The organism is Flavobacterium sp. ACN6, assembly GCF_002304005.1.
Lineage (GTDB): Bacteria > Bacteroidota > Bacteroidia > Flavobacteriales > Flavobacteriaceae > Flavobacterium.
The window spans coordinates 115,344-346,029 of the sequence record NZ_MRCQ01000004.1 but is presented as its reverse complement, the minus strand read 5'-3'; the positions used below and the strand labels follow the sequence as shown (position 1 = coordinate 346,029).

Annotated in this window: 188 protein-coding genes, 2 tRNA genes, 1 pseudogene and 3 riboswitches (1 of these 194 running past the window's edge); of the genes and pseudogenes, 85 read left to right on the top strand and 106 right to left on the bottom strand. The window is 33.5% G+C overall.

Annotated elements, in window-relative coordinates; translation table 11 throughout:
* Positions 1–140: 140 nt before the first annotated feature.
* The 4 genes from BSF42_RS08840 to rimP form a co-directional block, all read right to left on the bottom strand.
* Entirely contained in the window at positions 141–650 is a 510-nt protein-coding gene (locus BSF42_RS08840; protein ID WP_095952712.1) for a DUF4920 domain-containing protein, read from the bottom strand.
* Positions 651–791: 141 nt separating this feature from the next.
* On the bottom strand, positions 792–3,674 hold the full coding sequence (gene infB, locus BSF42_RS08835) for a translation initiation factor IF-2 (protein ID WP_095952711.1): 2,883 nt from the start codon (positions 3,672–3,674) through the stop codon (positions 792–794).
* A gap of 59 nt (positions 3,675–3,733) precedes the next feature.
* Positions 3,734–4,987, bottom strand: a complete 1,254-nt coding sequence (gene nusA / locus BSF42_RS08830) for a transcription termination factor NusA (protein ID WP_095952710.1) — start codon at positions 4,985–4,987, stop codon at positions 3,734–3,736.
* A gap of 13 nt (positions 4,988–5,000) precedes the next feature.
* The gene (gene rimP, locus BSF42_RS08825) at positions 5,001–5,465 is read right to left on the bottom strand and encodes a ribosome assembly cofactor RimP (RefSeq protein ID WP_172426659.1); all 465 of its coding nucleotides are present in this window, start codon (positions 5,463–5,465) and stop codon (positions 5,001–5,003) included.
* 174 nt (positions 5,466–5,639) lie between these two features.
* Between rimP and BSF42_RS08820 the strand changes: the two genes are divergently transcribed.
* Complete coding sequence (locus BSF42_RS08820; RefSeq protein WP_095952708.1) at positions 5,640–6,464, top strand: universal stress protein; 825 nt, start codon at positions 5,640–5,642, stop codon at positions 6,462–6,464.
* Positions 6,465–6,602: 138 nt separating this feature from the next.
* Here BSF42_RS08820 and BSF42_RS08815 read toward each other — a convergent pair.
* Both BSF42_RS08815 and BSF42_RS08810 read right to left on the bottom strand, forming a co-directional pair.
* Positions 6,603–6,673: transfer RNA gene (locus BSF42_RS08815), tRNA-Gln, on the bottom strand.
* A gap of 108 nt (positions 6,674–6,781) precedes the next feature.
* A tRNA-Gln gene (locus BSF42_RS08810) sits at positions 6,782–6,852 on the bottom strand.
* Between the two features lie 245 nt (positions 6,853–7,097).
* On the opposite strand from BSF42_RS08810, the gene BSF42_RS08805 reads away from it, so the two are divergent.
* Positions 7,098–10,379 carry a DUF2723 domain-containing protein gene (locus BSF42_RS08805; protein WP_095952707.1) on the top strand — a complete coding sequence of 1,094 codons (3,282 nt, stop codon included), beginning with the start codon at positions 7,098–7,100 and terminating at the stop codon, positions 10,377–10,379.
* A gap of 98 nt (positions 10,380–10,477) precedes the next feature.
* Complete coding sequence (locus BSF42_RS08800) at positions 10,478–11,119, top strand: polysaccharide deacetylase family protein (RefSeq protein WP_095952706.1); 642 nt, start codon at positions 10,478–10,480, stop codon at positions 11,117–11,119.
* A 26-nt stretch (positions 11,120–11,145) separates the two neighbouring features.
* Here the strand turns inward: BSF42_RS08800 and BSF42_RS08795 are convergent, their stop codons facing one another.
* The gene (locus tag BSF42_RS08795) at positions 11,146–11,448 is read right to left on the bottom strand and encodes a co-chaperone YbbN (protein WP_059117840.1); all 303 of its coding nucleotides are present in this window, start codon (positions 11,446–11,448) and stop codon (positions 11,146–11,148) included.
* A gap of 73 nt (positions 11,449–11,521) precedes the next feature.
* A complete protein-coding gene (locus BSF42_RS08790; RefSeq protein WP_095952705.1) occupies positions 11,522–12,757 on the bottom strand; it encodes a metallophosphoesterase in 1,236 nt (411 codons plus the stop codon).
* Between the two features lie 228 nt (positions 12,758–12,985).
* Here BSF42_RS08790 and polA point away from each other — a divergent pair, with 228 nt between their 5' ends.
* Positions 12,986–15,838 carry a DNA polymerase I gene (polA, locus tag BSF42_RS08785; protein WP_095952704.1) on the top strand — a complete coding sequence of 951 codons (2,853 nt, stop codon included), beginning with the start codon at positions 12,986–12,988 and terminating at the stop codon, positions 15,836–15,838.
* On the opposite strand, the gene BSF42_RS08780 is transcribed toward polA, so the two are convergent.
* Positions 15,839–17,317, bottom strand: coding sequence for a P-loop NTPase fold protein (locus BSF42_RS08780; protein ID WP_095952703.1), 1,479 nt, complete (start codon positions 17,315–17,317; stop codon positions 15,839–15,841).
* A 76-nt stretch (positions 17,318–17,393) separates the two neighbouring features.
* Positions 17,394–18,419, bottom strand: coding sequence for a LacI family DNA-binding transcriptional regulator (locus BSF42_RS08775; RefSeq protein WP_095952702.1), 1,026 nt, complete (start codon positions 18,417–18,419; stop codon positions 17,394–17,396).
* 195 nt (positions 18,420–18,614) lie between these two features.
* Here BSF42_RS08775 and BSF42_RS08770 point away from each other — a divergent pair, with 195 nt between their 5' ends.
* The 6 genes from BSF42_RS08770 to tsf all read left to right on the top strand — a co-directional run bounded on the left by BSF42_RS08770 (position 18,615) and on the right by tsf (position 23,368).
* Positions 18,615–19,361 carry a ferritin-like domain-containing protein gene (locus tag BSF42_RS08770; RefSeq protein WP_095952701.1) on the top strand — a complete coding sequence of 249 codons (747 nt, stop codon included), beginning with the start codon at positions 18,615–18,617 and terminating at the stop codon, positions 19,359–19,361.
* 25 nt (positions 19,362–19,386) lie between these two features.
* Positions 19,387–20,199 carry a ferritin-like domain-containing protein gene (locus BSF42_RS08765; protein WP_095952700.1) on the top strand — a complete coding sequence of 271 codons (813 nt, stop codon included), beginning with the start codon at positions 19,387–19,389 and terminating at the stop codon, positions 20,197–20,199.
* Between the two features lie 194 nt (positions 20,200–20,393).
* Entirely contained in the window at positions 20,394–20,849 is a 456-nt protein-coding gene (rplM, locus tag BSF42_RS08760) for a 50S ribosomal protein L13 (RefSeq protein WP_095952699.1), read from the top strand.
* Positions 20,849–21,235 (top strand): 30S ribosomal protein S9, encoded by a 387-nt coding sequence (gene rpsI, locus BSF42_RS08755; RefSeq protein WP_095952698.1) that lies wholly within the window; start codon positions 20,849–20,851, stop codon positions 21,233–21,235. Before rplM ends, rpsI begins: the two co-directional genes overlap by 1 nt.
* A gap of 229 nt (positions 21,236–21,464) precedes the next feature.
* Positions 21,465–22,268: a 30S ribosomal protein S2 gene (gene rpsB, locus BSF42_RS08750; RefSeq protein ID WP_095952697.1), complete on the top strand. Its 804-nt coding sequence runs from the start codon at positions 21,465–21,467 to the stop codon at positions 22,266–22,268.
* 137 nt (positions 22,269–22,405) lie between these two features.
* On the top strand, positions 22,406–23,368 hold the full coding sequence (tsf, locus tag BSF42_RS08745; RefSeq protein ID WP_095952696.1) for a translation elongation factor Ts: 963 nt from the start codon (positions 22,406–22,408) through the stop codon (positions 23,366–23,368).
* Positions 23,369–23,430: 62 nt separating this feature from the next.
* Here the strand turns inward: tsf and BSF42_RS08740 are convergent, their stop codons facing one another.
* Entirely contained in the window at positions 23,431–25,491 is a 2,061-nt protein-coding gene (locus tag BSF42_RS08740) for a M3 family metallopeptidase (protein WP_253251019.1), read from the bottom strand.
* Between the two features lie 172 nt (positions 25,492–25,663).
* Here BSF42_RS08740 and BSF42_RS08735 point away from each other — a divergent pair, with 172 nt between their 5' ends.
* The 13 genes and pseudogenes from BSF42_RS08735 to BSF42_RS08675 all read left to right on the top strand — a co-directional run bounded on the left by BSF42_RS08735 (position 25,664) and on the right by BSF42_RS08675 (position 36,034).
* Entirely contained in the window at positions 25,664–26,314 is a 651-nt protein-coding gene (locus tag BSF42_RS08735) for a queuosine precursor transporter (RefSeq protein ID WP_095952694.1), read from the top strand.
* Between the two features lie 218 nt (positions 26,315–26,532).
* A complete protein-coding gene (locus BSF42_RS08730) occupies positions 26,533–26,967 on the top strand; it encodes a lipocalin family protein (protein ID WP_095952693.1) in 435 nt (144 codons plus the stop codon).
* 127 nt (positions 26,968–27,094) lie between these two features.
* Positions 27,095–27,754, top strand: coding sequence for a hypothetical protein (locus BSF42_RS08725; protein ID WP_095952692.1), 660 nt, complete (start codon positions 27,095–27,097; stop codon positions 27,752–27,754).
* Positions 27,754–28,323 (top strand): DNA-3-methyladenine glycosylase I, encoded by a 570-nt coding sequence (locus tag BSF42_RS08720; RefSeq protein WP_095952691.1) that lies wholly within the window; start codon positions 27,754–27,756, stop codon positions 28,321–28,323. The genes BSF42_RS08725 and BSF42_RS08720 overlap by 1 nt, the downstream gene beginning before the upstream one ends.
* Positions 28,324–28,413: 90 nt before the next feature.
* Positions 28,414–28,511, top strand: a riboswitch (TPP riboswitch).
* Between the two features lie 86 nt (positions 28,512–28,597).
* Positions 28,598–28,804, top strand: coding sequence for a sulfur carrier protein ThiS (gene thiS / locus BSF42_RS08715; RefSeq protein ID WP_095952690.1), 207 nt, complete (start codon positions 28,598–28,600; stop codon positions 28,802–28,804).
* A gap of 154 nt (positions 28,805–28,958) precedes the next feature.
* Positions 28,959–30,782: a phosphomethylpyrimidine synthase ThiC gene (gene thiC, locus BSF42_RS08710; protein ID WP_095952743.1), complete on the top strand. Its 1,824-nt coding sequence runs from the start codon at positions 28,959–28,961 to the stop codon at positions 30,780–30,782.
* A 26-nt stretch (positions 30,783–30,808) separates the two neighbouring features.
* Entirely contained in the window at positions 30,809–31,432 is a 624-nt protein-coding gene (locus BSF42_RS08705) for a thiamine phosphate synthase (RefSeq protein WP_095952689.1), read from the top strand.
* Complete coding sequence (locus tag BSF42_RS08700; protein ID WP_095952688.1) at positions 31,390–32,142, top strand: bifunctional hydroxymethylpyrimidine kinase/phosphomethylpyrimidine kinase; 753 nt, start codon at positions 31,390–31,392, stop codon at positions 32,140–32,142. Before BSF42_RS08705 ends, BSF42_RS08700 begins: the two co-directional genes overlap by 43 nt.
* The gene (locus tag BSF42_RS08695; RefSeq protein ID WP_095952687.1) at positions 32,135–32,773 is read left to right on the top strand and encodes a thiamine phosphate synthase; all 639 of its coding nucleotides are present in this window, start codon (positions 32,135–32,137) and stop codon (positions 32,771–32,773) included. Before BSF42_RS08700 ends, BSF42_RS08695 begins: the two co-directional genes overlap by 8 nt.
* Entirely contained in the window at positions 32,760–33,530 is a 771-nt protein-coding gene (locus BSF42_RS08690; RefSeq protein WP_371615444.1) for a thiazole synthase, read from the top strand. Before BSF42_RS08695 ends, BSF42_RS08690 begins: the two co-directional genes overlap by 14 nt.
* Positions 33,531–33,679: 149 nt before the next feature.
* Positions 33,680–34,058, top strand: a pseudogene (locus BSF42_RS08685) (GxxExxY protein).
* A 41-nt stretch (positions 34,059–34,099) separates the two neighbouring features.
* Complete coding sequence (gene thiH / locus BSF42_RS08680) at positions 34,100–35,221, top strand: 2-iminoacetate synthase ThiH (RefSeq protein WP_095952685.1); 1,122 nt, start codon at positions 34,100–34,102, stop codon at positions 35,219–35,221.
* Positions 35,222–35,323: 102 nt separating this feature from the next.
* On the top strand, positions 35,324–36,034 hold the full coding sequence (locus tag BSF42_RS08675) for a HesA/MoeB/ThiF family protein (RefSeq protein WP_095952684.1): 711 nt from the start codon (positions 35,324–35,326) through the stop codon (positions 36,032–36,034).
* Here BSF42_RS08675 and BSF42_RS08670 read toward each other — a convergent pair.
* From BSF42_RS08670 to BSF42_RS08655, 4 genes are all read right to left on the bottom strand, one after another.
* Positions 36,031–36,825: an MOSC domain-containing protein gene (locus tag BSF42_RS08670; RefSeq protein WP_095952683.1), complete on the bottom strand. Its 795-nt coding sequence runs from the start codon at positions 36,823–36,825 to the stop codon at positions 36,031–36,033. The genes BSF42_RS08675 and BSF42_RS08670 overlap by 4 nt on opposite strands.
* 2 nt (positions 36,826–36,827) lie before the next feature.
* Entirely contained in the window at positions 36,828–37,466 is a 639-nt protein-coding gene (gene aat, locus BSF42_RS08665) for a leucyl/phenylalanyl-tRNA--protein transferase (RefSeq protein ID WP_095952742.1), read from the bottom strand.
* A 194-nt stretch (positions 37,467–37,660) separates the two neighbouring features.
* A complete protein-coding gene (locus BSF42_RS08660; RefSeq protein WP_095952682.1) occupies positions 37,661–38,032 on the bottom strand; it encodes a DUF3127 domain-containing protein in 372 nt (123 codons plus the stop codon).
* A gap of 32 nt (positions 38,033–38,064) precedes the next feature.
* The gene (locus BSF42_RS08655; protein ID WP_095952741.1) at positions 38,065–38,940 is read right to left on the bottom strand and encodes a flavin reductase family protein; all 876 of its coding nucleotides are present in this window, start codon (positions 38,938–38,940) and stop codon (positions 38,065–38,067) included.
* A 160-nt stretch (positions 38,941–39,100) separates the two neighbouring features.
* On the opposite strand from BSF42_RS08655, the gene BSF42_RS08650 reads away from it, so the two are divergent.
* The gene (locus tag BSF42_RS08650; RefSeq protein WP_095952681.1) at positions 39,101–40,252 is read left to right on the top strand and encodes a PAS domain-containing sensor histidine kinase; all 1,152 of its coding nucleotides are present in this window, start codon (positions 39,101–39,103) and stop codon (positions 40,250–40,252) included.
* Between the two features lie 79 nt (positions 40,253–40,331).
* Here BSF42_RS08650 and BSF42_RS08645 read toward each other — a convergent pair whose 3' ends face one another.
* The 6 genes from BSF42_RS08645 to greA form a co-directional block, all read right to left on the bottom strand.
* Entirely contained in the window at positions 40,332–41,270 is a 939-nt protein-coding gene (locus tag BSF42_RS08645) for a hypothetical protein (RefSeq protein WP_095952680.1), read from the bottom strand.
* Between the two features lie 116 nt (positions 41,271–41,386).
* On the bottom strand, positions 41,387–41,722 hold the full coding sequence (locus BSF42_RS08640; RefSeq protein WP_141248440.1) for a hypothetical protein: 336 nt from the start codon (positions 41,720–41,722) through the stop codon (positions 41,387–41,389).
* Positions 41,723–42,067: 345 nt separating this feature from the next.
* Positions 42,068–42,670 carry a hypothetical protein gene (locus BSF42_RS08635; RefSeq protein ID WP_095952678.1) on the bottom strand — a complete coding sequence of 201 codons (603 nt, stop codon included), beginning with the start codon at positions 42,668–42,670 and terminating at the stop codon, positions 42,068–42,070.
* A 5-nt stretch (positions 42,671–42,675) separates the two neighbouring features.
* Positions 42,676–43,632 carry a hypothetical protein gene (locus tag BSF42_RS08630; protein ID WP_095952677.1) on the bottom strand — a complete coding sequence of 319 codons (957 nt, stop codon included), beginning with the start codon at positions 43,630–43,632 and terminating at the stop codon, positions 42,676–42,678.
* Between the two features lie 305 nt (positions 43,633–43,937).
* Positions 43,938–44,327 carry an HIT family protein gene (locus BSF42_RS08625; protein WP_095952676.1) on the bottom strand — a complete coding sequence of 130 codons (390 nt, stop codon included), beginning with the start codon at positions 44,325–44,327 and terminating at the stop codon, positions 43,938–43,940.
* Between the two features lie 69 nt (positions 44,328–44,396).
* Entirely contained in the window at positions 44,397–44,873 is a 477-nt protein-coding gene (greA, locus tag BSF42_RS08620) for a transcription elongation factor GreA (protein WP_095952675.1), read from the bottom strand.
* Positions 44,874–45,029: 156 nt separating this feature from the next.
* On the opposite strand from greA, the gene BSF42_RS08615 reads away from it, so the two are divergent.
* Positions 45,030–45,446, top strand: a complete 417-nt coding sequence (locus tag BSF42_RS08615; RefSeq protein WP_095952674.1) for a hypothetical protein — start codon at positions 45,030–45,032, stop codon at positions 45,444–45,446.
* A 48-nt stretch (positions 45,447–45,494) separates the two neighbouring features.
* Here the strand turns inward: BSF42_RS08615 and BSF42_RS08610 are convergent, their stop codons facing one another.
* From BSF42_RS08610 to BSF42_RS08590, 5 genes are all read right to left on the bottom strand, one after another.
* Positions 45,495–47,645, bottom strand: coding sequence for a TonB-dependent receptor (locus BSF42_RS08610; protein ID WP_095952673.1), 2,151 nt, complete (start codon positions 47,643–47,645; stop codon positions 45,495–45,497).
* A 327-nt stretch (positions 47,646–47,972) separates the two neighbouring features.
* Positions 47,973–48,377 carry an alternative ribosome rescue aminoacyl-tRNA hydrolase ArfB gene (arfB, locus tag BSF42_RS08605; RefSeq protein WP_095952672.1) on the bottom strand — a complete coding sequence of 135 codons (405 nt, stop codon included), beginning with the start codon at positions 48,375–48,377 and terminating at the stop codon, positions 47,973–47,975.
* Positions 48,377–50,491, bottom strand: coding sequence for a DUF4301 family protein (locus BSF42_RS08600; RefSeq protein ID WP_095952671.1), 2,115 nt, complete (start codon positions 50,489–50,491; stop codon positions 48,377–48,379). Before BSF42_RS08600 ends, arfB begins: the two co-directional genes overlap by 1 nt.
* A complete protein-coding gene (gene pnuC / locus BSF42_RS08595) occupies positions 50,455–51,075 on the bottom strand; it encodes a nicotinamide riboside transporter PnuC (protein ID WP_095952670.1) in 621 nt (206 codons plus the stop codon). The genes BSF42_RS08600 and pnuC overlap by 37 nt, the downstream gene beginning before the upstream one ends.
* A 30-nt stretch (positions 51,076–51,105) precedes the next feature.
* The gene (locus BSF42_RS08590) at positions 51,106–51,837 is read right to left on the bottom strand and encodes a geranylgeranylglyceryl/heptaprenylglyceryl phosphate synthase (protein WP_095952669.1); all 732 of its coding nucleotides are present in this window, start codon (positions 51,835–51,837) and stop codon (positions 51,106–51,108) included.
* 94 nt (positions 51,838–51,931) lie between these two features.
* On the opposite strand from BSF42_RS08590, the gene BSF42_RS08585 reads away from it, so the two are divergent.
* The 3 genes from BSF42_RS08585 to BSF42_RS08575 all read left to right on the top strand — a co-directional run bounded on the left by BSF42_RS08585 (position 51,932) and on the right by BSF42_RS08575 (position 53,292).
* Complete coding sequence (locus BSF42_RS08585) at positions 51,932–52,528, top strand: Crp/Fnr family transcriptional regulator (protein ID WP_095952668.1); 597 nt, start codon at positions 51,932–51,934, stop codon at positions 52,526–52,528.
* 81 nt (positions 52,529–52,609) lie between these two features.
* Positions 52,610–52,897, top strand: a complete 288-nt coding sequence (locus BSF42_RS08580; RefSeq protein WP_095952667.1) for a hypothetical protein — start codon at positions 52,610–52,612, stop codon at positions 52,895–52,897.
* Positions 52,894–53,292 (top strand): group III truncated hemoglobin, encoded by a 399-nt coding sequence (locus tag BSF42_RS08575; protein ID WP_095952666.1) that lies wholly within the window; start codon positions 52,894–52,896, stop codon positions 53,290–53,292. Before BSF42_RS08580 ends, BSF42_RS08575 begins: the two co-directional genes overlap by 4 nt.
* A 110-nt stretch (positions 53,293–53,402) precedes the next feature.
* Here the strand turns inward: BSF42_RS08575 and BSF42_RS08570 are convergent, their stop codons facing one another.
* On the bottom strand, positions 53,403–54,053 hold the full coding sequence (locus BSF42_RS08570) for a 4'-phosphopantetheinyl transferase superfamily protein (RefSeq protein ID WP_095952665.1): 651 nt from the start codon (positions 54,051–54,053) through the stop codon (positions 53,403–53,405).
* A gap of 320 nt (positions 54,054–54,373) precedes the next feature.
* Between BSF42_RS08570 and ahcY the strand changes: the two genes are divergently transcribed.
* The 9 genes from ahcY to BSF42_RS08525 all read left to right on the top strand — a co-directional run bounded on the left by ahcY (position 54,374) and on the right by BSF42_RS08525 (position 61,254).
* A complete protein-coding gene (ahcY, locus tag BSF42_RS08565; protein ID WP_095952664.1) occupies positions 54,374–55,690 on the top strand; it encodes an adenosylhomocysteinase in 1,317 nt (438 codons plus the stop codon).
* Between the two features lie 383 nt (positions 55,691–56,073).
* Positions 56,074–56,601 (top strand): hypothetical protein, encoded by a 528-nt coding sequence (locus tag BSF42_RS22410; protein ID WP_095952663.1) that lies wholly within the window; start codon positions 56,074–56,076, stop codon positions 56,599–56,601.
* Positions 56,602–56,664: 63 nt separating this feature from the next.
* A complete protein-coding gene (locus BSF42_RS08555; protein ID WP_095952662.1) occupies positions 56,665–56,949 on the top strand; it encodes a hypothetical protein in 285 nt (94 codons plus the stop codon).
* Between the two features lie 10 nt (positions 56,950–56,959).
* The gene (locus tag BSF42_RS08550) at positions 56,960–58,054 is read left to right on the top strand and encodes a hypothetical protein (protein WP_095952661.1); all 1,095 of its coding nucleotides are present in this window, start codon (positions 56,960–56,962) and stop codon (positions 58,052–58,054) included.
* A gap of 47 nt (positions 58,055–58,101) precedes the next feature.
* The gene (locus BSF42_RS08545) at positions 58,102–58,434 is read left to right on the top strand and encodes a multidrug efflux SMR transporter (RefSeq protein WP_095952660.1); all 333 of its coding nucleotides are present in this window, start codon (positions 58,102–58,104) and stop codon (positions 58,432–58,434) included.
* Positions 58,435–58,609: 175 nt separating this feature from the next.
* Positions 58,610–59,458, top strand: coding sequence for a methylated-DNA--[protein]-cysteine S-methyltransferase (locus BSF42_RS08540; protein WP_095952659.1), 849 nt, complete (start codon positions 58,610–58,612; stop codon positions 59,456–59,458).
* Positions 59,459–59,632: 174 nt separating this feature from the next.
* Positions 59,633–60,346, top strand: coding sequence for a 2OG-Fe(II) oxygenase (locus BSF42_RS08535; RefSeq protein ID WP_095952658.1), 714 nt, complete (start codon positions 59,633–59,635; stop codon positions 60,344–60,346).
* 67 nt (positions 60,347–60,413) lie between these two features.
* Positions 60,414–60,665 carry an Ada metal-binding domain-containing protein gene (locus BSF42_RS08530; protein ID WP_095952657.1) on the top strand — a complete coding sequence of 84 codons (252 nt, stop codon included), beginning with the start codon at positions 60,414–60,416 and terminating at the stop codon, positions 60,663–60,665.
* Positions 60,646–61,254, top strand: coding sequence for an alpha-ketoglutarate-dependent dioxygenase AlkB (locus tag BSF42_RS08525; RefSeq protein ID WP_095952656.1), 609 nt, complete (start codon positions 60,646–60,648; stop codon positions 61,252–61,254). Before BSF42_RS08530 ends, BSF42_RS08525 begins: the two co-directional genes overlap by 20 nt.
* Before the next feature lie 64 nt (positions 61,255–61,318).
* On the opposite strand, the gene BSF42_RS08520 is transcribed toward BSF42_RS08525, so the two are convergent.
* A complete protein-coding gene (locus tag BSF42_RS08520; RefSeq protein ID WP_095952655.1) occupies positions 61,319–61,636 on the bottom strand; it encodes an MmcQ/YjbR family DNA-binding protein in 318 nt (105 codons plus the stop codon).
* A 26-nt stretch (positions 61,637–61,662) separates the two neighbouring features.
* Positions 61,663–62,418 (bottom strand): NUDIX domain-containing protein, encoded by a 756-nt coding sequence (locus BSF42_RS08515; RefSeq protein ID WP_095952654.1) that lies wholly within the window; start codon positions 62,416–62,418, stop codon positions 61,663–61,665.
* 295 nt (positions 62,419–62,713) lie between these two features.
* Here BSF42_RS08515 and BSF42_RS08510 point away from each other — a divergent pair, with 295 nt between their 5' ends.
* Positions 62,714–62,971 (top strand): hypothetical protein, encoded by a 258-nt coding sequence (locus BSF42_RS08510; RefSeq protein WP_095952740.1) that lies wholly within the window; start codon positions 62,714–62,716, stop codon positions 62,969–62,971.
* 155 nt (positions 62,972–63,126) lie between these two features.
* Positions 63,127–65,148 carry a hypothetical protein gene (locus tag BSF42_RS08505; RefSeq protein WP_095952653.1) on the top strand — a complete coding sequence of 674 codons (2,022 nt, stop codon included), beginning with the start codon at positions 63,127–63,129 and terminating at the stop codon, positions 65,146–65,148.
* 221 nt (positions 65,149–65,369) lie between these two features.
* On the opposite strand, the gene bglX is transcribed toward BSF42_RS08505, so the two are convergent.
* From bglX to BSF42_RS08440, 13 genes are all read right to left on the bottom strand, one after another.
* Positions 65,370–67,601, bottom strand: a complete 2,232-nt coding sequence (gene bglX / locus BSF42_RS08500) for a beta-glucosidase BglX (protein WP_095952739.1) — start codon at positions 67,599–67,601, stop codon at positions 65,370–65,372.
* Positions 67,602–67,614: 13 nt separating this feature from the next.
* Positions 67,615–69,039 carry a glycoside hydrolase family 30 beta sandwich domain-containing protein gene (locus BSF42_RS08495; RefSeq protein WP_095952652.1) on the bottom strand — a complete coding sequence of 475 codons (1,425 nt, stop codon included), beginning with the start codon at positions 69,037–69,039 and terminating at the stop codon, positions 67,615–67,617.
* Positions 69,040–69,879: an endonuclease/exonuclease/phosphatase family protein gene (locus BSF42_RS08490; protein ID WP_095952651.1), complete on the bottom strand. Its 840-nt coding sequence runs from the start codon at positions 69,877–69,879 to the stop codon at positions 69,040–69,042.
* A 71-nt stretch (positions 69,880–69,950) separates the two neighbouring features.
* Positions 69,951–71,027, bottom strand: a complete 1,077-nt coding sequence (locus tag BSF42_RS08485) for a glycoside hydrolase family 16 protein (protein ID WP_095952650.1) — start codon at positions 71,025–71,027, stop codon at positions 69,951–69,953.
* Between the two features lie 128 nt (positions 71,028–71,155).
* Positions 71,156–72,628 carry a glycoside hydrolase family 30 beta sandwich domain-containing protein gene (locus tag BSF42_RS08480; protein ID WP_095952649.1) on the bottom strand — a complete coding sequence of 491 codons (1,473 nt, stop codon included), beginning with the start codon at positions 72,626–72,628 and terminating at the stop codon, positions 71,156–71,158.
* 27 nt (positions 72,629–72,655) lie between these two features.
* A complete protein-coding gene (locus BSF42_RS08475) occupies positions 72,656–74,122 on the bottom strand; it encodes a glycoside hydrolase family 30 beta sandwich domain-containing protein (protein ID WP_095952648.1) in 1,467 nt (488 codons plus the stop codon).
* Between the two features lie 90 nt (positions 74,123–74,212).
* Positions 74,213–75,667 carry a glycoside hydrolase family 30 beta sandwich domain-containing protein gene (locus tag BSF42_RS08470; protein WP_095952647.1) on the bottom strand — a complete coding sequence of 485 codons (1,455 nt, stop codon included), beginning with the start codon at positions 75,665–75,667 and terminating at the stop codon, positions 74,213–74,215.
* A gap of 146 nt (positions 75,668–75,813) precedes the next feature.
* Positions 75,814–76,698, bottom strand: a complete 885-nt coding sequence (locus BSF42_RS08465; protein ID WP_141248439.1) for a hypothetical protein — start codon at positions 76,696–76,698, stop codon at positions 75,814–75,816.
* Positions 76,699–76,718: 20 nt separating this feature from the next.
* Positions 76,719–78,227, bottom strand: coding sequence for a RagB/SusD family nutrient uptake outer membrane protein (locus BSF42_RS08460; RefSeq protein ID WP_095952645.1), 1,509 nt, complete (start codon positions 78,225–78,227; stop codon positions 76,719–76,721).
* Positions 78,228–78,238: 11 nt separating this feature from the next.
* Positions 78,239–81,364, bottom strand: coding sequence for a TonB-dependent receptor (locus tag BSF42_RS08455; protein WP_095952644.1), 3,126 nt, complete (start codon positions 81,362–81,364; stop codon positions 78,239–78,241).
* Positions 81,365–82,519: 1,155 nt separating this feature from the next.
* Positions 82,520–83,311 carry a hypothetical protein gene (locus BSF42_RS08450; protein ID WP_095952643.1) on the bottom strand — a complete coding sequence of 264 codons (792 nt, stop codon included), beginning with the start codon at positions 83,309–83,311 and terminating at the stop codon, positions 82,520–82,522.
* A 28-nt stretch (positions 83,312–83,339) separates the two neighbouring features.
* Positions 83,340–85,046: a RagB/SusD family nutrient uptake outer membrane protein gene (locus BSF42_RS08445; RefSeq protein WP_095952738.1), complete on the bottom strand. Its 1,707-nt coding sequence runs from the start codon at positions 85,044–85,046 to the stop codon at positions 83,340–83,342.
* A 16-nt stretch (positions 85,047–85,062) separates the two neighbouring features.
* Positions 85,063–88,281 carry a TonB-dependent receptor gene (locus tag BSF42_RS08440; RefSeq protein WP_095952642.1) on the bottom strand — a complete coding sequence of 1,073 codons (3,219 nt, stop codon included), beginning with the start codon at positions 88,279–88,281 and terminating at the stop codon, positions 85,063–85,065.
* 344 nt (positions 88,282–88,625) lie between these two features.
* Here BSF42_RS08440 and BSF42_RS08435 point away from each other — a divergent pair, with 344 nt between their 5' ends.
* Positions 88,626–91,508 carry a triple tyrosine motif-containing protein gene (locus tag BSF42_RS08435; RefSeq protein WP_095952641.1) on the top strand — a complete coding sequence of 961 codons (2,883 nt, stop codon included), beginning with the start codon at positions 88,626–88,628 and terminating at the stop codon, positions 91,506–91,508.
* A 39-nt stretch (positions 91,509–91,547) separates the two neighbouring features.
* Here the strand turns inward: BSF42_RS08435 and murF are convergent, their stop codons facing one another.
* Both murF and gldJ read right to left on the bottom strand, forming a co-directional pair.
* Positions 91,548–92,834 (bottom strand): UDP-N-acetylmuramoyl-tripeptide--D-alanyl-D-alanine ligase, encoded by a 1,287-nt coding sequence (murF, locus tag BSF42_RS08430; RefSeq protein WP_095952640.1) that lies wholly within the window; start codon positions 92,832–92,834, stop codon positions 91,548–91,550.
* Between the two features lie 118 nt (positions 92,835–92,952).
* A complete protein-coding gene (gene gldJ / locus BSF42_RS08425; protein ID WP_095952639.1) occupies positions 92,953–94,638 on the bottom strand; it encodes a gliding motility lipoprotein GldJ in 1,686 nt (561 codons plus the stop codon).
* Positions 94,639–94,851: 213 nt separating this feature from the next.
* Between gldJ and porU the strand changes: the two genes are divergently transcribed.
* The 8 genes from porU (at position 94,852) to BSF42_RS08380 (ending at position 107,198) form a co-directional block, all read left to right on the top strand.
* A complete protein-coding gene (gene porU / locus BSF42_RS08420) occupies positions 94,852–98,688 on the top strand; it encodes a type IX secretion system sortase PorU (protein WP_095952638.1) in 3,837 nt (1,278 codons plus the stop codon).
* A 40-nt stretch (positions 98,689–98,728) separates the two neighbouring features.
* On the top strand, positions 98,729–99,934 hold the full coding sequence (porV, locus tag BSF42_RS08415; RefSeq protein WP_095952637.1) for a type IX secretion system outer membrane channel protein PorV: 1,206 nt from the start codon (positions 98,729–98,731) through the stop codon (positions 99,932–99,934).
* An 80-nt stretch (positions 99,935–100,014) separates the two neighbouring features.
* Positions 100,015–100,497 carry a cytidine deaminase gene (gene cdd / locus BSF42_RS08410; RefSeq protein ID WP_095952636.1) on the top strand — a complete coding sequence of 161 codons (483 nt, stop codon included), beginning with the start codon at positions 100,015–100,017 and terminating at the stop codon, positions 100,495–100,497.
* A 159-nt stretch (positions 100,498–100,656) separates the two neighbouring features.
* A complete protein-coding gene (gene pdhA, locus BSF42_RS08405; protein ID WP_095952635.1) occupies positions 100,657–101,655 on the top strand; it encodes a pyruvate dehydrogenase (acetyl-transferring) E1 component subunit alpha in 999 nt (332 codons plus the stop codon).
* Between the two features lie 6 nt (positions 101,656–101,661).
* Positions 101,662–103,335 carry a pyruvate dehydrogenase complex dihydrolipoamide acetyltransferase gene (locus BSF42_RS08400; RefSeq protein ID WP_095952634.1) on the top strand — a complete coding sequence of 558 codons (1,674 nt, stop codon included), beginning with the start codon at positions 101,662–101,664 and terminating at the stop codon, positions 103,333–103,335.
* Between the two features lie 136 nt (positions 103,336–103,471).
* On the top strand, positions 103,472–105,316 hold the full coding sequence (locus tag BSF42_RS08395) for a hydrolase/aminopeptidase (RefSeq protein ID WP_095952633.1): 1,845 nt from the start codon (positions 103,472–103,474) through the stop codon (positions 105,314–105,316).
* Between the two features lie 374 nt (positions 105,317–105,690).
* Positions 105,691–106,221: a carboxymuconolactone decarboxylase family protein gene (locus BSF42_RS08385; RefSeq protein ID WP_095952631.1), complete on the top strand. Its 531-nt coding sequence runs from the start codon at positions 105,691–105,693 to the stop codon at positions 106,219–106,221.
* 98 nt (positions 106,222–106,319) lie between these two features.
* Positions 106,320–107,198: an AraC family transcriptional regulator gene (locus BSF42_RS08380; protein WP_095952630.1), complete on the top strand. Its 879-nt coding sequence runs from the start codon at positions 106,320–106,322 to the stop codon at positions 107,196–107,198.
* On the opposite strand, the gene BSF42_RS08375 is transcribed toward BSF42_RS08380, so the two are convergent.
* Positions 107,195–108,439, bottom strand: a complete 1,245-nt coding sequence (locus BSF42_RS08375) for a glycosyltransferase (RefSeq protein WP_095952629.1) — start codon at positions 108,437–108,439, stop codon at positions 107,195–107,197. The two genes, BSF42_RS08380 and BSF42_RS08375, sit on opposite strands and share 4 nt — an antisense overlap.
* A gap of 113 nt (positions 108,440–108,552) precedes the next feature.
* Here BSF42_RS08375 and BSF42_RS08370 point away from each other — a divergent pair, with 113 nt between their 5' ends.
* Together BSF42_RS08370 and BSF42_RS08365 are read left to right on the top strand one after the other, a co-directional pair.
* Complete coding sequence (locus tag BSF42_RS08370; protein ID WP_095952628.1) at positions 108,553–109,134, top strand: tRNA-(ms[2]io[6]A)-hydroxylase; 582 nt, start codon at positions 108,553–108,555, stop codon at positions 109,132–109,134.
* Between the two features lie 52 nt (positions 109,135–109,186).
* Positions 109,187–111,946, top strand: coding sequence for an AsmA-like C-terminal region-containing protein (locus BSF42_RS08365; protein WP_095952627.1), 2,760 nt, complete (start codon positions 109,187–109,189; stop codon positions 111,944–111,946).
* Between the two features lie 80 nt (positions 111,947–112,026).
* Here the strand turns inward: BSF42_RS08365 and BSF42_RS08360 are convergent, their stop codons facing one another.
* The 3 genes from BSF42_RS08360 to rplU form a co-directional block, all read right to left on the bottom strand.
* Complete coding sequence (locus BSF42_RS08360) at positions 112,027–113,094, bottom strand: hypothetical protein (protein ID WP_253251017.1); 1,068 nt, start codon at positions 113,092–113,094, stop codon at positions 112,027–112,029.
* Between the two features lie 343 nt (positions 113,095–113,437).
* A complete protein-coding gene (rpmA, locus tag BSF42_RS08355; RefSeq protein ID WP_095952625.1) occupies positions 113,438–113,698 on the bottom strand; it encodes a 50S ribosomal protein L27 in 261 nt (86 codons plus the stop codon).
* A gap of 24 nt (positions 113,699–113,722) precedes the next feature.
* Positions 113,723–114,166 (bottom strand): 50S ribosomal protein L21, encoded by a 444-nt coding sequence (gene rplU, locus BSF42_RS08350; protein WP_095952624.1) that lies wholly within the window; start codon positions 114,164–114,166, stop codon positions 113,723–113,725.
* Between the two features lie 273 nt (positions 114,167–114,439).
* Between rplU and BSF42_RS08345 the strand changes: the two genes are divergently transcribed.
* The gene (locus tag BSF42_RS08345) at positions 114,440–115,762 is read left to right on the top strand and encodes a pitrilysin family protein (RefSeq protein ID WP_095952623.1); all 1,323 of its coding nucleotides are present in this window, start codon (positions 114,440–114,442) and stop codon (positions 115,760–115,762) included.
* 12 nt (positions 115,763–115,774) lie between these two features.
* A complete protein-coding gene (locus BSF42_RS08340) occupies positions 115,775–117,823 on the top strand; it encodes a pitrilysin family protein (protein ID WP_253251015.1) in 2,049 nt (682 codons plus the stop codon).
* Positions 117,824–118,031: 208 nt separating this feature from the next.
* Here BSF42_RS08340 and BSF42_RS08335 read toward each other — a convergent pair whose 3' ends face one another.
* Entirely contained in the window at positions 118,032–118,898 is an 867-nt protein-coding gene (locus tag BSF42_RS08335; RefSeq protein WP_095952621.1) for a DMT family transporter, read from the bottom strand.
* A 99-nt stretch (positions 118,899–118,997) separates the two neighbouring features.
* Here BSF42_RS08335 and BSF42_RS08330 point away from each other — a divergent pair, with 99 nt between their 5' ends.
* Positions 118,998–119,375 (top strand): heavy-metal-associated domain-containing protein, encoded by a 378-nt coding sequence (locus tag BSF42_RS08330; RefSeq protein WP_095952620.1) that lies wholly within the window; start codon positions 118,998–119,000, stop codon positions 119,373–119,375.
* A gap of 252 nt (positions 119,376–119,627) precedes the next feature.
* Here the strand turns inward: BSF42_RS08330 and gldD are convergent, their stop codons facing one another.
* The 4 genes from gldD to mutY are packed head-to-tail and all read right to left on the bottom strand — an operon-like array spanning position 119,628 to position 123,038.
* Positions 119,628–120,188, bottom strand: a complete 561-nt coding sequence (gldD, locus tag BSF42_RS08325) for a gliding motility lipoprotein GldD (RefSeq protein WP_095952619.1) — start codon at positions 120,186–120,188, stop codon at positions 119,628–119,630.
* A gap of 1 nt (position 120,189) precedes the next feature.
* Positions 120,190–121,485 (bottom strand): gliding motility-associated protein GldE, encoded by a 1,296-nt coding sequence (locus BSF42_RS08320; RefSeq protein ID WP_095952618.1) that lies wholly within the window; start codon positions 121,483–121,485, stop codon positions 120,190–120,192.
* A gap of 26 nt (positions 121,486–121,511) precedes the next feature.
* Complete coding sequence (locus BSF42_RS08315; RefSeq protein WP_095952737.1) at positions 121,512–121,955, bottom strand: single-stranded DNA-binding protein; 444 nt, start codon at positions 121,953–121,955, stop codon at positions 121,512–121,514.
* 36 nt (positions 121,956–121,991) lie between these two features.
* On the bottom strand, positions 121,992–123,038 hold the full coding sequence (gene mutY / locus BSF42_RS08310; protein ID WP_095952617.1) for an A/G-specific adenine glycosylase: 1,047 nt from the start codon (positions 123,036–123,038) through the stop codon (positions 121,992–121,994).
* 140 nt (positions 123,039–123,178) lie between these two features.
* Here mutY and BSF42_RS08305 point away from each other — a divergent pair, with 140 nt between their 5' ends.
* From BSF42_RS08305 to BSF42_RS08295, 3 genes are all read left to right on the top strand, one after another.
* Positions 123,179–123,469 carry an HU family DNA-binding protein gene (locus BSF42_RS08305; RefSeq protein ID WP_007805026.1) on the top strand — a complete coding sequence of 97 codons (291 nt, stop codon included), beginning with the start codon at positions 123,179–123,181 and terminating at the stop codon, positions 123,467–123,469.
* Between the two features lie 392 nt (positions 123,470–123,861).
* The gene (locus tag BSF42_RS08300) at positions 123,862–125,406 is read left to right on the top strand and encodes a ribonuclease E/G (RefSeq protein ID WP_095952616.1); all 1,545 of its coding nucleotides are present in this window, start codon (positions 123,862–123,864) and stop codon (positions 125,404–125,406) included.
* Between the two features lie 258 nt (positions 125,407–125,664).
* Positions 125,665–126,438: a hypothetical protein gene (locus BSF42_RS08295; RefSeq protein ID WP_141248438.1), complete on the top strand. Its 774-nt coding sequence runs from the start codon at positions 125,665–125,667 to the stop codon at positions 126,436–126,438.
* 6 nt (positions 126,439–126,444) lie between these two features.
* Here BSF42_RS08295 and pbpC read toward each other — a convergent pair whose 3' ends face one another.
* The 4 genes from pbpC to BSF42_RS08275 all read right to left on the bottom strand — a co-directional run bounded on the left by pbpC (position 126,445) and on the right by BSF42_RS08275 (position 136,103).
* Positions 126,445–128,820: a penicillin-binding protein 1C gene (pbpC, locus tag BSF42_RS08290; protein WP_095952736.1), complete on the bottom strand. Its 2,376-nt coding sequence runs from the start codon at positions 128,818–128,820 to the stop codon at positions 126,445–126,447.
* Positions 128,821–129,028: 208 nt separating this feature from the next.
* Positions 129,029–134,713: an alpha-2-macroglobulin gene (locus BSF42_RS08285; protein ID WP_095952614.1), complete on the bottom strand. Its 5,685-nt coding sequence runs from the start codon at positions 134,711–134,713 to the stop codon at positions 129,029–129,031.
* Between the two features lie 289 nt (positions 134,714–135,002).
* A complete protein-coding gene (locus BSF42_RS08280; RefSeq protein ID WP_095952613.1) occupies positions 135,003–135,635 on the bottom strand; it encodes a hypothetical protein in 633 nt (210 codons plus the stop codon).
* A gap of 24 nt (positions 135,636–135,659) precedes the next feature.
* Positions 135,660–136,103, bottom strand: a complete 444-nt coding sequence (locus BSF42_RS08275; protein ID WP_095952612.1) for a nucleoside deaminase — start codon at positions 136,101–136,103, stop codon at positions 135,660–135,662.
* A gap of 61 nt (positions 136,104–136,164) precedes the next feature.
* Here BSF42_RS08275 and BSF42_RS08270 point away from each other — a divergent pair, with 61 nt between their 5' ends.
* Genes BSF42_RS08270 through BSF42_RS08260 form a run of 3 tightly spaced genes read left to right on the top strand, consistent with a single transcriptional unit; the run spans position 136,165 to position 139,891 of the window.
* Positions 136,165–137,019, top strand: coding sequence for a hypothetical protein (locus BSF42_RS08270; RefSeq protein WP_095952611.1), 855 nt, complete (start codon positions 136,165–136,167; stop codon positions 137,017–137,019).
* Between the two features lie 51 nt (positions 137,020–137,070).
* The gene (locus BSF42_RS08265) at positions 137,071–138,858 is read left to right on the top strand and encodes a 1-deoxy-D-xylulose-5-phosphate synthase (RefSeq protein ID WP_095952610.1); all 1,788 of its coding nucleotides are present in this window, start codon (positions 137,071–137,073) and stop codon (positions 138,856–138,858) included.
* Positions 138,859–138,889: 31 nt separating this feature from the next.
* Positions 138,890–139,891: a DUF3078 domain-containing protein gene (locus BSF42_RS08260; protein WP_095952609.1), complete on the top strand. Its 1,002-nt coding sequence runs from the start codon at positions 138,890–138,892 to the stop codon at positions 139,889–139,891.
* A 71-nt stretch (positions 139,892–139,962) separates the two neighbouring features.
* On the opposite strand, the gene BSF42_RS08255 is transcribed toward BSF42_RS08260, so the two are convergent.
* Entirely contained in the window at positions 139,963–141,312 is a 1,350-nt protein-coding gene (locus BSF42_RS08255; protein WP_095952608.1) for a deoxyguanosinetriphosphate triphosphohydrolase, read from the bottom strand.
* Positions 141,313–141,777: 465 nt separating this feature from the next.
* Between BSF42_RS08255 and BSF42_RS08250 the strand changes: the two genes are divergently transcribed.
* Together BSF42_RS08250 and BSF42_RS08245 are read left to right on the top strand one after the other, a co-directional pair.
* Positions 141,778–142,074 (top strand): type II toxin-antitoxin system RelE/ParE family toxin, encoded by a 297-nt coding sequence (locus tag BSF42_RS08250; RefSeq protein ID WP_216360277.1) that lies wholly within the window; start codon positions 141,778–141,780, stop codon positions 142,072–142,074.
* Between the two features lie 8 nt (positions 142,075–142,082).
* Entirely contained in the window at positions 142,083–142,382 is a 300-nt protein-coding gene (locus BSF42_RS08245) for a helix-turn-helix domain-containing protein (RefSeq protein ID WP_095952606.1), read from the top strand.
* Between the two features lie 58 nt (positions 142,383–142,440).
* On the opposite strand, the gene BSF42_RS08240 is transcribed toward BSF42_RS08245, so the two are convergent.
* Positions 142,441–143,022 (bottom strand): outer membrane beta-barrel protein, encoded by a 582-nt coding sequence (locus BSF42_RS08240; protein ID WP_095952605.1) that lies wholly within the window; start codon positions 143,020–143,022, stop codon positions 142,441–142,443.
* A 146-nt stretch (positions 143,023–143,168) separates the two neighbouring features.
* On the opposite strand from BSF42_RS08240, the gene gldA reads away from it, so the two are divergent.
* Positions 143,169–144,065 (top strand): gliding motility-associated ABC transporter ATP-binding subunit GldA, encoded by an 897-nt coding sequence (gene gldA / locus BSF42_RS08235; protein ID WP_095952604.1) that lies wholly within the window; start codon positions 143,169–143,171, stop codon positions 144,063–144,065.
* 370 nt (positions 144,066–144,435) lie between these two features.
* Entirely contained in the window at positions 144,436–146,556 is a 2,121-nt protein-coding gene (locus BSF42_RS08230; protein ID WP_095952603.1) for an outer membrane beta-barrel family protein, read from the top strand.
* 349 nt (positions 146,557–146,905) lie between these two features.
* On the opposite strand, the gene BSF42_RS08225 is transcribed toward BSF42_RS08230, so the two are convergent.
* The 18 genes from BSF42_RS08225 to BSF42_RS08140 form a co-directional block, all read right to left on the bottom strand.
* On the bottom strand, positions 146,906–148,069 hold the full coding sequence (locus BSF42_RS08225) for a PepSY domain-containing protein (RefSeq protein ID WP_095952602.1): 1,164 nt from the start codon (positions 148,067–148,069) through the stop codon (positions 146,906–146,908).
* 104 nt (positions 148,070–148,173) lie between these two features.
* Positions 148,174–149,403 (bottom strand): DUF4374 domain-containing protein, encoded by a 1,230-nt coding sequence (locus tag BSF42_RS08220; RefSeq protein ID WP_095952601.1) that lies wholly within the window; start codon positions 149,401–149,403, stop codon positions 148,174–148,176.
* A gap of 25 nt (positions 149,404–149,428) precedes the next feature.
* Complete coding sequence (locus BSF42_RS08215; protein ID WP_172426658.1) at positions 149,429–151,792, bottom strand: TonB-dependent receptor; 2,364 nt, start codon at positions 151,790–151,792, stop codon at positions 149,429–149,431.
* A 360-nt stretch (positions 151,793–152,152) separates the two neighbouring features.
* Positions 152,153–153,376, bottom strand: coding sequence for a dicarboxylate/amino acid:cation symporter (locus BSF42_RS08210; protein WP_095952600.1), 1,224 nt, complete (start codon positions 153,374–153,376; stop codon positions 152,153–152,155).
* Between the two features lie 138 nt (positions 153,377–153,514).
* A complete protein-coding gene (locus BSF42_RS08205; protein ID WP_095952599.1) occupies positions 153,515–154,168 on the bottom strand; it encodes a class I SAM-dependent methyltransferase in 654 nt (217 codons plus the stop codon).
* 61 nt (positions 154,169–154,229) lie between these two features.
* On the bottom strand, positions 154,230–155,186 hold the full coding sequence (metF, locus tag BSF42_RS08200) for a methylenetetrahydrofolate reductase [NAD(P)H] (RefSeq protein WP_095952598.1): 957 nt from the start codon (positions 155,184–155,186) through the stop codon (positions 154,230–154,232).
* Between the two features lie 80 nt (positions 155,187–155,266).
* Complete coding sequence (gene metH / locus BSF42_RS08195; RefSeq protein ID WP_095952597.1) at positions 155,267–157,942, bottom strand: methionine synthase; 2,676 nt, start codon at positions 157,940–157,942, stop codon at positions 155,267–155,269.
* A gap of 595 nt (positions 157,943–158,537) precedes the next feature.
* Positions 158,538–159,542 (bottom strand): homocysteine S-methyltransferase family protein, encoded by a 1,005-nt coding sequence (locus BSF42_RS08190; RefSeq protein WP_095952596.1) that lies wholly within the window; start codon positions 159,540–159,542, stop codon positions 158,538–158,540.
* Between the two features lie 327 nt (positions 159,543–159,869).
* A riboswitch (SAM riboswitch) is annotated at positions 159,870–159,985 on the bottom strand.
* A gap of 109 nt (positions 159,986–160,094) precedes the next feature.
* The gene (locus BSF42_RS08185; RefSeq protein WP_095952595.1) at positions 160,095–160,388 is read right to left on the bottom strand and encodes a type II toxin-antitoxin system RelE/ParE family toxin; all 294 of its coding nucleotides are present in this window, start codon (positions 160,386–160,388) and stop codon (positions 160,095–160,097) included.
* Positions 160,379–160,606 (bottom strand): hypothetical protein, encoded by a 228-nt coding sequence (locus BSF42_RS08180; protein ID WP_095952594.1) that lies wholly within the window; start codon positions 160,604–160,606, stop codon positions 160,379–160,381. Before BSF42_RS08180 ends, BSF42_RS08185 begins: the two co-directional genes overlap by 10 nt.
* Positions 160,607–160,959: 353 nt before the next feature.
* Complete coding sequence (locus BSF42_RS08175; RefSeq protein WP_095952593.1) at positions 160,960–162,012, bottom strand: NAD(P)/FAD-dependent oxidoreductase; 1,053 nt, start codon at positions 162,010–162,012, stop codon at positions 160,960–160,962.
* Between the two features lie 96 nt (positions 162,013–162,108).
* Positions 162,109–162,690 carry a bifunctional precorrin-2 dehydrogenase/sirohydrochlorin ferrochelatase gene (locus tag BSF42_RS08170; RefSeq protein WP_095952592.1) on the bottom strand — a complete coding sequence of 194 codons (582 nt, stop codon included), beginning with the start codon at positions 162,688–162,690 and terminating at the stop codon, positions 162,109–162,111.
* Positions 162,691–162,767: 77 nt separating this feature from the next.
* Positions 162,768–163,541 carry a uroporphyrinogen-III C-methyltransferase gene (cobA, locus tag BSF42_RS08165; RefSeq protein WP_095952591.1) on the bottom strand — a complete coding sequence of 258 codons (774 nt, stop codon included), beginning with the start codon at positions 163,539–163,541 and terminating at the stop codon, positions 162,768–162,770.
* Entirely contained in the window at positions 163,534–165,624 is a 2,091-nt protein-coding gene (locus BSF42_RS08160) for a HEPN domain-containing protein (protein WP_095952590.1), read from the bottom strand. Before BSF42_RS08160 ends, cobA begins: the two co-directional genes overlap by 8 nt.
* 162 nt (positions 165,625–165,786) lie before the next feature.
* Positions 165,787–167,031, bottom strand: coding sequence for a sulfate adenylyltransferase subunit 1 (locus BSF42_RS08155; protein WP_095952589.1), 1,245 nt, complete (start codon positions 167,029–167,031; stop codon positions 165,787–165,789).
* A gap of 158 nt (positions 167,032–167,189) precedes the next feature.
* On the bottom strand, positions 167,190–168,089 hold the full coding sequence (gene cysD, locus BSF42_RS08150) for a sulfate adenylyltransferase subunit CysD (RefSeq protein ID WP_057117574.1): 900 nt from the start codon (positions 168,087–168,089) through the stop codon (positions 167,190–167,192).
* A gap of 155 nt (positions 168,090–168,244) precedes the next feature.
* Positions 168,245–168,955 carry a phosphoadenylyl-sulfate reductase gene (locus BSF42_RS08145; protein WP_095952588.1) on the bottom strand — a complete coding sequence of 237 codons (711 nt, stop codon included), beginning with the start codon at positions 168,953–168,955 and terminating at the stop codon, positions 168,245–168,247.
* A 25-nt stretch (positions 168,956–168,980) separates the two neighbouring features.
* Positions 168,981–169,868: a sulfite exporter TauE/SafE family protein gene (locus BSF42_RS08140; RefSeq protein WP_095952587.1), complete on the bottom strand. Its 888-nt coding sequence runs from the start codon at positions 169,866–169,868 to the stop codon at positions 168,981–168,983.
* Between the two features lie 299 nt (positions 169,869–170,167).
* Between BSF42_RS08140 and BSF42_RS08135 the strand changes: the two genes are divergently transcribed.
* Entirely contained in the window at positions 170,168–170,950 is a 783-nt protein-coding gene (locus BSF42_RS08135) for a sulfite exporter TauE/SafE family protein (RefSeq protein ID WP_095952586.1), read from the top strand.
* A gap of 207 nt (positions 170,951–171,157) precedes the next feature.
* On the opposite strand, the gene BSF42_RS08130 is transcribed toward BSF42_RS08135, so the two are convergent.
* The 10 genes from BSF42_RS08130 to BSF42_RS08085 form a co-directional block, all read right to left on the bottom strand.
* Entirely contained in the window at positions 171,158–171,568 is a 411-nt protein-coding gene (locus BSF42_RS08130; protein WP_095952585.1) for an Rrf2 family transcriptional regulator, read from the bottom strand.
* Positions 171,569–171,698: 130 nt separating this feature from the next.
* Positions 171,699–172,220 carry an RDD family protein gene (locus tag BSF42_RS08125; protein ID WP_172426657.1) on the bottom strand — a complete coding sequence of 174 codons (522 nt, stop codon included), beginning with the start codon at positions 172,218–172,220 and terminating at the stop codon, positions 171,699–171,701.
* Between the two features lie 171 nt (positions 172,221–172,391).
* The gene (locus tag BSF42_RS08120) at positions 172,392–173,567 is read right to left on the bottom strand and encodes a PLP-dependent aspartate aminotransferase family protein (protein ID WP_095952583.1); all 1,176 of its coding nucleotides are present in this window, start codon (positions 173,565–173,567) and stop codon (positions 172,392–172,394) included.
* A gap of 133 nt (positions 173,568–173,700) precedes the next feature.
* A complete protein-coding gene (locus tag BSF42_RS08115; protein ID WP_095952582.1) occupies positions 173,701–174,126 on the bottom strand; it encodes an OsmC family protein in 426 nt (141 codons plus the stop codon).
* A 182-nt stretch (positions 174,127–174,308) separates the two neighbouring features.
* Positions 174,309–176,723, bottom strand: a complete 2,415-nt coding sequence (gene thrA, locus BSF42_RS08110; RefSeq protein WP_095952581.1) for a bifunctional aspartate kinase/homoserine dehydrogenase I — start codon at positions 176,721–176,723, stop codon at positions 174,309–174,311.
* 1 nt (position 176,724) lies between these two features.
* On the bottom strand, positions 176,725–177,708 hold the full coding sequence (locus BSF42_RS08105; RefSeq protein WP_095952580.1) for an alpha/beta fold hydrolase: 984 nt from the start codon (positions 177,706–177,708) through the stop codon (positions 176,725–176,727).
* An 80-nt stretch (positions 177,709–177,788) separates the two neighbouring features.
* Positions 177,789–177,897: riboswitch (SAM riboswitch) on the bottom strand.
* A gap of 189 nt (positions 177,898–178,086) precedes the next feature.
* Positions 178,087–178,290: a hypothetical protein gene (locus BSF42_RS08100; RefSeq protein ID WP_095952579.1), complete on the bottom strand. Its 204-nt coding sequence runs from the start codon at positions 178,288–178,290 to the stop codon at positions 178,087–178,089.
* Positions 178,291–178,942: 652 nt separating this feature from the next.
* Positions 178,943–180,031 (bottom strand): aspartate kinase, encoded by a 1,089-nt coding sequence (locus BSF42_RS08095; protein WP_095952734.1) that lies wholly within the window; start codon positions 180,029–180,031, stop codon positions 178,943–178,945.
* Positions 180,032–180,182: 151 nt separating this feature from the next.
* A complete protein-coding gene (locus tag BSF42_RS08090; RefSeq protein ID WP_095952578.1) occupies positions 180,183–181,487 on the bottom strand; it encodes an O-acetylhomoserine aminocarboxypropyltransferase/cysteine synthase family protein in 1,305 nt (434 codons plus the stop codon).
* A gap of 81 nt (positions 181,488–181,568) precedes the next feature.
* Positions 181,569–181,760, bottom strand: coding sequence for a hypothetical protein (locus BSF42_RS08085; RefSeq protein ID WP_095952577.1), 192 nt, complete (start codon positions 181,758–181,760; stop codon positions 181,569–181,571).
* Between the two features lie 751 nt (positions 181,761–182,511).
* Here BSF42_RS08085 and metK point away from each other — a divergent pair.
* A complete protein-coding gene (gene metK / locus BSF42_RS08080; RefSeq protein WP_095952576.1) occupies positions 182,512–183,762 on the top strand; it encodes a methionine adenosyltransferase in 1,251 nt (416 codons plus the stop codon).
* A 110-nt stretch (positions 183,763–183,872) separates the two neighbouring features.
* On the opposite strand, the gene BSF42_RS08075 is transcribed toward metK, so the two are convergent.
* The 4 genes from BSF42_RS08075 to BSF42_RS08060 form a co-directional block, all read right to left on the bottom strand.
* Positions 183,873–186,092: a hypothetical protein gene (locus BSF42_RS08075; protein WP_141248437.1), complete on the bottom strand. Its 2,220-nt coding sequence runs from the start codon at positions 186,090–186,092 to the stop codon at positions 183,873–183,875.
* Positions 186,093–186,235: 143 nt separating this feature from the next.
* Positions 186,236–188,491, bottom strand: coding sequence for a hypothetical protein (locus BSF42_RS08070; protein WP_095952574.1), 2,256 nt, complete (start codon positions 188,489–188,491; stop codon positions 186,236–186,238).
* 89 nt (positions 188,492–188,580) lie between these two features.
* Complete coding sequence (locus BSF42_RS08065) at positions 188,581–191,274, bottom strand: carboxypeptidase-like regulatory domain-containing protein (RefSeq protein WP_095952573.1); 2,694 nt, start codon at positions 191,272–191,274, stop codon at positions 188,581–188,583.
* Between the two features lie 51 nt (positions 191,275–191,325).
* Entirely contained in the window at positions 191,326–192,210 is an 885-nt protein-coding gene (locus tag BSF42_RS08060) for a GLPGLI family protein (RefSeq protein WP_095952572.1), read from the bottom strand.
* Between the two features lie 224 nt (positions 192,211–192,434).
* Between BSF42_RS08060 and BSF42_RS08055 the strand changes: the two genes are divergently transcribed.
* Both BSF42_RS08055 and BSF42_RS08050 read left to right on the top strand, forming a co-directional pair.
* Complete coding sequence (locus BSF42_RS08055) at positions 192,435–193,238, top strand: hypothetical protein (protein WP_371615381.1); 804 nt, start codon at positions 192,435–192,437, stop codon at positions 193,236–193,238.
* Positions 193,238–193,852 carry a deoxynucleoside kinase gene (locus tag BSF42_RS08050; RefSeq protein ID WP_095952570.1) on the top strand — a complete coding sequence of 205 codons (615 nt, stop codon included), beginning with the start codon at positions 193,238–193,240 and terminating at the stop codon, positions 193,850–193,852. Before BSF42_RS08055 ends, BSF42_RS08050 begins: the two co-directional genes overlap by 1 nt.
* A 184-nt stretch (positions 193,853–194,036) precedes the next feature.
* Here BSF42_RS08050 and BSF42_RS08045 read toward each other — a convergent pair whose 3' ends face one another.
* From BSF42_RS08045 to BSF42_RS08025, 5 genes are all read right to left on the bottom strand, one after another.
* Positions 194,037–196,583 carry a sodium-translocating pyrophosphatase gene (locus BSF42_RS08045; RefSeq protein WP_095952569.1) on the bottom strand — a complete coding sequence of 849 codons (2,547 nt, stop codon included), beginning with the start codon at positions 196,581–196,583 and terminating at the stop codon, positions 194,037–194,039.
* A 112-nt stretch (positions 196,584–196,695) separates the two neighbouring features.
* On the bottom strand, positions 196,696–197,226 hold the full coding sequence (locus BSF42_RS08040; RefSeq protein WP_095952568.1) for an inorganic diphosphatase: 531 nt from the start codon (positions 197,224–197,226) through the stop codon (positions 196,696–196,698).
* Positions 197,227–197,359: 133 nt separating this feature from the next.
* Complete coding sequence (locus BSF42_RS08035; RefSeq protein ID WP_095952567.1) at positions 197,360–197,959, bottom strand: DNA-3-methyladenine glycosylase; 600 nt, start codon at positions 197,957–197,959, stop codon at positions 197,360–197,362.
* A gap of 223 nt (positions 197,960–198,182) precedes the next feature.
* Positions 198,183–200,684 (bottom strand): DUF5686 family protein, encoded by a 2,502-nt coding sequence (locus BSF42_RS08030; RefSeq protein WP_095952733.1) that lies wholly within the window; start codon positions 200,682–200,684, stop codon positions 198,183–198,185.
* Positions 200,685–200,754: 70 nt separating this feature from the next.
* On the bottom strand, positions 200,755–201,732 hold the full coding sequence (locus BSF42_RS08025; protein WP_071636151.1) for a pyruvate dehydrogenase complex E1 component subunit beta: 978 nt from the start codon (positions 201,730–201,732) through the stop codon (positions 200,755–200,757).
* Positions 201,733–202,231: 499 nt separating this feature from the next.
* On the opposite strand from BSF42_RS08025, the gene BSF42_RS08020 reads away from it, so the two are divergent.
* The 4 genes from BSF42_RS08020 to BSF42_RS08005 all read left to right on the top strand — a co-directional run bounded on the left by BSF42_RS08020 (position 202,232) and on the right by BSF42_RS08005 (position 205,865).
* Entirely contained in the window at positions 202,232–202,978 is a 747-nt protein-coding gene (locus BSF42_RS08020) for an electron transfer flavoprotein subunit beta/FixA family protein (RefSeq protein WP_095952566.1), read from the top strand.
* A gap of 157 nt (positions 202,979–203,135) precedes the next feature.
* Complete coding sequence (locus BSF42_RS08015; protein WP_095952565.1) at positions 203,136–204,104, top strand: electron transfer flavoprotein subunit alpha/FixB family protein; 969 nt, start codon at positions 203,136–203,138, stop codon at positions 204,102–204,104.
* A gap of 165 nt (positions 204,105–204,269) precedes the next feature.
* Positions 204,270–204,893, top strand: coding sequence for a bifunctional nuclease family protein (locus tag BSF42_RS08010; RefSeq protein WP_095952564.1), 624 nt, complete (start codon positions 204,270–204,272; stop codon positions 204,891–204,893).
* Between the two features lie 120 nt (positions 204,894–205,013).
* On the top strand, positions 205,014–205,865 hold the full coding sequence (locus tag BSF42_RS08005) for a thymidylate synthase (protein ID WP_095952563.1): 852 nt from the start codon (positions 205,014–205,016) through the stop codon (positions 205,863–205,865).
* A 41-nt stretch (positions 205,866–205,906) separates the two neighbouring features.
* Here the strand turns inward: BSF42_RS08005 and BSF42_RS08000 are convergent, their stop codons facing one another.
* Complete coding sequence (locus tag BSF42_RS08000) at positions 205,907–206,203, bottom strand: isoamylase early set domain-containing protein (RefSeq protein WP_095952562.1); 297 nt, start codon at positions 206,201–206,203, stop codon at positions 205,907–205,909.
* 239 nt (positions 206,204–206,442) lie between these two features.
* Here BSF42_RS08000 and BSF42_RS07995 point away from each other — a divergent pair, with 239 nt between their 5' ends.
* From BSF42_RS07995 to BSF42_RS07980, 4 genes are all read left to right on the top strand, one after another.
* Positions 206,443–206,787, top strand: a complete 345-nt coding sequence (locus tag BSF42_RS07995) for a 2TM domain-containing protein (RefSeq protein ID WP_095952561.1) — start codon at positions 206,443–206,445, stop codon at positions 206,785–206,787.
* An 11-nt stretch (positions 206,788–206,798) separates the two neighbouring features.
* Entirely contained in the window at positions 206,799–207,281 is a 483-nt protein-coding gene (locus BSF42_RS07990) for a dihydrofolate reductase (protein WP_095952560.1), read from the top strand.
* A 572-nt stretch (positions 207,282–207,853) separates the two neighbouring features.
* Complete coding sequence (gene ubiE, locus BSF42_RS07985; protein ID WP_095952559.1) at positions 207,854–208,585, top strand: bifunctional demethylmenaquinone methyltransferase/2-methoxy-6-polyprenyl-1,4-benzoquinol methylase UbiE; 732 nt, start codon at positions 207,854–207,856, stop codon at positions 208,583–208,585.
* A 1-nt stretch (position 208,586) separates the two neighbouring features.
* Positions 208,587–209,291 carry a porin family protein gene (locus BSF42_RS07980; protein WP_095952558.1) on the top strand — a complete coding sequence of 235 codons (705 nt, stop codon included), beginning with the start codon at positions 208,587–208,589 and terminating at the stop codon, positions 209,289–209,291.
* A gap of 9 nt (positions 209,292–209,300) precedes the next feature.
* Here BSF42_RS07980 and BSF42_RS07975 read toward each other — a convergent pair whose 3' ends face one another.
* Positions 209,301–210,029: an RNA methyltransferase gene (locus BSF42_RS07975; protein WP_095952557.1), complete on the bottom strand. Its 729-nt coding sequence runs from the start codon at positions 210,027–210,029 to the stop codon at positions 209,301–209,303.
* 36 nt (positions 210,030–210,065) lie between these two features.
* On the opposite strand from BSF42_RS07975, the gene BSF42_RS07970 reads away from it, so the two are divergent.
* The 4 genes from BSF42_RS07970 to BSF42_RS07955 all read left to right on the top strand — a co-directional run bounded on the left by BSF42_RS07970 (position 210,066) and on the right by BSF42_RS07955 (position 215,430).
* Positions 210,066–212,639 carry a BamA/TamA family outer membrane protein gene (locus tag BSF42_RS07970; RefSeq protein WP_095952556.1) on the top strand — a complete coding sequence of 858 codons (2,574 nt, stop codon included), beginning with the start codon at positions 210,066–210,068 and terminating at the stop codon, positions 212,637–212,639.
* A gap of 60 nt (positions 212,640–212,699) precedes the next feature.
* Positions 212,700–213,767, top strand: a complete 1,068-nt coding sequence (gene fbaA, locus BSF42_RS07965; protein WP_026983882.1) for a class II fructose-bisphosphate aldolase — start codon at positions 212,700–212,702, stop codon at positions 213,765–213,767.
* 103 nt (positions 213,768–213,870) lie between these two features.
* Positions 213,871–214,725 carry an acetyl-CoA carboxylase, carboxyltransferase subunit beta gene (accD, locus tag BSF42_RS07960; RefSeq protein ID WP_026728501.1) on the top strand — a complete coding sequence of 285 codons (855 nt, stop codon included), beginning with the start codon at positions 213,871–213,873 and terminating at the stop codon, positions 214,723–214,725.
* 84 nt (positions 214,726–214,809) lie between these two features.
* The gene (locus tag BSF42_RS07955; protein ID WP_095952555.1) at positions 214,810–215,430 is read left to right on the top strand and encodes a hypothetical protein; all 621 of its coding nucleotides are present in this window, start codon (positions 214,810–214,812) and stop codon (positions 215,428–215,430) included.
* Position 215,431: 1 nt separating this feature from the next.
* Here the strand turns inward: BSF42_RS07955 and BSF42_RS07950 are convergent, their stop codons facing one another.
* Positions 215,432–216,319, bottom strand: coding sequence for a cupin-like domain-containing protein (locus tag BSF42_RS07950; RefSeq protein ID WP_095952554.1), 888 nt, complete (start codon positions 216,317–216,319; stop codon positions 215,432–215,434).
* Positions 216,320–216,404: 85 nt separating this feature from the next.
* Positions 216,405–217,652 (bottom strand): ABC transporter permease, encoded by a 1,248-nt coding sequence (locus tag BSF42_RS07945; RefSeq protein ID WP_095952553.1) that lies wholly within the window; start codon positions 217,650–217,652, stop codon positions 216,405–216,407.
* A 164-nt stretch (positions 217,653–217,816) separates the two neighbouring features.
* On the opposite strand from BSF42_RS07945, the gene purH reads away from it, so the two are divergent.
* The 6 genes from purH to rodA all read left to right on the top strand — a co-directional run bounded on the left by purH (position 217,817) and on the right by rodA (position 225,087).
* The gene (purH, locus tag BSF42_RS07940) at positions 217,817–219,343 is read left to right on the top strand and encodes a bifunctional phosphoribosylaminoimidazolecarboxamide formyltransferase/IMP cyclohydrolase (protein WP_095952552.1); all 1,527 of its coding nucleotides are present in this window, start codon (positions 217,817–217,819) and stop codon (positions 219,341–219,343) included.
* A gap of 54 nt (positions 219,344–219,397) precedes the next feature.
* Positions 219,398–220,426 carry a rod shape-determining protein gene (locus BSF42_RS07935; protein WP_008466528.1) on the top strand — a complete coding sequence of 343 codons (1,029 nt, stop codon included), beginning with the start codon at positions 219,398–219,400 and terminating at the stop codon, positions 220,424–220,426.
* Positions 220,427–220,537: 111 nt separating this feature from the next.
* Positions 220,538–221,368 (top strand): rod shape-determining protein MreC, encoded by an 831-nt coding sequence (mreC, locus tag BSF42_RS07930; RefSeq protein ID WP_095952551.1) that lies wholly within the window; start codon positions 220,538–220,540, stop codon positions 221,366–221,368.
* Positions 221,361–221,867 (top strand): rod shape-determining protein MreD, encoded by a 507-nt coding sequence (locus BSF42_RS07925; RefSeq protein WP_095952550.1) that lies wholly within the window; start codon positions 221,361–221,363, stop codon positions 221,865–221,867. The genes mreC and BSF42_RS07925 overlap by 8 nt, the downstream gene beginning before the upstream one ends.
* The gene (gene mrdA / locus BSF42_RS07920; protein WP_095952549.1) at positions 221,864–223,837 is read left to right on the top strand and encodes a penicillin-binding protein 2; all 1,974 of its coding nucleotides are present in this window, start codon (positions 221,864–221,866) and stop codon (positions 223,835–223,837) included. Before BSF42_RS07925 ends, mrdA begins: the two co-directional genes overlap by 4 nt.
* A 14-nt stretch (positions 223,838–223,851) precedes the next feature.
* A complete protein-coding gene (rodA, locus tag BSF42_RS07915; protein WP_095952548.1) occupies positions 223,852–225,087 on the top strand; it encodes a rod shape-determining protein RodA in 1,236 nt (411 codons plus the stop codon).
* 1,007 nt (positions 225,088–226,094) lie between these two features.
* Here the strand turns inward: rodA and BSF42_RS07910 are convergent.
* The 6 genes from BSF42_RS07910 to xrtF form a co-directional block, all read right to left on the bottom strand.
* Complete coding sequence (locus tag BSF42_RS07910) at positions 226,095–226,775, bottom strand: DedA family protein (protein WP_095952547.1); 681 nt, start codon at positions 226,773–226,775, stop codon at positions 226,095–226,097.
* 133 nt (positions 226,776–226,908) lie between these two features.
* Complete coding sequence (locus BSF42_RS07905; protein ID WP_095952546.1) at positions 226,909–227,250, bottom strand: heavy-metal-associated domain-containing protein; 342 nt, start codon at positions 227,248–227,250, stop codon at positions 226,909–226,911.
* A gap of 53 nt (positions 227,251–227,303) precedes the next feature.
* Entirely contained in the window at positions 227,304–229,310 is a 2,007-nt protein-coding gene (locus BSF42_RS07900) for a TonB-dependent siderophore receptor (protein ID WP_095952732.1), read from the bottom strand.
* Positions 229,311–229,428: 118 nt separating this feature from the next.
* Positions 229,429–229,827: a hypothetical protein gene (locus tag BSF42_RS07895; protein ID WP_095952545.1), complete on the bottom strand. Its 399-nt coding sequence runs from the start codon at positions 229,825–229,827 to the stop codon at positions 229,429–229,431.
* 47 nt (positions 229,828–229,874) lie between these two features.
* Positions 229,875–230,321, bottom strand: coding sequence for an exosortase F system-associated protein (locus tag BSF42_RS07890; RefSeq protein WP_095952731.1), 447 nt, complete (start codon positions 230,319–230,321; stop codon positions 229,875–229,877).
* Positions 230,311–230,686 carry the 3' portion of an exosortase family protein XrtF gene (xrtF, locus tag BSF42_RS07885; protein ID WP_095952544.1) on the bottom strand. It continues 161 nt past the right edge of the window, so 376 of the gene's 537 nt are visible here — the last part of the coding sequence; its start codon lies off the right edge, out of view; it ends in the stop codon at positions 230,311–230,313. Before xrtF ends, BSF42_RS07890 begins: the two co-directional genes overlap by 11 nt.

Sequence of the window (230,686 nt, the reverse complement as noted above, 5' to 3'; positions counted from 1 at the left end):
AAATCAGCCAAAATCTCTTATTAGCGATGTGTAAAGTCCAAAAAAAAAGCCCTAATTTAAATTTAGGACTTCATTTATAAAAACTTTACCGAATCAACATTCGCAAAGCGAGAAAAAGATTTAAATAAAGCAATTCAGCTTTAGTTTACCACTTTAATTCCGCTTGCCATAAATCTTATTTCTTCCTTTGGAGCAGTTATAGCATCTATTTCCGCCTTTGATTTCTTAGCATCTTTTGCATAGTGTTTTAATTCCTCAACAGATGTAACTTTTCTTTCAACACTACCTTCTAAAACAACATTCTTTCCTTTTGCTGCAGTTGGAACAAAAAAGGCATAATCTTTCATTTTTACAAAAAAAGAAGAGCCATCATCTGTTTTAAGACTAATCCAACACCCTCTTTTTGGACATACCCCTGTCACCTCTCCTTTTACAGCAACATTTTCCATTTTACTATCCGCTTTTAATTTATCTTCTAATTTATCTACCGAAATAGCTTTATTCACTGAAGCATTTGAAACATCAGCGCCATAGTAATCTCCTACCACCGCATTGCCAGCCGGAGGAGCAGGCTTTTCAACATCTTCTTGCGAAAAGCACAAGGAAGAAAAACTTAAAAACAAAACAGCTGTGTATATTCCTAATTTCATATCTATATTATTTAGTTTGATCAAAATTAGTATTAAAATTTGAAACTAATTATTTTAAACCCTATAAAATTAACCTGTACACTTTTTCCAAAAAAAAAGTCCCAATTTACATTGGGACTTTCTATTTATATAAACTGAATATTATTTCAATTTCTTTTTAATTGCTACTTCGTGGTAAGCTTCAATAACATCACTAATTTCGATGTCATTAAATCCTTTTATTTGAATACCGCAGTCATAACCTTTAGATACTTCTTTAACATCATCTTTGAAACGTTTTAAAGCAACTAAATCACCTGTATGAACTACAACTCCATCTCTAATAACTCTAATTTTAGAAGTTCTTAAGATTTTACCATCTGTTACCATACAACCCGCAATTGAACCCACTTTAGAAATTTTGAAAATCTCACGGATTTCTGCTGTTCCTAAAATTTCTTCTTTCATTTCAGGAGCTAACATTCCTTCCATTGCATCTTTCAAGTCATCGATAGCTGCATAAATAATAGAATAGTAACGGATATCGATTTCTTCTTTATCAGCAAGCTGTCTAGCATTTCCAGCAGGACGAACGTTAAATCCAATAATAATCGCATCAGATGCAGAAGCTAAGTTAACATCAGTTTCTGTAATCGCACCAACACCTTTATGTATAATATTAATTTGAACTTCTTCTGTAGAAAGTTTAGAGAACGAATCTGATAATGCTTCAACAGATCCATCAACGTCTCCTTTAAGGATAACATTTAATTCTTTAAACTGACCAAGAGCAATACGACGACCAATTTCATCAAGCGTAATATGTCTTTGCGTACGAACTGATTGTTCACGCATTAATTGAGAACGTTTAGATGCAATTTGTTTTGCTTCTTTTTCATCTTCAAAAACATTGAACTTATCACCCGCAGTAGCCGCTCCATCTAAACCTAAAACTGATACTGGAGTTGAAGGTCCTGCTTCTAATACAGTATGCCCTCTTTCATCATGCATCGCTTTAACTTTACCATGATGTTTTCCAGCCAACATGTAATCTCCAATTTTTAAAGTTCCGTGTTGAACCAAAACTGTAGAAACATATCCTTTTCCTTTATCTAAGAAAGCTTCAACAACAGATCCTTGAGCCGCTTTATTTGGATTTGATTTTAAATCTAAAATTTCAGCTTCTAATAAAACTTTTTCAAGTAATTCTTTTACTCCTAATCCTGTTTTAGCAGAAATATCGTGAGACTGGATTTTTCCTCCCCAATCTTCAACAAGTAAATTCATACCTGCTAATCTTTCTTTAATTTTATCAGGGTTAGCATTTGGCTTATCTACTTTATTGATTGCAAATATAATTGGCACATTAGCCGCTTGAGCGTGACTGATTGCTTCTTTAGTTTGCGGCATGATATCATCATCCGCTGCAATTACAATAATAGCAATATCTGTAACTTGAGCTCCACGTGCACGCATCGCTGTAAACGCCTCGTGACCAGGAGTATCTAAGAAAGCTATTTTTTGTCCATTATCTAAAGTAACTCCATATGCTCCAATGTGCTGTGTAATACCTCCAGACTCACCAGCGATAACATTTTCTTTACGAATATAATCCAGTAAAGATGTTTTACCGTGGTCAACGTGACCCATTACCGTAACAATTGGCGCTCTAGTTACTAAATCTTCTTCTCTATCTTCTACAACTTCAATCGCTTCTTCGATATCTACTGTAATAAATTCTACATCGTAACCAAACTCATCTGCAACGATAGTTAGTGTTTCAGCATCTAAACGCTGATTCATGGTTACCATGATTCCAAGAGACATACAAGTTCCAATTACTTTAGTAATCGGCACATCCATCATGATTGCAATTTCACCAACTGTAACGAATTCTGTAACCTTAATAGTTTTACTTCCTTCGTCAAGAGCTCTTTGCTCATCATCAGATTTCTGACGGTGCGTTTCTCTTTTATCTCTTCTATATTTAGCCGCTTTAGATTTCCCTCCTTTACCTTGAAGTTTTTCAAGAGTTTCTCTAATTTGGTTTTTTACTTCCTCTTCTGTTGGCTCAACCTTAGCTACAATTGCTGGACGGTTTCCTTTTACAAAACCAGGTCTAGAACTTCTGTTAGCATTAAAACCTCCACCACCAGTATTTGGTGTAATTTTATTTGGATTTGGTGTTCCAGGAGCATTATTACCCGCAGGTTTTGGCGCTCCAGGCGTACCTGGTTTAGGAGCAATTCTTTTACGTTTATTTTTGTTAGCGTTATTGCCGCCAACCCCAGGAGTTCCAGGTTTATTTTGAGCCGCTTTAGGATCTTCTTTCTTTTTCTTAGGCTTATTAAATTGAGATAAATCAATTGTTTGACCCGTAAGAGTTGTTCCTGAAAGCTTTTGATATTGAGTAGTAATCGTTTCCTCTGAAGTTGCTGGATCAGTAGACACAATTGGCTCCTGCGCAGCTTTAGACTCTGCTTTAACTTCTTTTTTCTCAGTAATAATTGGTTGCTCTGCTTTTTTTGTTTCTGAAACCGGTTTTACTTCAACTGGTTCAGCTTTTACAGTTTCATTCTGAACAGGCTTTTCAGTCTGTACAGGTGCAACAGCAGCTTTTGGCTCTTCGACCTTATCAGCCTTCACAGTTTCTTCAGAAGGAGTAATTGCAGGTTTTTTTGGATTCAAGTCGATTTTACCAACTTGTACAGGTCCTGTAACAACAGCTCTTGCTTTTATTATTTCCTGTTGTTTTTGACGCTCCTCTTCTTGTCTGCGTTTGTCTTCAATTTCTTTTTCGCGCTCTACACGTAAAGCTTCTTTTTCTTTTCTTTTCTCTTCTCCAACCTCTTTAGAAGCCTCCTTATTCCCCTTATCGCCCGCAAATTGGCTTTGAAGGATATTAAATTCGCTATCAGAAATTTTTGCATTAGGATTTGCATCAATAGCAATTCCTTTATCTTTTAGATAATCTACAGCTCTTTCTAACGAAATATTTAATTCCCTTAAAACCTTATTTATTCTTATTACTCTCTCTTCAGACATATAACCTTTTTATTATTACCTTTTTCGTTGTGTTGTTAGAGCAGATACTCAGCTATCTCTTAGCTGTCAAACTCTTCTTTTAGTATTTTCATAACATCTAGAATAGTTTCCTCTTCTAAATCTGTTCTTCTTACTAAATCTTCTACTTCATGTTTCAAGATACTTTTTGCAGTATCTAAACCTATTTTAGCAAACTCTTCAATTACCCATTCTTCAATTTCATCTGAAAACTCTGTTAATTCAACATCATCTTCATCTGCAACAGTACCAGCAACATCACCTTCACGAATAACATCTAATTCATAACCTGTCAATTGACCTGCTAATTTGATATTGTGACCACCTCTACCAATTGCTTTAGAAACCTCTTCTAATTTCAAGAAAACTTCAGCTCTTTTCGTTTCTTCATCGATTTTGATCGAAGACACTTTAGCAGGGCTTAATGCTCTTGTAATAAATAATTGAATATTGCTTGTATAATTGATTACATCAATATTTTCATTTCCTAATTCACGAACAATTCCATGAATACGAGAACCTTTCATTCCCACACAAGCTCCAACTGGATCAATTCTATCATCATAAGAATCAACAGCTACTTTTGCTTTTTCACCCGGAATACGAACTACATTTTTTACTGTAATTAATCCGTCGAAAACCTCTGGAATCTCTTGTTCAAATAATTTTTCTAAGAACTTTTCTGAAGTTCTAGACATAATAATCTGAGGTTTATTTCCTTTCAATTCAACGCTTTCAATGATTCCACGAACGTTATCTCCTTTACGGAAAAAGTCAGATGGAATTTGTTTTTCTTTTGGAAGAACAATTTCATTTCCTTCATCATCAACCAAGATAACCACTCTTGGACGTACATGATGTACTTCTGCTGTATAAATATCACCGATAATATCTTTAAATTGTTTGTAAAGATTTGTATTATCGTGTTCGTGAATTTTAGATATTAAGTTTTGACGCAAAGCCAAAATAGCTCTTCTTCCTAAATCAATCAATTTTACTTCTTCTGAAACTTCTTCACCAATTTCAAAATCCGCTTCAATCATTCTTGCTTCAGTCAAAGTAATTTCTTCATTTTCAAAATCAAGATCTTCGTCAGCAACAATTACTCTTCTTCTCCATATCTCCATATCTCCTTTATCAGGATTTATAATAATATCGAAGTTATCATCAGAACCGTATTTTTTCTTCAATGCATTTCTAAACACGTCCTCTAAAATTGCCATAAGCGTTACACGATCAATAAGTTTATTATCTTTAAACTCTGAGAATGAATCGATTAATGCTAAATTTTCCATGCGAATTCTTTAATTAAAATGTTACTGTAACAATTGCCTCTTTAATTTCTGTATAAGGTATTTGTTGCTCTTTTTGAACTGTTTCTTTTCCTTTTCCTACTTTTTTCGGTTCTCTTGCTTTCCACGACAAAATTATAAAAACATCATTAGCTTCTATCAATTCTGCCTCAATTTTTTCAGTATTTGTAGTAACAATCAGCGTTCTACCAATATTTTTCTTATATTGTCTTACTAATTTTAAAGGTGATCCTACTCCTACTGATGCTACTTCAAGCGAAAAATCTTGTTCTTCACGATCTAGATTATTCTCGACTGCACGACTAATATCAATACAATCCTGCAGCGCCACTCCATTATCCCCGTCTAAACCAACACTAATTTTAAAAGAATCCGAAACCGCCAAATCGATCAAAAAGATTGATGGTTTTTCCAGAAGAGCTTCCGTAATTAATCCGTTTACTTTTTCTTTAAATGTCATAATTTTATAAAAAGAGGGGACATTTAGTCCCCTCATTATTTAGATTTTAATAAATAACAGTGCAAATATAGTGATTTTTTTATAAATCAAATAAATAGATTGCTCTAAAAATATTTCTTATCTTTATAAGAGCATTAAAATAGAGAATTATTCATATCATTAACCCTCAAAACTATGAAACGAATTTTAGTACCTACCGATTTCTCAGAACACGCAGAAGATGCTCTAAAAGTTGCCGCACAAATTGCAAAAAAGAACAACGCTGAAATCATCCTTCTCCACATGCTCGAATTACCACACCAAACAAATGATGCGATAATGGGCGGGGTCAGCATTCCAGAAAGCATGCTTTTCATGAAAAGAGCAAACGAAATGCTAGACGAAGCAGCATCCAAACAATATCTGGACGACTTATCAGTAACCGAAGTTGTAAAGATGGACAAACCGATACACGGCATCACACAAATAAGCAAAGATTACAATGTTGATTTAATTGTAATGGGCTCACACGGCTCTTCTGGTGTCGAAGAATTACTAATTGGTTCTAACACTGAAAAAGTAGTTCGGAATTCAGAAATCCCAGTTTTAGTCATCAAAAAAAATATTTTAAATTTTTATGCACCCAACATTGTTTTCGCTTCTGATTTCTCGGACGAAGCAAAAAAACCATTTGAAAAACTTTTAAACTTCTCTAAGTTATTTGATTCAAAATTACATTTAGTCACAATCTGCACGCCAAACAGTTTTAAACCCACTCATATTAGCGAAGAAGCAATGAATGAATTTGTCTCTCAATTCAACATCAGCAATTACACTACTCAAATCTATAATGATACAAATATCGAAAAAGGAATTATTAATTTTTCCAACAAAATAGACGCCGATATAATAGGAATGTGCACACACGGCAGAACAGGTTTTGCCCACTTTTTTAACGGAAGCATCAGCGAAGGATTAGTTAACCACGCAGTGAGACCCGTTATCACTTTAAAAATCTAAACATCATAACTCACAATAAAACTAAAAAGCTTCTCAACAGAGAGGCTTTTTAGCCTCATTACCAAGAAAGAAATGCATTAAAATCATAAGCCTTAGTTTATCCCATAAAAAAAGCCTCTCAAATTGAGAGGCTTTATGTTGGTCTACTAGGACTCGAACCTAGAAAGACTGCACCAAAAACAGTTGTGTTACCATTACACCATAGACCAGCAATGCTGTTAAGCGGGTGCAAAATTATACTTTTATTTAGTTTATGCAAACTTTTAAAGAAAAATTTTTACATAAAAAAAAGCCTCTCATTTCTGAGAGGCTTTATGTTGGTCTACTAGGACTCGAACCTAGAAAGACTGCACCAAAAACAGTTGTGTTACCATTACACCATAGACCAGCAGTGCGATTAAGCGAGTGCAAATTTAAAGCTTTATTTAGTTTGTGCAAACTTTTTGAGCAAAAAAATTCATTTTTTTTGCTTTTTTTCACTGTGCAATTCTCTAGAACATCAGAAACAACTCATAGACAATAGATTGCCATTTAGCGACAGTTTTATAGATTTTTTTGTTAATGCTCGTTTCTTTACATAAAAAAACATTTTCTTTGTAGGATAGAAAACTTTCAAATTTTTAACACCTAAATATGGCACAATTCAATTTCAATAAATGGAATACAATTATTGGTTGGTTTGCATTTGCAATCGCTTTAATTACCTACACTTTAACTGTTGAACCTACAATGAGCTTTTGGGATTGCGGAGAATATATTGCTACCGCAGCCAAACTTGAAGTAGGCCACCCTCCTGGAGCTCCGCTTTACCAAATGATGGGTGCATTTTTTGCAATGTTCGCAATAGACGCACAGCATGTCGCAGTAATGGTTAACATGATGTCAGTTTTCTCTAGCGCTTTTACTATATTATTTATGTTCTGGTCATCATCTATGATCTTAAAAAAGATTATAGCTCGTTTTGCCGAAATTGACCAAAACAATTCTATCGTTATTTTAGGAAGCTCTTTCGTTGGAGCTTTAGCATATACATTCTCTGATAGTTTCTGGTTTAATGCTGTTGAAGCTGAAGTTTATGCTATGGCATCTTTATTAATTGCATTACTTTTTTGGCTTGGTTTACGCTGGGAACAGGATATGGACAAACCAAAAGGAAACAAATGGTTATTAATTATTTCTTTGGTTGTCGGACTTTCTTTTGGAGTTCACTTTATGGCTCTTTTAACTATTCCTTCAATCGGATTTTTATACTATTTCAAACACTACGAAAAAGTTACAATTAAAAACTTCCTTATTGCCAATGTAGTTGTAATTGGAATTTTGTTATTTATTTTCAAATTACTTCTTCCTTTAACCATGGCTTTCTTCGGAAAAACCGAAGTTTTTATGGTAAACAGCATGGGACTTCCTTTTAATTCAGGAACTATATTTGTAGCCTTATTGTTTATTGCTTTCTTTTATTTTGGTTTAAAATTCACCAAGCAAAAAGGCCTAGTATTCTACAATACTATAATATTATGTATTTTATTCATCCTGATTGGTTTCTCTACTTGGATGATGCTTCCCGTTCGTGCGAATGCTAATACAGTTATTAACGAAAACAAACCATCGGATGCTACTGAGGTTCTAGCTTATTACAATCGTGAACAATATGGTGTAAATCCTTTGTTTTACGGACCTCAATATACAGAGGTTTTTTCTGGACTTGATGCTAAAACACCTTATTTAGATAAAAAACCAAACTACGAAAGAGATTATAAAACTGGTAAATATATTATTACCAACAATTATAAAAATGCAGAACAAAATTCTGATGACAATCAGAAAACAGTTCTACCTAGAATGTGGAGTACAGATACGCCTCATATTCAAAACTATATCAACTTTACAAATCCTCCTAAATTCAGAATTAACCCAAATTATGATTACGAAGAAGATTTAGCTAAATACGGAATTGATCCAAGCCAATTGAGTGAAGATGAATACAATAAAGCTACTGCTCAATTACGCAATGAAGTTGAAAAAACTATTTCTGAATTTAGACAAGCTTATGCTCAAAAACAGATTGACAACGAAGGTTATGTTAAGTTCTTAAGAAGCTATAAGGATTATTTAATTATCGAAAAACCAACTACTGCTGATAATTTTAGTTTTATGTTCGAATATCAGTTTGGATATATGTACTGGAGATATTTGATGTGGAACTTTGTTGGGCGTCAAAGTGATGTTCAAGGTAAATATGATAATTTAGACGGAAACTGGATCAGCGGTATTAAAGCTTTAGATTCTGTTCATTTAGGGTCTCAGGACAATTTACCTTCTGATGTATTAAATAATAAAGGGCGTAATGCTTATTATTTTCTTCCATTTATTTTAGGTTTGATTGGTTTAATGTATCATGCCAACAAAGACTTAAAAAGCTTTTATGTTCTTTTGGCTTTATTCTTATTTACAGGAATTGCATTAAAAATATATTTGAACGAAAGACCATTTGAACCTCGTGAAAGAGATTATGCACTTGTAGGATCCTTTTACGTCTTTGCCATCTGGATTGGATTTGGTGTTTATTCGCTCTACGAAAGTATTCAGAAATATTTAGCACCAAAAATCGCAGGTCCGGTTATTATTGCCGGAAGTTTATTGGCCGCTCCTATTTTAATGGCTTCTCAAAACTGGGACGACCACGATAGATCAGGAAGATATACTGCTGTATCAATGGCTAAGGCTTATTTAAGTTCTTGTGATAAAGATGCCATCTTGTTTACCATTGGAGATAATGACACATTCCCGCTTTGGTATGCACAGGAAATTGAGCATTTCAGAACGGATGTTAAGATCGTAAATACAAGTTTATTTATGACAGATTGGTACATTGACCAAATGAAAGCCAAATCTTATGAATCTAATGCGCTTCCTATTTCTTTTACTCATGATCAATATGTAGGAGATAAATTGGACTACACAGCATACATTCAAAAAATAGATACCCGTTGGAATATTACTGATTTTATTGATTTTATCAAAAATCCAAAATCGACTGTTGGTTTACAAAACGGACAAACTATTCATTTCTATCCAACGAATAAAATTAGAGTAAATGTTGATAAAAACACTATTATTCAGAATAAAGTAGTTAATCCTAAATATTACGATTCTATTGTTCCTTATTTAGATATTGATATTAAAGGAAGTGCTTTATACAAAAACCGATTAATGATGCTTGACATCTTAGCTAATAATAATTGGAAAAGACCAATTTACTTTAGCGGTGGTGCATTTGACGACGAAGATTATTTATGGCTGAAAGACTATCTGCAATTGGACGGAATGGTTTACAAATTAGTTCCTGTAAAAAATACTCCTTCTAAAGAGGGCGGACCATTAGATATGGGACAAATCGATGCTGATAAAACATATGATATTGTAATGAAATGGGATTGGGGTAACAGCGAAAGCGAAAAAATTTACCATGACCCTGAAACTAGAAGAAACAGTATTACATACCGTACTAATCTGTCTAGATTGATGAATCAGCTTATTGAAGAAGGTAAAATTGATAAGGCTAAAAATGTGATCAATTTAGCGATAACTAAAATGCCTTTGGACAAATTTGGATACTATTCTTTAGTTGAACCTTTTGCTGATGGTTATTACAGAGTTGGAGAAAAAGCAAAAGCTCAGGATCTTTTAAATAAATTAGTTGGAAAATATAAGGAGAATCTAAACTATTACAGTACTCTTACTCCTTCTGATCAAACTGATTTAGCAGTTGATATTATTACAGATATTGAGCGATACAGAAGCCTACTTCATGTAATGCAAGACAATAAAGACACTGCTTTTTACAACAAACACAAAACTACATTTAACACTTATGTAAATGTTTTTGAACGTTTTGGACGTGAGAAAGAATAGTTAATATACGAAAATCTTAACAATTAAAAAAATGCAGCGCTGTTTGATAAATAGCGCTGCATTTTTTAATTTTACAAACAATGTAAATTCAATTCAAGATGGGCTTTTATTGGGTAAAAACAAATTCATTTATAAAAAGGGTATTTTCTAAATATTGCTGGGACATTCCTAACAATGAAAAGAAAATATACCTCACATTTGATGACGGCCCTACTCCAGAGATTACGGACTGGGTATTATCTGAATTAAAAAAATTTGATGCAAAAGCCACTTTCTTTTGTATCGGGAAAAACATCAAAGCCAATTTAGCCTTATTTGAAAAGTTAATTACTGACGGACATTCTATTGGAAACCATACCATGAATCATGTGAATGGATGGAAAATTCATACCAATGAATATATCGAAAATGTAAAAAACTGCGCAGAAGTACTAGATGAACAAGAAAAAACTCCTCATCGTTTGTTATTTCGTCCTCCTTATGGAAAAATCAAAAAAGCGCAATCTAAAGTCCTTAGAAAATTAGGTTATAAAATCGTGATGTGGGATGTTTTAAGCGCCGATTTTGATCAAAGTATTACTCCTGAAAAATGCCTCGAAAACGTGACGAAAAATGTAAAATCGGGCAGCGTAATTGTTTTTCATGACAGTATTAAAGCTTCTCCAAATTTGAGATTTGCTTTGCCTAGGACACTGCATTTTTTAAAAGAAAATGGATATAAGTTTGATATTATTCACTAAATAACATCTCCCTAAAAAGAAGTTTTTTAAACACTAAACTGTTCCTGGACAATTCCTATTATAGTATTCGCATCAAGTTCCCCTGATTGTCTCCAGATCATTTGTCCTTCTTTATAAATCATTAAAGTTGGAAGTCCTTTTATACGAAGTGCTTCTGCTAGTTCCTGATTTTTATCGACATCTATTTTGATTACTTTGGCTTTATCACCAAGCGCAGCGGCAACATCCTTAATTACAGGATGCATAGAAACTGACGATTCATTCCAATCTGTGTAAAAATCAATTAACACTGGAACTTGAGCATTTATTAGTTCTCCAAATTTTGACATAAAACCAAAAATTTAAGTTTTTTAAATCTATTAAAAGAAATAAATATAATACAAATTTAGCATTTTTAACGAATTAAGCGACATTACGGCCTTTTTTTAGTTCAATTACTGTTATTTCAGGCATAATTCCAACTCGTCCTGGATAGGCGTGAAAACCAAATCCACGGTTAACATAAACGTATCTTCCGACGTTTTCGTACAAGCCGGCCCATTGTTTATAAATATATTGTGCGAGACTCCATTTGAAATATCCTGGAATCTCAATTCCGAACTGCATACCATGCGTATGACCCGCAAAAGTCAGGTGGAAATTCTTTGGATGATCTTTAATTTCTGCTTCCCAATGACTTGGATCGTGGCTCATTAAAACTTTAAAATCGTCTTGATGAACATTTTCAGAAGCTTTATTCAAATCTCCAGCTTTTTTAAAGTTCACACCCCAATTTTCGACTCCAATTAAGGCAATTTTATCATCTCCTTTTTGAATATAGGTATGTTCATTCAGCATAAGCTTAAAACCAATTTGATCGTACAGCCTTTTAATTTCTTGAAAATTTTCGTCTTTTTCTTTCTCAGAATGCCACGTTACATATTCGCCGTAATCGTGATTCCCTAAAACCGAAAACTTACCATATTTATACTCTTTAATGCGATTGAAAGTCTCCAGCCAAGGATGCATTTCTTTTGCATGAGTATTTACAATATCTCCCGTAAACAAAATCATATCCGATTCTTGCGCATTGATCAAGTCAATAGCGTAATTTATTTTTTCCGGATTATCAAAACTTCCGCTGTGAACATCAGAAATCTGTGTGATTTTAAATCCATCAAAAGCATCTGGAAGATCTGGAAAAAATACCGTTTGTTTAACAACCTTAAAATTATATTTTCCTTCAAATATTCCATAAATGATAGACAAAAAAGGAATGGCCGCCAAACCTAATGCAATCTGGCTGACAAACTTTCGGCGATCAGGCATCATTTCCTTTCGCGGAGCGTTGTAAACAAAGTAATTTAGAATGCTGGCTCCAATTCTAAAAATATCTTCACTGAACATTACTAAAGTTAGTACAATTTTTGGAACATACACCAACAGCATCAAACCAGTTGTAAACATAAACTGCTTCGTCTGACCAACAGATCGATCTACCTGAGAAAAAGAATAAATAATAAAAAGTAAAAGAAGCAAGCTTATAACTTGATAGCTTATTAAAACCCATCTCACTTTAATTAAAGTTCGAAAAGCCTGATATGAATAGAACTCAATAAATAAAAAAAGAGCGCATAGAATTACAAAACGAAGGATCATTTGTTATAGTTTTAAGCAAAGTAACAAAGAAAGGAAATTTTATTACTTTTTATTATAAAAAATTTAACGCATTAAAAAACAAAAAAGGTCTGCTGTAACTTTATCAGCGTACACCATATCTACCTTAAAACACACTTGCATAACTCATAGTGCTAAAAAATTAATTTTTCATCAACAAATCTGTTTTTAAAACCCAATTGTTTATTTTTACACACTAATATTTTTTATATGTCAACTCAAAAACGTCTTTTTCTTCTCGATGCTTATGCATTAATTTTTCGTGGTTATTACGCCTTTATAAAAAACCCGAGAATCAACTCAAAAGGAATGGATACATCTGCAATTATGGGTTTTATGAACTCACTTTTGGATGTTATTAAAAGAGAAAAACCAGATCATTTAGCGGTTGCTTTTGACAAAGAAGGAAGTCAGGTAAGAACTGAAATGTTTGCAGAATATAAAGCCAATCGTGATGCAACTCCAGAGGCAATTAAAATTGCTATTCCATATATTCAGGAATTATTAAAAGCGATGCATATTCCGATTATTGAAATCGCAGGATGTGAAGCCGATGATTTAATTGGAACAATTGCTAAACAAGCCGAAAAACAGAATTATAAAGTTTTTATGGTAACTCCTGATAAGGATTTTGCGCAATTGGTGTCTGAAAATATATTTATGTACAAACCTGCCCGAATGGGTAACGGAATCGAAATTTGGGGAATTCCTGAGGTTTTGGCAAAATTTGAAGTAGAAAGACCAGAACAAGTAATAGATTTTCTGGGAATGATGGGCGATGCTGTAGATAATATTCCAGGATTACCAGGAGTTGGCGAAGTGACAGCTAAAAAGTTTCTGAAAGAATTTGGCACAATGGAAAACCTTTTGGAAAACACCCATTTACTAAAAGGTAAAATGAAGGAGAATATCGAAGCTAATAAAGACAAAGGTATTTTATCTAAAAAACTGGCAACAATTATATGCGATTGTGATGTTGTTTTTAATGAAGATGACTACGAACTTTCTCGTCCGGATATTGAAAAAACGGATGCTATTTTTCAGGAATTGGAATTTAGAAGAATGGCAGAACAATTTGACAACTTGTTTAAAGTTGGCGGCGGAAATGAATTAGCGAATAGTAGTCCAGCTTCTGATGCTAAATTATACAAAAAACCACAGCCAAAAAATGAAGATCAATTTGATCTTTTTGGCGGAGGAGGCACTACTCTTGATGAAAGTGCTGAAGCGGCAAGAAATTCATTTTATAATACTTTAGAAAACACAGAGCATTCTTATCAGACCGTTCAGGGTGATCTAGGAATTAAATTGCTTTTACAGAATTTACAAAAACAGACTTCTGTTTGTTTTGATACCGAAACAACAGGAATCGACGCTTTGCACGCAGAACTTGTCGGGATGTCTTTCTCTTACGAAAAAGGAAAAGCATTTTATGTTCCGTTTCCAGAAAGTCGAGAAGAAGCACAAGTTTTGGTGGACAAATTTGTTCCGTTTTTTGAAAATGAAAACATTGAAAAAATTGGACAAAATTTAAAATACGATTTAAAAATCCTTGCTAATTATGGCGTTATCGTAAAAGGCAAACTTTTTGACACGATGATTGCGCATTATTTGATTAATCCAGATATGCGTCATAATATGGATATTTTGGCAGAAACGTATTTAAAATATTCTCCAAAATCAATTGAAACTTTAATTGGAAAAAAAGGAAAAAATCAGCTTTCGATGCGTGATGTTCCTTTAGAAGATATTAAAGAATATGCCGCTGAAGATGCCGATATTACACTGCAGCTAAAAGAAATCTTTACATCAGAATTAGACAAAACTGAAACTAAAAAGTTATTTGATGAAATTGAGATTCCGTTAGTAAGCGTTTTAGCCGCAATGGAAACTGAAGGAATTCGTCTAGATGTTGATTTCTTAAAACAAATGTCTACAGAAATGGATGTTGAAATCAAATCTTTAGAAGAAAAAATATACGAAACTGCCGGCGAGAAATTCAATCTAGCTTCTCCAAAACAATTAGGAGATATTTTATTTGATAAACTTAAAATTGGCGGGGCAAAGCAAAAGAAAACCAAAACGGGTCAATACGCAACTGGAGAAGAAGTTTTAACTTATCTGGCTAATGACAATCCGATTGTAAAACAAATTTTGGATTGGCGTCAAATGGTAAAATTACAAAGTACATATATTTTGGCTTTACCAGAACAAGTTGACAAAAAGACTTTGCGTGTTCATACTGATTATATGCAGACTGTTGCTGCCACGGGGCGTTTGAGTTCAAATAATCCCAATTTACAGAACATTCCGATTCGTACGGAAAGAGGCCGTCAGATTCGTAAGGCTTTTGTAGTGCGTGATGAAAACCATACTTTAATCTCTGCCGATTACTCGCAGATTGAATTAAGAATTATCGCTGCTTTAAGTGGTGAAGAAAATATGATTGCGGCTTTCCAAAACGGTGAAGATATCCACAGAGCAACCGCAGCAAAAGTTTTTGATGTAGCTTTAGAAGAAGTTTCGCGCGAGCAAAGAAGCAATGCTAAAACGGTAAACTTCGGAATTATATATGGTGTCTCTGCTTTCGGGTTAAGTAATCAGACTTCATTATCCCGCGGTGAAAGTGCTGCTTTAATCGATGCGTATTACAAAACATATCCGAGATTAAAATCATACATGCAGGATCAAGTTGATTTTGCTCGCGAAAATGGTTACGTGCAGACTATTTTAGGACGTCGTCGTTATTTAAAAGACATCAACTCGGCAAATGCCGTTGTTAGAAGTGCTGCGGAAAGAAATGCTGTAAACGCACCAATTCAGGGAAGCGCTGCCGATGTCATTAAAATCGCGATGATCAACATTCATAAAAAACTGACTGAAGAAAACTGGAAATCTAAAATGCTGCTTCAGGTTCATGATGAGCTTGTATTTGATGTGCACAACGACGAATTAGAAAAAATCCAGCCGATGATTAAACACGAAATGGAAAATGCTTTTAAAATGGCAGTTCCATTGGATGTTGAACTTGGTTTGGGTAAAGACTGGTTAGAAGCGCATTAATTACAATGCGCTGCTAACTAGTTTTTTTATCGAACTTAACGACGAGCTTGATGAGTTTTTTGCGACGTTATTTATTGCATTACTATCAATCATTAACTTGTAAAACAAGTATTCAATTCTGTTTTCGTTAACTACCATTTGTCCAACAAGATAATTTCCTGAAACACTAGCTAAAGATAAATGATCAACAATTGATGGTGCTATGCAAATAGTAAATCCCCATTTTGAATCATTACCACTTAAAACGAATTCATTTAAACTTGTATTTGATTTATTTCCCTCTAAAACAGCACTAATCTTTTCTATTGAAGCACTAACATCTCTAACAGAATCTGATTTTTTTAATCCAGCAAAATAACTTTTCCTTTTAATATCAAAATTGAGAAAATTATCAAACAATTCAGGATAAAATTCATGAAGAATAATTAGATACAAAACAAAAATCGTTTCGAAATAACTCTTTTGTATTCCATTTTTCTCATCAATATTAGGAAAAGGAATGAATTTTTCGGAAAGAGAAAGAAATTTCATATTTCTCAAAATTTGATACTTATTCAAAACCTTTTTAACCCTTCTCGGATTGGTAAATTCAAGATATTGAAAAAATTCATTTATTCTATAACTTATTGCAATATTATCTTCTTCTAATTTGTAATAAGTATCATCAAAATAATATTTTATCATCTTTAATAAATTGTCATGTTGAGGCATCGAAAAAGAAATATCAAATATTTTTTCTAAATATTCATTGGAAATAACAATTTCTCCATATTTCGTTTTAACAGCTTGTTCAACTGCTTTTTTATCTACTCCGCAGAAGAAAATTGTTTTTTGTCCATAAGTAAAAAAAAGTTTAATTGCTGAAAGCAGATTCAATACTTGTTCTGGTTCACATCTATCTAAATCATCAATAAAAACAATATTATATTTTGAATTATCTTCTTTTGTAATATTGTCTTCTAAACGAATAAATTCCGTCTTAAAATTCCTTAAGGCTTTATAAAATGTTAGTTCTTCGCTTTTAGAAACTTCTTCAACGAAGGCTGATGGGTCTAATTCTATAGCTGGTCCATTTGTAAATAATGGTATATTTAATTTTATAGATTTTCCTAAGCCCCTTAAAATTCTCCCTCCATATTTTAAAATATCTTTACATAGTTCTTCAGTTATATCTATATTTTTAGAAGTGATAAATTCAAGTAAAGACATTGATAAATTTTCATCTTTCTCAAATTCCCAAGCTTCAAAGAAAAAAGTATTGAAATCAGCTTTCAATTCTTTTTCAAGATATTTCATCAAACTACTTTTCCCACTTCCCCATTCTCCATAAAGTGAAAACATTTTAATTTCATCAAATTGATCTTTATTTCCTTTTAAAAAAGTTTTGATCAAATCTCCTTTATCAATTATTCCTAAATAATCAGTTTCAGAACTTAAATCATTAATTGGTAAATTTGAAAGTAATTTTGGATGAGTCATAAAAAAGCTTTTTTTCAAATGTAGCTTTTTTTAGCATAAAAAAAATCCATTCTTTCGAATGGATTTTTTGTTTTTATTATTTTTTTCGAGTAGATTCTCTTTCTTTCAATTTTGTTTTAATAACAATCGTTTCATATTCAGAAATTGTTCCTTCTGGTTCTTCTAATCTTTCAATTAATCTTTTTGCAGCAGTTTCTCCAATTTCAACACCGTGCTGACTTATTGTAGTCAAACTTGGTGATAAACGTCTTGAAGCTAAAATTCCGTCTGCGAAACCTATTATTGATATATCTTCTGGAACTCTGTATCCTTTTTTCAAACTTACTCTTAAAGCAGCAACTGAATCATTTTCATCCAAAGCAAAAATTCCGTCTATTTTATGATCAAACAAACCTTCTATTTTAGCTTTCATATCTTCTTCAGAATCTGTGCGAAGAATGATTTTTTCGTTAACTGGAATATTATTGTCTTTTAAAGCCTTTAAATATCCTTCAGTTCTCAATCTTCCAACACTAATATTATCTACCGAAGAAATTAGTGCAATATTTTTACATCCTAAATCAATTAAATGCTGCGTTGAATTTAAAGCAGAATCAAAATCATCTACTATTACTTTATCACAATCTACTTCATCAGCAATACGATCAAACATTACTATAGGAGTTCCGTCATTAATAATTTCAGAAAAGTGATTGTAATCCTGCAATTTTTGAGCTTCTTGAGAAACAGACAAAATAAATCCGTCGATCGTTCCGTTGCTCAGCATTTCAAGAGTATGAACTTCTTTTTCCAGAGATTCATTAGAAATACAAGTAATTACATTATATCCTTTTTTATCGGCCACTTTCTCAATACCGCTAAAAACCTTCGCAAAGAAAGAATTCAAAATATTAGGAATAATTACTCCAATAGTTTTGGTTTTACGATTCTTTAAATTTAGACCAATAACATTCGGCTTATAATTTTTGAGTTTGGCATACTCCTTAATCTTCACCTTCGTCTGCTCACTTATTTCCGGACTGTCATTAAGTGCTTTAGACACCGTTGACACAGAAACGCCTAGTTCCTTCGCAATTTGTTTTAGAGTTGCTTTAGCTTTCATCTAATAAAAGTTTATGTAATTAATACAAATATAGTAGAATTACCGAAAATAAAACAAAAAACAACTACCAGTATTTGAAATTACGTGCTCAATTCGAAAAAAAACAAAAAAAGAGGATTTTTCTGAAACCGCACTTACAAAAATTTCGTTAATAAACTTAATACGATGTTATTAACCTTAATAAAAACCTAGATTATGAAAAACGAAGTTAAAATTCATGAAGTTGATCCTTCACTGAATAGCAGAAGGAGCTTTCTTAAGCTCAGTGGATTAACATTAGTGACCACAGGTTTAGTTTTAGCTGGCTGCAGCGACAATGATAACGATAACGATATGGAAGACACTTCTTTACCTGGAGTAAGAAATGGTGTTTTTGATTTAGGCTCAGGGGACTTTGGAGTTCTGACCTACGCCTACGCTTTAGAACAATTAGAAGCAGATTTTTACACTAAAGTAGTAAACGCATCAAGCTTTAATAGTGTATTTAATGAAACGGAACGTCAGGTACTGACAGACTTATACCACCATGAAGTTGTTCACAGAGATTTCTTCAAAGCCGCTTTGACCGGAGCTCTTCCAGATCCAAGTTCTCAATTACTTCCAACATTGGCGTTTAGTTACGGTTCTTTAAATTTCAACAGCCGTACTGAAGTTTTAGCAACTGCTAAAGCTCTCGAAGACACAGGAGTAGCTGCCTATAATGGAGCTGGAAAATTAATCAAAACACCGGACTACCTATTATTAGCAGGAAAAATTGTTTCTGTAGAAGCCAGACATGCTGCTGCAATAAGAAGTTTAATTAATCCGAATTCTAAAGATTTTGCGGGAGACGATATCGTAAATATGTCCACAGGACTAGATGACGCGAAAGACCCATCTAAAATTCTGCCGATTGCTGCGAATTTTATTACTACCAAATTTACAGCTAAATACTTACCTTAATCTTAACCAGTAAAACTTAGAAATTATGAACATTTTAAAATTTATAGAAACGTTTACTGATGACAACTTAATGAAAAGCACTGGATCAAGAAGAGACAGTTTTTCGCAATTTGGAAATATCGGTAAAACACTGGCCTTCGCCTCTATCCCTTTCGGATTATCAGCTCTTGCTAATAAAGCAATGGCACAAGATATAAAAGCAACTCCAGCAACTCCTATTGGCGCTTTGCAATTTGCTTTAACATTAGAATATTTAGAAAACGAGTTTTATGCTATGGCATTAGATTCTGGCGTAATTCCAGCATCTGAAAATGGCGGACGTGATTTAAAAGTCTTCCAACAAATCGCAGATCACGAAGCAGATCATGTTAAATTCTTAATAGCCGGTCTTGGCGGTACAGCAAGTGCTAACTTTGTACCAAAACCGACATTTGACTTTACTGTTGGAGGCGCTTTTGATCCTTTTAATGATTATCCAACTTTTCTAGCTCTTGCTCAAGCATTTGAAGACACAGGGGTTAGAGCCTATAAAGGACAAGCAGCTAATTTAATTACAACACCAGATTTATTAACAGCGGCACTTCAAATACATTCTGTTGAAGCTCGCCATGCTTCTGAAGTAAGAAGACTGAGAGGTTTGAAAGGATGGATTTCTAATGCAGAAAGAGGCGCAGGTATGCCGGCAGCAACGCAGGCAGTATATGACGGTGAAGGCGTAACAATGCAGGCTGGCTTTAATACAGCTTCAGCTTTTGGCGCTGCAGCAGGTTCTGAAGCTTATGACGAACCATTAACGACACAGCAAGTAGTCGATATTGCAAATATTTTTATTGTATAATAATTTTTTCTCCTAATTATTAAACCGTCTCACCTTAAAGTAAGACGGTTTTTTTTATGCCTTGACTTAATAAAAAACTGAACCCCTGATTTTCAGCAGATAAAATATTCTTTTCAGGTATTTGGATTTAAAATAATTAATTGTACTTTTGCATCCCCTTTATTGGGGATGGAATGTTTAATTAAAATAATATTATGGACGCATTAAGCTACAAAACGGTTTCAGCTAGCAAAGCCACTGTAACTAAAGAGTGGATTGTTGTTGACGCTGAAGGTCATAACTTAGGACGTCTTGCTTCTAAAGTTGCAATGATCTTAAGAGGTAAGTACAAGCCAAGTTACACACCGCACGTTGACTGTGGAGATAACGTAATTGTTATCAACTCAGAAAAAATTAACCTTACAGGTACAAAATTGAATGACAAAATTTACATGCGTCATACAGGTTACCCAGGAGGACAAAGAACTTTAACTGCTAAAGTATTGCAAGCAAAAAACCCTGCATTATTAGTAGAAAAAGCTGTAAAAGGTATGTTACCTAAAAATAAATTAGGAGCAGAACTTTTTAGAAATCTAAATGTTGTTGTAGGTGCTGAGCATACTCACGGAGCTCAAAAACCTAGAACTGTTAACCTAAATGATCTTAAGTAATGGGAGTTATTCACAAAATCGGTAGAAGAAAAACCGCTGTTGCACGTGTATATGTTTCTGAAGGAACAGGAAAAATCACTGTAAACAAAAAAGAATTCGCAACTTACTTTCCAACTGCAACTTTACAATACAAAGTTTTACAACCATTGTCTATGACAGAAAATGTAGACAACTTTGATGTAAAAGTAAACGTTTACGGAGGTGGTTCAACTGGTCAGGCAGAAGCTGTAAGAATGGCATTAGCACGCGTAATGTGTGAAGTTAACGCTGAAAACAGAGGAATCCTTAAACCAGAAGGTTTATTAACAAGAGATCCAAGAATGGTTGAACGTAAGAAATTCGGTCAGAAGAAAGCTCGTAAGAGATTCCAATTCTCTAAACGTTAATATTACCTGTCTTGTTCAAATGGGACAAGACATTATCAATTATTTATTGAAATTAAAAAACACAGTTATTGTTGCTCTCCTATCGAGGTAGGAAATAGTTTAGCATCTAAATGGGTTGAGTCTGAAAGTCGAAAGTCTGAAAGTCATAAAGCTTAAAGCCTAAAGCATATTGCCTAAAGCTAAAGTTCAAAACACATTGCTAATCAACAGAACGTAAACTAGTACAAAAATGGCAAACAAAATAGAAGTAAAAGACTTACTAGAAGCAGGTGTTCACTTTGGACACATGACTAGAAAATGGGATCCAAACATGGCCCCTTACATTTATATGGAGCGTAATGGTATTCACATTATCAATCTATATAAAACTGCAGCTAAAATTGAAGAAGCTAACGAAGCTTTGAAAAAAATCGCTGCATCAGGTAGAAAAATTTTATTCGTAGCTACCAAAAAACAAGCAAAAGACATCGTTGCTGAAAAAGCAAAAGCTGCAAACATGCCTTACATCACTGAAAGATGGCCTGGTGGAATGCTAACTAACTTTGTAACTATCAGAAAGGCAGTTAAAAAAATGTCTTCTATTGATAAAATGAAGAAAGATGGTACTTTCATGACGTTATCTAAAAAAGAGCGTTTGCAAGTTGATCGTCTACGTGCTAAATTAGAGAAAAACTTAGGTTCAATCGCTGATATGTCTAGACTACCTGCAGCATTGTTCGTAGTAGATATCAAAGCTGAACATATCGCAATAAAAGAAGCTCAAAAATTAAACATTCCAGTTTTCGCAATGGTTGATACGAATTCTGACCCAAGAGAGGTTGATTACGTGATTCCTGCAAATGATGATGCTTCTAAATCAATTGACAAAATTTTATCTTTAGTTACTGCTGCTGTAATCGACGGTCTTTCTGACAGAGGTTCTGAAAAAGAAACTGAAGTTTTCACAGAAGAAACTCCTGCTGCTGAAGCTGCTGCTCCTGCTGTAGAAGCTGCACCGGCTGTTGAAGCTGCTGCTCCTGCAACTGAAGAATAAATCAAATTTTAAATTCCAAATTTTAGATTCTAAAATCCAAACAAAAATTAAAAACGTTATGTTGATAATTTAATAAAATTGGAATTTAGAATTTAAAAGATGGAATTTTTACTTTTAACATTAAAATTCAAAATATTATGGCAACAATTACTGCTGCAGACGTAAATAAATTAAGACAATCTACAGGTGCCGGAATGATGGACTGTAAAAAAGCTTTAGTTGAAGCTGATGGAGATTTCGATAAAGCTATACAAGTCCTTAGAGAAAAAGGACAAAAAGTTGCTGCTAACCGTTCTGACCGTGACTCATCTGAAGGAGCTGCTGTTTCTTTTATCAATGCTGACAATACTAAAGGAGCTATCATCACTTTAAACTGCGAAACAGATTTCGTAGGTAAAAATGAGGCTTTCGTAACTTTGGCTAAAGAATTAGTAGAAAGAGCTATTAATTTCTCTTCTAAAGAAGAATTCTTAGCTTCAGATTTCAACGGAATTACTGTTGCTGAAAAATTAATCGAGCAAACTGGTGTTATCGGTGAAAAAATCGAAATCGGTGGTTTTGAAATTTTAGAAGGTGCTTTCGTTGGATCTTATGTTCACGTAAACAAAATTGCTGCATTAACTGCAATTTCTGCTGCAATTCCTAACGCTGACGTTTTAACTAAAGATGTTTCTATGCAAGTTGCTTCTATGGGAGCTGATACATTATCTTACAAAGATTTTGATCCTGCTTTCGTTGAATCTGAACTTGCTGCTCGTATTGCTGTAATCGAAAAAGATAATGAAGAAGCAAAACGTTTAGGAAAAACTTTAAAAAATGTTCCTAAATATATTTCTTACTCTCAATTAACTGAAGAAGTTATCAAACAAGCTGAAGAAGATGCTAAAGCTGAATTAAAAGCTGAAGGTAAACCAGAACAAATTTGGGACAAAATTATCCCAGGAAAAGTTCAACGTTTCATCTCTGATAATACAACTTTAGATCAAGAGAAAGCTTTATTAGATCAAAACTTCATCAAAGATGATAGTAAAAAAGTTAGTGATTACGTTAAAGGATTCAACGTTGAAATTACAGGTTTCAAAAGAGTTACTTTAGGTTAATATATTATTTTTTCAATAAAGAAAAGCCCGAATATTTATTTATTCGGGCTTTTCTATTTTTATTAGTTTTCAACAGGAAAGTTTCTTGCACGCATTAACGCATCAGATTTTGGAGCATGTCCCCTAAAATTCTCATACATTTTTTCATTATCTATCGTGTTCCCAACACTCAAAACAGTTTCTAAAAGACGTTTTGATACAACTTTGTCAAAAGGTCCACTTCCTTCTAAAAATGCTTCGTAGGCATCTGCATTTATAACATCGGCCCATAAGTAACTATAATATCCTGCCGCATATCCATCACTTGAAAAAATATGGGCAAATTGTGGAATTCTGTGGCGCATTACAATTTCTGACGGCATATTGATTTCCTCTAAAACTTGTTTTTCAAATTGATGCGGATCAACCACTTCTGTAGTTAAATGTAACTTCATATCAACGAAAGAACTTGAAATCGTTTCTACAGTTGCAAATCCTTCATTAAAATTAGCCGCATTTCCAATTCTTTCCACCAAAGATTGTGACAAAGGTTCGTTTGTTTTATAATGAAGCGCAAACTTATTCAATACTTCCGGAGTTGCCAGCCAATGTTCTAATAGCTGTGAAGGAAATTCCACATAATCTCTTGCCACAGAAGTTCCAGACAAACTCGGGTAAGTTACATTAGAACATAAACCATGAAGAGCGTGACCAAATTCATGAAATAAGGTACTCGCATCATCCCATGAAATTAAAACGGGTTCATCAGCATTTCCTTTTATAAAATTGCAATTGTTCGACACAATAGGAAGCACTTTACCGTTTATTTTCTGCTGATCCCTATGCGAATTCATCCAAGCACCTGAACGCTTTCCTACACGCGCGTAAGGATCAAAATACCAAAGTCCAATTGGCTCGCCAGTATTTTTATTATTCACTTCCCAAACACGAACATCTGAATGATAAACCGGAACATCAAATAATTGTTTAAAACCTAAATCAAACAATTCACCTGCTGTCCAAAACATTCCCTCACGCAGATTTTCTAATTGCAGATATTGCTTTATTTCATTCTGATCTAAATCATATTTTGCTTTTCTGACTTTTTCAGCGTAATAACGATAATCCCAAGGTTGAATTTTAAAATTTCCTCCCTCTTGTTCTGCCATTTCCTGCATGTTCGAAACATCATTTTTTACTTTTTCGACCGCTGGTTTCCAAACTGATTCCATCAAATCTAAAGTCTTTTGCGGATCTTTTGCCATTTTATTAGACAAACTCCATTCTGCAAAATTATTAAACCCTAATATTTTTGCTTTTTCTGCTCTTAGTTTTAAAATGGAAACCAATGTCTCATTTGTGTCATTTTTATTTCCGTTATCACCTCGGTTAACGAAAATATCAAATGCCTTTTCTCTTAAACTTCTTTGGCTTGAAAAAGTCAAAAAAGGTTCAATAGAGGATCTTGTATTTCCAATACATCCTAAAACATGCAGCTTTCTTTCTTCCGCTTCGGCAATTGCTGCATTTTTAAATGCTTCAGGTAAACCTTCAAAATCAGCTTCCGTTTTTAACTCTATATATTGATCATTTTCTTCTGCTAACAACTTCTGACTAAACAAAGTAAAAAGCGCTGCAAGTTCTTGGTTAATCTGCGCTACTTTAATTTTGTCTTCTTTTTTTAGCTCTGCGCCTTCTCTCACAAAATCAGAATAATAAAGCCAAAGCAAACGCTGTTGTTCGTCTGTTAACTTCTTACTTTCGTCAGATTTATATAAAGACTCAATTCGTAAAAACAGCTTTTCATTTTGATACAGTTTATCATTTATTTCTGCCAACTTTGGAGACATTTCTGTGTCAACTACATTAAATTCTGGAGTGCTTAAATTTGATCTGTAAATTCCGTAAACCGCATGAATTCGATCTAATTTTTCACCAGAAAGTTCTAAAGCTTTAATTGTATTTTCAAATGTTGGCTTTTCAGCATTATCTGCAATGGCATCTAATTCCTCTAATTTTTCCTGAATAGCAAATTCTATTGCGGGCTTAAAATCTGAAATTTTATATTCTGTAAAATCTGGAACTCCTCCATAAGGCCCTGACCACTCTTTTAGTAATGGATTATCTATTTGTGCTTTCATCATAAATTACATTAATTAATTCTAAGTAGAATCTCCTCATTCAGAGAAAATAATAAGTGAAACTCAAAATTAACCAATCGAAAGCATAATTCATATTCGGCTGGATTATAAATTAATCAGCTTATAGGATTTAAAAGAAATAGTTTATTTTTGAAACATCAATATCCAAAACAACATGTTTAAAACCAGAAAAGAAATTGTCTTTGTAATCCTAGCAGGAATATTTATAACAAATGCCGTTGTTGCCGAACTTATTGGAGGAAAACTAATTCAGATTGGTCCTTTTGTAATGAGTATAGGAATTTTACCTTGGCCCATTGTATTTTTAACTACAGATTTAATTAATGAATATTTTGGTGAAAAAGGCGTAAAAAAACTTTCTTTTATCACTGCATGCCTTATTGCGTATGCATTTATAATATTATTTATGGCAATTGTGATTCCGGCAGCCAAAGGAATAAGCCCTGTAAATGATGAACAATTTCAAGCTGTATTTGGACAGAGTATGTGGATTATTGTTGGAAGCCTCATCGCTTTTATGGCGTCGCAGCTTATTGATGTTTGGATATTTTGGTTTTTCAAAAATAGAACAGGTGAAAAGAAAATATGGTTGAGAGCTACTGGTTCAACTGTAATTTCACAATTATTTGATTCCTTTATTGTTTTAGGAATTGCTTTTTGGCTGCCTGGAAAAATTGACTTTGATACCTTTATCTCATCTGGCCTAATTGGATATACTTTTAAGTTAGCAATTGCTATAATACTAACTCCCACAATTTATTTAGGTCACCACTTAATTAAAAAGTATTTGGCCGAAGAAAAATGACTTCGTTTTAGTGCTTTTTTTACTACATAAAATCAATGTTGTAAAGTAAAAATCTTACTTATTTTTTGGAAGAAAAATAGCGCACAAAGAACAAGATTGATTTTCAGTATTTTATAAAAAAAAGTTAAAAACAAACGAAAAAACTTATAAAAAAGGCTTTATTTGTTAAAAAAGATTCTATTTTTGCCAAAACATTTAACAAATAAAATCTACCAAAAATGAAAAAATTAAGTATTCTTTTCGTGTCAGTTTTGACATTAGGATTAGCAGTAACATCTTGCAGCAGTGACAAAGATGACAGTTCAGCATCAATTGAAGGAAAATGGGAAATCACTCACATGGGAGCAGTTATTGGAACTGAAGAAGTTTTACAGCCGTACACAAACGAAGGTGGCTGTGCTAACGATATCGTAGAATTTAAAGCAGATAACAAATTCGTAGATACTTATGCAGAATATTCAGATAGTAAGTGTAATACCTTTACTGAAGAAGGAACATTTACTAAAGACGGAAACACTTTGACTAAAAAATACATCGGTGAATCTGAAAAATATGAAATTGCTGAATTATCTGGAAGTAAGTTAAAATTAAAAATGACTTACTCTGAAGGAGGAATATCAGTTTCAGCAGTTGTAGTTTACAAAAAAATCTAGTCTTAGAACTAAATAAATTCTGAAGAGCCTCAAATCTTAATTGATTTGAGGTTTTTTTATACATTTGAAACAAAAAAAATATTTATATGAGAACACTTCTCTCAAAAATTAAGAGTAATTTAATGTCATGAAAAAAACGGGTATTATAATATTACTTTCATTAACTTATTTCTTTATAAGCTGTGGCTACGATGCAAAAAAACAGCCTCAAAAGGAAATGATTACATCTGTAAATAAATTAAAACCCGTTGCAGAAAAAAAATTTAAAAAGAGCGCTTTAGAAAAATCAGCAATAAAAGATTTAACAAAGAGACAGAACCGTAATGTAAATGATAATTTTGCGTTTAAAAAAGATTCGCTTAGCAAACCAGAAATACAGAATCTGAAAAGTATCGCAGAAAATGAAAAGAGCGATAATTTAATGACTTTCGTTAATTTGAAAAAAATACTCTCTAATAGTGAAATAGGTGAAACCTTTACTCAAAAAGAACTAACACAAAATTTTCAAATCCCTAAGGAAGCTGTCAAAATAGTCAAAAGCATTACAAAAATTGCAGAAGACGAAATAGCCGTAAAATGGAAATCTACCTGGCTTTTAGAAAAAATTTCTGATGCAAAATTCAAAGATGGCAGCATGAAAATTGCTTTCCGATCCAACAAATTGTATACCTCAGGTACGGCGATTGGAATAAAATACGAGAAAAAAATCTATAACAACTTAGTCATAATAGGAAGATCAGCCTATATTCCTACTGTAAAAGGATACAGCTGGCAAATTGGGAAGTAATGGAAAATGAAAACTTAATGCGATGCGGCTGGTGTACGGCAAGCGATTTATATAAAAAATATCATGATGAAGAATGGGGAGTTCCTGTTTATGACGATCCCACTTTATTTGAATTTTTAATTTTAGAAACTTTTCAGGCTGGTTTAAGCTGGATTACAATTTTAAACAAAAGAGAAAATTTTAAAACAGCATTTGACAATTTCGACTATAAAAAAATTGCGAATTATTCTGAGGATAAAATAGATGAATTACTTCAAAACACTGGAATCATCCGCAATAAATTAAAGATTAAATCTGCAGTTTCAAACGCTCAGGCTTTTATGAAAGTTCAGGAAGAATTTGGCAGTTTTTCAGATTATATTTGGAAATTCACAAATGGAAAACCTATAATCAACCATCCCAAAACGTCAAAAGATGTTCCAGCCACTACTCCACTTTCAGACGAAATCAGTAAAGATTTAAAAAAAAGAGGGTTTAAATTTGTCGGCTCAACGGTAATATACGCGCACATGCAGGCAACCGGAATGGTCAATGATCACGCGGAAAACTGCTGGAAAAGAACTCAATAATCAGTCTCGGTTTTCAGTTGTAGATTTCAGTTTTTAATAAACTTGAAACCTGAAACTTGAAACTTTTAAACAAAAAAACATTATATTTGCTTCACACTTTAGGGGTGTCTACAACTTTGTAGGCTGAGATTTTACCCTCTGAACCTGATCTAGTTCATACTAGCGTAGGGAAAAGTAAGATGACTTCTGCGCGCATTTTTATGCGTAATTGTAGCCATTCCTAAGGTTTAGAATACACTGCTGTGTATCTCTACAAAAACTAAACTCAAAAGGAATGGAACTAAAAATCAACCAACAAACTAAAAATTTCAATGCTGAATCGCTAAGCGTTCAATCATTGCTCGATCTCGAAATTCCGCACAAACAAAACGGAATCGCCGTTGCTGTTAACAATACTGTTGTTCCAAAAACCAAATGGAACGAATTCCTCATACAAGAAACTGATGAAATTTTGATTATTTCTGCTACGCAGGGAGGTTAATTGAAAAATCCAATTTTTTAAATTCCAATTTTCAACTATACACATGATGTAGACGCACTGCAGTGTGTCTCTACGGATAATCAAAATCGACCATCAAGAACAACTTGAAAGGTGAAACGTGAAACAAAAAACAACAAACTATAAACTTATTTCTATGACTACAGAAGAACAAATTTCCAGAACCCCATTTCCTAATTCTCATAAAGTATATATTGATGGGGAAATTCATCCTATAAAAGTGGCGATGCGAGAGATTCATCTTAGCGAAACTAAACTTTCAAATGGCGGCATTGAGAAAAATCCTCCTGTAACCGTTTATGATACTTCTGGGCCTTACACTGATCCAAATATTGCAATTGATATTAGAAAAGGATTACCACGCTTGCGCGAAAGCTGGATTCTAGACCGAAATGATGTTGAAATTTTAAACGAAATAACTTCAGATTATGGTCAAAGCCGACTAAAAGATGAAAGTTTAAATCATCTTCGTTTTGAATATTTGCATCAGCCGAAAAGAGCCAAAAAAGGCGCAAACGTAACACAGTTGTATTACGCTAAACAAGGAATTATAACGCCTGAAATGGAATATATCGCGATTCGCGAAAACCAGCGAATTGAACTTTTAAATGAACAGACTAAAGCGATGCAATGCCAGCACGGAGGGCACAGTTTTGGAGCCAATACACCTAAAAGCAAAATCACTCCAGAATTTGTTCGTTCTGAAGTAGCCTGTGGAAGAGCTATTATTCCAAACAATATCAATCACCCAGAAAGCGAACCGATGATTGTGGGTCGTAATTTTTTGGTAAAAATAAATGCCAATATTGGAAACAGCGCCGTGACTTCAACTATTGAAGAGGAGGTTGAAAAAGCCGTTTGGGCTTGCCGCTGGGGAGCTGACACGATTATGGATTTATCAACAGGAAAAAACATTCACGAAACCAGAGAATGGATTATTCGTAATTCGCCAGTTCCAATTGGGACTGTGCCTATTTATCAGGCATTAGAAAAAGTAAAAGGAATTGCTGAAGATTTAACTTGGGAAATTTTCCGCGATACTTTGATTGAACAAGCAGAACAAGGTGTTTCTTATTTTACCATTCATGCCGGAGTTTTACTTCGTTACATTCATTTAACTGCAAATCGTGTTACTGGAATTGTTTCCCGAGGCGGATCGATCATGGCAAAATGGTGTTTGTTTCATCATAAAGAAAATTTCTTATATACTCATTTTGAAGAAATCTGCGAAATCATGAAACAATATGATGTTGCTTTTTCTTTAGGAGATGGGTTACGCCCAGGTTCTATTGCCGATGCCAATGATGCTGCACAATTTGCCGAATTAGAAACTTTAGGTGAACTAACCAAAATCGCTTGGAAACACGATGTGCAAGTTTTTATTGAAGGTCCAGGACACGTTCCAATGCACATGATTAAGGAAAACATGGACAAACAATTAGAACATTGCCATGAAGCTCCATTTTATACATTAGGGCCTTTAACTACAGATATTGCACCAGGTTACGACCATATTACTTCTGCTATTGGTGCTGCAATGATTGGTTGGTACGGATGCGCGATGTTGTGTTATGTAACTCCAAAAGAACATTTGGGTTTACCGAATAAAAAAGACGTAAAAGATGGCGTGATCACTTATAAGATTTCAGCGCATGCTGCCGATTTGGCAAAAGGGCATCCGGGAGCACAATATCGAGATAATGCTTTGAGCAAAGCCCGTTTTGAATTTCGTTGGGAAGATCAATTCAATTTGGCTTTAGATCCAGATACTGCAAGAGAATTTCACGATGAAACACTTCCTGCCGATGGTGCAAAAGTGGCTCATTTCTGCTCTATGTGCGGGCCAAAATTCTGCTCTATGAAAATATCACAGGAAATTAGAGATGTCGCTGCCGCGGAAAAAGGAATGCAGGAGAAGTCGGAAGAGTTTATCGAACAAGGGAAAGAGATTTATATTTAGTGTTTTAAGAAAATAAGAAGAAAGATATGATTGTGATCTCTCATCCTTTTGCTGTTGAAAATGAAATCAAGATAATTCATTCTCTATTTGAGGAAGGATTGCCGTTGCTTCATCTTCGGAAACCTGATTTTTCTGAATTGGAAATGTCGCAGTTTATTCATCAAATTAAAATGGAATTTAGATCCAAAATTGTCTTGCATAATCATCATGTTTTGGCAGAAGATTTTGGAATTAGCCGCATTCATTTTTCTGAAAAAGAAAGAAAACACAATCGTGACTTTCCTGTAAGGTTTCCAAAATCTTGTACGCCTAAATACGAATCTATATCGTCATCAACACATTCTTTTGAAGATTTTAATTCAATAGAAAATGATTTTGATTATGCCTTTCTAAGCCCAGTTTTCAAAAGCATTTCGAAAGAAAATTATCATCCCAAAACAGATCTTTTTGAAGAATTAAAGAAAAGAACAAATCATAAAACCAAAATGATTGCGTTAGGCGGAATCGATGCTGAAAATATTCAAAAAGTACTTGAAAAAGGCTTTGATGATGTCGCACTTTTAGGAGCAATTTGGAATAATGAAAATCCTTTAAAACAATTTAAATTATGTCAAAAAATCGCCCTTACGCACTTACAATCGCAGGTTTAGATCCTTCGGGAGGAGCTGGAATTTTGGCTGATATCAAAACATTGGAACAGCATAAAATCACTGGTTTTGCTATTGCAACTGCGAATACAATTCAGACTGAAAATGAATTTTATGAAATTGAATGGATTGATTTAGGTTTTGTAATTCGTTCTATTGAAATCCTCTTTTCAAATTATAAAATTGATGTAGTGAAAATTGGAATTTTATCTTCTCTAAATCATTTAAACCAAATTGTTTCGCTTATAAAGATTTTATCGCCGTCAACTCAAATTGTCTGGGATCCCGTCTTAAAATCGACAACAAAATTTGAATTTATGAATATTGGAGATGCTTTAAACTTAAACGAAATTCTGTCCAAAATTGATTTGATTACTCCAAATTTTAATGAAATGGAGATTTTGTTTCCTGGTTTTATTTCTAACAACTATTGGGAGAAAAATGAAATTCCAACCAACATTCTGCTAAAAGGCGGACACAACGAAACTGCAATTGGAACCGATCGTTTATTCTTGAAAAATGAATTTTTAGATCTTCTTCCTTCAGATAAAAAATGTTTTGAAAAACACGGTTCTGGTTGTGTCCTTTCTGCTGCAATTGCTGCCAATTTAGCATTAAACCAAACCATTACAGAAGCTTGCAGCAATGCCAAAATATATATCGAAAATTATTTGAGTTCAACTTCAACTTTAATCGGATACCATTATGTATAATAAACTGCAATATATTTCACAAGGCGAAACCATCGAAGAACAGTTACGCAACATTCACCAAGCTCTTGATGCAGGATGCGAATGGGTGCAAATGCGATTTAAAAACCAAACAGATAAAAACAGGTTTGCTTTGGCGGAAGCCGTAAAACTTTTATGCGACGAATATCAGGCTGTTTTTATTGTCAATGATGATTTGCATCTCGCAAAGCAAATTGATGCAGATGGAGTTCATTTAGGTTTAACCGACACAAAAATAGAGGAAGCACGGGCGTTTTTAGGGTCTTCAAAAATCATCGGCGGAACAGCTAATACTTTCGAAGACATTCAAGATCATGTTAAAAATGGTTGCGATTATATTGGTTTAGGCCCTTTCCGATTTACAGTAACAAAAGAAAAACTAAGTCCAATTTTAGGATTGTCGGGTTATTTTGAAATTCTTCAAAAACTAAAGAAAATTAAAATAGAAATTCCAGTTTATGCTATTGGAGGCATCACATTGCGAGATATAAATCCGTTAATGGATACTGGAATTTACGGAATTGCCGTATCTGGAATCATCACAGAAAGCGATGAAAAAGAAAAATTAATTCAACAACTTAAAGAAAAGTTATATGCAAATGTCATTGTTTAATATTGGCGATAAAAGCTTTAAATCCCGCTTATTTTTAGGAACAGGAAAATTCGGTTCAAATGAAGAAATGGAGCAGGCAATTTTAGCTTCAGAAAGTGAGTTGGTTACAGTAGCCTTAAAACGTATTGATTTAGAAACCGATACAGATGCCATTTTATCTCATTTAAAACATCCGAATATTAATTTACTGCCTAATACATCTGGAGCGCGCAATGCTAAAGAAGCAGTTTTTGCTGCACAGCTGGCTCGCGAGGCTTTAGAAACGAATTGGGTAAAACTCGAAATTCATCCCGATCCAAAATATTTAATGCCAGATCCTATTGAAACTCTTAAAGCAACGGAAGAATTAGCCAAACTCGGTTTTTTTGTACTGCCTTACATTCATGCTGATCCTGTTTTATGTAAGCATTTAGAAAGTGCGGGAACTACTGCTGTTATGCCTTTGGGCTCACCAATTGGCAGTAATAAAGGTTTAAAAACTATTGATTTTCTAGAAATTATAATCGAACAAAGTACCGTTCCTGTTATCGTAGATGCAGGAATTGGCGCTGCGTCTGATGCTGCAAAAGCAATGGAAATTGGTGCTGATGCTGTTTTGGTAAATACTGCAATTGCCGTTGCAGGAAATCCCAAATTAATGGCCGAAGCTTTTAGAGAAGCTGTTATAGCAGGAAGAAAAGCTTTTGAAGCCAAAATTGCTAATTCGCAAAATTATGCTGTGGCTTCTAGTCCTTTGACTTCCTTTTTATATGACTAAATTGATTTTTCGCTCGCAGATTCTGCAGATTTAGCAGATTATTTTTTACAATTATTAAGTTAAATTAATCTGCAGAATCTATTGTAAAACATCTCATATTAAAAGTAAGAAATTTCATTAATTTTGATTTAAAAAATCAAAGAAGAATTATGTCAGAAAATGAAATTTCATATAAGGTTAGAGGAGCAATTTTTAAAAGTATATAATACTCTCGGACCTGGACTATTAGAATCAATATATGAAAGTGCTCTTTATTATCAATTGAAGAAGGATGGATTACAAGTAACTAGGCAAATTGATTTACCTGTAAAATACGATGAGGTTTATCTCGATATAACTTTTAGATTAGATCTTTTAGTAGAAGATAAAGTAATTATAGAATTAAAATCAGTAGACGAAATAAAACCTATTCATTTTAAACAATTGAACACGTACTTAAAATTGACTAATAAAAAACTTGGATTATTAGTCAATTTCAACTGTTCCAATATTCTGGAAAATATTCATCGTGTTGCTAATAAAATTTAATCTGCGGAATCTGCAAAATCTGCGGGAAACAAATAAAAACTATGAACACATTCAAATCGGTTTTTGAAAACTACGATTGGGATTCCATTCAATTCAAAATATATCAAACCACATCAAAAGATGTCGAATTAACTTTGGCAAAAATCAAACTTACTCTCGATGATTTTTTGGTTTTGATCTCTCCTATCGCCCAAAATTATTTGGAAGATATGGCACAGAAATGCCATGAAATAACAAAAAAACGTTTCGGGAAAACAATTCAAATGTATGCACCGTTGTATTTAAGCAACGAATGCCAAAATATCTGTACTTATTGCGGCTTTAGTTTAGATAATAAAATCAAACGCAAAACACTTTCTGATGCGGAAATAAAGCTCGAAGTTGAAGCCTTAAAGAATAAGGGGTTTGATCATGTTTTGTTAGTTACTGGCGAAGCCAATTATACAGTTAACATCAACTATTTTCTAAATGCAATTGCTTTAATTCGAGAAGAGTTTTCTATAATTTCTGTTGAAGTGCAGCCGCTTTCTACAGAAGATTACGAACGACTGCATGATGCTGGAGTCTATTCCGTTTTGGTTTATCAGGAAACGTATCATCAGGAAGTTTACAAAAAATATCACACAAAAGGCAAGAAATCAAACTTTGATTATAGATTAGAAACTCCTGACCGAATTGGAACTGCAGGAATTCATAAAATAGGTTTGGGCGTTTTGTTAGGTTTGGAAGATTGGCGAACTGACAGTTTTTTTAACGCTTTGCATTTAGATTATCTTCAAAAAAAATATTGGCAGACCAAATATTCTGTTTCTTTTCCCCGCCTCCGCCCTGCCGAGGGAATAATTGAACCCAACTTTATCATGGATGATAAAGATTTGACGCAATTAATCTGCGCTTATCGATTATGGAATGAAGATTTAGAAATTTCAATTTCAACCCGTGAAAACGAAAAATTCAGAAACAATATAATTCCGATTGGCGTTACGAGTATGAGTGCGGGTTCTAAAACAAATCCAGGCGGTTATGTAGTTGATCCGCAGTCTTTAGAACAATTTGAAATCAGCGATGAACGCTCCGCAGATGAAATTTCAAAAATCATAAAAAACAAAGGTTATGAACCTGTTTGGAAAGATTGGGACAGGACATTTAGTCCAAAGTTGTAAAGTCGAAAGTCATAAAGTCCAAAACTTTACTTTATAGTTTGGCTTTACTATTGCGCTTTTGACTTTCAAACTTTTGACTTTCAAACTTTAGACTTATATAAAATGAGCATTATACAAGAATTTCTCCGTTACAACAGACAAACTATTCTTCCTGAAATTGGTGATGAAGGGCAGGAAAAACTAAAAAAAGCACGCGTTTTAGTAATTGGAGCGGGCGGTTTAGGCTGTCCGATTTTACAATATATTGCAACGGCAGGAGTTGGTTTTATCGGAATTATGGATTTTGATATAATTGAAATTCATAACCTGCACCGACAAATTTTATATACCGAAAATGAAATTGGAAAATATAAGGCAATTGTCGCTCAAGAAGTCGTTTCAAAACTAAATCCGTTAATTGAAGCTGTGGCAATTCAAGAAAAATTAACTGTAGAAAATGCATCAGAAATTATAGCGCAATATGATATAATTGTTGATGGTTCAGATAATTTTACGACACGTTATCTGGTAAATGATACTTGCGTTCGATTAAACAAAACTTTAGTTTATGGAAGCATTCTAAAATTTGAAGGGCAGATTGCTGTTTTTAATCATAAGGGAAGTAAAAACCTGCGTGATTTATTTCCAGAAATGCCAGATCCTAAAGATGTTCCCAATTGTAATTTGAATGGCGTTTTAGGAACTCTGCCGGGAATTATTGGGAACATGATGGCGCATGAAACCTTAAAATTGATTTTAGAATTACCAGCTCTAAAAAACGAACTTATAATTTTTAATACTTTAAACTGGAACTTTACAAAGTTGAATTTCTAGAAAACAAGAGGATCTCCAACCGCAATAATTCCGGAATTTAAACTGACAATGTTAGTTCCAAAAAAAACTGAATTACCAACTTTTCTGTATTTGCTTAGCGTTTTTAGTGGTTCTTTTTTTACAATTCCTTTCTCTGGATCATTGTTCACCATAATACATCTTTCGCAGATTTTTATGTTTTGAAACACTACTTCTCCAATTTTAAAAGTACTAAAATTATCTTCTTCGTGAGCATTTTCCGTATTGATAACAATATTAGGGCGAAATCTTTTTACGGTAATTTTTTGTTCTAATTTATTGTTTAAAACATCCATGCTTTCTGTTCCGATTAATAAATATGGGTATCCATCGGCCAGACTAACATTAAAAGTTTCTTTGGTACTTGAACTTTCATGTTTGCGATCTCCAAGTTTATTTACTTTGACCAATTTACATTCAAAACCCAAACAATCGCTAAACCACTTTGAAGTGTTTTTACTTACTTCAAAAACTTCCGTTTTGTCATCCCAAACAGAGGTTTCAATTTTAGCATCTAAATATTCATCAATAGAAAATTCATGCTGTTTTTCTTCAAAAACTAAACTAATTTTTCCAGCAGCAATTTGAGGATAAAATTGGCTCATAATTGGATATTCTCTCTGTGTGATCATTTGATTATCTGCATCGATTAACATCCATCTTCGGTCATTTTTAAATCCCATTTCTTCGGCAAAAGCAGATTTACAGCTTATTCCCGCCAGACTTTTTATTGGATATATATAAATTTCCTTTACACTGAAAACTGCACTCATTTTTATTTAGTTTTTAAAATGGACATAAACTCTTCACGGTCAATTTCTCGGCATCCTAAACTTTCTAAATGCGGATTATAAACCTGACAATCTAATAACTTATAATTTTCTTTTTGCAAATATAAAGCTAAAGCAATAAAAGCTGTTTTCGAAGCATTTGAAACTTTAGAAAACATACTTTCTCCGCAAAAAATATTTCCTAAATCAATTCCATACAAACCACCAACCAAGACATCATCCTGCCAAACCTCAACAGATTTAGCGATTCCTTCTTCATTCAATTTGCAATAAGCATCGATCATTTCGTTAGAAATCCACGTTCCGTTTTGTCCATCACGCTTTATCTGCTGGCAGTTTGAAATTACTTCTCTAAAATTTTTATTAAAAGTAACTTTAAATATTTTCCGATTGAGGATGTTTCGCATGCTTTTGGATATAATCATCTCATCAAAAAACAATACCATTCTAGGATCTGGAGCCCACCACAGAATTGGTTCGCCTTCATTAAACCAAGGAAAAATACCGCTTTTATAAGCCAATTGTAAACGTTCGGGACTTAGATCACCTCCAATCGCCAAAACGCCTTCTTCGTCTGCTTCTGTGACTGGCGGAAAAAATAAATCTTCAAATAGGTAATACATCTTTTTAAATAATGAATGTTGAGAAAATTCCAATATAAAAATTCCAAATTCCAAAATACCAATTGCTGAGGGAACCTTTGTCAAAGTTTAAAACTTTGACAAAGGTCTTCATGCTATATAAAAAATTCCAAATCCCAAATTCAGTCGAATGAATTGGAATTTGGAATTTATTTTTTGGAATTTAAAGTTTACGTTTAGAACGGTAAATCGTCTGGTTCGTCTTCGTTTACGTTTGTCGCTGGAGCAAAAGTTTCTGCTGTTGGCATTGGTGGTGCTTGTGTAGGCGCAGCATCTGCTAATCTTTCGATTCTCCAACCTTGAATACTATTGAAATATCTAGTTTCTCCTTGTGGATTAACCCATTCTCTTCCTCTTAAATTGATAGAAACTTTTACTGCCTCTCCTTGTTTATAGCTACTTAATAAATCGCATTTATCTTGTGTAAATTCGATTAAAATATGTTGTGGATACTGCTCCTCAGTAGTAACAACTAACTCTCTTTTTTTGAATGAGGCACTAACTTGCTGCTCTGGGTTAACCACTTTTACTTTTCCTGTAACTTCCATCTTCGTCTATATTAATTATTGTTTCTATTTCTTTATTTTTTAGCTAAAAGCACTTTCCAAGCCGACTCTACATCGCCATTATCCAAGTATTTTTTTGCCTCTAAGTGTACTTTTTTCTGGTCGTCTGAACTTAAAACTCCTTTCACAGAAAAATTTTCTTTCACAAATATACTAACTTCTTCTTTTGTAGGCAAGGCTTCAATATTACCTAATTTACCTAAATCGTTTCCATCAAAAACAGCACTTTCTTTTACAAAATCCGGCACTGCATCTACGCCTACTCCCAGTGTTGTCAATGGTTTTGCTACTTCAAAAAGGCCTTGATTTGATCTTGAGTACCAGTTATTTCCTAATCTCGAAACCAAATCAATTTTATGCTGGTCGATTGCTCCATTTTCATCTAAAATTGATTCGTGAATATGAATTTTTACTACTTCGCATAAAATTAAATTACCTGCTCCGCCTTCTTCTCCTAACGGAATAATCTGCGTAACCTTGCATTCAAATTGAACTGGAGATTCTTTTACGCGATACGGCTTTACTAAATCTGATGGAATTTGTGTTAATCCCGCTTTAATAAATTCATTTACGCCGTCTCCATATTCTGTACTAGCCAGAGAAGTCTGCTGTACTAAATCGTAATTTACGACATTTATAACAACTTCTCGAGTTGCTTCGGCATTAATTAAAGTATGTTTTATTGTATTATCACGAACTCGGCGCGCTGGCGAGAAAACCAAGATGGGCGGATTTGCACTAAAAACGTTAAAGAAACTAAACGGTGACAGGTTCGGAATTCCTTTTTCGCTGATGGTACTTGCAAAAGCAATTGGTCTTGGACCGATAGCACTCTGCAGATAGCCTTGCAGTTTGGCCGTTGGAATCTCTTTTGGATTAATACTGATCATACTTTTTGATTTAAAACCAAATCTCATGTTGGTACCTGCAAAAGTATTGAAATGGTTTAATTATGAGAAATTGTTTTGCAGATAAAACAAAAAAACTTTCGGCATTCGCAAAATATAAAATGTGTATATTTCGTTATATTTATACCACAAAATAATTGATATGTCTTTTTCTGAAAGAACAAATACAACTCGCTGGATCATCATTTCCGTTTGCTTTATTATCATTTCTCTAATTCTTTGGAACACTTATACTTTTTTCCAAATCTTTAAAAATGAGGAACGTTTGAAGATGAAACTTTTTGTAAATGCGCAAATTACAATTGTAAATGCAAACGAAAATACTGATATAGAACTTCCGCTTCAAATTATCAACAACAATACTTCTATTCCTGCTTTAGTAATATTATATGATAAAGTCGTGAGCGCGACGAATGTTCCAACGGAAATTCTTAGCAACAAGAAAAAAAGAACGGCTTATTTAAAAAAATTAAGAAATGAAAATGAACCGATAACTTTTGAATATGCTCCTGGAAAATACCAGACACTTTATTACGGAAATTCAGGATTACTGAATAAACTAAAATATTATCCGATCGCACTACTTCTTATTATCGTTTTATGTGTTGCTTTAATTTATAATTTTTACAAAAGCACCAAAATGGCAACTCAAAACAAACTTTGGGCTGGAATGGCAAAAGAAACGGCACATCAAATTGGAACACCGCTGTCTTCTCTTATAGGATGGGTCGAAATATTAAAAACAGAAGAAATTGATCCTTCAATAAGTACTGAAATCGAAAAAGACATAGAGCGCCTGCAGACTATTACCGATCGTTTTTCTAAAATTGGTTCGGTTCCAGTTTTAGAAGTTCGTAATATTATAGAAGAAACAAAAAATGATTACGAATACCTGCAGTCTCGTTTTTCAAAACAGGTTTCGTTTTCATTTGAGGCACCACAAGAGCCTATTTTTGTAATGATAAATCCAACATTACACAGCTGGACAATCGAGAATTTGGTTAAAAATGCGATTGATGCCATGAAAGGAAAAGGGTCTTTGGATCTTAGAATTGAACAGGATGCTTTTAATGTAAAAATTAATGTCAAAGATTCTGGAACAGGAATTTCTAAAAAACAATTTAAAACGATTTTTGAACCAGGTTTTACAACCAAAAAACGCGGCTGGGGACTTGGTCTTTCTTTAACGAAAAGAATTGTTGAAGAATACCACAACGGAAATATTAAAGTATTAAACTCTGAAATTGGAAAAGGAACGACTTTTCAAATTTTATTAAATAAAAAAGTGCAGTAAAATTGAACTGCACTTTTACTTTTCATTAAAAATATCGCACGTTGTTTACCAATGTATTTCTCCGTAAATGAATTATAAATTAATGTATCTTCAAAAATTCTATAATTTCTTGGATATTTTTTGGCTTGTTATATTTAATTTTAGTTTGTAATTGTGATTGATATTTTATATAGTAGTAGACCGTTGCAGTCGAATTTTGAACTCTATTTCCGACAATAGAGTCAAAAAGCGTTTTTTTATTTTGATATAAATATTCATTTTCTGAAGCTCTTTCATTTATTGATCTATTTATAGCATATACAATATACTTATTGTTTTCATCAATAATTTTTTTGTTAAAACTATTTTCTCCTAAAACATTCTCTAGCAAACCATTCATATTGTATTTATAAGTCAAATCATAAGTAAAGTATTGATTATCCGTTTGATAATTTTTATTTTTTATTTTTGCCTTAATAATTTTAAATCTATTATCTTCTTTTTGATTTCTCCAATTTTTATTTAACAGTTTTAAAAACTCTTCATAATCTCCATAACCATCTTTTAAGAAAAAAACTAAATCTAAAACTGATTTTTCAATAAGTATTTTTTGTTTTAAAAAATTATAATATTCTTTATTTACCTGATAAACATCGTTATTAACAAAAATATTGTTCAGATCACTAAAAGTTATTTTTATATCATCTCCCATAGAAGTATAAAACGTTATTGAGTGGTTATTTTTCTTTTTTGACCAAAAGGAAAATTTTTCAGGTTTTTCACTTAAATTTTGATTTAATTTATAAACTGAAATGGTATCTTGCTTTTCTGGAAAAACACCTATAAAACTTTCAATTCGTTCGCCATCCCCTTTAATATAAGTACTATCATCTATATCATTATGCATATAATTCCCTTCATCGACATATACCTCTTTTACAAAAGCAACTACATAACTATCCTCATTTTTTTTAGTTCCATTACTACATACGAATAATAACAAAGAAATAACTGAAAGGATATTAATTATTTTTCTCATTTTTTAGAGGGTTTCGCTTGTTTATCTATCTTTTGTCAGTTTCCAAAAAAAACTTTTCCCAGCATTAATTGTACCAGTGATCCAATAATCTGTGTTCTCAAAATCTGCGTAAAGTATTATTTAGACTTCTTTACTTTAAATAGAACTGTAGATGGACAATCCTCAAATGCTATAAAATAATATTTATTTGTAACTCTTTTTATATAAGAAGTCTTTCCAAAATAGTCGTTACGTGTACATTTTTGCTTATCAGCAAATGATTTTGGAATATCAACCAATGTTTTTGTCCTTGTATTTACATCATATACAAATTCATTATAATTATCATCTTCATCTACATATAAAATTAATTCGTTTTTTAGGTCATAATCTCTTCTAATACCTCTAAAAACTTTTATTTCCTGTTTCCTTGTCATATAGCCAAAAACAGGACTTGCTTGTTTCTCCACCATTACTATGTAAGATAAAATAATTTTGAAAATCAACTCCTTCATAGTGTGGAGATGATTTGCTTGGAAAGTTTCAACTAATAAATATGTATTGTCTTTTTTGCCATTAATCAATCTAAATTTAATTACTTCTTCATTTTTATTTAAAGTTGGAAAAATAATTAATTTATAGTTATTTTTAAGATAAGAGGTTTTGTGATTTTATTGTATCACCTTTTTCATTTAAAAAAACTGTGCCGATTGATTTATTTATTTTTTTTTCTTCATTAGGAAACTTAGGATTATGCATTTTACAACTGATAAAGCAAATCAATAAAAGGATTAAAATTTAATTTTTCATTTTTTTTACTATCTATATCCTTCTGTCCATAAAGGAACATCATAAAAATAATCATCAAAACTTTCCTTTTCAGTTTTAAAGGTAAATTTTCCTTTAATTTTAGACACCAACGAAAGAATTTTTTTGTATGTTAATTGATCAATATTAATATTTTGACTTTCTTTATCAATTGCTTTTTTTGTTATTAAATTTCCATTTACATATTCATATTTAAATACATGATAATTCTTTTCTCCAGATTTTGAAATTGAATATATTGGCATTAATCTATCATCTAATAAATAAAGCGAATTGGGCGTTTCTTTCCTAATTTTGAAATCAGGGATAATACAAACTATAGCAAAATTTAACTTCAGTTTTTTATCAACAAAAATTCTAGTTTTATACTGGTCAGAGCTGACTTTATAATTTTTATCACAAAACAAAACCTTACATTTCTCTAATCGATCTTTTCCAAATGTTTCAAAAGAAGCATCACAGATATATTTACTTTTTATGAGTTTATCAATGTCTGACAAATACTCAATTTTAATATTTTTATCAATGCATTGTTTTTTCTGCGCATGACAAAATGTATATATTAACAAAAAAAAGAATAGTGTTTTTTTCATGTTTTCTAATATTTATGAAGGGGTTTTTTATATCGACTAAAATCCATAAACCATTTCATCTGTTGTGTACTGATTCCTCCTGAACTGTTAATTGTAACATTATAAAAATATGGTTTTATCTCATCTTTAGTTAGCCACAAAAAACCGGCCCAGTTCTGTTTATGTAATCTAACATTAAAATTAAAACTGTTATATGTCTGATCTGTAGCACTCGAAAGAGTGTAGTTTAAAAATAAGTTCCTTTCAGAGCCTTTAACAAAAAAATCAGAAAACTTTTCTAACGCATTCCTACCTTGTTTATGATATCTTTTTCTTGGTTGCAATGATTCGCCTACTATAGAACACGCTGTAAAAACTATATTTGCATTATCTGTTAATAATTCTCTTATATAATATAAAGCTTTTACTTTACTAGGATCAGAAAAGGTTTCTTTAGGAGAAACATCAAGAAGCGCTGCCCCAGTTTCACCATGTGATCTCCAAACTAAGTTTTCTATAAATCTTCTTTTATCTCCATAATAAGTTTTTAAAATATTTTGAGCATCATCAGGATTTTTAACTGCTATCCAATCATATATGCCCGAATTTTTGTTCATTTTATTTTTATCAATACCATTTTCCGCAGTAAAAATAACTAGATTTTTACTCCCTGATAATTTTCCTCTATTAGTATCAAAATTTCCCTCAAAAGACTCAAAGATATATTTTTTAGGATTATTCCTATAATTAAAGTCGTGAAGTTCGCTATTTAATATGACTTCTCCAAGCCAAGTAGTAGTATATTTTTCATTAGGATCTGTAGCTTTTTCATGATGCTGTTTAATAAAAAACCTTTCCATCTCAATAGCATTCCTATCGTCCTCAATCTGCTGTCTCCAGATGTTAAGCATAATTTGCCTAAACCTTGCAATTTCTGAAGGGCTAGTATCTTCAAGAACGATTGTATGGTTTTTTCTAATCATAATTATATCATTTAATCTTTTATTATTTTTGAGGATATTAATAATTATCTAATAGATCACCTCATTTAGAAATTGGTCAGAGCCAATAATAATTTATCTTTTCTTTTTAAAAAGGCGTAAAACTATTATAAAGCTGGATGTTAAAAAAGATTTTTTAGCCTCGAAATCAGTAGTTTCATTAGATAAATGTTTTGAAACTTTATTTTTTGAGGAAGTTTAGGAGAATTCAAAAAAAAACCTGCTTTTCTAGTTTAGAAAAGCAGGTTTTTTTTGAAAAGATTTCGACTTAACGCAATCTGATAATTTTACAAATTCGACTGAATATCTTTTGCTAAAGCTTCAAATTCTTCTTTTGAAAGCGATACTTTGTTTTGAAAACGCATTTCATCCATTTCGTTTAACGGAATTAAATGTACGTGTGCGTGAGGCACTTCTAGACCTACAACTGCAATTCCTATTCTTTTGCACGGAACTGTTTTTTCTAAAGCTGCTGCCACTTTTTTAGAAAACTTCATTAAGCCCAAATAATCTTCTTCTTCCATATCAAAAATCTTATCGATTTCTTGTTTTGGAATACAAAGTGTATGTCCTTTAGCATTTGGATTTACATCTAAAAAAGCTAAATATTTATCGTCCTCAGCAATTTTATAAGCAGGAATTTCTCCGTTTACTATTTTAGTGAATATTGATGCCATTGTTTTATTCGTTTAATCGTTTATTCGTTTAACCGATTAAACAATTAACCGATTAAACCAATCAAAAATTTAGTCTCTTGAAATTTCAAGAATTTCAAATTTCAAAACTCCATTAGGAACAGTGATTTCTGCTACTTCTCCAACAGATTTCCCTAGTAAACCTTTTCCAATTGGAGAGGTTACAGAGATTTTACCTGTTTTTAAATCGGCTTCACTTTCGGCAACAAGAGTATATTTCATCTCCATGCCGTTACTTTGATTTTTGATTTTTACATTAGACAAAACCAAAGCTTTAGAAACATCTAATTGGGACTCATCTATTAATCTTGCATTTGAATATACTTCTTCCAGTTTAGCAATTCTCATTTCTAATAAACCTTGTGCTTCTTTCGCAGCATCATATTCCGCGTTTTCAGACAAATCACCTTTATCTCTCGCTTCTGCAATATCTTGAGATGCCTTTGGACGCATTACACTTTTTAAGTGCTCCAATTCATCTTTTAATTTCTTTAGACCTTCTGCTGTATAATAAGATACATTACTCATAACTTCATCGTTTATATAAATACAAAAAATCCCATCGCGACGGGATTTTCTTACCACAAATATACTATAATTTTTAATAGTACATAATTATATGTTAATCATATAGATTTCAAATCTAAATAAATTATTTTTGTTTCACTAATTCTTATTGAAATAATGAAAAAAATCTGGTTCTTTATCGCACTTTCTGCTGTATTATTTTCTTGCAGTGACAATAATAGAAGTAATAACAATCCGTATATTCCAAATTATTCGATAAACGCGTATCTTGACACTAATCTGCCAACTTATAACAAATTGCTGTATCCGAGCAATCCTGTTTATGTTGCCAATTATGGAGCGAAAGGAATTATAGTAATGAAAACCGGCGAAGGAACATACACTGCTTTTGATGCTGCATGTCCAAATCAAGCGCTTACTTCCTGTACACCAATGACTATTGACGGAATTTATGCTGTTTGTTCTTGCGATAAAACACAATATAATTTATTTACAGGCCTTGGTGGAAAAGAATACCCGATGAAACAATATCGTGTAGAATCTTCTGGAACTGTTGTCCATGTATACAATTAAAAAAAAGCCTGAAATTGAATTTCAGGCTTTTTTTTGCATTTAATTTTTTTAGAATTTCAAATTTAAACCTACTAAGAAATTGGTTCCTGCCTGCGGATAATAGTATGGATAAATATCCCACATCGCGCCATTTGAAACATATTTTTTATTGAATATATTATTAACCAACGCTGTAATCGTAATTGATTTAAAAATAGAGTTAGGTTTTATTTCGTAAGAAGCATTAAAATCGTTTACAAAATAATCTGCTAATTTGGCAGCTGGAAGCTCAATATTATTCATGTACTGCTCTCCAACGTATTTCTGTAAAAGTGAAACATATAAGTTTTCGATAGGTTTGTATACAATAATATTTCCTGCAATAACTTCTGGAGAATAAGCAATATCTGTTGTTCCGTAATAATCCCCATCAACAGCTAGGTCTACATTTTTATTACTGCTTATAGTAAAGTTTGGTCGTAAAGTAAATTTATCGGAAAGAACAATTGTTGCATCAAATTCAAAACCTAAACGGTAACTTTTTTCCGTATTGGCACGAATGGGTGCTCCAACATCATCTAATCTTCCTGTTAAAATCAATTGATCTTTGTAGCCCATATAATAGAAATTAGAATTCAACTGGAATTTCTCTGAATTGAATCTCCAGCCTAATTCAAAATCATTTAATTTTTCCGGTTTTACATTTCCTCCTTCATAATCTGTTCTATTTGGCTCACGATTCGCTCTGGCATAAGAAAAATAAAGTGTACTATTTTGAGTAAAAGCATAATTCAAACCTGCTTTCGGGTTAAAGAAATTAAAATTATCATCAACCAAACCAGTTTCGGCGCTATTTGCTTTGTACTTTACATTTCTGTATTGTAAGTCTCCGTAGAAACTTAATTGTTCTGTAAATTGATAATTTGCTTTCGCGAAAATATTACCGTCGGTTTTTGTTGAAAAATCATCATAATAGTGATCTCCTAATTCAGACTGCGAAGCATATCTTGCCCAAATCACTTTACCATAATGGTCACCTTCATATTTATTCCATCCCCCGCCTAAAATAACATTCAGATTTTCCGTTACATATTTAGCTGAAAAAGTAGTGCCATAAAAACCATTATCTAACCATTTCTGGCGTATTAAATCGGTTGTCGTTATCGCATCAACTGGATTTAAATTATATTCAGACATCTCGGCATCTTCTTTATAATTTTCAAAATAACCTTTCCCTTTTGTATAATGAAATGCCAAATTTGTACTCCAATTATCTGAAAGAGATTCACTCCAATGCAGCTGATAATGATCTTGATTGTAATTATCTGTTTCATTATCATAGAAGCGAATATTTCCCGCTTCGTCTGTATATTTTCCTGCCGAATTATAAGTACGATCTGCATTCAGCGTTTCGGCATCAATTCCGTTCCAAGATTGATAAGTTTTTTGAGTTCCACCGAAAGCCAGAGCTTTAATCAAAGTCGTTTTACCTACATAAGTTCCCTGAAGAAAATATGATTTTAGATCTGCACTTCCACGGTCAATATAACCATCTGTTTGTATTACCGATAAACGACCGGCAAGTTCAAAATGATCATTTAATAAACCGGTACTAAATTTTACGGTATTTTTAAATGTATTGAATGATCCCGCAGAACTTGAAATTTCGCCTGTTGCTTTTGTCGCATAACTATCAGTCAGCATATTTAAACTCGCACCAAAAGCACCCGCACCATTTGTAGATGTTCCTACGCCACGTTGTAATTGAAGACTTTCTACAGAAGAGGCAAAATCGGGCATGTTTACCCAAAAAGTTCCCTGACTTTCTGCATCGTTGTAAGGAATTCCGTTTATAGTTACGTTTACACGTGTAGCATCGCTTCCACGTACTCGAATTCCTGTGTAACCTACACCATTTCCAGCATCAGAAGTTGTCACAACAGATGGAAGATAATTCATCAAAACAGGAATATCCTGCCCTAGATTTCTGTATTTAATTTCTTTTTTATCCATATTACTAAAACTCACTGGAGTTTTTGAAGTAACACGAACTGCCGAAACTAAAACCTCATCAAGAGAATTTACTTTGGTAGAATCTTGTTGCTGCGAGAATGAGAAAAGAGAATAGAATAAAGAGAATAGAATAAAAGAAATAGACTTTAGACTCAGCTTTGCACCTTTGTACCTTAGTACCTCAGCACCTTGAAAAATAGTTTTCATTCGTAAAGAATTACAAATAAAAGGGGGAATTATTCTTTTGTTAAATTAATAAATGTGTTTCACGACAATACAACGTGTGTGCGCTTGAAATTGTCGTTTTTTCCCTTAGCAACATTACTCGCTCAGGTTCTTTGGGTATGATCTCAGCTCGTTATTTAGAGCACCCCTTTGAGACAGTGCAAATGTAAACTTTAAAAATCAAATTCCAACAATTGAAATTCCAAATTAAAACTCCCTGTAGAATTAAATTTTGAACTTTAAATTCCAAACCCATTTGAAAACTACAAGAGATGAGCTTTTTGGAATTGGGAATTTAAAGTTTGGAATTTAATCCAAATTTGGCTTCTTCCGAGATTGCTTAATCTCAGAGACATTCTTTTTATCCTTAATTCTCTTTTTTATTACAGATTTTGGAATTTTGGTTGCTTTTCTGACCTTCGGAACATAAAGTCCTTTTTTGATTAATTCCAGAAATCTTTTTATAACAATTTCTTTGTTTTTAATCTGGCTTCTATCTTCATCACAATTTAAGATTAAGATATTTTCAGAAGTCAAACGAGATGACAAATTCTCTTTTAGAAGCAATTTTTCATCATCAGATAAAGCCTGAGAAGCTTCTAAATCAAAATTTAAAACTACTTTCGAGGAAACTTTATTTACATTCTGCCCGCCCGCACCACTGCTGCGGACGGCTTTAAAACTTAACTCTGATATGATTCTCTCGTTATCCATTATTGAGGCTGATGCGCTGGCTTTAATAAATCGTTTACCGTTTTTACCGGATTAAAAGTAATTAACGGAACTGCGACAAAAATGGTTAACCAATTTGCCATTGAACCGTTCCATAACCCTGGAAGTTCATAGCTTTTTACAGGTTTTCCTTCAACACTTTTTTCAACAATAAAACCAGATTTTTGATCTACAAATTGTTTTAAATCAAATTTCTCTCCTTTATAATTTTTAATACCGCAAACTAAATCCACCGGATTAAAATGTGTTGCCGCTTCTAAAATTTCAACTTGCTTTTTGTTCGCTAAATCTACTTGAGATGTTTCTACAATCTGCAGTGAAATCTCTCCCTTTTCATTCATAACCCAAAATGGCCCTCCGCCAGGTTCTCCTTCATTTCGAACCATTCCGCAAACTCTAATCGGACGATCTAATAGTTCTTTAATCTTGACAAGTTTATTCTCAAAAGTAAATTTATTGAAGTCGTTGGTTATTTGAATATGTAGCTCTTCCTTCAAAATATCAACTATTTCAACAAGATCATTTTCAGTTACTTCACCGCTTTCAATTGATTTTAGATATCCAAAAACTTTCTTTTGTACTGCGATTAAAATCCCTCCTAATGCTTTTTTATATAAGGTAATTTTATCAATATGATTTTGAATAACATTGTCTATATTTTTAATAAAAATAATATCAGAGTCCAGATTATTCAAATTTTCAATTAAAGCGCCGTGTCCTCCAGGTCTAAAAACCAAGCTTCCATTACCATTTCTTACTATTTTGTTTTTTATATCTACATTAATAGAATCGGTACTTTTATTTTGATAAGAATACCCAATATTAATAGTGGTTTCAGATTGCTTTTCAATTTTTTCTTTCACCTCTCTAATAGCTGTTTCAAACAAATCCTGATGTATTTCTGAAACCGTAAAATGTAAATTTGAAACATTTTTGGCTGTGGCATAATGTACACATTCGTTTAAATGTTCTTCTATTGGACTCGCAATATGCGTTTTATATAAGTGAAAAGGCAAAACGGCCTTAGGCTTATTTGCTGAATTAAGATAATCTGAAGATAATAATATTTGTATAAAGTAATAATTTTTATAATCCCTTTCTAGAGTTTCAAAATCGGGATAAATCAATCTTAATTTTTTATCAATTTCTTCAAAAAAAGGAAACTTCTCCATTCCAACAATAAAAATGGCAAGTTCTTTATCATTTTTTCTGTTGATATAAGCATTTATCGTTTCTTTATTGATATCAAAATCATTTATAAAAGCTGTTAAAAATTTGAACATTCGAGTCGCGGCACCGGATGCAGGAACAAACTTTTTTATTTTTAGATTTTCTTTCTGCTTATCAAAAAAAACTGCTTTTTCTTCAAACTCGGCTTCGGATAAACTTAAAATCCCTTTACCAATAGTTGCCGGGCTAGTTAAGCTGCTTTTTGCAATTCCGTTCTTAAAAACATCTAATTGCATTACAATATTTTCAAAGGGAATACCGTGATTGTAAATTTCAACAAAATCTTGAGATGATAATCCTTTTTCTTTTAAGACTCCCAAAGCATCTACAATTTGTACAGCTTTTGCTAAACGGCATTCTTTATCTCCCGATAATGTAATAAAAGGCTTTTTGGTATCAATCAACGTTTGTTTAAAAACAGAAAAAACAGTCTCTCTTCCTTTTGGAGTATCTCGTATATCATCTTTCTCCCAAGGAACATCAATATCTGTCAAAAAGAATAAATCGTATTCATGTTTTAATGCTGCCTCATTTAAAAGCGGATCGCAGAAACCATAATACATTTCCGAAAAAACTTTGGTTACCATTAAGTTGGTATCACAAAACAGGTATTTATTTGCTGCAGCAAGTTTTTCATTTTCTAATGCAGTTTGTCCATAAGCAATAGGCATCATATCCTCTGCAACACAAATATGCTGATCTTCTTCCCATTTTTCTTGCAAATAATCGCGTGCAAATTCTGGAACCCATTTGGTTTCGTAATATTCTGCAAGTTGTTTTGCCAATGTGGTTTTCCCTGTACTTTCAGGCCCAAATAAAGCAATTTTTATTATAGTTGTTTTTTGCTGTCTAAGATCTTTCTCCATTCTAAATAAGCTGCAATAGCCAAAATTGTAAAAATTATATATTGAAGTGAAAGCATCCCTAAGCCCCGATAGGCATAGAGAGGTACAACAATAATATCACCAATAATCCAAAGTGTCCAGTTTTCTATTTTTTTTCTGGCCATGTACCACATTCCCGCAAAAAATATTCCAGACGAAACCATATCTACATAATTGTCGGGATGAATTTCGTAACCAAAGTATTTATAAATTCCGAAAACTACAAAAACAGTAACAATAAATAGTAAGATTCCGATTATTTTTTCATTTTGAGTTGTACGAGTAATTGGCAGATTGTCTTCAACTGTTCCTCCTTTTGCCCAGACATACCACCCGTAAATACTCATTATTGAAAAATATGCATTGATAATCATGTCTCCAATATAACCTGCCACATACAAAAGGTAAACTGAAATTACCGTTGCAATTAATCCTGTTGGGTAAACCCAAATATTTTCTTTTTTTGCAAACCAAACACTTAAAATACCAAAAACAAATACCAAAAACTCAAGAGCAATATGCCACAAAGGCGCATTTTTGTAACTATCAAGAAAAAAGTCAATCATTTGGTGGTATTTAAAGGCGGTTAATTTTTTTTATGAATCGAAAAAATGGCTGTCATTTTCAAAAGCAGTTCCAATAACTACTAAATCTGCTCCTGCATTATGCGCTTTTTTAATTCCATGCAAATCTACAATTCCTCCTCCAACAATTACAGGAATTTCTATGTTTTGAGCAATTAAGGAAATCATTTCTAGCGGAACTGGTTTCTTTGCACCACTTCCCGCTTCTAAATAAATCAATTTATTGCCGAGCATTTCCCCCGCTTGCGCTGTTGCTAGCGCTAGTTCGAAGTTCTCTCGGTTCAGCGGTTCAGTTTTACTAACGCGTGCAACGGCAGTTTCATTGCCGCTTTCTATCAAAATATAACCTGTTGATATTACTTCAAGCTTGGTCTTTTTCAAAATTGGAGCTGCCTGAACTTGATATTCTATTAAATAATCTGGATTTCGACCAGATAATAATGACAAAAACAAAATAGCATCGGCCTGTGGTGAAATCTGCGAAGGATCTCCAGGAAATATAACAACCGGTAAATTTGTTTTTTGTTTTAACTGCGCAATTAAATCTTCTAAAATAGTGCTTTGAACAATGCTTCCTCCAACAAAAATATGGGTTGCAGGAGATTGATTTATTTTAAGTAATAAATGATCTAAATTTTCCCAGACAATTTTATCAGGATCCAGAAGTATGGCCAATAATTTCTGCCCGCTTTTCTTAGCTTCTAAAATTTGCTGATGGATTGTAGTACGTATTTTTTGCTCCATAATGGCTGTAAAAGTAAAAAGTTTTTAACGTAGAAGAACTATTATGAATGAATTATATTTGTAAAGTCTCTGTCAACAATCAATAGAACAATTTATGATCGCAGCTGCTTTATTAGAAAAATACGGTGCCGTAAAAAAATCTTTCGAAAAAGGTGAACTAATTTTTGAAGAAGGAACACTGCCTGCATCTTATTATCAGATCATTTCGGGCGAAATTAAAATGTGTAATTACAATGACGACGGACGAGAATTCATTCAGGGAATATTTTATAAGGAGCAGTCTTTTGGGGAACCACCTTTATTTTTAAACCAAAAATATCCTGCTAATTCCATTGCTGTAGAGGATAGTCAGCTTCTTCTTCTTCCTAAATTAAACTTTATGAAACTTCTGGAAGAAAACGCAGCGATAAGTATTAAGATAATCGAAAACCTTGCACAGCGATTGTATTATAAATCGGTTATGGCGGCAGAAATTTCAACGCACGAACCAGAACACCGCGTTTTAAAATTAATCGATCACGGAATTGTTTATTTTAATTTTAAAAAAGAACCAAACGGCTATTTAATCAATTTTACCAGACAGCAGATTGGAGATTTAACGGGTTTGCGGGTAGAAACTGTCATTCGGGCCATAAAAGCTTTGGAGAAAAAAGGCGAATTGAAGATTATTAACAGAAAAGTATACAGATAAAAAAGTTCCTGTAATATGATTTAAATCATAAAACGCAGCGGTATTGTGACCGTACCTTTGTGGTATAAAAATCTCAATATCATGACACTATATCAAACAACATTCGAAAATTTCAATAAAAGTTATATGGGTTCTGCTGCAATGGCTGTAATTGGTCAAAGCTGTTTAGGAGGCGCTGCTGCGATGTACATTTTGTCTAATGGAACTTCTATCTTTCAAATGATCCAACTTGCTATTATTGTTTTAGCTTGTATCTTTGTAAACACTTCAATTTTGGCACAAATGAAACATAAAGTAGTTTTCAATCTTTTAATTCTTAGTTCCGTTTTAAGTGTATTTTTTATTCTGTTAAACACTATTATTCTGTGAAAAAGCAAATAGAAAATAGAGCTGACATCTCATTTTTGGTACATCAGTTCTATGCTAAAATAAGAGCCGATCGAGAAATCGGCTCTTATTTTAATGATATTATAACCGATTGGGATGCACACCTCGAAAAACTAACTGATTTTTGGGAAACCAATTTATTTGCCGTAAAAAAATACAAAGGAAATCCGCATGCGGTACACAATGAAGTTGATGCTCATTTTGACGAAAAAATCACAGCAAACGAATTTGGAATCTGGCTGAATCATTGGGCACAGACATTAGACGAACATTTTGAAGGCGAAAACGTAGAAACTTTAAAAAGACGTGCCAGAAAAATGAGCACTTTTCTCTATATGAGTATGTTTCAGCATAGAAATAAAGAAAGTGAAGTTTAGTTTTTGTCATTTCAACCGAAGGGAGAAATCACACTAGAAACTCTGCAATAAAAATCGTCAATCTTTATCGAGCCCGAGTGTTTGGAATTTGGAATTTTCCTATTGTAATTTCATTTTTCAAAAGCATAAACCAAAGTAAAAGTTCCCTCAAAATTATCCGATTTGATTTCTTCATAATGAACATCAAAATCTTTTACTAAATCATCGAAATGAAGACTGGATTGAGTTTGTTTTTTATCTAAAGAAAAATCTTCAACTCTAATGTGATCTTTAAAGCTGATTCCTTTTTCATTTCTAATTTTAAAGATTGCTTCTTTAGCTCCCCAGATAACAGTAAGTTTTTTTATGTATTCTTCTGTAAATTCTGGCTTTAAATAACTGCATTCAAAATCTGTAAATTTATCTGCAATTCGCTGAATTTTTTCGCGCTGCAATTCCATATCGATTCCTACCGTTTCATCGCTTATAATTATCGCCGCAAAATGATACGAATGCGTAATCGAAATATAGTTATGACAATCAAAATACGGTTTCCCAAATTCATCGTAATGCAGGTCTTTATCCGTAAAACCCATTTCCTGAATCAGCATTCGAACACTTAAAAAAGCGCGTTGGTGCATTTGCGATTTCATTCCGTCCAGTCTTTTTTGTGTTTTTTCTTTCAACACAACTTTGCTTACTAGCTCTTCAAGAGATTCAGTTATTTCCCAAACTAAAATTTTTGTTGTTTCGTTAAACTGTATGGTTTGAAATAAAGGCATTTCTTTTTAATTGTAAATTATAAATGGTTAATTATAGATCGTAGGTGGTTAATTAGAAACCATATAAGTAATATCAGAAAATATAACTGATGGCTCAAAAAAATGTATTAGTAAATATAAGCAATTTGCAGCAAAGGTAATAGTTTAAGAATCTTTTTTAAAATGAACTTATATCATTTATATGGTTTAAAACGATTCCTAAACTAACATTCTAGAGATTAAGAAATTAAAGATTTCACAAATCTGACAGAAAGTAGTAAAATTCAAAAGGTATTATGTAAATTTGCAAAAATTTTACAATATACAAATATACACTATAAATGAGTACTACAACTACGCCTTATGTGGCTTTCAAAGTAAAAGACATTTCTCTAGCGGCTTGGGGAAGAAAAGAAATTGAATTAGCTGAAGCTGAAATGCCAGGTTTAATGGCGCTTCGTGCTGAATATAAAGACGAACAACCTCTTAAAGGTGCTCGTATTGCTGGATGTTTACACATGACGATTCAAACTGCAGTTTTAATCGAAACTTTAATTGCTCTTGGTGCAGAGGTTACTTGGTCTTCTTGTAACATTTTCTCTACTCAGGATCAGGCTGCTGCTGCTATTGCTGCTGCTGGAATTCAAGTTTATGCTTGGAAAGGTCTTGACGAAGAGTCTTTTGACTGGTGTATTGAGCAGACTTTATTCTTTGGTGAAGACAGAAAACCATTAAACATGATTCTTGATGATGGTGGAGATTTAACTAACATGGTTATTGACCGTTTCCCAGAATTGGTTCCTGGAATTAAAGGTCTTTCTGAAGAAACTACAACTGGTGTTCACAGACTTTACGAAAGAGTAAAAGCTGGGACGTTGCCAATGCCTGCAATCAACATTAACGATTCTGTTACTAAATCTAAATTTGATAACAAATACGGGTGTAAAGAATCTGCTGTAGATGCTGTTCGTCGTGCAACTGACTTAATGTTGGCTGGAAAAAGAGTAATCGTTTGTGGATACGGTGACGTTGGAAAAGGAACTGCTGCTTCTTTTAGAGGTGCTGGATCTATTGTAACAGTTACTGAAATTGACCCAATTTGTGCCTTACAAGCTGCAATGGACGGTTATGAAGTTAAAAAATTAAACACTGTAATTGCTAATGCTGATATCATCATTACAACTACAGGAAACAAAGATATCGTTCTTGGAGAGCACTTCGAACAAATGAAAGACAAAACTGTTGTTTGTAACATTGGTCACTTCGACAACGAAATTGATATGGCTTGGTTGAACAAAACTCACGGAGCATCAAAAATCGAAATCAAACCTCAGGTAGACAAATATACTATCGCTGGAAAAGATATCATCATTCTTGCTGAAGGTCGTTTAGTAAACCTTGGTTGTGCTACAGGTCACCCAAGTTTTGTAATGAGTAACTCATTTACAAACCAAACTTTGGCACAAATCGAATTATGGAAAAACAGTGCTGCTTACAACAATGACGTTTACATGTTACCAAAACATTTAGATGAAAAAGTTGCTGCTTTGCACTTAGCTAAATTAGGCGTTGAGTTAGAAACTTTACGTGACGATCAAGCTGCTTATATTGGTGTTCCGGTTGAAGGTCCTTTCAAACCAGAATATTACAGATACTAAATTGATTTTAGATTTCTGAATTAAGATTTCAGATTTCTTTAATTATCTATATCATACCCGGCAGGTTTTAAAAACCTGTCGGGTTTTGTTTTTTTAGTTGCTCTTTGTTTCAGGTTTCAAGTTCCGTGAAACTTGAAACCTGAAACAAAAGAATAAAAACAAAAATCTGGGCGTGCCACCATCCAGATAAAAGGGCAAAATTACTATGCGCTTATACGCCCTTTTATCTGGATGCTGTCGGGCTATCCGTGCTGCTTCGGCAGCTTACTTCTATCCCTTACGCGAACGGATACAAAGAACCTTACTTTTATCAGAGAATATATACAATTCTTAATTTTAAGTTTTACATTTGAAATTCAAACCCCAATTTCTAAAACCAAATTATGAGAACACGACTGATTTTAATGTTATTAATTCTCTTGCCTTTTTTTACCAAAGCTCAATCCAGCATGCAGAGACAAATGCAGTCCAGCAACGCGATGTTTAGACAGCAAAATCAAATGTTTATGCAACAGCAGCAACAGCAGCGCGATATGATGCGTAATCTTAACAGCATTCAAACGGCAGAAGATAAACTGGCAAATGAAGAAAGAAAACTAAAAAAACTACAAACCAAATCAGCAGAAAAAGAAGCCAATTTAAAAGCTAATCAAGAAGAACTCGCCAGTCTTGAAAAAAACACAAACGATACTACCGATCTTAAAAAAGACATTGAAAAATCGAAAAAGAAAGTTCAAAAATCTGAAGAAAAACTAAATAAGTCAAAATCTGATTTAGAAAAAAGTTCAAATAAAATTCAGGATTTGCAAAACAAAATTCAGGCTGCAAAAATTCAAAAAGAAGAACTTACCAAAAAACACGAAGAAGAAAAAAGACTTAAAGAAGAGGAAAAGCAAAAAAACAAAAAATAAAAGCTCAAGTAATAATCACCTTCTGAATAACGTTTTATTTTCTCCTAAATTCTAAACAACAAAATGATCGAAAAAGTTTTATGCGAAACACATGGCACCAAAGACATGTCTTTTACCTGTATACATATTGCGCTGGCAATAGACTCGAAAGAAGAAACAGGTTTTTTCTACTCTGAAGCCGAAGAAGATCTTCCCCAAATTGCGTGGTGCGGACAATGCGAACAATGGCTTCTGGACAATGGCGAGGAATGGACCGACGTTTTTCAAGCCAAAGCCGATTTTAAAATGTTATGCTCCGATTGCTTTGAGGAAGCAAAAAACAACGAAACAGAAACTCATCTGCGATAAATAAATTTTCATGAAAAAGATTATCATTCTATATATTTTTCTCTTTAGCTGTACTGTATTTGCGCAAAGCAACGACATCTGGAATGCATTTTGGAACAAAGACACCACAAAAATTGGATTTAAAGACAAAAACGGTGTTATTAAAATTGAGCCTAAATTTACAGGATTTACTATTGCCCGCAAATTTGAAAATATAATTGCGGTTACAAATGAAAAAAATAACGATTGGGAAAGCTATTATTTAACTAAAACTGGAAAAATAATTGGACGCGATAGTTTATACGTTTTTGATAATGGTCCAGATTGCGAAAATGAAGGTTTTATCCGATTCAGAGATCCTAAAACAGATAAAATGGGAATGTTTAATGGTGATGGAAAAATTGCAATCCCAGCTGAATACAGCAATTTAACAAAAGTCAAAAACGGAATGTTTATAGGTTTAAAAGATGCCAAAAAAGAAATGGATGGAGAACATTTTTTCTGGAAGGGAGGGAAAGAATTCTTAATTGATATTAATAATAAAATTTTAGTCGAAAACTTTAAATATAATAATGATTACCATCTGAATTATTTCTCAGTAGAGAAAGCAGCCAAACCGAGTAAAGATGAAACAAGAGAAAGTTTTCGTGGAATTGACGAGCAATATTATTCCTTTATAAATTTCGAAAAGGAATTTAGATCGTGGCTAAAAAACAATTTACTCTCTGACTTAGCAAAAGACAATTTATTAAAACATTTCTATCAAAAAATATCTTACAGTACACCTTATAGAAATGGAAGAAGCCTAAGTTTTACCGAAACAAAAACAAAATTCATTAATAAAAATTACAAATTAATAAAAAAGAAATTACTTGAACTTACGACCGCAAATTGTGATTACAGCATTTTTATAGAGGGTTTAAATCCTTATAATTATGCAGAAAACGAATTCAGTATTTACTTTAACAATTGCAATGAAGCAAAAGACTGGAAGTATCCTGTCATGGATATTGTAATTTCTCCAAAAAACAAAACAGAACGCGGACAAGATCATTTGGAGTTTTTAAGAACCGAAAATGGTTATAAACTGATTAGTGTTTCTTTAAGAAAAGATAATCTTAAATAATTCATTCCCTTTTCGAACAAAGCTTAACTTTGTAAAAACCGCAAATCATGAAGAATTTTTTATTTTTATTTATCGCCATTGTTTTTGAAATCATCGCTACTTCTGCATTAAAAAAGTCTGAAGAATTCACAAAACTGCTTCCAAGCATTATTACGGTTATTGGATATTGCGGTGCGTTTTACTTTTTAAGTTTTGCAATTAGGACCATTCCTGTTGGTATTGCTTATGCAATTTGGTCTGGTGTTGGAATTGTCATGATTACAGCAATTGGCGCGATTTTCTTCAAAGAAATACCCGATCTACCTCCTATAATTGGATTGAGTTTAATAATAGTAGGCGTAGTTATAATTAATGTTTTTTCTAAAACTGCGGCTCATTAAAACATAATGCCACGAAGTAGCTAAGACACAAAGTTTTTAATCTCGTAGTTCTTTTAGAGTAACAATACTTCAAAAAAACTTCGCGTCTTTATGCCTTTGCGGCAAAAACAAAGCAAGTTTCAGATTTTATACCCGCAAAAACCAATCGATCTTTGCCTTATAAAATGGAAAGAAAATGAACACACAGGAAAACATTAATTATAATCGGATTGCAGATGCAATTGATTATATCAAAGCCAATTTTAAAGACCAGCCTAATCTTGATGAGGTTGCAGAGAAAGTGCATTTGAGTCCGTTTCATTTTCAAAGGCTTTTCAGTGATTGGGCAGGCACAAGTCCGAAGAAGTTTTTGCAGTACACTAGTTTAGAACATGCAAAAAAATTGCTCAAAGAAAATCAAGCAACAATTTCTGAGACAGCTTACGAAACAGGACTTTCAGGCACAAGCCGACTGCATGATCTATTCATCAATATCGAAGGAATGACGCCGGCCGAATATAAAAATGGAGGAAAAAATCTGGCTATAAACTATAGTTTTGCCGAAAGTCCGTTTGGGAATATAATCGTAGCGTCTACCCAAAAAGGAGTTTGTTTTATGGCTTTCGCCGAAGATGAAACAATCGGATTTCAGGATTTAAAAAACAAATTCCCAAATGCAGCATTTTCTATAAAATTAGACATAGCACAACAAAATGCCTTGTTTATTTTCCAAAATGACTGGAGCAAATTATCTCAAATCAAACTGCATTTAAAAGGCACCGATTTTCAACTAAAAGTTTGGGAAACATTGCTTAAAATCCCAATGGGACAGCTTTCTACATATGGTTCCATTGCGAATCAAATTGAAAAACCAAATGCTTCAAGGGCAGTTGGAACTGCAATTGGCAGCAATCCTGTAGCTTTTTTAATTCCGTGTCACCGCGTCATTCAATCTTCTGGAATTTTCGGAGGTTATATGTGGGGCAATACCCGAAAAACAGCTATTATTGGGTGGGAAGGCGCGAAATTAATCTCGGAAATTTAAACAATTTACGACACAGATTTTCTGTAGAGAGGCACTGCAGTGCCTCTACGCAAAGATTGTCGACAAAGAATTTCTTTACGGAAATACATTACGTTAGACGCACTGCTGTGGGTCTCTACAGATATGCTATGTGTTGAATTCTCTGTCATTATAAAATTCAATCTAAAATTATTTATGCAAAATATACAATCTAAAATTGCTTCTCTTAACTGGGAAAGCATCACAGAATCTATGCACCTAAATGGATTCGCCATTATTCCAAGCGTTCTGAATAACGAACAATGTGAAGATTTAAAATTCGATTATGACAATCCAAATTTATATCGAAAAACGGTTGTAATGGAACGTTATCGGTTTGGTTTGGGGGAATATAAATATTTTAATTATCCGCTTCCAGATTTAATTCAAAACATTCGTTCTTCCATTTATCCGAAATTGGCTCCAATTGCAAATTCTTGGATGAAAGCTTTGAATATCAGCACTATTTTTCCTGAAACGCACGAAGAATTATTAAAGCAGTGTCATGATAATAATCAATTGAAAGCGACTGTTTTAATTTTAAAATATGGCAAAAGTGGTTTTAATACTTTGCATCAGGATTTGTATGGAGCTATTTATTTTCCAATTCAAATAGTACTTTTTCTAAATGAACCCGATGAAGATTATATAGGCGGCGAATTTGTCTTAACCCAGCAAACGCCCAGAGCACAGTCTAAAGCAATTGTTTTGAAACCTAAAAAGGGAGATGTCTTGGTTTTTACCACCAATTTCAGACCTGTAAAAGGAACAAAAGGATATTATCGTGTGAATATGAAACATGGCGTGAGCGAAGTTCATTCGGGTGAAAGATATACGTTAGGAATTATTTTTCATGATGCGTTAAATTAAGGTGCAAAGGTGCAAAGATATGCATCCACTAAACCTCTGTCCCTCTGAACCTTTCTACCTAAAAAATATGATTGAACACAATAAAATTTCAGATTCAGATCTTCGAAATAAAATTAAAAATGCGGAAATTTGTTTCGGTGGCAACCGAAAATTAAAAATCTACGGAACGCTGAAATGCCGTTCGGGAAAAAGAATGAAACGGGAAAATCGGGTTTTCTTTTTTTCTGAAGATGAAGCAGAACAAAATGGTTTCAGACCTTGCGGACATTGTATGAAAACCGACTATCAAAAATGGAAAAATGGACTTATTTACTCCTGAAATAAACGAAAACACAAATCTGCTTCCAAAAGATGGAACTGTAAATTATTACGGAAAATTATTTTCCAGAAATGAAGCAGATTTTTATCGCGACACTTTATTACATTCCATTGAATGGAAAAATGATGAAGCCATTATATTTGGAAAACTAATTTTAACCAAACGTAAAGTGGCTTGGTACGGCGATCAGGAATTTGAATATACGTATTCCAATACTACAAAAAAAGCGCTTCCATGGACACCAGAATTATTAAAACTAAAAGCTTTTATAGAAGAAAAAACAGGAGAAACATTCAATTCCTGCCTGCTTAATTTATATCATTCTGGCGAAGAAGGAATGGCGTGGCACAGTGATGCAGAAAAAGATCTCAAAAAGAATGGCGCAATTGGATCTCTAAGTTTTGGGGCTGAGCGTAAATTTGCTTTCAAGCATAAAAAGTCGAAAGAAACGGTCTCTTTAATTCTGGAACATGGAAGTTTACTGGTTATGAAAGATGAAACGCAGACAAATTGGCTGCATCGATTGCCACCAACCAAAACAACTCAGAAACCAAGAGTAAATTTGACTTTTAGAACTATTATTAAATAATTATTTTGCCATAAAGAAACCTAACAGGTTTTAAAAACCTGTTAGGTTTGTATGCTGAATAATTTTACTTTTTGCCTATAACATTTTGATAAGATCTTATTAAAGCATCTTCAAACATTTCTGGTCGTACTTTTGAAATTTCGACAATTGTCCAGCCTTGTTTTCCCCATTTATTTGGAACGGGATAAAAAATCATTTCGCGCGAAGCACAAAAAACCGATTGATCTATTTCGTTTAATTTTAAAACTGCTCGATTATTCTTTTCATCAAAAGTGGCGAAAATTTTCTTTTTGACGCGAAAGGATATTTTCTCAAAATGAGGTTCTTCTGTTGCATCTGGAAACGACAATGCTAATTTTCTAAAGGTTTCAATTGAGATCATAATCTTTTTTTTGAATTATAATTTCTTTACCAGCCGTGATTCAAACCATTTTTTAAAACCTCATCATATTTTTCTTTATCAAAAGAATATAGATTTGGAGCTTTGTGTGCTACGTTGCTTTTCTTTTCGTCAAGCTTCGTTAGAATTCCTGTTGTAGTGATTTTGCGTAAAAAGTTCCTGCGATCCAGTTTTTTATCCAAAATCGTTTCATACAATTTCTGCAATTCTGGAATGGTAAATTTCTCAGGCAGTAAATTATATCCAATTGGCATTAAATTCAATTCAATTCGTAAAGTATCGAGTGCTTTATCCAGAATTTCGCGGTGATCTAAAATAAGTTCCGGAACTTCTTTATGATCAATCCATTCTACAACTTCATGTCTGCTCATCGGGTTTGGAAGAATTTTCGAAAAATCAACCAAAGCATAATATCCAATCGTAACAAAACGACGCGTAAGCCATTTTCCTTTTTCTTCTTCTATTTGCAGATACTTTAGAATCCTTTCATCAAAATGCTGATCATTACGTTTTACTTTTCCAAAAGTCGCAAATTGTCTCAAAAAAATACCTTCAACTCCAGTTCGGCTGTTTAGTACGGTAATTGCTGCAGTATCAATATCCTGATCCACGTGGATAAAGCCTCCTGGCAGAGACCATTTCGCCGCATGTTCTACTTTTATTAATAGAACTTTAAGCTGATTGTCATGAAAACCAAAAATTACACAATCTATAGAAAGTCCAGGCTGGTAATTTTCATTATTATCTATAATGTCTTTTAACATTCGAGTATTTAAGTGTATATCTTTCTTTAAACAACACTGCAATTTACTTCATTTTTACAAATTCGAATCACTTTTTAAAAAATAGAATACTATTTCCCAATAAAATAGAGAAGTGTGTAAATCACAATTTTAACTAAAATTTAAAGTTCAAATTTAAAAAAAATAATTACATTGCGTCATAATAACACATTAATGATTTGAATTGTTAAATTCAAGGTTGTTTCCAAGAAAAGCATTACAAATCAGTTTGTTCCATTATCAAGAGACAGACATTGAAAAGTTAAAATCAGAAGTTATGATTGCTAATCCGTTAAAAAATATTAATCAAAAAATTAGAACCAAAATCTGGTCTTCTTTCGGATTTGTTTCTAAGACTTATCTTCTGGAAGCTTCTTTAAAATACAGCGCGGAACAAGAAAGAATTTTCAATGAAATGATTATTGAAAAAGATGCAAAAAATAAAAAAGCCAAACAAGAAGCTTATGATAAAGCTTTGTATGCTTCGTACAAAGGAATTGGCGCAATGGATTTCATAAATACAGTTTTAAAATAACCTTTACACATTTTTATAATTTATAATGCAGCCTCACTTCCTTTCAGTGAGGCTTTTTTTTGACATAGATTTTACATTTTTATCGAGTAAAATCAGGCATTATTACTTACTTTAGCTATATTGAAAGTAAGAATATACCCTGTAAAATTATTAATATGGAAAACATCATAGAATCAGAAAATTACAAAATTCAAAAACCCGAACAGTGGGCTTCAAAAACTGATGATAAGCAGCTGATCGAATATATAAAGGAATCTGATTTTTCAAAAAAACAAGTTGATGAAGGACGAGATTTCTGCTACTTTTTAGATAAAATTTATTATACAAGTGATACAGAGAACAGCGAATACGCCTGCGTAGCATACACGCTCAACGAACCATCAAATCTGGAAAGTGCTTCTGCAAAAGATGTGATTGTAGAAGAAAATGAAACCTACATTATACATCGCATTAGTGTTCTTAGAGATGGTGTTTTAATTGACAAAATCCCAGATACAAAAATCAAGGTACTTGACAATGAAAACCAAAGTGAAGGCGGCGTTTTAAGCAGCAGTAAAAAAGTAAATATTACGATTAAAGATTTACGACTTTACGATATTTTAATTACGGAAGATTCTAGAATCAAAGTTTTTACTGATCGTGATTTCCTTCGAAAAGAGTTTCTAAAATATGTTTATGTAACTCCAAATACTTACTGGGCTTACGGAAACTATAAATTTACTTTTATTAGTGACCGAAAAGAAACAATTGCTTACAAGAAAACATTTTACAGGGATGAGGATGGGAATGTATTGCAGCCCGAAATTAATTATCTGAAAAAAGGCGAAAGATTTGTAATTGAAAAAGAAAATTACATCAATTCTTTTGATGAAAATAGAGAAATTGCTCCGTACATTGATTTTGCTACAGATCGTAACTGGACGGATCTGGCTAACTATATTTCTCCTCTTTACGAAGAAATTTACAACAAATCTTCTTTAAAAGATTTTGCTCCAACTCTTGTAGAAAAATTAGATGCGATTGCAGATCAGGATGAAAAACTGCAATTTGCAATTGATTATGTACAGAATCATGTTTACTATGTTTTTAATGCCGATGAAATGAACGGGCATAAACCACAGGAACCTGCTGTAACCTATGAGGATAAACAAGGAGATTGTAAAGCTAAATCGGTTTTACTGAAAGTAGTTTTAGACTATATTAATGTTGATTCTTCTGTGGTTTTGGTCAACTTTAATTCTGATCATTATATTAAATATTATCTGCCTTCGCTGCTAACCTTTAATCATGTAATTGTAAAGGTTAATTATAAAGACGAAACCTATTTTATAGATGCAACGACAAGAGATGAATTTGGTTTAATTGAAAATCGTGGTTTTATATATTTTCTGCATTATCTTGAAGTTAAACCAAATAAGGAACTGGAAATTAAAAAATCGCATAGGTTCTCTTATTATGGAATTAATGAAAAAGCAGATTTCAACGCTCAAAATAGTTCCGGCGCATTAAAATTAACCAGTACTTATAAAGGAAATCGCGCTAATTATATGCGTAAATACTTTAAAAACACTAACAAAAGAGAAATTATCGACAGCTGGAATAACTTTTTGTTTTATGCTTTAAATTATTCGAATGACCGAAATGGAACGGATATTAGAACCATTTTTCAAAATGCCGTAATCGATATTGTAAGTGATGATAAAAGATTGAACGAATTTACCATTCAATACAGCGCTTCTATTGAAAATCCTTATTTTGTTGATGCTCAAAAGAATCGTTTTTTAATGTACTTTGACCGAAATGTAGTAAAAAATACGGCCAGAGATTTTATGCATACGGACATTCCGTTTTGGCATAATTTTGATAATGAAAGATATGAGATCAATCTTCAGACTGATCAAAGAATAGATACCGAAGAGAAATATACCGTTCAGGAAAGCACAATTACTAATCCGTATTTTGATTTTACAAGCCGTAAAAAAGTAACTAAAAACGGAGCATCTGTAATTATCGATTTCAAGCCTTTGTCAAATTTGGAAATTCCTTCAAGTGATTTTGAAAAATTCAGAAATGACCATCATTCTATCGCCGATAGTAATTATGGAATTGGCATTGACATTATTGAACAAGGTTTTTTAAATCTTGTAAAATTCAACTTTAAGAAACGACTTAAATAATTTTAATAAAAAAATGGGGCTTTTTACAGCCCCATTTTTTATAGTTATTGAATTTTTATTAAACACATAGAAACATAGATTTTCTTTTCTAGAAAAGGGAATTGAAAGAAACTGGTTTCTAACACATAGACTATGTGTAAATGATTATCACTTATTTAATCTTAATCAATTAAAATTTAAATCTATGTTTTTGTGTTAATACTTTTTTACGGGCTGCAATATTAATTAGCAAGCAATTCAAAATCTGATTTTAATTTAATATCTGCTGACGAAGCGCCAATCATTACTTCAAAATCTCCCGGCTCAGCCTTCCATTCTAATTTGTCATTATAGAAAGAAAGTTTTTCTTTATCAATTGTAAACTCGATTGTTTTAGATTCTCCTGCATTTAATTTCACTTTCTTAAAATCTTTCAGTTCTAAAACGGGTCTCACAACAGATCCGAATTTATCTTTTAAATACAACTGAACAACTTCTTCTCCAGCAACTTTTCCGCTGTTTTTTAATTGGAAAGAAACTTTAATGGTTTCGTTGCTTTTTACTTTCGCTGCTGATAATTTCAAACCAGAATAATCAAATTTGGTATAACTTAATCCGTATCCAAAAGCATATTTAGGAGAGTTTTTTAAGTCGATATACGCTGAAACATAATTAGTTTCATTTTCACTTTTAGCTGGTCTCCCAGTGCTGAAATGATTGTAATAAATTGGCACCTGCCCCACTTCTCTTGGAAAAGTCATTGGCAGCTTTCCAGACGGATTGTAATCTCCAAATAAAACATTTGCAATTGCATTTCCTGCTTCTGTACCCAGCCACCAAGTATATACGATTGCCGGCACATTATCTGCTGTCCAATTAAAAACAAGAGGTCTTCCTGCATTAATTAAAACTACAACTGGTTTTCCTGTAGCCTGAATCGCTTTTACTAAATCTTCCTGAACTCCTGGCAAGTGAAGATCACTTCTGCTTTTTGCCTCACCGCTCATATCGCGTCTTTCACCAATACTCAAAATAACAACATCAGCTTGTTTGGCCGTTGCTACAGCTTCCGCAAAACCGTCTTTATTATCTCCATCAACTTCACAGCCTTTAGCGTAAAGCAGTTTTGTGTTTTTACCTACTTTATTTTGAAGTCCGTCCCATTGCGAAACCACCCATTTATCGTAATCAACTTCTGGAAGTTCTACAGACCAAAATCCCATATTGGCTTTGTATTCTTTAACCATTGGTCCGATAAAAGCAATTGTTTTTACACTTTTAGAAATTGGCAAAGTTTGGTTTTCATTTTTTAATAATACAATACTTTTTTGCGCTACTTCAAGTGCTGCTTTTGTATTTCCTGGATCTGATAATGCTTTTTCTGCACGTTTTTCATCCGAATATCGGTAAGGATCATCAAATAAACCTAGTTCGAATTTTTTGCGAAGTATACGTTTTACAGCATCGTCAATTAAATCAATAGAAACTCTTCCTTCTTTCACCAAAGCCGCAAGATTGTTACGATACGCATTACTTTCCATATCCATATCACTTCCTGCGGTAATGGCAGCGTAAGCCGCTTCTTTTAGATCTTTAGAATAACCGTGAGCCACCATTTCTCCAATTGATCCCCAATCTGAGACTACGAAACCTTGAAAGTTCCATTTTCCTTTTAAAATATCTCTTTGCAAATGAGCATTTCCAGTTGCCGGGATTCCGTTAATATCATTAAATGAATTCATGAATGTTGCTGCGCCTGCATCTAAAGCCGCTTTAAAAGGTGGTAAATACGTTTCAAGCAGCATTCTTTCGCTCATATCTACAGAGTTATAATCTCTTCCGCCAACACCTGCGCCATAAGCTGCAAAGTGTTTTACACAAGCCATAACGGAGTTTAAATCTCCCAATTTATTTCCTTGAAAACCTTTTACTCTCGCGTAAGCAATTTTAGAACCTAGATAAGTATCTTCTCCCGCACCTTCCATTACACGTCCCCAGCGAGGATCACGACCAATATCTACCATTGGAGCAAATGTCCAATGGATTCCGCTTGCTGAAGCCTCTGTAGCGGCAACTCTTGCTGCTAACTCGATCGCATCTAAATCCCAGCTCGCCGCTTCTGCTAATGGAATTGGGAAAGTAGTTTTGTATCCGTGAATAACATCTTGACCAAACAACAATGGAATTTTAAGTCTTGACTGCATGGCCAATTCCTGATATTGTCTGGTATATTTTGTTCCAACAACATTTAGCATTGAGCCAATTAAACCTGATTTTATTTCGGTTTGTTTGTTCGGATTAATAGTAATTGGACCCGTAGCAGAATTGTCTCCTGTGTACTGGTTCAACTGTCCAATTTTTTCTTCAATTGTCATTTTCTTCAATAGATCATTCACTTTCTGATCTATTGTCTGCTGTTGTGCCGACGCAAAAAGCGAAAACAGCAGCAAAGTGATTGTGGTTACTTTCTTCATAAGTTTAAGTTGTTTACCAAACATAAGTAGCAACAGCACCTGCGTTTAGTGTGGTTGAGGTTTGTTTTTGGTTGTATTTAATATTAAAGGTTTCTGCTGAAGCCCCGTCATTTTCTACAATCAGAACGATTTGTCCTAACGGAGTTTTAAAAGAAACATTGTGTAAATTTCCTACTATATCACTTCCAATTCTTACTGAACCTTCTGGAACAAATTTAGAAGCGTGCCCAATAATATAATATCCTACCTCTCTTTTTATATTTTGATTTTGATCGATCATCAAAGCACCTTTGCAGGTAGAACATCCTCCTGGTGTAAAAGGTTTGTAAAACTCATCATTGGCCAATCCCCATGAAAGTGCATTTTTACTCCAATTACGCATGGAACCGATTACTACATTTTTTACACTCCATTTTAAGTCGGTTTCAAAATTAGTTCCTGTTCCTGTATATTGTTCGGTAAAATACAAATCTTTATCTGGAAAAGCATTATGAACCGTTGTCAAAGCACTAATGTCGCCTTCATATAAATGAAAAGCCGAACCCGTAACAAAAGGATTTGCTTTTGGATCTTTTAAAATAGTCAAAGGATATTCTGGTTTATTGCAGTTATGATCGTAAACAATAATTTTGGTTTTAATTTTAGCTTTCGCGAAAGCGGGACCTAAATGATTTCCAATAAAATCTGCCTGTTGTTCTGCAAGCATTAATAAACTTGGATTATTTCCTGGATGCAATGGCTCATTTTGGGGCGTAATGGCGTCAATAACAATTCCGTGTGATTTCATTGCCTGAATATATTTCACAAAATATTCGGCATAAACCTGATAGTATTTGGGTTGTAAACTACCGCCTTTCGAGCTTCCGTTATCTTTCATCCAAACTGGAGGCGACCACGGAGAACCCATTATTTTTATCTTCGGATTTATAGCTAGAATTTCTTTTAAAACCGGAATTACATCTTCTAAATCTGGTCCTAAATTGAATTTTTCCAGTTTTAAATCGGTTTGCCCTTCCGGCAGATCATCATACGAAAAAACTTTTTCATTCAAATCTGATGCTCCAATACTAATTCTCAAATAACTTAAACCGATGGCATCTTCTTTTCTAGAAAATAACTCTTGAAGCAAAGCTTCTCTTTTTGGTTTATCTAGTTTTAAAATCGCCTGAGCACTTCCTCCCGTTAATGAAAAGCCGAAACCTTCTATAGTTTGAAATTTCTGAGAAGGGTTTACCTCAATTGTCTGACTTGAATTTGTTTCTACATTGAAAACCAAATCAGGCTGTTTTTTTAGTTTTGAACTTTCATCTGAAGTTGTAATCCAAGATTCTACTTTTCCAGAATTAGCTGAAGCATTTTTTGAAGATCCACAATTGAACTGCATCATAATTAGAGGCAGTAAAACCAGAATCTGAAGTTTTTTGTTGCTGTTTTTCATTTAATCTATTTCTATTAAAACAGGTAAATGATCCGAAGGATATTTTAAATCTTTAGAATCACTCAGCACTGCATGTTTTTGAATGTTAAGTCCGCTATTTTTTGAGACAAAAATGTAGTCTAACAATAATGTTACGGGTTCATTGTGTTTAAAATCGTTGAAGGTTCCTGAAGGTCCAAAAGGTTTTTCTTTTGAAACATCTTTGGTATCATTCATCACTTTTTTAATCTCTACGATTTGTTTTGTATCAGGTTCTGAATTAAAATCTCCCATTAAAAAGGCTGGGTAATTTTTAGTATTTAATTCTTTTATTTTAGAAAGAACAAGCTGAACGCCTTTTACTCGCGCTTCTTCGCCCATATGATCTAAATGCAGATTGAAAATCCAAAATGTTTTTTTAGTTTTCAAATCTTTAAAAAGTCCGTACGTACAAACTCTGTTGCAGACAGCGTCCCATCCTCTCGAAACTACATTGGGTGTTTCTGATAACCAAAATGTATTGGATTGTTCTACTTTAAATCGGTCTTTTTTATAATAAATCGTACAAGCTTCGCCCAAACCGCCTTCTTCTCTTCCTATTCCAAATCTGTTATAATTTGGCAGAGCCGATGCAATATCTGTAACTTGATTTGGCGTTGCCTCCTGCACTCCAAAAATATCTGGGCTGTAAAAACCAATTTGAGAAGCAAAATAATCTTTTCGTTTTGGCCAGGCATTTTCTCCGTCTGAAGCAACATCTAAACGAATATTGTAGGTCATAATTTTTAAATTCTGACCATAGAATGAGTTGACAGCTAAAAGCAGCATTACTGCGCAAACAAGTTTGTTTATCTTTTTCATGTTAAAAAATTTTAATCTGTAAATCTAGTGTTTCCGAGACTTTGCAGAAAAAAATCTATTTAAAACTTATGTTAATTATATACTCTCACATAGTCGATTTCGTAAACAGCACTTTTGAAGTTTGGATCAACCGCTCCGCCAAAATTGCCGCCCATTGCGAAATTTAAAATCACAAAAAACTTTGCATTAAATGGTGTCGTACTTGAGTTTTTGTATGTGTAAAATAAATTATCGTCTACATAAAACTTGATACTTTCTGCACTCCATTCCGCTGCATAAATATGATAGGCTGTCGTTGAAGTTGGATTTGTTGTTGTCGCTGTATCAGGAGTATTTCCTGAACGGCCAGGAGAATGTAATGAAGAGTGAATGACGTTTGGTTTATTTCCTACTGATTCTAAAATGTCGATTTCTCCGCATGCCGGCCATCCAACTGTATCAAGATTGTCTCCTAATAACCAGAATGCAGGCCAAGTGCCGCCGCCGACTGGTAATTTTGCACGTATTTCTGCTCTTCCGTATTTAAATGAAAATTTTCCTCTGGTAAGCATTCTTGCCGATGTATATTGGCTTCCCATATACTCTTCTTTAATCGCTTTAATTTTTAAGATTCCGTTTTCGATGGTTACATTTTCTGGACGCTTGGTGTAATACTGTAATTCATTATTTCCCCAGCCGTCTCCAGTTCCTGTATTATAATCCCATTTGTCATTATTTGGTGCGCCAGCAACATCAAACTCATCTGAAAATATTAGCTTTCTTGCCACGAAAATATTTACTGTTGTAGAAGTATTGGTATATTTTATTCCATTAAATGCGGTAACTTCAATAGTATAGGTTTTAGTACCGGGTTCGGTAAATTCATATGAAAAACTACTCGTTGTAGATTCTTTCGTTTCATTATTTACCTTTATTTTATATGATTTTGCATCTGCAGCCGTAATGGATAAATTTATTTTTCCACTTCCGTCTCCATTTGGCATTTCAGCAGTTTTACCTACTACATCAACCTGAACCGAAATTTTATCAGGAACTACTACAACAGGATTTTCATCGGTCGCATCGTTACTACTGCTGCAAGATTGAAATATAAATAATAAGATTAGTGTAAACACACCCGCCCTATTTGCAAGATTTATTGTTTTCATGATTAAGTTGGTTATTAGTTAATAAATTGAATATCAATATAGATATAATTTGTCTATTTTTTGCTTTTAATACTAACAAAGTCAAATTAGTTCAGCTTAAAACTTCCTTTTTCAAATGTTTCAGGAATCTATTTCCAAGTATATGTTCCAACTGATCCAGCTTCCAGAGAAGCGGTAACCCATTTCCCGTTAAATTTAATATTAAATGTTTCTGTTGCCGATCCGTCATTTTCAACAATTAAAACTTTAGATCCTGAAGGTGTGATAAAAGCAACGTTTTGTAAATTTCCTCCCGAATTACTTTCAATTCGAACAGAACCCATCGGAACAAATTTTGATGCATGTGCAATTATGTAATAGGCTACATTACGCTGATAACTGTCTGTTGACGTAATCGTGATCGCGCCTTTGCACATGGTACAGCCGCCATCTGTATGAGGACCAAAATTGGCATTATTGGCTACATTCCATTCTAAGGCATTCTTGCTGTAGTTTCTCATTGAACCGATAATTACATTTCTAGTATGCCATTTTAAATCGCCTGCAAATTGTCCTTCTGAAGACGTCCATTGTTCTGTAAAATATACATTTTTAGTTGGAAAAGAATTGTAAACATTGGTAAGAGCGCTGATATCTCCTGCATATAAATGAAATGCTGATCCATCCACAAAAGGAAATGCATCGGCATCTGCCAAAACAGCTTTTGGATAATTAGGATTATCACAATTGTGGTCGTAAGCAATAATTTTTACCTTTAGATTTGCAGCTTTGAATGCAGGTCCTAAATTATTTTTAATAAAATTGGTTTGATCCAGTGCAGACATATACATACTCGGATTATTTCCGTCATGAAGAGGTTCATTTTGAGGCGTTACAGCATCAATCGTAATACCTTCTGCTTTCATCTGTTGTATGTATTTTACAAAATATTTGGCATAAACGTCATAGTATTCTGCTTTCAATTTTCCTCCTTTAAAACTGTTTACGTCTTTCATCCAAAGAGGTGCAGACCAAGGTGTTCCTAAGATTAAAATTTTAGGATTAATTGCCAAAATTTCTTTCAGCATAGCAATTAGATTTTTGTCTTTTTCTAAGCTAAATTTAGCCAGACTTAAATCTGTTTCTCCTGCTGCAAGATCATTATACGTAAAAGGTTCTGCATTTAAATCTGAAGCTCCAATACTTATTCTGATATAACTTATTCCAATTGAATTTTCTCCAGATCCAAATAACTCCTGCAAAAGAGCGGTTCGTCTTGTGGCATTTAATTGATTTATTACCTCTACGCTTCCTCCAGTTAATGTATATCCGAAACCGTCAACTGTTTGATATTTCTGAGCTTCTTTAACTTCAATAGTACTGTAAGTATTTGTAGTAGTACCAAATCCTAATGTTCCAGATTGCTTTGCGAGTAAAACGCTTTGATCTCCTTTTGTAAGCCAAAAATCGACATCGTTTGTAACGACTACGGGAGGATTTACCACTGGTGGATTTACAGGAGGATTTTCGACTGTATCATTTGAAGACGAACATTTTATCTGAGCCATTACGGCAGTCATAAAGAAAAATGCTTTTATGGTATTATTGATATTCAATTTCATTTTCTTGGTTATTTAGTTAGCGCACCATTAATATACAATCGTCTGTATAGCATGTGCTGGAATAGTAATAGTATTTTTTGTCGTTTGATTTTCTAAAGAATAAACAATCTCTTTTTCAGATTGATTCATTACGATAGTAATCAATTGTCCGTCAGAATTTTTAAAAGAAGTACTCAGTAAAGATTTATCACTTATTTTTTCTATTATTCTCTTGGCATTTGGCCTGATGAATTTGGAGAAATGTCCAATATAATAATACATTGGGGTATATATTAATTCGTCTTTTGTAGTGTCGGCATGAATTGGTGCAAAACAGAAATTACCAACATGATTTGGGCCTCCGTTTTGATCTAAAAGAATATTCCAATCTGTCCATGCAACTGTTCCGTTATTAAAATCGTTAATCATATTGATTCCGTAACGCTCAGCATTTCCCCAAAACTGATATTTTTTAGCATCAAATCTTTCGATGCAGCCTTCAGTAAAAATTAAATTTTTATTTGGAAAAGCATCGTGAACCTTTGCCACAGATTCGAATTGAGGCGGACCTCCATTCCAAGTTTCATACCAGTGAAATCCAATTCCCCATGCGTATTTAGAAACTTCAGGATCCGAAAAAACAAGATTAGCGCGTTTTTCCAGCATATCTCCTCTATTATGATCCCAAATTATAACGTTTTTAGAACCAAGTCCTTCTTTCTCTAAAGTTGGTCCTAAATGATTTTTAAGAAAATCTCTTTCAGCTTCGGGCGTATAGATACAAGATTCCCAGCTTTGTTTGGCCATTGGTTCATTTTGAACTGTTAATCCCCAAATCGGAATTCCTTCTTTTTCATATGCTTTTATAAACTTAGCATAATACAATGCCCAATATGGAGCAAATTCAGGCAATAAAACGCCGCCGTGCAAAATATCATTATTGTCTTTCATGAAAGCTGGGGGACTCCATGGACTTACAAATAATGTTAGTTTTCCGCCGGCTGTTTTAATTGCTTTTTTGATTAATGGAATTCTATATTTTCGATCGTGATCTATGTTGAAGGTTTTCAGTTCTTTATCTCCTTCTGCAATATAAGTGTAGCTGTCACTGCTAAAATCACAGCTGTGAATATTTGTTCTGGCTAAAGAATAGCCAATGCCCTTATTTTTATCGTAATAGGCATTTAAAAATTCCTGTTGTTTTTTAGGAGATAATTTAGCGAAAACTTCTGCACTTGCATCTGTAATTGCACCTCCAATTCCGAGAAAAGTCTGATCTGTTTTTTCAATATTTACAATAATAGATACTGTTGTATTTTTTTGTTGTGTAGTGTTGTTTGAAATTAGATCATTTGATAATGATAATTTCCAATTGGTATTTTCGGCAGTAGTAAAAACCTTTATTTTATTATTTTTCTGCGACGACGCATTGTTTTTTTGAGCCGTAAGTTTTGTAAAACAGCTTAATTGGATTAGTATAAAGGCTGACAGCACTATTTGAGTTGTGGCTTTCATATTGTTTTATAAACAGTTTTTAAATTAAAAGTAAGAGAAGACCAACAGGATGATTCAAATTGATCTTTTTTCTTACTTTACTACAAAATATTAATAAACAAGCGTTTGTATAGCTCGAGGCGGAATTTTAACCGCCGCTTTTTCAGCTCCAATAATCAAATTATAAGTAAGCTCATTTTCTGACTGGTTCATTACAACTGTCGCCATAGTTCCATCAGTATTTAAAAATGAAGTGCTTAATAGTGCGCTTCTGCTAACTGCAGTGCTCACTCGTACAGCGTTTGGACGAATGAATTTAGAAAAGTGTCCTATGTAATAAAAAGACGGCGTATAAATTAATTCCCCTGTTGTTGTATCTGCATGAATTGGTGCAAAACAAAAATTTCCAACGTGATTTGGGCCTCCATTTTGATCCAATAGAATATTCCAATCTGTCCAAGCTACAGTTCCGTTGTTAAAATCGTTGATCATATTGATTCCGTAACGTTCTGCATTTCCCCAGAATTGATACTTTGCCGCATCAAATTTTTCAACGCATCCTTCTGTAAACATTAGTTTTTTATCTGGATAAGCTTCATTTACTTTGGCAACATTATCAAACATAGGCGCACCGCCAGACCAGGTTTCATACCAATGAAATCCCATTCCCCAAACATATTTTGCTGCTTCGGGATCAGAATAAATTACATTGGCACGGTAATTCATTAAATCGCGGTTATGATCCCAAACAATAATTTTTTTGTCCGCTAAGTTTTCTTTTTTCAAAGTAGGTCCAAGATAATTTTTGATAAAATCTCTTTCCGCTTCTGCTGTATAAATACAAGATTCCCAAGTCTGAACCGCCATCGGTTCATTTTGCGTCGAAGTACCCCAGATCGGAATTCCTTCTTTTTCGTAGGCTTTTATAAACTTTGCATAAAAATTTGCCCAAGTCTGATAGTACTCTGGAAGCAGTGTGCCGCCTTTTAATACATTTTTATTGCTTTTCATAAAAGCATTTGGCGACCAAGGCGCAACATAAGTTGTCAATTTTCCACCAGCTTTTTGAATAGCTTGTTTTATTAAAGGAATTCTAAACTGCCTGTCATGATCAATAGAAAAAGTCTTCAAATCTTTATCTCCTTCTTCGATATAAGAATAGCTTCCACTGCTAAAATCAGAACTTTGAATTGTTGTTCTTAGCAAAGAATAGCCAATACCTTTTTGTTTATCGTAGTAAGCATTTAAAAATTCTGCTTGTTTTTCTTTTGAAAGTTTAGCAAATATTTCGGCGCTTGCGTCTGTAATAGCGCCGCCGATTCCCATAAAAGTCTGAAATTTTTTTGCTGGTTCAATAAAAACCGAAAATTCAGTTTCTAGAGGTTGTTTTGCTGCAGAAAAAGTTAAATTATCTGTTGATGTTAATCGTAACTTTGAGTTTTCTGCTGTGGTGTAAACGGTTATTTTTTTGCCATTGGCTGTAAATTCTTTTTTTGTTTTTGGCTGTTGTGCAAAAGCTGCAACGACAAACAAAAGGCATAAAATATTTAGACTATTTTTTTTCATTCGCTCCCAATTATTAGTGTTTTTTAATTGAAGTTTTGGAGAAATCTAAAACTGATTTTTAATCTCTTTTAAAGAATTTAAAAAATAGCCCATACTCATAATGATTATGGGCTATTTACAACCAAACTTAAACTTAACTTAACTCTTTATTTTCCTCTTAATTCGATTTTTGAAACGGTGATTCCATCTTTAGTAAAAGTGTTACCGCCAGAACGAATTAATAAATAGATTTTTCCTGTTTCAGAGAATTTTACCACGTTTGTAACTGTTCCTGTTGCATCATTTTTAACACAGCCTACAGTAGAAAGCATTCCAGAGAAACCTGCTTTTGCACAGCCGTCCCAAGTACTTAATCCCATTACTTTGTTGTCTTTGTACTCAACCCCAGATTGTGGAGCAGATTTCCCTGCATAAACCTCTAACCAAGTTTCATCGGAACCGCTTGGACTTGAAACACGCATGTTGATGGTGTATTCTTTGTCTTTTACAACATCGATTGCTTGATAAATTCCTTCTTGCGCCCATCCTCCTGGAGAGTGAATTGTTGCGCTATTATTTGCAAATGACCAAAAAGCTGCACCAGTAGCGCTAAGATTTAAAATGGTCCATTTTGCCTGATCTTCTACTGTAGCAAAAGAGCCGCCTTGTACTAAATTTCCTTTTAGCGGATCTGAAGTTGCCACTACTACTTCTTTTGAAGCTGAAGCTGTACCGCCTCCACTGCCAATAGCTGTATGTGTAATAGTGTAAGTTCCTGCATCTGGCAACGATATTTCTTCTTCCATTTTACCAGCATATTGTCCTGCACCAGTATCCCAAAAAGATTTTAAAACACCTTTTGGCTGTGCGCTTAATTTATAGGTATTGACTTTACCTTCTACAGGAGTAACGGTAAAAGATGCATCAACATTTTCGTTTGTTAATCCATTATCAACAATGGAATCATCTGGCTGACAACTTGTAAAACTTAATACGGCTGTCATAAAAAACAATGCTAAAAACCCTTGTTTTTTCATTAAATTTATTTTCATATGATATTGTATTAGCTAAATTAGTACTGAGGATTTTGTACAAGTTTTGTGTTTTCTAAATCTTTTTGCGGAATTGGCCAAACTTCATTTTTTCCAGCAACAAATCCTTCACCAGCAAGAACCGAAGCTGCTTTTCCTGTTCTTACTAAATCGAACCAGCGATGTCCTTCTCCAGCCAATTCTAATCTTCTTTCGTTAGCAATAGCATCTAATGAAACTGGTACAGAACCTAATCCAACTCTGGCTCTTACAGCATCTAATAAAGCTTGTGCTCTGGCTCCAGTTCCTCCAAGTGCCTCTGCTTCCATTAAATACGTATCTGCTAAACGAATTGCATACATATCTTGTTTGTAATTTAAAGCCTGCGCTCCTCCACCTTGAGAAGTATCAGAGTTTAATGGCATAAATTTCTTTAAGAAATATCCTGTATCTTGATCACCAGGTGCATAATCTGCTGCGCCAGATGCTTTTAGTGCCAGCATATCAACAATTGTAGCATCAAAGCGCGGATCTCCTTTTAGGGCATTGTATAAACTTGCAGTTACAGGATTAAAACTCCATCCTGAAATATAATCTGGTATTGTAGTCGTTTTTCTGCCATAACCTCTTGGTCCAACCATTATATTAACAGAGTTACCTTCGTCATTTCCGCCTCCCCAAAATCCCCAGTCTGCATTACTTTTATCAGTATGCATGATTTCGATAATAGATTCTGAATTAAGTTTGTTACTAATTACCCATAAATCAGAAAATTTAGTCAGCAATTTGTAACCATACATACTCGTTCCTCCCGGCGTACCATTTACATCCGCAAACTCTGCTGCTGCTAAAGAATTTTTACCTTCGTATAAATAGACTTTTCCTAATAAAGCCTGCACAGATCCTTTAGAAAAACGACCTCCTTCAGTTGCATAATTAACTGTATTTGGTAAAGCAGCTTTAGCTTCAATTAAATCTTTCTCAATTTGAGCGTATACTTCTTCTGGAGTAGATTGTGTAATAGTATAGGTTTCTGCTGGAGAAAGTGGTGCTGTAATTAATGGTAAGTTTTTAAAAGTTCTTACTAATTCAAAATAGTAATATCCTCTCATTGCTTTTGCTTCTGCAGCAAAACGTACTTTTTTAGCCTCGTCCATTTTTACATTTGGCAATTTTTCCAACAAGATATTTGCTCTTGCTATACCTTGAAAAAAGTCTCCCCAGAAACTTCTCGGCATATTGATTTTATCCAATGTATAGTTATCAAAAGCATGAATTCCTGCTCCGTCTCCAGGTCCCCCGCCTCCAGCGTAAAAATCATCTGAACCTGCATTTAGCATACAGACCATATTTTCAAAACCTTTGGATTGTTTTCCCATTATATCATAAGTAGCAACTAATGCTGAAAACGCTTCTGTTTCATCTTTATAATAGTTGTCCACTAATGGCAGCCCTTTTGGATCTACTGTTAAAAAATCTTCCCCACACGAAGAGCTAAGAAGCAATAATCCAACTGCAGCGAATGAATATCTTATATTTTTAATTTTCATGATTCTAAATTTTAAAATTGTAAATTAACCCCTAACATTACAGTTCTAGCTTGTGGATAATATCCTTTATCAATACCTAAAACTCCGCCACCAATTTCTGGATCATAACCAGAGTATTTTGTAAATGTCAATAAGTTTTCACCAGTCAAATAAAGTCTAGTTTTTGAAAGACCTGCTTTTGATACCACATCACTTGGCAGGCTATATCCAATTTGAATGGTTTTGATTCTCCAGTAATCGCCATTTTCTAAATAAAAATCAGACGGACGTGAGAAGTTTTTATTGTTATCAACTGATGATAAAATTGGATAAGAATTAGTAGATCCTTCACCAGTCCAGCGTCCTAATGCAGATGTTTGATAGTTTGCATCTGTAATATCCAGACGGCGAAGTCCTTGAAAAATTTTGTTTCCAACTGCTCCTTGGGTAAAGATTAATAAATCAAAGTTTTTATAATCTAAATTAATTGTGAAACCATACGTATATTTAGGCAGAGGGCTTCCGATAAATGTTTTATCATCATCTGTAATTGTTCCATCTCCATTAAGATCCTGCCATCTAAAATCACCTGGTCTTGCATCTGGCTGAATTAAACCTCCTGCTGCATTAGTATACGCGCTGATTTCTGCTTGATTTTGAAAAATCCCTTGTGTTTTAAATCCGTAAAAAGAATTATATGATTCTCCCACCTGTGTTCTTGTAACAGGCCCCATGTTTTGGAAAGAAGCATCTCCAGAAATAAACTGAATACCTCGTCCTAAATTTGTAACTTCATTTTCTAAGTAAGAAATATTTCCACTTAAGCCAATGTTAACCTGACCAATTCTTTTACGGTAAGACAATTCTAAATCAATACCTTTATTTTGCATGTCTGCAATATTTGCAGATGGTCTTCCTGGGCTTCCAACGTGACCTGGCAAATCAATATCTTGTAATATACCTGTAGATTTTTTGATATAAAAATCAGTTGTTAAAGACAAATCATTAAAGAAAGTAACATCAAACGCAACGTTGGCCTGACTAGTTTCTTCCCATTTCAAATCTGGATTTGAAGGTGCATTTGGACTGTTTCCAATTACAACAGAACCTTGATTACCTATTGTATAATTTCTACCTGATCCAATTGTAGGCAAGAATTTGAAATCTCCAATAGCATCGCTACCTGTAATTCCGTATCCTCCTCTAAATTTTAATTGAGTAACTACTTTATTTTCGGGCCAGAAATTTTCTTTTGTCGGCACCCAACCTAAAGAGAATGATGGAAAAGTTCCGTATTTATTATTTTGACCAAAACGAGAAGAACCATCACGACGTACAATACCCGTAACAAGATATTTTTCCTTATAATCATAATTTAACCTTGCAAATAACGAAGTCACTTTATGTTCGTAGCCATCAGAAGCAGATGCAGTAATATCATCTGTTATAGCACCTGAGTTGAAAGTCGCTTCATCAAAATTAGTGGCTGGCAGGTTTTTGTAAGTAACTGTAGAACCCGAAGTAATATTATCGATGTATGCTCCCTGTCCAACTAATACTGTGAAGTTATGATCATCAATTTGTTTTGTATATGAAACAGTGTTTTCAATATTCCATCCAAAACCTTTGTTTGTATTACGTGTTAAACTATTATTTGGATTAATAGTCGAAGAGTTAAAGTAAAATACGGGTGTAAAACTTTCTGAACCCCAATATGCTAATTTCCCACCTAAAGTACTTCTAATTTTTAAGCCTTTGATCGCTTCTAATTCTAAGTAAGCATTTCCAACAAAATTATCAGACCAGCCGTAATTTCCTAATCTTGTTTGAATATACGCTAATGGATTACTCATTTCTTGAGTTACATCTTGTGAAACTCCGTAAGGATTTCCGTTCGCATCTCTCAAAATAAAAGGCTGATTGTATGGATAGCCAGCTGCAACGGTTGGATCTGTAACAATAGCGGGCGTTGTTGGATCTAAATTAATAGCCGAACTTAATGGTCCTCCGTATTCATTATTTGTATTTCCAATTCCAACATTCTTTTCGTGAGAATATCCTAAAGTCTGACCAAAAGTTAATCCTTTTACAATTTTATGCGTAGAGTTTAAACGAATGTTTTTTCTGTTGTAATTAGAAATTGGTGTTGCTACAATACCTTCTTGATCTAATAAACCAAAAGAAACATAAAAAGTCGAAACATCATTTCCTCCAGATAAACTTAATTCGTGCCCTGTTTTTTGAGCATTATCATTAAAGATTGTTTTTTGCCAATCTGTTCCCGCTCCATATGAAGATGGATTTGCATAAGGAAGCGTGTATGGTTTTGCAGGATCTGGTGTATAACCATTTGCATATCTCTCATTCATTAAAGTAGCATACTCTGTCGCATCAAGTAAATTTAGTTTTCTTGCTGCTGCAGAAAAACCTGTATACCCATTATAGTTTACACTCATTTTTCCTGATCTACCCTTTTTAGTAGTGATAAGGATTACCCCAGCTGCCGCTCTAGCTCCATAGATAGCTTGAGATGCGGCATCTTTTAAAACCTCCATAGAAGCAATATCTGATTGGTTCAAATATCCAATACCTCCCGAATCAACAATTACACCGTCAACAACCCATAGCGGTTCATTATTTCCAAACGAAGTAATACCTCTCACACGTATTGTAGAAGAAGATCCAGGCTGTCCAGCATTTGCTGCAATAGTAACTCCAGAAACCCTTCCTTGCAGAGACTGCTCCACTCTAGTTATTGGTAAATCTTCAAGATCAGAAGCTTTTACACTAGAAATTGCACCAGTTACAACAGATTTCTTTTGAGTACCATATCCAACAACAACAACTTCATTTAAAGATTGTGATTCTGGTTTTAATTGAATTGAGATTTTAGTTCTTCCATTTACAGCTTCAGTTACTGTAGAGTAACCAATAAACGTAATGATTAAAGTTCCATTTGAAGGAACTTGTATCTGAAATTTTCCGTCGAAATCAGACGCAGTAGATTTAGTAGTTCCTTTTAATAAAACTGTTGCGCCTGGAACAGGCATTCCACTTTCATCATTTATCATTCCACTTACTGTGACATCCTGAGCCACAGCTATAACCGAGAATAATAAAGATGAAATACAAAAAACAAGTAATTTTGTTAATTTCATTTTTCTAAAAATTTTGGTTAATTAATTAGTAATTTGATGCAATACTAAAACTTAATTTTTACTTTTCGCATTTAAATATCATTACAAAAACACATCAAATTAAAAATTTTAATATTATAAAAACACATCAAAAAAAACACAAATAATTGATTTTTAAATATTTAAAAAAATAAAAAATAGTACTAAATAAAAGTTAAATAGAAAAATAAACACTACATACTGATGTAAAATAAATATAGCATGAAAAAGTGCCAATACTACAACGTGATAGTACTCTTAAAACTCACATAACGTCTTATTTTATAAACATTTACAGTAACTTAACATGTGAAATTTCAAGAAATAAAAAAACAGAGAATATGATATTTTTACACTACTTTTTTTACATATTAATAATTTACATTTACAATGAAAATTCTTGTATTTTTGGCAACACGAAAGAATTAACTTTCAAATAAAAATTAATTAGGGAGAGAATTTTAAAATTAAAGCTTCAAAAAATTGATTTTAATTGATAATGGCGACTATGTCAGTTAGATATTTCTGCTAGTTTTTAAAAGACTTAAATTAAAAAAGGATTTAGTGTTGTTTATTCTACTATATCTATCGTAAATAGTAGAATAATTGCCCAGACGTAAATAGAAGGACTCTAACGCATCTTTATTTGTTTCTTACAACTAGGTGAAGCTTATTGCGCATTAGAGCAACGTGATACGACGAATTAAGGTAGTAAGTAAAAAATTAAATAGATTTATTTAGAGTGATATGCGGAATATTAAACTGTTATTCCACGAAAAAACTTATTGAAGTTAATTGAAGCAAAAAAAAAATTTCAAGGAGTTTTGTGAGAACTTTTAAGGAAAGAATTAGTTAGAACACTTTAAGGGAAATAATTATCAAAAAATGCAAACTTCACTATATTTAGATGCTTAAAAATTAGAACATTAAACAATAAGCAAAACTTTAATAGCAGGTATAAAAAAATAGCCCATAATCGAAATTATGGGCTAACCAGGCAATAAACTTAACTTAAACTAACCATAGTTTAAATCTTCTAAATAATCATTCTAAAGTCGAATGAAATAAAAATTGTTTGAAAAATCGAAGAAGGAAATTTTTAGCCTTCCTTTTTCGAAAATAACTAACATAAAATTATTATTGTGGCTTGAAAACAAATGTCCAGCCAGTTGTAGGATCTTTTAGACTTCTCGGCACATATAATACTAATTTGTCTTCAGTAAGGGTGATTATGTTATACTCATTAGCAGTATTTCCAGCCTCATACCCTAATATTTTTGAATTTTGAATAATCAGTTTTTTATTAGTTGGATCTAAAACAAAACTTCCTTTTTCGGCTGCTGCTGCAGTAGTCTGATAATGATTGTAATTTGCTGCACCATTTAAATCGAAATGCATTTTTCCGCTTACATCTAGAGGAGGACAGCAATCTCCAGCATTCCACCAAGCACTCATAGCTGAATCTGGATTATCTGGAGGCGACATAAACCAGAACATCGCACCTGTACCTGCAGCACCATCAAAAACCCATGTTTTACCCGCAGATGTATTTTCACTTACCAGATCATACCAGTCTTGATCTAAACGTGTATCTAATTGATCGATTTGTACATCTATCGTTTTAGTAAAAAATTCGCCTCCTAAAGTTCCAATGAAAGTAAATGTAGATTTCCCAGGAATTGGGTATACAATTGTTGTCTCATTGGTAAGGGACTTTCCTAAATTATAGTCCCAGTAGCCCGTAACACCCGGTGTATCCATTTTTAGAGTAACTTTATTCCCTCCAGGAGTGCTATGAGAAGCTGTTAAATTAACTCCCGCAACATCTGTAGAATTTGTCAGCTGCTGCTCGTCTACAATTGGGTCACATGCCGAAAAGACCAGCATAAATGCAGCAATTAATAAATATTTTATATTATGAATTTTCATCTTTATAATTATTAGTGGTTATTAAATATTACCAGCCTGGGTTTTGTGTGTAAACTCCGTTTAAAACCCTCATTTCTGTTTCTGGAATTGGAACTAAACCTTTAGTTTCTGGTCTATATTTTACGCTGTAATTAGCATCAACACCCGAATTTCTAACTGGAATTACATCATTAAATGAAGCTTCCACATCTCCCCAGCGAAGAATATCGAACCAGTGTATACCTTCGAAAGCAAATTCATGCAAACGTTCATCCTTTATCGCATTTATAGAATATCCAACTGGTCCTAATTTTGCTCTTAATCTCACAGCATTCAATCCTTCTGCTGTTTGAGTAATTTCTGAATGCATTAATAATACATCTGCAAAACGCATAAAAATAAAATCCTGAGCATGCATTAATTGCATATCAGCATTAGACCAAGCATACATTTGAACAAACATACCTACATTTGATCCTTCCCCGTTATCATGTTGTAATGAAGCATATTTTTTATTAAAATATCCTGTTTCATGATCTCCTTTATCTCTAGCGTAACCAGCTGTTCCTTGATCTGCTCTTCCAACTTCTAGGATAGAACCTCTTTTTCTTGGATCAAGATCAGACCAGCCACTGTATAATTTTGGATTAATTGTACACCATCCCCAGCCTTCGCCAAACGGCACTTGTGAGTTACCACGCATTGAATTAAATAAAGCAAGTCTATTGGTATAGATATTACCATTTGTCCATCCCCAGTCACCAAAAGAGAATCTTTGTACAAACATTGTTTCAAAGTTTCCTGTTCCAAAAGTTGGAGCAATACCGTCTTGACCAACCCATGACAAACCTTCTGTAGTAGCCCAAGGCAATACGTTTGTTCCAGCACTTTTATTTACATAAGAATAAGCCCAAAGATTTCTAAAATCAGAAGCCAATTTATGCCCGCTGTTATTGATACAATCCGTTAAATAAGAAGCTGCTTGCGTTCCTGTTATAGAACCACCATCAACCAGAGGAAGATCTGCAGTAGCTTTTTTCTCAACATTAGTCATATATCCGGTATAAAACAAATATACTCGAGCTAAATAAGCTTCAGCAACCCACTTGTTTGCATGTCCGTAACGAGCCGTTGGAATACTAGTAATAGGCGTAGCTGGCATTGTTTCTATAGCTGCTTTTAAATCTGAAGCGATCACAGCAAAGGTTTCTTCGTAAGTTGATCTGCCAACATATCTATCAGCATCATACGTCAAAATAAGCGGCACGCCTCCAAAAAATTTAGCTAATCTGAAATAAAAGAAAGCTCTCATAAATAAAGCTTCTCCCAATGCTTGTTTTTTAAAATCCTCTGCTTCAGCTGCAGTTTTAAAATTCTTAGAAAAATCTGCTAATGGAATTGCTTCTATAATAGCGTTAGCTCTCGAAATACCATTGTAAGATTGTTTCCACATATCATGATAGGTATCTTCAGCAGGATCTTCAAAATTATCTACCCATTTTGCTGTTTTATCATCTGGACCTCCGCCGCCAAACATCATATTGTCCATCAAATTGGCTGCTATCTGTTCTTCACTATGAATATTTACTGTATAAATAGCATTATAAACACCCGACATTGCCTCTTCGATATCCGTTGGTGTCTTATAGTATGTACTCAAGCCTTTTTCTCCAAGATTATCCTGATCCAGATAATCATCACAACTTGCTGCCATAAAAATTGCAGAAACTGCTATAATATATTTTAGTTTTTTCATTTTGATTGTATTAATATTAAAAATCTGCACTTAATCCAAACATCACTGTTCTTGCTTGTGGATATAAACCTAAGTCAATTCCTGAAGCCCAACCTGCATCATGTCCGAAACGAACATCCGGATCCATACCATCATATTTAGTAAAAGTGTATAAGTTATTTACTGCAACATAAAACTTCAGATTACTAATGAATTTAACATCCTTTAGTACTTCATTAAAGTTATAACCTACAGTTAAATTGTTGATTCTTAAATAATCTGCATTATGCATATAGATATCAGAGATCTCATTTGTATTTCTATTTGATACAGAACTTAAACGAGGCATTTTGTTTGAAGTTCCTTCTCCGTGCCAGCGATCAAAAACATCTGAAGTGTAATTTTGTTTTGGACTATCAGAAAATGATCTGTAAGACTGCATGATCTGCATTCCGTATTTTCCAGCCATTGTAGTGTTCAAATAAACATTTTTATATTCGAAGTTTAACTGAATACCCAATTGAAAATCTGGATTTGGATCTCCTAACATTGTTTTATCTTTTTCATCAATAACACCATCCTCATTTAAATCTACAAAACGAACATCTCCAGGACGCTGATCCGCAAAATAAGGCTGTCCATTTGGACCTACATATTCATTAACCTCTTGTTGGTTTTGCAAAATTCCAGCAGTTTTAAAGCCATAAAAGTATCCAATTGGGTAACCAATTTGTGCTCTAGACACTTCTGAAGTTCCTTGTGATAATACGTGACTTGGTCCATGAATGATACCATCGGCATTTGCAACCTTTGTAACCTTGTTTTTGTTTGCCGCCCCACTTAGCGTAAGTCCGTATTTAAAGTCTCCAATCTTATCTTTCCAGCTTACAGAGATTTCAAAACCTTTATTTTCAATATCTCCACCATTGATGTAAGGTGGCGCTGCTCCAGATGTCCCTGGAGGTTTAGCTTCAACTAACCAATCCTTTGTTGTTTTGTTGTACCAATCGAATGTAATACCTAATCTAGAATCAAATAAACTTGCATCCAATCCGAAATCTAATTGTTCTGATGTCTCCCAAGTAACCGCTGGGTTTGGTACTCTAGCAGGATATGATGTTGGCCCAGAAACGGGTTTTGTATCTCCAAAAAAGTATCCAGGAAAAGCATAAGCAATAGTAGAAGAGTAGATAAAAGCAGGAATAGCCTGATTACCATTTTGCCCCCAGCTTCCTCTTAATTTTAAGAAGTTTATAGTTTTTGAAGTACTAGACATAAAATCTTCTTTTGAAATAACCCATCCTGCAGATACTGAAGGGAAATTACCATATTTGTAACCTTCTCCAAAATTAGAAGACCCATCTCGACGAATAACAGCTGAAAGAAGGTATTTTTCTTTATAATCATATTGTGCTCTTGCAAAATAAGACATAAGACCACCACCGCCAGCAGCAGAATCAAATCCAGAATTAGTAATATCTGCTATTGAAGTAGCGCCTTTAGTATTATTTATATATGCATATCTTGGGTCTCCAGGATATAAAAGTCCATTTCGAGAACCATTTAAATTTGTATTTTCTATATTTTTAAACTGTTCGATTCCGACAACAGCATTAATATTATGATTTCCAAATTGTTTTTGATACGAAACTGTATTTGTCCAAGTAGAATTTGCACCAAAATAAGAATATTGAGAAGCACCATCAACTGAATCATTGTACAATACTCCTAAGTGATAAGTTGGGTTCATAGATCTTCCATTTCCAAACCAAGAATCTATACCAAAAACCGATTTAAATCTAAGATTAGCAACAGGTTCGATCTCTACAAAAGCATTTCCAGCAACTTTATAATCTTTAGGATAATTGTAGTTACTTCTGTAAAATAATACTGCCAACGGATTTGTTTGGGTTGTAGATAAACCATCTAAAGAGGGAGAAAAACCAAATTCATTTATATTTCTCTCAATAGCTGGCTGCCAATAAGCTGGCTGTAACGGATTCTGAGTGATTGCATTGTGCAAATCATTACCATAAATATTTCCATTAGATACACCTCTATTTTGAGAATTAGTAAAAGTTATATTCTCACCTACAGTTATAATACTATGGCTCTCATTTTTTTTCAAAACCATTTGAGTATTCATTCTTGCAGTAAGCCTTTTAAATCCAGCATCTACGATATTACCGCCAATAATACCATCTTGATCATAATAGGAAAGCCCAAATGAATAAGTAATATCTTCACTACCTCCTGTTATATTAAGTGCATGACTTACAACAGGCGCATCTTTTTTAGACATTTCATTAATCCAATTTGTACCTTTCCAACCATTTTGAAGGTTTTGCCAAATTTCGTTGCCGTATTGAGTACCAGCACCAGGATAATTGTTTTCTAAGAAAGTATTATTTGTCAATATTGCCTGCCAGTCGTTTGGAGCAAGTCCATCATTAACACGGCCTTCGTCCATAATGTACATGTATTCTTGTGCATTTAAAGGATCTACATTTTTATAAATGTTTTGAATACCATAAAAAGAGTCATAACTAATTCTAGCTGGTCTTCCTTTACGCCCTTTCACGGTAGTAACCAAAACAACACCATTTGCAGCTCTAGAACCGTAGATCGCAGCAGATGCAGCATCTTTTAATACATCTAGAGACTCAATGTCTGAAGGGCTCAAATAATCAATATTCCCAACAGTTACACCATCTACGATATACAAAGGATCTGAATTTCCAACTGTACCCAATCCACGAATAGTAACTTTTGTTCCTGCACCTGGAGCACCACTATTTCTAGTAACACTAATACCAGGAGCAATACCTTGAAGAGCTTCCATCGCAGAACCTGTATTTAATTCCTTAAGTGTTTCTCCCTTAAAGTTTGAAGAAGCACCAGTAATTAAAGCTTTCTTTTGTGTACCATATCCAATTACAACAACCTCATTTAAACTTTGAGAAGCTCCTGTTAGTACAACATTCAGCTTAGTTCGGCCATTTACGACTTCAGTAACCGTATTAAACCCTACGAAACTAATTATCAAAGTTCCGTTTGAAGGAACGCTGATCTGAAATTTCCCATCAAAATCAGAAGCAGTAGCTTTATTGGTTCCTTTTATCAAAACTGATGCCCCTGGGACGGGTAGTCCACTTTCGTCATTTACGATTCCAGTTACCGTCACATCTTGAGCAAATGCGATAACTGAAAACAGTAAAGACGAAACACAAAAAATAAGTAATTTTGTCAATTTCATTTTTCTAAAAATTTTGGTTAATTAATTAGTAATTTAATGCAATTATAATGTTAAATTTTAAGAAAGTAGAATTAAAATTCTTTACAAAAACACTTCAACATAAATATTCTTACACTACAAAAACACAACATTTTTTATTTAATTAATTAATTTACTGTATTTTAGCTTTGATAAAATTTTGTTATAAAAATGTTAATTAAAAAAAACGTATATTACATTGCTTTAATATCAACTACATCGTTGTAAATTAAAAATAATTTAAAAAAATAGATTCATTCAGATTGAAAAATCAACAATAGAACAACATTATTACGCATTTCTAATAAAAATACATTTAAAATTTTATGAAATTCATAGTTAGACCTTTTACACTTGTATTACTATTTTTCATACAAAACATCAGTTTTTCACAAGTAAAGAACATTGGAATTCCCGATATTAAAAACTATAAAAGATCTGAATATAAAGGCGGCACTCAAAACTGGAGTATAGACCAAGACAAAAACGGAAATATCTACTTTGCCAACAACAGCGGTTTAATTCAGTTTGACGGTTCGAACTGGCACAAATATTCATTACCCAATAAATCTGAAATTAGAAGTTTAAAAATTGATGCTGCCGGCAGAATATTCGTTGGAGGAAATAACGAATTCGGATATTTTAAAATTGATGCAAAAGGTATCTTACAGTATCATTCGTTATACAATTTATTAAGTCCAATCGACAAAGAAAACATTAATCTTATCTGGAGAATTCACCTATTTAATGGAGAAATCATCTTTCAATCTTTCTCAAAAGTATTTTTTCTAAAAAACGAAAAGATAACCACTTTAAATGCACCACATAAATTCCAGTTTTCATTTTTAGTAGACAATCACCTCTATTTTCAGGATAAAACTCTTGGTGTACTGGAATACAAAAACAGAAGATTAACCGCAGTCAAAGGCACAACTTTTTTTAACGATAAAGAAATCTGGTCTCTTTTCCCTCTTCCCAATAATAGATTATTATATGCAACTTTAGAAAAAGGTCTTTTCATATCTGAAAATGGCACAATAAAACCTTGGACAACGGAAGCAAATGATTTTGTCAAAAAAAATACATCTCTAGGCGGATCTATCATCAAGAACAAATTTATAGTCCTTAATTCTGTCTTAGATGGTGCCATTATTTGTGATTTAAACGGAAAGATAATTCAGCATTTAAACAGGCAGAAAGGGCTTCAGAATAACACAATCCTAGCTTCATTTATTGACAATAAAAACAATATATGGCTTGGACTTGACAATGGTATTACGTTTATAAACGAGAACTCTCCATTTTCTTATTTTGATTACAGCTATAATATAGGAACCGTATATGCTTCAACAACATTTGAAGGTAATTTGTATGTGGCCACCAATCAAGGTCTATTCTATCATCCTTGGGAAAAATCTTTTAAAGACAGTCCGTTTACAAGGGTTGAAGGGACAATTTCTCAAGTTTGGAATATTCAAGTTTTAAACAATGTGCTGGTTTGTGCTAGTAATAGCGGGGCTTTGATAATTGAAAAAAATAGAGTTTCGAAAATATTAGATAATAAAGGATATTTCGGATTCAAAAAAATTCCGAATCATGAAAATTATATTATCGGAGAAAGCTATAACGGATTTTCTGTTTTCAAAAAATCTTCAACTGGTTACGACTATCTGCATCAAGTAAAAGGGTTTGATGAAACTACAAATAACTTTTCTGTAGAAATCGACGAAAATTATTTATGGCTCAAGAAAAATCCGTTTTTATATCAAGTTAAGTTATCAGACGACTTGAAGAGATTCGATTTTATGAAAAAATATACCAATATCTCCGAAAAATACAAAGGAGGAATAAACAGCTTACAAAACATTAATAACAAGGTTTATTTTCAAGTCAAAAATCATTTTTTCAGATATTCTGTTGAACAAGAGGCTTTCTTTGAAGATAAAAAGATTACTGGTTTATTTAAAGGAATTCCAACTATCAATACATTAATTGAAGATCCTTACGGAAATTTATGGTACGCATTTAATGAATCTCTTGGAGTATTAGTCAAAAATCAAAACGGAACCTATTCTAAGAAACAAGCTATATTTTCAAATTTAACCGGTAATTTAGTAAACAACTATATATCAGTAAACACTATTGATCCTCAAAACATTTTTATAGGATTAACAGATCGTTTAACACATTACAACTCTACCGTACCCAATACATTCATGACGAAACCGAAAGCTTTCATTGAAAGTTTTTCTTTCCCAGGAGATACCATTTTGACAGGTAATTTAATCACTAAAACAGAATCGTACAGTATACCATATAAGTCTAACCGCGTAAAATTTACCTTTGCTTCGCCAACATACGAAAATCAGGAAAATGTAATGTATTCATATAAATTGGAGCCTTTCGAAGAAAACTGGAGAGGCTGGTCTTCAACTTCAATAAAAGAATACACCAATTTGAGAGAAGGAAATTATGTGATGAAATTAAAGGCCCGAAACAGCTATGGGATCGAATCTAATATTTCCGAAGTTGAATTTACAGTTTCTCCACCATGGTACAGGCATTTCCTTGCTTACTTATTTTACCTTATCATGATTTTATTAGGAGCATACTTAATCTCTATTAGAATCAAACTGAAAATTAGAAAAAACAGGTATTACGAAACAATTGAACAACGACGATTGTATCTAGAAAAAGAATCGAAGATCAGGCACGAACAGCATGATCTGGAAAAAGAAATCGAAAAACTAAAAAATGACAAACTTCAAATTAAGATCTTAGCAAAAGATAAAGAGCTAGTAAACAATTCGCTACAAGTTGTAAAAAAGAACAAAGTCCTTAATGGAATCATTCATAAACTTAAAGACATTGACACTAATATATTAGACGACAGCACTAAATCTGAGTTTAGCAAACTCCATAAAAGCATCGTAAAAGAAGTTAATACAGATAAAAGCTGGAAAGACTTAGAAAAGCACATTAAGAATGTTCATTTTGAGTTTTTAAAACGACTTAAAGGGCAGTATCCAACTATCTCTCCAAGAGAATTAGACTTATCTACTTATTTATTAATGAATATGTCTACTAAAGAAATAGCCGAAATCATGAACATTTCAACGGGAGGAGTCGAACTCGCGCGTTACCGTTTGAGAAAGAAACTAGGTTTAAATAAGAAAGAAAACCTAATTGGATTCTTAATGACTATTTAAAAACAAAGCCATTTGACGTATCAAATGGCTTTGTTTTTTTTATGAAATATATTCTAAAGTTCGCTCTAAAGCCATACCTCTAGAACCTTTTATTAAAATAATATTTGAATCGAATTTATAATTTTTCAGATATTCTGCTAATGAATCAAAGGTTTCAAAAAACAGTAAGTTATCCTTCTCAATCTGATTAGCACAAAACGCTTTTCCAATCAAAAAACATAATGCTTGAGTTTGTTCTGCCAAAGAATCAACAATAACTTTGTGTTCGTATAAGCTCTCATTTCCTAATTCAAACATATCGCCAAGAATCATAATTTTATTATTCTTATCCAATTGAAGAAAATTAGTAATTGCCACGGCCATACTACTCGGATTCGCATTATAAGCATCTAAGATGATCTCATTTGAGCCTTTTTGCATCATCTGAGATCTATTGTTAGCAGGAATATAATTTTCGACAGCACTCTTAATATCGCTTTCTGAAACTTCAAAATATTTACCAACAGCAACAGCTGCATTGATATTGTTTGCATTGTAAAGTCCTATTAAGTGCGATTCAATTACAAAATTATCGTAGTTAATAGCAACAAATGGGTTTGCTGTTATTTCTTGAATATTTAAATCTGAATTTTCTTTATTCACACCAAAAGTAAAAGATTTAATATCTTTTGATTTCTCGACCTGAATAGGATCTTCAAGATTTACGAAAACAGTTTTTTGATTAGCATTCAAGTATTGGTACATTTCACTTTTACCCGCAATCACACCTTCAACACCGCCAAAACCTTCTAAATGAGCCTTACCAAAATTAGTTATATAACCAAAATCTGGCTGTGCTATTTGGCACAAAAATTCAATTTCTTTCTGGTGGTTAGCGCCCATTTCTACAATTCCAATCTCGGTTTCTTTTGTAAAGGAAAGCAGCGTTAATGGCACTCCAATATGATTGTTTAAGTTACCGATTGTAGCTTTTGTTTTAAACTTTTTTGACAACACTACATTTATTAATTCTTTTGTTGTTGTCTTTCCATTACTTCCTGTCAATGCAACAATTGGGAGTCCTAAATAAGTACGGTGAAACTTGGCTAACTCTTGAAGTGTTTCTAAACTATTTTGAACCAAAATAGTTCTCTCATCAATAAAGTAAGATTCATTATCAATAACAACAAATAAAGCACCTAAATCCAGTGCATCTTTAGCAAAAGTATTGGCATCAAAATTCTCTCCTTTGATAGCAAAAAACATTGAATTCTTTTCAATCTTCCTTGTATCTATAGAAAGAGAACTGCATTGTAAAAACAAGTTATGAATGTCTTGAATATTCATTTATAATTTTTTTAATAGATGATAAAAATAGAAAAAAAACAATAAAAAAATTCCAAATTCCAGACTGAATATGCAGCTTTTGGAATTTGGAATTTTTTTATACTTGAATTTCTAAATCTTAGTTTCTAGGAGATTTTCTCTTTTCAGCTTTTGAACCAACTCTAGACATTGCACATCTGAAACCAATATAATCAGTTGCCATATCTTGAGGGAAATATCTTCTTTGAGCTGGATCTAACCAATATGCTCTATCTCTCCAAGAACCTCCTTTGTAAACTCTTACTTTATCATCGATTAAAGTAGTACGTTTACTAGAGTTATCATATTTTCTAATCATCTTACCTAAACTGTCTGTTGTAACATTATGTTTAGGAGAGTTGTACATTGCTTGATCAGTTTTAGATCCTGACTCAGAATCTCCAAAGTCAAAATATCTTGAAGATTGTTTATCACCATCTCTATAGTTGATATTATCACTTGTACTGAAGTTTTGTCTTAAATACGTTTCTTGATCGTCAACCGGAACCTGAGCAATTTCTCCAGGAAGGTTTCTAGCAACTACTTTACCATTACTTAAAGTATCATATTTAATAGATGCTGTTGAAACGATTTCAAGTTTACCGTCTTTACCAATTTTGTTTTTAGCGTATTGATTACCTCTATAGTAGTTGAAATCATTTGCTTCATTATCAATAATAGGTCTGTAAACATCGGCAACCCATTCTGCAACGTTTCCTGCCATATCATAAAGACCGAAATCGTTTGGTGCATAACTCTTCACAGCATTTGTAATATCTGCTCCGTCATCTGACCATCCTGCAATTCCACCGTAATCACCGTTTCCTTGTTTAAAGTTAGCCAATTGATCACCTTTATTTTTACGTTTGTTAGAACGTGTGTAATCTCCAGACCAAGGATATTTCTTTTGTCCTTTGTAGATATTATATTCTCTTTGGCCAACATCAGCAGCAGCTGCATACTCCCATTCTGCTTCAGTAGGAAGTCTGTATTCTGGTAAAATAATTCCAGAAGAACGTTGCGCGTAAACATTTTTCTCTTCTGGCACTACACCATCTTTACCTGCTTTAGTTCTCTTTCCGTTTGGATTTTTCTTTAATACTAATTCTTCATTTCCACCGTAAGTTGTAGATGGAGAAGCTAAGTAAGCTTCAGTATTAAACAAACTTTCAGCACTAACGTCTTGCGTTTTAGCACCTTTTTTAAGATATCCGCTTTTTTCAAGAACCGCTTCGTTTACACGGTCAGTTCTCCACTTACTAAATTCAACAGCTTGAATCCAGTTAACACCAACTACTGGGTAGTTAGCATAAGACGGATGTCTTAAATAATTATTAGTCATCGTTTCGTTATAACCTAAACGATTTCTCCATACAAGGGTATCCGGAGATGCTCCTTCGTAAATATTTTTGTAATTTTCTTCCGTTGGCGGAAAAACTTTCTTTAACCATTCCAGGTATTCTAAGTACATACCGTTCGTAACTTCGGTTTCATCCATATAGAATGATTGAACGTGCTGTTGAGTTGGTGTGTTATTCCAATCATGCATAACATCATCCTGTACTTTACCCATAGTAAACGTACCTCCTTCAACAAAAACCAAACCAGGACCAGCCTGTTGTTTTTTCCCTGCATTTCTAGCAGCAGTTCCATTCTGACTATCTACATCCCAGCCAGTTGCTCTAGAAGCTTGAGTGGAACTAGATTTTTTGCTACAACTAGCCGTGCCCAACATCAATACAATTGACATCATTAACGGCAAGGCTACAATTTTGTTTACTTTCATACTCATTCTTAGGTGATAAATTTAGGTGCTGCAATATAATAATTAACATTTAATTAGCAACATCTGTTCTAATAATTTTATTTTGCTGTTTTTTAGCAGAAAATAACCTTTAGTTACGAACGCAAAAATATACTTTTTATTATTTACTGTAACATGAAATACTATATTTTTACTTACTAATTATTTTTTAATTAAATTTCGCTTTTTAAACTAATGAAACAGGCAATCCTCATCTATATTTTTCTGATCCCTATTCTTTCATTTTCTCAGCAAAATGGGAGTGTAACGATCAATTGGCAAAATAAGAAAGAGGTGAATTTCGGCGAAAATAAAATCACAATTCCGTATTTTGAAGGAAGCAGTTTTCGCTTTGATATGACAAAAAAAAGCATAACATTTCTCCAAAATATCACCCAGACAAACATTTCAAACAGCGGTTCGGTGCAAATTAGCAGCATAATTTACGAACAGGTTTCCAGAACTGACTTAGGAGATTTAGCAGTTGAAAACATTCCTGAGAAGACTAATGAATCTTTATTTATCACAAATTCTAGAGATTTAAAACAGGTTTTTCTTTTTTTATCTCCAATAATAAAAGAAGGAAACAGCTTTAAACGCATTAAATCATTTTCTTATTTTATAAATGGTTCCGCCGCAAAAACCGGCAGCACTTCATCTTTTCAAAAAGCGGCTGCGATTTCAAATTCTGTTTTGGCATCTGGAGACTGGTACCGATTTTACATTCAAAAATCAGGTGTTTATAAAATAAGCAGGTCGTTTTTACAAAGCCTTGGTTTTGATGCTTCTAAAACTGATCCGAGAAGAATAAAAATCTACGGAAATGGCGGCAGAATGCTTCCCCTTTCCAATAATTCATACTATCCAGATGATTTAACCGAAAATGCAATTCAAGTAATTGGCGAAAATGATGGAGTTTTCAACAACGAAGATTATATTCTTTTTTATGCTGAGGGAACAGAAAACTGGAACACTGAAAGCCAGACTAATGTCAATTTATATGACACTAATTCCTATTATTATATAACCAGCATAGGAACTGAGGGAAAGAGGATTCAAAACTTAAATCAGCCAACAGCCAACAGTACATTAGAACTAAACACGTTTGATGACTATCAATTTCATGAAATCGATCAAAACAATATCGTTCACTTGGGCCGTCAATGGCTGGGGGAATCATTTGACATTAATCAGGAACAGGAATTTTCATTTAGTTTCCCAAATCTTGACACTTCTATACCCGTAAAAATAGAAGTAAGAACAGCATCTGCCTCCTTTACCTCTACTTCTTTTACAATTGCTGCAAATGGGCAAAATGTTGGAAACATAAGTTTTCCCTCCTTAATAACAAACTCCGACACTAAATACTATAATGGAAGCCTGCCATCCAACATAACATTTACAGGTACTGATAATATTAAAATAAAGCTTACTTATAATAATAATGGTGTTCCAGGATCAAAAGGCTATCTGGATTACATTAATTTAATTGCAAAACGAAGACTTCTAGGAACAGGCAAACAATTTGCATTTCAATATAATGACGCGGGATCTGTGGCTGGGGTTGTCAATTACACATTTGGAAACGCATCTGGAGTAACTCAAATCTGGGATGTAACAGACCTATATAATATATCAAAAATAGAAAATGCCAATCAGCCGACTTTTAGCTTTAAAGCTAATTTAGGAGAAGTTAGAAAATACATCGCAATTGATCCTGCTGATTTTTATACTCCTTTAAAGGAAAATCAGTCTAAAATCGCAAATCAAAACTTAAAAGGCACCATTTTTAGAAACAGCCAAAATGCTTTTCAGGATATTGATTATGTAATCGTATCACCAAAATCCCTTATTTCTCAAGCAGAAAGATTAGCCAGTTTTCATCGAACCAACTCGAACATAAATGTAAAAGTGGTTTCACTAGAGAATATCTATCAGGAATTCTCTTCGGGAAAACAAGATATTGCAGCGATCAGGAATTTTGTCAAGTATGTTTATGATAATGCTTTTTCTTCGGATAAAAGAATCAAATATTTAAATTTATTCGGCGATGCGTCCTATGATTACAAAGACCGAATTTCCAACAATACCAATATCGTACCTATATATCAATCGCTAACAAGTAATACAGTTGGAGAAGCTGGATTCGCTTCTGATGATTTTTTTGGGCTTATGGATACAAACGAAGGAATTGTGTCTTATCCTTTCAGCGGGATTGATATTGCCGTTGGACGTATGTTAGTTTCAGATAACGCGCAGGCTCAGGAAATGGTTAATAAAGTTTTAGAATATCATGATGCAAAATCATACGGAAACTGGCGAAATAATTTTGTTTTAATCAGCGATGATTCCGATACATCTGGAGACGAAACACTACAGTCCCGTCAAAATTCCCTTGCAGATGTAATTGCCACCGAAAAGCCTTTTTTTAATATCGAAAAAATACTGCTGGACGCTTACACCCAAGAAGCTTCTGCCGGCGGAGCCAGATACCCAAAAGCAAGAACCGATTTTTTTAATGCTTTTGAAAAAGGCGCATTAGTTTTTAATTATTTGGGACATGGCGGCGAAGACGGATTGGCGAGTGAGCGAATTTGGGAAAAATCAGACAGTCAAAACCTAAACAATCAATACAAATATCCTTTATTTATTACCATTACTTGTGAATTTTCGAGATTTGACGATCCAACAAGACCTACAGCTGGAGAATACGTTTTTTGGAATCCAAAAGGAGGCGCGATTTCGATGCTGACAACAATTCGAGAAATCGGACAGCCAAACGCAGAGGACTTTAATGACATTCTCAGCAAAAATCTTCTTGCGTACGGTTCCAACCAATACAACAGCATTGCAGAGTCTTTAAGAATTTCTAAAAACGAAAGACCAAGTTCTGCCAGTAATGTTGTTGTATATATAGGTGACCCCGCCTTAATGCTTGCCATACCAAAACCTCGAATTAATTTAACAAAAGTAAATGATATTGCCATTTCGCAGCCGATACCAGATTTAAAATCATTATCAAAAATTAAAATATCAGGAGAAATTACAGACGAAAACAATACTCTTTTAAGCAATTATAACGGAGAATTAGCAACTGCTATTTTCGATAAAATGATCACAAATTCAACGTTAAACAATGACGGCTTCAGCCCTCCTATACAATTCAAAACTTTAGGAGAAACGATTTTTAGAGGAAATGCATCTGTAACCAACGGGCAATTTGAATTTAGCTTTGTTGTTCCAAGAGATATTCGTATCCCGGTTGACAATGGAAGAATCAGTTTTTACTCGAAAAAAAATGAAGTTTTAGAAAATCAAACAGGACATAATAACATCATTAAAATTGGAGGAATTAACGAAAATGCACCTCAGGACAATATAAGTCCGAAAGTTAAGTTATATATGAACGATGAAACTTTTGTATCTGGCGGAATCACAAACGAATCCCCATTTCTTTTAGCCTTTTTAGAAGACGAAAACGGAATTAATACAGCAAGCGGAATCGGACATGATATTGTTGCAATTTTAGATGGAGACGTCAGTAATCCTTATATTTTGAATGATTATTATCAAACAAAATTAGATGATTATACAAATGGAAATCTGCGTTTCCCTTTTAGGAATTTAGCGCCAGGTTTACACACTATAAGTTTTACTGCTTGGGACGTATATAATAATCCAGTTACCAGCGAGATTCAATTTACAGTTGTTGGAGACGAATCTTTGACATTATCACACGTTCTTAATTATCCAAACCCTTTTTCAACTTACACCCAATTTTGGTTCTCACACAACAGGCCCTATGAGCCTTTGGAAGTACAAGTACAGGTAATGACTATTACTGGAAAAGTAGTTTGGACAAAAAATCAAACTATAACAACAGAAGGATTTTTATCACGAGATATAACGTGGGATGGTAAAGATGATTTTGGAGACAGAATCGGAAAAGGAGTGTACATTTATAAGCTTACGGTAAAATCAAATTTGACAAATAAAAAAGCAGAAAAATACGAAAAGCTTGTCATCCTATAATATTCTATATATTTGCACCACCAAAACATTAGTCCCATAAATGAAAAAAATAGCACTATTATTAATTTGTTTTTTTATTTTCTACAGTACAAAGGCTCAGGATTCACGACCTATTGTAACTGGAGTTCCTTTTTTACTAGTAGCAGCAGATGCTAGAGCAGCAGGTTTAGCTGATCAAGGTGTCGCTACTTCTGCCGACGTTTTCTCACAACAATGGAATCCTGCAAAATATGCATTCGCAGAAGATGCTCAAGGTCTTTCTATTAGTTACACACCTTACTTAACAGATCTTGCCAACGACATTTCACTAGGTCAGGTAACGTATTACAACAAAATCAATGAAAAAAGTGCTTTCGCTGGAAGTTTCCGCTATTTTGGTTTTGGAGGAATTGAGTTAAGATACACTGGAGACCCTAACGAAGCAGTAAGAGAAGTAAATCCAAATGAATTTGCCTTAGATGGATCTTATTCATTAAAATTAAGTGAAAAATTCTCGATGGCTGTTGCCGGTCGTTTTATAAATTCGAATCTAAAAGTTGCCTCTGAAGAAGTTGATGCAACTTCAGCAAGTTCTTTTGCTGTTGATGTAGCTGCCTTTTATCAATCGGAAGAAATTGCTTATCAGGATTTTAACGGAAGATGGAGAGCCGGAATTAACTTTCAGAACCTAGGCCCGAAAATAAGTTACGATAACGATGATGTAAGCAGAAACTTTTTACCTGCTAATTTAAGATTAGGAGGAGGTTTTGACTTTATTTTTGACGATTACAACAAACTTACTTTAAGCGCTGAACTTACAAAACTTTTAGTTCCAACGCCTCCAGGTATTGGAACAGCAGTAGATGTAAACGGCGATGGAGATTTTGATGATCCAGAAGATATATCGCAGCAAGAAGCTACAGATATTGGTTATAGAAACTATAATGACATTGGCTGGTTTCAAGGAATATTCAAATCTTTTGGAGACGCTCCTGGCGGACTTAGCGAAGAAATAAAAGAAGTTACCTATAGTGTTGCTGCCGAATATATGTATCAAGATTCATTTGCAATGCGTTTAGGCTATTACCACGAAAGCCCAGAAAAAGGTGCAAAACAATTTTTCTCTTTAGGAGCAGGATTTAAATACAACATCATGAAAATCGATGTATCTTATTTATTCTCGGCATCAAAAATAAAAAACCCTTTAGAAAACACACTTCGTTTCTCTTTAACGTTTAATTTTGGAGACAAATACGAAACGTACTAAAGAAATAGCATTAAAATAAAAATAATACAATCCAAATTCCGTCATTTTAGGAATTTGGATTTTTTTTCCCATAAAAACAGATGAAAGAATTCAATATAACAACTTCATTTACAACATTTGATAATTTGAATGAACTTCCAGAAGAAATTCAGGATTTAATGAATCAAGCAGTCGAAATCAGAAAAAAAGCTTACGCACCTTATTCAAAATTTAGAGTTGGCGCAGCCTTACTTTTAGATAATGGAAAAATTGTTTTAGGTTCCAACCAAGAAAATGCAGCATATCCATCTGGACTTTGCGCAGAAAGAGTAGCGATTTTTCATGCAGGAAGCATTTATCCAGAAGCCAAAATAATAAAAATGGCAATTACAGCAGCTTCTGATACCAATCAGACAACTGCCCCTATTCCGCCATGCGGCTCTTGTCGACAATCAATTGCAGAATACGAGATAAAGCAAGAAACACCAATTGAAATCTATTTTATGGGCGAAATTGGCGAAGTTTATAAATCTTCATCATTGAAAAATTTACTCCCTTTGATGTTTGACAAAAAGTTCTTGTAAAAAAAAGCCAAAAAGTAGTCATTAAATTTTAGTTCTTAAATGTAATGTCTTATTTTTGCATCCCGACCTTTCGGGCGCAAATTTGTGGGAGGAAACTATTTTGCGTTACAGGCACAATAATCGATAACACAAACAACTTTAGCAAAAGAAAGAATTCAGATGAAAGAAGTTACAAAAGAGGTATATTTAAAGTGGTATGAGGACATGCTGCTTTGGAGAAAGTTTGAAGACAAACTTGCAGCGTTATACATTCAACAAAAAGTTAGAGGTTTTCTACACCTATATAATGGTCAAGAAGCTGTATTAGCTGGTGCACTGCACGCTATGGATTTGACCAAAGATAAAATGATTACTGCTTACAGAAACCACGTTCAGCCAATTGGTATGGGAGTTGATCCTAGAAACGTAATGGCAGAACTTTTAGGAAAAGCAACAGGAACTTCTAAAGGTATGGGAGGTTCTATGCACATTTTCTCTAAAGAGCACCGTTTTTACGGAGGTCACGGAATCGTAGGTGGACAAATTCCAGTTGGAGCTGGTTTAGCTTTCGCTGATAAATATTTCAACACTGGCGGTGTTACCATGACTTATTTTGGTGACGGAGCTGCAAGGCAAGGTTCTTTACACGAAGCTTTCAATATGGCTATGTTGTGGAAATTACCAGTTGTATTTATCGTTGAAAACAACGGTTACGCAATGGGAACTTCTGTTGAAAGAACTGCAAACCACACTGACATCTGGAAATTAGGTTTAGGTTATGAAATGCCTTGCGGACCTGTTGACGGAATGAACCCAGTAAAAGTTGCTGAAGCTATGCACGAAGCTATCGAAAGAGCGCGCCGTGGTGACGGACCAACTTTCCTTGAAATGAAAACGTACCGTTACAGAGGACACTCTATGTCTGATGCACAATTATACCGTTCGAAAGAAGAGGTTGAAGAATACAAAAAAATCGATCCAATTACGCAAGTTCTTGATGTAATTAAAGATCAAAAATATGCTACAGACGAAGAAATTGAAGTAATTGACCAAAGAGTTAAAGACTTAGTTGAGGAATGCCAGAAATTCGCAGAAGAATCTCCATACCCAGACTTACAACAATTATACGATGTAGTATACGCACAAGAAGACTATCCATTTACACCTCATAAACTATAATTAATTATGGCTATTAAAGTAACAATGCCTCGTTTGAGCGATACTATGACGGAAGGAACGGTAGCGACTTGGTTAAAAAAAGTAGGCGACAAAATTAGCGAAGGAGATATCCTTGCTGAAATTGAAACAGACAAAGCAACAATGGAGTTCGAATCTTTTAACGAAGGAACTCTTTTACATATCGGAATTCAAGCTGGAGAAACTGCTCCAGTTGATTCATTATTAGCAATCATTGGTAAAGAAGGAGAAGATATTTCTGCTCTTTTAGCCGGTGGTGATGCTCCTGCTGCTAGTTCCGAAGCTTCGGAACCAAAAGCAGAAACTAAAGAAGAAGCACCTGTTGCTGAAGCTAAAACAGAAACTGCTGCTCCTGCAAAAGCTGCAACTGAATTACCAAAAGGTGTTATAGTTGTAACGATGCCACGTTTGAGTGATACAATGACGGAAGGAACTGTGGCAACGTGGTTGAAAAAAGAAGGAGATGCTGTAGCTGAAGGAGACATTCTAGCAGAAATTGAAACAGACAAAGCTACTATGGAGTTTGAGTCTTTCAATGCCGGAACTTTATTATATATTGGAATTCAAGAAGGAAACACTGCTCCTGTTGACAGCTTATTAGCTATCATTGGACCTGCAGGAACTGATATTTCTGGAATTGCTGACAACTATACTGCCGGAGGCGCTGCAACTGCTCCCGAAGCTTCGGGACCTGCAACTGAAGAAAAAACTGCTCCTACTGCTGAAAAAGCAACTGAAGCAACTGCCGACACTTCATCAAATGGAGGAAGAATTTTAGCTTCACCTTTAGCTAAAAAAATCGCTTCTGACAAAGGAATTCAATTAAACCAAGTTAAAGGATCTGGAGAAAACGGACGTATCGTAAAAAGCGATATCGAAAACTTTACTCCTGCCGCTCAAGCACAGCCAGCTGCAAAATCTGACGCTAAGCAAGAAGCATCTGCTCCTGCTGCACCAAAAGTATTTGTTCCTGCTGGAGAAGTTTACACAGAAGAGATCAAAAACTCTCAAATGCGTAAAATTATCGCTAAACGTTTGGCAGAATCTTTATTTACTGCACCTCACTACAACTTAGTGATCGAAGTAAGTATGGACGAAGCTATGGGCGCAAGAGCGACAATCAATACCGTTCCAGATACAAAAGTATCTTTCAACGATATGGTAATTAAAGCTTGTGCTTTAGCATTGAAAAAACACCCAAAAATCAATTCTCAGTGGAAAGAAGATGCTATTATCATCAACCACCATGTAAATATTGGTGTTGCTGTAGCAGTTGAAGACGGATTAGTTGTTCCTGTATTGAAATTTACAGACGCTATGAGTTTATCTCAAATTGGTGCTTCAGTAAGAGATCTTGCCGGAAGAGCTAAAAACAAAAAACTTGGACCACAAGAAATGGAAGGAAGTACTTTTACAGTATCTAACCTTGGTATGTTTGGTATCACTGAATTCAATTCAATTATCAACCAGCCAAACTCTGCTATCCTTTCTGTAGGTGCAATTGTTGAAAAACCAGTGGTTAAAAACGGTCAAATCGTAGTTGGAAACACAATGATGTTATCATTAGCTTGTGACCACAGAACAATTGATGGTGCAACTGGTGCTCAATTCTTACAAACATTAAAACAATATATCGAAAGCCCAGTTACAATGTTGGCATAATTTTCAAATGTCAGCCTGAGAAAAATCAAGGCAGACTGAATGAAAATCGATAGTTATATTTAATAAAATCCCGTTTTGTTTATTCAAAACGGGATTTTTTGTTTAATTTTCGTCTTCAAATTCAATACTTCATAAAATGAAAAAACTAATCCTTGCCGCTTTATTTCTCACAGTTATTGCCTGTCAGAAAGATCAAGCAGCAAAACCAACAGCTGTCATAGATGAACACAGCTACTCTAAACCAGAACTTGCCGTGGCAAAACATCTTGATCTGGACATCAAAGTTGATTTTGACACGCAGACTATTTCAGGAAAAGCTTCTTGGACAATCGACAACATCAGCAAAGGAAACGAAATCATTTTCGACGAAAACACTTTAAATATCACAAAAGTAACTTTGGGCGATGAAGAAAAAGAAACCAAATTTGAGCTTGGCGCAGCCACTGAATTTCATGGAAAACCGCTTCATATCACTATTGAACCAAATACTACTAAAGTAAACATTTACTACAACACCACTAAAGAGGCTGTAGCATTACAATGGCTTACACCAGAACAAACTGCAGATAAAAAGAAACCATTTTTATTTTCGCAGGGAGAAAGTGTTTGGTCTCGCACTTGGATTCCTTGTCAGGATTCGCCGGGAATTCGATTTACTTATAATGCAAAAGTTACAGTTCCTAAAGATTTATTGGCTGTAATGAGCGCTGTGAATCCGCAGAAGAAAAATGATACTGGAGTTTATACTTTCAAACAAGACAAAGCAATTCCGTCCTATTTAATGGCAATTGCAGTTGGAGATATCGAATTTCAATCTATTGACAACAGAACGGGAGTTTATGCAGAGCCGTCTATGCTGAAAAAATCGGCTTGGGAATTTGCAGAACTTGGAAAAATGGTTGTAGCAGCCGAAAAATTATACGGACCTTATCGCTGGGGACGTTATGATGTATTGGTTTTACCTCCAAGTTTTCCTTATGGCGGAATGGAAAATCCGAATTTAACATTTTTAACTCCAGGAGTTATTGCTGGAGATCGCTCACTAACCAGTTTATTAGCACATGAATTAGGCCACAGCTGGAGCGGAAACTTAGTAACCAACGCAACTTGGGATGATATTTGGTTAAATGAAGGTTTTACTACTTATGTAGAACACCGCATTGGAGAAGCTATTTTTGGAAAGAAAGAATTTGAAATGCAAAACGTTATTACAAGAAAAGAGTTAGTTGATAATGTTGCTGAATATGGAGAAACAAGTCCTGACACAAGGTTAAAAGTATCTTTAACAGGTAGAAATCCAGATGACGGAATCAGCATGATTCCGTATGTAAAAGGTTATGCTTTTTTAAGAGTAATTGAAAATGCCGTTGGACGTGAAAAATTTGATGTTTTCATTAAAAATTATTTCGATGCACACGCTTTTAAATCGATCACTACAGAAGATTTCGTAAAATATTTAAATGAAAACCTCATTAAAGGAGACAAAACTTTAGCTGATAAAATCAAACTAGAAGACTGGATTTACAAACCTGGAATTCCATCAAACATTACTCCAGTAAGTTCAGCTGATTTTGATGCTATTGACAAAATCCAAAAAAGCTGGAGAGAAACGGGCGTAAAAGGTTTAAGTCAAAAAATTACAACGACTGCAGAAAAACAGCATTTTATAGACCATCTTCCTGCTGACATCACAGCAAAAGAAATGGAAGCTATTGACCGTGAATTCAACTTTACAAAAGGCGGAAACTTCATTATTAAACGCCAATGGTTTGTTCAGGCATTAATTCACCAATACAAACCAGCTTATCCTGCAATTGAACAATTTTTAATTGGCATAAGCAGAACTGGATCTGTAATGATGCTTTACAAAGAAATGGTTAAAACTCCCGAAGGAAAAACATGGGCTAAACAAATCTTTGAAAAAGCGAAATCTGGATATCATGCTACAACTGTTCAGGCTGTTGAAGGTGTTTTGAAATAATTTTTTAAGAATATAGTTTAAAAAACAGGCTGTTCCCAAGGAACAGCCTGTTTTTTTTTGCGTCTTATTTGCGGAAAAGCTTTGTGGTAAACTTTATCATTGCAAACAAAATAAACGAAAAAAGCCCTTATGAAAACGATTGTCCTAGCCCCGATAGAAGTGAAAATCCTTTTGTGGCGGAGTTCGCCACAAAAGATTGTAACGGATAGCGGGACTAGCTCCTGAAAAAATCCTAAAATTTTATCCCAAAATAAAGAGAGGGAAAATTGTACATCACATAGCGTACATTCTCCATGTTCTAAGATCTGTAATCGTCGCACCTTTGTAATGTCAAAAGACAACAACAAATAATAACAATTAAAAAATTAAATACAATGACACGATTAACAGCATTAAACCCAGAAGAAGTAACAGGAAAAACTAAAGATTTATTCAACGCTGTACAAGCAAAATTAGGTGTAGTTCCGAACATGATGAGAACAATGGGGAATTCTCCAGCAGTCTTAGAAGGATATTTAAATTTGAGCGGCGCGTTGAGCCATGGAAAACTAAATGCAAAAACAGGTGAGTTAATTGCTTTAGCTGTTTCAGAAAGTAATTCATGTGATTATTGTTTAGCAGCTCACACTTTTATTGGAGAAAAACTAGTTAAAGCTGATCCAGCGGTTTTACACGCAGCAAGAACAGGAAATTCTACTGATGCTAAAACAGAAGCGATTTTACAACTGGCTAAAACATTAATCAGTAAAAATGGTTTGGTAAATGATGAAGATGTAAACAAAGCTAAAAATGCAGGAGTATCTGATGCTGAAATTGCTGAAACTGTTGCTCATGTTGCTTTAAATGTTTTGACAAACTATTTCAACAATTTGGCTAATACTGAAATCGACTTTCCAGCAGTATAATTAAAAAACACAAAGTCACTATAACAAAAAACAATTTATAAGGATAGTTGTGAATCTAGTTCATGACTATCTTTATATTTTTAAAAATGCGACAAGATATGAGTTCTCAAAATGTTTTCACTTTAATAAATCCGCAAAACGGTAATTTGGCTTTCAAAATTCTTCCTTTTGACGACAACAGCCATTTTGATCATTTACAGCGAAATAATTATTACTCTTTAATTTGGGTTACCAAAGGAAAAGGCAAAGTAAAAGCTGATTTTGCAGAGCATCAATTTGAAGAAAACTCACTTCTCGCCTTTTCACCTTATCAGCCTTTTATGCTTTGCGTAGACGAACCCATTGAAGGAATTGCAATTCATTTTCATCCTGATTTCTACTGCATTCACATGCACCAAAAAGAAGTTTCCTGCAATGGTGTTTTGTTCAATAACATATATCAGCCTCCTTATGTTATTGTTACAGAGCAGGCAGTTCAAACCTTTAAAATGGTTTTGGATCAAATGAAAACGGAAATTCAAAACGCAGAACTAGCACAATATGAATTACTTATTTCGTATTTAAAAATCTTTTTGATTACAGCTTCTCGATTAAAGACAGAACAATTAGAGCAAATGAAATCGGTTCCAGATTCTAAAGAACCTGTTATTCTTCAAAATCTAAAAGACGCTATTGAACTCAATTTTAAAACCAAACATTCTGCTGGAAATTATGCCGACTTATTAAACATTTCGCCAAAAGCATTAGCAAAAATTTCCAAGAATTATTTCAACAAAACGTTAACCGATTTAATTTCGGAAAGAATAATTATTGAAGCCAAAAGAGAATTATATCTGACTAATAAAACGGTTAAGGAAATTGCATACGAATTAGGCTATGATGACGAACATTATTTCAGCCGATTTTTTAAGACCAACGCAGATGTTTCTCCTCAATTTTATCGCGAAACTGTAGGATTTGGAAAAATGGAAGCTTAATTTTTGTTCTTAGCTTCAATCCATTTTGACATATACATGGTACTTTTATAAGCATGATGCTGCAATAAATTGCCCATAAAATTATGAAGTCGATGATTTTCAGAATTAATCAGTAATTCATTTACCAAGTCAATTAATTTAGTTGAATAATTATCTTTTTGATAGCATTTGTTGATGATTGAAACTCCATTTTTTTGAGATTTTTTCCAGAGATTTTCATCTTGATAAAGGGAAATTGCTTTTTTTGCAAATTCTTGCGGGTCATTCTCAATAAAACCATTCCAAGGTAAATCTGCATGCATAGATTCAGAACCAATTGAAGTTGTTACACTTGGCGTTCCGCATTGCATTGCCTCCAGCAGCTTTCCTTTCAAACCTGCGCCAAAACGAATTGGCGCCAAAACAACTCTGGCATTTTTAACCACTTCATTAGCATCTTCTGCTCTTCCTTTTATAAAAAAACCATTTTTAGGCTGATGCAATTGCAGTACTTTTTGCGAAGGATAAGCACCATAAACTTCCAAAACAGCTTCAGGAAAATCTTTTTTTAGAAAAGGCCAAATTGATTCTTTGAGATACTGAACGGTATTCCAATTGGGTTCATGAAGAAAATTTCCAATGAAAACAAAATTCTTCCGATCTTCAAATAAAGGCAATTCTAAAAGATCTTCTTCAATCATTTTTTCAACCAAAAATGGAAGATAAAAAAGCAGTTCTTCATTTATTTTGAAAACATCTTTGAGAATACTCATTTCAAATTCTGAAATAATCAAAGACAAATCACAACGCAGAACACTTGCAATTTCACGCTTTGCAACTTCTTCAGACAACAAATCCATTATTTCAAATTTTCTATTTTCTTTAAATGCCTTTTGTCTTGCTGTGCGCAGGCAATGCAAATCTTCGGTATCTAAGATTCTGATAGCTGCAGGACATTGCTCAATTACGCGCCATCCAAATTGTTCTTCAATCATAAAGCGATCAAATAAAACAACATCTGGATTTAATTCTGAAATAAAATTATCAAAACTTGAAGAATTAAGTTCGATACTTTTTTTAATTACCCCAAATTCAAATAAATCGACCATAAAATCACTGTCCTGTGCCGCGCTCGCAAATGTAATTTCGAATCCGTTTTGTTTGAATATCGAAATCAACTGCATCATCCTCCCGCCGGCTGCAGAAGAATTTGGCTCAGGCCAGACAAACCCAATTATTAAAAGTTTTTTTTTCTGATTCATGGTAATTTATTTCAACTTACAAAATAATGCTTTTTTCAGCTCAATAGCACGATATTTCCTGATTTTTAGGAATAAAAAACACTAATTTTGCAGGAACTAAATGCTGGGAAATTATGTTGGGATTAAAATTAGCTACAGACCCTAGATGGGTAAATATCGTTGAATCGAACATCGAAGAAATTTTAACGGATCATGCATGGTGCGAACAAAAAGCAGCATCAAATGCTATTAGCATTGTTACTTATAATTCTGAATTAGAGGAATTAGTAACCGAAATGCTTGTAATTGCGAGAGAAGAATTAGAGCATTTACAAATGGTTCACGATGTCATAAAAAAACGCGGACTGACTTTAGGCCGCGAACGAAAAGACCATTATGTAAATGAACTTTTTAAATTCATGAAAAAAGACGGAAGCCGCAGAGACGCACTTTGCGACCGATTATTGTTTTCTGCGATGATTGAAGCAAGAAGCTGCGAGCGTTTTAAAGTTCTTTCTGAAAATATTAAAGATGAAGAATTAGCCAAATTTTATCGTGATTTGATGATTTCTGAGGCTGGACATTACACCACTTTTTTAGGCTTCGCCAGAAAATACCAAGACAATATTGACATCGATAAACGATGGAAAGAATGGATTGAATATGAAGGTTCTATTATTACCAATTATGGTAAACAAGAAACTGTTCACGGATAAATTACGCTCTTTTTTGACTCTATTTTTTTATATTTAATACCACAAATCCGTTATGCCTAAAAGTAAATCCAGATCAATCGTATTTAAAATTGCGAAGTATTTCGGAATAACTTTCGCTGTTATTTTAGCATTATTATTTTTAACGCCTATCGTTTTTGAGGATCAGATCAAGGAACAGATCAAAAAAACAGCTAACGAAAGATTAAGCGCAGAACTTAATTATTCTGACGTTTCGGTTTCGTTTTTCCGCCATTTCCCGTCGCTTACTTTAACATTAGATAATTTAAGCTTAAATGGTTCGGCTCCATACAAAAACGAAAAATTCATAACTGCCAAAGAGGTTTCTTTTGGAATAAATGTAGCTAGTTTGATTTTTAGTAAATCGGTAAAAATTGATCAGATTTATTTATCGGATTCTTTTATAAATGTAAAAGTGAACCCAAACGGAGAAGCAAATTACAACATTTACAAATCGCAGGAACAAGCTTCACAAACCAAAGACAGCACTGAAGCCGCTTTAAAACTGGAACGAATTGAGATTTTAAATAGTAAAATTATTTACGATGACAAATCGACAAAAGTGCATTTTGATGCTCTTGGATTTAATTATTTAGGAAAAGGCGATTTAAACAAAGCCGTTTTTGATTTGTATTCTAAAGCTAAAATCGAAAAATTGAATATCGTTTATGAAGATGAACCGTATTTAATGAATAAAAAAATTGATGCCGACTTAATTACGAAGGTAAATATAAACTCGCTTTCGTTCTTTTTCCAGCAAAATAACTTAAAAATCAATCAGCTTTTGGTCGATTTTAAAGGAAAATTTGACATTTTGAAAGACGGATATAATATGGATTTCGTTATTAAATCTAACAATAGCAAACTCTACGATGTCTTTACCGCTTTTCCTCCAAAATACATTACCTGGCTTTCTCAAACCGAATTAAAAGGAAATACCAATCTGCTTTTAACATTAAAAGGAAATTATATTACGTCGAAAAATTTAGCGCCAGATCTGAATTTAGATGTAAAAATTAGCGACGGATTTGTCAATTATAATAAAAGCGCATTTCCAGTTTCAAATTTAAATTTAGATATTCACACAAAAGTTCCATCTCTAAATCCAGATTTAGTAATTGTTGATGCTAAAAACTTGTCTTTAAACATGAATCAAGATTTTTTAAAATCGAAGTTTTTGGTTAAAGGAATAAATACACCTGATATTAATGCTGATTTTAAAGCTAAAATTGATCTTGAAAAATTAACCAAAGCACTCGGAATTCCCGATATACAATTAAAAGGAGCTTTAGTTAGCGATGTAAAAGCCAACGGAGTCTTTGATCAAAAAAACAAACGCTTTCCCGTTACAAATGGTGTAATTGATTTAAAAAATGGGTATTTAAAAACTCCATATTATCCAAATCCAATTACAAACATTACAATTAAATCTAAAATTGAAAATCAAAAAGGAACTTTCGAAGATTTAAAAGTAAGTTTAAAACCAACTCAATTTACTTTTGAAGGGAAGCCCGTATTTGTTGAAGCCGACTTAAGCAATTTTGACGATTTAACTTATGATGTTAAAGCAAAAGGAGAATTGGATGTCAATAAAATTTATAAAGTTTTCTCTCAAAAAGGTCTTGACCTAGACGGCTTTGTAAAAGCTGATTTAGTTTTAAAAGGAAAACAAAGTGACGCCGAAAAAGGAAACTACAGTAAATTACACAACAAAGGAACTCTTGAATTAAGAAATATCGGAATCGCTTCAGAATATCTTCCGAAGAAATTCATCATTGAGGAAGGTATTTTTAAAATCAATCAAGATAAAATGTCATTCAATAATTTCTTGGCTGCTTACGGAGAAAGTGATTTTAAAATGAATGGATATTTACAAAATGTCCTTAATTACGTTACAACGAATACAGGTGTTTTAAAAGGTTCTTTTAAAGTTACCGCGCGATATATTAATGTTGATGAATTTATGTCTGCCACAGACCCAAATGCATCTGTAACACAAAATCCTGTACCCAAAACAGAATTAAAACAAGCGGAAAATAAGCAGACTGGAGTTATTATTATTCCAACAAATCTAAACTTACAATTATTTGCAAATGCTCAAAAAGTAAATTTTGATAAGCTGAATCTGCAAAATGCAACTGGAAATTTAAACATGAAAAATGGCAAATTAACTATGCAGAATACTGGTTTTAATTTAATTGGATGCAATGTTTCCATGAATGCCAATTACCAAGCCGTAACACCGCAAAAAGCCAATTTTGATTATTCTATTAAAGCTGCTGACTTCGATATTAAAAGAGCTTACAACGAAATAGAAGTGTTTAGAAAAATGGCCACCGCAGCCGAAAAAGCACAGGGAATCGTTTCTTTGGATTATCAATTAAAAGGTCGTTTAAACGGAAATATGGATCCCGTTTACCCATCACTTGTTGGAGGCGGAACTCTTTCTGTGAAAGATGTAAAAGTTCGAGGTTTAAAAATGTTTAATGCAGTAAGCAAACAGACAAGCTCGGAATCTATGAAGAATCCCGATCTTTCGAAAGTAGACATTAAAACGACTATCAAAAACAATATCATAACCGTAGAACGCTTTAAATTTAAATTTGCCGGCTTTAGACCAAGAATCGAAGGCACAACAAGTCTGGACGGAAAATTAAACTTAAAAATGCGTTTGGGATTACCACCTTTTGGAATTTTCGGAATTCCATTAACCGTTACTGGAACGCAGGACAATCCAAAAGTAAAGGTTGGACGCAAAACAGAAGATCTAGAAGAAACTAAGGATACTGAGTAAAAGGAAATCCAAATTTTAAAAAATACACTACAGCCTTTGTCAAAGTTTTGAACTTTGACAAAGGTTTTTTTTCTTTTATACTACACTACAAATATTTGTTTAGAAACATACAAAATCGCCTTCCCTATCAACCAAAGCAATAGCGCAAGTCCCAATAATTTCCAAGCCCAAGCTGTTCCTTTTTTCCAATCGGAAAAAAAAGAAAAAATCTCAAAGTACTTTAGTACTATAAATACACTTGTTCCTATTAAAAAAAACCAGATGATTTCATTTAAGCGAGAATAATAACCATATTCAAAAACCAATGCAAGACAAACGACTGTCAACAATTGCAAATAATAATAGTTCTTATAACTGTATCTAAAATTAATTTTTGAAGATAATATGAGAAAAGACAAGAGGAGCAAACTGATCAATGCAGTTATTACATTATAAAAAATAGAATTCCACTGAAATACGAGTAGAAAAGTAACAGCAATAGCTATTACCATGCATCCTGCTAAAGAATTTATACTTCTAGCCCTATATTCACTTTTGAAAGGCAGTAAAATAGGATATAAATATTTTTCTAATGAACGCCAAAACGGCAATGCATAAACGGCCACAATTCCAGATACAACAATTTCATAATTGTAAAAAACAGCATCAGGAACTTTAAACAATACATAGCCAAGAGCCAGCGTAACAATAATAGCCGGAAGACAGATTGTTTTTACTGTTTTCCACGGATCTTTGCTCCAAAAATTATTTTCTATTTCATAAATATATTTTTTAACCCAATATTCCCTAGTAAATATAGCCGTTGATTGACTCCAAAGCAAAAACAAACCTACATGAACAATTACTGTCTGCAACACAAATTCAGTAATAGAGCAACCGTAAAAGATACAAAAAACTCCAATTAAAAACAGTTCGTAAGTTAGCAAGACAGGAGAAAACAAAAACCTAAATAAAGGAGCCAAACGTTTAATCAGAACTTCAATTAATAAACTCCAATATTTTTTAAACAAAGCAATCACCGCGCAAATCGCAATAAGCGCAGATAAATAAAACATCCAGTTAGTCAACAATTGTGTTTTCATCCAAAATTGAACTGCAGCACCTTTTGGACGAGTATATACTATATGAGAATTTTTAAAAACCTCCATAGCTAATTCATCTCTTAGAGCATCATCTAATTCTGGAAATTGATTTCTGTGTTTCTGCCAAAAGAGATTAGCGTTATAACCATTCTTTTGTAAAACTTCAAACTCATATAAGATTGTTTTTTGTTTATCGTTTAATGCAGTTATTTGGTTTGCAATACTGTCTGAAACTGTTTTTCCGTAAGTACTAAAACAGCACAGGAAAACAAATATTACTATTCTTTTCATAAAGAGTTAAAAATCATTCTAAACAAATTTAAGTTTTAAAGTCTTTCAAAAAAAATTATAAAAACAAAAAACCCGCTCATTTCTGAACGGGTTTTGTAAAAAGTAATCGTTATGATTATTAAGCCTCGAAAGGAATAATAGATACATAAGATTTGTTATCTCTTTTCTTTTGGAACTTAACAACTCCAGCAACTCTTGCGTGAAGAGTGTGATCTTTACTAATGTAAACGTTTTCACCTGGATTATGTTTTGAACCTCTTTGTCTAACGATGATGTTCCCAGCAATAGCAGCTTGACCACCAAAAATCTTAACGCCTAAACGTTTTGATTCTGATTCTCTACCATTCTTCGAACTACCGACACCTTTCTTGTGAGCCATGACGTATGAGTTTAAATATTGTTATTATTCTTTAGTAGCTTCTTTTTTTGCTTTTGGAGCTGCTGCTTTTTTTGCTTTTGGAGCTGCTTCAACTTCAGTAGCTGGAGCATCTTCTGCTACAACTGCTTTTTTAGCTGCTGCTTTTTTAGTTCCACCTGCTGCAGTAATACCTTCAATTACAATTTGTGTAAGATATTGTCTGTGACCATTTCTCTTTTTGTATCCTTTTCTTCTTTTCTTTTTGAAAACGATAACTTTATCACCTTTTAAGTGTTGTAACACTTTAGCTTCTACTGAAGCACCTTCTATAGCTGGGGCGCCTAAAGTTATGCTTCCGTTATCGTCTAATAAAAGAACTTTGTCAAATGAAATACTTGAACCTTCTTCGTTAGACAAACGGTGAACATAAACCTTTAAGTCTTTGCTTACTTTAAATTGTTGCCCTGCTATCTCTACGATTGCATACATACCAAATTGATTTATTGATTTTTAAGGTTGCAAATATACAATTAAAAATTTATTGTGCAATCTATAAAAGCAAAAATATTTTCAAAACAAAAAGTCCTGTATTTCAAGCACTTTAAAACAAAAAGATGCCATTATTTAAAGTAAAAGATTGTTAAAATAACACCAAATTGAAAACAAATCTTTAATTGATAATTAAAAAAAACTATTTTTGATGTAACTAAAATCAACTCTTGTTTACCTACTCTTGTTTGATATATAAATTTATTAATCTTTATGAAAAAATCAATAATGATGTTAAGTGCTGCATTAATGCTCGGCGGAGTGGCTCATGCTCAAAAAGTAGCTTTTGAAGAATACAATTTAGACAATGGCCTTCATGTCATTTTACACAATGATCCTTCTGCTCCAGTTGTTATCACATCGGTAATGTATCATGTGGGATCAAAAGACGAACGTCCGGACAGAACGGGATTTGCACACTTTTTTGAGCATTTATTATTTGAAGGAACACAAAATATCAAACGCGGCGAATGGATGAAAATCGTAACCGCAAACGGAGGCGTTAATAATGCCAATACATCTGACGACAGAACTTATTATTACGAAGTTTTTCCGTCTAATAGTTTAGAGCTTGGTTTATGGATGGAATCTGAAAGATTAATGCATCCTATTATTAATAAAATTGGAGTTGACACGCAAAACGAAGTTGTAAAAGAAGAAAAAAGAATGCGTTACGACAATCAGCCTTATGGAAACATTTTGCCTGAGGTTAAAAAGAACATGTTCAAAAAACATCCTTACAGATGGACTACTATCGGATCTATGAAAGATTTAGATGCTGCAACTCTTGAGGAATTTCAAGCTTTTAATAAAAAATTCTACACTCCTAACAATGCCGTTTTAGTGGTTGCGGGAGATTTCGATAAAACTAAAACCAAAGAATGGGTACAGAAATATTTTGGACCAATTCCAAGAGGTGAAGAAGTTAAAAAACAAACTTATACAGAAGATCCAATAACACAGCCTATTCAAGCTACTTATGAAGATCCGAATATTCAAATTCCAATGATTGTTGCTTCTTACAGAACACCATCAATGAAAACTAGAGATGCCAGGGTTTTAGATTTGATTTCTTCTTATTTAAGTGACGGAAAAAGCTCTAAACTTTACAAGAAAATTGTTGACGATAAAAAAATGGCGTTACAAATTGGCGCTGTAGGATTTAGTCAGGAAGATTACGGAATGTACATTTTGTATGGTCTGCCAATGGCTCCAAACACAACTGCAGATATCTTAAAAGAAATGGACGAGGAAATTGTAAAAATCCAAACCGATCTTATTTCTGAAAAAGATTATGAAAAATTACAAAACAAATTCGATAACAACTATGTAAATGCAAATTCGAGCGTAGAAGGAATTGCAGAAAATCTTGCTTCGTATTACTTACTTTATGGTGATGTAAATTTAATTAACACTGAAATAGACATTTATCATTCTATTACAAGAGAAGAAATTAGAGAAGTTGCTAAGAAATATTTAAATCCCAATCAACGCTTAATTCTAGATTATATTCCTACCCCAAAATCTCAAAACTAAGAATATCGAATCATGAAAAAAATATATACTTTTTTAATCCTTTTATTCCTAACTGGAATTATGCAAGCACAAGATCGCCCACAACCCAAACCAGGCAATGCGCCAGTAGTCAACATCAAAAAACCTCAAACCTTTGTTTTGGCAAACGGCATGAAAGTTTTGATCGTTGAGAACCATAAATTACCTCGAGTAAGTTTTACGCTTACTTTAGATAATGCGCCATTTACCGAAGGCAGTAAAAAAGGAGTTGATGAATTAACAAGCAGTTTAATCGGAAACGGAACTAAAAAAACAACCAAAGAATCTTTTAATGAAGAAATTGACTTCTACGGAGCAAATATAAATTTCACCTCACAAGGCGCTTATGCAAGTTCATTATCTAAATATTCTGGACGTGTTTTAGAGCTTTTAGCCGAAGGTGCTTTACAGCCTAATTTTACTCAATCAGAATTTGATAAAGAAAAAGCAAAACTACTAGAAGGCTTGAAAGCCGACGAAAAAAGTGTTCCTGCTATTTCGAATAGAGTTGTTGATGTATTAGCATTTGGAAAAAATCATCCGAATGGAGAATATCTTTCTGAGGAAACTGTAAAAAACGTAACCCTTGCTGATGTTCAAAAAAACTACAGTACTTATTTTGTTCCAGAAAACGCTTATTTAGTTGTAATTGGAGATGTTAAACTTAAAGAAATAAAAACAGCTGTAGAAAAATTGTTTAGCGGATGGAAAAAACAAAATGCTCCAAAAAACAATTATCCTGATCCTGCAAACCCTTCAAAATTACAAATTGATTTTGTAGATGTTCCCAACGCAGTTCAATCTGAAATCTCATTAGTAAATACTTTAAATTTAAAAATGAGCGATCCAGATTTTTTCCCTGCTGTTATTGCAAATCAGATTTTGGGAGGTGATTTCAACAGTTATTTAAACATGAACTTAAGAGAACAGCACGCTTGGACATACGGCGCAAACTCAAGCATTGGAAGCGGAAAATATGTAACCAAATTCAAAGCTACATCTGCAGTTAGAAATACCGTTACAGACAGCGCAGTGGTTCAATTTGTAAAAGAAATCAAAAGAATCCGCAGCGAAAGAGTTGATCCAGAAGTTTTAAGAAACGTAAAAGCAGGTTATATTGGAAGATTTGTAATGCAGGTTGAAAAACCACAAGCTGTTGCCCGTTATGCTTTAAACATTGAAACAGAAAAGCTTCCAGCTGATTTCTACGAAAAATACATTCAAACAATCAACAATGTTACGGCAGATGATATTTATCGCGTTGCAAATAAATATTTCCTGTTGGATAATATGCGTATTGTAATTGTTGGAAAAGGCTCTGATGTAATTTCTAGTTTAGAAAAATTACAAATCCCAATTTTCTACTTTGATAGATTTGGAAATCCAATCGAAAAACCTTCAGTAAAAAAAGAAGCGCCAAAAGATATCAGCGCAAAAACGGTTTTTGAAAACTACATTAAAGCAATTGGAGGAGAAAAAGCAGTTACTTCGGTTAAAACGCTTTATATGAATGGTTCAACAACTATTCCTCAAGCTCCAGGTCCATTAACTTTTATTTCAAAATTAGATTCAAAAGGAAAAATGATGGTTTCGCTTTCAATGGGAACTATGAATTTAATGAAACAAGTTGTAAACGAAAAAGGTGCTTATATCGAACAACAGGGACAAAGAAAAAACCTTGAAGGTGAAGATTTAGTCGAAATGAAAGCGAATGCAGCTCCATTTGAAGAATTACAATTGGTAAAAAGAACTGATTTGAAAGTTGAAGGAATTGAACCAATCAACGGAAGTGATGCGTATGTAATCAAAGACGGCAAAACAACGTATTATTACGACGTTAAATCAGGTTTAAAAACAGCAGAATCTAAAATCCGTGAACAAGGCGGAAAATCAGCAGCACAAATCACTAATTTCAATGATTATAAAGAAGTAAAAGGGGTTAAAGTTCCTTTTAATTTAATTCAGAATGTTGGTTTTGAATTGGACATCAAAATGTCTGATATCAAGATTAATGAAGAGGTTTCTGACGGAGATTTTTTATAATAAGAGGCTCAAAGTTACAAAGGCTCAAAGCAACAAAGGTTTTCAGCTGATAATATCTTAAGATTTCTGAGGCTTTGTCAAAGTTTTAAACTGTGGCAAAGCTTTTTTTATACGTCATATTTCATGAAGCCAGGCACGCAATTTTTGTCAGGCTGAGCGAAGTCGAAGCTCCTCCCAAAACTTACATCCAAAATCTAACAAATAAAAATCACTTCTTCGCCGACAAATAAACTCCAATCAGAATAATAAATGCTCCGAAAAACTGAATCGGTGTCAGCATTTCGTTATCCAACAATCCCCAGAAAAAAGCAACAATCGGAATTAAATAGGTCACAGATGTAGCAAAAACCGGCGATGACATCTGAATTAATTTGAAGAAAAGAATATTAGCAATTCCAGTTCCTAAAACACCAAGAATCATTACAAAAAATATCGAATGCTGTGTTTCTGCAAAATGTATTTTCTGACTGATATCTGTTGTACTCAAAATAATTAGCGCAGGCAGAAAAAGAACTGCAAAATTCCCCGTTGTGATACTTATGGAATTTAAATCGTGTAAATATTTTTTAATCAAGTTAACATTTATTGCATAACTCAAAGTTGCAATAACCACCAATAAAACATATAAATAATTTTGTCCTCCGCCTGCAGATTCTCCGCTTAAAACCAAAAGCAGACAACCTAAAAGACCAACAAAAACGCCCCAAACTTGTCGCTTTTGAAATTGAATTCCAAAAGCAATAATTCCCAGAATCAATGTATTTAGAGGCGTAAGCGAATTGAGAATCGCTACAATTGAACTATCAACCTGAGTTTCTGCAATAGCAAAAAGATAAGCCGGCATAAAAGTTCCAAAAAACGAGGTTATAGCAACAAACTTCCATTGACGGCGAGATATTTTTTTCAGGCTGTTAAATCCTATAATCAGTAAAAACAAAGCGGCAAAAATAATTCGGAACGATCCAACCTGAATAGCAGTCAAACCAACTAATCCTCTTTTTATTAAAATAAAAGAGCTTCCCCAAATAAGAGAAAGAATCAATAAATATACCCACTTTAACTGCTTTGTATCCATAAATCATATTTTACTGCAAATTTGTAATAATTTTGCGAACTAACCTTTCTCTTTTTATTAATTTTGCAAGAAAGAAATCGCAAATTAAATTTATATATAATGAAAATTTCAAAAATTTTAATCGCCGCAACAATCGCTGGTCTAGTATTCGTTAGCTGTAAAAAGGAAGAAGATAAAAGTCTACAAGTTGTAAACGCAGAAAAAAGCGCTCCAAAAGAACATAAGTCAATTGCTGCAGAAAATTTACAAACAGCAAGTTTTACAATCGACGGAATGACTTGTGCTGTAGGATGTGCTAAAACTATAGAAGAGGAATTAGCAAATCTTGACGGAGTTGATAAAGCTACTGTGGATTTTGACAAAAAAACTGCTACAGTAAGTTTTGACAAAACAATTCAAAACTCTGAGTCTTTGACAAAAGTGGTTCAGGAAACTGGCGACGGGAAGACTTATAAAGTGTCGAATTTCAAGTCTTAAATTTAAAATAATTCATTCCGTAGGAATGTCTCCTTGGTAGAATTAAATTTGAATTAAGATTATCGTCCGGTGGAACGTTTGATTAATAATACAGGATTGTTATTTCCACGAAAACAAGTGTCCTTACAGGACACAACACAAAACAAAACTATTTTTTTGCTACCGATGAGATATTCCTATGGAATATTAAATATTGTCAAGGCATAGAAAATGACTAAAAAAGGATCTAAATAGATCCTTTTTTTTATTTCTTTATTTCCATTTCAATGTTTCCATCAAACGCTGCATATCATTTTTAACATAACTCGCTGCTGGCATAATTGAATCAAAATTTGGTTTTGCATAAAAATAAACAGAACCTATTAAAAAGTGTTTTGTACTATCGGTAACATAAAACTGTGAATTTGTCGCCGCGTTTCCATCAACTTGGTAAAACATTCCGTACACTTTTTTCTGGGGATTTATATATGGCTGCTCTAAAATATCATCGGCTTTAATTACGTGTTCGTAAGTCAGTTTTTGAGCGTCACGTAACAATTTATCAATATTATTATTTACCGGCTTATAAGTCAAATAAATGGTCGCTTTCATCTTTGGATAAGTAATCGCGAAACCGCATTCTTTTTCGCCTTTAATAACAGCGTCTTCATTCATTTCAAAAGAAAATGGGCAATTGTTTTCAAAATTCACATACTTTGCTTCTGGATAATCCAATCGCAGAAAACTTGCCGGTTTTGGCAAAACATCGTTTTTACAGCTTAAAACCGTTAGCGCAAGCAAAATTGCTGTTATTGAAAGTATTCTATTGAGCATTTTAATTTATTGTTACTTTTATTTGTTTTACACGCTTTTTATCAACTGTTTCTATTGTGAAAATACAGTTTTTAAAAGGCACTTTCTGATCTTTTTTCGGAAAATTACCTAAAATTTCTAAGATAAATCCAGCCAATGTTTCTGCTTCTCCTTTATGAGATTCGAAAGCATCTTCATCTACGTTTACAATTCTGTAGAAATCTTTAAGATTAATTTTTCCTTCAAAAAGAAAATTATTTTCATCGATTTGCGAAAAGTTTAAATTCTCATCATCAAATTCATCACTGATATCACCAACTATTTCTTCTATTACATCTTCTAAAGACACCAATCCAGAAGTTCCTCCATATTCATCTACAACTATCGCCAAATGACTTTTCAATCCTTGGAAATCTTTTAGCAAATTATCCAGCTTTTTATTTTCAGGAACAAAGAAAGCTTCTCTAATTAAAGATGTCCAGTCAAATTCTTCTTTATCGATATGAGGCAGTAAGTCTTTAACAAACAGTACACCTTCAATTTGATCAATATTATCACTGTAAATCGGGATTCTAGAAAATCCTTTTTCAATTATTTTAGGATAAATACAGGCGAAAGATTCTGATATTTCCAATGCAAAAATATCAATTCTCGGACTCATTACCTGCTTTGTATCTGTATTTCCGAAAGAAACAATTCCTTCTAAAATTTTTTGTTCTTCTGTTGAAGTTCCCTCAGAATCTGTTAACTCTAAAGCCTGTGAAAGCTGATTAATCGAAAAGTTATTCTTTTGTTTCCCTAATTTATGCTGCAAATATAGAGTAACGGAACGCATTGGCAAACTTATAGGAGAAAGTAGTTTATCTAAAAAAGCCAGCGGATACGCAACACGCTTAGCAAAACGCACGCTATTTCTGCTTGCATAGACCTTAGGAAGCACTTCTCCAAATAGAAGAATGAAAAAAGTAACTAAAATTACTTCAAGTGTAAATTTAAAAACGGGAGAACTTACATCTGAAAAGATATTCTGCCCGATATAAGCAAACAATATAACTACACCGATATTAAAAAAATTATTCGCTACCAGTAATGTAGCCAATAGTTTTTTAGGTCTGTCTAATAAATTGGAGATGATTTTACCTTTGGCCTGATTATCGTTTAAAGTATCATCGATGTCTTGCTGTGATAACGAAAAGAGCGCTACTTCAGCACCTGAAACTATTGCTGAAAGAAATAACAAAATAAATATTCCGACAAAACCAATAATTATATTAGTGTCAGGATTTGTTATAAAGAGTAAACTGGGCTCCGGCTCCAAATTGCATCAAATTAGTTAAACATCTTTTAGAAAGGCAGATCGTTAATTGGAAGCCCTTCATTAGTAGCAGCATCAAAGTTAGTGTTTTTTGTTGATTCTGTATCTTGATTTTGTTTAGTATGCGCAGTTTCTTTTTTGGTTGTCAGAAAAGTAAATTCTGTAACCTGAATTTCTGTAGTATATTTCGTCGTGCCGTCTTCTGCCTGCCATTGGCGAGATTTTATTCTTCCTTCAACATAAATCTTATCTCCTTTAGAAAGATATTTTTCGCAAATTTCGGCTGCTTTATTACGCACAACCAAGTTATGCCACTCCGTAGAAGTGATCTTTTCGTTGGTTGTTTTATTGATATAAACTTCATTTGTAGCCAGCTGAAAACGTCCGATGCAATTTCCGCCATCAAAATAATGCATCTTTACATCATCGCCCAAATGGCCAATAAGCATCACTTTATTTAATGTTCCGTTCATAGTTTTTGGTGGTATTTCTACCAAAGATACATTTTTTTAGCAAATTATTTCCTGCTTTTCTATAAATTTATAAATCACAATTGGGAAAGGAAAAGTTTTTAATTTTTCAGGATCAACTCCATTTTCTATTTTCTCTTTTACCTTAATTTTCCAAAACTGTATATGAAGATGCTGATGCGAAAGTTTATGTACCAGCGTTGATTCTGCGTAATCCTCTATACCTATAATAGTATAAGAAGAAAATATTTCTTCTTTAGCCGCTTTGGAAACTACATCAAAACCGACAATAGACTGTGTTTCTAAAAGTGGAAATTCATAGAGATTATGCCAAATACCTTTATCAGTTCTTTTTTGAATTAATGTATTCCCTAAAACATCTTCTAAAATCAAATAATTAAAATAACGATTGGACACCTTAACTTTTTTAGATTTAACGGGAAGCTGATTTACTTTTCCTTTTTGTAATGCCGCACAGCTTTCATTAAAATCACAGACAGAACAATCTGGACTTTTTGGAACACATTGCAGCGCACCAAACTCCATTATGGCCTGATTAAAAATTGCTGGATTGTCTTTGGGCATTAATTCGTGCACAAGTGCAGCAAATTCTTTTTTGGCAGCCGGAAGCGCAATATCTGTTTCAATATCAAAGTAGCGCGAAAGCACCCGGAATACATTTCCGTCTACAACTGGAACCGATTCGTTATATGAAAAAGAAGCAATTGCGGCTGCGGTATATTCACCAACACCTTTAAGTTTTAAAAGTTCTTTATAAGAATCTGGAAAAACGCCGTTTAAATCATTACTAATATATTGAGCTGTTTTATGAAGATTTCGAGCTCTTGAATAATACCCTAAACCCTGCCAAAGTTTTAAAACTTTTTCTTCAGAGGCATCTGCCAAATCTTTTACAGTAGGAAATTCCTTGGTAAAAGCGAAAAAATAAGGCATTCCTTGAGCAACTCGCGTCTGCTGCAGCATAATTTCTGAGAGCCAAATTTGGTACGGATCGACCGTTTTTCGCCAAGGCAAATCACGCTTGTTTCGTAAATACCATTTTATCAATATGTTATGAAAATCCATTGCAAAATACTTAGAATACAAAAGTAAATGTTTATGTAATTAAAATTTAACGAATTAGCTTGATTAATTATTTTTTTAATTCCTATATTTGCAAACTCAAAAAAATAGTACACCATTTATAAAATAAAATAGGAAAGAAAATGACGAAAGCAGATATCGTAGCGAAGATTTCAGAGAAACTAGGTCTTGAAAAAGGAGATGTTCAAGCAACAGTGGAAACTTTTATGGAAGAAGTAAAAACTTCTTTAGAAACTGGAGACAATGTTTACCTAAGAGGTTTTGGTAGTTTTATCGTAAAAACTAGAGCTGAAAAGACTGGAAGAAACATTTCTAAAAACACAACAATTAAAATTCCAGCACACAACATTCCTGCGTTCAAACCTGCAAAAGTATTTGTAGAAGGAGTAAAAACAAACAACGAAGCAAAATAATATTAATTAACATAAAATCGACACGATATGCCAAGTGGTAAAAAAAGAAAGAGACATAAGGTAGCTACTCACAAACGTAAAAAAAGAGCGAGAGCTAACCGCCACAAAAAGAAAAAGTAGTTTTAAACTACTTTTTTCTTTTTAAACGTTCATTGAAATTGAAAAAAGATGAAAGAGTAAAGAAAATAGAAAATAGACGTAAAAATCTATTCTCTTTGTTCTATTCTCTACTAATCTTCTTTCCCCGGGTTCAATACCTGTTAAAAAATATTGTTTAATCCATCCTTACAATTAGGCCTTAAGCTATAAGCTTTAAGCTATAAGCAATTCAATTTGCTTACAGCCTACTGCCTACTGCCTATTGCTAGAAAGTTCGGATAAAAATTTACAGTGTGAATAAAGAATTAATCATTAGATCTAGTTCTGAAGCCGTAGATTTTGCCTTATTAAAAGATGGAAAACTAATTGAATTACACAAAGAAGAAGAGAAAAGCAACTTTCAGGTTGGTGATATTTTTATTGCCAAAATCCGAAAACCAGTTGCTGGACTAAATGCTGCTTTTGTAAATGTAGGCTTCGAAAAAGATGCTTTTTTACATTATCATGACTTAGGTCCAAACTTAGCTTCCCAACTGAAATTCATAAAACTTGTAAGCGCAGGTAAAATAAAAGATTTCTCCCTAAAAACCTTTCAGTTTGAAAAAGAGATTGACAAAGATGGCATCATTACTGATATTTTAAGTGCCAATCAATCTGTTTTAGTTCAAGTAGTTAAAGAACCTATATCAACCAAAGGCCCAAGAATAAGTGCTGAGCTTTCATTGGCTGGAAGATTTATCGTTCTAGTTCCTTTCTCTGATCGTGTTTCTATTTCTCAAAAAATAGAAGACAAAAAAGAAAAGGATCGTCTAAAAAAACTTGTTCTATCGATCAAACCTAAAGGATTTGGTGTTATTGTTCGTACAGTAGCCGAAGGCAAAAACGTAGCCGAATTAGAAAAAGATTTGCAGAACCTGCTTGGCAGATGGTCTGCAATGTGTAAAAAATTACCAACTGCTCATCATCCATCAAAAGTATTAGGAGAGCTTAACAGAGCTTCTTCGATATTAAGAGATGTATTCAATGATACCTTCAGCGGTATTCAAATAGATGACGAAGAGTTGTACCATCAAACGAAGGAATATCTGCAAGAAATTGCACCTTCAAAACAATCGATTGTGAAGTTTTATCAATCAAATGATACTCCAATTTTCGAGAAATACAATATAGAGAGACAAATCAAAACTTCTTTTGGCAGAACCGTTTCTATGAGTAAAGGGGCTTACCTTATCATTGAACACACTGAAGCTCTTCACGTTATAGACGTAAACAGCGGAAATCGTTCAAACAAAGCAACCAACCAGGAAGACACCGCCATGGAAGTAAATATGATTGCAGCAGCAGAAATCGCCAGACAACTTCGTCTGCGAGATATGGGCGGTATCATAGTAGTTGATTTTATCGATATGTCTAATCCTGAAAATAGGAAAGTCTTGTTCGACTTCTTGCGAGAAGAAATGAGCGACGATAAAGCAAAACATAAAATATTACCGCCGAGTAAATTTGGTTTAGTTCAAATTACAAGACAGCGCGTAAGACCAGAAGTTAATATAAAAACTAGAGAAGAAGATCCAAACAATGAACATGGCGAAATTGAAGCGCCAATATTAATCATTGATAAAATCACATCTGATTTAGACAGACTTTTAAAAACCCACGATAAAGTTGTGCTAAACACACATCCGTTTGTGGCTGCATACCTCAGCAAAGGTTTTCCATCATTACGTTCAAAATGGTTTTTTGAACATAAGAAATGGGTGAAAATCATACCTCGTGACGCTTACACGTACTTAGAATACCATTTCTATGATAAAAAAGGAAATGTTATTTCAGAATAAAAAACAAAAAACCGCCTTTCGTGAGATTGGCGGTTTTTTTGTGCTTTTAAATTAAATTTTATGATTGTTTTTAGTCTTATAGCGGCATAAAAAAAACTTTTAATTACCATATCCAAAAAAGTGTTTAAGTAGGTTTACATGGAATTGTTAATTATTAATTCGAAAAATTACATGCTAACGCCAGACAAAAGACTTTACTTAAGCCAAAAAAAAAATCTCTATTACTTTTTTTACATCCTTTTTTTGTTTTCTTCTAAAGTGACATCCCAAAATGACACTATTTATTTTGACAAATACTGGAACAGAGAGCGTAAAGAACTTGCTGTTTATTATCGAATTTCTCAGAAAGAAATTAAAACGGAAGACGCTTTAGGTTATTCTATAAAAAAAGATAATTTTTCTAATCCTTTTTACGTTTTTCCTGTTAAAGATTATTACGTAAAAAACAATCAGTTACAATTTCAAGGATATCTAGCTGGCACCAAGAACTTGAACGAATACTCCGCGATAGGCAATGCAAAATGGTATAGCGAAGATGGAAAACTTATTAAATCCAAAAATATCTCTCCACGAGACTATCGCAAAGAGTTATTGAAACCTGTTAAATTTCCCTCTGACAAAAACTCTTTTAACAGCGAAGATATCGACATGAGTCCTGCTTTTTACATTTCATATTCGATAGCAGCAAAAAGTCAGTTTACAGGTGGTTTAGAGTTTTGCTTAGCTTGTCAAAATGACAATAAATTACTTGTTGGTCTAGGTTACGGAATTACACGTTATGATAGCAAAACTTATGGATTACCAGACTTTCATTTATATCTATCTAGAGAGTGGCTTTTTGCAAAAATTGGAGGTTCGCATAAAAATGCCTACGCACTCGCTGGAATCACGCTAATAAACTTGATGGACTTGGGAATAGGTTATTCTGTTCCTTTTAATCAAGAAAACATTCCTGAAATTAAAGGCTTTATATTTGGAGCTACCATAAGATTTTCAAATAACGAAAATCTTCGTTTAAATTTCAAATATTGACCGGTTCTACTCTCTCACAATCTCAATTCTTCTCCTAATTTCATTCCCTGAAGCATCTACAACCGTGATATAGTGTATTCCTTTTGTTGGCGTAATTGGCAGTTCATGAAAGGTTTTTGTTGTGGCCTTATAAACGTCATCAACATACCAAAATAGTTCTTTGTCCCTTTCAGAATAAGCTACTTTTAAGATTACAGGCTGTACTTTGCTATTAAAATCTTTAGTCAAATAAATTTTGCTGTTTGCTTTTGGATAAATAAAATCCATTGTTGTGGCTTGTGTTCCCTCACAGCCATCTTTAAATGGTGGTAGAGGCAGATATTCAATGTGCTGGCTTTTATAATACCAAGCCATTACAGGAGGAAGAACAAACCAATTTTTAGTCACAATATTTTCGACACTCTCGCAGCTGCTGTTTACCTGAAATTGTTCTGTTTTATCTACATGAATTGTTTTATGATACGGACAAACCTTTGTCGATTTTCCTTTTTTAGAAACCCATTGTTTTATTTTTGGACAGTTTTCCTTTGCCAGATATCCGCTTAAACGGCAGACCTCGACTTCTTCTAAATCCTTAAAAGGCGTATCAAACCATCGTTGTCTAGGCAGTAAATTAAAAACATCAAACAAAATTGGCGCTGCACTTGTCACGCCGGTAAGCGTTGGCCTTCCTTCTCCAGTTGCATTTCCAACCCAAATTCCGACTACGTATCTTGAATTGGTGCCAATTGCCCATGCATCACGATTCCCGAAACTTGTTCCTGTTTTCCATGCAATTTTTAAGGAACTGTCATAAAACTTCCAAGCTTCATCTCCTTCCGGCCTGTTTACTTCTTCCATTGCATTATAAGTCAGCCAAATTGAGCCCGCACCCAAAATATTTTTCTGATTGGTTTCTGAACCGAAATCTGGTTTAAAATCATTTTTATAATTTAATTCCGTAAACTCTCCCGTTCTATATTTAGATTGATTTTTAGTATAATAATTTAATGTCGAAGATAGATTTGCATACGTTCTGCATAAATCCCACAAATTACTTTCGGCACCGCCCAAAATAAGTGACAAACCGTAGTGATCAGGTGTTTTATTAATGTTTTTTAATTTAAAATTTTGAAGCTCTTCGTAAAACTTATTCACTCCAAAATCCTGAAGCATTAAAACTGCTGGGATATTCAAAGAACGCGACAAAGCTCGATGTGCCGGAACTGCGCCATCAAAAGTGAGATTAAAGTTTTGCGGTGTATATCCCGAAATCTGCGTTGGAATATCGGCAATTAAAGTGTTAGGCAATATTTCACCATCATCCAGCATTGCGCCGTATAAAAGCGGTTTCAAGATACTTCCCGTACTTCTTGGAGCATCAATAATATCAACGTCTTTTTGATGGTCTTTGTCTGTTGGTGCATTGCCAACATAACTCATTATGTTCCTATTCTGCACATCAATCACCAAAATAGCTAAGTTATGAACTTCATTCTGCTTATGTTGATTGTAATAATACCTCGCAATTTGATTTACTCTATTCTGCAGTGCATAATCTAATGTTGTTTTTACTCGGGTCCCTTCTTCATTTTTTGCCACTCTTTGCAATAAATGCGGCGCAATTTGCGGCAGATCGTACGGTTTTTGGGGTAAAGGTTCTTCTATTGAAAGTTCATAAGTCTGCTTATCAATAATTCCTTCCTGATGCAATTTTAATAAAAGTCTGTTTCGTTTATTTAATAATTTAATCTGATTTTTGCCGGGATAAATCAAACTTGGTGTATTGGGTAAAACTGCTAAAACTGCATTTTCAGCCCAAGATAACTGATTGGACTGTACGCCAAAATAACGCCATGAAGCCATTTCCAGCCCGACGACATTTCCTCCAAAAGGCGCATGAGCGGCATACATTTCGAGAATTTCGTCTTTAGAGTATCCCAATTCTAATCGGGTTGAAAGGATGATTTCAATCAGCTTTTCAAAATAAGTTCTCTTCTTTCCTTTTCTGGATAAGCGAATGACTTGCTGCGTAAGTGTACTTCCGCCTCTCACTACTTTACCTGCTTTTCTGTTTTGCTTAAAAGCATTTACCATTGCACCTGGATTAAATCCCGGATGTTTGTAGAAGTATTCGTCTTCAAAATAAACAATGCACTTTTTGAATTTATCTGGAACACTGTCCTGTGACGGAAAACGCCATTGTCCGTCGCGGGCAATTTTAGCGCCAAGCAGTTCTCCGTCCTTACTTTCAATAACGGTTGAATAGGGTTCTTTAAATAAAGTTCGGGGTATCGAAAAATAGTAAATCAGCAAGAGCACAAATGCAATTGCTGATTTTATTTTGTTTCTTTTTATCCAGTTTAGAATGCGTTGGAAAAACGCTTTTAATTTATTTTTCAACACTAATTGTTTTACCGCAAAGGCGCTAAGTTATCGCTAAGTTCGCTAAGTTTTTTTCTCGCAGATTTCGCAGATTTGGCAGATTTTATTTTTATCTGTTTGATCTGCAAAATCTGCGGGATACCTTTTATCACAAAGATTTTTTGCCAGAGATTAAAGGATTAAAAAAAAATCTGTGATAATCTGTGTAATCTGTGGCTAAAAAAAATTATTTCACAACCTCAACCCAGAATCCTTTTGTTCTGGCTAAGAACGTATTATCATACATTGCTTCGCATTGCAAACCAGGTAAATAATAATTTCCTAAATATGACGCATTTAACAGAATTCTAAAGACTTTGGTTTCTCTTGCTTTCATTCCAAAATAGAAATTGGTTCTATCGTCGCGAATATCAATATAATCGGCAATATTATTTACTGCGTCTCCGTAATCTGTAAAACGCGTATTTACAATTTCAAATCCTGAAGGCAGAATTTGCGATAAAGCTACATTCTGAACACTTTCTCCTCTTTGATTTTTGATCGTAACTTCGGCCACAAACTCAGTTCCTTGAGTAATTTTAGAAACATTGATAACACTTCCTTTTCTGTTTTTGAAAACAATGTTGGCCGAAACATCATTTTGAACAGCATTTTCCTCCCCGATCGGCAATATACCTGTGTTCAGTACACGGACATAAATCGTGTTATTTTTATTGTTTTTTAATGTAATACTGTTTGTTCCAGAGGCGACAGACAAACTGCGATCAGCAACTGTTTTTTGAGTATTTATAGTTTCTCCCTTGCCATTTTTACTAAACTGAAGATTGATTCCTTTTGGACCGTTACTAATAGCAAATTTCGACATAGAATATAAGCAATAAGCAGTTGTCTGTGTACTCATCCACTGATTAGCCGACATTTCTTTGGCTAATTTTGAAGCCATTGCAAATGCTTTTTGTTTTTGTCCTAAAAGCAGCATGGTTTCCAAAGCCATTGCTCTATTTCTTTCGTTTGAACCGTAATAGTAGTAGCTATATCCATCTGAACTGCCATCAATATTGGTTTTCAAAAACAAACTTTGTCCTGCCGATTTTTGTCCAGCTAGAACATAAGCAGCCGCCAAACGCAGCATACTTTCGTTCGAAATGCCTTTTGTTTCTCGCAATCTGTTCATTGATGATAAATCAGCATTTCCAGCTAAAGCTAAAGTATATAATCTATAAGCCTGAGCCAAGTCATTACCATATTTAGGTTCAAAACGCCATTGTTTGGCTTCTTTTTGCTGATAGGACAACCATTTTGATTTGAAATTAATTGGCAGTACATAACCTTTTTTCTCTGCTTCGATCAAGAAATGTCCAGCGTATGAACTTCCCCAATCATCAGCAATTGCATTCCCCTGCCAGTATGGTAATCCACCGTTTGACAATTGGAAGTTTCCTAATCTTGCAATTCCAGCTGCAATATTCTTTTGAATAATATCTTTGCGTTTCGCATCAATATCAGCAACATCACTTAAGAACAATTGCGGGAAAACTGACGATGTAGTCTGCTCCACACAACCATGCGGATATTGGATTAAAAATTGAAGTCTTCCGTTTAAATTCATTGACGGCATAGACGAAACTTCCAATCTTGCTTTATTGCTTCCAGCAACACCAAACGTTTTCCACGAAAGTGTTTTCGAACTGTTTGGCGCCAGAACAACATCTGTATAGGTACTCGTAACTGGATTTGGGTTCGTCATATCAATTTCGACATCGTAAACTGATTTCTCACTCCCAGAAGTTGCAATAACCTGCACTTTTGCTATTCCCGTTGCTGCACCTACAACCAAATTAAAATACGCCATTTTTTCGTCTGGCTGAGAGAAGTTCAATCTCTGAACGGCACTTCCCATTACTTTCAATCCGTTGCTGGTTTTTATCTGAATTGAAACATTTTTAATTTTGCTTTCAGTAGCAAAAATAGTTACCGGAAGCGTTACTTTTTCTGATGGCGAAATTTTTCTCGGCAATGAAGCCAAAACCATTAACGGGCTCTTAACCTGAGTTGCTTTTTCTACACTTCCATAGGCACTTGTCGCTGCGTCTCCCGCAACTACCATTGTTCTAACAGAACCAATATATTTTGGAAGTTTTAATTCATGAGATTTCGTCTGTCCTTTTTCTAATTTGAACGGACCATAATACAACACAACTGGTTTAAAACGATTTGCCTTTTTAGCTTTTCCGCCGCCTAAATCCTGATCACCACCAATGCTAAAAATCTGATTTATTTTTCCGCCATACGCACCTATTACATCATCATAAATATCCCAGGTTTTTACTCCCAAAGCTTCGCGAACATAGAAGCTGTCCCATGCATTTGGTGTTTTAAAACGTGTTAAATCCAAAAGTCCTTCATCGACAACGGCAATGGTATACGTCATTTCTTTACCAGATTTCTCGCCCACTTTTACCGTAAAAGGCTGTTCTGGTCTTAAAACATCGGGCATATTAATTGTTGGTGCCAAAATGGTGTTTTTATCGACAACTTCAATCGGAACAATTCCGTACATACGAATAGGCGAATCGTTTTTCGTTGAAGCGTGAGGCTGTAATAATGTGATATTAAAATAGACATTTGGTGCCATCGCTCCCGTAATCGGAACTTCGACTTTTGTTTCACCATTTTTAGTTTCTGCCCAAATGGTCTGAATTACTCGAGATCCGTTTTCAACCGAAATCAAAGCACGTCCGCCCTCACTTGAAGGAAAAGAAATCTGCGCTTTTTCTCCCACAGCATAATTTTTTTTATCTGTAGAAAAAACTAACATGTTGGCTGTAGAAGCATCTCTATTTCTAGTTTTTCCTGACCAGACCGGCCAATCGATATTTACAGTCAATGCTGTTGCATGCCCTTCATCTGTATCTTCAACACGAATTAAATAACGTCCCCATTCTTCATCACTCAAAGAAAATTCAAAACTTCCTCTTCCGCTTGAATCGGTGCTGATCGTTTTGGTTTTATAAGAAGTTGTTGCATTCGAAGAATTATAATTCGATAAATTATCACTTGACGAATCCCACCACCAGCGCCAGTCTACTTTGTAAATTCTCACTTCCAGATTTCGAACGGATTTTGGTCTTCCGTTTTCATCAACCGTAACGACATCAAAACGATTTGATGCTCTGGTTTCAAGCATATTGTATTTGTTGAGCTCTGGCGATTTTATACCTACATACGTTTTATAAGGAGAATAAGTCGTCGACATAACATCGGTACTAAAATCCCCGCCTTCTTCATACACTTTTGTAATGAATGAAGCGCGTAACATTCCCGGAGCCTGACCTTGCAGTCTTGGCTGAATATTTACTGATGCTTTTCCGCTTTCATTTAATTTCCCAGAGAAAACATTAATTTCTTCTGTACTAAACTGACGTACTAAATCATCAAAAGTAAATTTTTCATAACCTTTAAAAGTGGTAGTTTGCTGCGAGAATTTAGCCTGCATTTCTACATTTAAATTCTTAGCAATCGCACCATGAAGCCAAGTTACTTCAAGATTGTCTGTATTAGGATACGAAGACGAAAGTGTCTTTCTTGTAAACGTATTTTTGATTTTTAAACGATTCGGTTTGATCGTTTCTATTTTAATGCTTTTATAAAATTTAGCACCTCCAACGCTAACCATTGCTTCCCAATTTCCTGTTGGTGCTTCTGTACTTGTTGGAACTATAAAAGCGTAATGATTTAAATCGTTTGTTTTTTGAACCGTCTGGTAAACTGTTTTTCCGTTCGGATCATTCAATCTAAATTTAATTGGATGCGATTTCGGAAGTTTATTTGCCGCATCATTTAAAATAAAAGACAAATACAAATTATCTCCTGGACGCCACACGCCTCTTTCTCCATAAATAAATCCTTTCAACCCTTTTTGTAAAGTCTCCCCAGCAACATCAAAATTACTCACAGACAGCGAAAGTCCGTCATCCAGTTTCACATAAGTTGATTGATCCCCTAAAGTAACAATAGCAAAATAAGCGAACTTATCCAGCTGAAAAGATGCAATTCCCTCACTGCTTGTCGCCTCAGTTGCGATTTTTTGCTGTTGGAAATTGTACAAATCGACTCTTGCATTAGAAATAGGCTCTGTTGTAACAATATTATTTACCGCAAATAAATAGGATTTGTTTTCTCCTCTTTTGGCAATAACACCCAAATCTGTAGCTAAAATATTGGTCGCAATTCTAGCATTATAATAATACGATCCACTGCAAGGATCTTGGCTTTCTCTCCAGTTATAATCATCATAGTACGAGTAATCATCGTACGAATCTCCACTGTAGTTTACGTCATTTTCATCTACTTCCTCTTCCTCAACTTCCTCTTGTTCGCCATCAGATGTTTCGCATTTATACAAAGAGTATTTCTTTTTATATACAAATTCCACTCTGTAAATTGCTCCTGGTTCTGGTTTTATAATTTTAGATAAATCCAAGGCATATGTATTCCATTTGGCAAGATTTACGAGTGTGCTTTCTTTTAAATTCAGTGTTGTTTTGGCAATTGGCTGTGCAACTTTTTTGAGATTTTGCCCGCCGTTTAATTCATTATATTGTAAAAACTGCAGAATATTATTTTTGTAAATCTTATACACTTTTACATCAACAGCACTTAAGTTTACCGCTTCAAAGTTTAATTTTAAATTATTTGAACTTGGCAGAATTGTTCCGTTTTTAATAAAGCGAACATTTGGTTTTATCTGGTCAAATGAAATCTTTTCACTATAATTGGCTTCCATTTTTTTGCCGTATTGGCTTTCAATTCCTTGAAAAACTTCCAAAAGCAATTCGCCCGTAACAACCTGCTCCGGTTCTTCATCTGGAACAACTTCAACAATATCTTCAGTTTGAACCGTATCAACAGCTACCGAAGCAGAGTCTACCGCAACTGCAGCAGAATCGACGGTCACGTAAGCAGGTTCTTCTTGTACAACTACAGGAGCGACCGGCTCTTTTTTAGCTGTGGCTTCATTCTTAAAATATACTTTCAGTAAATTTCCTTGAGTAGAAAATTTCAAGTTATTAGTGTTTTGAATCGAAACTAAACCTGCAAAATCCTGACCTTTTTCAAGAGGTTCAGAAAAATTAATTAAAACCGATTGATTATTGCCATCTGGAACCTCAACTTTTACAATTTTAAATTCGTTGACACTTGTAATCGGAAAATCGATTTGTCCTTTCTGTTCAATATCAAAATCACTTCCGTCATATATAATCTCTAGATTTGATGCATCTGCAAGACGTTGAATACTATCAATTATAAAACGAAATTCTTTAGCTGGCCCCGCTACTTTTTCAAATTTAATTTTAAGACTATTCCCTTTTTGTTTGGCTTCTACCAACTTTTGCGCCGTTTCAAGATCAATATTATCTGCCGTTTTTAATACACAGTTTAAATATTGATATTCTTTACTATACGACTGGATATCTCCCGTATTTATGGTAAAATCCTGTTTAACCGTTTTAACGGTGAAGTTGAATTTAGAAAGTTCTTTTTCGTTCTCTTTCGGAATTGCAGTCAGTTTATCTAGGTTTAAAGTAACCTGATATTCTGTTCCCATTTTTAGTTTTTTCTCCGGAATAAAAGCAATTGTATTGCTCGAAAGCGCGACAACTTTTCCGCTCACACTTGGCGAAATATCAAACAAATCACTATCTAATTCCTGATTGGGTTTCCACTCATTTTTATCAAAAGCCAAAACTACGCGAATATCAGAATCCGAAGAAACGATACCGCCCGTAAAACTGGTTATATAATCTTTAAATAGTGAAAAATCGGAATTGAAATCTGCAGCCGATTTTCTGCCGCAGGATTGAAAAATAAAAAATACAAAAAATACGAGACTTAATCCTTTTACTTTCACTTTCTATTGAGTGTTAATGGTTAACAATTACAGCATAAATACGTTTTTACTACTAAAAGCCTTAACAGTAAAACAAGGATTTAATTGTTATAAAAGTAAATTATTTTTTGTTTTATTTAAGAAGAAAATTCCCTAGTAGTGATTATTTAACTTTTGTTGAAGTTATTAGAACGTTTTTATAATTATTTGAAGCTGATCCAGCTGTCCGCTATATCTTTTCCCTGCTAAAGGAGCAGGAAAAAGGATACCGCTCCCATCTGGGCTAGGGCATTCATTTTCATAACAATATTCAAAATTCCGTTCCAAGTTTTGAAAGGACATTATCTAATTGAATAAAAAGTTCTTTCGTATTGGAAGCGTAAGACAATTGATTTCCAGATGCAATTATAATTACATCGTCTGGATTATTTCCATAAAATTGTACTCCCTCAAGCCATCTTGCAAAGGAAACATTTTTATTATAGAAGTTTTTGGTTATAAAATTAACTTCCTGTTCATCTAGTTCATAAAATGTATTACATGGAAAATCTAACGCAAATCCTGCCTGAAGAAAAGCCATAGCAGTGAAAAAATCTTTTAAAGTTTCGGTTTCTAGGTTCCATTCTTTTTGATCATAACTCATATAAACTGGCGGATTATAAAGAGCCAAATCATCTTTATGAATTCCCCAAACACAAGCGTCCTGATTTTCAGTATAAAAAATCAAATAAGTATCATGATTATAATGTTGAAATCTTTCAGGAACTATCAATGAATCTTGCGCTTGATTCAAACGCTGAATTTTACCAAACTCCGTATAATAATCGCTAAATACTTTTGGAAGAGTTCCAAAAATGTTTTGGATAGTTTCAATTTCATCAAAACCAAATCCATTCGACTCTGTAATATGAAATAGTTCTTTTATCGTAGAAAAGTCAGTCATCAATTTTAAATATTTACCTGAATATTATTTACGTCTCTCTACAAAAAAACGCTTCATTAAATCGGCTGCTTCGTTTGCCATAACGCCAGAAACTACTGTAGTTTTTGGATGCAGTTTTGTTCCCATATTTAAAAAGCCGCGCTGCTCATCGCGTGCGCCAAAAACAATTTTCGAGATCTGGCTCCAATACAATGCGCCCGCACACATTTGGCAAGGTTCAAGCGTAACGTACAGCGTGCAGTCTTTCAAATATTTTCCTCCAAGGAAATTCGCTGCAGCAGTTATTGACTGCATTTCGGCATGAGCTGTAACGTCATTTAGTAATTCGGTTAAATTATGACTTCTTGCAATTACTTTATCTGCCACAACAATTACGGCACCAACAGGAATTTCGCCCTTTTCAAAAGCCATTTGAGCTTCCTGCAAAGCTTTCTTCATAAAATATTCGTCGGTGAAAGGATTTATCATAGTTGCAAAAATACTATTTTACTCTTTATTTTTTATTACATTTAAATCGTGATATTCAACTATGGGAAAAAACTATAAAATCAGCATTCCTGAACCTTGTCATGAAGACTGGAACAAAATGAAGCCAAAAGATAATGGTCGTTTTTGTATGAGTTGTTCTAAAACAGTTGTTGATTTTACTTCAATGCTTCCTGATGAAGTTCAGCATTTTTTTATCCAAAATCAAAATGTTTGCGGCAGATTTAACAAATCGCAATTAGATTCTGTAAGTATTCAAATTCCAAGTCGAATTTTGTATGTGCAAACACAATATCGTAAAATGTTTTTACTGGCTTTATTTATTGCCATGGGAACAACTTTATTTAGCTGTGCCGACAAAAATGGCAATAAGAAAAAGATAGACAAAGTAGAAGTCGTTACAGATACTGTTCGCACTGAGCATATTATGGTTGGTGAGCCCGCAATTGATGACACCAAAACAAAACAAGCAGTTGTACCACCTCTGCCACAAGTCGATCACGCTAAATTTGAAAAACCAGTTACTATAAGTTGTGGTGAAACTATTAAAGATAAAAAGCAATCTTCAAATGCAGTTAAGGAAGAGGATTCACAATTTGTTACGGGAACTGTAATGCAGACAAATGCAGAATTCCCAGGCGGTATTGATCAATTTTATACTTTTTTTGGAAAAGAATTTAAAAAACCAGACGATATCTATATCAAAAATCTCAAGATTAAAATCTCGTTTGCAGTAGAAAAAAATGGATCGATGACTTACATGCAGTCGGATCCTGCTATTGAGAAAACTTTAGAGAACGAAATAATGAGAGTTCTCAGCATCTGTCCTAAATGGCAGGCTGGAGAATCAAATGGTAAAAAAATAAAAATGCAGTATTCTTTGCCAATCGCATTTTAATCTCAGCAATAAAATTAAATTTAAAACCGTAAATTTGTTTTTTACCTTACAATGAAAAGCAATTTACTTTCAAAAATACACAATCCCGCCGATTTACGCCTTTTAAAAGAAGAGCAGCTTACCGAGGTCGCTAAAGAACTGCGTCAATTTATTATTGATGTAGTTTCAGTGAAAGAAGGTCATTTGGGAGCCAGTTTGGGCGTAATTGAATTGACGATTGCCTTACATTATGTTTTTAATACTCCCAAAGATTTACTAGTTTGGGATGTTGGCCACCAAGCTTACGGTCATAAAATCCTAACCGAAAGAAGAGAAAATTTTCATACGAATAGACAAATAGACGGAATTTCTGGTTTTCCTAAAAGAAGCGAAAGTGTTTATGATACTTTTGGCGTAGGTCATTCTTCGACTTCTATTTCTGCGGCACTCGGAATGGCAATTGCGTCTAAAATTAAAGGTGATTTCGACAAACAGCATATTGCAGTTATAGGCGACGCTTCTATCGCCAGCGGAATGGCTTTTGAAGGCTTGAACCATGCTGGAGTTACTGATGCCAATATTTTGGTAATTTTAAATGACAATGCTATTGGAATTGATCCCAGCGTTGGCGCTCTAAAACAATATTTAACCGCCGTTAAAAACGGAAAAAACCCGAGACAGAATAACATGATCAAATCTTTGAATTTTGATTATTCTGGTCCAATCGACGGACATGATTTTCCAACTCTAATCAAAGAATTAAATCGTTTAAAAAAGATAAAAGGTCCTAAATTTCTTCACATTGTTACGACAAAAGGAAAAGGTTTGCAGCAGGCTGAAGAAAATCAGGTAAAATATCATGCTCCTGGAAAATTTGATGCTTCGACGGGAGAAATTCATTTAAAAAATGAAGAAAACCTGCCGCCTAAATATCAGGATGTTTTTGGTTTAACTATTTTAGATTTAGCCAAAAAGAACGAAAAAATAATCGGCATTACGCCTGCAATGCCATCAGGAAGTTCATTAAAATTTATGATGGATGAATTGCCGGATCGTGCATTTGATGTTGGAATTGCAGAACAGCACGCCGTAACTCTTGCCGCTGGAATGGCGACACAAGGCATGGTTGTATATTGCAATATTTATTCGACGTTTTTACAACGCGCATACGATCAAGTGATTCACGATGTCGCGCTGCAAAATCTGCCTGTGATTTTTTGCTTAGACCGAGCTGGGTTAGTGGGCGAAGACGGCGCAACACATCACGGCGTTTTCGATATTGCTTATTTACGTTCGATTCCGAATATGATTATTTATGCACCGCTTAACGAAATTGAACTTCAAAACATTTTATACACTGCTCAATTAGGACTAAATCATCCTATCGCGATTCGATATCCGAGAGGAAGAGGCGTCATTTCAAATTGGGAAGTAGAAAATTTCGGACATTACGAAAAAATAAAAATCGGACAGGCGAAATGCCTAAAAGATGGTACGAAAGTTGCGGTTCTTTCGGCCGGAACAATTGGAAATAATGTTATAGAAGCGCTACAGGAATGTCCCAATTCTGACGCTATTGCCCATTATAATTTTAGCTTCATTAAACCATTAGACATCAATACATTAAATTCCATTTTTTCAACTTTCGACGATATTATTACAATAGAAGACGGGGTTAAAAACGGCGGTTTTGGAAGCGCAGTTTTAGAGTTTGCAGCATCGAATAATTTCAAAAATAACATCCGAATTTTGGGTGTACCAGATGAATTTATTGAGCACGGAACAGTAGTTCAACTGCAACAATTGTGTAAAATTGACGTTAAAAGTTTAATAAATCTTTTTTCTAACGGTTCAAAATAATTATTTTGCGACACCAAAAAAAAATACCAAAATGAAATTATTGCGTTCTACCCTTTTGCTATTATTGCTTTTGAGTACTTCTCATAACTTTGCCCAGATTATTCAAACTACTTTAAGTCCGAATCAAGCTCCTAAGCCGCCTTCGAACTGGACTCAAAAAAATCAACTTGGATTTGATATTTCCGAAATTGCTTTTGTCAACTGGAGCGCCGGGGGAACAAGTTCTATCTCAGGTTTATTTAAAGGTGAATTTGGAAGAACGTATGCTAAAAAAAATCATAAATGGGTAAATGAACTTATCGTAAAGTATGGTTTAAATAAACAAGACGGAACGGAATTAAGAAAAACTGACGACGCCCTTCAATTTAACTCTACGTACGGTTTTAGAAAAGATACTGCTTCTAACTGGTATTACTCTTCTAAATTAAACTTCAATACCCAATTTACAAACGGTTATAATTATCCAAACAGAGATATTGCAATCTCTAAGCCTTTTGCACCAGCTTATATCTTTTTGGGAGCTGGAGCTGAGAATTCAAACAAGGAAAAAAACAGAGTTTTTTACTTCTCTCCTATTACGTTAAAAACTACTTTAGTATTAGATCAATATCTTGCAAACCAAGGTTCTTTCGGGGTTAAGAAAGCGGTTTATGCAACAGATCCGCTAGATCCAGAAAGTCAAATACTAATTGAAGAAGGTCAAAAAGTAAAAGCAGAATTTGGTATACTGCTTACTGCTTACATGAAAAATGAAATTTACAAAAACGTTTTTTATGAAAACCGATTAAGTTTATACACCGATTATTTAAATAAATTTGGCAACGTCGATATAGATTACGACACTCGTTTAGATCTTGTGGTTAATGCTTATGTAAAAGCAAATATCGGTGTGCATTTGATATATGATGACGATATTAAAACCAAAAAAGACGTTGTTGATCCAACTACAGGAACAAAAAGTCAAGTAAATGAAGGCCCTAAAATGCAGTTAAGACAAGTTCTTGGTGTAGGTCTTGTTTATGCTTTTAAATAAATTCAAATTAAAGCAAAAAAAATATCCTCTAAAATGATTTTAGAGGATATTTTTTTGATTTAAAACTAAGGTTAATTCTTTTTTCTTCCGTTAATATTTTCAAATAATTCTAACGCATTTCCATCTGTCAATAAAGAAACATAATGACAAATATGAAGTAACCTTTCATACAAATTACCTTTTTCTAAATCATGCTTTTCTGGAAGCATTTTCAAAATCAATTTATCGTAGTTTGAAGCTGTCCCATCAAATTTATTATTAAATGCGGTAATAAATTTATCCAATAAAGTCTGAATGATTTGATACCCGACAATTTCTTTTTCAATCACTTCACGGCTCTGATAGATTTTATCTACGCTAAGTTTGATAATATCATTCATCTGCGCTTTGTATTTGCTTTTATCTGTTAAAGCGTAAGGAAATTTTCCCTGCAAAATAGCTTCTTCATTTTCGATAAAAACATTTACAGCATCATTGATTAGAGTATTAATCGCTAAAGCTCTTAAATAACTAATACGATCTTCTTTGGTCGACAAATTTTGATATTTCTCTTTCCAGTAACGATTATCTTTTAGCAGATTAATCAAATATTCTAACGCAAAATCTTCAGAAACTAAACCAAGATTTATTCCGTCTTCGAAGTCAATAATAGTATAACAGATATCATCTGCCGCTTCTACTAAATAAGCTAGCGGATGTCTTTCAAAACCAATATCTTCTCCAGATTTATTGGCGATCATTCCCATATCTTTAGCTACTTCTTCAAAAAATAATTTATCGGTTTGAAAAAAGCCGTATTTTTTATCGGCAATATCGTTGGTTGGCCTTTTCGGAAGGCTTTCTTTTGGATATTTCATGAAAGCACCCAAAGTTGCATACGAAATACGAAGTCCGCCTTCAATTCCAGGACGGCTTGCCGTAAGAACCGAAAATCCATTGGCATTTCCTTCAAAATCGATTAAATCCTGCCATTGTTTATCTGTAAGCTGATTTCTAAATTTCTGCCCGTTTCCAATAGAAAAATATTCTCCAATTGCTTTTTCACCTGAATGTCCAAAAGGAGGATTTCCAATGTCGTGGGCCAATGAAGCCGCCGCCACAATTGCACCAAAATCATTCATATGGTAACCGTGAACTTCTTTCAGATAAGGATATTTTTCAATGATTTTCTTCCCAACCAAACGTCCAAGCGAACGCCCCACAACCGAAACCTCTAAACTGTGTGTCAAACGCGTATGTACGAAATCTGTTTTAGAAAGCGGAATAACTTGTGTTTTATCTTGTAAACTTCTAAAAGCGGCAGAAAATATAATTCGGTCATAATCTACCTCAAAACCTAAACGGGTATCATCTTGTTCTACACGTAATCTTTTGCTTGTATCTCCTTGACGTTTTAATGATAAAAGTTGTTCCCAGTTCATTTTTATATTTTAGATTTCTGATATTAAATTTTAGATTAAGGATCTAAACGTCAAAAATACGTTTTATTTTAGGATAATATTGAATAAAAAGTAGTCGTAGATTAATTTGATTTAAAAGATTAATATTTTTTAATCACCACGAATTTCACGAATTTTCACAAATCATTGTGCTTAAATTAATTCGTGAAAATTCGTGAAATTCGTGGCAAAAAAAATCAGAATTCTAAAGCAGTTTTTTAGGAGCAGACATCTTGAATTTCAAAATACCGCTATTCCCGCTATTCACTATATCTTTTCCTGGCTAAAGAAGCCAGAAAAAGGATGTCGCTTCTATCGGGGCTAAGTGAGAATTTTTTATTTTACAAGAATAAACTCACAAAAATAAAATGTGTTATATTTGCAAAATGTTCACTTTTAAGATAACTTTGCATGACAAGAACAATTATTTTTCATGAAAATCATTTCATGGAATTTTATCAAACCCAAAATGAAAAGGTTAAATTAAAAATACAGTATGTTCTTGAATTAATAAAACAAGTTGATCGAGTTCCCGAAAAATTTTTAAAGCATTTATCTGGCACCGAAGGACTTTACGAAATAAGAATTGAAGTTAAGTCTGATATTTATAGAATCTTTTGTTGCTTCGATGAAGGAAAATTGGTGATCTTGTTTAATGGCTTTCAAAAAAAATCACAAAGAACTCCACAAGAGAAATTGGATAAAGCAAAAAGATTGATGACCGAATATTTTAAACAAAAATAAATACCACCATGAAAAATTATAAAGACGTAAAATCTTTCGAAGATCTTATTGACATTGAACATGGAAAGATTGGCACGGAAGGCAGAAACCAATTTGAGGAAAAATCTCAAATGTTCATCATAAGTGAGATGCTGAAAGAAGCACGTAAAGAAGCTAATTTAACGCAAGAACAATTAGCCGATAAAACTGGCACTAAGAAAAGTTACATTTCAAAACTTGAAAATGGAAAAGGCAATGTCCAGCTTTCAACCTTAATTAGAATCTTCGAAATTGGCTTAAACAAAAGAGTCGGATTGACTTTCATATAAAAAAAAGCATCCGCCGCGGCGAATGCTTTTCTGAAATTGAATATATAAAAAACTTAGATTAGAAGTTTTTCGAAATCCCGATACTGAATGTTTTTCCAAAGTTGAAGTAGAAATTACTGTAATCTTCCCCATTGTCATCAAAACTTAATGTTTCGTATCCTAAACCTCCAATACTAAAGTTAAGACCAAAACCTTTTTTCATGTTGATAAAAAGTGCTGGAGTTACATCTACGTATGCACCATCTCCTTTATATCTAACATAATTGTTATTAGTAGTGTAGATTTTGTTCTTTTCAGTTTGGAAACCTGCACCCATGTCAGCAAAAACAGAAAAAGTCTGGCTTAATGATTTTGTGTAACGTACAAAACCTCCAGTTCTAAATTTATTGTCTTTACGTTTTAAATCTGCATTATCAATATCAGATGTACTTAATGAAAGTTCCCCTCCTACTGTCCAGTTTTCGTGAAATTGGTAACCTACTTTAGGAGAAAAATTAAATGTACTTGTTTTGTCTTCACTGAATCTGAATTCTGATTTTTCAGAAGTGTATCCAATGTTACCACCTACTAAGATTGTTCCTTTTTGAGCACTTGCAAAAGTGCAGATAGCTAGGGCTGCTATCACTAAAAATTTTTTCATGATTTGGGTTAAATTTATTTTAGCATTCCTTTAACAATAACGATGCCGTGAATAAAGGGCTTTTTACTTTTTTTATAATTACTTTAAAAGGTAAAATGTAGCAATCGAAACTATTTCTGTTTACTTTTGCAACAAATAAAAAGTCTATGTCGATAGAAGTAAACAGCATATCAAAAAGTTACGGAGAGCAAAAAGCTTTAAATGAAATTTCTTTTAAAATTGAGAAAGGAGAAATCGTGGGATTTCTTGGACCCAACGGAGCTGGAAAATCTACCTTAATGAAAATTTTGACCACTTATTTACTTGCCGATAGTGGCTCAGCCCTTGTAAATGGTCATGATGTCATGTCAGGTACAAAAGACGTGCAACGCTCCATAGGATACTTACCTGAGCATAATCCGTTGTATTTGGATTTGTATGTTCGTGAGTATTTGGCTTTTAATGCCGACGTTTACAATATGCCAAAATCAAGAATTGAAGAGGTAATTGAACTGACAGGACTGACACCAGAAAGTCATAAAAAAATCGGCCAGCTTTCTAAAGGATATCGTCAGCGTGTTGGATTAGCGAATGCTTTACTGCACAATCCAGATGTTCTAATTTTGGATGAACCAACTACCGGATTGGATCCTAACCAGTTAATGGAAATTAGAAACGTGATTAAAAATGCAGGAAAAGATAAAACTGTTTTTTTATCGACACACATCATGCAGGAAGTCGAAGCTATTTGCGATCGTGTCATAATTATTGACAAAGGACAAATTGTAGCCGATAAAAAATTAGATAAATTAATCGCTGCAGATTCGCAACAAGTTATTGAAGTTGAATTTGATTACAAAGTAGAAGAACAACTTTTGGCAAAATTAGAAAATATCTCTTCTTATATTAATACACATGATATGACTTGGGAACTTACTTTTGTTACGGACAAAGATATGCGACCTGCAATTTTTGATTTTGCTAATGAAAATGGCTTAAAAACGTTACAACTGAATCAGAAAAATAAAAATTTAGAAGCTGTTTTTAGAGAGATTACGAAATAAGTTTTCAGTCTCAGTCACAGTTTTCAGAGAAAAGCGGTTTGTTTATAGTTTAAAACAAACCGCTTTTTTAATGTTCTTATTTCTTAGAATCAATCAATTACATTTAAACAACAAAATTAATTCTATTTTTATTTAGACTTATTATAAATAGTTATATCTTTGGCAAATCAAATTCTAAATGCCACAGGTATGTTATTTACACTTCACACCCTCAAAAAAACTATTTCTACTGTTTCAATTTTCGCATTCAATCTACAAAAAAGGTTTTCAGACAAATTAGAACATATTGTACTGCAATAAATTCTAATCTAAAAAAAATTAAAAGATTGCTTTCTAAATCAAGGTTTAGAGAGTGCCAAATTCAAACAAAATGAAAAATTTTATAACATCTATTATGCTTGCTTTTTCGGTATATGGATTTTCTCAAGAGAAAGAAAAAGAAAATGACAGCATTATTGAAACTTCCATAACAGCTTTGGAGGAAATTGTGCTAACAAAAAAGAAAGTTTTATATACGCAAAAGTCAGATCGTCTTGTTTTTAATGTAGAAAACAGCATCGTTTCTGAAGGCGGTACGGCACTTGATGTTTTATCGCGTGCGCCAGGCGTTGTGGTTTCGCAAGACGGTGATTTATCTATCCGCGGACAGCAAGGAGTTGCCGTAATGATAAACGGTAAATTGACACAGCTTTCTCAGAAAGAATTGGCTAATTATTTAAAAGCTACAACCTCATCAAATATTAAACAAATAGAAGTAATTACAAATCCTTCTTCAAAATACGATGCAGCCGGAAAAGCTGGAATTATTAATATTATTCTAAAAAAACCAAATGCATCAGGTTTAAAAGGAACTGCTTTTGCCAGTTATGGAAAAGGAAGAAAAAACAGAACCAATTCTGGATTTAACTTAAACTATAATAAAGATAAGTGGGGTGTTTTTGGGAACTACAGTTATACTTTTAGTGGTGAAGAAGAACATAAAGAATTTAATCAAATTCAATTTACCGATCAGACACGTCAGGAAATTGCCAGTAAAAATCACCAAACCTCTATTACAGACGAACCTTTAACTTCTAATAATTTTAAAATTGGAACCCAATATGAAGTTTCTCCTAAAACGAATTTAGAAGTTTATGTTGATGCGAAAATCGGGCGTTATGAAAATATTGCAAATGGAACAAACACCGTTTTAAACACGGCCAATCAGCCTATTTTTGATGCTTTGACTTATAATGACAGCAAAGAAAAATGGTTTGATTATACGTACGCTTTTTCTGGAGTTCATAAATTTAATACAGAAGGAAAAAATATGTCTTTTGACTTTGAATATGAAACATCAAAATTTAGATCGAATCAATTTCAGAGTGCTGCTAACACCGCTAATTCTACGGTTGTAAATGACCGTCGCGGTTATATTCCGTCTCAGTTAAAAGTTTTTACAGGAAAAGTTGATTTTGTAAATCCTTTTGCAGAAAAACAATCTATAGAATGGGGTTTTAAAGGAAGCATTAAAAATAATGATAATCCTTCTGTTTATGAATATCAAGATAATAATCAATGGCTAATTGATTTTAATTCGACAAACCATTTTGAATACAATGAACAGATTTATGCCGCTTACGCGAATTATAAATATCAGCTGGAAAAACTGAATATTCAAGCTGGTGTAAGAACGGAGTATACAGCGATAAATATTGATCAGAAAACTTTAAATGAAGAGCATAAAGACGATTATTTGAAATGGTTTCCAAGCCTTTCTTTAAAATACGAATTTACCAGTAATCATTCTGCTCATGCTTCTTACAGCAAAAGAATCAACAGACCAAGTCAGTTTGATCTGAATCCGTTCCGCTTTTATGATGACTCTTTTAATTATTCGCAGGGAAATCCAAACTTAATTCCAGAGATTACACACGCAATGGAAATTGGTTACGCTTGGAAAAGTAATTTTATGGCTTCTGTTTACTTTAACAGCACCAAAGATGTTTTCACAGAAGTGTATAACTATAATCCAGATACCAACACCACTATAACGACTCAGATTAATGTGGACAAATCATACAATTACGGAATCAACATTACCAATACGGCAGAATTTTACAAATGGTGGTCTGTAAATACATTATTAAATGTTTTTGAAAATAAATTTATGAGGAATGTATTAAACAGTTCTACAATCGACCCTATAATGACTTTGAATGTAAGTGTTCAAAATTCATTTACTATAACAGATACTTGGAAAGCGGAAGGAAATGCACAGTATCAATCTAAATCGAATCTTGGAGTTTATGAAAGAGACGGCTTCTTTGATTTCAGCATTGGAATTTCAAAACAAGTTTTAGCTAAAAAAGGAAGCATCAAATTGAATTTTACCGATGTTTTCAACACTAATAATTTCTACATCAAATCTGTAATTGCGCAGACTAGTATTGACAAAAGATATGATCTTGACAATCGCATTGCGACAATTGCATTTACATACCGAATTTAAAAGTTTCGTTCTTTAAATACCTTGTTTTTTGTTTTTTTTTGTGTTAGTTAAGAGCCTGTTTCCTTCAAGACAGGCTCTTCTTGTTTTAGATTTTAGATTGCTGATTTTAGATTGTAGATTGCTGATTTTAGATTGCTGATTTTAGATTGGAGATTGGAGATTGGAGATTGTAGATTGGAGATTTTAGATTGCTAATTTTAGATTTTACTTCTGATTTGGAATTTGGAATTTAGGTTTTGGAATTTGAAATTTAGGTTTTGGAATTTGAAATGGAATTTTGAGCATAAAAAAAGTCTTTTTAAAGCTTATTCACTTTAAAAAGACTTTTAAAAATACCTGAAAAACTGTTTTAGTTTTTCTTTGCTTTTTTCGTTCTTCCCCACCAAATATAAAAACCGGTAAGCGGAAGACTGGCACAAATTAAACTTGCAATAAAATAAATAATTTTAGTTGTTAATCCGCCGATTGCGCCCACGTGCAGACTGTAATTAGAACGGCTCATCCAGTCATGGAATTTTTCGTCTCCAATATAATTTCTTGAATTTGGAAGCAATTCTAATGTTTTCTGATCGAAGTATAAATCTCTCCAATTTCCGTTATGCATATCGGTACAGGCATAAAAATTATCTTTTGGCTCGTCTGGAAAATGTATAATTACAGCTTCTTTGTTTTGTATGGCAATTCCTTTTCGAACTTTATTAAATATAATATCTGATGCAGTCAACATGTCATATTTAGGTTTAGAAAGTGTATCTGGTTTAACTTCTGCCACAACTTCCTTTTTTACTTTTTCATTCGCAAAACCTCCCGTAATCCAGTATGTACTTTCTCGTACCCAATGAAAACTCATTATCAATCCAGTCAACGCAATTAAAAAAGCCAGAATGAGTGTGTAAAATCCTAAGACATTATGCAAGTCGTAATTAACACGTTTAAATTTAGCTTTCCATTTAATTTTAAAACTACTGTTTACGGTTGTTTTATTCCATTTTTTTGGAAACCATAAAATAATCCCGCTGATTAAAAGAAAAAAGAAAATCAAAGTTGCCCAAGAAGTTATGGTTGTTCCTATTTCTTTTCCGAGCCATAAATAGCGGTGGCCTTCATCAATTTCATGAAAAAAATCTTCATGATCTACCATTCCGGTTATTTGTCCGTTATAAGGATTTACATAAATCAAAGAATCTGATTCAATATCAACTTTTATTGTTTTATCTAAACCATTATACCATAAACCGTGAATATCTTTTTTGGGAAAAGCTTTCTTAACCAAAGGATAAATTTTAGAAGGTGGTAAAATCTTATCGGCACTTTGGGCTTCTACATTTAACCAAGGCGAAGTCATTGCTTTTATTTCGTGTTCAAAAACCAAAATACATCCAGTAACTCCCATTATAAGCACAACAATTCCAGAAGCTAGTCCCAGCCACAAATGCAGCCAGGCGTTTACTTTACTAAAACGGGATTTTCCTTTAGTTTTTGATTTAGAAGATTGTTTGTTGATAACATTCATTATTTAATTTTTTAGTTCTGCTAATGAAATCGATATTATAAAAAAACCATATAATCACTACCAAAGCAATGATTATATGGTTTAAAAAAATTAAGTTTTTTTTACTATTGTTTCTTTGTCAATCTTGTAATTGCTGGCAAGTCTACACCACCAGTGATTAATGCCCCGGCTTTTGCTTCACCAGTTGCAATATCAATTTGGTATACACGCCCTTCAGTATTCGTTACGAAACTTTTGTAAAGTTTACCGCTTTCAATTAATGCACTTCCAAAACCAAAATAGTTGTCTCCAGAGTGATCAGGCAGTCCTGTAACTTGTGTAATTGTTTTTGCACCAAGATCGATTATTGCACATTTTAAATTAAATGATTTATAATTTAAGAATCCCCAGTTTGGCTGTGCTGCGTCAATATCTGCAGGAATATAGTTAACCAAAACTTTTTCTCCACCTGCTGGGTAAGCAGACAAAACTTTTCCTTTAAGAACACTTGTTTCGATATCAAAGAAATAAGAAGAATCAAATTCTGATTGTCCTTTTTTAATTCTAAGAATTCCTGAGTGAGAAGCTGTAGGTGTGTAACCACATAAAACTGAATTAGATGAGAATGTATAAATATCTCCTGACTCTGTTTGAACCATACCTGTATTAGTATAATATTGACCAATAGCTGTTGTACGAGAATCTTCGATAGTTTTAAGATATTTTAATGATGGATATTCGTAAACTTTTACAACTGCTTTTTCTTGATAAAGTTTCCAATCTTTATCACGCTCAAATGTAGATACGAATAGTTTATCTCCAGAAACGTTTACACTAGTAGGCCATAAAAAGTGTCCATTTGGAATAGCAAAATCATCATAAACACGTTTTGAAATAGTAACTGTAGCTGGATCATAAATTAATAATTCATTTTGAGTTGAACTAGCATCCCATGGAGAGTTGATCATAACTAATTTATTATCATCAGTAGTTCCGTATGCATAGCTGTCTCCTGTAAATAAGTTACTAGTTTTACTTAAATTTCCTTCAGTATTAAGATAATATCCAAGAGATCCTTCTGCATTACCTGTTAAGGCAAAAAATGAATTAGCTACTGGTACAAGTGCACCCGCCTGCTCAATTCCTTTTCCAACCATATTTATTGATCCAGTCATTAGTTCGTCTACAGACTCAAACTGCCAAACATATGTATCGTAATCTGTTGTTTGATAGGAAAGCACATAAGTTTCATCAGCAGGATTTCTTACCTCTGAATTATCATTATCACTGCTGCATGAAAAAAACATAGCTGGCAATACTGCTAAAGCTAAAAGGTTTTTAATTCTTTTTATCATCGTATTCAATTTTAAAATTATATAATTAGTTTAAAAAATATCTAAGTTTAACGGCAAAAGATCTTCCTGGTTTTTGCACTTTAAAATAGTCGTACACTTTTGTATCTGCAACGTTATTACACTCCAATCCAATGTTATACTTCCCATTCTGAAAAGCATAAGATGCACCAATATTTTGTGTCAACTGTTCTGGAATTACATTTCTACTGCTTGGAGCTCCGTTTCTTGTTGATACTAAATAATACTCATCTACATAGTTTGTAAATAAGTTAATCATCAGATTATCGTCTGTCGTTCTTATTTTTCTGAAATTAAAACTAACACTTGCATTTGCATAAAAAATAGGAACATTTGCCAGTTGAGAACCATTGTCATAATTTGGAACATTAGATCCTGGAGGATCAAATTTATTTGTGTCAATTGTTTTCTGATGTGTAGCGTTAACTTCAACTGTCAGCCAGTTCTTATACCCATAATGTAAAGAAGCATCAAAACCCGTAACCCTCACATTGTACTCATTTTCATAAACAGCTTGTACACCAGTTGCATCTATTCTAATAAAATCTTTTGCATCTCTATAAATGAAATTTCCCTGAAAACCAAAAGAATGATTTTCTAAACCTTTTTTATAAGCAAAACCAGCATTGAAATTATCACTTGATTCTGGTTTCAAAGTTGGTGCGGGTTTTAGATTTAAACCATCACCAAGCATTTCTTCTCCAGTTGGTAAACGATATGCATGTTCAAAAGATGTTTTTAATTGTATATCACTTGTAACAAAATAAGCTAATGCCGTTCCATAACCAATATCATCAAAAGAGCTTTTTTGTTGTCTGTAGACATAATTACCATTTACATATTCTAAAATGTTCATACTGGTATCTAAAAAATATTTTTTTCCAAATGCTATGACAGATAATTTTCTATCAAATGCTGCAAGATTGTAAGAAAGCCCTAAAATATTTTTATTAATTATTGGAGAGCCTGGTTTAGTAATAGTTCTAACCTCATCATCTTCTTTTCTTTTCAAAGTATTAACAGAATAATTGAAAGCAAAATACTGCCTTTCATTCAAATCATATTTAAAATTAGTATTGGCCTGAAAAGAGTTATCGTCATATACATAAATAGTTTTTTCGTCATTTAATTCTCCTCCGCTATTACTTACTACACTTGGGGTACGACTACCATCCCATTGATATCTATATGAAGAAGTATCTACAGAACGGCTTTGCACAATATTATAAGAAGCAATTAAGTTTACGGATAAATTTTTAGTAAAAAGACTGTCTTTTTTAAATTTCAAAGAAGGGACAAAAGCTTTACTATCATTAAACGCCTGCCCAACTACTCTCTGCATAGTCGATCCTGTTTGTATTTGTTTATTATTTGCTGAGGCCATCATACCTAGTAACAAATAATCTGCATATTTCTTTCCTTTTACACCAACCTCGGCCATGATAGCTCCCGATTTGTATCCGTCATGAAAGTGTTTATATTCGCGTTCTGGATTAAATGTACCGTTGGGATTTGAAGTAGTAGCGCTAATTTTATAGCTATTATCAGTATAATTACCGAAAGCATTAATGTTAGTAACAAAACCACTTTTACTGGTAAATCTAGTATTTACTGCAGCCCTATGTGTATTAAATGATCCGAAACTATATGACGCATCTATATATCTTTTTACTGACTGGTTGGTAATAATATTCACTGCACCTCCTAAGGCATCACTTCCTAATTCAACTGGCACCACTCCTTTGTAAACTTCTATGCGTTCTGCCATGTTTACCGGAATATTGTTTAATGTAAATGAAGACCCATAACTATCAATTGGAATTCCATCCATAAAAAACTTAACCTGATTCCCTGAAAATCCATTTAATGAGAATTTGAAATCAGAACCCATTCCACCTGTTTCACGAACACGAACTCCAGTAGTAGTTCCTAATACTTGATTTAAGTCTGCAGACGAGTTGTATGTTTTCTTTAAATCAATTGCAGCAATATTAAAAGGCTGTTCTTTAACTCTTTCGATTTTAGACTTTCCAGTTACCTGAACCTCTTCTAAAGCCGCCATGTCTTCCTCAATCGTGATTCTTGGCGCAGTTTGGTTCGATTGCAGATTGATTTTTGTCTGCTTAGATTTGTAACCTACAAAACTTACAACTAAAGTATAATTACCAGGCTCTGCAGTAATTTCATATTCACCATTTTCATTTGTCAATGCAGCGTAGTTGGTTCCCTTTAAGGCAACAGAAACACCTTCTGCCGGCTGTCCATTATCTGCTGCAATAACTCCACTTAAAACTACTTTGCTATTTTGTGAAAAACCTTGAGCCGAAAAAAGGATGATCAACATCAAGATTATAATTCTTTTAATTTGCATTTTTATAAAACGAGTTTTGAATTTAATTTGGCCCAAAATTAAATTCAAAAATGCTTTTACGCAAGTTGTTTTTAACTATTCTAAATAAGAATTATAATTAACGATATAATTGAAGTATTATCAAAAAAGGAAAGATTTCTTAAGATTAAATTAAAATAACATTAAATTCTACTTAAATTTTAATTGTAAAGATTCTAAATAACAAAAATAACTTTGCTAAAAAACCTACAAAAAAATCATAAAAAAGTCTCTGGGACTAAGCATAGACTACGGTTGTGAAAAGGAGTTCAAATATTTTGATTTGACTCGCAAATAGGCATAAGCAAATTTTAGAGTTTGGAATTTAAAATTTTAACCAAGCTACCATTTTGTCTTTTCGGAGAACCTAGAAACCATCATTGAAGAAATTACATCGCCATTTGCATTCAATAAAGTTGCAATTGGATCAACCAGCGTTCCTAAAATCATCGCAACTGGTAAAGCTTGTTCCATTGGAAAACCGTAGACGGTAATCGCTAAAACTTCCCCAATATATCCTCCATTTGGAATACCACCTTCGACAATTGAAACAATAACTGTGATTCCCAATGCTAAAAGAATGGTTGACGGATCTGTAAAATCTTTTCCAAACATGGCAAACAAAAATGTTATTTTTAAGATGGAAGACATGCTCGAACCGTCTTTATGCAAAGGTGCACCAAGCGGAATAACTAAGTTTCTCACATGAGTCGGAATGCCCATTTTTTCTGCAGCTTCCAGATTTGCCGGGATTGTTGCAATACTGCTGCAAGTTCCAACAGCGGTTAACGATGGCGTTAAATTGTTACTCCAAAAAACTTTAAAAGCTCTTTTTCCGCCCGCAGCAAGTGCATATAAACTAAAAAACACAAAGAAATAAAAGATGCAGGCTGTATAATATACTGCCATAGGTTTTGCATAAACGCCAAACAACTGCGGGCCAGAAATACCAACCTGATATGCGAAATAGGCTCCCAAACCAATTGGAGCAAATTTCATTATAATGTTTAATAATTGTTTCATGACTTCGTTTCCGGAATCTAGAAAACTCTTAAAAGCATTTCCTTTTTCACCAGACTGCAATGTTGCAAAACCTATTAAAAAAGAAAAAATAATAAGCGCCAGCATACTTTTTCGAGACAATAATTCGAAAAAATCATTTGCAGTAAGGAGTTTAGCTATTTGATCTCCAACAGATCCAGATTGAACATTTTCAAACGGAACTTTAGTAATCGCTATATCCTGATGAATGGGAAAAAGATAAACGGCAAAAATCATAACAATCGCCGAAATAAGAATCGTAGACAGAAAAACCAAAATCATTACGAAAAACAGTTTTCCTAATTTTTCTGTTCTTTCTAAATTAGCAATTGAAGAACCAATTGTAAAAAAGATAAGCGGAATAATAGCTGTAAAAAGTAAATTCAGGAAAATATCCCCGAGAGGTTTTATGACCAAAACTTTTTCTCCAAAAACCAACCCAAAAACACTCCCCATTATTATACCACCAAGAAGCAAAAGTATACTGCTGTAATTCTGTAAAAAATTGATTTTTTTAACTTCCATAATGACACAACAATTTAGAATTAATTCAGCAACCTTTATTTTTACCACATAGAAACATAGTTTTCTTTGTCCAGAAAGGCGTTTCGCTTATTTAAACAAATAAAAAAATCTATTTTTCTATTTGTTTAAAAATTTCAATTATTTCTCCAAAACAATTGTTGTAAAAGCCCTGTCGACCAATTCGCCGGTTTTGCTTTTTACTTTTTCGGTCTGCGTTTCTGTATACACCATTTTAAAAGGCGTTTTCTTTATTAATTCCTGCGCTTTTTCGGTGCTGTACAATTCAAATTCGAATTGTGTAAAAGGCAGTTTCTTCATGAAATCTTCTTCAGCAAATGTTAGGCAGAAATTTCCATTTGTTTTTAAAACTCTATAAATTTCTAGAAGTAATTTTTCTGGTTCCTGCCAAAAATAAACTGTATTTACAGTGAATATTTTATCGAAAAACTCGTCTTCAAGAGAAATATTATTTCCGTCATAAAGCGAAAAGAAAGCTTGTTTTTGAGAAACAAAATTTCGGTTAATCTGACGTGCTTCCTGAAACATTACTTCAGACATTTCTAGTCCGTAATATTTTAGTTTTTCTGCTTGTTCAAATAGAAATTCGAGATGTCCCGCATTTCCGTGACCCAATTCCAGAATTCTATTTTCTCTAGATATATTTAGATTTTGAATCGAATGGCGTGTCATATTGATGTTCGTTTCGTTCATCATATTCCCCATTTCGATTCCTTTTTCTCCCGTCGGATTTTTTAATTGAGAGGCTATGGCTTGTAGTTCTTCTTGTTTCATAATACAAAAATTAAATTTCAATTAAAAAATTCCAAATTCCAACTTAAGTTTGAACTTAAACTTAAAAAACCTGACTCGCTATCTGGCGGATATTTTCAGATTTTCCCATCGAGTAATAGTGTAAAAACGGAACTCCAGCCGCTTTTAATTCTAATGACTGCTGAATCGCCCATTCGATTCCAACTTGTTTGATTTCAGCGTTATTTTTGCATTTATCTACAGCATCGATTAAATCTTCTGGAAGATCGATTCTGAAAATCTGCGGTAAAACTTGTAAATGTCTTTGAACAGCAATTGGTTTAATTCCAGGAATAATAGGAATTGTGATTCCCATTTCTCTTGCTTTAGCTACAAAGCTAAAATATTTAGAATTGTCAAAAAACATCTGTGTTACCACATAATCTGCTCCTGCATCAACTTTTTCTTTTAATCTTTTTAAATCTGATTGTAAAGATGGTGACTCTAAATGTTTTTCTGGATAACCTGCAACACCAATACAGAAATCAGCTTTGTTGTCGATATCCATAACTTCATGCAGATATTTTCCGCAGTTCAAATCGTTAATTTGTCGTACCAAATCGATTGCATAATGGTTTCCGCCAACCTTTGGAACAAAAGACTGTTCGTCTTTCATAGCATCACCGCGAAGTGCCATTACATTGTTGATTCCTAAATACTGACAATCTACCAGCATGTATTCGGTTTCCTCCTGCGTAAATCCGCCGCAAAGCAAATGCGGAACAGTATCTACATTGTATTTATGTTTTATAGAAGCGCAAATTCCAAGCGTTCCCGGACGCATACGAGTCAATTTTTTATCCAAAAGTCCGTTACCGCGATCAATGTAAATATACTCTTCGCGAGAAGTGGTTACATCAATAAACGGCGGTTTAAACTCCATCAACGGATCGATATTATCGTACAATTCCTGAATGCTTTTCCCCTTTTGAGGCGGAATAATTTCAAATGAAAATAATGTTTTTCCCTTGGCGTTTTCTATATGTTCTGTTACTTTCATTTTAAGTCTTAAAGTTTGAATGTCGAAAGTCGAAAGTCCCGTCCTTTGAGACTTTATGACTTTTGACTTTATGACTATATTTAATCTGCTATATTAGGATTTAACCATTTCATTGCATAATCTGTTGGGACGTTACGTCGTTTGGCGTAATCTACCACCTGATCTTCTTTTATTTTTCCGAGTCCGAAATACCTGCTTTTTGGGTTTCCGAAGTAATATCCCGAAACAGAAGAAGCCGGCCACATCGCCATACTTTCTGTCAAAGTCACTCCAATTTCTTCGTCCACATTTAAAAGTTTCCAAATCGTTGGTTTTTCCAAGTGATCAGGACAAGCCGGATATCCTGGTGCCGGACGAATTCCTTTATAATTTTCTTTAATCAATTCTTCGTTGGTTAAAGATTCTTCTCTATCATAACCCCAGAAATCTTTACGAACTTTTTCGTGAAGATATTCGGCGAAAGCCTCTGCAAAACGATCCGCAAGTGCTTTTACCATAATCGAATTATAATCATCCAGATCCTTCTCAAATTCTGCTGCCCATTCATCTACACCAAAACCTGTGGTTACGCAAAAAGCCCCCATATAATCCTCAATGCCACTTTCTTTTGGCAGAATAAAATCAGATAATGCGATATTCGGCGCGCCTTTTGTTTTTTGCGACTGCTGACGAAGCGTTAAGAATTTCTCCAGAACTTTTCCGTTTTCATCACGCAATTCGATATCATCATCATCAACCTGATTGGCAGGAAAAATACCGTAAATACCTTTTGCTTGTAGTTTTTTCTCAGCCAAAATTACTTTAAGCATCGCCTGAGCATCTGCAAAAAGAGAAGAGGCTTCTTTCCCCACAACCTCATCCGTTAAAATCGCAGGATATTTTCCGTGCAATTCCCAAGTTTGAAAAAATGGCGTCCAGTCGATATACGGAACCAAAACATCCAGATCAACCTCAACGGCTTGTTTGCCAATGAATTTTGGTTTCGTTGGCGTGTATTCGCTCCAGTCTAACTGCATTTTGTTTTTACGTGCATCTTCGATACTCAAGAAATTTTTATCTCTCGAACGATTTAAAAATGTCTCTCTAAACGAATCGTATTCTGCGCGAATATCGCTTGCATATATTTTACGGTTATGATCTAATAGATTTCCTGCAACAGTAACGGCGCGCGAAGCATCGTTTACGTGAATTACAGTTTCTCTATATTGAGGTGCAATTTTCACCGCCGTATGCGCACGCGAAGTTGTTGCCCCGCCAATCATAATCGGGATTTTAATATCTTGTTTGTCAAGTTCTTTAGCCAGATACACCATTTCGTCAAGCGAAGGTGTGATTAGTCCGCTTAAACCAATAATGTCTACATTGTGCTCAATTGCCGCAGCAATAATTTTTTCGGGAGGCACCATAACCCCAAGATCCACAATCTCGTAATTGTTACAGGCCAAAACCACCGAAACGATGTTTTTACCAATATCGTGAACGTCCCCTTTTACGGTTGCCATCAAAATTTTTCCATTCCCTTGTTTGTCTCCGGCCTGTTTGCTGGCTTCAATGTACGGTAACAAATACGCCACTGCTTTTTTCATTACACGTGCCGATTTTACTACCTGAGGCAGGAACATTTTCCCACTTCCAAATAAATCTCCTACGACATTCATTCCCGTCATCAAATTGATTTCGATAACTTCAATTGGTTTTGTAGCCGCTAATCTTGCTTCTTCAACATCTTCTTCAATAAAAGCATCAACTCCCTTTACCAATGAATGCGTAATTCTTTCCTGAACCGTTCCTAAACGCCATTCCTGAATCGCTTTTTCATCACTTTTTACTTCGCCTTTTACGTTCTCGGCAAAGTCTAAAAGTCGTTCTGTAGCGTCATCGCGTCTGTCCAGAATTACGTCTTCAACGTGTTCTAGTAAGTCTTTCGGAATATCATCGTAAATCGTAAGCATTTCAGGATTTACGATTCCCATCGTCATTCCGTTCTTGATCGCGTGGTATAAAAACACCGAGTGCATCGCTTCTCGAACCGTATCGTTTCCTCTAAAAGAAAACGAAACGTTACTCACACCACCGCTGATATGTGCATGAGGCAAGTTTTCACGAACCCATTTTGTTCCTCTAAAAAAGTCCAAAGCGTTTAAACGATGTTCTTCCATTCCCGTTGCAACTGGGAAAATATTTAAATCGAAAATAATATCCTGAGGAGGAAAATTAACTTTGTTAACCAAAATATCATACGAACGCTGGCAGATTTCGACTCTTCGGTCAAAATTATCGGCCTGACCCACTTCGTCAAAAGCCATGATAATTGTCGCAGCTCCGTAACGTTTGATTAATTTTGCGTGGTGAATAAAGGCTTCTTCACCTTCTTTCAACGAAATCGAGTTTACAACGCTTTTTCCTTGTACTACTTTTAGACCCGCTTCAATGATTTCCCATTTCGAGCTGTCGATCATAATCGGCACTCTCGAAATGTCTGGCTCTGCAGCAATTAAATTTAGAAATTTTGTCATTGCATTAACGCCATCCAGCATTCCCTCATCCATATTAATATCGATGATCTGTGCTCCACCTTCTACCTGTTGTCTTGCAATATCAAGCGCCTCGTCATATTTCTCTTCCTTGATTAAACGAAGGAATTTTCTAGAACCTGTTACATTCGTACGCTCTCCAATGTTTACAAAAACACTTTCGGGCGTAATAATCAACGGTTCTAATCCTGCTAATACAAGGTCTCTTCTTTTTTCTGCCATTTTTTCTAAGTTACTAAGATCCTGATCCCGAAGCCTCGGGACTAAGGTTCTGAGTTTTTTTATTCTTTATTTTTCCTGCAAGGTTTTCGAAACCTTGTGGGTATATTTCGTTTTTTAATAATCTTATTTTGGGCGTGTCCCTCCGGGTCGGGCTATTCGTTCCAAGTCCTCGCACTTCCTTCGTCAGGCTGTGGGCTATCCACTTCTATCCCTCACGCATTATCGGTTTCAAAAGACGATTTATTTTTCACAATTTCAATTGTCGTTTTTGAAATAAATTCTCAAATCTTTGAACCCATTGTATATTTCGTTCCTAAGGAACTCTGTTTTGTGTCGTTTATCATTTTCAACGGAATAAATTCCGTTGCTACCAACATTTCGTTCCTCTGGAACTTTTATTTCTTCGGCTTACTTGTCTTTGCGAGGAACGAAGCAATCTCATCCCGATATTCCACATTTTTAAAAACATATTGTTCCGACAAAACCTTTAGCTTCCTTTAACCTGCAAGGTTTTCAAAACCTTGTAGGTTTGCCATTTACTCGCCAACAAATTTATACCTACAAGGTTTTGAAAACCTTGCAGGAAACGTACACATTACTCAAAAACCGGCGCTACTCTTGGTTTATAATCCTTCGCCACCTCAGCAATTAATCGAATATGATCTGGAGTTGTACCGCAACAACCGCCAATGATATTAATTAAATTATCATCTAAATATTCTTTAATTAATGCTTGAGTTTGTTCTGGCGTTTCATCATATTGTCCGAACGCGTTTGGTAAACCTGCATTTGGATGCGCCGAAACGTTGAACTGTGTATGCTGCGATAATGTTTTTAAATACGGTTTTAACAAATCGGCTCCAAGAGCGCAATTGAAACCAACACTCAATAACGGAATATGGGAAACCGAAATCAAAAACGCTTCAACAGTCTGCCCAGAAAGTGTTCTTCCTGAAGCATCGGTAATCGTTCCTGAAACCATGATTGGAATATCCAGATTACGTTCGTCTTTTACTTCTTCAATTGCGAAAAGTGCTGCTTTGGCATTTAAGGTATCAAAAATAGTTTCTACCAAAAGTAAATCACATCCGCCATCCATTAAAGCTTCCACTTGTTGTTTGTAAGCAATACGCAAATCGTCAAAAGTTACGGCTCTGTAACCCGGATCGTTTACATCTGGCGACATACTTGCAGTTCTGTTTGTCGGTCCAATTGAACCAGCAACGAAACGTGGCTTGTCTGGATTTTTGGCGGTGAATTCATCTGCTACTTGTCTGGCAATTTTAGCCGATTCGTAGTTTAATTCGTAAACCAAATCTTCGAGGAAATAGTCGGCCATACCGATTGTCGTTCCTGAAAAAGTATTGGTTTCTACAATGTCTGCACCAGCTTCATAATAAGCGGCGTGGACATCACGGATCGCTTGTGGTTGTGTTATGGATAGTAAATCGTTGTTCCCTTTTAATGGATGTGGGAAATCTTTGAAACGCTCTCCTCTGAAATCTTCCTCTGAGAAGTTATAGCGCTGCAACATTGTTCCCATTGCTCCATCAAGGATTAGGATATTTTTTTTTATTGCTTCTTGTATCGTAATTGTCATATTCTTTTGCCGCTAAGGCACTAAGGCGCAAAGCTTTTTTAATTATAATTTTTGAAGGCTCAATTTAAACCCGACAGGTTTTGAAAACCTGTCGGGTTTAACCTTCGATATTTTTCACATTAATTCCAAAAATTCACTATTCATGGCTAATTAGCCCCGATTGAAGTGGAAATCCTTTTGCTTTTTTCTTTAAAAAGGAAAAGATTGCAACGAAAAGCGGGAACTATTGACTGCAAAAATGCGCCAATTATTAGCTCCTTACTAAACTGTTTTAGTAAATATTGTATGTTGTCTGGAAAAGTTTTGAGAAATACGTGTAATGTATTTGTGTTATCTATCTTTAATACTTAGAAATGTGTATAAAGTAGAATTTAGCACCTTCTTTATGATAAAGGGTTGCTAAGGTTTCATTGGGTCTATCCCTCCGCCTTTCGTGATAACTGACAATAATTTTAAGAACAGTGCAAAGGTATGAAATAGGGTTTCCATTTGCAAATGTTTTTTCAAGGTTCTGAGATACTGATATGCTAAGATTCTAAGTTTAGAATTTACTTAATATTTTAGCTTCTGTTTTGTTCCTCTAAAATTGATAATTTCAACAGTATTGGCCTCTTTACTTAATCTATAAACTAAATAATTATTTTTGTCTACGATTGCTTTATGTAGTGACACGTTTTTTTCAGATTTTGGAAATTGTTCAGGATTGTGACTGATTTGATTTATTACTTGCTGAATCTTATTTTCTAAATTTAAAATTTCTTTTGCTGTCCATTTAGCTTCAAGATAATCGACAACTTTATTAAATCCTTTTACAGCTTGTTTGGTCCATACAAATTTTAATGCCATTTTGAAAACCTTTTCATCACATCTTCATGACTTATAAATTCACCTTTTTCGGCTTGTTCCAATCCAACTTGAATTTCATTTTTTTCCGAATCTGATAATTCATCAAACCAATCATTTTGATTAGCTTTCAAAATCAATTCTAGTTTCTCTAAAATACTCTCGTCTTCCACTTTAACCAATTCTTGAATAAATTGATACTTTCTAGCTTCTAAATTCATGATATTCAAAATTTATAATTACAAAGATACGTATTTTTTGAAGGTACTGAGAGGCGAAGATACTAAGGTTCCAAGTTTTTATATTTTACATGATTTAGCTCCGAAGAAGCATAATATTTATAGAAAAACAATCGACATAATACAAAAGCTCCAGCGGAGCGATATTATCTTTATAAATAATTATATGTCGCCCCGCTGGGGCTTTTCCAATAGATCTTGCATAATTCTATAAATATGTCATCCCTCTGGGATTCTTCGTAATTAATAAAAAAAGCTCAAACTATTTAGTTTGAGCTTTCCTAATATATATAAAATCTTAGTACCTTAGTATCTTCGCCTCTCAGCACCTCAGATTAAACTATCGCTTTAACAACTGCTTTTGGCGCTTCTTTACGAGTTCCGTCGAAACCGTCTACACCAGAAACTGTTGTATATTTTAAAACGTATTTTTTACCTGGATTGATGATTCCGTAAGCAGCCTGACACATTAAAGTTGCTTCGTGGAATCCGCACAGGATTAATTTTAATTTCCCTGGGTATGTATTGATATCTCCAATCGCGAAGATTCCCGGAATATTAGTTTGATAATCTAATGCATTGTTTACTTTAATCGCATTTTTCTCGATTTCTAATCCCCAGTCTCCAATTGGACCTAATTTTGGTGTTAACCCGAAAAGTGGAATGAAATAATCGGTTTCGATTTTACGGTGTGCACCATTTTCTTCGATATCTAAAGATTCAACGTGTTCAGCTCCGTTGATTCCGATTACTTCTGCCGGTGTAACTAATTTAATTTTTCCAGCTGTTTTTAATTCCTGTACTTTTTCTACAGAATCTAAAGCTCCTCTAAATTCATTTCTTCTGTGAATTAAAGTGACTTCTGAAGCTACATTTGCTAAGAAAATACTCCAGTCTAAAGCTGAATCTCCTCCTCCTGCAATTACAACTCTTTTATCTCTGAATTTTTCAGGATTTTTGATAAAGTATTTTACTCCTTTATCTTCATAAAACTCGATATCTTCAATAAGTGGTTTACGAGGCTCAAAACTTCCTAAACCTCCAGCGATAGCGATAACTGGCGCGTGAAATTTAGTTCCTTTATTTGATGTTACAATAAAGCTCCCGTCTTCTTGCTTGTCGATTGTTTCAGCACGTTCTCCTAAAGTAAAACCTGGTTCAAACTGTTTAATTTGCTCCATTAATCCATCAACTAAATCTCCAGCTAAAACTTCTGGAAATCCTGGGATATCATAAATAGGTTTTTTTGGATATAATTCTGAAAGCTGTCCTCCTGGCTGAGGCAAAGCATCTAATATATGGCATTTTAATTTTAATAATCCTGCCTCGAAAACGGCAAATAAACCTGTTGGGCCTGCTCCAATTATAAGTATATCTGTTTTAATCATTATGTTGTTGTTTATAATCATTCTTAATAACGCAAAGAAACGAATAAATCCTTGTAATTTCAATGATTTTTATCATTAATTTCTCTCCGAAACTTTTTACTCTTTATTTTTTAATGAATTGGTTATTTCATTCATTCTTTTAACCTTTTCTTCAAAATCACCTTTTAAGGTCTTTCTATATTCATTAAGGTTTTCCACCATTTGATTGATATCTTCTGGAATTACTTCTTCGAAAAATTCCCGAAGCCTTTTAGCCGTTGTAGGCGATTTCCCGTTGGTTGAAATGGCAATTTTCACATTTCCTTTCGTTACGATTCCGCCTAAATAATAATCACATAAGTCTGGCGTATCGGCAATATTGCAAATCAAATAGCGCTTTCTGGACAAATCGTAAACCCTTTTATTCACTTTCAAATTGTCTGTACAGGCAATTACCATGTGACGTTTTTTAAGCATTCTTTTTTTGAACTTTGCCTCCGTCAATTTAATTGATGGATGTTTTTCTGCCAAAACCTTTATTTCTAAATGAAAGTCGGGCGCTACCACTTCAACATTTGCATTTGGACTTGACTTTAGCAAAAAAGACAGTTTTTCCAGTCCAACATTTCCTCCGCCCACAATTAAAACATTCAGATTGTGAAGCTTTAAAAATATTGGGTATAATTCGTTTTGTTCCATGTTAATCTTTTCTAACCAAAATTAGATGATTTTATTGAATTGGATAACCATTCAGATGTTCCTAACGGAAACATATTCTAATGAATAGTTTCTTTTGATAGAAATTCTTCGTAAAAGCCTTTTAGTTTACTGCTTTCGCGGACAACTTCTCCTAAAACAATAATCGCTGGTGAGCCTAATTCTTTTTCTTTTACAATATTTAAAATCGAATCGACTGTTCCTGCGCCTACTTTTTCATCAGCAGTTGTTCCGTTTTGAATGATCGCAACTGGCAAATTTCCTTTATTTTCTTTTTGAAACAAATTGATAATTTGAGGTAGTTTGTGCATTCCCATCAAAATTACAACCGTTGCAGATGATTGTGCAGCTAAAGCAATATCTGACGATAATTTTCGATCAGATGTTGTACCTGTGATCGCCCAAAAACTTTCAGAAACTCCCCTTTTTGTAATTGAGATTCCCTGACTTGCAGGAACGGCAACTACAGAAGAAATTCCAGGAACTACGATCGTTTCAATTCCGAAACTTTCTGCAAAATCGACTTCTTCACTTCCTCTTCCAAAAATAAATGGATCACCGCCTTTTAATCTTACTACATTTCCGTAAGTCAGTGCATTGTCAACAATCAATTGATTGATTTGATCCTGCGTGTAAGCGTGATTTCCAATTCTTTTTCCAACAAAAATTCTAATTGCATTTTTTGGCGCATAATCTAGAATTTCTTCATTGGCTAAAGCATCGTATAAAACCACATTTGCTTCAGCCAATGCTTTTACAGCTTTGAGCGTAAGTAAATCTGGATCACCCGGACCTGCTCCAACTAAAGTTATTTTGGGTTTTGTATTAAGCATTTTCTAATTCCTGTGCTCTATATTTTTCTATTATTGCAAAAAATGCAATTCCTTCTTCAATATATTGTTTTGCAAACGCTTCACTCGGTTCATTTTGATTGATTTGATATACCAATTCTCTGAATGTTGTTGGCAAGCCAATTTTATTAGTTGCTATGAAAACGTTATCAAACAAATCAACAATTCCTGCATGATTATTTGTTTTTTCATTTTCTGAAAGTAATAATGCTTTTGCACCATTTACAAATCCAGCATAAGCATGATAAATAGCATCTGACCATTTTCCTTCTTCGAAAGATTCTTGTGCGAAAGTCAATTTGTCTTTAGCTTCAAACAATAAAGTCGCTACTAAATCGATCACCACTCCGGCACATTCTCCAACTCCTACTGCTTTTACGTAATTATCTGCATTACCCCAATCCACGAAATCTGCTTCTGTTAAATTGGTCACGTCTGCGAAAGGTTTTAAAATTTCATAGAAATATTTCTCTCCTTTTGCATCATAATAATTAAGGAATTTTTCTCCGTTTGCATTGGCATCAAAATCATTTAAGATTGTACGTAATGCATCTGGTCCTCTACGGCTTGGAATTTTGATTACTTTATCGGCAAAACGTCCTGCTCCATTTCCTAATCTTCCTCCGCCTAATAAAACCTGCAAAGCTGGAGCCACTAATTTTCCTGAGTTGATGGACATTCCCTGAAAACCAATTGCTGACATATTATGCTGTCCGCAGGCATTCATACAGCCTGAGATTTTAATTTCGATTTCGCGGTTGTTTAAATACTGAGGATATTCGGCATTTAACACTCTTTCTAATTCCTCTGCAATCCCGGTACTACTTGCAATCCCCAAATTACAAGTATCTGTACCCGGACATGCGGTAATATCTCCAACTGAATTATATCCTAACTGAACAAAGTCAAGCTTGGCTAATTCTTGATAAAAGAAAGGTAAATTTTCTTCTTTTACGTGACGTATTACAATATTTTGACGCAATGAAAAACGTAATTCATTTGCAGCGTAATTTTTAATTAAAGCGGCTAATAATCTGGCTTTATCAGTATAAAAATCACCTAATAAAACTTTTATTCCGATAGCATAATAACCGTCTTGTTTCTGATTGATTACGTTCGATTTTTTCCACGCTTCATAAGCTTCAGTATCTTCGATTGTAACTTGTGGCACTTTTAATAATGGTTCAGCAATTGGTCCGTCAAAAGCTGTCGTATCTATTTCGTATGTTTCAAAAGCGATTGCTTTTTTTTCTTTTTCAACCAAATCAAGGAAAACATCTCTTCCCATTTCTTTGATTAAGAATTTCATACGCGCTTTCATTCTTTTTGCACGCTCGCCATATCTGTCAAAAATACGGATGATTCCTTCTGCAGTTGGAATGATTTCATTTACTGGAACAAACTCCGAAAGCAATTCGGCATGTGCTGGCTGAGATCCTAAACCTCCTCCAAACATGATTTTAAACCCACGTTGTCCGTCTTTAATTTTCGGAATAAATCCTAAATCGTGCAAATAACTTAGCGCCGTATCTTCGTCTGAAGATGAAAACGAAATTTTAAATTTACGTCCCATTTCCTGACAAATTGGATTTCTTAATAAATATTGGAAAAGTCCGTGCGCATAAGGAGAAACATCAAAAGGTTCGTTTACGTCTACACCCGCTAATTCACTTCCTGTAATGTTTCTGACTGTGTTTCCACAAGCTTCACGAAGCGTGATATCGTCTTTAGCCAAATCTGCCCAAAGTTCTGGTGTTCTGTCTAAGCTAACATAGTGAATCTGGATATCCTGACGTGTTGTAATGTGTAAACGACCTGTAGAATATTCGTCAGAAACTTGTGTGATACGCACTAACTGCTCGCTGGTAACTTTACCGTAAGGCAATTTGATACGAATCATCTGCACACCTTCCTGACGCTGGCCGTAAATACCGCGTGCTAAACGAAGACTACGAAAACGCTCATCATCAATTTTTCCTCCACGGAATAAGTGAATCTTTTTTTCTAATTCGATAATCTCTCTTTGAACTACCGGATTTTCTATTTCTGTTCTAAAACTTTCCATTTCTTTTTTACGCTTTAGGCTTTAAGCTTTAGGCTATAAGCTTTTTAAACTTTGTGTTTTCTTGCTTTAGGCATTAAGCAAAAAGCTATAGGCTTGCTCGCATACCTTTTTATACATTTTTGCAAAAAGCTTAAAGCCTATAGCTTAAAGCTTACAGCAGGTTTACCTGATAAATCCTACTCCTGCTGTTGTGTTCGTTGCTGTATCAATTAAGATGAAGGCTCCGTTTGATTTATTTTCGTTATAGGCATCAAAATACAAAGGCTTGCTTAATTTGATGGTTACTTCTCCAATTTCGTTGATCGCTAGTTGCGACGCTTCTTTTGTTCCAGAATAATCTGTTGAGATTGTATTTTTGATACTTTCTACTTTCGCTAAAACTGAATTGGTGTTGTGTTGTACGATATATTTTGTACCCGCAACCAATTTCTTGCTGTCCATCCAACAGACAGTTGTGGTAATTTCTTTTTCAATTTTTGGAAGTTCTGATGATTTTACAATCATATCGCCTCTTGTCACATTGATATCATTTTCTAATTCGATTGTGATAGATGAACCTGCAACGGCTTCGTCAAATGTTTTATCGAAGAAATGAATTTTTGAAACTTTAGATTCTGTTAAAGAAGGAAGAACAGTTACAGCATCTCCAACTTTAATTGAGTTTCCGTATAATTTTCCAGCGTATCCTCTAAAGTCATGGTATTCTTCTGTTTTTGGACGAATAACGGTTTGAACTGGGAAACGTGCTTTTCCTGCTTCAAAAACATCAGAAGAATGCAATCCTTCTAAATGCTCTAATACCGTTTGACCGTCGTACCAAGTCATATTGTCCGATTTATCAACTACGTTTCCGCCGTTAATTGCACTTAACGGAATGTAACTTACATTTTGCTCTTTGAATGTGCTTTTTGCATTTAATGCCTGAAAATCGGCTTTTATTTTATTGAAAACTTCTTCAGAATAATCAACTAAATCCATTTTATTAATCGCAACAATTACCTCTTTTACCCTCAATAAATTATTGATAAAAAAGTGACGATAAGTCTGCTCAATTACTCCTTTTCTGGCATCAATTAAAATAATAGAAACCTGAGAAGTCGACGCTCCTGTAACCATGTTTCTGGTATATTCTACGTGACCTGGAGTATCGGCAATAATGTAACTTTTCTTTGCAGTCGAAAAATAAATATGCGCAACGTCAATTGTAATTCCTTGTTCTCTTTCTGCTACTAAACCATCAGTTGCCAATGAAAAATCAAGATAATCGTAACCTTTTTGTTTACTGCTTTTTTCGATTGCTTCAATTTTATCTGTAGTCAATGATTTTGTATCGTACAATAATCTTCCGATCAAAGTACTTTTCCCGTCATCTACACTTCCTGCTGTTGCTATTTTTAAAACTTCCATTCTTGTAATTTTGTTTCAGGTTTAAAGTTTTTGTTTCAGGTTTCAAGTTGAAATTCTTTGTCTAAAATTTAAATCCGTGTGTTTTTGTTTTCTTGATTTCTACTTTTAAATTTCATTCCGAATTGCATTAACAATTAACAATTCATAATTAACAATTATTAAAAGTACCCTTGTTGTTTTCTCTTTTCCATTGCGGCTTCAGAACGTTTATCGTCGATTCTGGCGCCTCTTTCAGAAATTGTCGATGATCTGATTTCTCCAACTACTTCTTCGATTGTTGCTGCGTAAGATTCAACTGCTGCGGTACAACTCATATCTCCAACGGTTCTAAAACGAACAATTCGTTCTTCGATTTGTTCGTCTTCTTCCTGATACACAAAAGGAGAATGCGACCAGATTAAACCGTCTCTCAAAAAAACTTTTCTTTTATGTGAAAAATAGATGGATGGAATCTCGATTTGTTCTTTTTCGATATAACTCCAAACGTCTAATTCTGTCCAGTTTGAAATTGGAAAAACACGAACGTTTTGTCCATTTTCTATTTTTCCATTTAAAATATCAAATAACTCAGGTCTTTGATTTTTTTCGTCCCATTGTCCGAAATCATCTCTAACAGAAAAAATACGTTCTTTAGCTCTTGCTTTTTCTTCATCACGACGTGCACCACCAATACAAGCATCAAACTTAAATTCTTCAATTGCATCTAAAAGTGTAGTAGTTTGTAAACTGTTTCTACTAGAGTATTTTCCAGTTTCCTCTACTACTTTTCCTTCATCAATAGCATCCTGAACATTACGAACGATTAATTCTAATCCTAATTCTTCTACCAATTTGTCTCTAAAAGCAATGGTTTCAGGAAAATTATGTCCCGTATCAACGTGTAAAAGAGGAAACGGAATCTTTGCAGGAAAAAATGCTTTTTGTGCCAAACGCACTAATGTTATAGAATCCTTTCCTCCTGAAAAAAGTAAAACTGGTTTGTCAAACTGTGAAATTACTTCTCTGAAAATGTATATTGCTTCACTCTCTAAAGCGTTTGTTTTTAATACTGAACTCATTGTTTTTTTGTTTGATATTTTTGTTGTGAAAATTTTGTTTCAGGTTTCAGGTTTAAAGTTTCAAGTTTCTCGCCGGATCTAAAATCTCCACTCTTTATTCTATAATCTATTTTCTATTCTCTAAAAAAAGTCTTGCCTCTTGCTTCTTGTCTCTTCTACTCTTTCTTAGCACTATGAAGCCCACATTCTTTATGACTCGATTCCCACCACCATCTTCCGGCTCTGATATCTTCTCCAGGGAAAATTGCTCTTGTACATGGCGCGCATCCAATACTTACAAAACCTTGTTTGTGTAAAGCATTTTGAGGAACATTGTTTTCTTGCAGGTACGTTTCAACTTCTTCTAAAGACCATTTTAATAATGGATTAAATTTGATAATTTCGAAACCTCCGTCGTATTCAAACAAATTTAAATCTTGTCTGTTTTCTGACTGTTCTGCTCTCAAACCTGTAATCCAAACTGAATTTTCTGCCAAAGCTTTTCGTAACGGAACTACTTTTCGAATAAAACAGCATTCTTTTCTGTTTTCTACTGAATCGTAAAAGCTGTTTGGTCCTTTTGCTTTAAGTAAATTTTCTACCGCCGCCGCTTCTGGAAAATAAACCTCGATTGGTCTTTTATACTTTTTCAAGGTTTTGTGAAAAACGTCGTAAGTTTCCTGAAATAATCTTCCGGTGTCTAAAGTAAAAACCGTAATATCAGTATTGCTTTTGGCAATGAAATCTGTAATTACTTGATCTTCCTGACCAAAAGAAGTGGAAAAAATTACTTTTCCCGGAAATTTTTCTGCTAGGAAAACCAAGGTTTCATCCAGCGAAAAATCTTTAGTTTTCTCTAATAATTCTTGTACAATAATCGCACTCATAATCTCTTTCTCCCTATCTAAAGAATTATAATAATTTAGATAATGTTTTTAAACTCAATAATATAATTAGAACTCCAACGGCAACCATCATTGGTTTTCTTTTGATTTTATTTACCAAATAAGCTGCTAACGGTGCCGATATAACTCCTCCTAAAATCAACCCGATAATTACCTGCCAGCCGTGAATACCGCCAAAAAGCATAAAGGTTATACCACTTGCAAATGAAATGGCAAACTCAGCTGCATTAACTGAACCAATAGTATATCTCGGATTTCTTCCTCTTCCTAATAATGTTGAAGTTACAATTGGTCCCCAGCCTCCGCCGCCAACCGAATCCATGAAACCTCCAAAAATGGCTAAAACACCTAATTTTTTAGTTTTTCTTTTTACAATATTCTTTTTTAAAGCTTTTCTAATAATGATTATCGCCAAAATAATCATGTAAACAGCAATAAATGGTTTAATAATATCTCCATCAATTACATCTGATAATAAATATGCTCCTGTTATCGAACCTAAAACCCCTGGAATCAATAAATGTTTTACCAGTTTTTTATTAATATTTCCAAATCTATGATGTGAAAGTGCCGAAGCTCCTGTTGTAAACATCTCAGAAACATGAACTGCTGTACTGCTTACCACTGGCGGAATTCCATAAGCCAATAAAAATGACGTCGAAGTTGCTCCATAGCCCATTCCTAAGGTTCCATCAACCAATTGTGCAAAAACACCAATGGCAAAAAACACTAAAAATTCCTGATTGAATCCTGCTACAAATCCGTCCCAGGAAAATTCAGCGTGGTGATTGTATATTAACACTGATAATAAACCTACCAATAAAACAATAGGAATACCAATCCACAGCTTTTCTTTCAAAGAATCAGCAGTATTTATTTTCAGTTCTTTTTCCATATTAAAACGATTGGTTTTATCTTAAAACCCATTACCCTATCGGACTAATAGATTACTTTGCAAAAATACTACTTATTTCTAAATTACAAAGTAATATTAATATTTTTTTAAGCCTTGAATTAGTCATTTATAAGATTCTAAGAGAGGTCTTTAAACTAATTTCACAAATAATGACACTTTACAGCATATTTAAACAATATAATTGCAAAATAGGTTTGCATATTAAATACCTTTTTTAATCTCTACAATATCTATAGAATAATTATAAAAATGTCGTATTTTAGCGCCAAATTTTTTTTATGGATTTTCAGATTGGTCTTGTGATTGCTGGGTTAGCGGTTGGTTTTATTGTTGGATTAACAGGTGTTGGCGGAGGTTCTTTAATGACCCCGATTTTATTATATTTTGGCATATCGCCTACAACGGCAGTAGGAACCGATTTGCTTTATGCTGCTTTTACCAAGATGGGCGGTGTTTTTGTACATCATAAAAAAGGGAATATAAACTGGAAAATTACAGGCTGGCTAACATTGGGCAGTGTTCCCGCAGCTTTGGTAACACTATGGATATTACATAGCATAAAGACTGATATTGAAACCATAAATCGCGTAATTAAATACAGTTTAGGATGGGCATTATTGTTTACTTCTGTTGCGATTATATTCAAAAATAAAATTTTAAAGTTTTCTCAAAAACATGCGGGAGATAAATTTCACAGCGAAAGCCGTACCCAAAATATGCTGACTATAGCAATTGGAGTTTTATTAGGTGCAACTGTAACCTTAACTTCTATTGGAGCTGGAGCATTGGGAACTGTAACTTTGTTTTTTCTTTATCCTTTACTTCCAACTCCTCGTTTAGTAGGAACTGAAATTGCGCACGCTGTTCCGTTAACTTTAGTTGCCGGAATTGGGCATGCTTCTATGGGAAATTTAGATTTAGCACTGTTGGGACAATTATTATTAGGATCTCTTCCTGGAATTTATATTGGCAGCAGCTTAAGTGGAAAAGTTCCTGATTTGTTCCTTAGAAATGCCATCGCTGTTATGCTTTTCCTAGCGGGATATAAATTAATTTTTTAAAATAAATACTCCATTCCTCCTGCAAGGTTTTCGAAACCTTGTAGGTATAATTATACTAGAGACATACAAGGTTTTAGTTTTTTTTTAGGTGTGATTTTAATAAAACCTACAAGGTTTCGAAAACCTTGCAGACATTAGATAGTAGATAAAAAAAAAGACCATTTCACTAATATGAAATGGTCTTTTTTTTATTTTAAAAAGCAACTTCTAAAATGCAATATCTGCTAATGAATTACTTTCTAATATTTTAAGGGTATTATCTCTTACCTCAGTCATTAAACGTCTTGCTGCACAAGTAGTTTCATCATCGCAGTCGTCGCATCTTTCGTAAAAGTTATGACTCGCACAAGGCAGTAATGCAATTGGACCTTCTAAAATACGATAGACTTTCGCCATACTAATGTCTTTAGGATCTTTTATCAAGTAATAACCACCGCCTTTTCCTTTTTTTGCTCCAAGAAAACCAGAGTTTCTCAAAAGCAGCAAAATACTTTCTAAAAATTTAATCGAAATATGTTCACTTTTCGCAATTTCGGCAATTTGTACAGGTTCGTTATTGTCTCTCCTGGCTAAATATGTAAGGGCTTTAATTCCGTATTTTGTTTTCTTTGAAAGCATTTTTATATTTTAGATTGTAATTGTAAATTATAGTCAAAATGGACTAAAAAAACAATAAACATATTTTCTTGTAACAAAAATAATCTTTTTAAATGAGAATATAACAGATTGAAACCTATATTCTACTAAATTAGTATAGTTTAGATTCGTTTGCATCATTTACGCCGATTAAATTTAAACTATAAAACATTTCCATATCATTTTCTAGGTCCTTTTTCTCTACAACGAATGTTTTAGAAATAGAATCGTGCCATATTCTTTCTGACTTACCTAAAAATGAAAGCGCATCAAAAGGAATTAGACGACATAATGTTCTTATACAAATAGCTTTAAAATTCGGTCTCAAACCATTTTCATTTACGACAATACTACCTGTAATAATCTTTCCTATTGTTCTGCCAAAAAATGCTTCAAGCACTAAATAATAAAACATTGCAAAAGAAAGATAAGTCCCAAACATTCCAAGTTTTATCATTATTTCCACCAAAATCTCGTATATAGCCCACTGCAAAATATTTCCAGTAATTACGACCAATAAAGTAAAAATAAATATCGTGACGAGAATAAATACAAAATCAATAAGACAATTAAAAAAACGATCTCGATCAGAAGTTAAAATTTTCTTTTCCACCACATATACAGAAGTACCCAATTGTATTTTGAATTTGAATTATTACTCTTTTTAATTTCAACCTCAGCAAAAATATATTTTTTAGTGAAACAATCTTGAAAAAAGAATGACGATTTTTAACAGTAATTAATTTACAGTTAAAATCGTCATTAATAAAGTGAGAGAATCCAATATCAAAAATTAGAACTAAAATTAATTATCAAGTGCCTGCTTTAAATCGGCAATTACGTCTGCGACGGTTTCTAAACCAACAGAAACACGAACCAAACCTTGCGTAATTCCAACTGCCAATTGATCTTCTTCAGATAATTTGCTGTGCGTTGTAGAAGCTGGATGTGTTACAATGGTTTTAACATCGCCAATATTTGCAGAAAGTGAACATAGTTTAATTTTGTTCAAAAATTTTCTTCCTGCTTCAAGACCGCCTTTAATTTCGATAGCAATAATGTTACCTCCTAAAAGCATTTGTTTTTTTGCAATCTCATATTTTGGGTGTGATTTCAAAAACGGATATTTCACACTGTTAACATTTGGATGACTTTCTAAAAACTCAGCAACTTTTAAGGCATTTTCGCAATGTCTATCCACGCGAACTGCCAAAGTTTCCAAACTTTTTGATAGAACCCAAGCATTAAATGGTGACATTGCCGGCCCTGTATTTCTTGAAAATAAATATATCTTACGAATTAACTCTGCATCTCCAACTGCGACACCTCCAAGAACACGCCCTTGTCCATCCATTAATTTTGTTGCTGAATGAACTACAATATGTGCACCATATTTTATAGGCTGTTGAATGTAAGGTGTTGCAAAGCAATTATCTATTATTAAAATTAAATTATGTTTTTTTGCAATTTGTCCTAACAATTCTAAATCAATTACATCTACACCCGGATTTGTTGGTGTTTCTGCGTAAAGGATTTTAGTATTTGGTTTGATGAAACTTTCAATCGTTTCCGGCTTATTGATATCAAAATAAGTGGTTTCAATATTCCATTTTGGAAAATACGTCATAAATAGTGCATGAGTCGACCCAAAAACACTTCCTGCAGAAACAATGTGATCTCCTGAATCTAGCAATGCAGCAAAAGTAGAATAGATTGCAGCCATTCCAGTTGCAAAGGCGTAACCTGATGCTGCACCTTCCATCGCACATACTTTATCTACAAATTCTGTAGTATTAGGGTTGCTAAAACGAGAGTAAATATTACGTACTTTTTCTTCTGTAAAAGAGGCCCTCATATCTTCTGCATCTTCAAATACAAAACTTGATGACAAATACAGAGGACTAGAATGTTCCTGAAATTGAGTTTTTTCTAAATGTGTACGTATTGCTTGGGTTTCAAAACCAAATTCTTCTTTATTCATTGTGTTGTTATTTTGTTTTTTTGTTTCAAGTTTCAGGTTTCAAGTTTCTAAACTAAAATCCAAACTAAAACAAGTCAATTATTTATACTCATTCAGAGCATGTTCTAATTATCTAATTGACTAATTATCTAATTTATAAAGCTTCGTTGTTTAAGACAACTTTGTATTTAATTGTTGCTGTTGGCTCAACCGTTTTGGCTACTGAACAGTATTTCTCGAAAGAAAGCTGTGCTGCTTTTTTTGCTTTATCAGGGTTGATTTCTCCTTCTAAATAAAAAACCACATCGATTTCTTTAAAAGGTTTTGCTTCGTCGATTTGTACGCGTTTACCTTCAACCTCAGCATTAAAAGAAGTGATTTCCTGACGCTGTTTTTTCAGAATGGAAATCATATCAATTGCACTGCATCCTGCAACACCCATTAAAACTAATTCCATTGGACTTGCGCCTAAATCGCTTCCACCAAATTCAGCTCTGCTGTCAACGTCAACTATATGACCTCTTTCATTTTTTACTTTAAAATGAAACGCGTCGTTTACTCTGTTTAAGGTTACTTTCATTTTTTTTGTTTATTGAACGCTGATGACGCGGATTTTCAAACGCGGATCTCAGCTGTTTTTTTTTGTTTTTTTGTTTTTTTATTCTTGTCATTGCGAGGAACGAAGCAACCTCACTAACAATTACACAAAGCTGATTTTGCAAATGTGATTGCTTCGTTCCTCGCAATGACAAATTAGACTTCTTATCCTTTATCAGACAATCTCAAAATATCTCCAAAAACTCCTCTCGCCGTTACTGCAGAACCCGCACCAGCTCCCTGAATTACGATTGGACGATCTCCGTAAGATTCTGTATATATTTCGAAGAAAGAATCAGAACCTTTTAATCCGCCTAGAGCCGTATCTGATGGTACTGAAACTAATTTTACTTCTAGATTTCCTTTGTCATTCTGCAAATCTCCAGACAATTCTCCAATGTATCTTAATACGTGATTTGGCTGTTGCTCTGCTTTTATTTTAGCATAAATTGGATCGAATTCTTTTAGTTTTGTCAAGAAATCAGAAGCACTTCCTTCTCTTAAATGTTCTGGAATAAGATTCTGAATCGAGATTTCTTCAAACTCATTTTGCAAATCTAATTCTCTTGCTAAAATCAATAATTTTCTTCCCACATCATTGCCACATAAATCTTCACGCGGATCTGGTTCTGTATATCCGTTATCAATCGCTTCTTGCAGAATTTCACTGAATGGAGCGTCTTTAGCTGAAAAATTATTAAATAAATAACTTAATGTTCCAGAGAAAACTCCCTTAATTTTAGTGATATTTTCTCCCGAAAGATGCAATAATTTAATCGTATCAATTAATGGCAATCCCGCACCAACATTGGTTTCATACAAATAATTCTTTTGGTTTTCGGTTAAAGCTTTTCTCAATTCCTTATAAAAACCATAGCTTAATGTATTGGCTACTTTATTCGAAGAAATTAAATCAAAACTGCTTTCTATAAGCGGAATATAGTTTTCTACAAAAGTGGCACTTGCTGTATTATCTATCGCAATTAGGTTTTCTAAATGATGATCATTTGCATAAGCGATAATATCTTTAATCGTGTAAGCTTCACCTTTCGTTTCAATTTCATTTTTCCAGTTTGCAGGAACCCCGTATTTATTTAAAAGCAGTTTTTTTGAGTTTGCAATAGCAAAAACATTCAGCTTAATATCTTTACGTTTTTCAATGGCTGCAGCCGATTCTAAGATTTGATTGATCAAAGTGCCACCAACTAATCCGTGACCGAAAATAGCGATGTTTATCTTTTTAGAAACACCAAAAATCTCTCCATGAATTACGTTTAAGGCTTTGTTTAATTCTTCTTTTTTAACAACCAAACTCACGTTTTTACCCGTAACGGTGTTGTTAAACAAAATAGGAACAATTTTATTTTTGATTAAAGCTGTATACGGTTTGTGGAATGTACTTAAATCCTGTCCGATAATCGAAATTACCGATACATTATCTGTAACCGTAATTTGATTCACATCTTTAGAGTAAAAGTCATTTTCGAACTCTTTTTCCAATTCTACCATTGCAAGTGTAGCTTTTTCAGTCGCTACAACAAGTCCAATTCCTCTTTCTGAAGAACCTTGCGAAATAATACTTACACTAATATTATGATCGCCCATTACTTTAAAAATACGGGCATCAACTCCAGCTTTTCCAAGTAATCCGCGTCCTTCCAAATTTACAAGAGAAACGTTTTCTAAAACAGAAAGCGTTTTAATTCCTTCTTTATCAGAATCTGAAGTAATTAGTGTACCGCGGTTTTCATGATTGAAAGTATTTAAAATACGAAGCGGAATATTTTTTTCTAATAACGGAATAATCGTTTTGGCGTGCAGAATTGTTGCGCCAAAATTAGCCAGCTCGTTTGCTTCATTAAAAGACAAATATTCGATTTTTTTAGCATCGGCAACTAAATCTGGATTTGCAGTATAGATTCCGTCAACGTGTGTAAAGTTTTGAAGTTCTTCTGCATTTAAATAATTAGCAATTAACGAAGCGGTATAGTTACTGCCATTTCTACCTAAAGTAGTTGTGTCGTTGTTGTTGTTAGAGCCAATGAAGCCTGTAACTATATTAACCGTTTCGCCGTTATGTTCTTTAAAATAATTTACTACATTTTTCTTTGAAAGCTGTTCCAAAGGCTGTGCATCACCAAATTTAGAATCGGTTTTAAGCAATTCTCTTGAATCTACAAAATTGGCTGGAATTCCTTTTTCTATTAAGATAGCAGTTAATAATTTAGCCGAAAGTAGTTCTCCTTTCGATAAAATCTGATCTTTGATTTTTTTGCTGTAATCGCCAATCAAACTTACTCCTTCAAAAAGTTTATCTAAAACATTAAATTCTTCCGAAAAATCTACATGCGGATAATCTGATATTTGATATTTTTTAAAATTCTCTAATAATTCTTTATAACTGCCGTTTTTTGCAGCAATGGTTAAGATAAATTCCAATTCATCTGTTGCGTTGCCGCGCGCAGAAACTACAACGGCAATTTTTTCACCTTGATTTACTTTATCTGAAATGATTGAAACAACTTTATTAAGTCCTTCTCCATTTGCTAATGATTTACCTCCAAATTTTAATACCTTCATTTTATTTTTTTATTGTTTCTGCCTTAAAAATGTCGGCAAGTAAATGATCTAATTGTTTGTACTCGATTAAAAAAGCGTCATGTCCGTGAACCGAATCAATTTCGCTGTAGAAAACATTGTCTTTAAACTTTTTCAATTCTTCGTAAGTTTCTACGTTTTCTTTTGCTGTAAAAAACAAATCTGAATTAATTCCTACGATATGAATTGAGGCTGATGTCTGCGACAATAAGTTTTCAAAACTTTCACTATTTCTAGTAATATCAATTGTTTTAAGCAGCTGATTCATTAATTTATAAGAAGCCAGCTGAAATCTTTGCTGCAGTTTTTTTCCGTGATGTGCGAGCCAGCTTTCGATATTAAAAATCAAAAGATCTTGATTAACGGTACGCTGAAATTTTTCTTTAAATGATTCTGGCGAGCGATAGCACAACATAGCGTGTATTCTCGCATCTTCGATAGGTTTTGAAGAATTATTTAAAATTTGTTCCTGCAGAAAACAATTGGCAATAAGCCAGTCTGTCGATTTCCAATCGCTTGCAATCGGTATAAGATGTTCTGTGATATTTGGTTCTAATGCTAAGATTTCCCAGGCAATTCCGCCTCCAACTGAACCTCCAATAATAGCAAAAAGCTTTTCTATATTTAAAGTTTTTATGCCTTCGATAAAAATTCGGGCCACATCTCTGGCAGTAAAATCGAGATAGTTTTCAATTAAAAAGGAATTACTCCCGTTCCCAGGAATATCAAAAGCTAAAATCGTGTAAAGCGAAGTATCAATGGTTTTACCTACACCAATTAAATCATTCCACCAGCCGTTTTCGCCGGTAACTTGTGCGTTGCCTGTTAAGGCATGATTTACCAAAACAATAGGCGCGCTGTACAATGGCTGGCCAGCGGTAGTAAAACTTAACGGTAGTGTATGATAAAGCACACCATTTTCTGTGGTGAAATTTTGTATGCTAATAGGGTTTGGTATATTTTCCAATTTTCAAATCTGTTGTATTATCTGATTTGTATCTGGAAATATTAGAAAGAAAAAACTAGTGTAAACTAGAAAAATTCTCGTTGTTATCTTTCCACTTTTGGGAGTGGTAGAATGCAGCACCTTCTTCGAATTAACGAAGGGTTGCTAAGGATTCATCGGGTCTAATCCCTCGTCCTTTCTTTATAACATTTCAATACTTTTTTGAACTTAATGGTGCAAATTAACTACTAATTTCTTTAACAAACAAATTTTATCGAAAACTGTTTGTTAAATTTCATAAACATCCTGCAGCAAAAACTCTTATACGCAAAAATTTACCGAACAAAAATGCCCAGTAAAATTAAGCAGGCCGAAGCCTATTTTGTGAAACTTTTTAAATTAAATAAAAAGCGTTTCATTTTCTTTTGAATACATCAAAAACAATAAAGAGTTTGGTGTTATTTTTTCAGCATTTTTATCCGTCTCAGTAATTCCGAATCTTGGGTGAGCCAATTCGTTTGCTGGCGGCGGCGGGTTATTTCTTTTTGTTCTTTTGTTTTTCAAAGTAGAAATCGTTTTTGCTAAGTAGTTCAATGTGCTCATGATATTAAGTTTTAGTTTAGTTGCGTTTTATAATGTTTATCTCTTTTTTATCTTTATGTTAACTCCCTTTACGGAATAAAAAAACCCTTTTGGAATTTCAGATACCAAAAGGGTTTAAGTTTTTAAACTCATTTATGCTTTTAGTATCAACAGACGTGCACGCAAATAAGCGCGACAGTAAACATCTTGTTTAGCTGTAAGGATTTATTCATCTGTGATTTATATTGTATTTTAAATTGTTGCATTTGTGTAAAATTAAAAAGCCCCCCAATTTGTTTTGGGAGGCTTTACTATATATATTGTATTCTTACAATTTTTTAAGCAATAGACAACCCAGCCTCGGTAATAACCGAAATGGCGCAAAACATTTTGTTGACTTTTAAGTTCATTTGATTTCTAGTAGTTTTTGGGTATAACAAATATGCAAATATTTTTTTTATTACACAAATAAAATTCAAGAATTTAATTACAAAATACGTTAAAAAGTTATTTTTTAACGTCGAAAAACGTCTTACAAAAATAATTTAAAGAAAATTACTGCAAAAACAAGGCTAAACTAAGCATTTTCAACTTTCTAAATTTCCTTAACGAATCAATTTATCAAAGAACATTTCTTATTTTTTCTAATTTTTTCTGCTTTTTTCTAAAAAATTCAGGACCAGACTGCCTCTTTGTTCCTAATTCTTTCGGCAACTTTCAAAATATCGGTTATAATCCCTCGCGAAATTGCCTGTTTACATGGCGGCGCGCTCTGAATTACAATTGGAACCTGAGCATAAGATTGTGTGTAAATTTCAAAAATGGTATCTGAACCTTTTAATTGTCCAATTGGAGAATGGGCGGATTCTGAAATCAATTTAACTTCCAGCTTATTTCTTTCTAGATCAAATTCGCCAATATAACGAAGCACGTGATCATCTGACTGGGTGATTTTAGAAATTTTAAAAGACTTATCTACCTCATCTTTATTAAGAATTCCATTTTTTTCTAGATGCTTCTCTGTAATAAAAGGCTGTATCTGAATATCCGAAAAATCAAAATCTTTACCAATTTCTCTGGCTAAGATCAGCAGTTTTCTCGCTGTGGCATTTCCAGACAAATCTTCTTTAAATGTTGATTTCATTAATCCCAAAAGACTTGCATCTTTTAAAACAGATGAAAACGAAACATCTTCTGCCGAAAACCGATTAAAAACATAACTTAAATGATCTGAAAATACGCCTCGAATCTTGGTAATTTTTTCTCCCGAATAATACAAATCTCTCAAGGTCTGTAAAACCGGAATTCCCGTATCAACCGATGTTTCATACAAAAACTCTTTGTCATACTTTTTAAGATTCGATCTTAGTTCTTTATATAAATCGATTGGCAGTGTGTTTGCTTTTTTATTTACAGCCACAATGTTAAATCCGTTTTTGATGAGCGTGTTATAATGTTTCACCAATTCATCACTGGCGGTTGCATCGACAGCAATCAAATTTTCGAATTCATTTTCTTTAGCAAATTCAATAATATCTTCTACTTTAAAAGGAACTGCCAATTGTCTGAAATTGGTTTCCCAAGCATAACCAACACCTTCTTTTTCAAAAAAAGCTACGGTAGAATTGGTTATAATAGGAAAATGAAAATCTACATTTCTACTTTCCAGAAAAAAATCCTGACTTTCAATTATCTGATTGATCAAAGTACTTCCGATATTTCCAATTCCAAAAAGGATAATGTTTATTTTAAGCTTTGACATAATTTCTAACATTTTAATGTTTAACCACAATAAGACGCACTGCAGTGCGTCTCTACATGGTTTAATTTTTATAATGATGCTTTTCATAAAAAATCACCTTTAGCAATAACCAATCACTAAAGGCAATTTTTCAAACAAAAAACAAAAAAACCTAATTCTTATTTATACTGTATTGGGAAAGCGAAACACTTTCAAAAACAGTTTGAAGATCTGCAATTAGATCTTCGATATCTTCAATTCCCACAGACAGACGAACTAAATCTTTTGAAACTCCTGTTCCAACTTGCTCTTCATCTGACAGCTGTTGATGTGTTGTGCTTGCCGGATGAATAATCAGCGATTTGGTATCACCTATATTTGCCAGCAATGAGAATAATTTGGTATCATCTACTACTTTTTTAGCCGCATCAAAACCTCCTTTTAACCCAAAAGTAATGATCCCGCTTTGGCCTTGTGGTAAATATTCCTTAGCTAAATCATAATATTTATTAGATTTTAAACCTGGATAATTTACCCACACGACCTCCTCTTGTTTCTCTAACCATTCGGCCAAAGCCAAAGCATTCTCACTATGTTTCTTGATTCGGATTGGAAGTGTTTCTAATCCTTGAATAATCTGAAAAGCATTAAATGGACTCAAAGCAGCACCAAAATCACGCAGTCCTTCAATTCGCGCTTTTGCAATAAAAGCCGCATTTCCTAAAGCTTCGTGATATACTAATCCGTGGTATCCTGCAGATGGTTCGGTAAATTCAGGGAATTTTCCGTTAGACCAGTCAAAATTTCCAGCATCAATGATAACGCCTCCTAATGAAGTTCCGTTTCCAGCGATATATTTAGTTAAGGAGTGAATTACAATATCGGCACCATATTGAATTGGATTTAATAAATAAGGTGTCGCAACTGTATTATCTACTATAAAAGGTACTTTAAATGCTTTGGCTTCTGCCGAAATTCCTTTTAAATCCAAAACATCTAATTTTGGATTCCCGAGAGATTCCACAAAAAAAGCTCTTGTATTTTCTTTTGCCGCTTTGGTAAAGTTTTCTGGTTTTGAAGGATCTACAAATGTTGTTGTAATTCCTAATCTTGGCAGTGTCACTTTTAGAAGATTATAAGTTCCGCCATACAAGCTGTTTGAAGCCACAATATGATCACCCGCTTTTAGCAGTGTTAATAATGTTGTAGAAATTGCCGAGGCTCCAGAGGCCGTAACTACAGCTCCTATCCCGCCTTCAAGCGCCGCTAAACGCTGTTCTAAAACGTCATTTGTTGGGTTATTTAATCTTGTATAAATAAATCCAGCTTCGGCAAGACCAAATAGATTGGCTGCATGATCTGCATTATTAAATACATATGAGGATGTCTGGTATATTGGCACTGCTCTTGTTGCTCCGTTTTTAGTAACATCGTGTCCTGCGTGTAGTGCGTTTGTTGCAAATTTGTGTGTGCTCATGATTTCTTAGTTTTTAGGTATTGTTAATACTTTTATATATTGTTATTGAATTTTCTAATTTTAATTGACTTTTAAATTGATTTAAACAAAATGACTTTCTGCTTCTTCTTCCAGATCATACATGTGAAACAATAATGATTTTTGACTTTTTATATATTGTTCTGGATTATACTTTACAGCTTCATTAATGGACTCTTCAGCTTTATTATTTTTTTGAGAATCTGTTCTCAATAAGTATTCAAATGCGATTGTATTTATATCTAGCGTGTTCATGATTTTTAATTTTAAAATGTTGGAAATAAAAAAGCCCTTTCGGATGGCTTACCAAAAGGGCTTATAGTTGAAACTATAACAAAGATTTTATCTTTCACTTTCGGCAATAGCAAATTGGGATGCACATCGACATCTTACAACACATCATCATTTTATTTACTATTGAATTATTCATTTTATTTTTATTTTTTTTTCACCTATAAGGTCATTAGTTTTTAAGCGAACACAAAACTTATATTCTCTTATAAATCTTATATGGTTTAAATCACTTTCGGTTTGAACAAAAAAAAACCTCCGCGAATGGCAGAGGTTTTATTGTTATTTTTAGATTTAACTACTAAACAATAGTGCGCTCTGCGGAAGTTTCCGGCATCATACAGCACATATTTTTAGCAATTAAATTCATTTTTCGACTTGTTTTGTTTGGCAAATGTGAGAACTTTTTTTCAATCCACCAAACAAAAACATAATTATTTTCCATTACCCTATCAAATTACTATATTAATGTTAAATTTCTACTATAAAAAATAAAAAAAGTTGAACTTTAATTTGCAAATCAAAATGGTTTTGTACTTTTGCACGCGAATACAGAGGAAAAATTTGAACTGATTGCAACCTCTTCATAATGAAATGGTTCGTTATGAATGCTGAAAGATATATTTCAGTAGTAAAAAATGCTAAAGCAGAAACTCTCCTTTAGCACTTTCAGCAATTACTTTTTCCTCGCTTAATGTTAATTTAATAAATTATTATGGCTTATTTATTTACGTCAGAATCTGTTAGTGAAGGGCATCCAGACAAAGTTGCAGATCAAATTTCGGATGCTTTAATTGATAACTTTCTGGCATTTGATGCTGACTCAAAAGTAGCTTGTGAAACATTAGTTACTACTGGTCAGGTTATTTTAGCAGGTGAAGTAAAATCAAATACTTATCTTGATGTACAACAAATTGCACGTGAAGTAATCCGTAAGATTGGATATACTAAAAGTGAATATATGTTTGAAGCGAATTCTTGTGGAATTCTTTCAGCTATTCACGAGCAGTCTGCAGACATTAACCAAGGAGTTGACAGAGCTAAGCCAGAAGAGCAAGGTGCTGGAGATCAAGGAATGATGTTTGGTTACGCTACAAACGAAACAGAAAACTTCATGCCATTGGCACTTGATTTATCTCATAAATTATTACAAGAGTTAGCTATTTTAAGACGTGAAAACAAAGAAATCACGTATTTACGTCCAGATGCTAAATCTCAGGTAACTTTAGAATACAGCGACGATAACAAACCAACTCGTATTGATGCAATTGTTATCTCAACTCAACACGATGATTTTGATGAAGAAGCTACAATGCTTGCTAAAATCAAAAAAGATATTATCGAAATCTTGATTCCAAGAATTATCGCTAAAAACCCAGAGCACGCTCATTTATTCAACGATAAAATCAATTACCATATTAACCCAACAGGAAAGTTCGTTATTGGAGGACCTCACGGAGATACTGGTTTAACAGGACGAAAAATCATTGTTGATACTTATGGTGGAAAAGGTGCTCACGGTGGTGGTGCATTCTCTGGAAAAGATCCAAGTAAAGTAGATAGAAGTGCTGCTTATGCTACACGTCATATCGCTAAAAACTTAGTTGCTGCAGGTGTTGCTGATGAAATCTTAGTTCAGGTTTCTTACGCAATTGGAGTTGCTGAGCCAATGGGAATTTTCATTGAAACTTACGGAACCGCTAAAGTTGATTTAACAAACGGTGAAATCGCTAAAAAAGTAGAAGCTATTTTTGATATGCGTCCCTACTTTATCGAACAGCGTTTAAAATTAAGAAATCCAATCTATAGTGAAACTGCTGCTTACGGACACATGGGACGTAAACCAGAAACTGTAACTAAAACTTTTTCTGCTCCGGGCGGACATTCAAAAACAGTTACTGTTGAATTGTTTACTTGGGAAAAACTCGATTTTGTTGACCAAGTAAAAACTGCTTTTGGATTGTAATTTAGATTATTAGACTAGCTTAGATTTTAGACATTCTTAGCTCGCTAAACATAAAAAAAGCCGATTTCTAATTTAGAAATCGGCTTTTTTATTTTATTCCAAACTTTTTATTAATAAGTTCCGTTTTGCATTTTTGCTAACGTTTCTTTTATTTCGTTTGCCGTTTCTTCTTCACCAACAACAGCTAAATATTTTACCGCCAAAGTCTGTGTTTCGATTGCTTTTTGTTTTTGGCCGTCTTTATAATACAACTGTGCTAAAGTATCTAAATAATATGGATTGTTTTTATTTAATACTAAACTGCATTCAGACCAGTTTATGGCTCTCTTTACATACGATTGCTGTTTTAAATTTAACACAACCGCCCAAGATATTTCATTACATAGATTTGAATAATATTCTTTGAATTCTTTCCAATCATAATAATAAAGAGAATTAGAGTCAAAGGCATTATCAAATATAATATCAAGATTTTGAATTAAATTTTCTTTATTAATTAAATATTTATCGAAGTACTTTTCAAATTCTTGTATGTACTTATAATTGTCATTTGTTTCCTCAGCATTATCAGCTAAATAGAGGAAGTAATTTTTATAAAACTCAAAATTTCCTTTATCAATTAAAAGTATTTTATCGTATGCTTCCTTAATCTTTTTCTGATCAGATTTTGTATAACGTGTATTTTCTTCCTCGTATCTAGAAGTTGAATTTTGCAGTACAATTGAAATCTCTGCGCTTATGTTCCCTATTTTAATTGATGTATTTTCCTGATCGTTAAATATTGCGCGTTTCGCATCGATTGCATCATAATGTTTTATCAAATAATCTATAGATTTAAAATCGGTCTCGTCTAAAATTTTATGTTCTAAATATACTTGCTTTGTATAACCAACATTTTTTATTTCCTGCAGAATTACCTGCACAAGTAGCATATCTGGGGTTATATCATTTTGATGTGCTTCTATCAGTTTTTTCCAAACCTGTCTGGCTTTCTTTTTATCTAAATCGAATTTAATAAACTTAAAATCATCCTTGTTTCCATATTCCTCACTATATTCATAATCATAATCACCTAATGTCCCAAGTGCAGAAACATCATAAAAAGCCTTTACTAGTTTGACATCTTTCGAGTTTTTACTGCTTATTATTTGAGAAAAATTATTTTTTAGATAAGTTCTTTTTAGCTTACCATTAAAAGAATCATAGTAACTAAATCTATCTATTTTATCTGGAGATAAATTTGACTTGGCCACAGTTAAAATAGTTCCATTTTCATCTAAAATCATTAATACCGGTGAATCTGTCATTTTATTTTTCTTCAACCAGCTTTCATCTTCTTTCGAGGCTAAATAAAAATTGTAAAGATCATATTGCGGATCATAGATATTCGATACATATCCTATATATTGTTCCTGTTTTTTAATTAAATTATCAAATTCAGCCTGTGCCTCTGCATTCTTTGGATCACTATATACTACTAGAAATTTATTTCCATCTGTTTTAGTTTTTTTGATGGCATCAGCCAAAGTTTTTTCGATTTTTAGTCTGAAATCTGTATCTGGTAAATCACTTATTTCTTGAGGAGAGGCAACATCTCCATAATCATCGGTTTCTTTTCCTGGATAAGTCCAGTTTAAAACCTCTTTCTTTTCTAAAGGCTGGATTATAGAATTATTTGAGTCTGCAACAGGTTCATTTGGATGAAAAATGGTAACAACATCACTCGTAGAACTAATCAATAACTGATTTTTACTTTTGTTATAAAAACTAGAAAATTGTGTAATACCAGACGAAAAATAGTTAACCTTTATTTGTAGTTCAGTAATCGCATTTGGTATTTCATATTTGAATATTTTTCTTGGTTCATAGTCAAATCCTTCACTTATCAGATACAAATACTGAGTCCTTTTAATTACGAAACTTTCATCAGCATCACCATCTGAGTTATATTCTACTAGTTTTGATATTTTTTGATATTGAACAGGATCTGTTCCGTCTTGTGTTCCCAAATAGAGACCGTAAAAACCTTGGTCATTCTGAAAACTTAATTTTATTTTATCTGAAGCAATCGAAGTCTTTTTTAAGTATTTAACTTCAAAAAAAGGTATATCAACGTTCCATCCTGTAAATACTAAAGAGTCCCCCTTTACTTGGTAATCTCCATAAAGTGTTACAAATTCGAATTTATTATTATCCAATAAATTAAATTTCGCTCTTCGTCCTGAACTGTCAAGTGAATAATAGGATTTATTTTTTAAAGTTTCCTGCTGAGCAAAAGATGGAATCTGTAGACAGAAAAACATTAACAAAACACACAAAAAAGATCTCATAATCAAATGTATTTACAATAATATAATTCTTACAAATATATTCAATCAAAAGTCGTGTAACAATTATTTGTAGTTAAATTATTAGATGAAAAGAGCCCGAAAACTATAATCGTTATCGGGCTCTTTTATATTGCAAATATTTCTTAGTAACTTCCGTTCTGCATTTTTGCTAACGTTTCTTTTATTTCATCCGCAGTTTCTTCTTCACCAACAACAGCTAAATATTTTACCGCCAAAGTCTGTGTTTCTATTGCTTTTTGTTTTTGGCCGTCTTTATAATACAACTGCGCCAAAGTATCTAAGTAATAAGGATTATTTTTGGTGACAACCAAACTATATTCTGACCATTTTATGGCATCTTTCAAAAAGGCCGCATTTTGAGGTTTTAGTACTACATTCCAAGCTGCATTATTACTCAAGTCAGAATGATAATCTTTAAACGAATTCCAACCATCGTAGGAATAACTTGAACTCGAATCTAATCCAGAAAAAATTGCATCTAATTTTTCAATTGGACTTGTTCCTGCCAGAGTCGAATCAAAATAAGTATTAAATTCTTTTAGAAAAGTAGTATTTGATCCGTCTTTGTCTTCAGTTTGATTTAAATAATCAAAGTAATTTCTATAAGCATCAAAATTTCCCTTTCCTGATGCAATTATCTTTTTATAAATAGAATTGAATTTTTCTTTATTAATAGTTCCATCAACTCCATCTTGAGATGCATAAACATTAAGCTGTAAAGCATTCGAAATTTCTGAAACTACATTTCCAAGACTGTGAATTTCTCCTTCTTTACTATTAAAGGCTGCGGTATTATTTTCTATTTCTTGAGAATGTTTAAGCAAGTAATCGATCGCTAAGAAATCGGTATCGTTTAAAATTCTATCTTGATTGTAAAGCTGTTTTGTAAATCCTTGATTTTTGATTTCTTTTACAATTGTTTCAACCAAATACATATTCGCATTCTTGTCTTTTTGATGCGATTCGATCAATTTTTTCCAGCTTTGTGCAACTTGTTTACTATCCAAAGCAACTTTGGTAATTACAAACTCTGCTGAATTAGGATCTGTAACTGTGTATTCTGAATCATAATCATAAGAACTTTCTAATAAAGCTGCTTTATTAAAAGCTTTAATCAAATCTGAGTCAGCTGCCTTTTTATTTTTTAAAACATTGTCCAATGAAACAAAAGCATCTGCTCTCAAAACCTTACGATATAGATCTCCAAAATAACTAAATTGATATTGCTGAGCTGTTAAATCTGATTTCGCAGCTGCTAATAAATTCCCTTCTCCGTTTAAAATAAGCACACTTGGATCATTAGTAATTTTATTACTTTTCAACCATTTTTTATCATCGGCTCCAGCCAAATAATAATTGTAAACATCATAAAGAGCATTGTATTTATCATACATATTATAACCTGTCTGCGTTTCCTGATCTTTTATGACAGCATCAAAACTTTCTTTTGCTCCTTTAGTTTTATTGTCTACTGCAACGACTAAAAATTTATTATTTGCTTCTTTTGTCGACTCAATAGCTTTCTTTAAGCTATTTTCAATTTTTAATTTAAAATCATATTTCGTGTACTCCTGCGATGAAATTGCATAATCTACATTTGTCGCTGCGCTATCCACTGCGACTTCAAGGGCTGTACCGAAATCTTCATTTACTAAAGTATTTTCTTTACCTGGATAGGTCCAATTTTCAATAGATAAGCTTTCCAAAGGAACGACTTTTGGCGTTTTGGTTACGGGCTGAGGATTTTTTTCGTTTGTAAAAACCAAAGGATTTAGTCCTGATTTTTCAGAGATTTTTAACTCATTTGTACTTCTATCAAAAAAACCTGTGATTTTCAAATCTCCTAAGACAGCCAATTCATAGCCTATAGTAATTTCTGAAACATCTTTTGGCAGTGCATATTTATTAACTGTAGTTGGATTATAATTGTCTTCAAAAACTAAATATAAAAAGGCGGCTTTTTCAATTTCAAATTCTAAGTCTGTTTTTTTCCATTCAGGATCAGACTTCGTTTTAATATCTGAAAGTCTTTGGTATTTAATTTCTTCTTTCCCTTTTTGGGTTCCTATATAAAAGGAATAATAAGACGGATCTAAAAATTTTACTTTGATATTTTTAGCTTTTTTATCAATTTTAAAAGAAAGATCAAAATTAGTTTGTGCTGCAGTATTTTTGGCAAATAATAATGAATCTCCTTTTATTTCATAATCTCCAGAATAAAATACCAGTTCGTATTTATTATCTTCTAACAAATTCAGCTTGATTTTCTGACCTTTGTTTGTGGACAAATAAGTTCCTTTTTCAATACCATTTGTTTGAGCAAACGACATACAAATTGCTGAAGTAAATAGCAGTAAACTCCAAATAAAATTGCGCATAATATAAAAATTTGGCTGTTAATATTAGCGTAAAGATATTCCATTCTTACTAAAAGAAGCGCCTTAATTTTAAAATTCGGACAATTATATTACAAATTGTATTTCATCGAAAATATAATATATCGAGGCTGTACAGTATATTGAGAAACTCTTGTTGAGAATTGCGAGAAGCTGTCATCGTTAAGATATTTCGTATTCAATAAATTGGTTGCTGACACTTTATATTCCCACTTACTATTTTTCTTTTGATAAATTAAGCTGGCACTTAAGAAATCATATTCGTTGTCAACCGTTTTATCTCCGTTGTAATAATGGTAAAATTCATACTCCGAAACAAAAGAGAAACTATCAAGGAAATAGTAATCTAATTTGGCAAATGGCTTATCGGTATAAAAAGTAGAACCGCTGTATTTGTTTACCAAAAGATTGTATCCAAATTCAATATTCGGCAGGTTTTTGTAATTTGTTGACGCTCTTACCGTATAACTCTGAACAAAACTTTCTGTAGTTCTTAATTCCTCATTCTGAATATTATTAAACTTTGACCAGTTCAAACTTGCATTTACCGAAGCTTTGTAATTCTTTAAAAATGATCGACCGTACGCTCCCATTCCAGAAAAAGTTTCATCGGCTAAATTGGAATTATAAGGTTCAGACGACTGATTAATTCCATCAAACTTAGCTTCTGTCTTAATAGCATCTACCTTTCTTGTATAAGTTGCGTTGGCAAAAATATTCTCAAAATTGAACATATTGTATTTAAAATAGCGAAGCGAATGTACTTGCGAGGTTGCATTTTCTAAAGTACGATTTCCACGAAATAAACTACTGTAATCAGACAAAACGTAACCAGCTGCCAATTGATTAATGTCGGTAAAATCGTTTGTCAAAGAGAAGTTATAAGTCAGCGTTTCTGATTTTTTGATTTGGTATAAAGCAAAAAAGTCAGGGAGTATTTTGGTGAAACTTTGAGAATAATCTGTTCCCTCCTGTCCGTTTGTCATTTGGTATGAATGCACACTTACACCCGGCGTCAATGTGAATTTCCCAGTCAAAATTTTATAGTGAAATCCCACAAAAGCATCATTAAAATTGTAATCTACATCATTATTATTTTCAGGATTATTCAAATCATTTCTTGTTCCATCATCCAGCATTTGAAAGATATGGGAATTAAAATTTTGGTACGAGTAAGTATTTCCTAAAGTAACATTAATATTGCTCTTTGGCGTGACCATATAATAGTAATCCAGTTTAGCATCCAGTTTATTGGTCTTTACAAAACGATTTTGGTTGTAATCGTTTCTGGCTTGTGCCGGATTTGTAACATACCCTGACAAAGCAAAAGGAAGTGTTTGCAAATTGGCATTATAAAACGGATTTTCGTCCTGATACAAATGCTGCATCTCAAAAGCAAAAATATTTTTATCACTTTGTGTATAATACAAACTCAAATTCTGATTAACAGATGTCGGATTTTGTTTTTTTGTTGTAAAAATATCTTCTGAAGTTGCAACATTTTGCACGATCTGCTCTCTAAACAAATCTGAGTATTCTTCCTGTTTGGTCAATTTTGTTAAGATATCATAATCAAACTGAAATTTATCGCTTGGTTTATAAGTCGAACTTAATTTAAAAAGACCTAAATTATTTTTTTGACTTGTACTTTCGTCACGTCTCTGCTGATCTCCAGAGTCTAAAATAGTAGTCTGTGATTTGGTTTCCAAATCTGTTTTTGAAGTAGAAAGAATTCCGAAACCACTTAAATTCCATGCTTTATTGACAGAATAAGCAAAGTTTGTTGCTCCAAATTTTGTTTCAATTTCTTTAGCTCGATTATTTCGAAGCAGTGAAATTCCTAAATCATTAGACGAAACATTAAAATTACTGCCTCCCTTTTTCATCATATTTTTAAATCCTCCGGTAAACTTAAAATAATCCTGTGCGGTTAAGGGCAATTCGCCAATATTATTAAAATTGGTGATCAAATTAATGCTGTACTTCGGACTATAATAAAATAATTTGGGATTTATTATATAACGACTATCGAGTTCTCCAACTCCAATTCCTGCCGTAACATCTCCAAACCAAAAGTTCTTTTTTCCGTCTTTTAGTTTAATATTCATCGCCACATTATCTTGATCATTTTCAAGACCTTTTAATGCGCCGACTTCGTTATAATTTCGTAAAACCTGAATTTTATCAATAGCATCTGCAGGGATGTTTTTGACGCCTAATTTTGTATCTCCGTCAAAAAAATCTTTTCCTTCGACCATTAATTTACTGACTTTTTTACCTTCAACTTCAATTTCTCCATCGGCATTTACCTCAACTCCCGGAAGTTTTTTCAAAACATCTTCCAGCTTTTTTTCGGTTCCAGTTTTGAAAGAATCAGCATTATAAACAATCGTATCTCCTTTAATAGAAACAGGCATTTCACGTACAATTTCAACACCTTCCAATTCAATTCCTGCGCCATCCAAAACAATATTTTGAGACATATTCTCCGCTTTGGTAGCAACTGTTATTTCTTTAGATTTCATTCCCAAATAACTTACCTTGATTGTATAAGCTGTGTTTGGTTTTAAAGTCAATTGAAATTTTCCTTTATCATTCGTGATTCCGTACGAATCCATCCCTTTTGTGGCATTATTAATAGCCATAATGTTGGCCATTTCCAACGGATTTTTTTGTTCATCCTGAATAAATCCATCAAAACGGACACTTTGGGAAAAGCAGATAGAAGTAAAAAGTAAGGCAAAAATAAAAAGTGTCTTATTCATTATCAGAATATTGGAATTTGGAATTTTGGAATTTGGAATTTTTAAAAAATTTTATCTTCCCATAGGAGGTGGTCCGCCTGCACGCCCGCGATTCATTTCTCTAAATTCTTCCATTTTCTTAACAACGGTTTCGTCGTAATCTTTCTGTGAGACTACTTTTCCTTTTTTAGAAGGTTTTATTTCCACTTTTTCTTTGGCATTCAAAACAATTTTAGAACATAAAATTGTAGTTGTTCCATCGTTTATTTCTAAAATTAAACCTGGAAGTCCCCAATAATTTTCAGGGCCTTGATTTACTGGAATTTCTGGTGTATACCAAGCTGTTACCAAAATTTCTTTTGGCATTTCAAAATTATCTGCAAAATTGGTTTTTGTTTCGCCAGAAGTCTTTTTTTCATCCTCTTTTTTATCATCCGTTTTTTTAGGTCTGAAATTTCTAAAATCGGTTTTACTAGGTTCTTTTACCGCTGTTGCCTTAAAACAATTATAACCACCTATTTGTTTGGTTTCCTGTTCTAATTTCCAGTTTAATTTTGGCAGCGAATCAACAACCAAAAATTCTTTACCCATAAATTCTTTATCAACCGTGTAAGACTTTGTTTTGACATCTTTGTAGAAAGTACCGCCGCCACCTGTCATAGAACCAAACATAACACGCATACCATTTTGCTGTCCAGGAGCGTCTAATTTTTCTTCTTCTTTGTAGATCGATGCCGATTTATCGAAATTTAAAATAAAAGTTTTCTCTAGCATTTTTTTCAAACGCTCTTCCATACTTTTTTGCATTTCGGGCGTAATATCTCTGTTGCCACGCATTCCCTCAAACTTTGGAGCTTGTGTTTTTGATTCGTAAACAGCCATTCCTTGAAAATCTTTTTGAGCTTGAATTTGTGTGCAGGCAAGCATCAATGACATATAAAAAAATATTTTCTTCATTTATTTTTCTTTAAAAGTGAGTAAATCCGAGAAAACTTACATTCAAATGTATTATTAATTTTAAAATCCTAAAAATTAAATAGATTAAAAGAGTCAGAGTATAGACAAAACCCGTTATTTTTTAGACTATTACAATTAAAAAAGGTTTAACTGATAAAAATGAATTTCTAAAGGGAGATTTTTGTAATTTGGTACTTTGTAAATCTATTTCAATGCCTAAAACTGTGCAAAAACTTTTATTCTTCTTATTCCTTTACTGCACTTTTAATGCACTGAACGCTCAGAATTCTATTCTAAATCCTATTTTAATTTCTCATTTTAAAAACAATTCGGACAAGTTTTTAGGATACGATTCTTTTGGTTATTCGTATCAAATTACTAATAATGTTTTCAGCAAAATAAAAGGAAAAGAAATTTTTGAGTATAAAAACGTTTCTCTTGGAAAAATAACGAAAGTTGATTTACAAAATCCGCTGAAAATGGTTTTGTTTTATGAAGATTTTAATAGTGTCGTTTTATTGGATAATCAATTGAATAAAATAACCGAAATTAATTTTTCGCAAAATCAAACGCCTATCGTAGTTGCCGCAATCGGAATGTCAACTCAAAATCAGTTATGGATTTACAATACTTTAAATCAACAAATTGGTCTTTTTGATTATTTAAAAAATGAATACAAAACCGTTTCAATTCCGCTGACAGAACCAATTAAATATTATCAGACAGACTTTAATACTTTTTATTGGATAGATAAAAATAACAACTGGTTCTCCTGCGACATTTTTGGCAAAATTACTTCATTGGGCAAGATTGATGCTTTTGATAAAATTGAAATAATTAATGCTACACAATATATTTTCAGTAAGGATAGTTTATTGTATTTAAAAAGGATGAGCGAGTCAAATATTGAAGTAATTTCTGAGATTAAAATTTTAGAAAAAACCTTTGACAATTTTTATTACAAAGACCAAATTTTATCTATTTTTACAGCTGCAGATATATTAAATTATAAAATCGTAACACCGTAATGCACATAGCAATAGCAGGAAACATAGGCGCAGGAAAAACCACCCTGACCAAATTATTAGCGAAACATTTTAAATGGGAGCCTCATTATGAAGATGTGGTTGACAATCCGTATTTAGACGATTTTTACCATCAAATGGAACGCTGGTCATTTAACCTTCAGATTTATTTCTTGAACAGCCGTTTTCGTCAAGTGCAGCAAATTCGCGAAAGCGGTAAAAAAATCATTCAGGACAGAACGATTTATGAAGATGCTTATATTTTTGCTCCCAATTTATATTCGATGGGATTAATGACAAGCCGCGATTTTGAAAATTATACTTCTTTGTTTGAATTAATGGAATCTTTGGTAAAACCACCAGATTTACTAATTTATTTAAGAAGTTCTATTCCTAATCTGGTTGGGCAGATCCACAAACGCGGACGTGAGTACGAAAACTCAATTTCGATCGACTATTTAAGCCGTTTGAACGAAAGATATGAAGCTTGGATTCAGACTTACACAAAAGGAAAATTATTAATTATTGATGTGGATAACATCAATTTTGTCGATAATCCGGAAGATTTAGGAAACATCATTAATAGAATTGATGCTGAATTAAATGGGTTGTTTTAGAAAACACTAATTTCATGAAATAACACGAAAATAAAAAAAAAGCCTCTAAATTTTTAGAGGCTTTTTTTGTTTTCCTAACAGGTTTTAAAAACCTATTAGGTATAATATTTTTTATTCCAATCTAATCCAAACTAATTCAAACTAATACCTAGCAGGTATTGGAAACCTGTTAGGATAGCTGAAATTATTGTGCTGTATTTATTTTTGCTTGAACTTCTTCTTCTGTTCCTTCGTAAACTTCTGTAGTTGTTTTTCCGTTTTCTGTTTTGGTAACAGTCCCAACTGTTTTGCCGTTATCATTTCTCAATTCAACACGAACAGATTTTTTTTCATATTTACTGGTATCAAAACAGTCTGTTTTTTGATATTTTCCCGTTGTGTCAAAATGTGCCAGACATTTAGCAGTTTCTTTTGGAGAGCAGCCTTTTTCTTTACACATTTTAATACATTCTTCTTTTGTCATTCCAGACATATCCCCGCATTTAGAAATTCCTCCTGCATGCAGTTCTGTTTTTGCGCAGCAAGAAGTTTTACCAGCAATATCTGACGGAACATTTCCTGAACCTAAAATAGGTGCAATTACCAAACCAATTAAACAAGTCAATTTGATCAATATATTCATCGATGGTCCAGAAGTATCTTTAAACGGATCTCCAACTGTATCTCCAGTTACAGCTGCTTTATGTGCGTCAGAACCTTTATAGGTCATTTCACCATTGATCATAACTCCTGCTTCAAAAGATTTTTTCGCATTATCCCAAGCACCGCCTGCATTGTTTTGGAAAACTGCCCAAAGAACTCCCGAAACGGTAACTCCAGCCATATATCCTCCTAACATTTCAGCAATTAACTGATTGTTATCTCCATAAACTAGCTTTCCTAAAAGAACAATAGCAATTGGAAAACCAATCGTTAAAATTCCTGGAAGCATCATTTCACGTAAAGCCGCTTTTGTAGAAATTTCAACGCATTTTCCATATTCTGGCTTTCCAGTTCCTTCCATAATTCCTGGAATTTCCTTAAACTGGCGACGGACTTCATAAACCATATCCATTGCCGCTTTTCCAACAGAATTCATAGCTAAAGCAGAGAAAACCACCGGAATCATACCGCCGACAAATAACATTGCTAAAACTGGTGCTTTAAAAATATTAATTCCGTCAATTCCTGTAAAAGTTACGTAGGCAGCAAATAATGCCAATGAAGTTAAAGCTGCAGAAGCAATTGCAAAACCTTTTCCAGTTGCTGCAGTTGTATTTCCAACAGAATCTAAAATATCGGTTCTTGTACGAACTTCTTTTGGTAATTCGCTCATTTCTGCAATTCCACCCGCGTTATCAGAAATTGGTCCGAAAGCATCAATTGCTAATTGCATTGCTGTTGTTGCCATCATTGCCGAAGCTGCCAGCGCCACTCCATAAAATCCTGCCAAAGCATACGAAATCCAGATTGCTGCAGCAAATAAAATTACGGTTGGAAAAGTCGAAATCATTCCTGTTGCCAAACCTGCAATTACATTTGTTCCTGCTCCAGTAGACGATTTTTGAACAATTGCCAATACTGGCTTTGTCCCTAATCCTGTATAATATTCTGTTACCGATGATATAGCACCCCCAACCACTAATCCGACCAATGTCGCGTAGAAAACACGCAATGACGAAATTGCTTTTGATCCTTCGCCAAAGAAACTCATCTGCATGGTTTCTGGCAGCATATATTGAACTAAAAAGAAACAAGCAACAGCTGTTAAAACAATTGAAACCCAGTTTCCAATATTTAATGCTTTCTGCACTTGGGCTTCTTTTGCATTATCATCTGATATTTTTACTAGAAGTGTTCCTATAATAGAAAATATAATTCCGAAACCGGCAATTGCCATCGGCAGTAAAATTGGACCAATACCGCCAAAGGCATCATTGATACTTCCGCCCATATCTTTTATAACATAATTTCCAAGTACCATTGCCGCTAAAACAGTTGCTACATACGAACCGAATAAATCGGCTCCCATACCAGCAACGTCTCCAACGTTATCTCCTACGTTATCTGCAATTGTAGCTGGATTACGAGGATCATCTTCTGGAATTCCTGCTTCTACTTTACCAACTAAATCGGCTCCAACGTCGGCTGCTTTGGTGTAAATTCCGCCTCCCACTCTGGCAAACAAAGCGATTGATTCGGCACCAAGTGAAAATCCTGCAAGGGTTTCCAAAACAACAGTCATTGTTTCAGTATCTTTCCAAACTCCGTCAGAAAAAAGATTAAAGAATATTATAAAAAAAGTCGTCAAACCTAAAACGGCTAAACCTGCAACACCTAAGCCCATTACGGTTCCGCCGCCAAAAGATACTTTTAATGCCTGCGGTAAACTTGTACGCGCCGCTTGAGTAGTTCTAACGTTTGTTTTAGTTGCTATCTTCATACCAATATTTCCTGCATAAGCAGAAAATAATGCTCCAAAAATAAATGCAATTACGATTAATAAATGTGTTTTTACACCTGGGATAAAAGTAATTCCTGCCAAGGCTAAACTGGCAATAATTACAAATATGGTTAATAGTTTATATTCGGCTTTTAAGAAGGCTAAGGCTCCTTCATAGATGTAATCTGAAATCTCTTTCATCTTACCGTCTCCAGCATCTTGTTTTAAAACCCAAGTCCTTTTTATTCCCATGAAAAGTAATCCTAAAACTGCCATTACAATTGGCAGATAAATCATAAATGCATTCATAATTTTTAATGGTTTTGGTTAATAGTCAACAATCTAACTGAAACGAATTTAAACAAAAAAGCAATACTCCTGACGGAAGTATTGCTTTTTTTATAATAGAACAGGGTAAAAATTATCTAATACTAAATAATCCCTCTGGTTTGTTTTCAATATCGTTAAAACGTTTTGTACACTCAGCAATAATTGCAAATGCCTCGTTAACATCTCCCCATCCTTCAACATCTACTTTTTTGTTTTCAAGATCTTTGTACACTTGGAAGAAATGCTCGATTTCTTTTACTAAGTGAGGATTCATATCTGATAAATCTGTTAATGAATTCCAGATTGGATCTGAAACTGGTACACAAATAATTTTCTCGTCTGGTCCTTTATCATCTGCCATGTGGAAAACACCAATTGGCTTAACTTCCATAACACATCCAGGAAAAGTTGGTTCGTTTACTAAAACTAATACATCAAGAGGATCACCATCAAGCGCTAAAGTTTCTGGAATAAATCCGTAATCAGCTGGGTACATCATTGAAGAGAATAACATTCTGTCAAAACGCATTCTTTTAATTTCAAAATCGTACTCGTATTTATTTCTGCTTCCTCTTGGTATTTCGATTAATACATCGAAAGTTGTTAATTTGTCTGCGGTCATTTTCGTTTTTTATTATATCTATAATTTCGCTTGCAAAAGTAACCAAAGAATCCTTTTTTACAATGAAAAAAGTACATTAATATATGAACTTTCTTCAATAATTAATATACTTTTCCATTTATATAACAGATAGTTAATATGTAATTTTCCTGTTTCGCTTATTTAAGTAGTAATGCCAGAGCAAATAGGTCGCATAAGAGCGATACGGACTCCATTGTGCAGCATGGGTTTCCATTTCCTGTTTGTCGTGAATATTCAGTAATTCTTTGATCGTATTTACGACTGCAATATCTCCTAACGGAATCAAATCTGGTTCTTGAAGGCAAAACATTAAATAAATATCAATTGTCCAGTTTCCAATTCCTTTTAGCTTAATCAGCTCTTCCCGAACTTCTTTTGCAGATTTTGAAGCTAAACTTTCAACATCTAATTCTTTATTTAAAATCGCTTCCGCTAAAATCTTAATGTATTTTGTCTTCTGACGGCTGACACCAAGATTTCGATATTCTTCTTCAAGAAGCACAATCATTGTTTCTGGATTACAAGTGGTGTAGGATTTAATTTTTAAGAATGTGGCTTTCGCCGAATCTATAGAAACCTGTTGTTCGAGAATCAACAATACCAAAGTTTCAAAACCCTGCGGACGCTTTGGAATTGGCGGTAATCCGTATTTTTCGATAATTTCTCGAAATATTGCATTTTTATTGGTTAAAAAATCAATTGCTTCCTGCATGGTTTTTACTTTAAATCTATTTCAAAATTAGAGAAAAAAGAATCTCGCAAAGTCGCAGAGACGCAAAGTTTTTTTTGCTCGCAGATTTTTCAGATTGAGCAGATATTTAATTCCAGTTAAACTTTAAAATCTGCATGAATAAAATATCAGCCATAAAAAAAGCCGCAAAGAATTTAAACCTTTGCGACTTTGTACCTTTGAATCTTTGAACCTATATTTATACTTAGAAATAGAATCCAAAAGATCCTTTTATAGCAAATTTATGAGCGTCTGGCATATCTAGATAATTTCCTCTCCAAGAAAAATCAATTCTAAAAACTTTGAAGATATTTCCAATTCCGGCGTTATACTCCCAATATACTTTTTCAGGAGCATTATATGGTAATCCAGAAGCATTAATGGCGCGATTAGCATCAGAAATTGTTCCATGAACTGCCCTAACACCAATAAACTCTCTCCAATTCAATTTTCTCATAAAAGGAATTCTGGCAAATAATCTTCCGCCAAAATCATGATTCCATTGCAAAGTAGTATATTGATCTGTTACGAATTCGTAGAAATTAAGGTTACTAAAAGTATTTTCAATCGTAAAATAAGTTTGGTTACCCGGAATTACACTCATTAATCCTAACGGAATTGTTCCAAATGTTTTTCCCGTTTCTACAATAATATTTGATCTTCCTAAAGGCCCAATTATGATAGGCTGTTTGTAAAAAATCTGTATTTTTTCGTAAGCAAAATCACTGTCCATAACTCCTTTTAGACCGTAACTAAAGTTCACAAAGAAATGACTAAAAGGGCTGTCAACTAAATCTCTCTCCACACCGTAACCAATTGTTTTACGATTTGGCATATATTCAAATTGAATATTGGCTTCTGTCTGCTTTACATCGCTTTTTACAACTCCCGTCGGATTTGCTGCAGTTGGCAGTGTTGTATAATAATCTAAACTAAAAGTTTTCGAAGCCGATTCTAATGTTCGATAGGAGAATCCTGCCGAAACAATAAAATTCTTTTTGGCCTCCATTTCTACAGAAAGATTGGTCAAATTAATATTGGTCAGTTTTCCGTTGCTTCCAGTTGTAAACAAAGCAGAAGAAGCAAAACTTCGTCCTAAAACATCATTTGTAGTGGTTAAACTGGCACCAATTTGTTCAATGTCACGCCTGTTTCCTCCAGAAATAATTACTCGGTTTTTCTTATCGACCATCCATTTTCCAGAAAGTCCGTATTTGAATTTATTATCGTCAAATCCGTATGCTGTATAGGCTTGTATACGCCAAGGGTCGTTTGGTCCAAAATAAGTTCTTCCTCCTACTCTTAGTCGCAAACCTTCCACTTCATTATAACCAAAAGTGGAATAAATAGGTCCGTAATCGAAATTCTTAAATTCGACATAACCACTTCCTAAAATCGAGACGAGATTATACAATTGCTTAAATCGCTTGACGGTCTGTAAAGTATCCAGCATTTTATAAACACCTGCTTCGTCTTTGTTTAGCTTCTCAAAACGATTTTCTTCCCAAAATTCAGGCGGTCGTTCATAGACGGCATTGTCTATAAAATTGACTTCTTCCTTATAAAATTTCTCTGGTTTCTGAATATTAAATTTATGATTGCGATACAATGTCGTTCGTTTTCCATAAACTCCTTTTGATTTTTCTTTTTTATTCAAAGCAAAATCAGACATCATATAATCGCGGGTTAAAAGGAAAACAGAATCGTTATCTACTTCAAACTCCTGTTCAATATAAATATCTTTTACCCAGTTAATATTGGCACTTTTAGTTACGCCCATATTAATTTTTTTGATGGCAAACGTGGTATCGTTGACCCAAAAATCTCCTTTAAAAGTCAATTCGTTTTTACGTCTTGGATAGAAAACAATATTGTAACACCATTTTTTATCGATATACGCACTGTCTTTTAATACATAATTGTAAACATCAATTCCGGTTTTTGAAAGCGGACTTGTGAAACTTTTATCAAAAAATTTAAGGTGGTTATCGTAAATATTGTAGTCTGAATAAAGATCTTTTACAAAAGATAAAATCTGCTGATTTCCATTGAAACCTGACATTTTATTCCCAGTAAGATTTTCTTTTACTTTCTTTAATTTATTATCGCCGTAAACATCATAAACCGATTCATTGATGAAAATTGGAAGATATGTTTTCCCCGTAACATCCGAGGTATCAACATGATTAAAGATAAATTCCATGCCTTTAAAAAGTTTGTTTTTCATGAAGGCACTATCAATAGTATTCATATCAAACTCTACTTTTTCGTACTTCTGCATTTGATATTGATTAAATTGGTAAAGTCCGTTTTTACGCTTTCTTTCCCAAATTTTTCTCAAAATATCTAGTGCGGGATTATTCTTTTTAGAAGTTTTACCCGTAAAAATTACAACTTCATTAAGTGCTTCGGCTTCGCCTAAAACAATTTTAAAATTATAATTTACTGCTTTTTCTAAAGGAACTTCTTTATCTGAAAAACCTGCCGAGGTTACTAATAATGCTGTATAGGTATTTGGTGATTCTAAGTAAAAACGACCGTCTTCATTAGAAACAATTCCGGTGTTTGAACCTTTAAAAACAACATTTGCAAATGGTATCGGCTGATTAGATTTGTCCAAAACAATTCCACTCACTTTCGTCTGTGCAGTAGCAATAGTCGCAAATGCGAATACAAAAAATAGGCTGAGTAAAATTATTCTTTTCATCATCTGGGCAAAAAAAAACTTCATCAATTAACAATGAATGATGAAGTTTTGTGAGTATTTTAAATATGTATTATTTGTACAATACTTTTTTAACTGCTTTTACTACATCACCAGCATTTGGCAACCAGTCTTTTAGCAATACTGGCGAATAAGGTGCTGGAGTATCTGCAGTTGTAATACGTTGAATTGGCGCATCAAGGAAGTCAAACGCCTGCTCTTGAACGATATATGTAATTTCAGAAGAAATACTTGCAAATGGCCAAGCTTCTTCAAGAATTACTAAACGGTTTGTTTTTTTAACCGATTTAAGAATTGCATCTTTATCCATTGGACGAACTGTTCTTAAGTCGATAATTTCACAAGAAATTCCTTCTTTAGCTAATTCATCAGCTGCAATAAAAGCTTCTTTGATAATTTTTCCGAAAGAAACGATAGTTACATCTGTACCTTCACGTTTAATATCAGCAACTCCTAATGGAATTGTGTATTCTCCGTCTGGCACTTCACCTTTGTCACCATACATTTGCTCAGATTCCATGAAAATTACTGGATCGTTATCGCGAATTGCAGATTTTAAAAGTCCTTTTGCATCATAAGGAGTTGAAGGAACAACAACTTTAAGACCTGGAGTATTAGCAAACCAGTTTTCTAAAGCTTGTGAGTGAGTAGCTCCTAATTGACCTGCAGAAGCTGTTGGTCCACGGAAAACGATAGGTACATTAAATTGTCCTCCTGTCATTTGACGCATTTTAGCAGCATTATTTATGATTTGATCAATACCAACTAAACAGAAGTTGAATGTCATATATTCTACGATCGGACGATTACCGTTCATCGCTGAACCTACTGCAATCCCTGTAAAACCAAGCTCAGCAATTGGAGTATCAATTACTCTTTTTTCGCCAAACTCCGCAAGCATTCCTTTTGAAGCTTTATAAGCTCCGTTGTATTCTGCAACTTCTTCGCCCATTAAATATATGGATTCATCGTGACGCATTTCTTCACTCATCGCTTCGCAAATGGCCTCTCTAAATTGTATTGTTCTCATATTTATATTGTATGTTGAATTTTCTGAAGAGCAAAAATAAATATTTTAAATAACTTAAAAGCATAAATTGAATTTAAAATCGCACGAAGTTCTTTCGTTCTTTAGCTTTTAACTTTTTAATGTTAATTGTGATATTTACGAAATCGATATAATACCGTATAATTAACACTTAATTGCTCAAAACTATTTTTTATACAAACTTTAATCTATTTGTGTAATTCCCGTTTCTCCAAAACTCATTCACCAAAACGCAAGATTTAAAAGAATAGTATTTTTAAGACAAGAAATTAACAGTTCGAAATGCTCCAATATTGCAATATTCCTAACAATCAGGCAAAATGGTTCGTTTTTCAATTTAAGATTCCGATGAAAATCATTCGAATCCATATAATCTGCGAAATCGTAATAGTTTTGAAAAATATTATGCACGCATAGTATAATTATTCCAAATTAAATTCTAAATTTGTAAAAGCATATTATAAATTCAAAATATATACTTATGAAAATACTAGTTTGCATCAGCCATGTGCCTGATACTACTTCAAAAATTAACTTTACTAACGGTGATTCAGAATTTGATACAGCCGGCGTACAATATGTAATTAACCCTAACGACGAATTTGGACTTACACGTGCAATCTGGTTCCAAGAACAACAAGGTGCAAATGTAACGGTTGTAAATGTTGGAGGTCCTGATACTGAACCAACATTGCGTAAAGCTTTGGCAATTGGTGCTAACGAAGCAATTCGTGTGAATGCAAATCCTACTGATGGCTTTTTTGTTGCTAAACAATTGGCTGAAGTAATTAAAAACGGAGGTTACGATCTTGTAATTGCAGGAAAAGAATCTTTAGATTACAACGGTGGAATGGTCCCAGGAATGATCGCTGGAATTTTAGGTTCTAACTTCTTAAATTCTTGTACAGCTTTAACTGTTGACGGAAATAATGTAAAAGCAGTTCGTGAAATCGACGGTGGAAAAGAAACGGTAAGCACTACTCTTCCTTTAATTATTGGCGGACAAAAAGGTCTTGTTGAAGAAAAAGATCTGCGTATTCCAAACATGAGAGGAATTATGACAGCAAGAACTAAAGCTTTAACTATTCTTGAGCCAGTTGACGCTCCTTCAAATACAAAAGCGGTTAAATTCGAAAAACCAGCTCCGAAATCAGCAGTGAAATTAATTGCTGCAGATAATTTAGATGAGTTAATCAATTTACTACACAACGAGGCTAAGGTGATTTAAGATTTCAGTCCCGAAGTCTCGGGATAGATTTTAGATTGCAGAACGCAATACTAAATCTAAAATCAACATTTGATCACTTCAAAATCTAAAATCAATAATCATTTTAGATTTCAATTTTAAAAAATCTGAAATCTAAAATCTAAAATCTAAAATTATCATGTCAATATTAATATATGCAGAATCTGCAGAAGGAAAATTTAAAAAAGTAGCTTTCGAATTAGCTTCTTACGCAAAAAAAGTAGCCGAAAGTTTAGGAACAACTGTTACAGCTTTAACTGTAAACATTAGCGACGTAAGCGAATTAGCTAAATACGGAGTTGATAAAGTTTTAAAAGTAAATAACGATAAATTAGCTGGTTTTACTGCTAAGGCTTACGCCGATGTAATCAAACAAGCTGCTGAAAAAGAAGGAACAAAAGTAGTTTTACTTTCTTCAACTACAGATAGCATCTACCTTTCATCATTAGTTTCGGTATCATTAAATGCTGGTTTTGCTTCAAATGTTGTGGGGTTACCAGTGAGTACTTCTCCATTTCAGGTAAAAAGAAATGCTTTCTCAAACAAAGCTTTCAACATTACACAAATCGATACAGAGGTAAAAGTTCTTGGTTTAGCTAAAAACTCTTATGGAATTTTTGAAAGTGCAGGATCTGCAGCCGAAGAAGATTTTAATCCATCAATTGGAGAAAATGACTTTGGAGTAAAAGTAGAATCTGTTGAAAAAGTTTCTGGAAAAGTTTCTATTGCAGATGCTGATATCGTAGTTTCTGGCGGACGCGGCTTAAAAGGTCCAGAAAACTGGGGATTAATTGAAGATCTTGCTGCTGTTTTAGGCGCTGCGACTGCGTGTTCTAAACCAGTTTCAGATTTAGGATGGAGACCTCACAGCGAACACGTTGGACAAACAGGGAAACCAGTTGCAACCAACTTATACATTGCTGTAGGTATTTCTGGAGCTATTCAGCACATTGCTGGTATTAACTCATCAAAAGTAAAAGTGGTAATCAATAACGATCCAGAAGCTCCTTTCTTTAAAGTTGCGGATTACGGAATTGTTGGTGATGCTTTTGAAATCGTACCGCAGTTAACAGAGAAATTAAAAGCTTTTAAAGCGCAACATTCTTAATTCAAGAATTCTCTTCAAAAATATTTGCTGCCTAAAAACAAGATATTGTATCTTTGTTTATAGGCAGCTTTTTTGTTCCATATTTTTTGATTAAAATTGCAGCTTTATTTTTCAAACAAAAAAAGCAATAAAACAAGGCTCTAAGTGCCTTTTTTACAAACATATATGAGTCTAGTAAAATTATCTATAAAAGGAATTTCATACAGTCAAACTCAAAACGGCGCTTATGCCTTAATTTTGAACGAAGTTGATGGTGAACGAAAACTGCCTATTGTTATTGGTGCTTTTGAAGCCCAGTCGATAGCTATTGCCTTAGAGAAAGAAATAAAACCACCACGCCCGTTAACACACGATTTGTTTAAAAACTTCGCAGAAAGATTTGACATAGTGGTAAAACAAGTTATAATTCACAAATTGGTTGACGGTGTTTTTTATTCAAGTTTAATCTGTGAAAGAGATAAAATTGAAGAAATTATCGATGCCAGAACTTCTGATGCAATCGCTTTGGCATTGCGTTTCAGCGCTCCGATTTTTACTTATAAAAATATTTTAGATAAAGCGGGAATTTATTTAAAGTCAAATACCGCAGATACCGATCAAGGTTCTCAGGAAATTGACGATGTACTTTCTAACCCTGAAACTTTTGGACACGAAGAAGAAACCAATCAATCTGGAGAAGTATATGCGAAACATACTTTGCAGGAACTGAACGAACTTTTGGATCAAGCCGTTTCTCAAGAAGATTACGAAAAAGCAGCAAAAATTAGAGACGAAATCTCGAAAAGATAATTTTATGGCTTTAAGCCATAGGCATTAGGCTGTAAGCTTAATGCGAAAAACATAAAAAAATCCAAGCTGTAAGCATTTAGGAAAAAGCCTAAAGCTTAAAGCCTAAAGCTTAAAGCAATCATGAAGCAATACTTAGATTTAGTAAAACACGTTTTAGAAAACGGAAACCAAAAAGGAGACAGAACTGGAACTGGAACAAAAAGTGTTTTTGGTTATCAAATGCGTTTTGATTTAAGTGAAGGTTTCCCAATGGTTACAACCAAAAAGCTCCATTTAAAATCGATCATTTACGAATTGCTTTGGTTTTTAAAAGGAGATACGAACATAAAATACCTGCAGGAAAACGGAGTGAAAATCTGGGATGACTGGGCAGATTCCAATGGTGATTTAGGACCAGTTTACGGACATCAATGGCGTAACTGGAACAGTGAAGAAATTGATCAGATTACTGAATTGATTACCGAATTAAAAACAAATCCAAACAGTCGCAGAATGCTGGTTTCAGCATGGAACCCTTCTGTTTTGCCAGATACTAAAAAATCTTTTGAAGAAAATGTGGCTAACAACAAAGCCGCTTTGCCTCCATGTCATGCCTTTTTTCAGTTTTATGTAGCAGCTCCAGATTTGGAGAAAGGCGAAACTAAAGGAAAATTGTCTTGCCAGTTGTACCAAAGAAGTGCTGATATTTTTTTAGGCGTTCCTTTTAATATTGCTTCTTATGCATTATTAACGATGATGATTGCACAAGTATGCGATTTAGAACCGGGTGATTTTATCCACACTTTTGGCGATGCGCACATTTACAATAACCATTTTGAACAGTTAGAACTACAATTGACACGTGAGCCAAAACCATTACCAAAAATGATTTTAAATCCAGATATTAAAAACATTTTTGATTTTGATTTTAATGACTTTACATTAGTAGAATATGATCCGCATCCTGCCATAAAAGGAAGTGTTGCTGTATAATTATAAAAAAATCCGCTTTAAAAAAATTAAAGCGGATTTTTTTATACAACTAAAACACTATTTTCACTTCCGGCATAATCATTCCATTTATAGAAATCTGCTTCTGGATCATTTACATAAGCACCGTCGATTACGTACTTAAATTCGTAAATCGCATCTTTAACCAAATCGTAAGTAGCTTTAAAAGTTCCGTTTTTTAACTTACTTAGAACTCCTTCTGAAGGATCCCAGTTGTTAAAATCTCCAACGACTGCTGCCGAATCAGCATCTTTGGCATCTATAGAAAATGTTACTTTACAAACTGGCTTCGTTTTGATAAATTGTTTCTTCAAAGACATAACTATTTAGTTTTTAGATTTATACATCTAAAATTAAATAAAATCGACCAAACTCGCACCAATACTCTAATCGATTTGTCATAATATTAAAAACAGCGTGCTATTTTAGCTTTATCCATAATTTAAGGTACTTAAAATTCTTCATTTCAAATTCTCAGATACTTTTTAAACAAATATTCTACTTCCAAAATATTGACTTTCAAAAATAAGTTTTAACTTTATAATCTGATTTTTATCTTATGGAAAAAGAAGTACACGAACAATACGAATATGCTAGAAGAAGATTAAGGCAAAAAAAGATCTTATATTTTCACTTTGTTCTTTTCCTGCTGGGAAGTTTGTTTTTATTTATTGCCAATAGATTTTTTGGTTTTGGACAGGGAACAACTCAAAACTGGTGTATTTGGGGTATTACAATCTGGCTTTTTATTTTTATTTTACATTTTATAAAAGTTTATATCACAGACCGTTTTATGAATAAAAAATGGGAAAGAGAACAAGTGGACAGATTGGTTGCTTTACAGCAGAAAAGAATCAGCCAGCTTGAATCTTCTATTAATGAAGAGAACGAAAATAAAATTTAGTTAAAAATACCATGATTATAATGATAGCGGCAGCAGCCGAAAATAATGCGCTTGGAAAAAACAATGAATTAGTATGGCATCTGCCAAATGATTTTAAACGATTTAAAACACTTACTACAGGTCATCATATTATTATGGGAAGAAAAACTTTTGAGAGTTTCCCAAAACCATTACCAAATCGTGTGCATGTTGTGATCACTCGTCAGGAAAATTATCAGCCAGAAGGATGCATTGTTGTAGACAGCATAGAAAAAGCACTGGCAGTATGTCCAGAAAATGAGGACACTTATATTATTGGCGGCGGAGAAATTTACAATCTTGCACTTCCCTTTACAGATATAATAGAATTAACAAAAGTTCATCACAGCTTTGAAGCGGATACTTTTTTTCCGAAAATCAATAAAAGTGAATGGACTTTGGTAGAATCTGAAGAAAATCAAAAAGACGAAAAGCATCTTTACGATTATACTTATGAAACTTACATTAGAAAATAAATAAAAAAAACATCCTCTTGTAGGAGGATGTTTTTAAAACGATTGATTTTTTAGACCTGACTTACTCAAGAATAGTTTTGTTTAAAAATCACAAATGTCATAAACATTTGAATAACTGAATAACATTTAATGTTATTGAGACAGAGTCTCAAAGCCTTTAATAACAAATACCACTAAGATATTAAAGGCAGAAAATTAAAATTTCCAAAAACAAATTTAATCCTAAGAACGTATTTTGCACTATAAAAAAGTATTTCCCCCCAAGAACAATACTTTACAAAACTTTTTCAAGAACAAATGAAATTACAAGTGCAAAAAGTAACCATCTGCTTAAGTCTTTTGGTACTACCAATCATTAAAACTTTAATCATTTTTACTTTGACAAAGTTGCTTATAAAAGAGAGACTGGACAATACCGCGTTTTAGTGGTTTTGTCAAAATACCTAGATTTAGGGATGCCGGATTATCTCAATAATTAGTTTTAAAATAAATCATTGAAAACATTTATTTTACAAATTAAAAAACTCAATTACAGTTAAACTAGATTGTTTATATTTGCCTAAATAAAAAAAATGTCTGAAAAAATAACTCCGTATAAAGACTCTTCACTAGGAAAAAAAGAGCAGGTAACCCAAATGTTTGACACCATTTCTGGGAATTACGATAATTTGAATCGTGTCATTTCGTTTGGTATTGATGTAAAATGGCGTAAAAAAGTATTAAAAATAGTTTCAGACAAAAAACCAAAGGTAATTTTGGATATTGCTACAGGAACTGGTGATTTGGCTATTTTACTGTCTCAAACAAATGCTGAAAAAATTATTGGCTTAGATATTTCTGCCGGAATGCTGGAAGTTGGAAAAAAGAAAGTTCAGGAAAAAAACCTTTCTAATACTATTGAATTAGTTTTAGGGGATTCTGAAAATATGCCTTTTGAGGATAATTATTTTGATGCTATAACTGTTGGTTTTGGTGTGAGAAACTTTGAAAATTTGGAAAAAGGTTTTGCCGAAATCTTAAGGGTTCTTAAACCAAATGGTGTTTTTGTGATATTAGAAACTTCGGTTCCAGATAAATTTCCTTACAAACAAGGTTATACTTTTTATAGCAAAAATATATTACCGCTTATTGGAAAGTTATTTTCTAAAGATAATGACGCCTATGGTTATTTATCTGAATCTGCTGCTGCTTTTCCTTATGGAGAAGCCTTAAACAATATTTTGAGAAAAACTGGGTTTATAGATGTTGTGGCAATGCCTCAAACTTTTGGTGTCGCAACGATTTATTCTGCATCTAAAAAATAGTATGAAAAAAGCTGTAATCTTATTTTTGTTGGTCTTAGCGACAAAAGGGTATTCTCAATTTGCTAAAAATATGTTTAGCAAAGACCCTATTATTAACCTTGAAAACTTTCAGAAGCAGCGTGTCTACTTTGGATATTATTTGGGTTTCAATAGTTTTGACTTTAATTTTGATTACAAAACCCAGCAGGATATTCAGGTAAAGAAAACTACTGGATTTAATGTTGGTGTTGTTGCCGATTTGAGATTGCAGGAATACGTAAGTCTTCGTTTTGAACCTGGTTTATACTACACAAAACGTGATTTATATTTCCCGAATTTCACTTCCGAAAATGATTATTTAAGAGAAGTAAACAGTACTTATATCCATTTCCCTTTATTGTTGAAATTTTCTGCCTTACGAACAGGAAACATTCGTCCTTTCTTGGTTGGCGGTGTGTCGACAACTTTAAATTTATCGAGTAATGCTAAATCTAAAGACGATAACTTTGAACAAAAATTCAGAGTTAAACAATGGACAGCCGCTTATGAATTAGGTGTAGGAATTGATCTTTTTACAGAATATTTTATTTTCTCTCCTTCTATTAGAGGAATGTTTGGAATTACAAATGAACTGATTCGTGACAATCCTGGTCAGGCAAGTGGATGGACAGACAACATCGATTCGATGAAATCCAGAGCTATTTTAATAAATTTTACTTTTCATTAAAACAAAATCTTAACTCTTTCGTTTAAATTCACTAAGAATAATTGCTGTTGCAGTAGCTACATTTAAACTTTCGGTTTTTTGAAGCTCTCCAAATCTAGGAATTGTCAGGCGGCTGGTTACTGTTTTTTCAATCTCTTCTGAAATACCATTGGCTTCATTACCCATAATAATGATCCCATCTTGAGGTAATTCTGATTGATAAATATTAGCTCCGTCCATAAAAGTTCCAAAAACTGGCAGTTTAGTTTGAGCAAGAAAAGATTTTAAATCAACATAATTTATGTTTACTCTCGTAATCGAACCCATTGTTGCCTGTACAACTTTTGGATTGTAAATATCTACTGTTTCTTTAGAACAAATTACTTGTTTAATACCAAACCAATCGCAAAGACGTAAAATAGTCCCCAGGTTTCCAGGGTCCCTAATATCGTCTAAGGCCAGAATTAAACCTGAATCGATTATTTTCTTTTCGGCGGGAATTTTAAAAACAGCCAAACAAGTATTTGGAGTTGTTAAAGCACTTATTTTTTTTAGTTCTTGTTCATTAATAAGAGTATGTTTTGAAGTTTGAACTGCTTCGAAATCATTTAATGTAGTGTATAAATGTTCTAATTCAAAATTGGATTGCAGCAATTCTTGAATTACTTTTACTCCTTCAGCAAAAAATAATTGATTAGCAAAACGCTGCTTTTTTTGATGTAAACTTGAGATAAGCTTTATTTGGTTTTTACTAACCATAAAATAATGTACTTTTGAATTAAATATTAAAAACACTTGAAAAATAATTCCACAAAAATAATAGCATTTCTTCTAATTGCAATATTAATTTGCGCTTGTAATGCCGTAAAAAGAGTTCCTGATGGAAAAAATCTTCTTGTAAAAAATAATATTCTAGTAAATGGCAAATCGACAAACGATGAAGTTGCCTCCAACCAAATGTACCAAAAACCAAATGGTACATTATTAGGTTATAAACTCCGATTAAATTTATACAATTTAGCCAATTTAAACCCCGATTCAACTTATCAGGCAAAATTCAAAAATAATCCTGGTAAATATGAACGCATGTCTAAAATATATTCTGCAAAACAAGTTGACCGACTTGGGCAGTCTTTTTACTATAAAGGAATTCACGAATTTCTAAAAAACACAGGTGAACCGCCGGTAATTATTGATACTTCGAAGACTAAAAAATCATTACTCCGTTTAAAATACTATTATTTTAACAACGGTTATTTTAATGTCTTGACAGATTATACAATTGACAGCCTTGGACGTAAAAGGGCTGCAATTAATTACAACATTACTACGGGGCCAGCTTATAAACTGGATACCATCAAAACTAATATAATGACTCCTGCTTTAGATTCATTATACAAAACCAATAATGAGCCTTCGTTACTAAAATCTGGAAATCAGTACAAAACTACAGATTTTGAGGAAGAAAAAAACCGTATCACCACTTATTTCAGAAATCACGGTGCCTATTACTTCCAGCCTACTTATGTAACTTTTGACATTGATACGATTGGTAAAAAAGCCAAAGCCGATGTTACTTTAAACATTGGCAACAACAACATTCAGGAAAGAGACTCAAGTCGTACAGAGCCTTTTAAAATATACAAGATCAGTGATGTTAATATCTACACCGATTATTCTGCAGCAAATTCTAAAAAGAAACCTACTGACAGCACCACTTACAAAAACTTTAATCTTTATAGTTATAACAAATTAAAGTATAAACCCCGCGCTATTACAGATGCAATTTTTATTACCAAGGGAAGTACTTTTGCAGATTTTAGAACAACTCTTTCCTCTCGATATTTAAACAATTTAAAGATTTTTAATTATCCGTCGATACAATATGAAGTAGACAAAAGAGATTCTACAGCGCAATCGCTCATTGCAAAAGTGTATTTGACGCCGAGAAAAAAATACAGTTTTGGAGCAACTTTTGACGTAACGCATTCTAATATTCAAGATTTTGGAATTGGAGCCAGTATTTCTGAAACTATACGAAATGTATTCAATCGTGCGGAGACTTTAGAAATTTCTGCCCGTATGAATATTGGTTCTTCCAGAGACATGGCTAATCCGAACAACAATTTCTTTAATGTTTCTGAATATGGATTGGATGTTAAACTGAACTTTCCGAGAATCTTACTGCCATTTGGAACCGAAAAAATTATTCCTAAAAGTATGATTCCTTATACAACCATAACCTCTGGTTTCTCTAAACAGCGAAATATTGGTTTGGATAAGGAAAATTTCACAGGTGGTATTGCCTACAACTGGACGCCAAAACGTTACAATACAGCAAAACTAGAATTATTAAATGCACAGTTTGTTCGTAACTTAAATCCTAATAATTATTTTAATGTATACACGTCGTCTTACCGCGATCTGAATAATATCGGGAAAGATTATAATACTGATATTTCAAACTGGGGAACAACCCAAGAAGAACAAGATAGAAAAAACCTAACGATACCAGATGGAACTACAGGTTTTACAAATAATGTTTTGAATGGACAAACGGCCTTGACACCAGACAATCCAGAGTATCAAGATGTAGAAAGCATAGAAGAAAGAAGAGTGCGTTTGACAGAAAATGATTTTATCCTGGCAACGAGTTATTCTTTTACAAAGACAACTAAGAAAGATTTAGCCGATAATAATTTTTATCAATTTAGAACAAAAATAGAATCTGCAGGAACATTATTATCTGCGGTTTCAAGTATTGGAAATCTGCCAAAAAACTCAAGAGGAAACTACGAAATTTTCAATCTGGAGTATTCCGAATATATTAAAACGGAGTTTGATTACATTAAACACTGGGATTTTGGAAGAGAAAGAGTTTTAGCGGTTAGAAGTTTCTTTGGAATTGCGGTTCCTTTTGGAAACTCAAATTACATTCCGTTTTCACGAAGTTATTATGCCGGAGGTTCAAATGACAATCGTGCCTGGCAGCCCTATGCTTTAGGTCCAGGAAGCACCAATGCTGTAAATGACTTTAATGAGGCTAACATGAAAATCGCAGCGAGCGCCGAATTTCGATTTAAGATTGCCGGAGATGTCAAAGGAGCTATCTTTGCAGACGCCGGAAATATCTGGAATGTGCTCGATAATGTCATAGATGAGAAAGCAAAATTCGACAACTTAAACGATTTAGATGAAATTGCTTTAGGAACAGGATTTGGTTTACGATACGATTTAAGCTTTTTTGTGATTCGTTTAGATTTAGGCTTTAAGACTTATAATCCGGCACATGAGAAGGGAGACAGATGGTTTAAAGAATACAATTTTGGGCACTCGGTTTTAAATTTTGGAATAAATTATCCGTTCTAATGCTAATTAATTCTTATTTTTGCAACCTAAAAACTAAAAACAACTATAAAAAAAATTACAATGGCACACAATATCAAACCCGGAGTAGCTACAGGAGATCAAGTTCAGGAAATCTTTAACTATGCGAAAGAAAAAGGATTTGCTTTACCTGCAGTAAACGTTACAGGATCTAGCACAATTAATGGAGTTCTAGAAACTGCAGCAAAATTAAATGCGCCGGTTATCATTCAATTTTCTAACGGAGGAGCACAATTCAACGCTGGAAAAGGATTATCAAATGCTGGTGAAAAAGCAGCAATCGCTGGTGGAATCGCTGGAGCAAAACACATTCATGCATTAGCAGAAGCTTACGGAGCAACTGTAATCTTACATACTGACCACTGTGCAAAAAAATTATTGCCTTGGATCGATGGTTTATTAGATGCTTCTGAAAAACATTTTGCAGAAACAGGAAAACCATTATTCAGTTCTCATATGATCGATTTGTCTGAGGAGCCAATCGAAGAAAATATCGAGATCTGTAAAGAATACTTAGCTAGAATGAGTAAAATGGGTATGACATTGGAAATCGAGCTTGGTATTACAGGTGGAGAAGAAGATGGTGTTGACAACTCTGATGTTGACAGCTCAAAATTATATACACAGCCAGAAGAAGTAGCTTATGCTTACGAAGAATTATCTAAAGTAAGTCCTAAATTTACAATTGCTGCTGCTTTTGGAAACGTTCACGGTGTTTACAAACCAGGAAACGTAAAATTAACTCCAAAAATCTTAAAAAATTCTCAAGATTTCGTACAAAACAAATTCAACACTGGACACAATCCAGTAGATTTCGTTTTCCACGGAGGTTCAGGTTCTACACTTGAAGAAATCAGAGAAGGAATTAGCTACGGAGTTATCAAAATGAACATTGATACAGATTTACAATTTGCATATACTGAAGGAATCCGTGATTATATGGTTAAAAATCTTGACTATTTGAAATCACAAATTGGTAACCCAGAAGGTGCTGATGTTCCTAACAAAAAATATTACGATCCAAGAAGATGGGTTCGTGAAAGCGAAGTAACATTCAACGCAAGACTTGAACAAGCTTTTGCTGACTTGAATAACGTAAACACTTTATAAAAGTAAACAGTATTCAGTTTTTAGTGTTCAGTTTCAAACTGAACACTAAATCAATAAACTGAACACTGAAATTTGATTTACTGAACACTGAAAACTAGAACAAATGGCTTGGTTTAAAAGACAAGAAAAAGGGATTACGACCGCGACAGAAGACAAGATGGACGTTCCGAAAGGATTGTGGTACAAATCTCCTACTGGAAAAATTATTGATGCAGACGAATTAGCGAGAAACTTATTCGTAAGTCCTGAAGATGATTTTCACGTTCGAATTGGAAGCGCAACCTATTTTGAAATTTTATTCGACAACAACGAGTTTGTTGAGTTAGATAAAAACATGACATCAAAAGATCCTTTGCATTTTGTGGATACAAAAAAATACGCAGAGAGATTGAAAGATGTAATGGAAAAAACTCATCTTAAAGACGCTGTACGTACTGGAGTAGGAAAATCTAAAGGAAGAGAACTTGTAATATGCTGTATGGATTTTGCCTTTATTGGTGGATCTATGGGAGCAGTTGTAGGTGAAAAAATCGCAAGAGGAATTGATCACGCGATCAAAAACAAACTTCCTTTTGTAATGATTTCTAAATCTGGTGGAGCTCGTATGATGGAAGCTGCTTATTCTTTAATGCAATTAGCAAAAACTTCTGTAAAATTAGCGCAGTTAGCTGAAGCTAAATTACCTTATATCTCTCTTTGTACAGATCCAACAACTGGAGGAACAACTGCATCTTACGCAATGTTAGGAGACATCAATATCTCTGAGCCAGGCGCTTTGATTGGTTTTGCTGGTCCGCGTGTTGTTCGTGATACTACAGGAAAAGATTTACCAGAAGGTTTCCAAACTGCTGAGTTCTTATTAGAGCACGGTTTCTTAGACTTTATCACGCCTAGAAAAGAATTAAAAGATAAGATTAACTTGTATATCGATTTGATTCAAAATAATGATATTAGATAGTTTTTAAACTTCTAAAACATATAAAATCCCATTCGCTTCGCCTGATGGGATTTTTTTATATCTTTAATTTTAAATCTTATTTCTATGGCGAGAATTTTTATTGGTTTTATGATTTGTTTTATTTTTCTGAATTGCAGTAAAAAAGAAGAAAATACGACTGTAAAACATAAAGATTACATCATTTCTTATGAAGACAGAAAACTTCAAAATTATTATGACTCATTACAAAAAAGAAATCCAAAAAGTCCGCCACCTCCGAGAGGTTTCTATTCAGGAAACCAGCTTATTATTGATAATAAAGGAGATTACTATTATTATCAAAAAGAATTTATGAGATACGGATGTGGAACAATACCCGCAAGTGATACTGTGCCGCATTTTATAGCTTTAAAACCAAACAATATAATGAAAGTCCCACAAGCAATAATCATTAATTTTCTTTCAAAAAATATTCCAACAAAAGAAGAACATAAAAAAATTTTAATCATTGCTTCTCAAAATGACACTATTAAAAACAACTTGCTTTTTGATTATTTGAATAAAAAAAACATTAGTTTTTTAATAAGAAAAACAACTCAAGAAGAGGACACTGTTTTGAAGTATATGAAACGTAATGAAATTTATAAGTCAGAAAACATTAAATGGGATAAAGACAGAATTACATTTCCTTTCATAAAACCAAAACTAGAAAAGACAATAAAATAAATTACCTCGCTTTTTTCAAATCCTTTCTCAATTCTTTATCCGCAATTTTAAAAGCTAACTTCTCTCTCCAAATTGCATATCGTTCTCTAAAAACTATTTTCACAGCGCTGTCAACTGCGCCATGCATAAACAAACTCCAAACACTAGCCATTTTTCGAGTTATAGATTGATCCCATGCACGAAGACTCAAAGAGAAAGAACCATCAATGTAGCGCATCCAGTGCCACATTCCGGTCGGCATGAATAAAGTATCACCGTGTTCCAGAAAAACCTCGTAACCTTCAACACCTTTTAGAGCAGGGAATTTTTCAAAATCTGGATTCGCAACATCATAATCTTCTAAAGCGTAAGTAGTATTTGGAATACAGTAAAGTCTTTTTTTCCATTTATTATCAAATAATATAATATGTTTTCTTCCTCCAAAATGCGTGTGGAAAAGATGTGGCAGATCGATATCGTAATGTAAAAAAGTAAAAGCTTGCGAACCTCCAAAAAACATGGCAGGCATACTTTCTATAAAACCGCCCATTAATTCTTTGGGAATTTTTACATCATTGATTAATTCAGGTCTGTGCTTGAAAAGATTGAAGAAAAAAATACGCAGCTGCGTTGGCTCTCTTTTTATTAAATCAAGATAATCCCCAAATTTCATATTGGAGATAGAGGCATTAATTACTTTTTTGGGATCTGCTTTAGAATTATCAACCAGCTTTACCTCAATATCTCCTGCAATTTCTTTAAAATAATCTGTAGACCACTTTTCTCGTGCAGGCCAGTCTTTTGTCAATCCTTTTATAATTAGTGGCTTTCTTTTATCTAAATAGTTCTTTTTAAAATCCTCTCTAGAAATAGACTCAACTGTATCGACATTTTTTAGGATAAAGCTCATTCTTATTGATTTAAATTATCTACACACCAATACCTAACAATTTATATTCCTCAAAATTTATAGTTATACAACACAAAACAAATATTTACATTCCCGTTCGAATAGCTTCAACAGGATCTAGATTTGAAGCAGAAATAGCAGGTAATATTCCAGAAACTAAACCAATAAAAGCGGCTAAACCAGTTCCTAAAAGAATATTTCCTAAACTTAAAACAAATTCGAAATCAAGCAGTTTGGTTAAAGCAACAGCAATTCCCCAAACCATAAGAAGACCAATAATTCCACCGATTACAGATAAAATTACAGCTTCGAACAAAAATTGGAATAAGATAAATTTATTTTTCGCTCCTAACGACTTTTGAATTCCGATAAGATTTGTTCTTTCTTTAACCGAAACGAACATAATATTAGCAATTCCGAAACCGCCAACAAGAAGAGAAAATCCGCTTATTATCCATCCTACAACATTCATCTGTCCCAAAATTCCATCAATAAAATCGGTAAATCCAGAAAGCACATTAATAAAGAAATTATCCATCTCTCCTGCTTTCATTCCTCGAATCGAGCGCAATTTTTGAGCTATTTGGGCTTTGTAAGCTTCCATGTCGACACCTTTAACTGGCTTAAGAACAATTACTGGAGTCATAGCATCGCTGTCGCCGTACATTCTGCGTAAAAAATTAGCCGGAAGATAAACCGACGTATCATTGCTGTCTCCAAAAAAACCAGCTCCTTGTTTTGCCATTACGCCAATAACGGTAAATCGCTGTCCGTACAAACGAATATTTTTTCCAATTGGGTCACTTGAACCAAAAAGTCCGTCAGCAATATCATATCCAAGAACAATAACTGCCGTACCTGAATTGGATTCTGATTCGTTATAAAATCTTCCTTTATCAAAAGTTAATCCGTCAATATCGACCATTTCGCTTGACGAAGGAACAATATTTACATCGCTGACTGTTTTAGAATCGTATTTTAAACTTTCTCTATTTACGAAAAGCTGATAGGCTACTTGATCCGTATCATTCATTGAATTTTTCAGAGCAATATATTCATCATACTTTACATTTGGAAACTGTTCTCTTTTCCATTGTGGAATTTCTGAAGGCCCAAAGTTAAATTTCATTAAATAAATCGTATTTTTATCTAAACTGCTCAAATCTTTAGAGATTTTTTTATCTAAAGAATCAACTGCAGCCAAAACAGCGATGATTGAAAAAATACCTATTGTAACACCTAAAAGCGACAATAAAGTACGCAATTTATTATTTCGCAAAGCATTGATGGCAAAGCTCAGACTTTCTTTTAATAATCTTAAATAAACAAGCATATTTATGTATTTTTCAATAAAGTAAAATTCAATAATTTAAAATCAAAAACCTAATAAAAGTTAACTTACTCATCAGTAGATTTTTTTAGCATTTTGTTACACTATTTTTTTTAAAATAATGTATAAAAAAACTACTTTTGCAGTCTCAAAATTATAACTACACAATGAGCACAACTAAAAAAATACAATCGGCATTAATTTCTGTTTTTTCTAAAGATGGATTAGAACCAATCGTTAGAAAATTACACGAACAAAATGTTACACTTTATTCTACTGGAGGAACTGAAGATTTCATTAAAAACCTTGGAATTCCTGTAGTTCCTGTTGAAGACATTACTTCATTTCCTGAAATTCTTGGAGGAAGAGTTAAAACTTTGCATCCAAAAATTTTCGGCGGTATCTTGAATCGTCAAGATAACGAAAGTGATGTACAGCAGATGAAGGAATTTGATATTCCTCAAATCGATTTAGTTATCGTTGACTTGTATCCTTTTGAAAAAACAGTTGCTTCTGGAGCAAGCGAACAAGATATTATTGAAAAAATTGATATTGGCGGTATTTCATTGATCCGTGCTGGTGCAAAAAATTTCAAAGACACTGTAATTGTTGCTTCGGTTAACGAATACAGCCTGCTTTTAGATTTAATTACAGAGCAAGATGGAGCAACGACTCTTGAAAACAGAAGATTATTGGCTACTAAAGCATTCCACGTTTCTTCTCACTACGATGGAGCGATTTTTAATTATTTCAATACAGACGAGACTATTTACAAAGAAAGCATTGCAAATGGCCAAGTTTTAAGATATGGTGAAAACCCACACCAAAAAGGATTTTTCTTTGGAGATTTTGATGCAATGTTCAACAAAATTCACGGAAAAGAATTATCATACAACAATTTACTTGATGTTGATGCTGCGGTAAATTTAATTGCAGAATTTAAAACTGACGGACCAACGTTCGCGATTTTAAAACATAACAATGCTTGTGGTTTAGCTTCAAGAAAAACTATCAGCGAAGCTTATTTAGCTGCTTTGGCTTGTGATCCTACTTCTGCATTTGGCGGCGTGTTAATTTCTAACACAAAAATTGATTTAGCCACAGCTCAGGAAATCAACAAATTATTTTGCGAAGTTGTAATTGCTCCAGCTTATGATGATGAGGCAGTTACAGTTTTACAAGAAAAGAAAAACAGAATTATATTAGTTCAAAATGAAGTTGAATTACCATCTCGCCAAGTAAGAACTTGTCTTAATGGTTTGTTAATTCAAGACAGAAATAATATTACAGATAATAAAGAGCATTTAAAAACCGTTACCATTACAGAACCTACTGCTCAAGAGATCGAAGATTTGATCTTTGCTTCTAAAATCTGCAAGAATACAAAATCAAACACTATTGTATTTGCTAAAAACGGAACATTGATTTCTTCTGGAACAGGTCAGACATCAAGAGTTGACGCATTAATACAAGCTGTTGACAAAGCAAAAGCTTTTGGATTTGATTTAACTGGTGCTTCTATGGCAAGTGATGCATTTTTCCCGTTTCCTGATTGTGTTGAATTAGCTAAAAAAGCAGGAATTACAGCAGTAATTCAGCCAGGAGGTTCAATAAAAGACGAATTAAGCATAAATTATTGCAACGAAAATAATCTTGCAATGGTATTTACTGGAACACGTCATTTTAAACATTAATTTGTTTAACTTTGTTCAAAATAATTTATAACATTTTAAACCCCTAAAAAACTTATGGGATTTTTTGATTTCATGACCGAGGATATTGCGATAGACCTTGGTACCGCAAACACTTTAATCATTCATAATGACAAAGTTGTTATTGACAGCCCCTCTATCGTTGCCCGTGATAGAGTATCAGGCAAAATCATCGCTGTTGGTAAAGAAGCCAACATGATGCAAGGTAAAACGCATGAAAACATCAAGACCATAAGGCCTTTAAAAGATGGTGTAATTGCAGATTTTGACGCGTCAGAAAAAATGATCAATATGTTCATTAAAAGTATTCCTGCGTTAAAAAAGAGAATGTTTACTCCAGCACTAAGAATGGTGGTTTGTATTCCTTCTGGAATTACTGAGGTTGAAATGCGTGCGGTAAAAGAATCTTGTGAAAGAGTAAACGGAAAAGAAGTTTACTTAATTCACGAACCAATGGCCGCTGCAATTGGTATTGGAATTGACATCATGCAGCCAAAAGGAAACATGATTGTTGATATCGGGGGTGGTACAACAGAAATCGCTGTAATCGCTTTAGGTGGTATTGTATGTGATAAATCTGTAAAAATTGCAGGTGACGTTTTCACGAATGATATTGTTTATTACATGCGTACGCAACACAACCTTTTTGTTGGAGAAAGTACTGCTGAAAAAATAAAAATTCAAATTGGGGCTGCCATCGAAGATTTAGATGGACCGCCAGAAGATATGTCTGTTCAAGGAAGAGATTTACTTACAGGGAAACCAAAACAAGTAGATGTTTCTTACCGTGAAATTGCAAAAGCTTTAGATAAATCTATTCAACGTATTGAAGATGCGGTAATGGAAACATTATCTCAGACTCCACCAGAGTTAGCTGCCGATATTTACAATACTGGTATCTATTTAGCAGGTGGTGGATCTATGTTGAGAGGTCTTGACAAACGTATTTCTCAAAAAACAGATTTACCTGTTTACATTGCAGAAGATCCATTAAGAGCTGTTGTTCGCGGTACAGGAATGGCCCTTAAAAATATTGCAAAATTTAAAAGCATCTTAATCAAATAAGATTCAAAATAACAATCAATTTACTTTTATAAGGATCAGATTTTTAATATTTGATCCTTATAAAAACTGAAACCATAAAGCATATCCTGAAACAAAATAACCAAACAAGAAATGCAGCAAATTTTTAATTTTATTATAAGAAACAGTAATAGACTACTGTTTTTGCTGCTTTTAGGTATTTCATTAGGACTCACAATTCAATCTCATTCCTTTCACAGAAGCAGAGTAATAAGTTCTGCCAATTTTTTAAGCGGCGGTGTTTATGAAAGAATTAATCGTGTAAATGAATATTTGAGTCTAAGAGCTGAAAATGATGAACTTGTACTTGAAAACGCAAGATTAAAAAGTCTTTTATTTAACAAAGAAGACACTACCAAACCAGCTTTGCCAGACAGTATCAAAGGGGTAAAACCTGCTGATATAATTGTATCAAAAGTAATTCACAACTCATACAATACACACGAAAACTATATCACTTTAAATTCTGGAAGCAAAGAAGGAATTAAACAAGATATGGGTGTTATTAACAGCTTAGGAATTATTGGAGTTGTAGACAATACTTCGCCAAATTATTCAACTGTGGTTAGTATTTTGAATATGAAATCACACATTAATGCTAAGATCAAAAAATCAAATCACTTTGGTTCGTTAACTTGGGATGGAAAAAGCACTGGATTTGTTCAGTTAGAAGATGTTCCTAGATTAGCGTCTATTAGAAAAGGTGATACTATTGTAACAGGAGGCCAATCTGTAATTTTCCCAGAGGGAATAAATATCGGAACAGTTGATATTGTATACCAGAAAGAAAATACCAGTTTTTATGTCATAAAAGTTAAGTTATTTAACGACATGACAAACCTTGGACACGTGTATGTGATCAAAAGTAAGGACAGAGAAGAACTTATTAATTTAGAAAACAAAAGCAAAGAAAAAAATGAATAGCGCTTTGTTGGTAAATATTTTCAGATTTATTATGCTGCTGGCAATTCAGATTGTTATTTTCAACAATATGAATTTCTTGGGATACATAAGTCCTTTTCCGTACATTTTGTATATAATTTTATATCCAGTAAACAGTAATAAAGCAGGTTTAATTATTTCCAGCTTTTTACTTGGCTTAACCATGGATATGTTTTGTAATTCCGGCGGAATACACGCAACTGCATGTGTAATTCTGGCATATTACAGGCCTTATATTTTCAAGTTTTCTTTTGGACTCAGTTACGAATACCAAACGATAAAACTTAATGAATCTTTAACGCCAGAGCGATTCTCATTTATTTTGGTTTCGGTTTTAATGCACCACATTGTACTATTTATTTTGGAGGCTTTCCAATTCAAATTTATTTGGGACATTTTACTCCGAACCTTATTTAGCTCTATTTTCACCATAATCACCTCGATAATAATAATTTATCTTATTAAGCCCAATAAACGATGAGAAAAGTTCTGCTGCCCACTATAATTATTATTGCAGCATCTTTGCTAGTGATCAGGATATTTTATCTGCAGATTATTGACGATTCTTTTAAACTCAAATCAGAAAATAATGCGATCAAAAAAGTTTATGACTATCCTGAACGAGGTTACATTTATGATCGTAATGGAAAACTTCTAGTTGCTAATCAGGCTTCTTATGATATCATGGTGATTCCTAGAGAAGTAAAGAAAGACCTTAATATTGCCGAATTTTGTGCGCTCTTGAACATTACCCAAGAAGACTACAATAAGCGTGTCGCTAAGGCAAAAGTTTACAGCCCGAGACTACCTTCAGTTTTTCTATCACAATTGAATAAAAATGAATTTGCTGCTTTTCAGGAAAAAATCAGAAAATATGAAGGTTTTTATTTCCAAAAAAGATCTCTTCGTGATTATGAAGTAGATTACGGCGCAAACATTTTTGGTTTCATCACACAGGTTAACGAAAAATTAATTGCAAAAAACCCTTACTACAATAGTGGTGATTTAATTGGAAAACAAGGTGTTGAAGAAAGCTATGAGGAAATTTTACGCGGAATAAAAGGTGTAAAATACATTCAAAAAGATAAGTACAACCGAGAAATCGGTGCCTACAAAGAAGGAAAATACGATACTATTGCCGTTGCTGGAGAAGATATCAATTTAACTATTGATGCTGAACTTCAAAAATATGGTGAAGAATTAATGATTAATAAAAGAGGTGGAATCGTTGCTCTTGAGCCTAAATCTGGTGAAATCTTGGCGCTTGTTACTGCTCCGTCATACGATCCGGGTATTTTGGTAGGACGCCAAAGATCTAAGAATTATACGCTTTTATACCGCGATTCGATAGCAAAACCATTATACGACAGAGGACTTTTAGCAGAATACCCTCCTGGTTCTCCATTTAAAATTTTAACTGGTTTAGTTGCACTTCAAGAAGGTGTCGTTAATGAACAGACTACTTTTATGTGTCATCACGGATTTAGTTATGGCGGCGGTCGATTTATGAAATGTCACGGTTTTGGTCCACATCAATTGCACAATGGTATTTACAATTCTTGTAACACTTATTTTGGTCAAGCATATATGTTAACCATTAACAAATATAAAGATCCAGGAAAAGCTGTTGATGTTTGGAGCGATCACGTAAGAAGTTTTGGTTTAGGACAATTTATGGGTTATGATCTTCCAACTGGGAAAAAAGGAAATATTCCAACTTCTAAAACCTATAAAAGAATTTATCCTAACGGAGGATGGAGAAGTTCAACTATTGTTTCGAACGCGATTGGTCAGGGAGAAGTTTTAATGACTCCAATTCAATTAGCAAACATGATGGCTACTGTTGCCAATCAAGGTTATTATTACACACCTCATATCATTAAACAGATAGAAGGAGAAAAAATAGACGAGAAGTTTACTACTAAACATGTTACTTCTATCGATCAAAAATATTTCCCGCCTGTTATTAGTGGTTTATTTGACGTGTACAACAAAGGTACCGCTTATGCGCTTAGAGTTGAAGGTATCGATATTTGCGGAAAAACAGGAACAGCAGAGAACTACGCTAAAATAAATGGTAAAAGAGAGAAATTAAAAGATCACTCGATATTTGTAGCTTTCGCACCAAAAGACAATCCGAAAATTGCTATCGCAGTTATGATTGAAAATGGAGGTTTTGGAGCAACAGTTGCAGGTCCGATTGCGAGTTTGATGATTGAAAAATATCTTAGAAAAAAAATCACAAGAACTGATTTGGAAATAAGAGTATTAAACAAAAGTTTACTTTCGGAATATGCGAAATTAGGAGGAATAAGTGAAGCTCTTAAAATTGAATCTGTTCCAAAAGATTCTGTTTTACAAGCCAAAATCGTAAAACCAAAAGCACCAGTTACCACAACACCGAAAACTGAAGTTAAAAAAACAGCAGTAGACACTACTAAGAAAAACTAGAAAGATTATTTCAAATGAGAAATCAAAGTGTAAAAAATAATATCGATTGGATAAGTGTCTTTATCTACGTTGCGCTGGTAACTTTAGGCTGGTTGAATATTTATTCGTCTTCTTTGTTATCAACAGACGGGACTTATCAAAAACAGCTTATTTTTATCTGCTGTACAATTCCATTGATATTTGTTGTTCTTTTTGTTGATGGTAAGTTTTATGAAAAATATGCCAGTATTATCTTTGGAGTCTCTTTATTATCTCTTGCAGGATTGTTCCTTTTTGGAAAAACAATTGCCGGTCAGCGATGCTGGTATGCCATAGGAAGTTTTACTTTACAGCCGTCAGAATTTGCAAAAGCCGCAACGTCATTGGCTTTGGCTAAATACCTAAGTGACACACAGATTAACTTAAAAGAAACCAATAGACAGATTCAGGCTTTAGCTATTATGTTCTTGCCGGTATTATTAATTTTACCACAGCCAGACCCTGGAAGTGCGTTAATTTATAGTGTTTTTATACTTGTTCTTTACAGAGAAGGTTTACCATCTTGGTACGTATGGACTGCTTTTATCACTATTGTTCTTTTTGTACTTACATTGGTATTAGAACCTTATGTAGTAGTCATAATCGCATTTGTTGTCTTAGCCATTATCCATTTCAAAGGCAGGGCTGTTGATCGAAATATAATTTTGAGCGCTATATTATTAGTCTTAATCTCTGGTTTTGTTTTTTCTGTTGATTATGTTTTTGATAACGTTTTTAAACAACACCATAGAGACCGTTTCAATATTTTATTGGGTAAAACTGTAGACATGAAAGGTATTGGATACAATACCAACCAGTCTGAAATCGCAATTGGGTCTGGAGGATGGATTGGAAAAGGTTTCTTGGAAGGAACACAAACCAAAGGTGGTTTCGTTCCAGAGCAGCATACCGATTATATCTTTACAACAGTTGGTGAAGAATGGGGTTTTGCAGGCTCTCTAACAGTTATTGCTCTTTTCGTTGGACTATTGCTTCGCGTAATTTATTTAGCCGAAAGGCAGAAAACTAAATTCAGCCGAGTCTACGGATATTGTGTCGCCGGAATTCTATTTATACACTTCTTTGTAAATATTGCAATGGTAATTGGAATTTTCCCTACAATCGGGGTTCCTCTGCCCTTCTTTTCTTACGGAGGTTCTGGACTTTGGGGCTTTACTATATTGTTGTTTATTTTCCTTAAAATGGACGCGAATAAAGTAAATGAATGGTAGGTTTGATAATTGTTAATGGTTAATGGTTAATGGTTAATTGTTAATTGCTAATGGTTGTTGCCAATTTAAAATATAATAATCTGCATTTGTATTTCTATGGTTGAAACTATTGTAATATTAAAATACTTGAATTCATTTTTTATATAAAGAGAATTAATTCTAATAAATACCAAAATAAAAAAGTCCGAAGTTTTGAAGCTTCGGACTTTTTCTGTATTTATATTTTTTCGCTTGGTCTCTTTTTAATAAGTTCCCACGGTTAAAACCGTGGGCTATATTAAAACACTAAAGAATTCATTTATACAAATAGAATTATATTCACCTTGAATAGGAAATAAAAAAGTCCGAAGTTTTTGAAGCTTCGGACTTTTCTGTATTTATATTTTTTCGCTTGGTCTCTTTTTTAAGAGTTCCCACGGTTGAAGCCGCGGGCTATATCAAACACAAAAGAATCCATTTATACAAATAGAATTATATCTCCCTTGAATAGGAAATAAGAAAGTCCGAAGTTTTGAAGCTTCGAACTTTTTTATTTATATTTTTTCGCTTGGTCTCTTTTTAATATAGCCCACGGTTAAAACCGTGGGCTATATTAAAACACTAAAGAATTCATTTATACAAATAGAATTATATTCACCTTGAATAGGAAATAAAAAAGTCCGAAGTTTTTGAAGCTTCGGACTTTTCTGTATTTATATTTTTTCGCTTGGTCTCTTTTTTAAGAGTTCCCACGGTTGAAGCCGCGGGCTATATCAAACACAAAAGAATCCATTTATACAAATAGAATTATATCTCCCTTGAATAGGAAATAAGAAAGTCCGAAGTTTTGAAGCTTCGAACTTTTTTATTTATATTTTTTCGCTTGGTCTCTTTTTAATATAGCCCACGGTTAAAACCGTGGGCTATATTAAAACACTAAAGAATTCATTTATACAAATAGAATTATATTCACCTTGAATAGGAAATAAAAAAGTCCGAAGTTTTTGAAGCTTCGGACTTTTCTGTATTTATATTTTTTCGCTTGGTCTCTTTTTTAAGAGTTTCACTAAGACTGGAAACGTTGATATGATAACAATAATTATAATGATATATTCGATATGTTTCTTTAAATCTATTCCTTGTTTTAAAAAGATGCCGTACAAATAATGTCCTGCAAAAATCAATATGAATGACCAAAGAAAAGAACTTAACACATTAAAAAACATAAACTTCTTCTTGTCCATCGAAACGATTCCTGCAACTATTGGAGCAAATGTTCTAAAAATCGGAAGGAATCTTGCGTAAATAATCGCCTTACCTCCATATTTCTCGAAGAAATCTTTTGATTGAAGTAAATATTTTTTCTTAAACCAAAACGTATCTTCTTTTTTAAACAAATAATAACCGCTTTTAGCTCCAAACCAATAACCTGTCATATTTCCTAAAACTCCCATTACCGCAACTGCAGTTGAAAGTAATAACACATTTAAAAAATCGTTAGGAATAATTAAGACATTTTCAATTAAGTCGCGGCTATAAATACCTGCTAAAAAAAGCAAACTATCTCCAGGCAGAAAAAAACCTGCAAAAAGCCCTGTTTCAGCAAATACTATAAACAGCACAATAAACAACCCAATCTGAAAACCTCCGACACTTAAAGTAATGTAAAATTCAGGGTTTATTAACTGGGTCCAATCAAAATTATTCATAAAACGAAGTTGGTTATCTATATAAGTTCGTGAAAGTAACAATAATTTACATTAACCACAATAAAATGCAGTATTTTAAACATAAATTAACTATTAAAAAAAGCCCAAACTAAAGCTTGGGCTTAAAAAATAATTATTCTCTTACGTACTTGCAGCAACTATGTAAATTATCATAATCTGCTGTTGTCGCTTTAACTTCTTTTGTATCATGCCCCGCTTTGGCAACTGCGGTATTTAAATCTATAGGAGAAGATTTCTCTTCGTTTAAAATTACCGAAAGTTGATGTGAACTTATATCCCAGCTGGCAGTTTTTACGCCTGGCACACCATAAGCTGCTTTTTCAATTCGTTTCTTACATTGCTCGCAGTTACCATTTACTTCTGTTGTGTATTTTAAATTTTTATTTTTTTTAGTTTGAGCCTGAGCCGAAAATCCTAAAAAAGTAATCATTGCGATTAAAACTATCTTGTTCATCTTATTTATTATTAATGTTATCGAAATTTATTACTGTAATTACTATTGCTTGTTTATTTAATTTTAAATCTTAATCCTGCGTAATACATTTGTCCAAAAATTGGCGCGTATGCTACAGAAGCATCAAAATTTGGTCCAAAAGGATTTTCTGTACCTAAAATTGCTTTTTCTTGTTTGTAATTTCCAATGTTTTCTCCTCCAATATATACTTCAAAAACAGAAGAAAAAACGCGGGTAACCTGCGCATTCATCACAGCATATGCAGGTGAAAAATCTGGAAATTGATCTGTCTCAGGATTTGAAGCCGTATAAGGCAATTGTTGTTTTCCTGACCAGTTATAAGTAAAATCAAACCTCCATTGTTTATCATCATTCCAGATTGTTTCGTACTCTAAATTACCCAAGAAACGATGCTTAGCCTGCAATGGCCGCTGAAATGTACCTCTCAAATAATCGGTTTGAATGTCGTAATATTTGTATGCCGTTCTTAAATTTAAATTATGAATCAGCTCGTAATTAAACTCTACTTGAAGGCTGTTTGCAAATGAACTTCCTTTTAAATCATAAAACAATACTTGCTGCGGACTCTGCATTAAATCTACAACAGCTTGATTTTGGAAATCGGTACGGTAGAAATCAAAACCTGCGTCTGCATTTCTATTGAATAAAGTGAATTTCTGTGAAAAACTCACCCCATAATTCCAAGCAATTTCTGGATTTAAACCATATACTTTTCCGCTGGAATCCAAAATTGAAAATGCTCTCGAACTTGCAAAAAGCTGTTGGTTTTCGGCAAAAATATTAGCTGTACGTTTTCCTCTTCCTGCAGAAAAACGAATAACACCGTTTTTCCAAGGATTATATCGCATGTGCAATCTCGGAGTTACAAAAAATCCCAATCGATTATGATTATCAACTCTTCCTCCTAAAATCAAACTAAAATTATCGGTATTATCATAAGTATATTCGAAGAATGCTCCAACCGAATTATCGATTCGGCTGTAATCAGTAACATTCACAAATTCCTGATATTGATCGTAGGTAAAATTCAAACCAGTCGTAAACTTATGCATTGTATTGTTTATGATGGAATTGAAAATCAAATTAGAATAAAAACTATTTTGTTTGATATCGTACAGATTTAAACCAAAATAAGAATCTTGTTTATGAGTGTTGAAAGCATTTTGAAAACCAATACTTTGATAAGGCATGTCTTTAAAAACGTAACCTATTTTTGTTGACACATCAAAACGTTCTGTGTTAATTTCAGATCCCCACAAATTGGTCGTGCCACGATCGCGGTCTTTATCAAAATCAACTTCTCCCGTTTGTTTTTTATCATTCATATACCTGAAATTGATAAAACTTACCAAACCACTTTCTGGATTGTAATATTGGTAACGGTTTAAAACATTGATTTGCTTCCCTAAAGGATTATCCAAAAATCCGTCATTGTTCATGTCGTTTTTTGCCACACGTGTGTTTCCGTGAACAAATAAACTTGTAGCCCATTTATTGGATAGCTTTTTATTAAAATGGGTATTTAATTCAAAACGAGAATCTGTTGAACCATAAGCATTCAAGAAGAAAGGAATATCACTCAAAGGTTTTAAAAGTTCTGTGTTGATTTGACCAGAAATACTTTCGTAGCCGTTTATAACACTTCCGGCACCTTTGGTAATCTGAACGCTTTCGATCCACGTTCCTGGTGTAAATGATAACCCATAAGCTTGAGAAGCCCCTCGAACAGAAGGAATATTTTCCTCGGTAATCATTAAATAAGGACTGGTTAAACCAAGCATTTTAATTTGCTTAGTTCCCGTTAAAGCATCAGAAAAATTGACGTCGATTGATGGATTTGTTTCGAAACTTTCGGCCAGATTACAACAAGCTGCTTTAAGCAGTTCCTTACTTGTAATTAGAGATGTATTGGCTGTTACTGTGAAGGATTTTTTAATTCCTTTTTGCTTTTTATTGATTTTTACTTCCTCTAAATCTTCCTGCGAAAAAGCAGCAACGGAAAACAAAAACGCCATAAAAAGCATTATATTTTTTTGCATAAAAATGATTTTAATGTTGAATAGAATTACATTTTTGATGTTTGTTTGAAACAAAACCAATCAAAATGTAAATGCGAAGTTTTTAGACAAAACTTGCACTGCATCTTTCACATTAATATCAGGAATAGAAAATATACTGATGGTATAATTTAAATAAGGGGGGCGCATTCGCATCAGAATAATACGAAAGGACTTCTTTCTTTTTAAAATTTGGAAGCGCTAAAAAGACTAAAGGTTTGTAGTCTTGAAAAACAGCTGGAAAAGCTAACTGAAAAAAGAAAAATTTGAAAGTTGCATTGTCCGATTTTTTTTCAAAATGAACAATTTTATCCTTACAGCAAGAATTCTTTTTCTCTTTTGAAACGCAGCATTTTTTTTCTACTACCGGCTCTACTGTTGTATTTAATGAAACGGAAGCAATTTTTCCTCCGCAATAGTGTACATCAAAAGCAAACCCAATATTGGAAACCAATAAAAGGAACGCCAAAAACAGTCCTGTACACTTTTTTAAATTCATGCTGCAAAGCTATTCAAAAAACAATCGATAAAAAACTAAAATAAATGTTATTTTTTAGAATTCTGAAGCTGATAGTAGAATCCAGGGATAAACAAAAGCACTAAAATAGGCTGAATTATGAATCTTCTTACATAGAAAAGAAGCCAGCCAGCATCAGGAAAATATTCTAGAATTACATAGAACATTACCAAAAGCACTATTAGAAACAAACTATATATAATCAAGCTAAACTTAAAAATATCTCGATCTTGAAATAATGCATAAATCAACACCAAAGACAAAACTGAATTTAAAAAGTAACGAGATAAAAGTCCGAAAAAAAGCTTTAATTCTTCAACCTGAGGATATGGCAGATTGTGAAAATCATTTTTAAAATAGTTCAAAAAAGGATCATAGAACAATTGTTTTTCAAAAGCTCTTATAAATGCAAATCCGATTACAACAAGTATTGCAATTAAGATTTTAAACTTATTGTCTCTTAAACTATTTAGCATATTTTGAAAACTTATTAATCCAGAAAATCCATAAAACAAAGACATATCCATAAATAATCAATGGAAACACAATTCCGTGAAGAAAGTCATTTTGTGCTGGAAAATAAAATACAAGAACCGTTAAAAATGCAATTCTAATAACATTTAAAATATAAATAGAAATAAGCCCAAAGAGTATAAATAATAAAGTCTTTTTAAACTTTCCAGAAAAGGCAGCAACAAAAGAAACAAAAAGAATCATTACACTAACAGCATTACAGCCTTCTGTTATACGGGCTACGTATTTTTCGTTAATTATAATTTTTAACCACGGATCCTGAATACTTTTTTGAATACTGATATCGTAGTTAAAAAACTGCAGCAAC

Coding starts and splice junctions, on each gene's coding strand:
- BSF42_RS08025 (WP_071636151.1), bottom strand. CDS start 201,732: ATGAGAACAATACAATTTAGAGAGGCCATTTGCGAAGCGATGAGTGAA.
- accD (WP_026728501.1), top strand. CDS start 213,871: ATGGCTTGGTTTAAAAGACAAGAAAAAGGGATTACGACCGCGACAGAA.
- BSF42_RS08695 (WP_095952687.1), top strand. CDS start 32,135: ATGTATAATAAACTGCAATATATTTCACAAGGCGAAACCATCGAAGAA.
- mutY (WP_095952617.1), bottom strand. CDS start 123,038: ATGGATTTTCATAACATATTGATAAAATGGTATTTACGAAACAAGCGT.
- BSF42_RS07995 (WP_095952561.1), top strand. CDS start 206,443: ATGGAAAAAGAAGTACACGAACAATACGAATATGCTAGAAGAAGATTA.
- BSF42_RS07905 (WP_095952546.1), bottom strand. CDS start 227,250: ATGAACAAGATAGTTTTAATCGCAATGATTACTTTTTTAGGATTTTCG.
- cobA (WP_095952591.1), bottom strand. CDS start 163,541: ATGCTTAATACAAAACCCAAAATAACTTTAGTTGGAGCAGGTCCGGGT.
- BSF42_RS08480 (WP_095952649.1), bottom strand. CDS start 72,628: ATGAAATTGAATATCAATAATACCATAAAAGCATTTTTCTTTATGACT.
- BSF42_RS08060 (WP_095952572.1), bottom strand. CDS start 192,210: ATGAAGAAAATATTTTTTTATATGTCATTGATGCTTGCCTGCACACAA.
- BSF42_RS08490 (WP_095952651.1), bottom strand. CDS start 69,879: ATGAAAAAGATAAACAAACTTGTTTGCGCAGTAATGCTGCTTTTAGCT.
- BSF42_RS08360 (WP_253251017.1), bottom strand. CDS start 113,094: ATGGAGGTTTTTAAAAATTCTCATATAGTATATACTCGTCCAAAAGGT.
- BSF42_RS08340 (WP_253251015.1), top strand. CDS start 115,775: ATGAAAAAAATATATACTTTTTTAATCCTTTTATTCCTAACTGGAATT.
- BSF42_RS08720 (WP_095952691.1), top strand. CDS start 27,754: ATGGAAAATGAAAACTTAATGCGATGCGGCTGGTGTACGGCAAGCGAT.
- BSF42_RS08215 (WP_172426658.1), bottom strand. CDS start 151,792: ATGCAAATTAAAAGAATTATAATCTTGATGTTGATCATCCTTTTTTCG.
- BSF42_RS08510 (WP_095952740.1), top strand. CDS start 62,714: ATGATTGCTAATCCGTTAAAAAATATTAATCAAAAAATTAGAACCAAA.
- BSF42_RS07955 (WP_095952555.1), top strand. CDS start 214,810: ATGGCGAGAATTTTTATTGGTTTTATGATTTGTTTTATTTTTCTGAAT.
- BSF42_RS08775 (WP_095952702.1), bottom strand. CDS start 18,419: ATGAAAGCTAAAGCAACTCTAAAACAAATTGCGAAGGAACTAGGCGTT.
- BSF42_RS07900 (WP_095952732.1), bottom strand. CDS start 229,310: ATGCAAAAAAATATAATGCTTTTTATGGCGTTTTTGTTTTCCGTTGCT.
- BSF42_RS07910 (WP_095952547.1), bottom strand. CDS start 226,775: ATGAATAATTTTGATTGGACCCAGTTAATAAACCCTGAATTTTACATT.
- BSF42_RS08045 (WP_095952569.1), bottom strand. CDS start 196,583: ATGAATGCATTTATGATTTATCTGCCAATTGTAATGGCAGTTTTAGGA.
- BSF42_RS08315 (WP_095952737.1), bottom strand. CDS start 121,955: ATGAACGGAACATTAAATAAAGTGATGCTTATTGGCCATTTGGGCGAT.
- cdd (WP_095952636.1), top strand. CDS start 100,015: ATGAAAGAATTCAATATAACAACTTCATTTACAACATTTGATAATTTG.
- BSF42_RS08205 (WP_095952599.1), bottom strand. CDS start 154,168: ATGAAACAAGAAGAACTACAAGCCATAGCCTCTCAATTAAAAAATCCG.
- gldD (WP_095952619.1), bottom strand. CDS start 120,188: ATGCTCAATAGAATACTTTCAATAACAGCAATTTTGCTTGCGCTAACG.
- BSF42_RS08020 (WP_095952566.1), top strand. CDS start 202,232: ATGAAAATACTAGTTTGCATCAGCCATGTGCCTGATACTACTTCAAAA.
- BSF42_RS08670 (WP_095952683.1), bottom strand. CDS start 36,825: ATGAGTGCAGTTTTCAGTGTAAAGGAAATTTATATATATCCAATAAAA.
- BSF42_RS08160 (WP_095952590.1), bottom strand. CDS start 165,624: ATGGAAAGTTTTAGAACAGAAATAGAAAATCCGGTAGTTCAAAGAGAG.
- ubiE (WP_095952559.1), top strand. CDS start 207,854: ATGTCTGAAAAAATAACTCCGTATAAAGACTCTTCACTAGGAAAAAAA.
- BSF42_RS07990 (WP_095952560.1), top strand. CDS start 206,799: ATGATTATAATGATAGCGGCAGCAGCCGAAAATAATGCGCTTGGAAAA.
- BSF42_RS08585 (WP_095952668.1), top strand. CDS start 51,932: ATGATCGCAGCTGCTTTATTAGAAAAATACGGTGCCGTAAAAAAATCT.
- BSF42_RS08040 (WP_095952568.1), bottom strand. CDS start 197,226: ATGACCGCAGACAAATTAACAACTTTCGATGTATTAATCGAAATACCA.
- BSF42_RS08265 (WP_095952610.1), top strand. CDS start 137,071: ATGAAAAGCAATTTACTTTCAAAAATACACAATCCCGCCGATTTACGC.
- BSF42_RS07980 (WP_095952558.1), top strand. CDS start 208,587: ATGAAAAAAGCTGTAATCTTATTTTTGTTGGTCTTAGCGACAAAAGGG.
- BSF42_RS08600 (WP_095952671.1), bottom strand. CDS start 50,491: ATGGAGAAAGATCTTAGACAGCAAAAAACAACTATAATAAAAATTGCT.
- BSF42_RS08175 (WP_095952593.1), bottom strand. CDS start 162,012: ATGATTAAAACAGATATACTTATAATTGGAGCAGGCCCAACAGGTTTA.
- BSF42_RS08770 (WP_095952701.1), top strand. CDS start 18,615: ATGAAAAACGAAGTTAAAATTCATGAAGTTGATCCTTCACTGAATAGC.
- rimP (WP_172426659.1), bottom strand. CDS start 5,465: ATGACATTTAAAGAAAAAGTAAACGGATTAATTACGGAAGCTCTTCTG.
- BSF42_RS08780 (WP_095952703.1), bottom strand. CDS start 17,317: ATGACTCATCCAAAATTACTTTCAAATTTACCAATTAATGATTTAAGT.
- purH (WP_095952552.1), top strand. CDS start 217,817: ATGAGCACAACTAAAAAAATACAATCGGCATTAATTTCTGTTTTTTCT.
- BSF42_RS07895 (WP_095952545.1), bottom strand. CDS start 229,827: ATGAATTTAAAAAAGTGTACAGGACTGTTTTTGGCGTTCCTTTTATTG.
- BSF42_RS08530 (WP_095952657.1), top strand. CDS start 60,414: ATGATTGAACACAATAAAATTTCAGATTCAGATCTTCGAAATAAAATT.
- ahcY (WP_095952664.1), top strand. CDS start 54,374: ATGAGTACTACAACTACGCCTTATGTGGCTTTCAAAGTAAAAGACATT.
- BSF42_RS08240 (WP_095952605.1), bottom strand. CDS start 143,022: ATGAAAAAATTTTTAGTGATAGCAGCCCTAGCTATCTGCACTTTTGCA.
- gldA (WP_095952604.1), top strand. CDS start 143,169: ATGTCGATAGAAGTAAACAGCATATCAAAAAGTTACGGAGAGCAAAAA.
- porV (WP_095952637.1), top strand. CDS start 98,729: ATGAAAAAAATAGCACTATTATTAATTTGTTTTTTTATTTTCTACAGT.
- rpmA (WP_095952625.1), bottom strand. CDS start 113,698: ATGGCTCACAAGAAAGGTGTCGGTAGTTCGAAGAATGGTAGAGAATCA.
- BSF42_RS08180 (WP_095952594.1), bottom strand. CDS start 160,606: ATGAATTTAGAAGCTAGAAAGTATCAATTTATTCAAGAATTGGTTAAA.
- metH (WP_095952597.1), bottom strand. CDS start 157,942: ATGGCAGAAAAAAGAAGAGACCTTGTATTAGCAGGATTAGAACCGTTG.
- BSF42_RS08795 (WP_059117840.1), bottom strand. CDS start 11,448: ATGTCAAAATTTGGAGAACTAATAAATGCTCAAGTTCCAGTGTTAATT.
- BSF42_RS08385 (WP_095952631.1), top strand. CDS start 105,691: ATGACACGATTAACAGCATTAAACCCAGAAGAAGTAACAGGAAAAACT.
- BSF42_RS08505 (WP_095952653.1), top strand. CDS start 63,127: ATGGAAAACATCATAGAATCAGAAAATTACAAAATTCAAAAACCCGAA.
- BSF42_RS08535 (WP_095952658.1), top strand. CDS start 59,633: ATGCAAAATATACAATCTAAAATTGCTTCTCTTAACTGGGAAAGCATC.
- BSF42_RS08740 (WP_253251019.1), bottom strand. CDS start 25,491: ATGATGAAAGCACAAATAGATAATCCATTACTAAAAGAGTGGTCAGGG.
- BSF42_RS08155 (WP_095952589.1), bottom strand. CDS start 167,031: ATGGAAGTTTTAAAAATAGCAACAGCAGGAAGTGTAGATGACGGGAAA.
- thrA (WP_095952581.1), bottom strand. CDS start 176,723: ATGAAGGTATTAAAATTTGGAGGTAAATCATTAGCAAATGGAGAAGGA.
- BSF42_RS08650 (WP_095952681.1), top strand. CDS start 39,101: ATGTCTTTTTCTGAAAGAACAAATACAACTCGCTGGATCATCATTTCC.
- BSF42_RS08735 (WP_095952694.1), top strand. CDS start 25,664: ATGTTTAAAACCAGAAAAGAAATTGTCTTTGTAATCCTAGCAGGAATA.
- BSF42_RS08035 (WP_095952567.1), bottom strand. CDS start 197,959: ATGCAGGAAGCAATTGATTTTTTAACCAATAAAAATGCAATATTTCGA.
- BSF42_RS08010 (WP_095952564.1), top strand. CDS start 204,270: ATGAGTCTAGTAAAATTATCTATAAAAGGAATTTCATACAGTCAAACT.
- BSF42_RS08820 (WP_095952708.1), top strand. CDS start 5,640: ATGAAACGAATTTTAGTACCTACCGATTTCTCAGAACACGCAGAAGAT.
- BSF42_RS08190 (WP_095952596.1), bottom strand. CDS start 159,542: ATGACAATTACGATACAAGAAGCAATAAAAAAAAATATCCTAATCCTT.
- BSF42_RS08260 (WP_095952609.1), top strand. CDS start 138,890: ATGAAATTATTGCGTTCTACCCTTTTGCTATTATTGCTTTTGAGTACT.
- BSF42_RS08305 (WP_007805026.1), top strand. CDS start 123,179: ATGACGAAAGCAGATATCGTAGCGAAGATTTCAGAGAAACTAGGTCTT.
- BSF42_RS08555 (WP_095952662.1), top strand. CDS start 56,665: ATGATCGAAAAAGTTTTATGCGAAACACATGGCACCAAAGACATGTCT.
- BSF42_RS08630 (WP_095952677.1), bottom strand. CDS start 43,632: ATGATTAGAAAAAACCATACAATCGTTCTTGAAGATACTAGCCCTTCA.
- BSF42_RS08790 (WP_095952705.1), bottom strand. CDS start 12,757: ATGATCCTTCGTTTTGTAATTCTATGCGCTCTTTTTTTATTTATTGAG.
- BSF42_RS08005 (WP_095952563.1), top strand. CDS start 205,014: ATGAAGCAATACTTAGATTTAGTAAAACACGTTTTAGAAAACGGAAAC.
- BSF42_RS08245 (WP_095952606.1), top strand. CDS start 142,083: ATGAAAAATTATAAAGACGTAAAATCTTTCGAAGATCTTATTGACATT.
- porU (WP_095952638.1), top strand. CDS start 94,852: ATGAAACAGGCAATCCTCATCTATATTTTTCTGATCCCTATTCTTTCA.
- metF (WP_095952598.1), bottom strand. CDS start 155,186: ATGAAAGTAACAGAACATATAGAAAACGCCAAGGGAAAAACATTATTT.
- rplU (WP_095952624.1), bottom strand. CDS start 114,166: ATGTATGCAATCGTAGAGATAGCAGGGCAACAATTTAAAGTAAGCAAA.
- BSF42_RS08455 (WP_095952644.1), bottom strand. CDS start 81,364: ATGAAATTAACAAAATTACTTGTTTTTTGTATTTCATCTTTATTATTC.
- BSF42_RS08800 (WP_095952706.1), top strand. CDS start 10,478: ATGGGCTTTTATTGGGTAAAAACAAATTCATTTATAAAAAGGGTATTT.
- murF (WP_095952640.1), bottom strand. CDS start 92,834: ATGAATATTCAAGACATTCATAACTTGTTTTTACAATGCAGTTCTCTT.
- BSF42_RS08705 (WP_095952689.1), top strand. CDS start 30,809: ATGATTGTGATCTCTCATCCTTTTGCTGTTGAAAATGAAATCAAGATA.
- BSF42_RS08095 (WP_095952734.1), bottom strand. CDS start 180,031: ATGTCAAAGCTTAAAATAAACATTATCCTTTTTGGAATTGGAAATATC.
- bglX (WP_095952739.1), bottom strand. CDS start 67,601: ATGAAGAAAGTAACCACAATCACTTTGCTGCTGTTTTCGCTTTTTGCG.
- BSF42_RS08145 (WP_095952588.1), bottom strand. CDS start 168,955: ATGAGTGCGATTATTGTACAAGAATTATTAGAGAAAACTAAAGATTTT.
- rpsI (WP_095952698.1), top strand. CDS start 20,849: ATGGGAGTTATTCACAAAATCGGTAGAAGAAAAACCGCTGTTGCACGT.
- BSF42_RS08065 (WP_095952573.1), bottom strand. CDS start 191,274: ATGAATAAGACACTTTTTATTTTTGCCTTACTTTTTACTTCTATCTGC.
- nusA (WP_095952710.1), bottom strand. CDS start 4,987: ATGGAAAATTTAGCATTAATCGATTCATTCTCAGAGTTTAAAGATAAT.
- BSF42_RS08335 (WP_095952621.1), bottom strand. CDS start 118,898: ATGGATACAAAGCAGTTAAAGTGGGTATATTTATTGATTCTTTCTCTT.
- BSF42_RS08345 (WP_095952623.1), top strand. CDS start 114,440: ATGAAAAAATCAATAATGATGTTAAGTGCTGCATTAATGCTCGGCGGA.
- BSF42_RS08115 (WP_095952582.1), bottom strand. CDS start 174,126: ATGAAAGTAACCTTAAACAGAGTAAACGACGCGTTTCATTTTAAAGTA.
- BSF42_RS08765 (WP_095952700.1), top strand. CDS start 19,387: ATGAACATTTTAAAATTTATAGAAACGTTTACTGATGACAACTTAATG.
- BSF42_RS08090 (WP_095952578.1), bottom strand. CDS start 181,487: ATGAGCACACACAAATTTGCAACAAACGCACTACACGCAGGACACGAT.
- BSF42_RS08130 (WP_095952585.1), bottom strand. CDS start 171,568: ATGCTTTCAAAGAAAACAAAATACGGAATTAAAGCCCTTACATATTTA.
- BSF42_RS08255 (WP_095952608.1), bottom strand. CDS start 141,312: ATGAACTGGGAACAACTTTTATCATTAAAACGTCAAGGAGATACAAGC.
- pdhA (WP_095952635.1), top strand. CDS start 100,657: ATGAAAGAAGTTACAAAAGAGGTATATTTAAAGTGGTATGAGGACATG.
- BSF42_RS08440 (WP_095952642.1), bottom strand. CDS start 88,281: ATGAAATTGACAAAATTACTTATTTTTTGTGTTTCGTCTTTACTGTTT.
- BSF42_RS08460 (WP_095952645.1), bottom strand. CDS start 78,227: ATGAAAATTAAAAATATAAGATATTCATTCGCTGCAGTTGGATTATTG.
- BSF42_RS07945 (WP_095952553.1), bottom strand. CDS start 217,652: ATGCTTGTTTATTTAAGATTATTAAAAGAAAGTCTGAGCTTTGCCATC.
- BSF42_RS08185 (WP_095952595.1), bottom strand. CDS start 160,388: ATGGCATTAAAATTTGTATGGACCAAACAAGCTGTAAAAGGATTTAAT.
- thiS (WP_095952690.1), top strand. CDS start 28,598: ATGGAACTAAAAATCAACCAACAAACTAAAAATTTCAATGCTGAATCG.
- BSF42_RS08015 (WP_095952565.1), top strand. CDS start 203,136: ATGTCAATATTAATATATGCAGAATCTGCAGAAGGAAAATTTAAAAAA.
- BSF42_RS08545 (WP_095952660.1), top strand. CDS start 58,102: ATGAAGAATTTTTTATTTTTATTTATCGCCATTGTTTTTGAAATCATC.
- BSF42_RS07935 (WP_008466528.1), top strand. CDS start 219,398: ATGGGATTTTTTGATTTCATGACCGAGGATATTGCGATAGACCTTGGT.
- rplM (WP_095952699.1), top strand. CDS start 20,394: ATGGACGCATTAAGCTACAAAACGGTTTCAGCTAGCAAAGCCACTGTA.
- BSF42_RS08450 (WP_095952643.1), bottom strand. CDS start 83,311: ATGAAAATTCATAATATAAAATATTTATTAATTGCTGCATTTATGCTG.
- BSF42_RS08495 (WP_095952652.1), bottom strand. CDS start 69,039: ATGAAAAACAGCAACAAAAAACTTCAGATTCTGGTTTTACTGCCTCTA.
- BSF42_RS08690 (WP_371615444.1), top strand. CDS start 32,760: ATGTCATTGTTTAATATTGGCGATAAAAGCTTTAAATCCCGCTTATTT.
- BSF42_RS08075 (WP_141248437.1), bottom strand. CDS start 186,092: ATGAGATCTTTTTTGTGTGTTTTGTTAATGTTTTTCTGTCTACAGATT.
- BSF42_RS08615 (WP_095952674.1), top strand. CDS start 45,030: ATGAAAAAAATCTGGTTCTTTATCGCACTTTCTGCTGTATTATTTTCT.
- BSF42_RS08570 (WP_095952665.1), bottom strand. CDS start 54,053: ATGCCTTTATTTCAAACCATACAGTTTAACGAAACAACAAAAATTTTA.
- BSF42_RS08275 (WP_095952612.1), bottom strand. CDS start 136,103: ATGATAAATCCTTTCACCGACGAATATTTTATGAAGAAAGCTTTGCAG.
- BSF42_RS08540 (WP_095952659.1), top strand. CDS start 58,610: ATGAACACACAGGAAAACATTAATTATAATCGGATTGCAGATGCAATT.
- gldJ (WP_095952639.1), bottom strand. CDS start 94,638: ATGAAAGTAAACAAAATTGTAGCCTTGCCGTTAATGATGTCAATTGTA.
- cysD (WP_057117574.1), bottom strand. CDS start 168,089: ATGAGTTCAGTATTAAAAACAAACGCTTTAGAGAGTGAAGCAATATAC.
- BSF42_RS08525 (WP_095952656.1), top strand. CDS start 60,646: ATGGACTTATTTACTCCTGAAATAAACGAAAACACAAATCTGCTTCCA.
- BSF42_RS08365 (WP_095952627.1), top strand. CDS start 109,187: ATGCCTAAAAGTAAATCCAGATCAATCGTATTTAAAATTGCGAAGTAT.
- BSF42_RS08435 (WP_095952641.1), top strand. CDS start 88,626: ATGAAATTCATAGTTAGACCTTTTACACTTGTATTACTATTTTTCATA.
- rpsB (WP_095952697.1), top strand. CDS start 21,465: ATGGCAAACAAAATAGAAGTAAAAGACTTACTAGAAGCAGGTGTTCAC.
- BSF42_RS07975 (WP_095952557.1), bottom strand. CDS start 210,029: ATGGTTAGTAAAAACCAAATAAAGCTTATCTCAAGTTTACATCAAAAA.
- BSF42_RS08050 (WP_095952570.1), top strand. CDS start 193,238: ATGCACATAGCAATAGCAGGAAACATAGGCGCAGGAAAAACCACCCTG.
- BSF42_RS08700 (WP_095952688.1), top strand. CDS start 31,390: ATGTCAAAAAATCGCCCTTACGCACTTACAATCGCAGGTTTAGATCCT.
- BSF42_RS08580 (WP_095952667.1), top strand. CDS start 52,610: ATGACACTATATCAAACAACATTCGAAAATTTCAATAAAAGTTATATG.
- BSF42_RS08140 (WP_095952587.1), bottom strand. CDS start 169,868: ATGGAAAAAGAACTGAAAATAAATACTGCTGATTCTTTGAAAGAAAAG.
- BSF42_RS08135 (WP_095952586.1), top strand. CDS start 170,168: ATGGATTTTCAGATTGGTCTTGTGATTGCTGGGTTAGCGGTTGGTTTT.
- BSF42_RS08000 (WP_095952562.1), bottom strand. CDS start 206,203: ATGTCTTTGAAGAAACAATTTATCAAAACGAAGCCAGTTTGTAAAGTA.
- BSF42_RS08210 (WP_095952600.1), bottom strand. CDS start 153,376: ATGGAAGTTAAAAAAATCAATTTTTTACAGAATTACAGCAGTATACTT.
- BSF42_RS08225 (WP_095952602.1), bottom strand. CDS start 148,069: ATGAATGTTATCAACAAACAATCTTCTAAATCAAAAACTAAAGGAAAA.
- BSF42_RS07950 (WP_095952554.1), bottom strand. CDS start 216,319: ATGAGCTTTATCCTAAAAAATGTCGATACAGTTGAGTCTATTTCTAGA.
- thiH (WP_095952685.1), top strand. CDS start 34,100: ATGAACACATTCAAATCGGTTTTTGAAAACTACGATTGGGATTCCATT.
- metK (WP_095952576.1), top strand. CDS start 182,512: ATGGCTTATTTATTTACGTCAGAATCTGTTAGTGAAGGGCATCCAGAC.
- BSF42_RS08085 (WP_095952577.1), bottom strand. CDS start 181,760: ATGAACACGCTAGATATAAATACAATCGCATTTGAATACTTATTGAGA.
- BSF42_RS08520 (WP_095952655.1), bottom strand. CDS start 61,636: ATGATCTCAATTGAAACCTTTAGAAAATTAGCATTGTCGTTTCCAGAT.
- BSF42_RS08515 (WP_095952654.1), bottom strand. CDS start 62,418: ATGTTAAAAGACATTATAGATAATAATGAAAATTACCAGCCTGGACTT.
- BSF42_RS08030 (WP_095952733.1), bottom strand. CDS start 200,684: ATGAAAAGAATAATTTTACTCAGCCTATTTTTTGTATTCGCATTTGCG.
- BSF42_RS08100 (WP_095952579.1), bottom strand. CDS start 178,290: ATGAGCACATTGAACTACTTAGCAAAAACGATTTCTACTTTGAAAAAC.
- BSF42_RS08250 (WP_216360277.1), top strand. CDS start 141,778: ATGGAATTTTATCAAACCCAAAATGAAAAGGTTAAATTAAAAATACAG.
- pnuC (WP_095952670.1), bottom strand. CDS start 51,075: ATGATTGACTTTTTTCTTGATAGTTACAAAAATGCGCCTTTGTGGCAT.
- polA (WP_095952704.1), top strand. CDS start 12,986: ATGTCAACTCAAAAACGTCTTTTTCTTCTCGATGCTTATGCATTAATT.
- BSF42_RS08230 (WP_095952603.1), top strand. CDS start 144,436: ATGAAAAATTTTATAACATCTATTATGCTTGCTTTTTCGGTATATGGA.
- BSF42_RS08380 (WP_095952630.1), top strand. CDS start 106,320: ATGAGTTCTCAAAATGTTTTCACTTTAATAAATCCGCAAAACGGTAAT.
- arfB (WP_095952672.1), bottom strand. CDS start 48,377: ATGGATAACGAGAGAATCATATCAGAGTTAAGTTTTAAAGCCGTCCGC.
- BSF42_RS08475 (WP_095952648.1), bottom strand. CDS start 74,122: ATGAAAGCCACAACTCAAATAGTGCTGTCAGCCTTTATACTAATCCAA.
- BSF42_RS08655 (WP_095952741.1), bottom strand. CDS start 38,940: ATGATCAGTATTAATCCAAAAGAGATTCCAACGGCCAAACTGCAAGGC.
- BSF42_RS08375 (WP_095952629.1), bottom strand. CDS start 108,439: ATGAATCAGAAAAAAAAACTTTTAATAATTGGGTTTGTCTGGCCTGAG.
- BSF42_RS08485 (WP_095952650.1), bottom strand. CDS start 71,027: ATGAAAACAATAAATCTTGCAAATAGGGCGGGTGTGTTTACACTAATC.
- BSF42_RS08640 (WP_141248440.1), bottom strand. CDS start 41,722: ATGGTGGAGAAACAAGCAAGTCCTGTTTTTGGCTATATGACAAGGAAA.
- BSF42_RS08550 (WP_095952661.1), top strand. CDS start 56,960: ATGAAAAAGATTATCATTCTATATATTTTTCTCTTTAGCTGTACTGTA.
- rodA (WP_095952548.1), top strand. CDS start 223,852: ATGAGAAATCAAAGTGTAAAAAATAATATCGATTGGATAAGTGTCTTT.
- BSF42_RS08220 (WP_095952601.1), bottom strand. CDS start 149,403: ATGATAAAAAGAATTAAAAACCTTTTAGCTTTAGCAGTATTGCCAGCT.
- BSF42_RS08730 (WP_095952693.1), top strand. CDS start 26,533: ATGAAAAAATTAAGTATTCTTTTCGTGTCAGTTTTGACATTAGGATTA.
- infB (WP_095952711.1), bottom strand. CDS start 3,674: ATGTCTGAAGAGAGAGTAATAAGAATAAATAAGGTTTTAAGGGAATTA.
- BSF42_RS08590 (WP_095952669.1), bottom strand. CDS start 51,837: ATGGAGCAAAAAATACGTACTACAATCCATCAGCAAATTTTAGAAGCT.
- BSF42_RS08270 (WP_095952611.1), top strand. CDS start 136,165: ATGGGAAAAAACTATAAAATCAGCATTCCTGAACCTTGTCATGAAGAC.
- mreC (WP_095952551.1), top strand. CDS start 220,538: ATGCAGCAAATTTTTAATTTTATTATAAGAAACAGTAATAGACTACTG.
- BSF42_RS08370 (WP_095952628.1), top strand. CDS start 108,553: ATGTTGGGATTAAAATTAGCTACAGACCCTAGATGGGTAAATATCGTT.
- BSF42_RS08400 (WP_095952634.1), top strand. CDS start 101,662: ATGGCTATTAAAGTAACAATGCCTCGTTTGAGCGATACTATGACGGAA.
- BSF42_RS08445 (WP_095952738.1), bottom strand. CDS start 85,046: ATGAAAAAACTAAAATATATTATAGCAGTTTCTGCAATTTTTATGGCA.
- BSF42_RS22410 (WP_095952663.1), top strand. CDS start 56,074: ATGAGAACACGACTGATTTTAATGTTATTAATTCTCTTGCCTTTTTTT.
- BSF42_RS08470 (WP_095952647.1), bottom strand. CDS start 75,667: ATGAAAAAAAATAGTCTAAATATTTTATGCCTTTTGTTTGTCGTTGCA.
- BSF42_RS08395 (WP_095952633.1), top strand. CDS start 103,472: ATGAAAAAACTAATCCTTGCCGCTTTATTTCTCACAGTTATTGCCTGT.
- fbaA (WP_026983882.1), top strand. CDS start 212,700: ATGGCACACAATATCAAACCCGGAGTAGCTACAGGAGATCAAGTTCAG.
- BSF42_RS08840 (WP_095952712.1), bottom strand. CDS start 650: ATGAAATTAGGAATATACACAGCTGTTTTGTTTTTAAGTTTTTCTTCC.
- BSF42_RS08625 (WP_095952676.1), bottom strand. CDS start 44,327: ATGGCATCAATATTCACTAAAATAGTAAACGGAGAAATTCCTGCTTAT.
- BSF42_RS08330 (WP_095952620.1), top strand. CDS start 118,998: ATGAAAATTTCAAAAATTTTAATCGCCGCAACAATCGCTGGTCTAGTA.
- thiC (WP_095952743.1), top strand. CDS start 28,959: ATGACTACAGAAGAACAAATTTCCAGAACCCCATTTCCTAATTCTCAT.
- aat (WP_095952742.1), bottom strand. CDS start 37,466: ATGTATTACCTATTTGAAGATTTATTTTTTCCGCCAGTCACAGAAGCA.
- BSF42_RS08610 (WP_095952673.1), bottom strand. CDS start 47,645: ATGAAAACTATTTTTCAAGGTGCTGAGGTACTAAGGTACAAAGGTGCA.
- BSF42_RS08465 (WP_141248439.1), bottom strand. CDS start 76,698: ATGAAAATAAATTTAATGAAAAAACAAGGGTTTTTAGCATTGTTTTTT.
- BSF42_RS08070 (WP_095952574.1), bottom strand. CDS start 188,491: ATGCGCAATTTTATTTGGAGTTTACTGCTATTTACTTCAGCAATTTGT.
- BSF42_RS08170 (WP_095952592.1), bottom strand. CDS start 162,690: ATGGAACAAAACGAATTATACCCAATATTTTTAAAGCTTCACAATCTG.
- BSF42_RS08660 (WP_095952682.1), bottom strand. CDS start 38,032: ATGGAAGTTACAGGAAAAGTAAAAGTGGTTAACCCAGAGCAGCAAGTT.
- BSF42_RS08120 (WP_095952583.1), bottom strand. CDS start 173,567: ATGAATAAAGAAGAATTTGGTTTTGAAACCCAAGCAATACGTACACAT.
- BSF42_RS07890 (WP_095952731.1), bottom strand. CDS start 230,321: ATGCTAAATAGTTTAAGAGACAATAAGTTTAAAATCTTAATTGCAATA.
- BSF42_RS08635 (WP_095952678.1), bottom strand. CDS start 42,670: ATGAAAAAAACACTATTCTTTTTTTTGTTAATATATACATTTTGTCAT.
- BSF42_RS08645 (WP_095952680.1), bottom strand. CDS start 41,270: ATGAGAAAAATAATTAATATCCTTTCAGTTATTTCTTTGTTATTATTC.
- BSF42_RS08280 (WP_095952613.1), bottom strand. CDS start 135,635: ATGACTGACTTTTCTACGATAAAAGAACTATTTCATATTACAGAGTCG.
- tsf (WP_095952696.1), top strand. CDS start 22,406: ATGGCAACAATTACTGCTGCAGACGTAAATAAATTAAGACAATCTACA.
- greA (WP_095952675.1), bottom strand. CDS start 44,873: ATGAGTAATGTATCTTATTATACAGCAGAAGGTCTAAAGAAATTAAAA.
- mrdA (WP_095952549.1), top strand. CDS start 221,864: ATGAGAAAAGTTCTGCTGCCCACTATAATTATTATTGCAGCATCTTTG.
- BSF42_RS08675 (WP_095952684.1), top strand. CDS start 35,324: ATGAGCATTATACAAGAATTTCTCCGTTACAACAGACAAACTATTCTT.
- BSF42_RS07925 (WP_095952550.1), top strand. CDS start 221,361: ATGAATAGCGCTTTGTTGGTAAATATTTTCAGATTTATTATGCTGCTG.
- BSF42_RS08725 (WP_095952692.1), top strand. CDS start 27,095: ATGAAAAAAACGGGTATTATAATATTACTTTCATTAACTTATTTCTTT.
- BSF42_RS08805 (WP_095952707.1), top strand. CDS start 7,098: ATGGCACAATTCAATTTCAATAAATGGAATACAATTATTGGTTGGTTT.